The sequence below is a fragment of the Bacillus sp. JS genome (assembly GCF_000259365.1).
Classification (GTDB): domain Bacteria; phylum Bacillota; class Bacilli; order Bacillales; family Bacillaceae; genus Bacillus; species Bacillus stercoris.
Map to the genome: position 1 here is coordinate 407980 of NC_017743.1, position 230686 is coordinate 638665.

General features: G+C 42.2%; 241 protein-coding genes, 7 tRNA genes, 12 pseudogenes and 2 riboswitches (2 of these 262 running past the window's edge). Of the genes and pseudogenes, 184 read left to right on the forward strand and 76 right to left on the reverse strand.

What is annotated here, in order from left to right:
• Nucleotides 1-103, reverse strand: the 5' portion of a protein-coding gene (gene bsdA, locus MY9_RS02070; RefSeq protein WP_014662756.1) for a transcriptional regulator BsdA. 770 nt of this gene lie to the left of the window's left edge; 103 of the gene's 873 nt are visible here — the first part of the coding sequence; it begins with the start codon at nt 101-103; the stop codon falls past the left edge of the window.
• A gap of 89 nt (nt 104-192) precedes the next feature.
• Between bsdA and MY9_RS02075 the strand changes: the two genes are divergently transcribed.
• Genes MY9_RS02075 through MY9_RS02095 form a run of 5 tightly spaced genes read left to right on the forward strand, consistent with a single transcriptional unit; the run spans nt 193 to nt 3847 of the window.
• Complete coding sequence (locus tag MY9_RS02075; RefSeq protein WP_050982287.1) at nt 193-807, forward strand: non-oxidative hydroxyarylic acid decarboxylases subunit B; 615 nt, start codon at nt 193-195, stop codon at nt 805-807.
• A 2-nt stretch (nt 808-809) separates the two neighbouring features.
• Nucleotides 810-2231 carry a phenolic acid decarboxylase BsdC gene (bsdC, locus tag MY9_RS02080; protein ID WP_014662757.1) on the forward strand — a complete coding sequence of 474 codons (1422 nt, stop codon included), beginning with the start codon at nt 810-812 and terminating at the stop codon, nt 2229-2231.
• A gap of 16 nt (nt 2232-2247) precedes the next feature.
• Entirely contained in the window at nt 2248-2475 is a 228-nt protein-coding gene (gene bsdD, locus MY9_RS02085; protein ID WP_019257455.1) for a phenolic acid decarboxylase subunit BsdD, read from the forward strand.
• A complete protein-coding gene (locus MY9_RS02090) occupies nt 2472-2945 on the forward strand; it encodes a pyridoxamine 5'-phosphate oxidase family protein (protein WP_014662758.1) in 474 nt (157 codons plus the stop codon). Before bsdD ends, MY9_RS02090 begins: the two co-directional genes overlap by 4 nt.
• A gap of 56 nt (nt 2946-3001) precedes the next feature.
• Complete coding sequence (locus tag MY9_RS02095) at nt 3002-3847, forward strand: alpha/beta fold hydrolase (protein ID WP_014662759.1); 846 nt, start codon at nt 3002-3004, stop codon at nt 3845-3847.
• Nucleotides 3848-3886: 39 nt separating this feature from the next.
• On the opposite strand, the gene MY9_RS02100 is transcribed toward MY9_RS02095, so the two are convergent.
• Entirely contained in the window at nt 3887-5365 is a 1479-nt protein-coding gene (locus MY9_RS02100) for a peptide MFS transporter (protein ID WP_014662760.1), read from the reverse strand.
• A 279-nt stretch (nt 5366-5644) separates the two neighbouring features.
• Here MY9_RS02100 and MY9_RS02105 point away from each other — a divergent pair, with 279 nt between their 5' ends.
• Nucleotides 5645-7399, forward strand: coding sequence for a right-handed parallel beta-helix repeat-containing protein (locus tag MY9_RS02105; protein ID WP_014662761.1), 1755 nt, complete (start codon nt 5645-5647; stop codon nt 7397-7399).
• Nucleotides 7400-7415: 16 nt separating this feature from the next.
• On the opposite strand, the gene MY9_RS02110 is transcribed toward MY9_RS02105, so the two are convergent.
• Nucleotides 7416-7637, reverse strand: coding sequence for a hypothetical protein (locus MY9_RS02110; RefSeq protein WP_014662762.1), 222 nt, complete (start codon nt 7635-7637; stop codon nt 7416-7418).
• Between the two features lie 124 nt (nt 7638-7761).
• Here MY9_RS02110 and gerKA point away from each other — a divergent pair, with 124 nt between their 5' ends.
• Genes gerKA through gerKB form a run of 3 tightly spaced genes read left to right on the forward strand, consistent with a single transcriptional unit; the run spans nt 7762 to nt 11755 of the window.
• A complete protein-coding gene (gene gerKA, locus MY9_RS02115; protein WP_014662763.1) occupies nt 7762-9396 on the forward strand; it encodes a spore germination protein GerKA in 1635 nt (544 codons plus the stop codon).
• Nucleotides 9386-10609, forward strand: a complete 1224-nt coding sequence (gerKC, locus tag MY9_RS02120; protein ID WP_014662764.1) for a spore germination protein GerKC — start codon at nt 9386-9388, stop codon at nt 10607-10609. The genes gerKA and gerKC overlap by 11 nt, the downstream gene beginning before the upstream one ends.
• A 24-nt stretch (nt 10610-10633) precedes the next feature.
• A complete protein-coding gene (gene gerKB, locus MY9_RS02125; RefSeq protein WP_014662765.1) occupies nt 10634-11755 on the forward strand; it encodes a spore germination protein GerKB in 1122 nt (373 codons plus the stop codon).
• 104 nt (nt 11756-11859) lie between these two features.
• On the opposite strand, the gene MY9_RS02130 is transcribed toward gerKB, so the two are convergent.
• The gene (locus tag MY9_RS02130) at nt 11860-12540 is read right to left on the reverse strand and encodes an ABC transporter ATP-binding protein (protein WP_014662766.1); all 681 of its coding nucleotides are present in this window, start codon (nt 12538-12540) and stop codon (nt 11860-11862) included.
• Between the two features lie 15 nt (nt 12541-12555).
• A complete protein-coding gene (locus tag MY9_RS02135) occupies nt 12556-14031 on the reverse strand; it encodes an ABC transporter permease (protein WP_014662767.1) in 1476 nt (491 codons plus the stop codon).
• Between the two features lie 212 nt (nt 14032-14243).
• On the opposite strand from MY9_RS02135, the gene yclJ reads away from it, so the two are divergent.
• From yclJ to phrC, 4 genes are all read left to right on the forward strand, one after another.
• Nucleotides 14244-14927 (forward strand): two-component system response regulator YclJ, encoded by a 684-nt coding sequence (gene yclJ / locus MY9_RS02140; RefSeq protein WP_041521471.1) that lies wholly within the window; start codon nt 14244-14246, stop codon nt 14925-14927.
• Nucleotides 14914-16335, forward strand: coding sequence for a two-component system sensor histidine kinase YclK (gene yclK / locus MY9_RS02145; protein ID WP_081483592.1), 1422 nt, complete (start codon nt 14914-14916; stop codon nt 16333-16335). The genes yclJ and yclK overlap by 14 nt, the downstream gene beginning before the upstream one ends.
• A 162-nt stretch (nt 16336-16497) precedes the next feature.
• Nucleotides 16498-17646 (forward strand): response regulator aspartate phosphatase RapC, encoded by a 1149-nt coding sequence (rapC, locus tag MY9_RS02150; protein WP_014662770.1) that lies wholly within the window; start codon nt 16498-16500, stop codon nt 17644-17646.
• Nucleotides 17630-17752 carry a phosphatase RapC inhibitor PhrC gene (gene phrC / locus MY9_RS02155; RefSeq protein WP_014662771.1) on the forward strand — a complete coding sequence of 41 codons (123 nt, stop codon included), beginning with the start codon at nt 17630-17632 and terminating at the stop codon, nt 17750-17752. Before rapC ends, phrC begins: the two co-directional genes overlap by 17 nt.
• 97 nt (nt 17753-17849) lie before the next feature.
• On the opposite strand, the gene MY9_RS02160 is transcribed toward phrC, so the two are convergent.
• Together MY9_RS02160 and MY9_RS02165 are read right to left on the reverse strand one after the other, a co-directional pair.
• Complete coding sequence (locus tag MY9_RS02160) at nt 17850-17960, reverse strand: YjcZ family sporulation protein (RefSeq protein ID WP_040084173.1); 111 nt, start codon at nt 17958-17960, stop codon at nt 17850-17852.
• A gap of 142 nt (nt 17961-18102) precedes the next feature.
• Nucleotides 18103-19467, reverse strand: a complete 1365-nt coding sequence (locus MY9_RS02165; RefSeq protein WP_014662772.1) for an aspartate kinase — start codon at nt 19465-19467, stop codon at nt 18103-18105.
• Nucleotides 19468-19851: 384 nt separating this feature from the next.
• Between MY9_RS02165 and yclN the strand changes: the two genes are divergently transcribed.
• Genes yclN through yclQ form a run of 4 tightly spaced genes read left to right on the forward strand, consistent with a single transcriptional unit; the run spans nt 19852 to nt 23469 of the window.
• Complete coding sequence (gene yclN / locus MY9_RS02170; RefSeq protein ID WP_014662773.1) at nt 19852-20802, forward strand: petrobactin ABC transporter permease YclN; 951 nt, start codon at nt 19852-19854, stop codon at nt 20800-20802.
• Complete coding sequence (gene yclO / locus MY9_RS02175) at nt 20795-21742, forward strand: petrobactin ABC transporter permease YclO (RefSeq protein ID WP_014662774.1); 948 nt, start codon at nt 20795-20797, stop codon at nt 21740-21742. Before yclN ends, yclO begins: the two co-directional genes overlap by 8 nt.
• On the forward strand, nt 21736-22494 hold the full coding sequence (gene yclP, locus MY9_RS02180) for a petrobactin ABC transporter ATP-binding protein YclP (protein ID WP_014662775.1): 759 nt from the start codon (nt 21736-21738) through the stop codon (nt 22492-22494). Before yclO ends, yclP begins: the two co-directional genes overlap by 7 nt.
• A 21-nt stretch (nt 22495-22515) precedes the next feature.
• Nucleotides 22516-23469: a petrobactin ABC transporter substrate-binding protein YclQ gene (gene yclQ / locus MY9_RS02185; protein WP_014662776.1), complete on the forward strand. Its 954-nt coding sequence runs from the start codon at nt 22516-22518 to the stop codon at nt 23467-23469.
• 47 nt (nt 23470-23516) lie between these two features.
• Here the strand turns inward: yclQ and MY9_RS02190 are convergent, their stop codons facing one another.
• The 4 genes from MY9_RS02190 to MY9_RS02205 form a co-directional block, all read right to left on the reverse strand.
• Nucleotides 23517-24935: an MDR family MFS transporter gene (locus MY9_RS02190; RefSeq protein ID WP_014662777.1), complete on the reverse strand. Its 1419-nt coding sequence runs from the start codon at nt 24933-24935 to the stop codon at nt 23517-23519.
• A gap of 19 nt (nt 24936-24954) precedes the next feature.
• Nucleotides 24955-25833, reverse strand: a complete 879-nt coding sequence (locus MY9_RS02195) for a TetR/AcrR family transcriptional regulator (RefSeq protein ID WP_040084166.1) — start codon at nt 25831-25833, stop codon at nt 24955-24957.
• 163 nt (nt 25834-25996) lie between these two features.
• Nucleotides 25997-26746: an oxygen-insensitive NADPH nitroreductase gene (nfsA, locus tag MY9_RS02200; RefSeq protein ID WP_014662779.1), complete on the reverse strand. Its 750-nt coding sequence runs from the start codon at nt 26744-26746 to the stop codon at nt 25997-25999.
• A 16-nt stretch (nt 26747-26762) separates the two neighbouring features.
• Nucleotides 26763-27050: a putative quinol monooxygenase gene (locus tag MY9_RS02205; protein WP_014662780.1), complete on the reverse strand. Its 288-nt coding sequence runs from the start codon at nt 27048-27050 to the stop codon at nt 26763-26765.
• Nucleotides 27051-27190: 140 nt separating this feature from the next.
• Between MY9_RS02205 and MY9_RS02210 the strand changes: the two genes are divergently transcribed.
• Entirely contained in the window at nt 27191-27505 is a 315-nt protein-coding gene (locus tag MY9_RS02210; RefSeq protein WP_003234476.1) for an ArsR/SmtB family transcription factor, read from the forward strand.
• 1 nt (nt 27506) lies between these two features.
• Here MY9_RS02210 and gabR read toward each other — a convergent pair whose 3' ends face one another.
• The gene (gene gabR / locus MY9_RS02215) at nt 27507-28946 is read right to left on the reverse strand and encodes a MocR-like transcriptional regulator GabR (RefSeq protein WP_014662781.1); all 1440 of its coding nucleotides are present in this window, start codon (nt 28944-28946) and stop codon (nt 27507-27509) included.
• A 105-nt stretch (nt 28947-29051) separates the two neighbouring features.
• Between gabR and gabT the strand changes: the two genes are divergently transcribed.
• From gabT to gdh, 4 genes are all read left to right on the forward strand, one after another.
• Nucleotides 29052-30362 (forward strand): 4-aminobutyrate--2-oxoglutarate transaminase, encoded by a 1311-nt coding sequence (gabT, locus tag MY9_RS02220; RefSeq protein ID WP_014662782.1) that lies wholly within the window; start codon nt 29052-29054, stop codon nt 30360-30362.
• 68 nt (nt 30363-30430) lie between these two features.
• Nucleotides 30431-31819, forward strand: a complete 1389-nt coding sequence (gabD, locus tag MY9_RS02225) for a succinate-semialdehyde dehydrogenase (RefSeq protein WP_014662783.1) — start codon at nt 30431-30433, stop codon at nt 31817-31819.
• Nucleotides 31820-31941: 122 nt separating this feature from the next.
• The gene (gene glcU / locus MY9_RS02230; RefSeq protein WP_014662784.1) at nt 31942-32805 is read left to right on the forward strand and encodes a glucose uptake protein GlcU; all 864 of its coding nucleotides are present in this window, start codon (nt 31942-31944) and stop codon (nt 32803-32805) included.
• Between the two features lie 19 nt (nt 32806-32824).
• Nucleotides 32825-33610: a glucose 1-dehydrogenase gene (gdh, locus tag MY9_RS02235; RefSeq protein ID WP_014662785.1), complete on the forward strand. Its 786-nt coding sequence runs from the start codon at nt 32825-32827 to the stop codon at nt 33608-33610.
• A gap of 44 nt (nt 33611-33654) precedes the next feature.
• On the opposite strand, the gene MY9_RS02240 is transcribed toward gdh, so the two are convergent.
• The 3 genes from MY9_RS02240 to ycnK are packed head-to-tail and all read right to left on the reverse strand — an operon-like array spanning nt 33655 to nt 36515.
• Nucleotides 33655-34269 carry a YcnI family copper-binding membrane protein gene (locus tag MY9_RS02240; RefSeq protein ID WP_014662786.1) on the reverse strand — a complete coding sequence of 205 codons (615 nt, stop codon included), beginning with the start codon at nt 34267-34269 and terminating at the stop codon, nt 33655-33657.
• Nucleotides 34270-34282: 13 nt separating this feature from the next.
• Nucleotides 34283-35908 carry a copper transporter YcnJ gene (gene ycnJ / locus MY9_RS02245; RefSeq protein WP_014662787.1) on the reverse strand — a complete coding sequence of 542 codons (1626 nt, stop codon included), beginning with the start codon at nt 35906-35908 and terminating at the stop codon, nt 34283-34285.
• Between the two features lie 34 nt (nt 35909-35942).
• A complete protein-coding gene (ycnK, locus tag MY9_RS02250; RefSeq protein WP_014662788.1) occupies nt 35943-36515 on the reverse strand; it encodes a copper uptake transcriptional regulator YcnK in 573 nt (190 codons plus the stop codon).
• A gap of 164 nt (nt 36516-36679) precedes the next feature.
• Between ycnK and MY9_RS02255 the strand changes: the two genes are divergently transcribed.
• The 6 genes from MY9_RS02255 (at nt 36680) to sipU (ending at nt 42077) form a co-directional block, all read left to right on the forward strand.
• Nucleotides 36680-37033, forward strand: a complete 354-nt coding sequence (locus tag MY9_RS02255; protein WP_003246726.1) for a hypothetical protein — start codon at nt 36680-36682, stop codon at nt 37031-37033.
• Nucleotides 37034-37206: 173 nt separating this feature from the next.
• Nucleotides 37207-38643 carry a PTS mannitol transporter subunit IICB gene (locus tag MY9_RS02260; RefSeq protein ID WP_014662789.1) on the forward strand — a complete coding sequence of 479 codons (1437 nt, stop codon included), beginning with the start codon at nt 37207-37209 and terminating at the stop codon, nt 38641-38643.
• A gap of 24 nt (nt 38644-38667) precedes the next feature.
• Nucleotides 38668-39099: a PTS sugar transporter subunit IIA gene (locus tag MY9_RS02265; RefSeq protein WP_014662790.1), complete on the forward strand. Its 432-nt coding sequence runs from the start codon at nt 38668-38670 to the stop codon at nt 39097-39099.
• A gap of 1 nt (nt 39100) precedes the next feature.
• Nucleotides 39101-40222, forward strand: a complete 1122-nt coding sequence (locus MY9_RS02270; RefSeq protein ID WP_014662791.1) for a mannitol-1-phosphate 5-dehydrogenase — start codon at nt 39101-39103, stop codon at nt 40220-40222.
• Nucleotides 40223-40315: 93 nt separating this feature from the next.
• On the forward strand, nt 40316-41380 hold the full coding sequence (locus MY9_RS02275) for a tartrate dehydrogenase (protein WP_081483593.1): 1065 nt from the start codon (nt 40316-40318) through the stop codon (nt 41378-41380).
• A gap of 133 nt (nt 41381-41513) precedes the next feature.
• On the forward strand, nt 41514-42077 hold the full coding sequence (gene sipU, locus MY9_RS02280; protein ID WP_014662793.1) for a signal peptidase I sipU: 564 nt from the start codon (nt 41514-41516) through the stop codon (nt 42075-42077).
• 61 nt (nt 42078-42138) lie between these two features.
• On the opposite strand, the gene MY9_RS02285 is transcribed toward sipU, so the two are convergent.
• A complete protein-coding gene (locus MY9_RS02285) occupies nt 42139-42747 on the reverse strand; it encodes a dienelactone hydrolase family protein (protein ID WP_014662794.1) in 609 nt (202 codons plus the stop codon).
• 85 nt (nt 42748-42832) lie between these two features.
• Between MY9_RS02285 and MY9_RS02290 the strand changes: the two genes are divergently transcribed.
• Nucleotides 42833-43225 carry a 3-hydroxyacyl-ACP dehydratase FabZ family protein gene (locus tag MY9_RS02290; protein ID WP_014662795.1) on the forward strand — a complete coding sequence of 131 codons (393 nt, stop codon included), beginning with the start codon at nt 42833-42835 and terminating at the stop codon, nt 43223-43225.
• A 32-nt stretch (nt 43226-43257) separates the two neighbouring features.
• On the opposite strand, the gene MY9_RS02295 is transcribed toward MY9_RS02290, so the two are convergent.
• Nucleotides 43258-43422, reverse strand: a complete 165-nt coding sequence (locus tag MY9_RS02295) for a hypothetical protein (protein ID WP_014662796.1) — start codon at nt 43420-43422, stop codon at nt 43258-43260.
• A 132-nt stretch (nt 43423-43554) separates the two neighbouring features.
• On the opposite strand from MY9_RS02295, the gene MY9_RS02300 reads away from it, so the two are divergent.
• The 9 genes from MY9_RS02300 (at nt 43555) to MY9_RS02340 (ending at nt 50972) form a co-directional block, all read left to right on the forward strand.
• Entirely contained in the window at nt 43555-44304 is a 750-nt protein-coding gene (locus tag MY9_RS02300; RefSeq protein ID WP_014662797.1) for a Cof-type HAD-IIB family hydrolase, read from the forward strand.
• 200 nt (nt 44305-44504) lie between these two features.
• Complete coding sequence (gene pxpA / locus MY9_RS02305; protein WP_014662798.1) at nt 44505-45278, forward strand: 5-oxoprolinase subunit PpxA; 774 nt, start codon at nt 44505-44507, stop codon at nt 45276-45278.
• A 14-nt stretch (nt 45279-45292) separates the two neighbouring features.
• Nucleotides 45293-46507 (forward strand): NRAMP family divalent metal transporter, encoded by a 1215-nt coding sequence (locus MY9_RS02310; RefSeq protein ID WP_014662799.1) that lies wholly within the window; start codon nt 45293-45295, stop codon nt 46505-46507.
• Nucleotides 46508-46530: 23 nt separating this feature from the next.
• Nucleotides 46531-47304, forward strand: a complete 774-nt coding sequence (locus MY9_RS02315) for a putative hydro-lyase (protein ID WP_080478305.1) — start codon at nt 46531-46533, stop codon at nt 47302-47304.
• A 44-nt stretch (nt 47305-47348) separates the two neighbouring features.
• Nucleotides 47349-48071, forward strand: a complete 723-nt coding sequence (gene pxpB / locus MY9_RS02320; protein WP_014662801.1) for a 5-oxoprolinase subunit PxpB — start codon at nt 47349-47351, stop codon at nt 48069-48071.
• Between the two features lie 2 nt (nt 48072-48073).
• Complete coding sequence (gene pxpC, locus MY9_RS02325; protein WP_081483661.1) at nt 48074-49081, forward strand: 5-oxoprolinase subunit PxpC; 1008 nt, start codon at nt 48074-48076, stop codon at nt 49079-49081.
• Nucleotides 49082-49096: 15 nt separating this feature from the next.
• Nucleotides 49097-49849, forward strand: a complete 753-nt coding sequence (locus MY9_RS02330) for an IclR family transcriptional regulator (RefSeq protein ID WP_014662803.1) — start codon at nt 49097-49099, stop codon at nt 49847-49849.
• A gap of 63 nt (nt 49850-49912) precedes the next feature.
• Complete coding sequence (gene lipC / locus MY9_RS02335) at nt 49913-50554, forward strand: spore germination lipase LipC (RefSeq protein ID WP_014662804.1); 642 nt, start codon at nt 49913-49915, stop codon at nt 50552-50554.
• A gap of 172 nt (nt 50555-50726) precedes the next feature.
• A complete protein-coding gene (locus MY9_RS02340; protein WP_014662805.1) occupies nt 50727-50972 on the forward strand; it encodes a YczI family protein in 246 nt (81 codons plus the stop codon).
• Between the two features lie 5 nt (nt 50973-50977).
• On the opposite strand, the gene MY9_RS02345 is transcribed toward MY9_RS02340, so the two are convergent.
• Nucleotides 50978-51265: an antibiotic biosynthesis monooxygenase family protein gene (locus tag MY9_RS02345; protein WP_014662806.1), complete on the reverse strand. Its 288-nt coding sequence runs from the start codon at nt 51263-51265 to the stop codon at nt 50978-50980.
• A 150-nt stretch (nt 51266-51415) separates the two neighbouring features.
• Here MY9_RS02345 and pbpC point away from each other — a divergent pair, with 150 nt between their 5' ends.
• From pbpC to MY9_RS02365, 4 genes are all read left to right on the forward strand, one after another.
• Nucleotides 51416-53422, forward strand: a complete 2007-nt coding sequence (gene pbpC / locus MY9_RS02350; protein ID WP_014662807.1) for a penicillin-binding protein 3 — start codon at nt 51416-51418, stop codon at nt 53420-53422.
• Between the two features lie 100 nt (nt 53423-53522).
• Nucleotides 53523-54425 (forward strand): aldo/keto reductase, encoded by a 903-nt coding sequence (locus MY9_RS02355; protein WP_014662808.1) that lies wholly within the window; start codon nt 53523-53525, stop codon nt 54423-54425.
• Between the two features lie 186 nt (nt 54426-54611).
• A complete protein-coding gene (gene mtlR, locus MY9_RS02360) occupies nt 54612-56696 on the forward strand; it encodes a mannitol operon transcriptional activator MtlR (RefSeq protein ID WP_014662809.1) in 2085 nt (694 codons plus the stop codon).
• Between the two features lie 211 nt (nt 56697-56907).
• Entirely contained in the window at nt 56908-58419 is a 1512-nt protein-coding gene (locus tag MY9_RS02365; protein WP_014662810.1) for a class I adenylate-forming enzyme family protein, read from the forward strand.
• Between the two features lie 18 nt (nt 58420-58437).
• On the opposite strand, the gene MY9_RS02370 is transcribed toward MY9_RS02365, so the two are convergent.
• The gene (locus MY9_RS02370) at nt 58438-59034 is read right to left on the reverse strand and encodes a class I SAM-dependent methyltransferase (protein ID WP_014662811.1); all 597 of its coding nucleotides are present in this window, start codon (nt 59032-59034) and stop codon (nt 58438-58440) included.
• Nucleotides 59035-59184: 150 nt separating this feature from the next.
• Here MY9_RS02370 and MY9_RS02375 point away from each other — a divergent pair, with 150 nt between their 5' ends.
• From MY9_RS02375 to amj, 5 genes are all read left to right on the forward strand, one after another.
• Nucleotides 59185-60045 carry an SDR family oxidoreductase gene (locus tag MY9_RS02375; RefSeq protein WP_014662812.1) on the forward strand — a complete coding sequence of 287 codons (861 nt, stop codon included), beginning with the start codon at nt 59185-59187 and terminating at the stop codon, nt 60043-60045.
• 15 nt (nt 60046-60060) lie between these two features.
• Nucleotides 60061-60570 carry a D-lyxose ketol-isomerase gene (gene lyxE / locus MY9_RS02380; RefSeq protein ID WP_014662813.1) on the forward strand — a complete coding sequence of 170 codons (510 nt, stop codon included), beginning with the start codon at nt 60061-60063 and terminating at the stop codon, nt 60568-60570.
• An 81-nt stretch (nt 60571-60651) separates the two neighbouring features.
• Nucleotides 60652-61197 carry a GNAT family N-acetyltransferase gene (locus tag MY9_RS02385; protein ID WP_014662814.1) on the forward strand — a complete coding sequence of 182 codons (546 nt, stop codon included), beginning with the start codon at nt 60652-60654 and terminating at the stop codon, nt 61195-61197.
• A gap of 83 nt (nt 61198-61280) precedes the next feature.
• On the forward strand, nt 61281-61703 hold the full coding sequence (locus MY9_RS02390) for a pyridoxamine 5'-phosphate oxidase family protein (RefSeq protein WP_014662815.1): 423 nt from the start codon (nt 61281-61283) through the stop codon (nt 61701-61703).
• Between the two features lie 506 nt (nt 61704-62209).
• Nucleotides 62210-63019 (forward strand): lipid II flippase Amj, encoded by an 810-nt coding sequence (amj, locus tag MY9_RS02395; RefSeq protein WP_003234394.1) that lies wholly within the window; start codon nt 62210-62212, stop codon nt 63017-63019.
• A 44-nt stretch (nt 63020-63063) separates the two neighbouring features.
• On the opposite strand, the gene MY9_RS02400 is transcribed toward amj, so the two are convergent.
• Nucleotides 63064-63354 (reverse strand): DUF3817 domain-containing protein, encoded by a 291-nt coding sequence (locus tag MY9_RS02400; RefSeq protein ID WP_014662816.1) that lies wholly within the window; start codon nt 63352-63354, stop codon nt 63064-63066.
• 184 nt (nt 63355-63538) lie between these two features.
• Between MY9_RS02400 and lrpC the strand changes: the two genes are divergently transcribed.
• The 10 genes from lrpC (at nt 63539) to MY9_RS02450 (ending at nt 78028) form a co-directional block, all read left to right on the forward strand.
• The gene (gene lrpC, locus MY9_RS02405) at nt 63539-63973 is read left to right on the forward strand and encodes a transcriptional regulator LrpC (protein WP_003246585.1); all 435 of its coding nucleotides are present in this window, start codon (nt 63539-63541) and stop codon (nt 63971-63973) included.
• Between the two features lie 64 nt (nt 63974-64037).
• On the forward strand, nt 64038-66221 hold the full coding sequence (locus tag MY9_RS02410; protein WP_014662817.1) for a DNA topoisomerase III: 2184 nt from the start codon (nt 64038-64040) through the stop codon (nt 66219-66221).
• 201 nt (nt 66222-66422) lie between these two features.
• Complete coding sequence (locus MY9_RS02415) at nt 66423-67511, forward strand: glycosyl hydrolase family 8 (protein ID WP_014662818.1); 1089 nt, start codon at nt 66423-66425, stop codon at nt 67509-67511.
• The gene (gene epsK / locus MY9_RS02420; protein ID WP_014662819.1) at nt 67492-68343 is read left to right on the forward strand and encodes a cyclic-di-GMP receptor EpsK; all 852 of its coding nucleotides are present in this window, start codon (nt 67492-67494) and stop codon (nt 68341-68343) included. Before MY9_RS02415 ends, epsK begins: the two co-directional genes overlap by 20 nt.
• A gap of 10 nt (nt 68344-68353) precedes the next feature.
• Entirely contained in the window at nt 68354-70063 is a 1710-nt protein-coding gene (locus MY9_RS02425; protein ID WP_081483663.1) for a DUF2334 domain-containing protein, read from the forward strand.
• Nucleotides 70056-71318 (forward strand): glycosyltransferase family 2 protein, encoded by a 1263-nt coding sequence (locus MY9_RS02430; protein WP_014662821.1) that lies wholly within the window; start codon nt 70056-70058, stop codon nt 71316-71318. Before MY9_RS02425 ends, MY9_RS02430 begins: the two co-directional genes overlap by 8 nt.
• Before the next feature lie 5 nt (nt 71319-71323).
• Complete coding sequence (locus tag MY9_RS02435; RefSeq protein ID WP_014662822.1) at nt 71324-73435, forward strand: cellulose biosynthesis cyclic di-GMP-binding regulatory protein BcsB; 2112 nt, start codon at nt 71324-71326, stop codon at nt 73433-73435.
• 135 nt (nt 73436-73570) lie between these two features.
• Nucleotides 73571-73714: riboswitch (cyclic di-AMP (ydaO/yuaA leader) on the forward strand.
• A gap of 193 nt (nt 73715-73907) precedes the next feature.
• Nucleotides 73908-75731 carry a potassium transporter KimA gene (kimA, locus tag MY9_RS02440; RefSeq protein ID WP_014662824.1) on the forward strand — a complete coding sequence of 608 codons (1824 nt, stop codon included), beginning with the start codon at nt 73908-73910 and terminating at the stop codon, nt 75729-75731.
• Nucleotides 75732-75787: 56 nt separating this feature from the next.
• Nucleotides 75788-76237: an NUDIX hydrolase gene (locus MY9_RS02445; RefSeq protein WP_040084387.1), complete on the forward strand. Its 450-nt coding sequence runs from the start codon at nt 75788-75790 to the stop codon at nt 76235-76237.
• A 66-nt stretch (nt 76238-76303) separates the two neighbouring features.
• Nucleotides 76304-78028, forward strand: a complete 1725-nt coding sequence (locus tag MY9_RS02450; protein WP_014662826.1) for a pyruvate oxidase — start codon at nt 76304-76306, stop codon at nt 78026-78028.
• A 294-nt stretch (nt 78029-78322) separates the two neighbouring features.
• On the opposite strand, the gene MY9_RS02460 is transcribed toward MY9_RS02450, so the two are convergent.
• From MY9_RS02460 to MY9_RS02475, 4 genes are all read right to left on the reverse strand, one after another.
• Nucleotides 78323-78589 (reverse strand): hypothetical protein, encoded by a 267-nt coding sequence (locus tag MY9_RS02460; protein WP_041521473.1) that lies wholly within the window; start codon nt 78587-78589, stop codon nt 78323-78325.
• Nucleotides 78590-78692: 103 nt separating this feature from the next.
• Nucleotides 78693-79970 carry an Nramp family divalent metal transporter gene (locus MY9_RS02465; protein ID WP_014662829.1) on the reverse strand — a complete coding sequence of 426 codons (1278 nt, stop codon included), beginning with the start codon at nt 79968-79970 and terminating at the stop codon, nt 78693-78695.
• Between the two features lie 229 nt (nt 79971-80199).
• Nucleotides 80200-80457 carry a GlsB/YeaQ/YmgE family stress response membrane protein gene (locus tag MY9_RS02470; protein WP_003246519.1) on the reverse strand — a complete coding sequence of 86 codons (258 nt, stop codon included), beginning with the start codon at nt 80455-80457 and terminating at the stop codon, nt 80200-80202.
• Between the two features lie 77 nt (nt 80458-80534).
• Nucleotides 80535-80987, reverse strand: coding sequence for a DUF2188 domain-containing protein (locus MY9_RS02475; protein WP_014662830.1), 453 nt, complete (start codon nt 80985-80987; stop codon nt 80535-80537).
• 118 nt (nt 80988-81105) lie between these two features.
• On the opposite strand from MY9_RS02475, the gene MY9_RS02480 reads away from it, so the two are divergent.
• From MY9_RS02480 to MY9_RS02495, 4 genes are all read left to right on the forward strand, one after another.
• Nucleotides 81106-81924 (forward strand): EcsC family protein, encoded by an 819-nt coding sequence (locus MY9_RS02480; protein WP_014662831.1) that lies wholly within the window; start codon nt 81106-81108, stop codon nt 81922-81924.
• Between the two features lie 128 nt (nt 81925-82052).
• A complete protein-coding gene (gene gsiB / locus MY9_RS02485) occupies nt 82053-82424 on the forward strand; it encodes a glucose starvation-inducible protein GsiB (RefSeq protein ID WP_014662832.1) in 372 nt (123 codons plus the stop codon).
• 132 nt (nt 82425-82556) lie between these two features.
• Nucleotides 82557-82889, forward strand: coding sequence for a cupin domain-containing protein (locus MY9_RS02490; RefSeq protein WP_014662833.1), 333 nt, complete (start codon nt 82557-82559; stop codon nt 82887-82889).
• A 2-nt stretch (nt 82890-82891) separates the two neighbouring features.
• Complete coding sequence (locus tag MY9_RS02495; protein WP_014662834.1) at nt 82892-83251, forward strand: YdbC family protein; 360 nt, start codon at nt 82892-82894, stop codon at nt 83249-83251.
• Between the two features lie 36 nt (nt 83252-83287).
• On the opposite strand, the gene MY9_RS02500 is transcribed toward MY9_RS02495, so the two are convergent.
• Both MY9_RS02500 and dctB read right to left on the reverse strand, forming a co-directional pair.
• Nucleotides 83288-84109 (reverse strand): manganese catalase family protein, encoded by an 822-nt coding sequence (locus tag MY9_RS02500; protein WP_014662835.1) that lies wholly within the window; start codon nt 84107-84109, stop codon nt 83288-83290.
• A gap of 84 nt (nt 84110-84193) precedes the next feature.
• Complete coding sequence (dctB, locus tag MY9_RS02505; protein ID WP_014662836.1) at nt 84194-85246, reverse strand: C4-dicarboxylate TRAP transporter substrate-binding protein DctB; 1053 nt, start codon at nt 85244-85246, stop codon at nt 84194-84196.
• A 69-nt stretch (nt 85247-85315) separates the two neighbouring features.
• On the opposite strand from dctB, the gene dctS reads away from it, so the two are divergent.
• The 9 genes from dctS to MY9_RS02550 all read left to right on the forward strand — a co-directional run bounded on the left by dctS (nt 85316) and on the right by MY9_RS02550 (nt 95150).
• Nucleotides 85316-86923, forward strand: coding sequence for a two-component system sensor histidine kinase DctS (gene dctS / locus MY9_RS02510; RefSeq protein ID WP_014662837.1), 1608 nt, complete (start codon nt 85316-85318; stop codon nt 86921-86923).
• Nucleotides 86913-87593, forward strand: coding sequence for a two-component system response regulator DctR (gene dctR, locus MY9_RS02515; protein WP_014662838.1), 681 nt, complete (start codon nt 86913-86915; stop codon nt 87591-87593). The genes dctS and dctR overlap by 11 nt, the downstream gene beginning before the upstream one ends.
• A 119-nt stretch (nt 87594-87712) precedes the next feature.
• Nucleotides 87713-88978, forward strand: coding sequence for a C4-dicarboxylate transporter DctP (gene dctP / locus MY9_RS02520; protein WP_014475862.1), 1266 nt, complete (start codon nt 87713-87715; stop codon nt 88976-88978).
• A gap of 147 nt (nt 88979-89125) precedes the next feature.
• On the forward strand, nt 89126-90178 hold the full coding sequence (locus MY9_RS02525) for an AI-2E family transporter (protein WP_014662839.1): 1053 nt from the start codon (nt 89126-89128) through the stop codon (nt 90176-90178).
• 48 nt (nt 90179-90226) lie between these two features.
• Nucleotides 90227-90357, forward strand: a riboswitch (cyclic di-AMP (ydaO/yuaA leader).
• A 72-nt stretch (nt 90358-90429) separates the two neighbouring features.
• Nucleotides 90430-91668 carry a dicarboxylate/amino acid:cation symporter gene (locus MY9_RS02530; RefSeq protein ID WP_041521244.1) on the forward strand — a complete coding sequence of 413 codons (1239 nt, stop codon included), beginning with the start codon at nt 90430-90432 and terminating at the stop codon, nt 91666-91668.
• A 90-nt stretch (nt 91669-91758) separates the two neighbouring features.
• On the forward strand, nt 91759-92685 hold the full coding sequence (locus MY9_RS02535; RefSeq protein WP_014662841.1) for an ABC transporter ATP-binding protein: 927 nt from the start codon (nt 91759-91761) through the stop codon (nt 92683-92685).
• 19 nt (nt 92686-92704) lie between these two features.
• The gene (locus MY9_RS02540; protein WP_231560786.1) at nt 92705-93445 is read left to right on the forward strand and encodes an ABC transporter permease; all 741 of its coding nucleotides are present in this window, start codon (nt 92705-92707) and stop codon (nt 93443-93445) included.
• Nucleotides 93446-93539: 94 nt separating this feature from the next.
• Nucleotides 93540-93875 carry a hypothetical protein gene (locus tag MY9_RS02545; protein ID WP_003225151.1) on the forward strand — a complete coding sequence of 112 codons (336 nt, stop codon included), beginning with the start codon at nt 93540-93542 and terminating at the stop codon, nt 93873-93875.
• Between the two features lie 129 nt (nt 93876-94004).
• A complete protein-coding gene (locus tag MY9_RS02550) occupies nt 94005-95150 on the forward strand; it encodes an acyl-CoA dehydrogenase family protein (protein ID WP_014662843.1) in 1146 nt (381 codons plus the stop codon).
• Nucleotides 95151-95174: 24 nt separating this feature from the next.
• On the opposite strand, the gene fbpB is transcribed toward MY9_RS02550, so the two are convergent.
• Both fbpB and MY9_RS02560 read right to left on the reverse strand, forming a co-directional pair.
• Nucleotides 95175-95354: a Fur-regulated basic protein FbpB gene (gene fbpB, locus MY9_RS02555; protein WP_080478162.1), complete on the reverse strand. Its 180-nt coding sequence runs from the start codon at nt 95352-95354 to the stop codon at nt 95175-95177.
• A complete protein-coding gene (locus tag MY9_RS02560; protein ID WP_003225157.1) occupies nt 95308-95472 on the reverse strand; it encodes a Fur-regulated basic protein FbpA in 165 nt (54 codons plus the stop codon). The genes fbpB and MY9_RS02560 overlap by 47 nt, the downstream gene beginning before the upstream one ends.
• A 246-nt stretch (nt 95473-95718) precedes the next feature.
• Here MY9_RS02560 and MY9_RS02565 point away from each other — a divergent pair, with 246 nt between their 5' ends.
• A complete protein-coding gene (locus MY9_RS02565) occupies nt 95719-96591 on the forward strand; it encodes a cation diffusion facilitator family transporter (RefSeq protein WP_014662844.1) in 873 nt (290 codons plus the stop codon).
• Between the two features lie 14 nt (nt 96592-96605).
• Here MY9_RS02565 and MY9_RS02570 read toward each other — a convergent pair whose 3' ends face one another.
• Nucleotides 96606-96926 (reverse strand): thioredoxin family protein, encoded by a 321-nt coding sequence (locus tag MY9_RS02570; protein WP_003234326.1) that lies wholly within the window; start codon nt 96924-96926, stop codon nt 96606-96608.
• A gap of 153 nt (nt 96927-97079) precedes the next feature.
• Between MY9_RS02570 and MY9_RS02575 the strand changes: the two genes are divergently transcribed.
• From MY9_RS02575 to MY9_RS02595, 5 genes are all read left to right on the forward strand, one after another.
• Entirely contained in the window at nt 97080-98165 is a 1086-nt protein-coding gene (locus MY9_RS02575; RefSeq protein ID WP_014662845.1) for a D-alanine--D-alanine ligase, read from the forward strand.
• Nucleotides 98166-98236: 71 nt separating this feature from the next.
• Nucleotides 98237-99610 carry a UDP-N-acetylmuramoyl-tripeptide--D-alanyl-D-alanine ligase gene (locus tag MY9_RS02580; protein WP_041521474.1) on the forward strand — a complete coding sequence of 458 codons (1374 nt, stop codon included), beginning with the start codon at nt 98237-98239 and terminating at the stop codon, nt 99608-99610.
• A 401-nt stretch (nt 99611-100011) separates the two neighbouring features.
• Entirely contained in the window at nt 100012-101496 is a 1485-nt protein-coding gene (cshA, locus tag MY9_RS02585; RefSeq protein ID WP_040084118.1) for a degradosome RNA helicase CshA, read from the forward strand.
• A gap of 172 nt (nt 101497-101668) precedes the next feature.
• The gene (locus MY9_RS02590; protein ID WP_014662848.1) at nt 101669-102148 is read left to right on the forward strand and encodes a PH domain-containing protein; all 480 of its coding nucleotides are present in this window, start codon (nt 101669-101671) and stop codon (nt 102146-102148) included.
• Entirely contained in the window at nt 102138-103619 is a 1482-nt protein-coding gene (locus MY9_RS02595) for a PH domain-containing protein (RefSeq protein ID WP_014662849.1), read from the forward strand. Before MY9_RS02590 ends, MY9_RS02595 begins: the two co-directional genes overlap by 11 nt.
• Nucleotides 103620-103870: 251 nt before the next feature.
• Here MY9_RS02595 and MY9_RS02600 read toward each other — a convergent pair whose 3' ends face one another.
• Nucleotides 103871-104470, reverse strand: coding sequence for a rhomboid family intramembrane serine protease (locus MY9_RS02600; RefSeq protein ID WP_014662850.1), 600 nt, complete (start codon nt 104468-104470; stop codon nt 103871-103873).
• A 93-nt stretch (nt 104471-104563) separates the two neighbouring features.
• Here MY9_RS02600 and acpS point away from each other — a divergent pair, with 93 nt between their 5' ends.
• From acpS to MY9_RS02690, 17 genes and pseudogenes are all read left to right on the forward strand, one after another.
• Nucleotides 104564-104929, forward strand: a complete 366-nt coding sequence (gene acpS / locus MY9_RS02605) for a holo-ACP synthase (RefSeq protein WP_014475874.1) — start codon at nt 104564-104566, stop codon at nt 104927-104929.
• A gap of 165 nt (nt 104930-105094) precedes the next feature.
• Nucleotides 105095-106111: a LolA family protein gene (locus MY9_RS02610; protein WP_080478309.1), complete on the forward strand. Its 1017-nt coding sequence runs from the start codon at nt 105095-105097 to the stop codon at nt 106109-106111.
• A 114-nt stretch (nt 106112-106225) separates the two neighbouring features.
• The gene (gene alr / locus MY9_RS02615) at nt 106226-107395 is read left to right on the forward strand and encodes an alanine racemase (RefSeq protein ID WP_014662852.1); all 1170 of its coding nucleotides are present in this window, start codon (nt 106226-106228) and stop codon (nt 107393-107395) included.
• A gap of 115 nt (nt 107396-107510) precedes the next feature.
• A complete protein-coding gene (endB, locus tag MY9_RS02620) occupies nt 107511-107792 on the forward strand; it encodes a type II toxin-antitoxin system antitoxin EndoAI (protein ID WP_003225183.1) in 282 nt (93 codons plus the stop codon).
• A 4-nt stretch (nt 107793-107796) separates the two neighbouring features.
• The gene (gene ndoA, locus MY9_RS02625) at nt 107797-108147 is read left to right on the forward strand and encodes a type II toxin-antitoxin system endoribonuclease NdoA (protein ID WP_003156187.1); all 351 of its coding nucleotides are present in this window, start codon (nt 107797-107799) and stop codon (nt 108145-108147) included.
• A 114-nt stretch (nt 108148-108261) separates the two neighbouring features.
• Nucleotides 108262-109086 carry an RsbT co-antagonist protein RsbRA gene (gene rsbRA / locus MY9_RS02630; protein WP_014662853.1) on the forward strand — a complete coding sequence of 275 codons (825 nt, stop codon included), beginning with the start codon at nt 108262-108264 and terminating at the stop codon, nt 109084-109086.
• A 4-nt stretch (nt 109087-109090) separates the two neighbouring features.
• Complete coding sequence (rsbS, locus tag MY9_RS02635; protein ID WP_003225190.1) at nt 109091-109456, forward strand: RsbT antagonist protein RsbS; 366 nt, start codon at nt 109091-109093, stop codon at nt 109454-109456.
• Nucleotides 109457-109459: 3 nt separating this feature from the next.
• Entirely contained in the window at nt 109460-109861 is a 402-nt protein-coding gene (gene rsbT / locus MY9_RS02640; protein WP_003240352.1) for a serine/threonine-protein kinase RsbT, read from the forward strand.
• 11 nt (nt 109862-109872) lie between these two features.
• Complete coding sequence (rsbU, locus tag MY9_RS02645) at nt 109873-110880, forward strand: phosphoserine phosphatase RsbU (protein WP_014662854.1); 1008 nt, start codon at nt 109873-109875, stop codon at nt 110878-110880.
• Between the two features lie 61 nt (nt 110881-110941).
• On the forward strand, nt 110942-111271 hold the full coding sequence (gene rsbV / locus MY9_RS02650) for an anti-sigma factor antagonist RsbV (RefSeq protein ID WP_014662855.1): 330 nt from the start codon (nt 110942-110944) through the stop codon (nt 111269-111271).
• On the forward strand, nt 111268-111750 hold the full coding sequence (gene rsbW / locus MY9_RS02655) for an anti-sigma B factor RsbW (protein WP_014662856.1): 483 nt from the start codon (nt 111268-111270) through the stop codon (nt 111748-111750). The genes rsbV and rsbW overlap by 4 nt, the downstream gene beginning before the upstream one ends.
• Complete coding sequence (gene sigB / locus MY9_RS02660) at nt 111716-112504, forward strand: RNA polymerase sigma factor SigB (RefSeq protein ID WP_014662857.1); 789 nt, start codon at nt 111716-111718, stop codon at nt 112502-112504. Before rsbW ends, sigB begins: the two co-directional genes overlap by 35 nt.
• Nucleotides 112504-113103, forward strand: coding sequence for a phosphoserine phosphatase RsbX (rsbX, locus tag MY9_RS02665; protein WP_014662858.1), 600 nt, complete (start codon nt 112504-112506; stop codon nt 113101-113103). The genes sigB and rsbX overlap by 1 nt, the downstream gene beginning before the upstream one ends.
• 302 nt (nt 113104-113405) lie before the next feature.
• Nucleotides 113406-113641 (forward strand): annotated as a pseudogene (locus tag MY9_RS21825) (hypothetical protein).
• Nucleotides 113638-114078 carry an EVE domain-containing protein gene (locus MY9_RS02680; protein WP_041521478.1) on the forward strand — a complete coding sequence of 147 codons (441 nt, stop codon included), beginning with the start codon at nt 113638-113640 and terminating at the stop codon, nt 114076-114078. Before MY9_RS21825 ends, MY9_RS02680 begins: the two are co-directional and overlap by 4 nt.
• Complete coding sequence (locus MY9_RS02685; RefSeq protein WP_014662861.1) at nt 114062-114505, forward strand: MarR family winged helix-turn-helix transcriptional regulator; 444 nt, start codon at nt 114062-114064, stop codon at nt 114503-114505. Before MY9_RS02680 ends, MY9_RS02685 begins: the two co-directional genes overlap by 17 nt.
• A gap of 93 nt (nt 114506-114598) precedes the next feature.
• Nucleotides 114599-116758: a Tex family protein gene (locus MY9_RS02690; protein ID WP_014662862.1), complete on the forward strand. Its 2160-nt coding sequence runs from the start codon at nt 114599-114601 to the stop codon at nt 116756-116758.
• Between the two features lie 9 nt (nt 116759-116767).
• Here MY9_RS02690 and cmpA read toward each other — a convergent pair whose 3' ends face one another.
• Nucleotides 116768-116881 carry a cortex morphogenetic protein CmpA gene (gene cmpA, locus MY9_RS21425; RefSeq protein ID WP_003225207.1) on the reverse strand — a complete coding sequence of 38 codons (114 nt, stop codon included), beginning with the start codon at nt 116879-116881 and terminating at the stop codon, nt 116768-116770.
• Nucleotides 116882-116984: 103 nt separating this feature from the next.
• Between cmpA and MY9_RS02700 the strand changes: the two genes are divergently transcribed.
• From MY9_RS02700 to MY9_RS02735, 8 genes are all read left to right on the forward strand, one after another.
• The gene (locus tag MY9_RS02700) at nt 116985-117437 is read left to right on the forward strand and encodes a SprT family protein (RefSeq protein ID WP_014662863.1); all 453 of its coding nucleotides are present in this window, start codon (nt 116985-116987) and stop codon (nt 117435-117437) included.
• A 122-nt stretch (nt 117438-117559) separates the two neighbouring features.
• Nucleotides 117560-117634, forward strand: a tRNA-Asn gene (locus MY9_RS02705).
• 4 nt (nt 117635-117638) lie between these two features.
• A tRNA-Ser gene (locus MY9_RS02710) sits at nt 117639-117729 on the forward strand.
• A 29-nt stretch (nt 117730-117758) separates the two neighbouring features.
• Nucleotides 117759-117830 (forward strand) — tRNA-Glu (locus MY9_RS02715).
• Nucleotides 117831-117841: 11 nt separating this feature from the next.
• A tRNA-Gln gene (locus tag MY9_RS02720) sits at nt 117842-117916 on the forward strand.
• Nucleotides 117917-117943: 27 nt separating this feature from the next.
• Nucleotides 117944-118019 (forward strand) — tRNA-Lys (locus MY9_RS02725).
• Nucleotides 118020-118030: 11 nt separating this feature from the next.
• Nucleotides 118031-118112 (forward strand) — tRNA-Leu (locus MY9_RS02730).
• 79 nt (nt 118113-118191) lie between these two features.
• Nucleotides 118192-118275 (forward strand) — tRNA-Leu (locus MY9_RS02735).
• An 85-nt stretch (nt 118276-118360) separates the two neighbouring features.
• Here the strand turns inward: MY9_RS02735 and MY9_RS02740 are convergent.
• The 3 genes from MY9_RS02740 to immR are packed head-to-tail and all read right to left on the reverse strand — an operon-like array spanning nt 118361 to nt 120369.
• A complete protein-coding gene (locus tag MY9_RS02740) occupies nt 118361-119467 on the reverse strand; it encodes a tyrosine-type recombinase/integrase (RefSeq protein WP_014662864.1) in 1107 nt (368 codons plus the stop codon).
• A 12-nt stretch (nt 119468-119479) separates the two neighbouring features.
• Nucleotides 119480-119989: a metallopeptidase ImmA gene (gene immA / locus MY9_RS02745; protein ID WP_014478906.1), complete on the reverse strand. Its 510-nt coding sequence runs from the start codon at nt 119987-119989 to the stop codon at nt 119480-119482.
• The gene (immR, locus tag MY9_RS02750) at nt 119986-120369 is read right to left on the reverse strand and encodes a helix-turn-helix transcriptional regulator ImmR (RefSeq protein WP_003240393.1); all 384 of its coding nucleotides are present in this window, start codon (nt 120367-120369) and stop codon (nt 119986-119988) included. Before immR ends, immA begins: the two co-directional genes overlap by 4 nt.
• A gap of 273 nt (nt 120370-120642) precedes the next feature.
• Here immR and xis point away from each other — a divergent pair, with 273 nt between their 5' ends.
• From xis to MY9_RS02860, 23 genes are all read left to right on the forward strand, one after another.
• Nucleotides 120643-120837, forward strand: a complete 195-nt coding sequence (xis, locus tag MY9_RS02755) for an ICEBs1 excisionase (protein WP_003240395.1) — start codon at nt 120643-120645, stop codon at nt 120835-120837.
• A complete protein-coding gene (locus MY9_RS02760; protein ID WP_048356433.1) occupies nt 120834-121094 on the forward strand; it encodes a hypothetical protein in 261 nt (86 codons plus the stop codon). The genes xis and MY9_RS02760 overlap by 4 nt, the downstream gene beginning before the upstream one ends.
• A gap of 53 nt (nt 121095-121147) precedes the next feature.
• Nucleotides 121148-121408 carry a hypothetical protein gene (locus tag MY9_RS02765; protein ID WP_014662865.1) on the forward strand — a complete coding sequence of 87 codons (261 nt, stop codon included), beginning with the start codon at nt 121148-121150 and terminating at the stop codon, nt 121406-121408.
• Nucleotides 121409-121613: 205 nt separating this feature from the next.
• Nucleotides 121614-121730: a hypothetical protein gene (locus tag MY9_RS21490; RefSeq protein WP_129138121.1), complete on the forward strand. Its 117-nt coding sequence runs from the start codon at nt 121614-121616 to the stop codon at nt 121728-121730.
• 47 nt (nt 121731-121777) lie between these two features.
• Nucleotides 121778-122158, forward strand: a complete 381-nt coding sequence (locus tag MY9_RS02770; protein ID WP_014662866.1) for a YdcP family protein — start codon at nt 121778-121780, stop codon at nt 122156-122158.
• A 35-nt stretch (nt 122159-122193) separates the two neighbouring features.
• On the forward strand, nt 122194-123645 hold the full coding sequence (locus MY9_RS02775; RefSeq protein ID WP_014662867.1) for a DNA translocase FtsK: 1452 nt from the start codon (nt 122194-122196) through the stop codon (nt 123643-123645).
• Nucleotides 123638-124696 carry a DNA relaxase NicK gene (gene nicK / locus MY9_RS02780; RefSeq protein WP_014662868.1) on the forward strand — a complete coding sequence of 353 codons (1059 nt, stop codon included), beginning with the start codon at nt 123638-123640 and terminating at the stop codon, nt 124694-124696. The genes MY9_RS02775 and nicK overlap by 8 nt, the downstream gene beginning before the upstream one ends.
• Before the next feature lie 376 nt (nt 124697-125072).
• Complete coding sequence (locus MY9_RS02785; RefSeq protein WP_014662869.1) at nt 125073-125441, forward strand: hypothetical protein; 369 nt, start codon at nt 125073-125075, stop codon at nt 125439-125441.
• A 6-nt stretch (nt 125442-125447) separates the two neighbouring features.
• The gene (locus MY9_RS02790; RefSeq protein WP_014662870.1) at nt 125448-125789 is read left to right on the forward strand and encodes a hypothetical protein; all 342 of its coding nucleotides are present in this window, start codon (nt 125448-125450) and stop codon (nt 125787-125789) included.
• Between the two features lie 29 nt (nt 125790-125818).
• Nucleotides 125819-126280, forward strand: coding sequence for a hypothetical protein (locus tag MY9_RS02795; RefSeq protein ID WP_014662871.1), 462 nt, complete (start codon nt 125819-125821; stop codon nt 126278-126280).
• Nucleotides 126281-127224: 944 nt separating this feature from the next.
• Nucleotides 127225-127533, forward strand: coding sequence for an NUDIX hydrolase (locus tag MY9_RS02805; RefSeq protein ID WP_014662873.1), 309 nt, complete (start codon nt 127225-127227; stop codon nt 127531-127533).
• Between the two features lie 221 nt (nt 127534-127754).
• Nucleotides 127755-128021 carry a hypothetical protein gene (locus MY9_RS02810; protein WP_041521479.1) on the forward strand — a complete coding sequence of 89 codons (267 nt, stop codon included), beginning with the start codon at nt 127755-127757 and terminating at the stop codon, nt 128019-128021.
• A 17-nt stretch (nt 128022-128038) separates the two neighbouring features.
• Nucleotides 128039-128317: a hypothetical protein gene (locus MY9_RS02815; RefSeq protein ID WP_041521245.1), complete on the forward strand. Its 279-nt coding sequence runs from the start codon at nt 128039-128041 to the stop codon at nt 128315-128317.
• Nucleotides 128318-128334: 17 nt separating this feature from the next.
• Complete coding sequence (locus MY9_RS21760; protein ID WP_014662876.1) at nt 128335-128484, forward strand: hypothetical protein; 150 nt, start codon at nt 128335-128337, stop codon at nt 128482-128484.
• A gap of 27 nt (nt 128485-128511) precedes the next feature.
• The gene (locus MY9_RS02820; protein ID WP_014662877.1) at nt 128512-129576 is read left to right on the forward strand and encodes a conjugal transfer protein; all 1065 of its coding nucleotides are present in this window, start codon (nt 128512-128514) and stop codon (nt 129574-129576) included.
• A 12-nt stretch (nt 129577-129588) separates the two neighbouring features.
• The gene (conC, locus tag MY9_RS02825; RefSeq protein ID WP_014662878.1) at nt 129589-129837 is read left to right on the forward strand and encodes a transposon conjugation system subunit ConC; all 249 of its coding nucleotides are present in this window, start codon (nt 129589-129591) and stop codon (nt 129835-129837) included.
• A gap of 12 nt (nt 129838-129849) precedes the next feature.
• The gene (locus MY9_RS02830; protein ID WP_014662879.1) at nt 129850-130374 is read left to right on the forward strand and encodes a conjugal transfer protein; all 525 of its coding nucleotides are present in this window, start codon (nt 129850-129852) and stop codon (nt 130372-130374) included.
• Nucleotides 130262-132757 (forward strand): VirB4-like ATPase ConE, encoded by a 2496-nt coding sequence (gene conE, locus MY9_RS02835; RefSeq protein WP_148267350.1) that lies wholly within the window; start codon nt 130262-130264, stop codon nt 132755-132757. The genes MY9_RS02830 and conE overlap by 113 nt, the downstream gene beginning before the upstream one ends.
• Nucleotides 132758-132774: 17 nt before the next feature.
• Nucleotides 132775-133101 carry a YddF family protein gene (locus MY9_RS02840; protein ID WP_014662881.1) on the forward strand — a complete coding sequence of 109 codons (327 nt, stop codon included), beginning with the start codon at nt 132775-132777 and terminating at the stop codon, nt 133099-133101.
• Nucleotides 133102-133104: 3 nt separating this feature from the next.
• Nucleotides 133105-135549 carry a CD3337/EF1877 family mobilome membrane protein gene (locus tag MY9_RS02845; protein ID WP_081483594.1) on the forward strand — a complete coding sequence of 815 codons (2445 nt, stop codon included), beginning with the start codon at nt 133105-133107 and terminating at the stop codon, nt 135547-135549.
• A complete protein-coding gene (locus tag MY9_RS02850; RefSeq protein ID WP_014662883.1) occupies nt 135546-136535 on the forward strand; it encodes a bifunctional lytic transglycosylase/C40 family peptidase in 990 nt (329 codons plus the stop codon). Before MY9_RS02845 ends, MY9_RS02850 begins: the two co-directional genes overlap by 4 nt.
• Nucleotides 136536-136549: 14 nt before the next feature.
• Complete coding sequence (locus MY9_RS02855; RefSeq protein ID WP_014662884.1) at nt 136550-137056, forward strand: hypothetical protein; 507 nt, start codon at nt 136550-136552, stop codon at nt 137054-137056.
• A gap of 62 nt (nt 137057-137118) precedes the next feature.
• Nucleotides 137119-137499 carry a cystatin-like fold lipoprotein gene (locus tag MY9_RS02860; RefSeq protein WP_072183628.1) on the forward strand — a complete coding sequence of 127 codons (381 nt, stop codon included), beginning with the start codon at nt 137119-137121 and terminating at the stop codon, nt 137497-137499.
• Between the two features lie 165 nt (nt 137500-137664).
• On the opposite strand, the gene MY9_RS21765 is transcribed toward MY9_RS02860, so the two are convergent.
• Nucleotides 137665-137838, reverse strand: a complete 174-nt coding sequence (locus MY9_RS21765) for a hypothetical protein (RefSeq protein WP_187441521.1) — start codon at nt 137836-137838, stop codon at nt 137665-137667.
• Nucleotides 137839-137921: 83 nt separating this feature from the next.
• Between MY9_RS21765 and MY9_RS02865 the strand changes: the two genes are divergently transcribed.
• From MY9_RS02865 to MY9_RS02880, 5 genes and pseudogenes are all read left to right on the forward strand, one after another.
• Nucleotides 137922-138545: a hypothetical protein gene (locus tag MY9_RS02865; RefSeq protein ID WP_014662887.1), complete on the forward strand. Its 624-nt coding sequence runs from the start codon at nt 137922-137924 to the stop codon at nt 138543-138545.
• 124 nt (nt 138546-138669) lie between these two features.
• Nucleotides 138670-138885, forward strand: a pseudogene (locus MY9_RS02870) (cystatin-like fold lipoprotein); the annotation flags it as partial.
• A 214-nt stretch (nt 138886-139099) separates the two neighbouring features.
• On the forward strand, nt 139100-140275 hold the full coding sequence (rapI, locus tag MY9_RS02875) for a response regulator aspartate phosphatase RapI (protein WP_014662889.1): 1176 nt from the start codon (nt 139100-139102) through the stop codon (nt 140273-140275).
• Nucleotides 140232-140351, forward strand: a complete 120-nt coding sequence (gene phrI, locus MY9_RS21010; RefSeq protein ID WP_010886415.1) for a phosphatase RapI inhibitor PhrI — start codon at nt 140232-140234, stop codon at nt 140349-140351. Before rapI ends, phrI begins: the two co-directional genes overlap by 44 nt.
• 85 nt (nt 140352-140436) lie before the next feature.
• Nucleotides 140437-141579, forward strand: a complete 1143-nt coding sequence (locus tag MY9_RS02880) for an FRG domain-containing protein (RefSeq protein WP_014662890.1) — start codon at nt 140437-140439, stop codon at nt 141577-141579.
• Nucleotides 141580-141978: 399 nt separating this feature from the next.
• Here the strand turns inward: MY9_RS02880 and MY9_RS02885 are convergent, their stop codons facing one another.
• The 4 genes from MY9_RS02885 to MY9_RS02900 all read right to left on the reverse strand — a co-directional run bounded on the left by MY9_RS02885 (nt 141979) and on the right by MY9_RS02900 (nt 145914).
• The gene (locus tag MY9_RS02885) at nt 141979-142542 is read right to left on the reverse strand and encodes a GNAT family N-acetyltransferase (RefSeq protein WP_041521246.1); all 564 of its coding nucleotides are present in this window, start codon (nt 142540-142542) and stop codon (nt 141979-141981) included.
• Between the two features lie 197 nt (nt 142543-142739).
• Nucleotides 142740-143258: a hypothetical protein gene (locus MY9_RS02890; RefSeq protein WP_014662892.1), complete on the reverse strand. Its 519-nt coding sequence runs from the start codon at nt 143256-143258 to the stop codon at nt 142740-142742.
• A 463-nt stretch (nt 143259-143721) separates the two neighbouring features.
• Nucleotides 143722-144180: an SMI1/KNR4 family protein gene (locus tag MY9_RS02895; RefSeq protein ID WP_014662893.1), complete on the reverse strand. Its 459-nt coding sequence runs from the start codon at nt 144178-144180 to the stop codon at nt 143722-143724.
• A 12-nt stretch (nt 144181-144192) separates the two neighbouring features.
• The gene (locus MY9_RS02900; protein ID WP_014662894.1) at nt 144193-145914 is read right to left on the reverse strand and encodes a T7SS effector LXG polymorphic toxin; all 1722 of its coding nucleotides are present in this window, start codon (nt 145912-145914) and stop codon (nt 144193-144195) included.
• Nucleotides 145915-146078: 164 nt separating this feature from the next.
• Between MY9_RS02900 and MY9_RS02905 the strand changes: the two genes are divergently transcribed.
• The 19 genes and pseudogenes from MY9_RS02905 to cspC all read left to right on the forward strand — a co-directional run bounded on the left by MY9_RS02905 (nt 146079) and on the right by cspC (nt 163181).
• Nucleotides 146079-146552 (forward strand): hypothetical protein, encoded by a 474-nt coding sequence (locus MY9_RS02905; RefSeq protein ID WP_014662895.1) that lies wholly within the window; start codon nt 146079-146081, stop codon nt 146550-146552.
• Between the two features lie 559 nt (nt 146553-147111).
• Nucleotides 147112-147318, forward strand: a pseudogene (locus MY9_RS21830) (DNA-binding protein); the annotation flags it as partial.
• Nucleotides 147319-147485: 167 nt separating this feature from the next.
• Nucleotides 147486-147687 (forward strand): annotated as a pseudogene (locus tag MY9_RS21020) (hypothetical protein); the annotation flags it as partial.
• Nucleotides 147688-147900: 213 nt separating this feature from the next.
• Nucleotides 147901-148425 carry an NAD(P)H-dependent oxidoreductase gene (locus tag MY9_RS02910; RefSeq protein ID WP_014662897.1) on the forward strand — a complete coding sequence of 175 codons (525 nt, stop codon included), beginning with the start codon at nt 147901-147903 and terminating at the stop codon, nt 148423-148425.
• Nucleotides 148426-149407: 982 nt separating this feature from the next.
• Nucleotides 149408-149584, forward strand: coding sequence for a hypothetical protein (locus MY9_RS02915; RefSeq protein ID WP_009966645.1), 177 nt, complete (start codon nt 149408-149410; stop codon nt 149582-149584).
• A 24-nt stretch (nt 149585-149608) separates the two neighbouring features.
• The gene (locus tag MY9_RS02920; protein WP_014662899.1) at nt 149609-150295 is read left to right on the forward strand and encodes a hypothetical protein; all 687 of its coding nucleotides are present in this window, start codon (nt 149609-149611) and stop codon (nt 150293-150295) included.
• Between the two features lie 394 nt (nt 150296-150689).
• A complete protein-coding gene (locus MY9_RS02925; protein ID WP_041521247.1) occupies nt 150690-150875 on the forward strand; it encodes a hypothetical protein in 186 nt (61 codons plus the stop codon).
• A 98-nt stretch (nt 150876-150973) separates the two neighbouring features.
• Nucleotides 150974-151057 (forward strand): annotated as a pseudogene (locus tag MY9_RS22065) (hypothetical protein); the annotation flags it as partial.
• Between the two features lie 142 nt (nt 151058-151199).
• Nucleotides 151200-151820, forward strand: coding sequence for a type 1 glutamine amidotransferase family protein (locus MY9_RS02930; RefSeq protein ID WP_014662901.1), 621 nt, complete (start codon nt 151200-151202; stop codon nt 151818-151820).
• Nucleotides 151821-152282: 462 nt separating this feature from the next.
• A complete protein-coding gene (locus MY9_RS02935) occupies nt 152283-153080 on the forward strand; it encodes a dihydrodipicolinate synthase family protein (RefSeq protein WP_014662902.1) in 798 nt (265 codons plus the stop codon).
• Between the two features lie 125 nt (nt 153081-153205).
• Complete coding sequence (locus MY9_RS02940; protein ID WP_041521481.1) at nt 153206-154453, forward strand: CynX/NimT family MFS transporter; 1248 nt, start codon at nt 153206-153208, stop codon at nt 154451-154453.
• 47 nt (nt 154454-154500) lie between these two features.
• Complete coding sequence (locus tag MY9_RS02945) at nt 154501-155394, forward strand: LysR family transcriptional regulator (RefSeq protein ID WP_014662904.1); 894 nt, start codon at nt 154501-154503, stop codon at nt 155392-155394.
• 55 nt (nt 155395-155449) lie between these two features.
• Complete coding sequence (locus MY9_RS02950; RefSeq protein WP_014662905.1) at nt 155450-156082, forward strand: MOSC domain-containing protein; 633 nt, start codon at nt 155450-155452, stop codon at nt 156080-156082.
• Between the two features lie 211 nt (nt 156083-156293).
• Nucleotides 156294-156812, forward strand: a complete 519-nt coding sequence (locus tag MY9_RS02955; protein WP_014662906.1) for a LysE family translocator — start codon at nt 156294-156296, stop codon at nt 156810-156812.
• A 950-nt stretch (nt 156813-157762) separates the two neighbouring features.
• Nucleotides 157763-160531 (forward strand): annotated as a pseudogene (locus MY9_RS22070) (isopeptide-forming domain-containing fimbrial protein); the annotation flags it as partial.
• A 123-nt stretch (nt 160532-160654) separates the two neighbouring features.
• Nucleotides 160655-161707 (forward strand): annotated as a pseudogene (locus MY9_RS22075) (isopeptide-forming domain-containing fimbrial protein); the annotation flags it as partial.
• An 81-nt stretch (nt 161708-161788) separates the two neighbouring features.
• Nucleotides 161789-161995, forward strand: a complete 207-nt coding sequence (locus tag MY9_RS22080) for an LPXTG cell wall anchor domain-containing protein (protein ID WP_443110885.1) — start codon at nt 161789-161791, stop codon at nt 161993-161995.
• A gap of 9 nt (nt 161996-162004) precedes the next feature.
• Nucleotides 162005-162574, forward strand: coding sequence for a class D sortase (locus MY9_RS02965; protein WP_081483664.1), 570 nt, complete (start codon nt 162005-162007; stop codon nt 162572-162574).
• Between the two features lie 406 nt (nt 162575-162980).
• The gene (cspC, locus tag MY9_RS02970; protein ID WP_014662910.1) at nt 162981-163181 is read left to right on the forward strand and encodes a cold shock protein CspC; all 201 of its coding nucleotides are present in this window, start codon (nt 162981-162983) and stop codon (nt 163179-163181) included.
• A 200-nt stretch (nt 163182-163381) separates the two neighbouring features.
• Here the strand turns inward: cspC and MY9_RS02975 are convergent, their stop codons facing one another.
• Nucleotides 163382-164266: a DMT family transporter gene (locus MY9_RS02975; RefSeq protein WP_041521248.1), complete on the reverse strand. Its 885-nt coding sequence runs from the start codon at nt 164264-164266 to the stop codon at nt 163382-163384.
• Nucleotides 164267-164507: 241 nt separating this feature from the next.
• Nucleotides 164508-165389, reverse strand: a complete 882-nt coding sequence (locus MY9_RS02980; protein WP_014662913.1) for an AraC family transcriptional regulator — start codon at nt 165387-165389, stop codon at nt 164508-164510.
• 113 nt (nt 165390-165502) lie between these two features.
• Between MY9_RS02980 and MY9_RS02985 the strand changes: the two genes are divergently transcribed.
• The gene (locus tag MY9_RS02985) at nt 165503-166429 is read left to right on the forward strand and encodes a DMT family transporter (protein ID WP_014662914.1); all 927 of its coding nucleotides are present in this window, start codon (nt 165503-165505) and stop codon (nt 166427-166429) included.
• Nucleotides 166430-166601: 172 nt separating this feature from the next.
• Here MY9_RS02985 and MY9_RS02990 read toward each other — a convergent pair whose 3' ends face one another.
• Nucleotides 166602-167474 (reverse strand): AraC family transcriptional regulator, encoded by an 873-nt coding sequence (locus tag MY9_RS02990; RefSeq protein ID WP_014662915.1) that lies wholly within the window; start codon nt 167472-167474, stop codon nt 166602-166604.
• Nucleotides 167475-167699: 225 nt separating this feature from the next.
• Here MY9_RS02990 and MY9_RS02995 point away from each other — a divergent pair, with 225 nt between their 5' ends.
• The 4 genes from MY9_RS02995 to MY9_RS03010 all read left to right on the forward strand — a co-directional run bounded on the left by MY9_RS02995 (nt 167700) and on the right by MY9_RS03010 (nt 171847).
• A complete protein-coding gene (locus MY9_RS02995) occupies nt 167700-169088 on the forward strand; it encodes an aminotransferase-like domain-containing protein (RefSeq protein WP_041521249.1) in 1389 nt (462 codons plus the stop codon).
• A gap of 113 nt (nt 169089-169201) precedes the next feature.
• Nucleotides 169202-170497, forward strand: a complete 1296-nt coding sequence (locus MY9_RS03000; protein ID WP_014662917.1) for an MFS transporter — start codon at nt 169202-169204, stop codon at nt 170495-170497.
• A 212-nt stretch (nt 170498-170709) separates the two neighbouring features.
• Entirely contained in the window at nt 170710-171078 is a 369-nt protein-coding gene (locus MY9_RS03005) for a hypothetical protein (RefSeq protein WP_014662918.1), read from the forward strand.
• A gap of 175 nt (nt 171079-171253) precedes the next feature.
• Nucleotides 171254-171847, forward strand: a complete 594-nt coding sequence (locus tag MY9_RS03010) for a YdeI/OmpD-associated family protein (protein WP_014662919.1) — start codon at nt 171254-171256, stop codon at nt 171845-171847.
• Between the two features lie 154 nt (nt 171848-172001).
• On the opposite strand, the gene MY9_RS03015 is transcribed toward MY9_RS03010, so the two are convergent.
• Nucleotides 172002-172661, reverse strand: a complete 660-nt coding sequence (locus MY9_RS03015) for a hypothetical protein (protein WP_014662920.1) — start codon at nt 172659-172661, stop codon at nt 172002-172004.
• A 319-nt stretch (nt 172662-172980) separates the two neighbouring features.
• On the reverse strand, nt 172981-173844 hold the full coding sequence (locus MY9_RS03020; RefSeq protein WP_014662921.1) for a DMT family transporter: 864 nt from the start codon (nt 173842-173844) through the stop codon (nt 172981-172983).
• Nucleotides 173845-173998: 154 nt separating this feature from the next.
• On the opposite strand from MY9_RS03020, the gene pdxR reads away from it, so the two are divergent.
• The gene (gene pdxR / locus MY9_RS03025) at nt 173999-175390 is read left to right on the forward strand and encodes a MocR-like pyridoxine biosynthesis transcription factor PdxR (RefSeq protein WP_041521250.1); all 1392 of its coding nucleotides are present in this window, start codon (nt 173999-174001) and stop codon (nt 175388-175390) included.
• A gap of 176 nt (nt 175391-175566) precedes the next feature.
• Nucleotides 175567-175992, forward strand: coding sequence for a MaoC family dehydratase (locus MY9_RS03030; RefSeq protein WP_014662923.1), 426 nt, complete (start codon nt 175567-175569; stop codon nt 175990-175992).
• Between the two features lie 37 nt (nt 175993-176029).
• Here the strand turns inward: MY9_RS03030 and MY9_RS03035 are convergent, their stop codons facing one another.
• The gene (locus MY9_RS03035) at nt 176030-176602 is read right to left on the reverse strand and encodes an alpha/beta hydrolase (protein ID WP_014662924.1); all 573 of its coding nucleotides are present in this window, start codon (nt 176600-176602) and stop codon (nt 176030-176032) included.
• Nucleotides 176603-176684: 82 nt separating this feature from the next.
• Nucleotides 176685-177014 carry a winged helix-turn-helix transcriptional regulator gene (locus tag MY9_RS03040; protein ID WP_041521251.1) on the reverse strand — a complete coding sequence of 110 codons (330 nt, stop codon included), beginning with the start codon at nt 177012-177014 and terminating at the stop codon, nt 176685-176687.
• 246 nt (nt 177015-177260) lie between these two features.
• Between MY9_RS03040 and MY9_RS03045 the strand changes: the two genes are divergently transcribed.
• Nucleotides 177261-178133, forward strand: coding sequence for a YitT family protein (locus MY9_RS03045; RefSeq protein ID WP_014662926.1), 873 nt, complete (start codon nt 177261-177263; stop codon nt 178131-178133).
• Nucleotides 178134-178294: 161 nt separating this feature from the next.
• Here MY9_RS03045 and MY9_RS03050 read toward each other — a convergent pair whose 3' ends face one another.
• Nucleotides 178295-179482 carry an MFS transporter gene (locus MY9_RS03050; RefSeq protein ID WP_014662927.1) on the reverse strand — a complete coding sequence of 396 codons (1188 nt, stop codon included), beginning with the start codon at nt 179480-179482 and terminating at the stop codon, nt 178295-178297.
• Between the two features lie 202 nt (nt 179483-179684).
• Here MY9_RS03050 and MY9_RS03055 point away from each other — a divergent pair, with 202 nt between their 5' ends.
• From MY9_RS03055 to MY9_RS03075, 5 genes and pseudogenes are all read left to right on the forward strand, one after another.
• The gene (locus tag MY9_RS03055; RefSeq protein ID WP_080478165.1) at nt 179685-180263 is read left to right on the forward strand and encodes a TetR/AcrR family transcriptional regulator; all 579 of its coding nucleotides are present in this window, start codon (nt 179685-179687) and stop codon (nt 180261-180263) included.
• A 526-nt stretch (nt 180264-180789) separates the two neighbouring features.
• Nucleotides 180790-181060: pseudogene (locus MY9_RS03060) on the forward strand (ArsR family transcriptional regulator).
• A 12-nt stretch (nt 181061-181072) separates the two neighbouring features.
• The gene (locus MY9_RS03065; protein ID WP_014662932.1) at nt 181073-182380 is read left to right on the forward strand and encodes an arsenical efflux pump membrane protein ArsB; all 1308 of its coding nucleotides are present in this window, start codon (nt 181073-181075) and stop codon (nt 182378-182380) included.
• A gap of 57 nt (nt 182381-182437) precedes the next feature.
• Nucleotides 182438-182752: pseudogene (locus tag MY9_RS03070) on the forward strand (arsenate reductase/protein-tyrosine-phosphatase family protein).
• A 128-nt stretch (nt 182753-182880) separates the two neighbouring features.
• Entirely contained in the window at nt 182881-183696 is an 816-nt protein-coding gene (locus tag MY9_RS03075; protein WP_014662934.1) for a GNAT family N-acetyltransferase, read from the forward strand.
• A gap of 68 nt (nt 183697-183764) precedes the next feature.
• Here MY9_RS03075 and MY9_RS03080 read toward each other — a convergent pair whose 3' ends face one another.
• The 6 genes from MY9_RS03080 to MY9_RS03105 form a co-directional block, all read right to left on the reverse strand.
• A complete protein-coding gene (locus MY9_RS03080; protein WP_029878427.1) occupies nt 183765-184652 on the reverse strand; it encodes an LCP family glycopolymer transferase in 888 nt (295 codons plus the stop codon).
• Between the two features lie 154 nt (nt 184653-184806).
• Nucleotides 184807-185634 carry a polysaccharide deacetylase family protein gene (locus MY9_RS03085; RefSeq protein ID WP_031315635.1) on the reverse strand — a complete coding sequence of 276 codons (828 nt, stop codon included), beginning with the start codon at nt 185632-185634 and terminating at the stop codon, nt 184807-184809.
• A 246-nt stretch (nt 185635-185880) separates the two neighbouring features.
• Complete coding sequence (locus tag MY9_RS03090) at nt 185881-187020, reverse strand: hypothetical protein (protein WP_014662937.1); 1140 nt, start codon at nt 187018-187020, stop codon at nt 185881-185883.
• Nucleotides 187017-188465 (reverse strand): HAMP domain-containing sensor histidine kinase, encoded by a 1449-nt coding sequence (locus MY9_RS03095; RefSeq protein ID WP_014662938.1) that lies wholly within the window; start codon nt 188463-188465, stop codon nt 187017-187019. Before MY9_RS03095 ends, MY9_RS03090 begins: the two co-directional genes overlap by 4 nt.
• Nucleotides 188466-188477: 12 nt before the next feature.
• The gene (locus tag MY9_RS03100) at nt 188478-189170 is read right to left on the reverse strand and encodes a response regulator transcription factor (RefSeq protein ID WP_040084380.1); all 693 of its coding nucleotides are present in this window, start codon (nt 189168-189170) and stop codon (nt 188478-188480) included.
• 251 nt (nt 189171-189421) lie between these two features.
• On the reverse strand, nt 189422-190324 hold the full coding sequence (locus MY9_RS03105) for a DMT family transporter (RefSeq protein WP_014662940.1): 903 nt from the start codon (nt 190322-190324) through the stop codon (nt 189422-189424).
• A gap of 132 nt (nt 190325-190456) precedes the next feature.
• On the opposite strand from MY9_RS03105, the gene MY9_RS03110 reads away from it, so the two are divergent.
• A complete protein-coding gene (locus MY9_RS03110) occupies nt 190457-191905 on the forward strand; it encodes an aminotransferase-like domain-containing protein (protein ID WP_014662941.1) in 1449 nt (482 codons plus the stop codon).
• Between the two features lie 117 nt (nt 191906-192022).
• Here the strand turns inward: MY9_RS03110 and MY9_RS03115 are convergent, their stop codons facing one another.
• Entirely contained in the window at nt 192023-192646 is a 624-nt protein-coding gene (locus MY9_RS03115; protein ID WP_014662942.1) for a flavin reductase family protein, read from the reverse strand.
• 88 nt (nt 192647-192734) lie between these two features.
• On the opposite strand from MY9_RS03115, the gene MY9_RS03120 reads away from it, so the two are divergent.
• Nucleotides 192735-193415 carry an ArsR/SmtB family transcription factor gene (locus tag MY9_RS03120; protein ID WP_014662943.1) on the forward strand — a complete coding sequence of 227 codons (681 nt, stop codon included), beginning with the start codon at nt 192735-192737 and terminating at the stop codon, nt 193413-193415.
• Nucleotides 193416-193497: 82 nt separating this feature from the next.
• Here MY9_RS03120 and MY9_RS03125 read toward each other — a convergent pair whose 3' ends face one another.
• The 3 genes and pseudogenes from MY9_RS03125 to MY9_RS03130 all read right to left on the reverse strand — a co-directional run bounded on the left by MY9_RS03125 (nt 193498) and on the right by MY9_RS03130 (nt 194346).
• Nucleotides 193498-193941: a carboxymuconolactone decarboxylase family protein gene (locus MY9_RS03125; protein WP_014662944.1), complete on the reverse strand. Its 444-nt coding sequence runs from the start codon at nt 193939-193941 to the stop codon at nt 193498-193500.
• Between the two features lie 84 nt (nt 193942-194025).
• Nucleotides 194026-194200, reverse strand: a pseudogene (locus tag MY9_RS21025) (hypothetical protein).
• Complete coding sequence (locus MY9_RS03130; protein WP_014662946.1) at nt 194197-194346, reverse strand: hypothetical protein; 150 nt, start codon at nt 194344-194346, stop codon at nt 194197-194199. The pseudogene MY9_RS21025 and the gene MY9_RS03130 overlap by 4 nt, the downstream one beginning before the upstream one ends.
• A 189-nt stretch (nt 194347-194535) precedes the next feature.
• On the opposite strand from MY9_RS03130, the gene ydfH reads away from it, so the two are divergent.
• From ydfH to MY9_RS03145, 3 genes are all read left to right on the forward strand, one after another.
• Complete coding sequence (gene ydfH, locus MY9_RS03135) at nt 194536-195759, forward strand: two-component system sensor histidine kinase YdfH (protein WP_041521253.1); 1224 nt, start codon at nt 194536-194538, stop codon at nt 195757-195759.
• Nucleotides 195752-196393 (forward strand): two-component system response regulator YdfI, encoded by a 642-nt coding sequence (gene ydfI, locus MY9_RS03140; protein ID WP_014662949.1) that lies wholly within the window; start codon nt 195752-195754, stop codon nt 196391-196393. The genes ydfH and ydfI overlap by 8 nt, the downstream gene beginning before the upstream one ends.
• A gap of 115 nt (nt 196394-196508) precedes the next feature.
• Complete coding sequence (locus MY9_RS03145) at nt 196509-198680, forward strand: MMPL family transporter (protein WP_014662950.1); 2172 nt, start codon at nt 196509-196511, stop codon at nt 198678-198680.
• A gap of 471 nt (nt 198681-199151) precedes the next feature.
• Here MY9_RS03145 and MY9_RS03150 read toward each other — a convergent pair whose 3' ends face one another.
• From MY9_RS03150 to MY9_RS03155, 3 genes and pseudogenes are all read right to left on the reverse strand, one after another.
• Complete coding sequence (locus MY9_RS03150; protein WP_040084061.1) at nt 199152-200054, reverse strand: carboxylesterase; 903 nt, start codon at nt 200052-200054, stop codon at nt 199152-199154.
• A gap of 195 nt (nt 200055-200249) precedes the next feature.
• Nucleotides 200250-200460 (reverse strand): annotated as a pseudogene (locus MY9_RS21495) (DUF554 family protein); the annotation flags it as partial.
• A gap of 271 nt (nt 200461-200731) precedes the next feature.
• Nucleotides 200732-202120, reverse strand: a complete 1389-nt coding sequence (locus MY9_RS03155; protein ID WP_014662954.1) for an aminotransferase-like domain-containing protein — start codon at nt 202118-202120, stop codon at nt 200732-200734.
• Nucleotides 202121-202234: 114 nt separating this feature from the next.
• Between MY9_RS03155 and azlC the strand changes: the two genes are divergently transcribed.
• From azlC to MY9_RS03175, 4 genes are all read left to right on the forward strand, one after another.
• Nucleotides 202235-202996: an azaleucine resistance protein AzlC gene (gene azlC / locus MY9_RS03160; RefSeq protein WP_014662955.1), complete on the forward strand. Its 762-nt coding sequence runs from the start codon at nt 202235-202237 to the stop codon at nt 202994-202996.
• Nucleotides 202993-203325: a branched-chain amino acid transporter permease gene (locus MY9_RS03165; protein ID WP_014662956.1), complete on the forward strand. Its 333-nt coding sequence runs from the start codon at nt 202993-202995 to the stop codon at nt 203323-203325. The genes azlC and MY9_RS03165 overlap by 4 nt, the downstream gene beginning before the upstream one ends.
• 161 nt (nt 203326-203486) lie before the next feature.
• The gene (gene brnQ / locus MY9_RS03170; RefSeq protein ID WP_014662957.1) at nt 203487-204809 is read left to right on the forward strand and encodes a branched-chain amino acid transport system II carrier protein; all 1323 of its coding nucleotides are present in this window, start codon (nt 203487-203489) and stop codon (nt 204807-204809) included.
• A 147-nt stretch (nt 204810-204956) separates the two neighbouring features.
• Nucleotides 204957-205331 carry a Rok-like winged helix domain-containing protein gene (locus tag MY9_RS03175; RefSeq protein ID WP_014662958.1) on the forward strand — a complete coding sequence of 125 codons (375 nt, stop codon included), beginning with the start codon at nt 204957-204959 and terminating at the stop codon, nt 205329-205331.
• A 256-nt stretch (nt 205332-205587) separates the two neighbouring features.
• Here the strand turns inward: MY9_RS03175 and MY9_RS03180 are convergent, their stop codons facing one another.
• The 3 genes from MY9_RS03180 to mneP form a co-directional block, all read right to left on the reverse strand.
• Nucleotides 205588-206277: a DUF554 domain-containing protein gene (locus tag MY9_RS03180; RefSeq protein WP_014662960.1), complete on the reverse strand. Its 690-nt coding sequence runs from the start codon at nt 206275-206277 to the stop codon at nt 205588-205590.
• A gap of 90 nt (nt 206278-206367) precedes the next feature.
• A complete protein-coding gene (locus MY9_RS03185) occupies nt 206368-207180 on the reverse strand; it encodes a MerR family transcriptional regulator (RefSeq protein WP_014662961.1) in 813 nt (270 codons plus the stop codon).
• Between the two features lie 114 nt (nt 207181-207294).
• A complete protein-coding gene (mneP, locus tag MY9_RS03190) occupies nt 207295-208188 on the reverse strand; it encodes a manganese transporter MneP (RefSeq protein WP_014662962.1) in 894 nt (297 codons plus the stop codon).
• 454 nt (nt 208189-208642) lie between these two features.
• Between mneP and MY9_RS03195 the strand changes: the two genes are divergently transcribed.
• The 4 genes from MY9_RS03195 (at nt 208643) to MY9_RS03210 (ending at nt 211233) form a co-directional block, all read left to right on the forward strand.
• Entirely contained in the window at nt 208643-209263 is a 621-nt protein-coding gene (locus MY9_RS03195; protein ID WP_014662963.1) for a nitroreductase family protein, read from the forward strand.
• A gap of 15 nt (nt 209264-209278) precedes the next feature.
• Nucleotides 209279-210217 carry a ring-cleaving dioxygenase gene (locus tag MY9_RS03200; RefSeq protein WP_014662964.1) on the forward strand — a complete coding sequence of 313 codons (939 nt, stop codon included), beginning with the start codon at nt 209279-209281 and terminating at the stop codon, nt 210215-210217.
• Between the two features lie 106 nt (nt 210218-210323).
• Nucleotides 210324-210713, forward strand: a complete 390-nt coding sequence (locus tag MY9_RS03205) for a DoxX family protein (protein ID WP_014662965.1) — start codon at nt 210324-210326, stop codon at nt 210711-210713.
• Nucleotides 210714-210894: 181 nt separating this feature from the next.
• Nucleotides 210895-211233 (forward strand): thioredoxin family protein, encoded by a 339-nt coding sequence (locus MY9_RS03210; protein WP_014662966.1) that lies wholly within the window; start codon nt 210895-210897, stop codon nt 211231-211233.
• 171 nt (nt 211234-211404) lie between these two features.
• Here MY9_RS03210 and MY9_RS03215 read toward each other — a convergent pair whose 3' ends face one another.
• From MY9_RS03215 to MY9_RS03230, 4 genes are all read right to left on the reverse strand, one after another.
• Nucleotides 211405-211641, reverse strand: a complete 237-nt coding sequence (locus tag MY9_RS03215; RefSeq protein WP_014662967.1) for a spore germination protein — start codon at nt 211639-211641, stop codon at nt 211405-211407.
• A 231-nt stretch (nt 211642-211872) separates the two neighbouring features.
• Nucleotides 211873-212166 carry a hypothetical protein gene (locus tag MY9_RS21835; protein WP_014662968.1) on the reverse strand — a complete coding sequence of 98 codons (294 nt, stop codon included), beginning with the start codon at nt 212164-212166 and terminating at the stop codon, nt 211873-211875.
• Between the two features lie 33 nt (nt 212167-212199).
• On the reverse strand, nt 212200-212430 hold the full coding sequence (locus MY9_RS03225) for a spore germination protein (protein ID WP_014662969.1): 231 nt from the start codon (nt 212428-212430) through the stop codon (nt 212200-212202).
• Between the two features lie 123 nt (nt 212431-212553).
• Nucleotides 212554-213135: a DUF421 domain-containing protein gene (locus MY9_RS03230; RefSeq protein ID WP_014662970.1), complete on the reverse strand. Its 582-nt coding sequence runs from the start codon at nt 213133-213135 to the stop codon at nt 212554-212556.
• A gap of 209 nt (nt 213136-213344) precedes the next feature.
• On the opposite strand from MY9_RS03230, the gene MY9_RS03235 reads away from it, so the two are divergent.
• Nucleotides 213345-214052 (forward strand): DUF421 domain-containing protein, encoded by a 708-nt coding sequence (locus tag MY9_RS03235; protein WP_014662971.1) that lies wholly within the window; start codon nt 213345-213347, stop codon nt 214050-214052.
• Nucleotides 214053-214063: 11 nt separating this feature from the next.
• On the opposite strand, the gene cotP is transcribed toward MY9_RS03235, so the two are convergent.
• From cotP to MY9_RS03250, 3 genes are read right to left on the reverse strand one after another with little or no spacing between them, the layout of a single operon-like run.
• Nucleotides 214064-214495: a spore coat protein CotP gene (gene cotP / locus MY9_RS03240; protein ID WP_014662972.1), complete on the reverse strand. Its 432-nt coding sequence runs from the start codon at nt 214493-214495 to the stop codon at nt 214064-214066.
• 12 nt (nt 214496-214507) lie between these two features.
• On the reverse strand, nt 214508-214750 hold the full coding sequence (locus MY9_RS03245; protein WP_014478992.1) for a spore germination protein: 243 nt from the start codon (nt 214748-214750) through the stop codon (nt 214508-214510).
• A 13-nt stretch (nt 214751-214763) separates the two neighbouring features.
• Nucleotides 214764-215036: a spore germination protein gene (locus tag MY9_RS03250; protein ID WP_003243854.1), complete on the reverse strand. Its 273-nt coding sequence runs from the start codon at nt 215034-215036 to the stop codon at nt 214764-214766.
• 356 nt (nt 215037-215392) lie between these two features.
• Between MY9_RS03250 and MY9_RS03255 the strand changes: the two genes are divergently transcribed.
• The 3 genes from MY9_RS03255 (at nt 215393) to MY9_RS03265 (ending at nt 216939) form a co-directional block, all read left to right on the forward strand.
• Nucleotides 215393-215992, forward strand: coding sequence for a TetR/AcrR family transcriptional regulator (locus tag MY9_RS03255; RefSeq protein ID WP_014662973.1), 600 nt, complete (start codon nt 215393-215395; stop codon nt 215990-215992).
• Nucleotides 215989-216324, forward strand: a complete 336-nt coding sequence (locus MY9_RS03260; RefSeq protein WP_014662974.1) for a DoxX family protein — start codon at nt 215989-215991, stop codon at nt 216322-216324. Before MY9_RS03255 ends, MY9_RS03260 begins: the two co-directional genes overlap by 4 nt.
• Before the next feature lie 141 nt (nt 216325-216465).
• Nucleotides 216466-216939 carry a GNAT family N-acetyltransferase gene (locus tag MY9_RS03265; RefSeq protein ID WP_014662975.1) on the forward strand — a complete coding sequence of 158 codons (474 nt, stop codon included), beginning with the start codon at nt 216466-216468 and terminating at the stop codon, nt 216937-216939.
• A gap of 135 nt (nt 216940-217074) precedes the next feature.
• Here MY9_RS03265 and vmlR read toward each other — a convergent pair whose 3' ends face one another.
• The 3 genes from vmlR to dinB form a co-directional block, all read right to left on the reverse strand.
• On the reverse strand, nt 217075-218718 hold the full coding sequence (gene vmlR / locus MY9_RS03270) for an ABC-F type ribosomal protection protein VmlR (protein WP_014662976.1): 1644 nt from the start codon (nt 218716-218718) through the stop codon (nt 217075-217077).
• 321 nt (nt 218719-219039) lie between these two features.
• A complete protein-coding gene (locus MY9_RS03275; protein WP_014475969.1) occupies nt 219040-220416 on the reverse strand; it encodes an amino acid permease in 1377 nt (458 codons plus the stop codon).
• Between the two features lie 176 nt (nt 220417-220592).
• Entirely contained in the window at nt 220593-221105 is a 513-nt protein-coding gene (gene dinB / locus MY9_RS03280) for a damage-inducible protein DinB (protein WP_014662978.1), read from the reverse strand.
• 161 nt (nt 221106-221266) lie between these two features.
• Here dinB and MY9_RS03285 point away from each other — a divergent pair, with 161 nt between their 5' ends.
• A complete protein-coding gene (locus tag MY9_RS03285; RefSeq protein WP_040084379.1) occupies nt 221267-221725 on the forward strand; it encodes a MarR family transcriptional regulator in 459 nt (152 codons plus the stop codon).
• Nucleotides 221722-224379, forward strand: a complete 2658-nt coding sequence (locus tag MY9_RS03290; protein ID WP_014662980.1) for an MMPL family transporter — start codon at nt 221722-221724, stop codon at nt 224377-224379. Before MY9_RS03285 ends, MY9_RS03290 begins: the two co-directional genes overlap by 4 nt.
• Nucleotides 224380-224540: 161 nt before the next feature.
• On the opposite strand, the gene MY9_RS03295 is transcribed toward MY9_RS03290, so the two are convergent.
• Nucleotides 224541-225170 carry a nitroreductase family protein gene (locus MY9_RS03295; RefSeq protein WP_014662981.1) on the reverse strand — a complete coding sequence of 210 codons (630 nt, stop codon included), beginning with the start codon at nt 225168-225170 and terminating at the stop codon, nt 224541-224543.
• A 15-nt stretch (nt 225171-225185) separates the two neighbouring features.
• Nucleotides 225186-225679, reverse strand: a pseudogene (locus tag MY9_RS03300) (MarR family transcriptional regulator).
• 310 nt (nt 225680-225989) lie between these two features.
• Between MY9_RS03300 and MY9_RS03305 the strand changes: the two are divergent.
• The gene (locus MY9_RS03305) at nt 225990-227198 is read left to right on the forward strand and encodes an MFS transporter (RefSeq protein ID WP_014662983.1); all 1209 of its coding nucleotides are present in this window, start codon (nt 225990-225992) and stop codon (nt 227196-227198) included.
• A 35-nt stretch (nt 227199-227233) separates the two neighbouring features.
• Here the strand turns inward: MY9_RS03305 and MY9_RS03310 are convergent, their stop codons facing one another.
• The gene (locus tag MY9_RS03310; protein ID WP_014662984.1) at nt 227234-227971 is read right to left on the reverse strand and encodes a sulfite exporter TauE/SafE family protein; all 738 of its coding nucleotides are present in this window, start codon (nt 227969-227971) and stop codon (nt 227234-227236) included.
• Nucleotides 227972-228217: 246 nt separating this feature from the next.
• On the opposite strand from MY9_RS03310, the gene MY9_RS03315 reads away from it, so the two are divergent.
• The 3 genes from MY9_RS03315 to MY9_RS03325 all read left to right on the forward strand — a co-directional run.
• Nucleotides 228218-228892 (forward strand): GntR family transcriptional regulator, encoded by a 675-nt coding sequence (locus MY9_RS03315; protein WP_003234129.1) that lies wholly within the window; start codon nt 228218-228220, stop codon nt 228890-228892.
• A gap of 125 nt (nt 228893-229017) precedes the next feature.
• Nucleotides 229018-230280: a glycoside hydrolase family 18 protein gene (locus tag MY9_RS03320; protein ID WP_014662985.1), complete on the forward strand. Its 1263-nt coding sequence runs from the start codon at nt 229018-229020 to the stop codon at nt 230278-230280.
• 160 nt (nt 230281-230440) lie between these two features.
• Nucleotides 230441-230686, forward strand: partial view of a macrolide family glycosyltransferase gene (locus MY9_RS03325; protein ID WP_014662986.1) — the 5' end (the start) only. 942 nt of this gene lie beyond the right edge of the window; only the first 246 of its 1188 coding nucleotides appear in the window; it begins with the start codon at nt 230441-230443; its stop codon lies off the right edge, out of view.

Below are 230686 nucleotides of genomic sequence, written 5' to 3' on the forward strand. Positions count from 1 at the left end.
GCCTGCTTAAAGGCGGCTGCGCCATGTGAAGCTTTTTGGCTGCGGACGTGATTTTCTGTTCTTGGGCAATGGTAATGAAGTATCGAAGCTGGCGAATGTCCAAAAGAAAGCGCCTCCTTAGTATACCTTTTAGGTATTAAATATAGATTTTATAGATATTTTCCATATGGATATATCAGGAGTATGATTGAAATGAAAGCAGAATTCAAGCGTAAAGGAGGGGGCAAAGTGAAACTCGTTGTCGGAATGACAGGGGCAACAGGGGCGATTTTCGGGGTCAGGCTGCTGCAGTGGCTGAAGGCCGCCGAAGTGGAAACCCATCTCGTTGTGTCTCCTTGGGCGAACGTCACGATCAAACACGAAACAGGCTATACCTTACAAGAAGTAGAACAGCTGGCCACATACACTTACTCACATAAGGACCAGGCGGCAGCCATTTCAAGCGGGTCGTTTGATACCGATGGAATGATCGTTGCGCCGTGCAGCATGAAATCTCTCGCAAGCATTCGCACCGGAATGGCGGATAATCTGCTGACACGTGCGGCGGATGTCATGCTCAAGGAGAGAAAAAAACTCGTCCTCTTAACGAGAGAGACGCCTTTGAACCAAATTCATCTCGAAAATATGCTAGCGCTTACGAAAATGGGTACAATCATTCTTCCTCCGATGCCGGCATTTTATAATCAGCCGACCAGCTTAGAGGAAATGGTTGACCATATTGTATTTAGAACGTTGGACCAATTCGGCATTCGCCTTCCTGAAGCGAAGCGCTGGAATGGGATTGAAAAACATAAAGGAGGAGCTTGATCATGGCTTATCAAGATTTCAGAGAATTTCTCGCAGCCCTCGAAAAAGAAGGACAGCTGCTTACAGTGAATGAAGAGGTAAAGCCGGAGCCTGATTTAGGGGCCGCCGCACGCGCAGCCAGCAACCTTGGCGATAAAAGCCCCGCGCTCTTATTTGACAACATTTATGGCTATCATAACGCGCGAATTGCGATGAATGTCATCGGCTCTTGGCCGAACCATGCAATTATGCTGGGCATGCCGAAAGACACACCGGTAAAAGAACAGTTTCTTGAATTCGCAAAGCGTTATGACCAGTTTCCGATGCCGGTCAAACGTGAGGAAACAGCGCCATTTCATGAAAATGAAATCACAGAAGATATCAATTTGTTCGATATACTGCCTCTTTTCAGAATTAACCAAGGTGATGGGGGCTACTATTTAGACAAAGCATGTGTCATTTCCCGTGATCTTGAAGACCCTGACAACTTTGGCAAACAAAATGTCGGCATTTACAGAATGCAGGTCAAAGGAAAAGACCGCCTCGGCATTCAGCCTGTGCCGCAGCACGATATTGCCATCCATTTGCGCCAAGCTGAAGAACGCGGCATCAATCTTCCAGTCACGATTGCGCTTGGCTGTGAGCCGGTTATTACAACAGCGGCATCGACTCCGCTTCTTTATGATCAATCAGAATACGAAATGGCAGGCGCGATTCAAGGCGAACCATATCGCATCGTCAAATCAAAGCTGTCTGATCTTGATGTTCCGTGGGGCGCTGAAGTGGTGCTTGAAGGTGAGATTATTGCCGGAGAGCGCGAATATGAAGGGCCGTTCGGTGAATTCACAGGCCATTATTCCGGCGGACGAAGCATGCCGATCATTAAAATTAAACGCGTCTATCACAGAAACAATCCAATTTTCGAGCATTTATACTTAGGCATGCCTTGGACAGAATGCGATTACATGATCGGCATTAACACATGCGTGCCGCTTTATCAGCAGTTAAAAGAAGCGTATCCGAACGAAATTGTGGCAGTAAACGCCATGTACACACACGGTTTAATCGCGATTGTATCCACAAAAACCCGTTATGGCGGATTTGCGAAAGCGGTCGGCATGCGCGCATTGACCACACCGCACGGACTTGGCTACTGCAAAATGGTCATTGTCGTTGATGAGGATGTCGATCCATTCAACCTGCCGCAGGTCATGTGGGCGCTTTCGACGAAAATGCATCCGAAACACGATGCGGTCATCATTCCGGACTTATCTGTTCTGCCGCTTGATCCGGGATCTAATCCGTCAGGAATCACTCACAAAATGATTCTTGACGCGACTACACCGGTTGCGCCGGAAACAAGAGGCCACTATTCACAGCCGCTTGATTCTCCGCTTACAACGAAAGAATGGGAACAAAAACTAATGGACTTAATGAATAAATAAGGAAAGGGTGTTCGAAATGCATACATGTCCTCGATGCGACTCAAAAAAGGGAGAAGTCATGAGCAAATCGCCTGTAGAAGGCGCATGGGAAGTTTATCAGTGCCAAACATGCTTTTTTACATGGAGATCCTGTGAACCGGAAAGCATTACAAATCCCGCGAAATACAATCCGGCGTTTAAAATTGATCCGAAGGAAACAGAAACAGCCATTGAAGTTCCGGCGGTGCCGGAACGAAAGGCTTGATCAGCGTGAACTGTCTATCAGACCGTCTTTTTGAACTGCTTGACGGGGACCGCCTAAATGAGAAGCAGCATGAGGCCTTCGTTCTGCAAACAGTATCAGAGGATGGCTGGCCGCATGCCGCTATGATCAGTGTGGGGGAAATGATCGCGCTGAACCGAACTGATATCCGAATCGCTCTGTGGAAAAACACAATGACTTCGGCCAATATCCTTCGCACAGGAAAAGCTCAGTTCACGGCATGGTGGAAGGGAGCGGCCTATTATGTAAAGCTTGAATGCGCGCCTTTACCGCCTTTGAAAGATGCTGAATATGATAGAGACCGTTTTTCCTGCCGCATCGTTTCAGTGAAGGAGGACGTTGCGAAATACGCTGATTTGACTTCAGGTGTCCGTATACAGCTTCACAGCGCTGAAGAGGTGCTGGGCAGATGGGAAAAGACCCTGGAAGATTTAAAACGGTCATATCGATAGCCTGACGCCATGCGTCAGGCTTTTTTTATATAATGAAAACAAAGGGGGCGTGAGAAATGGAACGTGCGGGGATCTGTCACTCGGACGGCTTTGATTTAGCTTATCGAATTGAGGGCGAGGGCGCACCCATCCTTGTGATCGGGAGTGCGGTTTACTACCCGCGCCTTTTTTCCTCAGACATCAAACAGAAATATCAATGGATCTTTGTCGACCATAGGGGATTTGCTAAGCCTAAACGAGAGCTTCGTGAGGAGGATTCGAGGCTTGATGCCGTTTTGGCTGATATTGAAAGGATGAGAACATTTCTTCAGCTTGAGGATGTTATCATCCTGGGACATTCCGGGCACGCTTTTATGGCTTTAGAATATGCCAGGACATATCCTGAACATGTCCAGAAGGTGGCGCTCTTCAATACTGCGCCTGATAACAGTGAAGAAAGACAACGAAAAAGTGAATCATTTTTTATGGAAACAGCCAGTCTTGAGAGAAAGAAACGCTTTGAAAAAGATATCGCGAATTTGCCGCAGGACATTGAAAACGATCCTGAAAGACGCTTCGTACACATGTGTATTCGCGCTGAAGCGAAAAGCTTTTATCAAGAGCGGCCGCATGCAGCTGCTTTATGGGATGGCGTATTTACGAATATGCCGATCATGGATGAATTATGGGGGAATACATTTGCCCGGCTGAATCTCATTCAGCGGTTAGCTGATGTACAAGTGCCGGTGTACATCGGCTTAGGAAGATATGATTATTTGGTTGCGCCTGTTGCGCTATGGGATACTGTTGACGATTTATATCCACATGTGGAGAAGGTTATTTTTGAAAAGAGCGGCCATCAGCCGATGCTGGAAGAACCGCAAGCCTTCGAACAAAGCTTCAGGAAATGGCTTGATCAATAAAAAACAGCCCGCGGATCAACATCCGCGGGCTGTTTCTGATTATAAGACCCCTTTCATCGCGCGTTTGATCACCGGCGAGAGCAGCAGGAGAATGCCGCCAAGAACGATAGAAATCAAACCGATGGTGCCGAAGTATGTTGTTTCAGGAATTTTATCAAACAATCCGGCTACTTGGGCATTGATCGCTTGGGCTGCTGCGTTCGTCAGAAACCACATACTCATTGTTTGTGCAGAGAAGGCAGCTGGCGCCAGTTTCGTTGTCACGGATAAACCGACTGGAGACAGGCACAGCTCTCCAAGCACAACAAGCAGGAAGCTGAGAACGAGCCAAAGCGGGCTTACGAGTGCTTCTTTTCCTTGCATAGCCGGGAATACCATAATGATAAATGACAATCCGGCAAGAATAATTCCGATTGAGAATTTAACTGGCGTAGACGGCTGGCGTTTGCCGAGCTTCATCCAGAGCCATGCGAATATTGGCGCAAATATGACGACAAACAATGGATTTAATGATTGGAACCAAGATGACTGAAGTTCGAATCCGCCCAATGAAAGTCTTATACGCTCATCAGCATATACCGCAAGAATGGTCGCTCCCTGTTCCTGAATGGCCCAGAACATGACAGCACCGATAAACAAAGGAACGTAAGCGGCAAGACGGGATTTTTCTGTTTTGTCCGCTTTTTTGCTAGTAAACATGATGATGAAATAAATAACAGGAATCAAAATACCGAGAATACTTACTAGGTCGATGAAACGCTTGATCGTCAGCACGCCTGTTTGTACGGAGATAATCACTGCGATCGCCACAATGATCACACCGATTCCGGTGCCAATCGCAGATTTTTTAGACAGCGGATTCGGCACATTGGAACCTGCAAGACCGAGGTTTTTCTTTCTTGTCAAAGCAAATACGATAAGTCCGAGAAGCATTCCGACCGCGGCAGCTCCGAAGCCGAGATGATAGTTGTACTTCTGTCCGAGTGTTCCGACAATTAACGGCGCAAGCAAACCACCGAGGTTAATCCCCATGTAGAAAATACTGAAACCTGAGTCGCGGCGCGGGTCTTCTTTCGTGTAAAGATCCCCAACCACGCTTGAAACGTTTGGTTTTAATAAGCCTGTTCCGACAATGATAAGCACCATGCTGATATAGAATGCTATCGAACTGCCCGGATAGGCGAGTGCAATGTGGCCGAACATAATGAATATGCCGCCGTAAAACACGGTGTTTGCGGTACCGAATACCCGATCAGCAAGCCATCCGCCAATAATAGTGGACATGTATACGAGTGAGCCGTAAATCGACATAATAGCAACCGCAGTGCCTTTGTCAAAACCAAGCCCGCCGTTTACCGTCTCTGTATACAAATAGTAAAGTAAGATTGCTCTCATTCCATAGTAAGAGAAACGCTCCCAAAATTCGGTGAAAAATAGTGTAAATAGTCCTCGCGGGTGACCAAAGAACCCTTTTTGCGGGACGCTTTTGATGATACTTTCGTTATCAATCGAAGCCATGTCAGCCAAACCCTTTCTAAAAAAAGTGTATTATAAAAATCATATTCTTATATAATACTTGTGTCAATATAATTTATACTCATTTCAAATAGTTCCATAATGGAAAAATTATAAATGCCTAAAAATAGTGATTTTCTCCTAATTTTTATACTCTTTATCGTGAGATTTTCTTACACAACTATTCCTTTATATTTTTTTAATAAAATTTTAGAGAAATGTACAAGCAGACCGGGCCTTTGTGAGTAACATGATAGTAATCATGGAGAAGGAGGCTCGCAATTGGCTGAATTCATATTAAATGCAGCAGATTTCGGTGTTCCTGGAGATGGTCAAACGGATTCGACAGAACTGATTAATCAGTGCCTTAGTACAGCTGTTTCTCAAGGCTATCATACTGTCTGGTTTCCAAAGGGAACATATTTAATAGATGGAACGCTTGGCGGAGATTTTAATCAGAAGTTTCGAAACGCGGGAATCATTGTTCCCGGCAACCTTGAGATTATGATGGACCCGGAGTGTATCATGAAAGTAATCCCGAATCGTTCTTGGGGTTATTCCGCATTTTATGTAGGCAAGCAAGAGAATATAACCATTTCCGGGGGACAAATTATCGGCGAACGCGATGAGCATATCTACGCCTCAGCGGGGATCAGGTCAACCCATGAATGGGGCTTTGGCATATGTATTGAAGGATGCTCGAATGTTGTCATTGATCAAGTGAAAATTTCTGATTTTACCGGCGATGGGATCATTGTCAGTCCGAGGGGATTAAAGACCAATCAAGATTATCGAACGTCAAAGCAAATTATCATCCGCCGCTGTGAGGTTCGGCGGTCGAGGAGAAATAACATTTCCATTACCGGATGTGACATGGTCACAGTGGAGGAATGCGTGATTGAAGACGCCGGAACGGGGAATGGGACAGCGCCGAAATACGGAATTGACATTGAAGGGTATGGAGAAGGTGATGTTGATTATGAGGAACCGATTAATGTATCAATTCGCAATAACTACTTTATTGGAAACGTTTCAAGTTCTGTGACCAATTTTAACGGGTATGGCGTTTTAATAGAAGGAAATCTCTCAGATAATACAATCAGTTATGGATATGGGACGCAAACAGTGATCAAGGGAAATATTCTGAGAGGTTCTGGAGATGCGGCGGCTGCGACAAGAGTCGGAATAACCGGACTCGGTGTGTCACAAGGAAAAGAGACCAGTGACGCGGTGATCGCTGGCAATCTGATTACCGGATTTTCAACTGGAATTGATGTCAGGGGAAAGAGCGTTCTTGTGACCAACAACAAAATCAGCAACTTTGAAAACACAGGGATATTGGTTTATCAGTCTTCTGACGTAAAGGTAGACGGAAACCACATTCAAAACGGACTGTCTGAAACAAGGCGCAGCATCGGTCTTCGCGCAGTGCTGTCAGATGACATCGCGTTTCTGAATAACTGTCTCATTCAAGTCATTGACGGTGTGAACATCTCCGGAGGCGACGTGATCATTAAAGATAATCTCCTGAGAAAATTCAGCCGGGGCATTTGGATCGCTCAAGGGAATGCGGTGATTGAAGGCAATACACTGCATCCTGACACGTTTGAAGCGGTCCCGGAATCATATGCTGTTTCCGTCACAAATAATGCTGGCGCTATCATCAAAAACAATACATTTAAAGAGTTTAAAAATTACCCGATTTACTGCTCCACAAGTGCAAAAACCTCAATTATCGGCAACCACCTCGACAGATCTCCGCTTTTGGTCACCATTTATATCAGCACCGGTGTGCATGAGATTTTTGATAATACCATTTCAGTCAACAGAACAGCCGGGAATCCGATTGTGATTTATGTCAATGGATCAGCAGGCTCTATCATTTCTGGAAACACCATCAATAACCTCTCCGCAGGCACTGCGACAGCTATTCAAACAAACACCTCAACCAATTCCAAAATCATTGGCAACCGCATTTTTAAAGGGACTATCAACAAACACAGCAGTGATACACTAGATGGCAATATTATCGCCTGAAAAAAAGCGCCCCCCTTTAGGGGTTCTTTTTTTTCGATTTATAGATCACGTACATTTCCCTCACAAGGACTAACACAAAAAATATAAGTACAACCCATTCCGCAAACGTTGTCATCTTAAAGCTGGACATATTGTTATAAATCGCTTTTGTTAAACTGAACCCTTGAAGCATGTCCATCAATACAGAAATAGTTAATAAACAAATTAATATGACTCCTGTCACGCCCAATATCTTCATGCTTCATCATCCTCCGCTTTTAGTGTCTATCGTTGGCGGAGAAGTTATACGGCATCTAAACCTATGCATAATCTTAATTCTAATAGGAAGAATATGAGAAAACGACAAAGAAAGGTATTTGTGTATGCCTTTATTTTCTAAGCGAAAGAACAATACCGGTTCAAAAGACAAGCAGAATACAGAAGAAAAGAATCAGGAACAGCAGCAAGAAAAAGAAAGGCCGGCTCTCATTTCTCCTAGTTTGGCAAAGAACATAGCAGAAACGAAAAAGGAAGTCGGAAGCAGCTCTGACGTTATCATTCGCGAGATTAAAATCGGGGAGCAGGATCGTGTCCATCTAGCTGTTATTTATATTGCTGGGCTGGTCGATAATAACACGATCCATGAGTCGTTAATCGATCCATTGGTACAGGATGAGTCTATCCAGAATACTCATGCGATCCAGCAAATTCTTGAAAAAACGCTCCCACTGGGCGGGGTGAAAGCGGAAAAGAGCTGGGATAAGCTTTTTTCCGAGTTAATGCTCGGCAATGCGCTCGTTTTTGCCGATGGCTATGCCGAAGCGCTGATTTGCAGCACTCAAGGGGGAGAGCAGCGCTCCATCCAAGAGCCGAGCACCCAGGTGTCATTCCGCGGCCCGCGCCAAGGGTTTACAGAATCTCTGCAAACCAATATTTCCATGATCCGGCGATACATTAAAAACCCGAATTTATGGGTTGAAAAAATGAAAAAAGGTTCTGTCACAAATACGGATATCGCCCTCATGTACATTGAAGGAATATGTGATGAAAAGGTGCTGAAGGAAGTGAAGCAGCGCCTGGAAAAAATAGATATTGACAGTATTTTGGAATCTGGATATATTGAGCAGCTGATTGAAGATGAAACCTTTACGACGTTTCCGACTATGTATCATACAGAACGCCCTGATGTTGTAGCGGGAAATCTGTTAGAAGGAAGATTCGCGATTATTGTGGACGGAACACCGTTTGTGCTTATTGCTCCGGCATTATTTGTCCAATTTTTTCAGTCTGTTGAAGATTATTATTCCCGTTTTGACATTGCGACAAGCATACGGATCCTGCGGGTTTTAGTCTTTTTCATTTCGCTTGTGGCTCCGGCTGTCTATGTGGCAGCCACGACGTTTCACCAAGAAATGATACCGACTCAGCTGTTAGTGGTCATTGCGGCCCAGCGGGAAATTGTCCCGTTTCCGGCTGTTGTGGAGGCGCTAACGATGGAGGTTGCTTTTGAGATTCTGAGGGAAGCGGGGGTCAGGCTGCCCCGGGTTGTCGGCTCGGCAGTATCAATCGTAGGCGCGCTCGTAATCGGCCAGGCTGCCGTACAAGCTGGTATTGTCTCTCCGGCAATGGTGATTATCGTGGCACTCACCGCGATTGCGAGCTTCGCAACGCCGGCATTTGCAATGGCGATTTCAGCCCGGCTCATCCGGTTTATTTTTATTATTGCCTCAGCTGTTATGGGTTTTTACGGGCTGATTTTAGGGATCATTATGATGTTTGTGCACTTATGCAGTCTTCGTTCATTTGGCGTTCCATATATGTCGCCGCTTGCACCCTTTTCTTCACAAGGCGTAAAGGACGCGCTGTTCCGGGTTCCGTGGTGGGCCGATGAAAAGAGGCCGGAATCGGTCAGTAAGGAAGATAAGGTGCGGCAGGGAGAGGGTCAGCGCCCAGAGCCGGCCGCTTCACGAGGAATGGTGAACAAAGATTTGGAAGAAGGGGATCAGAATGGTACGTAAATGTCTGTTAGCCGTTCTCATGCTTTTGAGCGTCATTGTGCTGCCCGGCTGCTGGGATAAGCGGGAGCTGACGGATCTTGCGATTATCTCGGCGATTGGCATCGATCGGACAAACGACGGCAACTACGTGCTGCATCTTCAAATTATCAATCCAGGAAATGTTGCCGGCGGCCTTCAAGGAGGCGGTGCCGGAGACAGGCCGCCTGTATCTGTCTATTCGATTGAAGGTAACAATATAACGGAAGCACTCAGAAAAGCCTCCATAAAGGTGTCACGCCGGCTTTATTTTGCCCATACCAATCTGGTCGTGATCAGTGAAAAGCTGGCAAAAGAAGAAGGTTTGGATTTTGTATTAGATAATCTTGACCGGGACACAGAATTCAGGACAACGGCAACATTCGTCGTTGCTCATAAAACAAAAGCGGAAAATATTGTAAAAATCTTGACGCCAATTGATAAAATTCCATCAAATAAAGTCAATAAAACCCTGGATTTCACGGAGGCGGAATACGGACGGGTGGTTAAAACCAATATTCAGGACGTTTTAAAAACACTTGCCGCCAATACCAGGGCGCCGGTTATTCCGGGATATATGATGATTGGTGACGATAAAAAAGGAGTCAGCATGGAAAACACGCAGGCGACTGACCCGAAAGCCATTCTCCAGGCAGATGGTTTAGCGATTTTTGATAAGGCTGGGTATTTAAAGTATTGGCTTGAAGATGATGAAAGCGTGGGGGCAGTCTGGCTGATGAATAAGATCCAGCATACGTTTATTAATGCTGACTGGGACAAGACGAAGGATGCGGTCAGCTTGCAGGTTACCCATCAAGATACAAAGCTGGTACCGGAGATGCGGAACGGACGTCCATACATCCATGTGAAAGTGTCGGTTGAAGGAATTATAGATGCTGTCAAATACCCTTTCCAATTGTCTGACCCCAAGGTGCTGCCCGCTATTGAAAAAGCGCTCAACAAAGAGCTGGAAAAGGAAATCAGCCATACTGTGAAAAAGATCAAGAAGAATAAAATAGATTTTATCGGTTTTGGTGACACGATATATAGAAAGTATCCGGAGCAGTGGGAGAAAATGAAGGATACATGGGACAAAGAGTATTTGCCGGACCTGCCCATCGACGTAAAGGCCGAGACGTATATCAGAAGAACGGGATTGCGAAACAATCCGATCAAACACCAGTTTAAAGATGATTAGGTCTGAAGAAAGGGGAAGTGACAGATGGAAAAAGCCAGAATAAGCATAAGGCAGCTGTTTGTCATGATTATCATTTTTGAACTGGGCAGCTCCTTATTGATTACCCCCGGATCGATGGCGGGCAGGGATGCTTGGATAGCAGTTCTATTAGGCTGTGCGGCCGGGCTGTTTCTTTTCTATTTGTATCAGGGCATTTATCAATGCTATCCGGAATCTTCGCCGAAAGAATATATGGATGATATGCTCGGAACCAAGCTGAGCTGGCTGTTTTCATTTCTCTATATCTTGTACTTTGCCTATATTGCCGCAAGGGTGCTGCGTGACTTTGGAGAAATGCTGCTGACGTTTGCTTATCATGATACACCTATCATTATTGTAAATGCTTTATTAATGGTAGTAAGCATATATGCCGTAAGAAAAGGAATTGAAGTGCTCGCACGCGCGGCCGAACTGCTTTTCGGGGCCATGTATTTACTGGGCGCGCTCGGCCTCGTGCTGATTATTGTCTCAGGCACTATAGACCCGCACAATTTAAAGCCGGTTTTGGCAAACGGCATTTCTCCTGTCCTTCACTCTGTTTTCACACAGACCATGTACGTTCCATTTGGTGAAGTTGTTTTATTTGTGATGATTTTCCCTAACCTGAATGACAGAAAAAATGTGAAAAAAATGGGGATGATCGCCATGGCTATTAGCGGATTGGTTGTGGCGCTCACCGTGGCGATTAATATCAGCGTGCTTGATGTTGATCTTACACTCAGATCCCAGTTTCCGCTTTTAAGCACGATCCAGACAATCAAAGTCGAAGAATTTTTAGATCGGCTTGATGTCTTTTTTATGCTGGCGCTGATCATTGGCGGCTTCTTTAAGGTCAGTCTCTACTTATATGCCACTGTGGTGGGGACATCTACGCTCTTTAAGGAAAAGAATCCCTCCCAATTGGCTTATCCGATGGGATTGGGCATTTTAATCCTCTCTATTACGATTGCGACTAACTTTTCGGAGCACTTGAACGAAGGCCTGAAAGTGGTGCCGCTGTATATTCATTTGCCTTTTCAATTATTGTTTCCGCTCTTTCTGTTTATTCTGGCTGTTTGGAAAAAGAAGCGAAGAGAGAAGTCAAAAGAGGCAGGAACGAAAAAATGATAAAAAGAGCGGGGGGATGCAGCCGCCGCTCTTTTTATGTTCACTTCTATATAAAAGGGGGATATAGGTTGCGCCCCTGTCTGCACTGGCAGAGGCGCGTTTTGTTATACCACTGCGACGTTTTCCTTCACAGTAAAGCTTCCTCTTGAAAGTCTGATATTAATGTCGGATACTTTTGCAATTTGCTCATCGTGCGTCACCATGATGACGCATTTATCTTCCTTGTGCGCCAGATCTTGAAAGAGCCGTACAATTTCTTTTGATGTATCCTCATCAAGGTTTCCGGTCGGTTCATCGGCTACGATAAGATCCGTGTCACAGCAGAAAGCTCTTGTAATTGATACCCGCTGCTGCTGTCCGCCGCTCAGTGTGAGCACTTTTTGCCGGGCTTGTTTTTCGTTGATGCCGACCTTCTGCAGCATGTCAAGCGCATATGATTCTTTGTTCTTTTCTTTAGATCCTGTGATTTCCATAGCGGTTGTGACGTTCTGCAAAGCCGTCATATACGGAAGCAGGTTGTACGCCTGAAACACGATTGATACATATTGGTTTCTGAAATTGGTTAAGCCGATTTTAGAAACCGCTTTTCCGTCGTAAAGGATGTTTCCTTCTTTTGGTGCGTCAAGTCCGCCTGCCAGAGACAGGAAAGTGGTTTTCCCTGTCCCTGATGTGCCAACAATGGTGTAGAATTTTCCTTTTTGAAAGCTGATGTTAATATCCTGAAACAACGGCTGGCTCTTGTCTTTATACCAGTAGCCGACTTGTTGAAATTCTAATAAGCTCATAGGTTCCGCCTCTTTCTATTCCTGTTTTGTCAATATCGTTTTCGGATGAAGCCGCAGTACTGAAATGGACGGCAGCAATGTTGCAATGATTGCGATCAGGATGCCGATCCCGCCAAGAACAAGCATGTCGTTCATAGAAACCGCGACGTTCAGTGAATCGATAACGTCCGCGTTTGATGAACTGTGGCCGAACATTCCGCCACCCATGCCGCCACCGCCGCCAGGCATTTGTCCGTTTTGCCCGCTTGCAGTTTGCGTTGAATCGGTTGATGAACTGATCTGCTGGGATAAAAGCTGATTTCCAAGCTGATTTGCGACGAGATTTCCAGTCACCGATGCAAGGCCGATGGCGATAACGGCCACGATCAGAATCTCAGTCAAGAACTGTCCAATCAATTTCCACCGTTTTTCACCGATGGCCATTAACACACCCATTTCGTATTTGCGCTCCCTGATCGACATCATGACAATCAGGCCGAGAATGACAGCCCCTGCCACTGATACAAGATACACCACGTTTTTAGAGAAAGAAGCTACATTTTCAATCGGGCCGACCATTTGCTGGTACAACTGATCGTTTGTATTCAGTGTGTACGTATCGAAGTCAATGGATGTTTTCTTCGCTGCTTTTACGAAAGCATCCATATTTTTCGCATCGTCCATATAGTAAACGGCTGAGTCAATCGTATTTTGATAGTCGTCGCCTTTCAGCGCCGCTGTTGCTGTGTAAGGTGTATAAAGCTTGTTATAAGGATTTAAGAAAGAGAAATTTTGGGCTTGGTCATCGCCTGAAGATGTTGTTTTATAAATACCGACGATCTTCAGCTTTACTGTTGTATCCTCATCTGTTGCTGATTCAATTGTGATCGAATCGCCAACGCTTAAATCATTTTCTTCCGCTAATGTTTCGTTGATCACTGTTACTTTTTTGCCGACATCTGATTTTGTAATCGCGCGTCCGTCAGTGATTTTTGAATCCCCGTCAGAGAAATCATCAACTAATGCTGTGCTGATGACACCTTCAATCGAAAGATCGGCTTGCACCATTTGCGGTCCGCCTTGTCCGCCGCCTTGGCTGTTTTTAGCATTTGAGTTTGAACTGCTTGAGCTGGAATCGCTTGAACTGGAGCTTGAGCTCTCAATCGCATCAAAGTTCCCCGCGTTGGCTGAAGCTGATGTGATGTAATTGTAGCTCTTCACATGATCGAGTGCTGCAAGCTTATTTGCATCAGACACTTTGATCGGTGTTGATTCGAAGCTGCGTTTTTCACCGCTGTCCTGCTGTTTTTCCATTTGCTTTTGGCGGTCAACCTGTAGTGTCACGCTCCCGCCGAGCTCTTGTCTGGCCAGTTCGCTTGATTTTTGTGCTGCCGACTGGATGGTGAGGCCTGATAGAACAAAGACACATATGACTGTAAACACAAATAATTGCAATAATGTTTTTCCCTTTTTAGCCTTCATATTCCAAAAGGCCCGTTTGATAAAGTTCATTTATGTTCCTCCGTATAGGTATTGTTATTGATAAGGCCGCCTCTGGGGCGGGCTTGCTTGTTGATAAATTAATAGTAGTCCAAAGGTATGAAAAAAATATGAACAATCTATTTCTAGTTGATGAAATAAAAACTAACAATTGCGAAACGCAAAACCTTCTGTTTAAAATGGTGCTATTATATAAAAAAGCATCAAAACAACCGGAGGATATAATGAAAATATTAATGATAGAAGATAATGTTAGTGTCTGTACGATGACGGAGATGTTCTTTTTTAAGGAAGGTTTTGAAGCGGAATTCGTTCATGACGGATTAGAGGGATACCAGCGTTTTACGGAAGAAAATTGGGATCTGATCATTTTGGATATCATGCTTCCATCTATGGACGGCGTAACCATTTGCAGAAAAATAAGAGAGACAAGCACGGTGCCGATTATCATGCTTACTGCCAAAGACACTGAATCAGATCAGGTCATCGGTTTTGAGATGGGGGCGGATGATTATGTCACGAAGCCGTTCAGCCCGCTGACATTGGTTGCCCGCATCAAAGCCGTCATCAGAAGATACAAGGCGACAGGCAAAGCGGTTGTTGATGAAGATATGATCGAATCGGAATGCTTTACAATTAATAAGAAGACGAGAGAAGTCTTTTTGAACGGAGAGCCTGTAGAAAATCTCACGCCGAAGGAATTCGATCTGCTTTACTACCTTGTCCAAAATCCGCGTCAGGTGTTCTCCAGAGAACAGCTGCTTGAGCAGGTATGGGGCTATCAATTTTATGGAGATGAGCGGACGGTTGACGTTCATATCAAACGGCTGCGGAAAAAGCTTGCCAGCGAGGACAAGCCTTTCCTATATACCGTGTGGGGAGTAGGGTATAAATTTGATGAAGATTAAATATTTATACCAGCTGCTTCTGAGCCATATCAGCATTTTGATTTTAGCGTTTGTCATTATCATTTCGCTATTTTCTCACTTTGTGAAAGATTTTGCCTATCAAAATAAAGTAGAGGAACTGACGTCATATGCGGTTCAGATCGCGGATGAATTCCAAGCAGGCCAGGTTGATATGCGCAGGCTCTATCCTTATCAGGACATTTTAAGCACAAGAAAGACTCAGTTTATCATCTTCAATGAAAAGCAGCAGCCTTATTTTCTTCCTGAAGGCTTTCATCATCAGCCAAGGGAACAGCTGAAGAAATCAGAATGGAACAAGCTGAAAAAAGGGCAGACTGTCATGATCAGGGCCGATGGCCGTTTTGATGATGAAGTGTCTCTTGTGGCGCAGCCTATATTTGTTCAGAACGAGTTTAAAGGCGCCGTTCTGCTGATTTCTCCAATCAGCGGCGTTGAACAGATGGTCAATCAGGTCAACCTCTATATGTTTTACGCTGTAATCAGCACGCTCGTCATTACGATTCTTGTGAGCTGGCTCCTATCCAAATTCCATGTCAAACGGATTCAAAAGCTAAGAGAAGCGACAGATAAAGTTGCTTCCGGCGATTATGACATCCACTTGGAAAACAGCTACAGGGATGAAATCGGCGTACTGGCGTCCGACTTTAATATTATGGCGAAAAAATTAAAGCAATCGAGGGATGAAATCGATCGCCTTGAGAAGCGGAGAAGGCAGTTTATCGCTGACGTGTCACATGAATTAAAAACTCCGCTGACGACGATCAACGGTTTGGTTGAAGGGCTGAACAGCCATACGATTCCTGAGGATAAGAAGGATAAGTGCTTCTCGCTGATCAGTGAGGAAACGAAGCGCATGCTGCGGCTCGTAAAAGAAAATCTGGATTATGAAAAAATCAGGTCTCAGCAAATTACCTTGAACAAGCTGGATGTTCCGCTGATCGAGGTGTTTGAAATCGTGAAAGAGCACTTAGAGCAGCAGGCGGAAGAAAAACAAAACAGGCTGATGATTCAGGTAGAGGATCACGTGATCGTTCATGCCGATTACGACAGGCTCATTCAAATACTCGTCAACATTACGAAAAACAGCATCCAATTTACGCAAAACGGTGACATTTGGCTGCGCGGAATAGAAGGTTATAAAGAGACGATTATTGAAATTGAAGATACGGGGATCGGCATTTCAAAAGAGGATATTGAGCATATTTGGGAGCGGTTCTATAAAGCAGATATTTCAAGAACGAACACGGCATACGGTGAATATGGACTCGGTCTCTCGATCGTCAAGCAGCTCGTTGAAATGCATCGGGGCACAGTAGAGATCAAGAGTGAAGAAGGGAAAGGCACAAAATTTATCATCCGCCTTCCCTTAACGGCAAAGCAGCAATAGCATACAGGGCGGCAGCATCATCAGATGAGCCGCCTTTTTTGCACACCGCTTCGGTTTATTGCGTGCTCCCGAAAACAAAGATTGCGTGTTTTTCGGGTTAGGACAGTCTATAAACATGATAAAATATGACATAAACAGTTTTTGATGGGAGAGGGTGAAGGAATGAAGAGCGGGGTAATTCCTTCTTCAGCGGTCGGTCAAAAAATTAACGAGTGGTACAAATATATCCGGACATTCAGCGTGCCGGATGCCGAAGTGTTAAAAGCTGAAATCCAGCAGGAACTGAAACACATGCAGCATGATTCCAACTTGCTGCTTTATTATTCACTAATGGAATTCCGGCACCAGCTTATGCTGGATTATCTTGAGCCGTTAGAAAAATTAAATATCGAAGACCAGCCAAGCCTGTCTGAATTATCACGAAACATTGACAGCAATCAGGCAGATCTTAAAGGGCTGCTCGACTATTACGTGAATTTTTTCCGCGGGATGTATGAGTTTGATAAGCGGGAATTTATTTCTGCCATTACATACTATAAACAGGCGGAGAAAAAACTTTCCTTTGTCGCAGACCATATTGAACGGGCTGAATTCTACTTTAAAATCGCGGAAGCTTATTATTATATGAAGCAAACGTATTTTTCATTGATTAATATCAAAAACGCCTATGAAATTTACGTGGAGCAGGAAACCTATAATGTGAGAATCATTCAATGCCATTTCGTGTTCGGGGTTAACCTGATGGATGAAAGAAATTTCGAACAAGCCGCACGCCATTTCAAATTGGCGCTCAATATGGCCCAAGCGGAACAAAAAGCCCAGCTGGTCGGAAGAGCATACTACAATCTCGGATTATGCTATTACAATCAAGATATTCTTGACCCTGCCATTGAGTACTTTGAAAAAGCGGTCTCCACGTTTGAAAGCAGCAGGATCATCAATTCTCTGCCGCAAGCCTATTTTTTAATCACCCTGATTTATTATAAACAGGGAAAACATGATAAAGCTTCGGAATATCACAAGCGGGGCTATGAATATGCTAAAGAAACAGACGATGCAGACTATGCCGTAAAATTCGAGTTTTTGCAATCCCTATATCAGGATCAGCCCAGTGAAGAAGGAATCGAACGATGTTTTCAATACCTAAAAAATAAAAATATGTACGCTGATATAGAGGATTTAGCCCTAGAAGTAGCAAAATATTACTATGAACAGAAGTGGTTTAAACTGTCTGCTTCCTACTTTCTACAAGTTGAAGAGGCAAGAAAACAAATACAAAGGAGTGAAGGTTTGTATGAAATTGAAATCTAAGTTGTTTGTTATTTGTTTAGCCGCAGCCGCGATTTTTACAGCGGCTGGCGTTTCTGCTCATGCGGAAGCACTCGACTTTCATGTGACGGAAAGAGGAATGACGTAAGAACCAGCCCCTTCTCTTTGGTGAGAAGGGGTTTTTCTTTTCAAAAAAACACCGCAAGACATAGTCTTGCGGCGCCCCCGCAGAGACGGTCAGCAGCTTAGTAGCCGCCAACAAACGCAGTCCCTACGATAATTAAAAGAATGAACAATACAACGATTAAAGCGAAAGAACTGATGCCGTAACCGCCGCCAGTAGAGTATCCTGACATAAGGTTTCACCTCCCTATGAAGGATACTATAAGATATGCTGAGCCGATCTGTTTGGCAGGGATAATAGTGGACAAGAGAAAAAAATGAACAATTCGGCTATATGAAAAATAGCGGGCGCTGCGGCCCGCTATTTATGTACGATTAAGAGATCAGCACGCCTGCGAAAAATTCCTGGTATAACGCTTGAACGGCTTTTCTTTCTTCGGCTTCTTTTACGCCAAACATCATGCTCACTTCAGATGATCCCTGATTGATCATTTCGATATTCACCTTAGCCTCTGATAATGCTTTGGCGGCTCTTGCTGTTGTACCGACATTGTGGCGCATCGCTTCTCCTACAACCATAATCAGTGCGAGATGATGCTCGACAATGACTTCGTCGGCATGCAAATCCTTTTCGATCCGTTTGATCACGCTGCGTTCAGTGGCGGCATCCATTTGACCCTCCCGCAAGATGATGGTCATGTCATCAATTCCCGATGGAACATGCTCATACGTCAATCCGTGCTCCTCCAGGATTTGAAGGGCTTTGCGGCCAAATCCGATTTCTCTGTTCATTAAATACTTGCTGATATAAATGCTGCAAAAACCGGTATCGCTGGCAATGCCGACGACAGGCCCGTTCGTGTTATCCCGCTTGCTTACGACGCGGGTGCCTCCGGCTGAGGGGTTGTTCGTATTTTTGATCTGAACAGGAATCCCCGCTCTAAATGCCGGAATGAGCGCTTCATCATGAAACACTGAAAAACCGGCGTAAGACAGCTCCCGCATCTCTCTGTATGTCAGCTCACTGATTTCCTTTGGATTTTCAACGAAGGACGGATTGACAGAATACACAGCGTCCACGTCTGTAAAGTTTTCGTACAAATCAGCTTGAAGTCCGTTGGCAAGAATCGAGCCGGTAATATCAGAACCGCTCCGTGAGAATGTGATCACATCGCCATCCTTGCTGAATCCGAAAAAACCGGGAAAAATAATGAGTCCGTCACGTTCCCGAAGACGATAGAGGTTTTGATAGGATTCAGGAAGAACTTGCGCGTTGCCGGGTTCATTTGTCACAAAAAGGCCGGCATCCTTCGGGTTGACATATTCCGCTTTGACGCCTTTATAGCGGAAATAAGCGGCGATCAGCTTGGCGTTGTTATCCTCCCCGCTGGCCTTAACTGCGTCAAGATATTGCTCGGGATTGCTTTTGTCTCCTTCTAAAAGCGTAAACAAATCATCTCTGATTTTATCGATAATGCTTTGCCCCAGCTGAAGCTCATTGGCGATGAGAGCGTACCGTTCCACAACCGCTTCCGCCAGTTCAGGTGCGCTGCCTGATGCCAAATATTGTTCCGCACATGCGATTAAGAGATCAGTCACTTTCGTATCCTCGGCATAGCGTTTTCCCGGAGCTGAAACGACTACAGCTTTCCGTGCCGGATCTGAGGTAACGATGTGAAACACCTTGTCAAGCTGAGCGCCTGAAGCAAGTGAGCTGCCTCCGAATTTAACGACCTTCATGTTTACATCTCCTAATGTTTAAAATTTTCACACAAATTTAGTTTTTATTATCTCTCTTTCAGTCCTGTAAATCAAGGGATAATTTCTCCCCAGAAAGAACATTTGTATTTTCCACGAGGAATGATGTCAGGTTTGCTGACCGTAAACAGGCGTTCAAAAGATAAATATGGTAAACAGCCTAACGTTTTGGGATGGAAAATGGTTAGAATGATTAGTAAAATTGATAAATGACCAGGTTAATATTTTTAAAGAATATTGACTAACCATAGAAAAATGGTAATATGTAAATGATAATGATAATCAATTACTATATGGCCATATTGTTTTGAGTCCTTGCGGAGTAGGAGATACGTTCTTTTTGCTGTAAGGATGTAAGGAGGCAGCATGAAGCTACGTTATTTATTTATTCTACTTATCATATTAGCCGTCACATCTGTATTTATCGGCGTAGAAGATCTGTCGCCGCTTGATCTTTTCGATTTAAGCAAACAAGAGGCGTCAACGCTGTTTGCAAGCCGTTTGCCGCGATTAATCAGTATTGTCATCGCGGGCTTAAGCATGAGCATCTGCGGCTTGATTATGCAGCAGATCAGCAGAAACAAATTCGTGTCACCGACGACGGCGGGCACGATGGATTGGGCTCGGCTCGGCATTTTAATTTCCTTGCTGCTGTTTACATCCGCCAGTCCTTTAATCAAAATGCTGGTCGCGTTTGTCTTTGCCCTAGCAGGCAACTTCCTGTTTATGAAAATCCTTGAAAGAATCAAGTTTAACGACACCATCTTTATTCCGCTTGTCGGTTTAATGCTCGGGAATATCGTCAGTTCAATCGCGACTTTTATCGCGTATAAATATGACTTGATCCAGAACGTGTCATCATGGCTTCAGGGAGACTTCTCCTTAGTCGTGAAAGGGAGATACGAGCTTCTTTATCTGAGTATTCCGCTCGTTATCATTGCCTATGTGTATGCGGATAAATTCACATTGGCCGGTATGGGAGAAAGCTTTTCTGTCAATCTCGGCCTAAAGTACAAAAGGGTAGTGAACATCGGGCTCATTATCGTGTCCCTGATCACGTCTCTTGTCATTTTGACTGTCGGTATGCTGCCGTTTCTCGGTTTAATCATCCCGAATATTGTATCGATTTACAGAGGAGACAATCTGAAGAGCAGCCTGCCGCATACTGCGCTATTGGGAGCGGTTTTTGTGCTGTTTTGCGATATATTGGGCAGAGTCATTATCTTCCCTTATGAAATCTCGATTGGCCTGATGGTCGGAATCATCGGCAGCGGCATTTTCCTGTTTATGCTGTTAAGGAGAAAAGCGTATGCGTAACCAGATGAAAATGGCGTTGCTCGTTGGTTTAGCCATTGTATGTATTGGCTTGTTTCTGTTTTATGACTTAAGCAATTGGGATTACACTCTGCCGAGACGAATCAAAAAGGTCGCCGCCATTGTGCTGACGGGGGGAGCGATTGCGTTTTCGACGATGATCTTTCAAACGATTACGAACAACCGCATCCTGACGCCGGGCATCTTGGGCCTCGATTCTCTCTACATACTGATTCAGACCGGCATTATCTTTCTGTTCGGTTCTGCGAATATGGTCATTATGAATAAAAACATCAACTTTATCATCTCTGTTCTTCTGATGATACTGTTTTCTCTTGTTTTATATCAGATCATGTTCAAGGGTGAGGGGAGAAATATCTTTTTCCTTCTGCTTATCGGTATCGTGTTTGGCACGCTGTTCAGCAGCCTGTCTTCCTTTATGCAGATGCTGATTGATCCGAATGAGTTCCAAGTGGTGCAGGACAAGATGTTTGCCAGCTTTAACAACATCAATACAGATTTGTTATGGCTCGCGTTCATCATCTTCCTGCTGACTGGCGCGTATGTATGGCGTTTTACAAAGTTTTTCGATGTGCTGTCGCTTGGACGCGAGCACGCCGTGAATTTGGGCATTGACTACGACAAAGTGGTGAAGCAGATGCTGATCGTGGTTGCGATTTTGGTTTCTGTGTCAACAGCGCTAGTCGGGCCGATTATGTTTTTAGGCCTTCTTGTCGTCAACCTGGCGAGAGAATTCCTGAAAACCTATAAGCATTCATACTTAATCGCAGGCTCCGTTTTCATCAGCATCATTGCGCTGGTCGGAGGGCAGTTTGTGGTTGAGAAAGTGTTTACCTTCTCAACGACGCTGAGCGTCATTATTAATTTTGCCGGCGGGATTTATTTTATCTACTTGCTGTTAAAGGAGAATAAATCATGGTAGAGGTCAAAAATGTAAGCAAACAATATGGCGGGAAAGTTGTCCTTGAAGAGACGTCAGTCACGATTCAAAAGGGCAAAATCACCTCGTTTATCGGTCCTAACGGCGCCGGCAAAAGTACGCTGCTGTCTATCATGAGCCGCCTGATCAAAAAGGATTCCGGCGAGATTTACATAGACGGACAAGAGATTGGATCATGCGACAGCAAAGAGCTTGCCAAGAAAATGAGCATTTTGAAGCAGGCGAACCAAATCAATATCAGGCTCACGATCAAAGACCTCGTCAGTTTTGGCAGGTTTCCGTACTCACAGGGCCGGCTGACTGAGGAAGACTGGGTTCATATCAACCAGGCGCTCAGCTATATGAAGCTGGAAGACATTCAGGACAAATACCTCGACCAGCTAAGCGGCGGACAATGCCAAAGGGCATTTATCGCCATGGTCATTGCCCAGGACACCGATTATATCTTTCTGGATGAGCCGCTGAACAATCTGGATATGAAACATTCAGTTGAAATTATGAAACTGCTGAAACGGCTGGTAAAGGAGCTTGGAAAAACGATCGTCATCGTCATTCACGATATCAATTTTGCTTCTGTCTATTCGGACTATATCGTAGCTTTGAAAAACGGCCGCATCGTAAAAGAGGGGCCGCCTGAAGAAATAATAGAAACCTCTGTGCTTGAGGAAATTTACGATATGACCATCCCGATTCAGACGATTGATCATCAAAGAATAGGTGTCTATTTTTCTTAATATATAGAAGAGGTGAAGAGCATGAAAAAGTTCGCATTACTATTCATCGCTTTGGTGACGGCAGTTGTCATTTCTGCATGCGGAAACCAAAGCACAAGCAGCAAAGGTTCTGATTCAAAGAAAGAACAAATCACGGTGAAACACCAGCTGGACAAAAACGGCACAAAAGTACCGAAGAACCCTAAAAAAGTTGTCGTATTTGACTTTGGAAGCTTAGATACATTAGATAAACTAGGACTTGATGATAAAGTAGCGGGCCTGCCGAAACAAGCCCTTCCTAAATATCTGTCCAAGTTCAAAGATGACAAATATGCTGATGTTGGAAGCCTAAAAGAGCCAGACTTCGAGAAAGTGGCAGATTTAGACCCTGACCTGATCATTATTTCAGGAAGACAATCTGAGTCTTACAAAGAATTCTCTGAAATCGCGCCGACGATTTACCTTGGCGTAGACACAGCGAAGTATATGGAATCATTTAAATCAGACGCGGAAACAATCGGTAAGATTTTCGATAAAGAAGACGAAGTGAAAGATGAACTCGCAAAAATCGATGATTCAATCGCAGATGTAAAGAAAACGGCTGAAAAGCTTAACAAAAACGGTCTAGTGATTATGGCGAACGACGGGAAGATCAGCGCATTCGGCCCTAAATCAAGATACGGCCTGATCCATGACGTGTTCGGCGTGACACCGGCTGATAAAAACATCAAAGCGTCTACTCACGGACAAAGCGTTTCATACGAGTACATTTCAAAAACAAACCCTGATTACCTGTTTGTCATTGACCGCGGTACAGCGATCGGTGAAACATCATCTACAAAACAAGTCGTTGAAAACGATTATGTGAAAAACGTAAACGCAGTGAAAAATGATCATGTCGTCTACCTTGATTCTGCTACTTGGTACTTATCAGGAGGCGGTCTTGAGTCTATGGCGCAAATGATTAAAGAAGTGAAAGACGGTTTAGAAAAGTAAAACCAAAAAGAGCCTCCGCTAAATCAGCGGGGCTCTTTTTATGTTGATCAGCGTGCCGGCTGCTGTTCGGCAGGGCGCTGAGGTTTCTTTAGTGTGAATGAGAGAAGGAAGCCGACAAGTGCTATGACGGCAGCCACAATAAAAGCGGCGTTCATGCCGTGCAGGGCGGCGTGCTTTACATTTGTCGTGCCTGCATGTGCCGCCTGGTTGCTCATCACGGAAACCAATAGCGCGGTTCCGATCGAGCCGCCGACTTGGCGAATCGTGTTGTTCATCGCCGTTCCGTGCGGAATCAGGTGGCGCGGCAGCGCATTGATGCCGGCTGTTGTCACCGGCATCATGATCATGGCGGTGCCTAAGAGACGAACGGTGTATAAAACGACAATCCAAGCGAGTGACGTATGATCAGTCAGCTGCATAAACGGCAGTGATGTCAGGAAGATGATGCAGAAACCGGCAATCGCCAGCCCTCTTCCGCCGACACGGTCAAAAACTCTGCCGATAATCGGCGACATGAAGCCCATCACAACGGCTCCCGGCAGAAGCATAAGCCCTGTATCAAAAGCTGTGACGTCTCTGACGTTTTGTGTATAAAGCGGCAGGATGGTTTCCGTACCGATCAATAATGCAAAGACAAGGGTTCCCAGCAGTGTTGTTAAGCTGAAAACGCCAAACGTGAAGACGCGGAATTCCAGCATCGGTTTTTCAAGCTTCATTTGTCTTGTGATAAATAAGAGCAGCGCGATGACACCCACCAGCAGTGAAATCAAGACGGTTGAACTGGACCAGCCGTAAGAGCCGACGCTTGAGAAGCCGTACAGAAGGCCGCCGAACCCAAATGTTGAAAGGATGACTGATAAAATATCAATCTGTGTTTTTCTTAAAGTCGTCACGTTTTTCATCAGGATGCTGGCAAGAATCAAATCAATCACAGCAAACGGAAGAATAATATAAAACAATGATCTCCAAGAGAAAGCTTCGACAGCCCATCCGGAAAGAGTCGGTCCGATCGCAGGCGCAAATGAGATGACCAATCCAACCATACCCATAGCCTGGCCGCGCTTTTCAATCGGAAAGATTGTCAGGAATACAGTCTGCATGAGCGGCATCATAATGCCGGCTCCGGCCGCTTGAATGATACGAGCCGTCAGCAGAACCGGGAAGTTCGGCGCGAATGCTCCGACAATCGTTCCGGCGGTGAAAATGCTCATTGCTGTGATGAGCAGCGTCCGGCTTGTGAATTTCTCAATTAAAAACGCAGTGATCGGAATTAAGATCCCGTTGGTTAACATAAATGACGTGGTCAGCCACTGTGCTTGGTTGGCATCAACATTGAAATCCCTCATGATATGGGGGAGGGCGGTAATCAACAATGTCTGATTCAAAATCGCCACAAACGCTCCGGCTAGCAAAATGCCGACAATGACAGAACGGTTAAAAGGTTTCGGTTCAATACTTGTGTCCAATACATATCCCTTCTTTTCTCTAAGTGATTAACAGTGTTTTTAACATGGAAACGGGCTGTGTTAAAACACCGGTTTGTTCCAGATAGCCAATTAGTGATTTGAGTAAAAAAGCGCGGGGTTCTTCCTTCTTCGCTTCTTCTTCCAGCATGGCGGCTGCGGATGTCAGTTCATCTACGTCATAGTCCGCGGCAGGCAGGGAAGAGATGCCTTTATGTAATTCCTTCAGGCTTTCCGATAATAGGACTGACTTATCCTTTGGTTTGTAGGAGGATGCCGAATGAATATAAAGCTCGATGGCTTCGGGCGGAAGAAGAGACTGATGGGTTTCCCTGTTTTTTACAATCTGATTGAGGGTGCTGATGATAAACGCTGCGATCGGGTCAAGCTCAAGCGGTTTTTCCTCAATTTTGATCAGCATTAAAAACTCACGCATCATGCCGTGAAGAATGATGACCAAATCCCACACAAACGGGAGAATGGTTTCTCCATACGCCTGGATCAGCGAATCACGGTGCCAGCAGATAATCGTCGATCTGGTCTGATGGATATGCTGTTTGACCCGGTCATTATGCAGCTTGGGATTTCCGTAGGTCAGCATATTGAAAAACTGCTGATTCCGCCTGAAGCCCTCCAGTTCCATTTTGACCTTTTGCGTCAAACGCTCCTCCGGTGTAAGTGCGGTATTTTCCTGAAGTCTTGAGGCCGCGGCCACCATTTGCTTCTGGTTAAATGACAGTAGCTCCAAAAGCAGGTCTTCTTTAGATTGAAACAGCTTATATATCGAAGCTTTTGACATCTTACATTCTTCTGCGATCGCCTGCATGGAAACCGACGTAAAATCCTTTTCCGAAAAAAGCTTTCGCGCGGCTAACAAGATATCTGTTTTTTTATCAAGCATCTCATGGCTTCCTTCTTTCTTGAACATTAGAAAACCCATTGGTTCACAGAAAACCAATGAGTAACAATGAAAAAATTTTACCAAATAAACAAAATAGAAGTCAATGGATTTTAACCGGGTAAATGAAAGGCCTGCCGGAAAATCCGACAGGCCGGGTGAAGGCTTATTTTTCAACCTTAAATCCTTGTTTTTCAAGCATTTCACGGATATGCGGATAGTACAGGCGCTCATAGTAGGAAGCGATGCTCTGTGACCAGTTTCTTGTTTCTTTTCCGTTTGTCCGTTTATTCATGTATTCAGACATCTGTTCGTCGTATGCCTGAATGTGAGACGTCAGCTCATCCTGGTTCAAATAAGTTTCCTGATGATTGACTGCTGCCTGCGGGAGGCGCGGTTTTTTCGCGGAACGGTCAGCAGGATGCCCAATGACAAGTCCTGATAAAGGGAACACGTATTTCGGAAGCTCAAGCAGTTCGATCAGCTCTTGAGGGTTTCCGCGAACCGCGCCGATCGGAACTGTGCCAAGTCCGAGTGACTCAGCCGCTGCTGTCGCTGTGCCGAGGGCAATACCAGCGTCTACTGCGCCGACAAGAACAGATTCCAATCCATTTGTGATTTCCATTTTGAAATCATGCAGATCTTCAAGCGCGATTTTGGCCCGGTTGAAATCTGCGCAGAACAGCAGGAAAACAGGGGCTTGATCGATCCATGGCTGGCCGCCTGCCAGCTCAGAGATTTTCTTTTTGCGCTCTTTATCCTGCACTGTGATCACAGTCACTTGCTGCCCGTTGATAGAAGAAGGGGCTGCTTGCACCGCTTCAATGATTTGGTCCAATTGCTCTTGAGCTACAGGTTCATCTGTGTAGCTGCGAATCGAGCGGTGGTCTGTTAATGATTTAATCACTTCATTCATATGAGACACCCTTTCTTTACTCGCTAAGCTCTGTGCGGACAACATCAAGAGGAGCGCTCAGCAGTTCTTTTGCTTTTGCGACAAACCCTTGGAAGTGTGCAGTTTCATTGTGGGATTTCATCGCTGCTTCACCTTTCCATTGTTCAAGCATGACAAATGTATTTTCTTCGCCTACTTTTTCAAATAGGTCGTACTGCGCGTTGCCTTCCTCAGCTCTTGAATGCTGAACAAGCGATTGCGCCTCGCTCAAAAATTCCTCGCGTTTTTCTGGTTTTACTTTCATGTAAGCTTGTAATACGATCATTCTAATCTCCTCCATCGTTATGCTGAATTTATTGTTCGAATTTCATCGAACTAACTGTACCATGTATTCTACATGAGGTAAAGGAAAAACCCTTAATTAGTAAAATTGTCATTCTAATTGTTGTGTGATACATTTGTGTCATGAACATTCCAAACCATCCAGAAACAGAAACATTGCAGCTGACAAAGGTTCTTCATGCACTTAGCGATCCGCTTCGTTTAGAGCTGGTCAAGCAATTAGCTGAAGCGAAAGAAAAAACGTGCAGCACCTGTGCGGATGTGCAGGTTGCTAAATCGACTTTGTCGCATCACTTTAAAGTTTTGAGAGAATCAGGCATCGCGCAAGTTCGGATAGAAGGAAAGCGCCGGTATTACTCGCTTCGCGCTGAAGACCTTGAAAAGGCATTTCCGGGCCTGCTTGAAGCCGTGCTGAATGTAGACCAGGACCGCTGGTGAATCAATCCCCTGTAACGGGGATTTTTTTATGTCCGTAAACAGCTTTGAAAAGCCGCTGCACACCCTCCTGAATATCCTCTTCCTTCAGCCGGGCAAAGCCGATAATGAGTGCTGTCCTGCCTGTTTGCCGCTGGTTTTTCTTCAAGTTAAACCGGCTCATTCCGAATATTTCAAGCTGCAGGCCGGCGGCATGTGAGAGGATGTCTTGTTCGGTGCGGCTGGTATCAAATTCGGTAACAAAGTGCAGCCCCGCATTTGCTCCTTTAACGGTAACTGCTCCGCTGAACCCTGCTTCTAAAGCGGTGATCAGGCGTTCTCTCTTTTCTTTATAATGCTGCTTCATTTTTTTTATATGCTTCTGGTATTCACCAGACTCGATAAATTCCTGCAGGGTGAGCTGCGTCAGTGATGAGCAAGTCTGCAGATCATAGCCCCGCTGTTTGTATGTCCTCAACAGCTCAGGCGGCAACACCATATAGCTGATCCTCAAGCCGGGGAGAAGGGACTTCGAAAAGGTTCCCATATAGATGACATTTTGAAAACGATCTAAGCTTTGCAGTGCCGGTATACTGTCTACATCATATGTGAATTCACTATCATAATCGTCCTCAATGATGTATCGGCGCGGCTTCCCGGCTGCCCAGTTCAGCAGCTGAATTCTTCTGGATACAGGCATAATCGTTCCGGACGGAAACTGATGCGACGGGGTCGTCACCAGCACATCAGGCTGCTGTCTGGTGATTTCAGCAATCGACATTCCTTTTTCATCCAGCATGATCGTTTTTACTTGTTTTCCGGCATTCCTCAAAAGCTGGTACATGCGCCTGTAGCCAGGCTCCTCCATCGCATACACGGCTTCCTTGGGCAAAAGCTCAGTCAACAGCTGCATGAGCACCTGTGTGCCTGCCCCTATGATTATTTGTTCCGGCCTGCATTTTACACCCCGCGTCAGAGAAATGAGCCTGGTAATGGCCGCTCTTACTTCATATATCCCTTGCGGATGCGACATCTCGCCGAGCGTGCGGTATGAGCGGGAGGCCGCTTTTTGCTCGCAGCGAAACCAGCTTTTGATCGGAAAATGGTCTGTATCGGAGCTCATGTGTGAAAACGAAATCCAATCGCTCTGATCAATGTGAATCTCTTTCAGGTCATCGGGCAGTGCATATGGAGTAAGCTCCTCGGCGGAAAACATGTCTAGCTCCTCCACGAAGAAACCCTTTCGCTCAATGGCGTACAAATACCCCTCAGCCAGCAGCTGCTGATAGGCTGAATTCACTGAATTTACGCTGACCTTCAGATTTACAGCCAGCTCCCGCTTGGAGGGAACCTTCGAGTGTGGCAGCAAATTGTGGCTGAGGATTTCTTTTTTCAGCTTTTGATAAATTTGCTGATAGATATAATCAGCTTGTTCTGAACGATCGAGTGTAATCGTGATATCCATTTGCAGATTCTCCTTCTGATACCATCCAAAAGTTATAATTGGTACTTTTCATCATACCAAAGAGAAGTCAGAATGATAAGAAAATACCGACAGGGGGATATTCACATGAGTCAAACAACAGCAAGCATCACAACTGCACAATGGCAGCAAAAACGGGATCAATTTGTGTCAAAAGGTGTGAGCAACGGCAACCGCAGTCTGGCGGTCAAAGGAGAAGGGGCTGAGCTGTACGATCTGGACGGCCGGAGATTTATTGATTTTGCAGGCGCCATCGGAACGTTAAACGTCGGTCACTCTCATCCGAAGGTGGTTGAGGCTGTGAAGCGGCAGGCGGAGGAGCTGATTCATCCAGGCTTCAATGTCATGATGTATCCGTCTTATATCGAATTAGCCGAAAAACTGTGCGGCATTGCACCGGGCGATCACGAGAAAAAAGCGATTTTTCTTAACTCAGGAGCGGAAGCGGTCGAAAACGCTGTGAAAATCGCCAGAAAGTATACAAAACGTCAAGGGGTTGTCTCGTTTACCCGCGGGTTTCACGGGCGTACGAATATGACGATGAGCATGACAAGCAAGGTAAAACCTTATAAATTCGGTTTCGGGCCTTTTGCGTCAGAGGTTTATCAAGCGCCGTTCCCTTACTATTATCAGAAGCCGGCTGGCATGAATAATGAAAGCTATGACGATATGGTCATTCAAGCATTCAATGATTTCTTTGTTGCTTCCGTTGCGCCTGAAACGGTAGCGTGTGTCGTGATGGAGCCGGTGCAGGGAGAAGGCGGATTTATTATTCCTTCGAAAAGGTTCGTGCAGCATGTTGCTTCATTCTGCAAAGAACATGGCATTGTTTTTGTTGCTGATGAAATTCAAACCGGCTTTGCCAGAACTGGCACTTATTTTGCGATTGAGCACTTTGATGTAGTGCCTGACCTGATCACGGTGTCTAAATCGCTTGCGGCTGGTCTGCCATTAAGCGGTGTGATCGGCCGTGCGGAAATGCTAGATGCGGCAGCGCCAGGCGAGCTAGGGGGCACGTATGCCGGCAGCCCGCTCGGCTGCGCGGCGGCTTTGGCTGTCTTGGATATTATTGAAGAAGAAGGGCTGAATGAGCGATCTGAAGAAATTGGAAAAACCATTGAAGGCAAGGCGTATGAGTGGAAACAAGAATTCCCGTTCATCGGTGACATCCGCAGACTCGGGGCGATGGCGGCAATCGAAATCGTCAAGGATCCTGACACGCGTGAGCCTGATAAAGCAAAAGCAGCAGCGATTGCTGCCTATGCGAATCAAAATGGATTACTTTTGCTGACAGCGGGAATTAACGGTAATATCATCCGCTTTTTGACACCGCTTGTCATCTCAGACAGCCTTTTAAATGAAGGGCTAAGCATCCTGGAGGCGGGCCTGCGAGCTTAATCATTGGAAAGAAAACGGCCGGGTCTGCTATCATTTTAAGTAATCATGAAAAGAAAGGAATGTTCAATATGCCAGATCAATTAAAGGTCTACAACCCGGCTACGGGCGAGGAGATCAAAACGATCCCTCAGCAATCAGCCAAAGAAGTAGAAGAAGCCATTGAACGTTCACATCAAGCGTTTAAAACGTGGTCTAAAACATCAGCGAACGAAAGAGCGTCTCTTTTGAAAAAATGGTATGAGCTGATTGTTGAACATAAAGAAGAACTTGCAGATTTAATTACAAAGGAAAACGGAAAACCCTATCAGGAAGCAGTCGGAGAGGTACTATACGGCGCAGGCTATATTGAATGGTTCGCAGAGGAAGCGAAGCGTGTGTACGGAAGAACGGTCCCCGCTCCGACAACGGGTAAACGAATTGTGGTCACACGCCAGCCCGTCGGTCCCGTTGCCGCTATCACGCCTTGGAATTTTCCGAATGCGATGATTACACGCAAAGCGGCGCCTGCTCTTGCTGCGGGCTGTACATTTATCATCAAGCCGGCGCCGGACACACCGCTGTCTGCTTATGAACTGGCGCGCCTCGCATATGAAGCGGGCATTCCGAAGGATGTTCTTCAGGTTGTGATCGGCGATGGAGAAGAAATCGGAAATGTGTTCACAAGCAGTCCGAAAATCCGCAAAATCACGTTCACAGGATCAACACCAGTAGGGAAAATCCTCATGAAAAACAGCGCGGACACTGTGAAACACGTTTCAATGGAACTCGGCGGACACGCCCCGCTGATCGTAGATGAAGATGCGGACATTGACCTTGCCGTTGAACAGGCGATGGCGTCCAAATACCGGAACGCCGGGCAAACATGCGTATGTGCCAACCGCCTGATCGTTCATGAATCCATCAAAGATGAATTTGCTGCGAAACTGAGCGAGCAAGTGTCTAAGCTGAAAGTCGGAAATGGACTTGAAGAAGGCGTCAATGTCGGCCCGATCATCAACAAAAGAGGCTTTGAAAAAATCGTCAGCCAAATTGATGATGCGGTTGAAAAAGGCGCGAAAGTGATTGCTGGGGGCACATATGACCGAAACGATGACAAAGGTTGTTACTTTGTGAATCCGACAGTGCTTACCGATGTTGATACGTCCATGAATATCATGCATGAGGAAACATTCGGCCCAGTCGCCCCGATCGTCACGTTTTCTGATATTGATGAAGCGATTCAGCTTGCCAACGATACACCGTACGGCTTAGCTGCTTACTTCTTCACAGAAAACTACCGCCGCGGCATCTATATTTCCGAAAATCTAGAGTATGGCATTATCGGCTGGAATGACGGCGGACCATCAGCGGTTCAAGCGCCATTCGGCGGAATGAAAGAAAGCGGCATCGGCCGTGAAGGCGGTTCGGAAGGCATCGAGCCGTACCTTGAAACAAAATATTTGTCCATCGGTTTGTAAAAGAATGCAAGCTCCTGAGAGCTGCCGGATTTTCCGGCAGCTCTTTTTGTGTTCCGGCGAATAATCACAACAATTCCAGCCAAAATAACAGCAAATACATTTTGAAAGAAGGTTCCCCAACAATGGATTTATTATTGGCTCTTCTCCCAGCTTTGTTTTGGGGGAGCATTGTTCTCTTCAATGTGAAATTAGGCGGCGGGCCGTACAGCCAGACACTGGGAACGACGATCGGGGCGCTCATAGTTTCTATCGTTATTTACTTTTTTGTTCAGCCCGTTCTGTCACTTCGCATCTTTATTGTTGGAATCGTATCCGGCTTATTTTGGTCACTTGGACAGGCCAACCAGCTGAAAAGCATTCAATTGATGGGCGTATCTAAAACAATGCCGATTTCCACAGGAATGCAGCTCGTTTCCACCTCGCTGTTCGGTGTGATCGTGTTCCGCGAATGGTCAACACCGATTGCGATTACGCTCGGCGTTCTCGCTTTGATCTTTATCATTGTGGGAATCATTCTCACGTCCTTGGAAGATAAGAATGATAAAAAAGAAGGCGAGCCAAGCAATTTGAAAAAGGGCATTTTGATTCTCCTTGTTTCGACTCTTGGTTATTTGGTTTATGTAGTCGTGGCTAGATTGTTCAATGTGTCCGGCTGGTCCGCGCTGCTGCCGCAGGCAATTGGCATGGTGGTCGGGGGGTTAGTTTTAACCTATAGACACAAACCCTTTAACAAGTATGCAATCAGAAATATTCTCCCAGGCTTAATCTGGGCAGGCGGAAATATGTTTTTGTTTATTTCTCAGCCGCGAGTTGGCGTTGCAACGAGCTTCTCCCTTTCACAAATGGGAATTGTCATTTCTACGCTCGGGGGTATTTTCATCCTGCGTGAAAAGAAAACGAAACGTCAGCTAATAGCAATTGCAATCGGGATTATCCTGATTATTGCGGCCGCCGTCTTCTTGGGTATCGCGAAATCAAATTCATAACAAATGGAGGAAGATGTATATGTATCCGGATTTAAAAGGAAAAGTCGTTGCCATTACAGGAGCTGCATCAGGGCTTGGAAAGGCAATGGCCATCCGCTTCGGCAAGGAGCAGGCAAAAGTGGTTATCAACTATTATAGTGATAAACAGGATCCAAACGAGGTAAAAGAAGAGGTCATCAAGGCAGGCGGTGAAGCTGTTGTCGTCCAAGGAGATGTCACGAAAGAGGAAGATGTAAAAAATATCGTGCAAACGGCAATTAAAGAGTTCGGCACACTCGATATTATGATTAATAATGCCGGGCTTGAAAATCCTGTGCCGTCTCACGAAATGCCGCTTAAGGATTGGGAAAAAGTCATCGGCACGAACTTAACGGGTGCCTTTTTAGGAAGCCGTGAAGCGATTAAGTACTTCGTGGAAAACGATATCAAGGGAAATGTCATCAATATGTCCAGTGTGCATGAGATGATTCCGTGGCCGTTATTTGTCCACTATGCAGCTAGTAAAGGCGGAATTAAGCTGATGTCTGAAACGTTGGCTTTGGAATACGCGCCGAAGGGCATTCGCGTCAACAATATCGGGCCAGGTGCGATCAACACGCCAATCAATGCTGAAAAATTCGCTGACCCTAAACAGAAAGCGGATGTAGAAAGCATGATTCCGATGGGATATATCGGCGAACCGGAGGAAATCGCAGCAGTAGCGGTGTGGCTTGCTTCGAAGGAATCCAGCTACGTCACAGGCATTACGCTGTTTGCAGACGGCGGAATGACGAAATATCCTTCTTTCCAGGCAGGCCGCGGTTAAACATAAAAAGCGACCCAGACATGACATCTGGATCGCTTTTTTTATTAGGCGCGTTTTTTCTTAACAAGCGCTGCTACAGATAAAATAATGGCAGCCGCGGACAGCACAATCGCTGTAATGTCTAGAGCTGAAGAACCTGCGTTTTCAGAATCATCTTCTGTTTTCGTGGCGCCGTGCTCATCTGTCACTTGTTTTGCAGAAGTGATCTTTGTAATGGAGTGAGGTGTATCGGCATTCTCGTCACCTGTCCATTCAACAATGCTGCTGTCCTTATAATATTGATATGCGTCCCAAGCGGCTTCCTCCGCTTTGTCAGGGTTTTTTGCAACAAAGGTAAACTGCTGGAACTGTCCTTCCTGAATACCGCCGCCAGTCGCTTCCCACGTCACGGACACTGATTTGTCATCATGTTTTTGGGTGGAAACCTTCCAGCCTGGAATTGGCTCGTACTGCTGGAATTCAACATCCTTCGGCATTTTGAGGACAACCTTCGTTGTCGGTTGATTTTTCTCGGAAGGAACCTTCATTGTATACGTTTCCCAAGAGCCTGCAGCAGATTCAGCCGGTTTTACAGAAACATGCGCGCTGGCAGGAGCCGTAAAGAATAAGAGAGAGCCGACAATAGCCGGACATAGTGTCAATGCGATTTTTTTCAACAACGTAAACACTCCTTTAATTGGTCTTTGTAAACATGATATTGATTTCGTTAAAGTCACCGGTCAGTCCGTGGACTTTGATCTTCCAGTTTCCCTTCTCATTAATGGACAGGTTTTCATCCTGGAAGACGCCTTTTGTTTTCTCTTTTAATTGAAACGTGCTTTTGTTTTCGCTGCCTGACAGCCCTGTTTTATAAATGGTTAACGTGATTTGCTGGATGTTTTTCACCGGATCTCCGTTATGGTCGGTGACTCGCAGCTCAAAAACATTTTTCCCGGGCTGGTTTGGGCTGATGCTGAGTGAAACGCTTTGTCCGTTCTCAATCGCTTTGGTTTGGTAGAACGGTTCCGGCTGCGGCTCAGGCGGGCTTGGCAGGCTTGTAAACACAGCAGCTGTGATCAATACAGCAATGCCGATTGCCCACTCCGCTTTCAACGTTCGGCTGATTCCTGTGCGGCGCTGCTTTCTGGTGAGAAGAAAATGAATCGCGCCTAAAACCAGCATGAAAACAAACAGCCCGCTTTTCACTAAAAGTGCTTGGCCATACGCTGTATGGAACAGTGAATCCATTGAACGAATGATGAAAAATCCATTGAGCAAGCCTGAAAACAAAATGACGCCGACTGCAGTGAGTGCCCATGGGGAGAACCGGCTTACCGTTTCCCATGCGAGCGTTTTGTCAGGCTGCCTCCATTCTTTTGAGAGCAGCAAAACGAGTGCCGCGATTCCGCCGACCCAGATGGAAGCGGAAGATAAATGAAGGAAATCCATCAAAATGCCCACTGTTTTTTCTTCAACGACAGCCGCATGTCCTGTAAACGCCTTGGCAAGCAGGAGACCGAAAAAGAAAATGAGCGGCGCAGTCCAATAGCCAAAAGATGAAAAGCGGTTTTTCCGTATTGCAGGGATTACAGACAGTGCGAGCAGCACGAACAGTGCGGCCTGTATAATCCAAATAGAGCCGCCTGCTGTCTCAAACAGTGTTTCTCTGATGTAGCCCGGCTGGAATGCGCTGCCCCAGCCACCGCCTGCGTTCGCTTTTGTTTGAATCGGAAGCTGAAGCAAAAGCGCCAGACCCAGTGCTGCGATCGAGACGATCAGGATACGTCTCGTCCGTTTCACGAGCTGTTCTGGTTTCCCTTTATACCAGAAAAGATGGAAGAAAACCGTTCCGATAAACAGAGATAAGGCTGTATACAGAATCGCGCGATCTGCGGCTGTTCCCGGATTCAGCGCTGAAACGGATGCTTTTTGGCTGCTGAATCCGCCATCCGCTTTCCCGATACTGAACGGAATGACGCCGGAAACCGGATGCCCGTCCGCGGATACGGCATTCCATTCCGCTCTGTACACATCATGAGGCAGATTCTTTTTTAGCTTCACTGTCATGATGTGATTGTTGTCTTTTTTGATTTCCGTCTTATCCATATCCACCCGGTCGCCGTTTGAATTATAGACTTTAATGTAATGAAACCCTTCTTCAACTGGTTCATTAAATTCAATCTCCACCTGTGCAGGCGCGGTTTTTAATTCGCTGTTTTCCCCAGGTGAGGATTTGACAATATAGGCGTGAGCAAAGCTTGTTTTCGGCAGGAAAACAAGAAAAAGCAGCAGAATGATCCACCATCTGTTTCGCTTCATCACTCAGACACCACCTTCCGCTGTATGTGTTGTGTTATTTCTTGGTGCAGGTGCAGCGTTTCTTTCTGTCTTTGAGCATGTCTTCCAGCGCTTGGTCGAAAGTGCGGACGGCGCCGCCGAATCCTTTTTGAAATCGTTCGGCATGATCAAGCGTCGCAAACGGAATGGCCTGCGGCTGGCAGCAGTGCAGGTTTAATTCAGCATTTACGACGAAATAAGCCGAACCGGCACTGACGGTTGTGTGTAACAGAAAATCTCTGCAAATCAAGTGTGAAACCTCTTCCGTTTTATCGGCGTAACGCAAAAATGCACAATGTGCGCAGCATAGCTGTTCAATGTCTTGGTTTACCGTAATCAGCTGAACCGAATGAGCTTGATTGACGGGCTTCAAGCAATAGCTGCACATATGATCTGTTTGAGGTGTTCGGACGGGAAGCGTGATACCGCCGGCTGTTTTAATGACTTGATTTGACTGAACCAGCTGATTGACATCTCTATATACCGTCATTTCCGAAACGCCGAACCTTGCGCTGATGTCAGAAATTCTAAGCGAGCCTTCTTCTTTCAGCCACTTCAGTATGTGTTGCTGTCTATTAATCGGAAGCATTCATACACCCTCTTCATTAAGATCTATTTAAGCGTAGAGGATTTTAGAGACGGAGACAAGTAAGTGGATGATAAAAAATGTGAAAATGTGTTGAACAGAAACAAAACGTAACAGAAGGGACTCTGATATAATAGACAGATGGAATAGAAAGTGAGGAATACCCTATGAAAGAAACACCATGCCCGAACTGCGGCAAACCTTTGACAGGCGATATGGTCAGATCATCAAATGTGCCTTGTCAATTTCGCTGCGGCCACTGCCGGGAACGGCTTTATGAATATAAAGTTTCAGCTCCGATTATGCTGGTATCATTAGCGGCTATCGTGCTGCTTATTTATCTTTTGATGCTCCTCCGCAATGCGGCAGGCTCAGTGCTGCCAGCTGTACAGCACGTGCCGATGGCTGTATTTGCGCTTGTGTGCGCGTATCCCGTTTTTATTGTGAGTGAGCGGATGATTGCAAAGTACGTGATTCAAAACGGCAACATTATTTATAGAGGAAAGAGAAAAGGCTCCTGATATCAGGAGCCTTTTTATTTTTAAAAAAATGTCACAGTCATGTGCCAAAGTCCTCTTTACTTTCAATTGTATAGGGGCTGTAAGCGTTTTAACATAGAGTCAAAGGGAAGGCATCATTCTCTAAACATATCTTTGTATTTTATAGCGACAAACAAAACAGGGAGGGTTTATATATGCAGCAGCAAGAACAGCAGCAAGGCGGCATGAAAGTGAAAGTGCAGCGCTTTGGGAGTTATTTGAGCGGAATGATCATGCCGAACATCGGCGCGTTTATCGCGTGGGGCATCATTACCGCGTTGTTTATTCCGGCAGGATGGGTTCCAAATGAACAGCTGAATACGCTTGTCAGCCCGATGATCACGTATTTACTGCCGCTTTTGATAGCGTATACAGGCGGAAAAATGATTTACGACCATCGCGGCGGAGTCGTCGGGGCGACAGCGGCAATCGGGGTGATTGTCGGGTCAGATATTCCAATGTTTCTAGGCGCAATGATTATGGGGCCGCTTGGCGGATACCTCATTAAACAAACTGATAAATTGTTCAAGGATAAAGTCAAACAAGGCTTTGAAATGCTGATCAACAACTTTACGGCAGGGATTGTCGGCGCGGCTTTAACGATTCTCGCGTTTTACGCCATCGGCCCGGTTGTCCTGACACTAAACAAATTGCTGGCGGCTGGTGTGGAAGTCATTGTACACGCGAATTTACTGCCGGTAGCCAGTGTTTTTGTAGAACCGGCGAAAGTGTTGTTCCTCAACAACGCCATTAACCATGGAATCTTAAGCCCGATCGGAATCGAGCAAGCATCTCAGACAGGAAAGTCCATTTTGTTTTTAGTGGAAGCAAACCCTGGACCGGGGCTCGGCATTTTGCTGGCGTACATGTTCTTCGGCAAGGGATCTTCAAAATCAACGGCTCCCGGTGCGGCGATCATTCATTTCTTCGGCGGGATTCACGAGATTTATTTCCCGTACATTTTGATGAAACCGGCCCTGATTCTCGCAGCCATTGCCGGCGGAGCAAGCGGACTTTTAACGTTCACGATCTTTAATGCCGGACTTGTCGCAGCGGCGTCACCGGGAAGCATTATCGCATTGATGGCGATGACGCCAAGAGAAGGCTATTTCGGCGTATTGGCGGGTGTATTGGTCGCTGCAGCTGTATCGTTCATCGTTTCAGCAGTGATCCTGAAATCCTCAAAAGCAAGTGAAGAAGACCTGGCTGCCGCAACAGAAAAAATGCAGTCCATGAAGGGGAAGAAAAGCCAAGCAGCCGCTGCTTTAGAGGCGGAACAAACCAAAGCGGAGGAAGCGTCTGAGCTGTCTCCTGAAAGCGTAAACAAAATTATCTTTGCGTGTGATGCGGGAATGGGATCAAGTGCCATGGGGGCATCCATCTTAAGAAACAAAGTGAAAAAAGCAGAGCTTGACATCAGTGTGACCAACACGGCCATTAACAATCTGCCAAGCGATGCGGATATTGTCATCACCCACAAAGATTTAACAGACCGCGCGAAAGCAAAGCTGCCGAACGCGACACACATATCAGTGGATAACTTCTTAAACAGCCCGAAATACGATGAGCTGATTGAAAAGCTGAAAAAGTAATCTTATAGAAAGAGAGTGATACTCATGCAAGTACTCGCAAAGGAAAATATTAAACTCAATCAAACGGTATCATCAAAAGATGAGGCCATCAAATTGGCAGGCCAGACGCTGATTGACAACGGCTATGTGACAGAGGATTACATTAGCAAAATGTTTGAACGTGAAGAAACGTCTTCTACGTTTATGGGGAATTTCATTGCCATTCCACACGGCACAGAAGAAGCGAAAAGCGAGGTGCTTCACTCTGGAATCTCAATCATTCAGATTCCAGACGGCGTTGAGTACGGAGAAGGCAACACGGCAAAAGTGGTATTCGGCATTGCGGGTAAAAATAATGAGCATTTAGACATTTTGTCTAACATCGCCATTATCTGCTCAGAAGAAGAAAACATTGAACGCCTGATCTCCGCTAAAAGTGAAGAAGATTTGATCGCCATTTTCAACGAGGTGAACTGACATGATCGCCTTACATTTCGGTGCGGGGAATATCGGGAGAGGATTTATCGGCGCGCTGCTTCACCACTCTGGCTATGATGTGGTGTTTGCGGATGTAAACGACACGATGGTCAGCCTCCTCAATGAAAAAAAAGAATACACAGTCGAACTGGCAGAAGAAGGACGTTCATCAGAGGTCATTGGCCCGGTCAGCGCGATTAACAGCGGCAGCCAGCCGGAGGAGCTGTACCGGCTGATTAATGAGGCTTCGCTAATCACAACAGCTGTCGGCCCGAATGTGCTGAAGCTGATTGCTCCATCTATCGCAGAAGGTTTAAGACAGAGAAACGCTGCCAACACACTGAATATCATTGCGTGCGAAAATATGATTGGCGGAAGCAGCTTCTTAAAGAAAGAGATATACAGCCATTTAACGGAAGCAGAGCAGGAATCCGTCAGTGAAACGGTAGGTTTCCCGAATTCTGCCGTTGACCGGATCGTGCCGATTCAGCATCATGAAGACCCGCTGAAAGTATCGGTTGAACCATTTTTCGAATGGGTCATTGATGAATCAGGCTTTAAAGGGAATACACCAGTCATAAACGGCGCGCTGTTTGTTGATGATTTAACGCCGTACATCGAACGGAAGCTGTTTACGGTCAATACCGGACACGCGGTGACAGCGTATGTCGGCTATCAGCGCGGATTGAAAACAGTCAAAGAAGCAATCGATCATCCGGAAATCCGCCGTGTCGTTCATTCGGCGCTGCTTGAAACTGGTGACTATCTTGTTAAATCGTATGGCTTTAAGCAAACTGAACACGAACAATATATCAAAAAAATCATCGGGCGCTTTGAAAATCCTTTCATTTCGGACGATGTGACCCGCGTAGCGAGATCGCCTCTCAGAAAATTGGGAGAGAATGATAGACTCGTAGGCCCGGCAAAGAAAATAAAAGAGCCGAACGCACTGGCGGAAGGAATTGCCGCAGCCCTGCGCTTCGATTTCACCGGTGACCCTGAAGCGGTTGAACTGCAGGCGCTGATCGAAGAAAAAGGATACAGCGGCGTACTTCAAGAGGTGTGCGGCATTCAGTCCCATGAACCGCTGCACGCCATTGTTTTAAAGAAACTCAATCAATAACCAACCACCACCCGTGACACAATGTCACGGGCTTTTTTTACAATCTCGCTATCTAGTATAATAGAAAACGCTTACGATAACAGGGGGAGGAGAATGACGATGAAACAATTCGAGATTGCGGCAATACCGGGAGACGGAGTAGGAAAAGAGGTTGTAGCGGCTGCTGAAAAAGTGCTTCATACAGCGGCTGAGGTGCACGGGGGTTTGTCATTCTCATTCACGGCTTTTCCATGGAGCTGTGATTATTACTTGGAGCATGGCAAAATGATGCCCGAAGATGGAATACATACGCTTACTCAATTTGAAGCCGTTTTCTTGGGAGCCGTCGGAAATCCGAAGCTGGTTCCCGATCATATTTCGTTATGGGGGCTGCTATTGAAAATACGGAGGGAGCTTGAGCTTTCCATTAATATGAGACCCGCCAAACAAATGGCGGGCATTACGTCGCCGCTTTTGCATCCAAATGATTTTGACCTCGTGGTGATTCGCGAGAACAGTGAGGGTGAATACAGTGAAGTCGGCGGGCGCATTCATAAAGGCGATGATGAAATCGCCATCCAGAATGCCGTGTTTACAAAAAAAGCGACAGAACGTGTCATGCGCTTTGCCTTCGAATTGGCGAAAAAACGGCGCGGCCATGTGACAAGTGCGACAAAGTCTAACGGCATTTATCACGCGATGCCGTTTTGGGATGAAGTCTTTCAGCAGACGGCCGCTGAGTATAGCGGAATCGAAACGTCATCCCAGCATATTGATGCGCTGGCCGCTTTTTTTGTGACGCGTCCGGAAACGTTTGATGTTATTGTGGCGAGTAACTTGTTCGGTGATATTTTAACCGACATCAGCTCGAGCCTGATGGGAAGCATCGGCATTGCGCCTTCTGCGAACATCAATCCATCCGGCAAATATCCATCCATGTTTGAACCGGTTCACGGCTCGGCTCCTGACATTGCCGGACAGGGCCTTGCCAATCCAATCGGCCAGATTTGGACAGCGAAGCTGATGCTTGACCACTTCAGGGAGGAAGAACTGGGGGCGAAAATTCTGGATGTAATGGAGCAAGTAACTGCCGACGGCATCAAAACACGCGACATTGGGGGACAAAGCACAACGGCTGAGGTCACTGATGAAATCTGTGCGCGTTTAAGAAAGCTCTGATGAAACAGGCCGGGGAAGTTGGCTGCCCCGGCCTGTCCATTTCCTTACGAAAATTTCCACAAAAGTCTAACCAAGCTGATCCAAATGCTGTATAATAATTTGGAATTCTTAGGAAAGCACTGGGTGAAGGAAGTTGAATGCAAAAACAATCACGTTAAAGAAAAAAATAAAAATCAAATGGATCGTTGTACTCAGTATCGTTGTAATAGCAGCTCTCATTTTTACGATTAGATTGGTGTTTTTCAAGCCCTTTCTCGTTGAAGGCCAATCGATGGCCCCAACGATTAGAGACTCAGAAAGAATTTTGGTTGATAAAGCAGTCAAATGGACTGGCGGGTTTCATAGAGGCGACATCATAGTCATTCATGACAAAATGAGCGGCCGCTCTTTTGTCAAACGTTTAATCGGTTTGCCTGGTGACAGCATCAAAATGAAGAATGATCAGCTATACATAAATGATAAAAAGGTGGAAGAACCGTACTTAAAGGAACAGAAACAAGAGGTCGAAAAGTCGGGTGGAACCTTAACAGGCGACTTCGAAGTTGAGGTGCCATCCGGTAAATATTTTGTAATGGGAGATAACCGTCTCAATTCACTGGATAGCAGAAATGGAATGGGCATGCCTTCTGAGGAAGATATCATCGGTACTGAATCTCTCGTCTTTTATCCATTCGGTGAGATGAGACAGGCAAAATAAAACGCAATGCAAAAAGTACATGGAACGTATGACGGCACTAATAAAAAAGCGCCGTGCACGTTTAAAAAAATGATGATGAAGCAGGGCGGAGACGTTTTTCCGCCCCGTTTTTTATGATGGAAAGCGTTTTGAAGAAAAGGGCCCTCTCGAAATAAACAGAATCAGGATTGGCGAAGCCGTGAAGCGCATCAAATTGATAAATCTTCAGATGGGCATGCTGTTTCTCCCGAAGTTTTTTGATCAGAAGCGCCACGTCAAACGATGGCTCATAAGAAGGGAAAAACAATAGGATCGGGCAGGCTGGCACGTGATGAAGAGAATCACGTATCCGGGAACCATAATAACAAACAGCTCCGCTAACCTCGGGCATACTGCTGCATTTCCATGCGATGGTAGCCCCTACGCTGAATCCAATCACAAAGATGTGCCGTCCGGCGTTTTGCCTGATCACATTCTGGATGATGGTTTCTCCCGTTTTCAGCCGTTCATTTTTTGTAAATTGTTCGTATGCCGTTTTTTCCTCTAGCAGTGTGTAGACTTCTTTCGGTTCGAGGAAGTTGGGTGTCAGCACATCATATCCGGCCATGTTGATCAGCCGGGCCATCTTTTTCATATGACTGTTTACACCGTATATTTCGTGGACAAGAATGACAAGCGGTTTTGGGGACATAACGGCCTCCTTTTGTGTTTTTTCCATTATATCCTATCGTTACGCTTTAGGCTGATATATAATGGTCAAAAAAAGGAGATATACAATGAACCCTTTATCTTTGCCTCACCGCTATCCTTTTTTATTTATTGATGGCGTGACGGATAGCGAGCCCGGAAAACACGCGGCAGCTTATAAACGAATTAGTGAGAATGACTGGTTTATCACTGATGCCCAAACAGAAATGCCGTTTTCACTTGTGATTGAAGCGCTAGCGCAAACCGCTGCTTTTACAGGAATTACAGATGAGAACAGCTTGGGGTTATTGTCTTCGGTGAAGAAAGCGGAAAAGCTGGGAGCGGCTGTGCCTGGTGACCGGCTTGATCTTACGTTTGAAGTCACGCGCAATCGGCGCGGATTTGTGTTCGGACATGCCAAGGCGTCAGTAGGGGAGCAGCCTGTTGCTGAAGCTGAAATCGGCATCTATATTGAAAAATGAAAAAAACCCTTCACAACATTTTGTGAGGGGTTCTATTTTGTGTCGTAATCCCGTTCGCTTTGAGAGTCATCTCTTTGCTGGCGTTTGTGTTTTTCATCATTCATATTTTCCTTCAGCTCTTCATTAGGAATTGGATCGGTTAAGTCGTTGTGCTCGGGATTTTCATTTGGTTTGTTTTGCTGTTTTCTTTCTTTCATGTTTGATCACCTCACCGTTTGTTTTCCTCTTATCCGTTCACCTCAAACATGGGAAATCGCTTTTTTGTCCCGCTGGGTATAATGTATTAGAATAGAGAGAAGCACAACAAAAAGATAAAGAGAGGTACATATATGTCTGTTCAAAGAGAAGATGTAGATATCAAGCTGATCGCAATTGATATGGATGGAACATTGCTGAACGACGAGCAGCTGATCTCGGATGAAAACCGCAAAGCCATTCGTGAAGCGGAGGATAAAGGTGTGTATGTGGTAATCAGCACGGGCCGGACGCTGATGACGTGCCGGGAGCTGGCGGAGTCGCTGAAGCTGTCATCCTTTCTAATCACGGCAAACGGCAGCGAAATCTGGGACTCGAATTTTAATTTGGTGGAACGGAAGCTGCTCCATACAGACCATATTCAAATGATGTGGGATTTGCGGAATAAACACAACACCAATTTCTGGGCTTCTACCGTGAACAAAGTATGGAGAGGCGAGTTTCCGGAAAACATTACGGATCATGAATGGCTCAAATTCGGCTTTGACATCGAGGATGACGACATCCGAAACGAAGTGCTGGAGGAGCTAAGAAAAAACAAAGAGCTCGAAATCACAAATTCAAGTCCGACAAACATTGAAGTCAACGCGCTCGGCATCAACAAAGCGGCAGCCCTTGCCAAGGTTACGGAAAAACTCGGCTTTGCGATGGAGAATGTGATGGCGATGGGCGACAGCCTCAATGACATCGCGATGATTATAGAAGCGGGTCTGGGCGTCGCAATGGGCAATGCGCAAGACATCGTGAAAGAAACGGCTGATTGGATCACGGATACAAATATTGAGGATGGTGTCGCTAAGGCGATTCGCCATTGGGTACTATAAAAAAAAGAGTCCTAAGATGGACTCTCTTTTTGTTTGGCAGGTTTTCTTCTGGGACCATGGTAGGTTTTCTGACAAAAGTATTTCACAAACTAATATGCTTGACTTATAATGAAATAAGTTCAAAAATTCGGAATAGTCGTTCCGAATTTCGGGACAATAAATACATAAAGCATATCGTTTGCTTTGGCAGGAGGGATTCTGTGTTTCAAATTGATTTAAACTGTGATTTAGGAGAAAGCTTCGGAGCCTACAAGATAGGCCTTGACCAAGATATTTTAGAGTATGTGACATCAGCGAATATCGCATGCGGATTTCATGCTGGAGATCCTAGTGTGATGCGAAAAACCGTCACGCTTGCAGCAGAAAGAGGTGTGAAAATCGGCGCGCATCCGGGCTTGCCGGATTTACTCGGTTTTGGGCGCCGCAATATGGCGATTTCACCTGAGGAAGCGTATGATCTTGTCATTTATCAAATTGGCGCGCTCTCTGGCTTTCTAAAAGCAGAGGGACTTCACATGCAGCACGTCAAGCCGCATGGCGCTTTATACAATATGGCGGCAGTCGATCAAAAACTGTCGGATGCGATCGCGAAAGCTGTCTATAAGGTTGATCCCGGCCTGATTCTTTTCGGTCTTGCTGAGAGCGAGCTTGTAAAAGCGGGAGAACGGATCGGACTTCAGACCGCAAATGAAGTGTTCGCCGACAGAACATACCAATCGGACGGCACGCTGACACCGCGCTCCCAACCGGACGCACTCATTGAAAGTGATGATGCCGCCGTCACCCAGGTCATCAAAATGGTGAAAGAAGGGGCGGTCAAATCTCAGCAAGGACATGATGTGTCATTAAAAGCAGATACAGTCTGTATTCATGGAGATGGAGCCCATGCGCTGACATTTGCCCGAAAAATCAGAAAAGAGCTTAAGGCGGCAGGAATTGAAGTGACAGCTATTTCAGAACAGAAGTCGACATAAAGGAGGAACAATAGATGGAGCAGGAGAAAAAAACAGCAGGAAAAAAAGCGGGCAGCTGGTCATTGCTGATGGGCGCCGCCTTTTTAATGGCAACCTCAGCAATCGGACCGGGTTTCCTCACCCAAACTGCAACTTTCACAAACACACTCGCGGCAAGCTTCGGTTTTGTCATCTTAATCTCTATTATTTTAGATATTTTTGCCCAAACCAATGTGTGGCGCATCATCGCAGTTTCTGGAAAACGCGGTCAGGAAATTGCGAATATGGTGCTTCCGGGACTGGGGTATTTCATCGCCATTCTCGTCGTACTTGGCGGGCTTGCCTTTAATATTGGGAATATCGGAGGTGCCGGGCTGGGGCTTCAGGTGCTGTTCGGCATTAAACCGGAAACAGGCGCATTGATCAGCGCTGTTATCGCCATTTTGATTTTTGTCATTAAAGAAGCGGGAAAAGCGATGGACCGTTTTACGCAAATCGCGGGCTTTGCCATGATCATCCTAACGCTGTATGTCGCAATCACGTCTGCACCGCCAGTCGGACATGCTGTGGCGAACACGTTTGCCCCTGAACACATCAGTATTTTTGCTATTGTTACACTGGTGGGCGGAACTGTCGGCGGATATATCACATTTGCCGGGGGACACCGTTTGCTGGATGCAGGCATTAAAGGGAAGGAATCCATTCCCCAAGTAACAAAAAGCTCGGTTGTCGGCATTTTAATTACCTCTGTCATGCGGATCGCTCTTTTCCTTGCGGTGCTTGGCGTTGTTTCAAAAGGCCTGCATATCGATGAAAGCAACCCTGCGGCTTCAGTCTTCAAGCTTGCTGCTGGAAATGTCGGTTATAAAATTTTCGGATTGATCATGTGGTCTGCGGCCATTACATCTGTGATTGGAGCAGCCTATACATCTGTTTCGTTTTTCAAAACCTTTTCTCCAAAAATTGAAAAGAATTCACGCGGCATTATTATCGGATTTATTGTGATTTCTACGTTAGCTTTTGTCACAATCGGACAGCCTGCGAAGATCCTCGTCCTTGTCGGATCGCTGAACGGCTTGATTTTGCCGATTGCACTCGGAACACTGCTTGTTGCCGCCTACAAGAAAAACATTGTTGGTGATTATAAGCATCCGCTATGGCTGACAAGCACAGGCGCGCTTGTAGTGATTGTAATGGCAGTTATGGGAATTTACACGTTATGTACACAACTTCCTCAATTGTGGAGCTGATATAAGTGGAGCAATTAAACAAAATGGCGCCAAAAGATGTACGCGCCTTGATACGAGAGGGAAAAATAAACGGGCCGACCGCAGGCATGTCCGGCGGCTATGCCCAAGCGAATCTTGTGGTTTTGAAGAAAGATCTTGCTTTTGATTTCCTGCTGTTTTGCCAGCGAAATCAAAAGCCCTGCCCTGTGCTCGATGTGACTGAAACGGGTTCGCCTGTGCCGTCTCTGGCTGCGCCGGATGCTGATATCAGAACGGACTTTCCGAAATACCGTATTTACAGGCACGGTATCTTAACGGAAGAAGTATCTGATATTACGCCATACTGGGAGGACGATTTTGTCGGCTTTCTGATCGGATGCAGCTTCTCCTTTGAACAGGCACTAATCAACAATGGGATAGCGGTCCGGCATATTGATGAGGGGACAAATGTCCCGATGTATCAAACGAATATCGATTGTGTTCCGGCGGGGGCGTTTCACGGACGGATGGTTGTCAGCATGAGACCGGTTCCTGAACGGCTGGCTGTACGTGCCGCGCAAGTGACCTCGCGTTTTCCGGCTGTGCACGGAGGGCCGATCCATATCGGCAATCCGGGAGCAATCGGCATTCGCAATCTGGACAAACCGGATTTCGGAGATGCCGTTTCCATTCGTGAAGGCGAGGTTCCTGTTTTTTGGGCATGCGGAGTGACACCGCAAGCCGTGGCTATGAATGTAAAACCTGAAATGGTCATCACACATGCGCCGGGGCATATGCTCATCACAGATATTCGAGACGAGTCGCTTGCGGTGCTGTAACCTCTCGTCATCCTGATGAACGAGAATTAAAAGAGGTGAGAAAGATGACTGTACGATATCAAATCGAACAGCTCGGTGATTCTGCAATGATGATCCGATTCGGAGAAGAAATCAACGAACAGGTCAACGGCATTGTCCATGCCGCGGCCGCTTATATAGAAGAACAGCCATTTCCGGGATTCATTGAATGTATCCCGGCTTTTACAAGTCTAACCGTATTTTATGATATGTATGAAGTGTACAAGCATTTGCCTCGGGGTATAAGCTCACCTTTTGAGAAGGTCAAGCGCGATGTCGAAGAGCGGCTGGTAGAAATAGCTGAAGACTATGAGGTCAACCGCCGTATTGTGGAAATTCCCGTCTGCTATGGCGGTGAATTCGGGCCTGATTTAGAAGAGGTGGCGAAGATCAATCAGCTGTCACCGGAGGAAGTGATCGACATTCATACAAGCGGTGAATATGTGGTGTATATGCTCGGATTCGCGCCTGGTTTTCCTTTTCTAGGCGGGATGTCAAAACGCATTGCAGCTCCGCGAAAATCATCGCCAAGACCGTCGATTCCCGCAGGTTCGGTCGGTATTGCGGGATTGCAGACAGGTGTTTATCCGATTTCAACGCCGGGCGGCTGGCAGCTGATCGGCAAAACGCCGCTGGCGCTTTTCCGGCCGCAGGAAAATCCGCCGACATTGCTGCGGGCGGGAGATACTGTGAAATTCGTTCGCATCTCAGAAGAAGACTATCACGCCTATAAGGAGGAGTCCAATTGAGCATGAAAGTATTAAAGCCCGGACTGCTCACAACGGTTCAGGATATAGGCAGAACGGGTTACCAAAAATACGGCGTTTTGGCCAGCGGCGCCATGGACACGGTTTCGCTGCGCATTGCCAATTTGCTGATCGGAAACGGCGAAAATGAAGCAGGTCTCGAAATAACGATGATGGGGCCGGGTCCGTCGTTTCATTTTGCAAAAACGACGCTGATTGCGGTGACAGGGGCGGACTTCACGCTGCGTATTAATGACGAGGAAGCGCCTTTATGGAAGCCTGTGCTCGTCAAGGAAAACAGCACGGTCAGCTTTGGCCCCTGCAAGCTCGGCAGCCGTGCTTATGTAGCCGCAGCCGGCGGCATCAATGTGCCTGCCGTTATGGAAAGTAAAAGCACATACGTCAGAGCAGGCATCGGCGGACTTCATGGCAGAGCGCTTCAAAAAGAAGATGAACTGTCTATTGGAGAGATGTCAGCTCTTTCGCAAACCATCCTTTCCCGTTTAAGTCTGCAGCTTGAAAAACAGGGATTTGCAGCACCGAAGTGGTCGGTCAGCCGCAGCAGATTTCTGCCGCTGAAGAAGAATCCCATCATTCGGGTGCTGGAAGGAAAGCAATTCGCCTTTTTCACAGAAGAATCAAAAACGCGTTTTTATCAAGAAACATTTCGTGTCACGCCGCAATCCGACCGTATGGGCTACAGGCTCAAAGGAGAGCCGCTCGAACTGAAAGCCCCGCTTGAGATGGTGTCAGAAGCGGTTTCGTTTGGAACTGTTCAGGTCCCGCCTGACGGCAACCCGATTATCCTGCTTGCAGACCGGCAGACGACTGGCGGCTATCCGAGGATCGCGCACATCATATCCGCTGATCTTCCGATTGTTTCCCAAATCATGCCGGGCGAGCACGTCCAGTTTGAGCCTGTGTCCCTTCAGGAGGCAGAAGCGCTTGCGGTAGAACGGGAACAGCATATAAAAGAACTGAAAACGAGAATGAAGATGGAATGGCTGACATAGCAAAGGGGATGAAGGATGCAGAATAAAAATAAAACCGTAGTCAAATCTATGGCGCTGCTTAATTTGTTTTTGCATAAACCAAGCCTAACCTTAAGTGAACTGGTGGCGCTGACAGGAATGCCGAAGACCTCTGTTCACCGGATGGTCAGCTCCTTGGAGGAAATGGGGTTCCTCAGTCGGGATGCGTCCGGCGCTTATTCGCTGGGGTTGGTGTTTTTGGAATTCGGACAGCTTGTCTCTGACAGGCTGGATATCAGAAAAATAGCGAAACCCGTGATGGAAGAGCTGTGCCGGGAAGTGGACGAGGCCGTGCAGTTGATCATGAGGGACGGCAATGAAGCGATATACGTTGAGAAAATAGAAGGAACACAGACTGTACGGCTGTATACGGCAATCGGCAGGCGTTCCCCACTGTATGCGGGAGCGTGCGCCAGAAGCATTCTGTCCTTTCTTCCCCGTGAAGAAATCGAAGCATACATCAAACAAACTGAACTCATTTCAATTGGCTCCGGAACGATTACCGATCCCGAAAAGCTGCTTCAGGAGATTGATGCCTCTGTTCAAAATGGCTATACTGTCAGCTATTCAGAGCTCGAAAACTATACGGCGGCGATCGGCGCCCCGATTTTTAACCATAAGCGACAGGTGGCAGCTGGCATTAGCATCGCAGGCTTTGAAGCGAGATTTACAGAAGACAGGCTGCCCTATTTAACAGAAAAGGTGAAGGACGCCGCTTTACAGATTTCAAGAAAAATAGGATATACATAAGTAGCCAATCTTTACTCTGCTGCGTACATTAACGTATCGACGTTCAGGAGTGGAGGAAAGAACATGGTGCTTCGATATACAGCTCTGGGCGATTCCTTGACGACAGGGAGAGGCTCCGGGCTGTTTTCACCCGGCTTCGTCCAGCGATTTGGAGACATGATGTCAGCTGACTTGAAAACAAAAACGGCAATAGCCATATTTGCCAGATCAGGCCTGAATACAGAGGAGATTTTGGGGCTCCTGTCATATTCCTATGTGCAAAAATGCATACGAGATGCTGATATGATAACGATCACAGGCTGCGGAAACGATCTTATCGATTCGGTCTTAGCCTACCAAACCTCTAAGGATGAAACAATTTTCAGCCGTGTATCCGCCCATTGCCATGAGAATTTTGAAAAGATGATTGCCAAGATCGCCGAGATCAAAGGAGAAAACCCTTCCCCGTACGCCATCCGTGTGTTCAACTTATACAACCCGTTTCCCAGCATTGAAATCGCCGGCAAATGGATCACATCCTTCAATTCACATTTAGCAACACTTGCATCAGCACCCCATGTCAAAATCGCGGATGCCTACAGTATCTTCAAAGGCAAGGAGCAGGAATACCTGTCCTTTGACGGTGTCCATCCGAACAGCAAAGGCTATCAAGCGATGGCTGAAGCCGTTCACAAGTTAGGCTATAAAGAATTGTCAGTTTCATAGAAAACGCGCCTCATGACAGGCGCGTTTTTTATGTGTGATCGAAATATTAAAAGAAACTTAAAATTCCCTTTCTTCTGTTCTACATCCCCAAAAAGTGCGCTAGAATAATGGAGGGCGTAGGCAAATATAGCCATAACGTTCAATATTTCGTATATAAGGAAGGATGGTCCTTTTGTTTCGCATTGTTAAAATGTCCTTTGCGGTTATCATTATTTTATTGGCGCTTATTGCTTTTAAATATACGGAACACACCTCTGTTATCCAATCGGTTATGCTTGTTTTTCTTGGCGCAGTCATGTTTATGCAGGGGCTTGAAGAACGCAAAAAAGAAAATGACGGCTCAGGCGCTTTTAATATTTATACCGCCGTTTTTGTATGGTCTGTCTCCCTTATCGGTTTTACACTTCATATTATATAAATCTATTACACATCCTGAAAATGCTCGACCGTCGGGAACGGGGTATAGAACCGATGAAGCAAGGCTTTCCACTCTTGATACTCTGAAGAACCGCGAAAGCCTTCCGTATGGTCCTCAAGTGTTTCCCACTCCACAAGAAGCAGATATTTATGCGTTTCCTCCATGCATTTTGATAACGAGTGAGTGATATAGCCCTTCATGCCGGAAATGATCGGCGCCGCTTGCCGGAACGCCGCCTCAAACTCTTGTTCAAGCCCTTCTTTAATGTGAAGCATTGCTGCCTCTCTGACCATGCTATCCCTTCTTTCTGTCTTTTCAAATAGTCTACAGCAAACGATAGGAGATTTCTGCAAAATCGGTGAACTTTTCCTTCATTTTCAAAAAAATCTTGCACGCACCAATTCAATTAAGAGAAAATAACAAGTGGAAGGCAGGGGAAAGTCATGTTAAAAAAGTGTATTCTACTAGTATTTCTATGCGTCGGGTTGATTGGATTGATCGGATGCTCCAAAACAGATTCACCAGAGGATCGCATGGAAGCATTCGTGAAACAGTGGAACGATCAGCAATTCGATGACATGTATCAAAGCCTGACTAAAGATGTCAAAAAAGAAATCTCCAAAAAAGATTTCGTCAACAGGTATAAAGCCATCTATGAGCAGGCCGGCGTAAAAAATTTGAAAGTCACTGCGGGAGAAGTAGATAAGGACGATCAAGACAACAAGACGATGAAACATATCCCGTATAAAGTCAGCATGAACACAAATGCCGGCAAAGTCAGCTTCAAGAATACTGCTGTGCTGAAATTAGAAAAAACAGATGACGAGGAGTCATGGAATATAGATTGGGACCCATCGTTTATTTTCAAACAGCTGGCTGACGACAAAACCGTGCAAATTATGAGCATTGAACCGAAACGAGGCCAAATTTACGATAAAAATGGAAAAGGGTTAGCCGTCAATACAGATGTTCCGGAAATCGGGATTGTTCCCGGAGAGCTTGGCGATAAAAAAGAGAAAGTCATAAAAGAGCTCGCCAAAAAACTTGATTTGACTGAAGACGACATCAAGAAAAAGCTGGATCAAGGCTGGGTAAAAGACGATTCGTTTGTGCCGCTCAAAAAGGTCAAGCCTGACCAGGAGAAGTTAGTTTCTGAAGCGACGTCATTACAAGGCGTAACAAGAACGAATGTCAGCTCCCGCTACTATCCGTATGGCGAAAAGACAGCCCATTTGACAGGGTATGTCCGCGCCATTACAGCGGAAGAACTAAAGAAAAAGAAAGAAGGAACGTACAGCGATACGTCTAACATCGGCATCGCCGGACTTGAAAATGTGTATGAAGATAAGCTAAGAGGCACAACTGGCTGGAAAATTTACGTGCCGCAAACCGGGGAAGTCATCGCTGAAAAGAAAGCAAAGGACGGCGAGGATCTTCATCTTACAATTGATATTAAAACGCAAACGAAGCTGTATGATGAACTCAAGGATGACAGCGGGACGGCAGTCGCGCTGCAGCCGAAGACAGGCGAAACACTTGCACTTGTCAGCGCGCCTTCCTACGATCCGAACGGGTTTATTTTCGGCTGGAGCGATAAGGAATGGAAAAAGCTAAACAAAGATAAAAACAACCCGTTTTCAGCGAAATTCAATAAGACATATGCACCAGGTTCCACCATTAAACCGATTGCGGCTGCTATTGGAATCAAAAACGGCACCCTTAAAGCCGATGAAAAGAAAACAATCAAAGGTAAGGAGTGGCAAAAAGATTCGAGCTGGGGCGGCTATTCAGTGACACGTGTGTCTGAGAGACTTCAGCAAGTCGATTTGGAAAATGCCCTTATTACGTCAGACAATATTTATTTTGCCCAGAATGCGCTTGATATGGGAGCGGACACCTTCACAAAAGGCTTGAAGACATTCGGTTTTTCAGAGGACATTCCGTATGAATTCCCGATCCAGAAATCGTCTATTGCAAATGACAAGCTTGATTCAGACATTTTGCTTGCGGATACAGGCTACGGACAAGGGCAAATGCAAATGTCTCCGCTTCACTTGGCAGCTGCTTACACGCCATTTGTTGACAATGGAGACCTTGTCAAACCGACGCTGATCAAAAAAGACTCGCAAACAGCTGATGTTTGGCACAAGCAAGTGGTCACGAAGGAAGGAGCGGCAGACATTACAAAAGGTCTGAAGGGCGTTGTCGAGGATGAGCGCGGATCAGCCTATCAGCCTGTCGTGAAAGGAATCACAGTGGCCGGAAAAACAGGAACAGCCGAGCTGAAAACATCCAAAGATGATAAGGATGGCGCGGAAAATGGCTGGTTTGTCGGCTACGATTACAAAAACAAAGACCTGCTTGTCGCCATGATGATCCAAAATGTGCAGGACCGCGGCGGCAGCCACTACGTCGTTGAGAAAGCGAAAAAGCAATTTCAATCGAATTAAAATGTCTTTTTAAAAGGGGCGAAAGGAAAAAGGGGATCTGAGGCCGAATGAACTAGTAAGGGGCAAAACCCGGTTTATACAAGGAAAAGAGGGATTTTGCATGCAACGTATTCAATTGGCGGAGGATCTTCAATTTTCAAGAGTCATACACGGCCTTTGGCGGCTGAATGAATGGAACTATTCAGATGCTGAACTGCTGAGTCTCATTGAATGGTGTATCGATCACGGCATCACGACCTTTGATCATGCGGATATTTATGGGGGCTATACGTGCGAAAAGCTGTTTGGAAACGCCCTTGCCCTTTCGCCCGGATTAAGAGAAAACATAGAGCTGGTCACAAAATGCGGCATTGTTCTTGAATCGCCTGAACGGCCAGCTCACAGATCGCATCATTATAACACAAGCAAATCGCATATTTTGGCATCCGTTGAGCAATCACTTATGAACCTTAGGACGGATTATATCGATGTGCTGTTGATTCACAGACCGGACCCGCTCATGGATCCGGAGGGGGTAGCAGAGGCGTTTCAAGCGCTGAAATGCTCTGGCAAGGTCAGGTACTTTGGTGTTTCAAATTTTAAAGATCACCAGTATCGGATGCTGGAATCGTATTTGCCTGAGAAGCTCGTGACCAACCAGATTGAGCTTTCCGCATATGAATTAGAAAATGTGCGCGACGGCACTTTGAACCTCTGTCAGGAAAAACGGATACCACCGATGGCTTGGTCGCCTCTGGCAGGCGGCAAAGTTTTCACTGGTGACACGGAAAAAGACCGGCGTGTCCGCACGGCGCTTGAATCCGTTCAAGCAGAAATCGGCGCCGCTTCTTTGGACGAGGTCATGTACGCATGGCTGTATACGCATCCGGCAAACATCATGCCGATTGTCGGAAGCGGAAAGCGCGAGCGGGTTTCTGCCGCGATAAATGCGATGTCCTACAAGCTTGACCAAGATCAATGGTTTCGCATTTTTACAGCCGTACAGGGTTACGATATTCCATAAAAAGCATCAGCTTACCAGCTGATGCTTTTTCAATGTTGTCACACCGCTTAGTGCCAAATTACCATTTATAACTGATTGATTCTTTTGTGAAAGCGTTTTATATTAAAAGGAAACCTCTCTATATCCTCTACTGCATCTCCTTGCGACTTCATCCGCACATCAAGATTGTCTAGGAGGTCTTTTTTTATGTATATGACTGCCAGAGAACAAAAGCTGTTAAAGCACTTGTTATTACAAAATAGATATATAACCGTAACTGAGCTTGCTGAGCTGATGGAGGTCAGCACGAGAACCATTCACAGGGAGCTCAAATCAATTAAGCCGCTGATGGAAACCGTCGGGCTTACGCTTGATAAACAGCCCGGCAAAGGGTTGAAAGCAGTGGGAAGTCCCGAGGATAAACAAAAGCTGCTCACCGATTTATCATATGAACAGCATGAATACAGCGCGGACGAAAGGAAACTGCTCATTCTCTGTTCGCTATTAGAGTCTCAGGAGCCCGTCAAACTGTACACGCTTGCTCATGATCTTCAGGTGACAAATGCCACGGTCAGCTATGACTTAGACGAGCTGGAGAAATGGATTTCTCCCTTCGGATTGACTCTGATCCGCAAAAGAGGTTTTGGCATCCAGCTCATAGGGCCGGAGAATGCGAAACGGAAAATTGTCGGCAACTTGATTGTGAACCGCCTCGACATCCAAATGTTTTTGGAAGCGGTTGAATTAAACATCAAAGGAAAACCTGATTCTTCTGAGAAAATGTTCGGTGTTGTCAGCAAAGGTGAGCTGCTAAAAATGGAGCGCATCTTATTTCAGCTGAAGGAAAAAATCGCTTTTTCATTGTCCGACAGCTCCTATATAGCGCTCGTCGTCCATCTGACGTATGCGATCGAACGGATTAAGCTTGGGGAAACCATCACCATGGAGCAAAATGAGCTTGAGGAGATGAAGAATGCGAGAGAATACAGCTCGGCTCTTGAAATCGCAGGCGAGCTTGAACGAGCCTTCGGCGTGACGATACCCGAGGCAGAGGTCGGCTATATTACAATCCACCTTCGAAGCGCCAATCGAAAATACAAAACAGAATACAAAGCGCAGGAAATTGAGCTGGAAACAGCCCTGCAAACAAAGCGGCTCATTGCTTTTATTTCAGATAAAATCCGAATGGATCTCACGAAAAACTACTCTTTATATGAAGGCTTGATCGCCCATTTGGAGCCGGCCGTCAGCCGCATAAAAGAAAATATTGAGATATACAATCCGATGAAGGAACAGATCAAGCGCGATTATTTTCTGCTTTACATGGCGATCGAAGAAGGCGTCGAAAAATATTTTCCGGGCATGTCCTTTTCTGATGATGAAATTGCTTTTATCGTTCTTCATTTTGGCTCGGCTCTTGAAATCAAAAAAGAAGAAGCAAAAGTGAAAGCGCTTGTCGTCTGCTCAAGCGGGATCGGCTCTTCGAAAATGCTTGCCTCAAGGCTGAAGAAAGAGCTGCCGGAAATTGAATCGTTTGATATGTCATCCCTGATCGAGCTAAAAGGGAAGGATGTTCAAGCGTATGATATGATTGTGTCCACTGTTCCAATTCCTTATGAAAACATTGATTACATCATGGTCAGCCCGCTATTGAATGAGGAAGACGCAAACCAGGTCAAGCAGTATATCAAGCGGAAAATTCCCCTTATTCTTAACAAAAAAAGAAGCCCCAAGGAAGAAACGCAGCAAGCTGATGCACCTGATATGCTGGAAGCGGCGGAAAGCATAGGTCGGTATATGGAGGTTATTCAAGATGTTTTACGCCATTTTTCACTAACTCAACTCAAAACAAACTCGGATCATAGCATGCTGCTGTTAGAACTTTTTCAGCAGCTGAAAAAGGATGGCTTGATCCGTGATCCGAAAAAAGCCGCGGTTTGCCTGGCTGAGCGGGAGAAACAAGGGGGATTGGGCATCCCGGGAACAAACATGGCGCTTTATCATCTCAAAAATGATGAAATCGTCCTGCCTTTTTTCAAAATGTTTGATCTCAGCACCTCCTATGAAGTGGATGGCATGGACGGAAATACCCTCATCATGACACGCATCCTCGTCATGATGGCGCCTGGTTCATTATCTGCTGAAGGCTCGGAAATTTTAAGCGCGATCAGCTCGGCAATTATCGAGAGCGGAGAAAGCATGGCGGGGTTTCAGGAAGAAGGAGAACAAGAATTGTATCAGCGGTTAAACCGCATATTTTTCACTTGGATGAAAGAAAAAAACATACTGTAATCTTTCATGGCACACGTCAAAAATTTGGCGTGTGTTTTTCTGTGGATGGGGAACAAAATAAGAAAATGTGGGACTATTTTATCATTCAGTATTGGAATAATTCCAAAATGAAATAGTTTTACAAGTTATCTTTTTTGGGTTAAAATGGGTGAGGTAAGGAAGAAAATCTAACAAATTATTGAAGATTCAAGAGAATATAGGAGATGACGATATGGAAACATTACAGCATCTGATTCTGCATGACATGCCGGATAGCGAAGAAATAGAGGCTGTAAAAAGCGGAGACCATACACTGACATATAAAGGTTACCGTAAACGGATTAATCAGCTGGCGAATGCCATGCTGCAAAAAGGAATTCAAAAGGGCGATCGTGTTGCATTGCTTTGCAAAAACGGCCATCCCGCATCAACTGTTATGTTCGCCGCGCTTGAAATAGGTGCTGTTGTTGTACCTGTCAGCTGGCAGCTGAAACCATATGAAATGACAGGCATTTTAAAAGCAAGTGAACCGAAAGCGATGTTTTACGGAGCGGAGTTTAAAGAGACGCTGGATGAAATTCTTCCTGAATTGTCCTCACTGTGTTTAACAATGGAGACAGGAACAGCTTATGAAACATCTGCTGAATTTGAAGCGCTGTTTGCCGGTCCTGATCAATTGCCGGAAACGGAAATGGTTTCCCCAGATGATACAGCACTTCTCATGTTCACGTCTGGCACAACGGGAAACCCGAAAAGATGCATGATCACACATGGCGGCATATACAGATACGTCAAAAAATCCAACAGCTCAGTAACACGCATGAAGGGCCTTCGTTTTCTCGCGTGCCATCCGATTTATCATACGAGTGCGCTCATTTGCATCATGCTTGGAACGTTTGCAGGAACAACCTTTGTGTTCACAAAGGATCAAGATCCTGTTCACATGCTGAAGGTCATTGAAGAAGAGAAAATTCAGACCGTGATGGCTCTTCCTGTGTTTTACACGTATTTGCTTGAAGCGTGGGAAACGCACCAAACTGACTTATCGTCGCTTGTTATTTTAATGACAGGCGGAACAAAAGTGCCGAGCAGCCTAATCCGCCGCTATCTTGATATCGGCATTCCGCTCGCGCATGGCTATGGAAGTACTGAGGCTTGGGGAATCAGCACATGGATGCCTGATATGGGAATGGATAAAGCGGCATCTGCGGGGAAACCTGTGGAAGGCGTTAAAGTCAAAGTCGAAGATCCTCTGACGGGAGAAGAACTCCCCCAAGGAGAAATCGGCGAAATCGTTGTTCATACTCCATTCTTATTTAAAGGCTATGAAGACAACCCTGAAGCAACAGCGAAAGTGCTGCAAAACGGATGGTTCAGAACCGGAGATTCAGGCTATGTGGATGAAGATGGCTTTATTTTCATCACTGGACGCTACAAGGATGTCATTATTTACGGAGGCGATAACGTCTATCCTGATCAGGTTGAAGAAGTTATCCAGCAGATCCCGGGAATCCTTGAAACGGCGGTGGTCGGAATACCAGACCCGCTTTACGGTGAAAAACCGAAAGCTTTTATCGTGAAAAATGGCGGCCAGCGCATAACGGAAGAGGATGTCATCGCATTTTGTAAAGAGCGCCTGTCCGCTTACAAAATACCTGAAGTTGAATTCGTTAACGAACTGCCGAAAAACAACCTCGGCAAGGTGAAAAAAGACGTCCTGCGCAACCAGGCTGTACATTCATAAAAGAAGAAGCCCGCCACTTTATGTGGCGGGCTTCTTTGCAGTTGCACAAACGGCAAGCTCAGGCCTAATGTTCTTAAATTGTATATCAATGTCCTCGAAGCCGGCTGCTTTGAAGTCGGCAATCATCTGTTTTCCAAATGATTTGGTTTTCTCAGGGCTGGCATCCGCTTCCCGCGGCTGCATCGTAATGGCTGCTTTGCCGCCGGGCTTTAATGCCCGATAAATCTGTTTCATGCCTTTTGTTTGGTCATTCCAAATGGTGTAGTTGTTAACGGAAATCACTTTATCATAAAACGAGGCGGAAAGAGGAAATGTCTCGACGCTTCCTTCTATCAGGCGCACACCCTTTGATTTCACTCTGCGGGCGGCCAGCTTCAGCATGGCTTCTGATGCATCAATCCCATGAAGATGAACATCCTTTTCGCGTTTCAATATCTGCTGCATGCAATATCCCGGGCCAAACCCGACTTCTAAAATGCTGTCCCCGCGCATGATCTCAAGCTGATTGATTGTCCACTGATTCAGTGTCTGATTTTCAGCAGCCATGATGTACCCGGCAATCATGCCGATGACGCCTTTAGGTCTGCTGAATTTTTTTGAAAGCATGTTAATCATTCAGTAACCCCCTTTTCAAGTTATTTCCTCCCAGCGTTCCATGTGAAACATTTTTCTGATAAAGCAATGCGAAGGTGCCAATCCATGTTTATCCAAAGAGCGTGTGAGGTACACAACAAATAGACAAGAAACCAAAGGAGGAGAATCATCATGGCACATTATCCAAAAGAACTGCCGTCACAAACCCAAAATCGCCAGCCGGGAATTGAAAGCGAAATGAATCCAAGTCCGGTGTATGAGTACGAGAATTACAAAGGAGCGGACAAATTAAAAGGAAAAGTTGCGCTCATTACAGGCGGCGACAGCGGGATCGGACGCGCGGTTTCGGTCGCTTACGCAAAGGAAGGCGCTGATATCGCTATTGTATATAAGGATGAGCATGGAGACGCCGAAGAGACGAAGAAACGCGTTGAACAAGAAGGTGTAAAATGCCTGCTGATTGCCGGTGACGTCGGTGAAGAGGAATTCTGCAATGACGCGGTTGAAAAAACGGTCAAGGAACTAGGCGGCCTGGACATCCTTGTCAACAATGCAGGTGAACAGCATCCGAAGGAAAGCATCAAAGATATTACGAGCGAACAGCTTCACCGCACATTCAAAACAAACTTTTATTCTCAATTTTATTTGACTAAAAAAGCAATTGATTACCTGAAACCGGGCAGCGCCATCATCAATACGACATCCATCAACCCGTACGTAGGGAACCCGACACTGATTGATTATACAGCGACAAAAGGCGCGATCAATGCCTTTACAAGAACAATGGCGCAGGCGCTTGTCAAAGACGGCATCCGTGTGAATGCAGTAGCGCCGGGACCAATCTGGACGCCATTAATCCCAGCTACGTTCCCTGAAGAAACAGTCGCTCAATTTGGGCAAGATACGCCGATGGGCCGTCCTGGACAGCCTGTTGAGCACGTCGGCTGTTATGTGCTGCTGGCATCAGATGAATCATCTTACATGACAGGCCAGACACTGCATGTCAACGGCGGTAATTTTGTGACGACATAAGAGGGAGTGTGACATATGGGCATCACGAAAGAAGAAGTGAACAGCTACTATCAAAAGGCAGGCATTGTATTAACGGAGGAGGAAGTAGACCAAATCCAGCTGATGGACTACGGCTTAGGAAAAGAAAAAACAGTCGGGCTCCAGCTCTTTGTCTACGTCAATACAGACCGTTATTGTTCAAAGGAACTGGTGCTGTTTCCGGGACAGACTTGCCCGGAACACCGCCATCCGCCGGTCGACGGCCAGGAAGGCAAGCAGGAGACCTTCCGCTGCCGCTACGGAAAAGTGTATCTTTACGTAGAAGGAGAAAAAACGCAGCTGCCAAAGGTTCTCCCTCCTCAGGAAGACAGAGAACACTATACGGTCTGGCACGAAATTGAGCTAGAACCGGGCGGGCAATATACGATTCCCCCGAATACAAAGCATTGGTTTCAAGCCGGTGAAGAGGGAGCCGTCGTGACGGAAATGTCTTCGACGAGCACAGATAAGCATGATATCTTTACCGATCCAAGGATAAAAGGATGAGGCTTAGCAGCCCATCCTTTTTTGTATTGAAAAAAACGGAATCATCGCTATAATGGGTAAAAAAGGAAAGAGGGAGAGGCAATGTTCACTTGCAAGGTAAATGAGCACATCACCATCCGATTATTGGAGCCGAAGGATGCGGAGCGGCTGGCCGAACTCATTATCGAAAATCAGCAGCGGCTTGGCAAGTGGCTGTTTTGGGCGGAAAATCCAAGCAGCGCTGAAACGTACAGAGAAACGATCATTCCAAATTGGCGGTGGGAATATGCTGATCTGACCAGCATTGAGGCGGGGCTCCTTTATGACGGCAGCCTATGCGGCATGATCGGACTGCATAACCTTGATCAAGTGAATCGGAAAGCGGAAATCGGATACTGGATTGCCAAAGAATTTGAAGGGAAAGGCATTATTACCGCTGCCTGCCGAAAACTCATTACTTATGCTTTTGAAGAGCTTGAGCTGAATCGTGTGGCGATCTGTGCGGCTGTCGGAAACGAAAAAAGCAGAGCGGTTCCGGAGCGGCTCGGCTTTCTAGAGGAAGGAAGGGCACGGGACGGCTTATTCGTAAACGGCAGGCACCATGATCTTATCTATTACAGCTTGCTAAAGCATGAATGGAAAGGATGAAAATAAAGAGCACACTTTCTTGTTTAAATCTTCCCCGGATGTGGAAAAGTAACAGCGGAGACGTTAAAAAGGAGTGATTCGAGATGAATCAGAAAGACATAAAACAAAAAGTGCTTGATGTTCTAGATCACCATAAAGTAGGTTCGCTCGCAACGGTTCAAAAGGGCAAACCGCATTCCCGCTACATGACTTTTTTCCATGACGGGCTGACGATTTACACACCGACAAGCAAGGAAACTCATAAAGCGGAAGAAATTGAGAACAACCCCAATGTCCACATTTTATTAGGCTATGATTGTGAAGGCTTTGGCGACGCCTATGTCGAAGTTGCCGGAAAAGCCAAAATCAACAATTCGGCAGAACTGAAGGACAAAATATGGAGTTCTAAATTAGAGCGCTGGTTTGATGGCAAGGATGATCCGAATCTGGTGATTCTTGAAATTGAACCGGAAGATATCAGATTAATGAATGCCGGAGAGAAAACACCGGTCTCACTTGACCTGTAAAAAATAATTGTGTTTTCAGGGGCGATATGTTATTATGAATAGCTAGTAAGAAAAATAAGCAAATAAAAAAGAAAGTAAACTTCTTTTTTCTGTTTTGAGAGAGAAGCTTACCGCTTCCCAAGCAGCATAATCAGCTGCCCTTATTCTTTTCCTTCATAACAAATCGCCCCTAACGATGAGATGGAAAAAAGACTTTTTTGTTTTACAATTCACACCGGCGCGGCTTCGGAGCCGCAGTGACGATTGAGAGGTAGGGCTTTCGTTGTCTTGTGTTCAAGAAATTTCCATGGTGTTTACTTTCCAGAAAGATTCTTCGGAACAATGCTTTATGAATCTAACCCGCCCGAGCTGGCGGATGATATAATCTTTATTTGCGTATAGAAAAGAATAAGACAAACCGCTCGGCGTTCGCCGGCGGTTTTTTTATTGCAAAAAACACATCGTACTGAAACCTAATTGCCTTCTTTGCAGTCTTATCTCTAGGATGAAATTGGAGGAAGAATAACGTGCATGTCATTACAACACAAGTACTTTTTATATTTTGTTTTTTATTGCTGATTCATTCGATAGAAACCTTAGCCTATGCCACAAGGCTTTCCGGGGCCCGCGTTGGATTTATTGCGTCCGCGCTTTCCCTGTTTAATGTCATGGTCATTGTGTCCAGAATGTCGAACATGGTGCAGCAGCCCTTTACCGGGCATTTAATTGATGATGCGGGAAAAAACGCACTGGCGATTGTAGGCGAGCAGTTCCGCTTCTTGATTTTCGGATCGACAGTCGGCACCATCCTGGGCATCATCCTGCTCCCGTCTTTTGTCGCTCTTTTTTCACGGGCGATTATTCACTTGGCGGGCGGCGGCGGCTCCGTTTTTCAAGTATTCCGAAAGGGATTCTCGAAACAAGGATTCAAAAATGCCCTTTCCTATTTGCGTCTGCCGTCTATTTCATATGTAAAAGGATTTCATATGCGCTTGATTCCGAAGCGTTTGTTTGTCATCAACATGCTGATCACATCGATTTATACGATTGGCGTGCTTTCGGCTTTGTACGCAGGCCTGCTGGCGCCGGAGCGCAGCACGACAGCCGTCATGGCATCGGGTTTGATCAATGGAATTGCGACGATGCTGCTGGCCATTTTTGTTGATCCTAAGGTATCCGTTCTTGCCGATGATGTGGCAAAAGGAAAACGAAGCTATATCTATTTAAAATGGACCTCTGTCACAATGGTTACATCAAGGGTGGCGGGCACACTCCTCGCCCAGCTCATGTTTATTCCGGGGGCCTACTATATCGCCTGGCTCACAAAGTGGTTTTAATAAGAAAGGCTGGATCAAAAAGATCCAGCCTTTTTTGCGTTTCCTTATTTAAAATTCCTCAATCCGCGATCGTACAAAAAGTTTCCGAATGGGACGAAAGCGACGATGAAGCCGGCGGCTGACCATTTCAACGGCCATTTGACAGAGAAGGTTGCATAAGCCAAGACAAGCAAATACAAAATGAACAACCCTCCGTGAACCGAACCGACAATTGTCACTGCAAGCGGAAGGCCTGCCCAATATTTAAGCGGCATAGCGATGAACAGCAGGATTAAGAGTGACATTCCTTCAATAAAACCCATCGTGCGAAGTCTTCCGATCGGCGTGTGCAGCATAAATCGCCCTCCTTGTGGACACGTTTTCATTTTATACTATAAACAATCCGGAGGGGCATATGACAGCTTTCGAAAAATGTTCGGAAAACATTCATTTTTACATGCCTTTTTCAGGGAACTGTACTTGTCATTTACAAAAATACCCGAGATAATGTGTACAAAATCATAAAAGAAGGATGTTGAAATGAAACTTGACCAGATTGATCTGAATATCATTGAGGAGCTGAAGAAGGACAGCCGGTTGTCGATGAGGGAATTAGGCAGAAAAATTAAGCTGTCACCTCCATCTGTGACAGAACGGGTAAGGCAGCTTGAATCGTTTGGCATCATCAAGCAATACACGCTGGAGGTCGACCAGAAAAAACTGGGCCTTCCCGTTTCTTGCATTGTGGAAGCAACAGTCAAAAATGCGGATTACGAGCGGTTCAAAAGCTATATTCAAACATTGCCGAATATTGAATTTTGCTACCGGATTGCGGGTGCAGCCTGCTATATGCTGAAAATCAATGCCGAAAGCCTCGAAGCGGTAGAAGATTTCATTAACAAAACATCGCCCTACGCGCAAACCGTCACTCACGTCATTTTCTCAGAAATTGACACGAAAAACGGGCGCGGTTAGAGAGTGCCGCGCGAAGTCTGTTATAATAACAGGATGAGTGTGAAAGAAAGAGAAGTGATCAAGCATGTCAAAAACAGTTGTATTAGCTGAAAAACCTTCAGTCGGCCGGGATTTAGCCCGGGTGCTGAAGTGCCATAAAAAAGGAAACGGTTATCTCGAAGGTGATCAATATATTGTGACCTGGGCTTTAGGCCATTTGGTGACACTTGCCGATCCGGAAGGCTACGGAAAAGAATTTCAATCATGGCGTCTGGAGGATCTGCCAATTATCCCAGAACCATTAAAGCTTGTGGTGATTAAAAAAACAGGAAAACAGTTCAATGCGGTCAAATCGCAGCTTACCCGTAAAGACGTCAATCAGATTGTCATCGCGACTGACGCAGGCCGGGAAGGAGAGCTTGTTGCGCGCTGGATCATTGAGAAAGCGAATGTCCGCAAGCCAATCAAGCGGCTGTGGATTTCTTCTGTAACGGATAAAGCGATCAAGGAAGGATTTCAAAAGCTTCGCAGCGGCAAAGAATACGAAAATCTGTACCATTCTGCTGTCGCCAGAGCGGAAGCGGATTGGATTGTGGGGATTAATGCGACCCGTGCGCTGACAACCAAATTTAATGCCCAGCTCTCATGCGGGCGTGTGCAGACCCCGACGCTTGCCATGATTGCAAAGCGCGAGGCAGACATTCAAGCGTTTACGCCAGTCCCATATTACGGCATACGTGCAGCAGTCGACGGCATGATGCTGACGTGGCAGGATAAGAAATCAAAGCAGACGAGAACGTTCAATCAAGACGTAACAAGCCGTTTGCTAAAAGACCTCGAAGGAAAGCAAGCGGTCATAGCTGAGCTGAAAAAAACAGCGAAAAAAAGCTTTGCGCCTGCGCTTTATGATTTAACGGAGCTGCAGCGTGACGCCCACAAGCGCTTCGGTTTTTCTGCTAAAGAAACGCTTTCTGTGCTGCAGAAGCTGTATGAGCAGCATAAGCTCGTCACATATCCGCGGACGGACTCTAGATTTTTATCCAGTGACATCGTCCCGACGTTAAAAGACCGCCTGGAAGGCATGGAAGTAAAACCGTACGCCCAATATGTCAGCCAAATTAAAAAACGCGGCATCAAATCCCATAAGGGCTACGTCAATGACGCGAAGGTGTCAGACCACCACGCGATTATCCCGACCGAAGAGCCGCTCATTCTCAGCAGTCTGAGTGATAAGGAACGAAAGCTGTATGACCTGATTGCGAAACGTTTCCTTGCAGTATTAATGCCTGCATTCGAATATGAGGAAACAAAGGTCATCGCAGAAATCGGCGGAGAAACCTTTACGGCAAAAGGCAAAACCGTACAGTCGCAAGGATGGAAAGCTGTTTATGATATGGCGGATGACGATGATGAGCAGGACGATGACAGAGATCAGACACTTCCTGCGCTTCAAAAAGGCGACACACTTGCCGTCCGCACGTTAACGGAAACAAGCGGCCAAACGAAGCCGCCCGCCCGCTTTAACGAAGGGACCCTGCTGTCAGCGATGGAAAACCCAAGCGCGTTTATGCAGGGAGAAGAAAAAGGTCTCGTCAAAACGCTTGGAGAAACAGGCGGCCTCGGCACGGTGGCAACGCGTGCCGACATCATTGAAAAACTGTTCAACAGCTTTTTAATTGAGAAAAAAGGCCAGGATATCTTTATCACGTCTAAAGGGAAACAGCTCCTGCAGCTTGTTCCGGAGGATCTGAAATCACCGGCCTTAACGGCAGAATGGGAGCAAAAGCTGTCTGCGATCGCTGCCGGCAAATTGAAATCGGCTGTCTTTATTAAAGACATGAAGGCTTACGCTCACCAAACGGTAAAAGACATCAAAAACAGCAGCCAAACCTTCCGACACGACAACATCACGGGAACGGCATGTCCGGAATGCGGCAAAATGATGCTGAAAGTAAACGGCAAACGCGGGACGATGCTCGTGTGCCAAGACCGTGAATGCGGGAGCAGAAAAACGATTGCCCGAAAAACAAACGCGCGCTGCCCGAACTGCCATAAAAGAATGGAGCTTCGCGGCCAAGGTGAGGGCCAGACCTTTGCGTGTGTGTGCGGTCACCGTGAGAAGCTCTCTGTATTTGAAAAACGAAAAAACAAAGACAAAGCGCGTGCTTCCAAACGGGACGTGTCCTCGTATTTGAAAAAACAAAATAAAGATGAGCCGATTAACAACGCGCTGGCAGAACAGCTGAAAAAACTCGGTTTGGATAAATAATAAAAAACCTGTGCCTATCGCACAGGTTTTTCTATTGGACTTAGGTCCCGTTTTTTTAATGTTCAAAAAGGGAAAAAAAAGCTAGCAATCTGCATTTTTTTCTTTTATAGTAAATGTACTTTGTAACATGGCAGTCATATTTTCTTCTATAACTATTTGTGAGCGTCTGATTCGCTTCAGGCGACAAAGGGGGATTTGCCTGTGAGGCATGCACTAATTGCTGTCATCTTATTCTTCTTATCTATCGGACTTTCCGCAGGGTGTGCTGAAGCTGGAAATAAGGCCCAAAATCAGTCGGCGGCAGAAGTGAACACCAGCCCGCTGCAGCCAGCGGAATATTTCATCTATCATAATCTAATGAATGATCAAGGGCTGATCAAAACCGATTTTTCAGACCAGCCTTCGTATTTATCGGAATCTCTCGGCCTGTGGATGGAGTTTCTGCTCAGCAAAAATGACGCACCGCATTTCCAAGACCAATATCAGCATCTGACTGATTCATTTCTGATGAGCAATCACTTGGTGACGTGGAAGATTCAAAATGGCCAAGCGAGCGGGACGAATGCGCTGATAGATGATATGAGAATTATGCTGTCTCTTGACCAAGCCGCCGCAAAATGGGGCCGCAGCGACTACGCGCAAACGGCTAAGGATATCGGCACGGCTTTGAAGACATACAATATGAACAACGGTTTATTCACAGACTTTTACGACTCACAGGCCGCTTCAAAGGATGTGACGCTTTCATACGTCATGCCTGATGCCTTAGCTATTTTAAAGAAGAATGGAATCATAGACGAAGAAACAGAACAGCGGAATGCCAATGTTCTCTATTCAGCTCCTTTAAAAAATGGCTTTTTGCCGAAGACATACAGCTCGGTGACGAAGGAATACACATATGACAGTGAAATCAACCTGATTGATCAGCTTTACACTGCTTGGCATTTGCCGGAAGGGGATGAAAAAGCATCTGTTTTAGCGGACTGGATCAAGCGGGAATTTCAGACAAACGGAAAGCTGTACGGGCGATATTCGGCAGATACGAAGGAGCCTGCCGTCCAATATGAATCGCCATCCGTATATGCATTAGCCGTATTGTTTTTGACAAAACAGCATGAAAACAGCTCTGTCATCAAAGCCATATATGACAGAATGAATGACTTTGAAATTCATGATCCGGTGAAATCGTATTATGGAGGCTATATGAGCGGCACTCAGACGCATTCATTTGACAATCTGCTGCCGCTGTTAGCCGAAAGGAAGCTTTTTAATGAAAATATCATTCAATGAATCACAAAAATTATTTGCTTATTTTTCAGGGCTCATCGCGGCCCTGTCTCTGTTTATTTATTATGTGTCAGCCCAGCAATCGGAAGGCGCCCTGATCCTTTGCATCACGTTTGTCGTCATCGCCGCAGGCATCTGGTTCGGCCCAATTTACGCGCTGGCGGTGACCTTAATCGTACTTTTTGTTCTCGGCACCTTAATGATGTTTTTCCAGACTGGACAGGCATCGCTCTTTCCAGCTGAGGAAGGGCTGCGAATGCTTGTCGTGTGGGGAATCGCGCTTTTGCTGTTTTCTTTTATTTCCGGAAGAATCCACGATATCACAGCAGAGCTTCGGCGCTCAATCACACGGCTTCAATCCGAAATCAAAAGTTTTGTTGCTGTTGACAGAGTGACCGGGTTTGATAACAAGCAAAGGATGCAGCTGGAACTTTCAGAAGAAATGAAGCGGGCTGAGCGCTACGGCAATTCTTTTGTGTTTTTGCTGCTCCATATGCATTATTTCAAAGAGTTTAAATCCTTGTACGGTGAAAAAGAAACGGATCGCCTCTTCCAATATGTCGGTCAGCAAATCAGGACGAGTGTTCGGGAAACGGATAAGAAATTCCGCCCCTCTGACGAGCGTATCGGGATCGTGCTGACGCACACGCCTGCTGAACATATGCCAGCCGTTCTGACCAAGCTGAAGAAACAATTGGATACATATCAGCTGGAAAATGGAAAGTACGTCTCGCTTACATTCCACGTTTGCTATTTGCCCTACCGGAAAGATATTAAAACAGCTGATCAATTTTTAGAAGAACTGGAAAACGAGATGATGATGAATGAACTATAAAGGAATCACACTGCTCTGCATCATGCTGCTTCTGTTTTCAGCGCTTGCGTCTTTTCCCGTTTCAGCGCAAGCGAAGGAGCGGGACGCCGGCATTCTCATCATCTATTCAACCTTGGACGGCAAAGAGTCGTCTCAAGTCAAAATGCTCGATTTGCTTGCGGGACACTTTACATCCCATGTAACAGTCAAAAGAGATTCAGATGTTGAAGCGTCGGATTTCAAAGGAAAAGATCATGTGATGTATTACGGGCAAACGAAAAGAAAGCTCAGCAAAAAATTGCTGTCTCTTATCAGCGGCGTAAAAAAACCGGTTGTCGCCATTGGCTATAACGCAGGACAAATCAGCCAATTTTCCGGGCTTTCATTAGCCCGCAAAGAAAATGTGTTTCAGGTTCACAGCAGGCCGGAAAAGGCCGATGTGTCTCTGGAAAGTGGGCTTAATGTGCTGAGCGTATCAGGCCTGAAAGGAACGGCGCTTTACACCTTCAAAGCCGATGACGGCAAAACGCATTCTTTTATATGGAAAACAAAAAAAGGGAATGTGTACATTGGATTAACGAATTTGTTAAATGACAATTTGATCGTGGCGAAACAGCTCAGAGAAGCCTTCGGAGAGAAGGCGGGGACGACGTTATTGTATTTGCGGCTCGAGGATATCAGCCCGATGTCTGATGAAAAATTGCTGCTACAAGCCGGTACATATCTGCATAAGCGGCATATTCCTTTTATCCTGGCGGTCATTCCGGTTTACTTGAATCCGGAAACAGGCGACAAAGTGTATTTGTCTGATCAACCGAAGATGGTCAAGGTGCTGAAAAAGCTGCAAAGCATGGGTGGCAGTATCATTGTTCACGGCTATACTCACGCTTATCGCTACAGTGAAACAGGAGAGGGCTTTGAATTTTGGGATGCAAAGGCGGATCAGCCGATTACATCCGGAAATGCCGAAGACCCCCCGTCCATTTTGGAGAAGGCACAGGACTTCCCGAACGAACAAGCCTACCGCAGCTATCTCGAACCATTTCGGGAAAAGGAAGAAACGTATACAAAGCAAAAACTGACGCGGGCCATTGAGGATTTGACATCATCGGGTCTTTACCCGCTGGCGTTTGAAGCGCCGCATTACACGATGTCCGAATACGGCTATCAAATCGCTTCACAGTATTTTTCAAGCATTTTTGGCCAGATTCAGCTCAGCGACACAACGTGGAAAACCTCCGGTGCACCTCCGTTCGTGACCGCTCCCTCGATGCTGCATGGAATGACGCTTTATCCGGAGACGATCGGTTTTGTTGATACATCAAAGCAAAACCCGCTCGGCGATATGGAGGAGCACATCTCCCAGATGATTGATTTTGAAGGCGGAGTAGCCGGTGGATTTTATCACCCGTACCTTGGGATGAAATATCTGCCGGAGCTGGTTGATCAGATGGAACGCATTCCAGACAGTGAATGGCTCGATTTAAAGAAAACGCAACAAACCGTCAAAACAGACAAAGTGGAAATTCATACAAGCGGTGATGGAACGATTCAGGTGAAAAACGGCGTAAGCGCCATAGACGAGTTTTTCGATCATCATCGGCAAACCCCTCTGGAAAAGGCATTATGGATTCTCTCCGCTGTCGTGCTCTTATTTGTCATCATGTTTGTCAGTTATACGTTTTACTTGAGAGCCACATTGAAAAAACGAATTTTTAAGGAGAGAAGAAGCCTTGGGTAATACGCTGTTCTTTATCTCGCTAAGTTTAATATGGGTGATGCTTCTCTACCACATGTTCCTCATGCAGGGCGGGTTCCGCCACTATATGACCTTCGAACGGAATATCCCGAAGTGGAGAGAAAACATGAAGGAGCTGCCAAAGGTCAGCGTCCTCATCCCGGCGCATAACGAAGAGGTTGTGATTCGGCAGACGCTGAAGGCGATGGTTAACCTTTATTATCCGAAGGACCGTCTGGAGATTATCGTCGTGAATGACAATTCGTCAGACCGGACGGGTGATATCGTCAATGAATTTTCCGAGAAATACGATTTCATCAAAATGGTGATTACGAAGCCGCCGAACGCAGGTAAAGGAAAATCCTCTGCACTTAACTCGGGTTTTGCCGAATCGAATGGCGATGTGATCTGTGTATATGACGCCGACAATACGCCTGAGAAAATGGCCGTGTATTATCTCGTGCTCGGCCTGATGAATGACGAAAAGGCAGGCGCCGTGGTAGGGAAATTCCGCGTCATCAATGCGGCAAAGACGCTGCTGACGAGGTTTATCAATATCGAAACGATCTGTTTTCAGTGGATGGCCCAGGGAGGCAGATGGAAGTGGTTCAAAATCGCCACGATCCCAGGCACCAACTTCGCGATCCGTAGAAGCATTATCGAAAAGCTCGGAGGCTGGGATGACAAAGCGCTCGCTGAGGATACTGAGCTGACCATCCGGGTATATAATCTCGGCTATCACATCCGCTTTTTCCCTGCCGCCATCACGTGGGAGCAGGAGCCGGAAACATGGAAGGTATGGTGGCGCCAGCGCACCCGATGGGCGCGCGGCAATCAATATGTCGTGCTCAAATTTTTGGCGCAGTTTTTTAAGCTGAAACGAAAACGGATTATCTTTGATTTGTTTTATTTTTTCTTTACGTACTTCCTGTTTTTCTTTGGCGTGATCATGTCAAATGCGATTTTTGTAGTGAATTTGTTTTATGATTTGCATTTGTCTGTTGGATTTTTGGCAATGATTCTCTGGATTTTGGCGTTTTTCTTATTTATGACAGAGGTCATGATTACGTTGAGCATTGAAAAAACAGAAATGAACAGGCAAAACTTTTTTATCGTATTTCTCATGTACTTCACATACTCGCAGGCATGGATTGTGCTTGTGATCTACTCTTTATTCATAGAAATCAAGCACCGTTTATTCAAGCAGGAGGTCAAATGGTACAAGACAGAACGATACAATCAACATAAAAGCGGGTGACCTTTTTGAAACAAATAATGATTTTTCTCACAAGCTTCATGCTGCTGGCGATGGCTGGACAACCGGCTCTTGCCAAGGATGTACAGGTCAGCGGTTCGCTTCTTGGGAAAAGCAGCCAAGAACAAGCCAAACAGCAGGTGCTGACAAGCGAGCTGATTACACTGTATGGATCAAAAGACAGCGCGGAGCTGACGTATCAGATCCCGGCAGGCGCTTCTTCAGGCAATCAGCAATTGGTCATTGAATACGAAGCATCAAATCTTTTAATCTCTCCTTCATCGTTAACGGCTGTCATTGATGATGAACCAGTCAAAACGTTAAAGCTTGATGGTGATTCCAAGCGGAAAACAGTAAAGCTGAATCTGAATAAAAACCAGTCAGCGCAAGGTTATCACAACGTATCGCTGAAATTTTACGGCGTAATGAAAGAGGGCGTGTGTGTCAGACAGGATACGTCTGGCAACTGGATCAAAATTTATCCGGACAGCCGGCTGACACTTGCTGACAGCGGTGAAGCGAAAGGAACGTCGCTGGACCATTATCCGTACCCATTCGCCCAATCTGGAAACACAACCGAAGAAACCGCCATCGTCATTCCGGATGACCCAAGTTCGGCGGAAATTGAAGCTGCGGTTAAAACAGAAGGCTATTTGAAAACGGTGGACAGCAGTGTCAGGATTGCGTATGTCACAGAATCTGAGCTGAAAAAAATCGATAAGCCGACGATTGTTATCGGAGTGGACAAGCATTGGAACGGCAAAGTGAAAAAACTGATGAAACAAGCCGGCTTACAGGCAAAAGGAGAAGAACTTCTGCTTGCTGAGCGGGTGCTGAAAGCAGAGGGCAAGCAGCAGCCGGTTCTGTTTGCGCAAGCGGCATCCGAGGACGTACTCGCTAAAAAAATCAGCGTGATGACAGATCAGACATACACAGGCCAGCTCAGCGGCGATACACTTTCAATCAGCAAGCTTAAGCAGACAGAAAAAAAAGAAAGCGATAAGCTGACCCTCGAGAATTTTGGAGCGGGCGATATCACAATTGGAGCCGACAAAACATCTTCAGCACATTATTTTTATCCGGCTTCGGCGGTTTTAGATGAAAACCAATCAGCGAAGCTGTCGCTTAAACTGAAAAAGTCTGAAACGATTCAAGCCTCAACGGACGAAAATGAATCGGCTTCTCAGGCTTCAGAGCTGAAAGTGATGATCAACGGCCAGCCGCACTCGGTCCGGCTTGATGACTTAGGAAAAGAAGATAAAAACGGATTCTATCATGTTACGGTAAAAGTGGACCCTAAGCTGCTGCAAAAAAACCGCTACATTGATATTCAGTTCGTCACAACCGGGTTAAAGGAAAACAACCCTTGCAACACGACTGATGAAGAAAAGTGGGTCTTTATTGATAAAAGCAGTACATTATCATACGCCAGCAAAGGGATGTCCCCGTCAGCAGATTTTCAAGAGTGGCCGCTTCCTTACGCCGGAAATCAGGATCAAACAACGGTAATCGTGCTGCCTGACACCGTAAGCCAATCGAAGCTTGAGGAGCTTGCTCTCGTAACGGAATCCTTTGGCAGCGAAGCACAGCATTCATATACGGTAAAGAAATCATCTGACGTTACAGCAAACGATGCGAAAGGTCGAAACCTCATTTTTATAGGGGGGATCAATCAATTTTCTCTTCTGAAGGAGAAATCATCAGACCTGCTTGTGCCGCAGGCAAAAAACGGCTCGTTTGATGTATCTGGTTTCGAGATGCTGAATGAGACGACAAAACAAGTGGTGTTTACCCAAGCATCGCCTTGGGATTCACACTACACAATGGCTGTTTTTGCACCGGCAAAAGGAGAAGGCACGGCTGTCACGAAAGAGATCATCAATTATCTGAACAGTAACGATGATTCGGCAACCGTCCTTAATGAAACAAATAGCCAGCAGGTGTTTACAAACCACCAGCAGCTCAAATCGGAGACAATCAGCTCCGGCGCAGAACAACCAACACAGGATCATAGCCAGAAATGGATGTATATTGGTGTGCTGGCACTTATTATGGTGATTGCGGCAGTGTTCATTTGGGTTGCCGTAAGACGAAGAAAAAGAAAGACAGATACAGAATAAAAACAGAGGCAATCTAGCCTCTGTTTTTTTATTTTTGGTATGTAAATTCCATTTGTGGAACCTATCATTTTATTTTTTCCGCCCGGCCAATAAGCCTCTTTACAACGTGTGGGAACGGGAGTATGATCTCTTTTAGAAAACAAATCGCTTAATCTGAAATCAGAGCGGGGGACCCATTAGAATGGCTTTTTGCCGTTGGGGTGAATCCTTTTTAGGTAGGGCTAACTCTCATATGCCCGAATCCGTCAGCTAACCTCGTAAGCGTTCGTGAGAGGAGATGAATGAAACCTGTGTTCGATGTTATGGCACAGGGGCATCCGTTTGCCTCTGTGTTTTTTGCCGTTCATTTTTAGGAATGTAAATCGCATACAGAGACATCATAGCAGAAAGGACTATTGCAAAATGTGAGAGCAAGACACTGATGTTTTATTGTTTTAATTGAAAAATGAGAAATTAAAAGGGGAAGACATCGATGTATCATTCAATCAAACGTTTTTTGATTGGGAAACCACTAAAATCTCAAGCAGCTGGAGAGCAAAAACTGACGAAATTAAAAGCCTTGGCTATGCTTTCCTCAGATGCGCTGTCATCTGTCGCATATGGGACAGAGCAAATTTTAATCATTTTAGCAACAATCAGTGCTGCCGCATTTTGGTACTCCATTCCGATTGCGGTCGGCGTTCTCATATTACTGCTCGCACTGATTCTTTCATACAGGCAAATTATTTACGCTTATCCGCAGGGCGGCGGGGCTTATGTTGTTTCGAAAGAAAACCTCGGCGAAAAGCCGGGGTTGATCGCGGGCGGTTCATTACTTGTCGATTATATTTTAACGGTAGCGGTAAGTATTTCCGCAGGAACGGACGCCATCACGTCGGCCTTTCCTGCATTGCATGATTATCATGTGCCGATCGCTATTTTTCTCGTGTTAGTGATTATGATTTTGAACCTGCGCGGGCTTTCGGAATCGGCATCCATTCTTGCTTACCCGGTTTATCTGTTTGTGGTGGCGCTATTGGTTCTCATTGCCGTCGGGTTGTTCAAGCTCATGACAGGACAAATAGACCAGCCGGTTCATCATACACCGCTTGGCACACCTGTAGCCGGCATTACGCTGTTTTTGCTGCTTAAGGCTTTTTCCTCCGGATGCTCAGCGTTGACCGGAGTTGAGGCCATTTCTAACGCCATTCCCGCTTTCAAAAACCCGCCTGCACGAAACGCGGCAAGAACGCTTGCGATGATGGGGATTTTGCTGGCGATTCTGTTTTCCGGCATCACGGTGCTCGCATACGGATATGGAACGGCGCCGAAGCCCGATGAAACAGTGGTTTCACAAATTGCGTCCGAAACCTTCGGGCGGAATGTGTTCTACTATGTCATCCAAGGTGTCACATCGCTTATTTTGGTCCTTGCGGCAAATACGGGATTTTCAGCCTTCCCGCAGCTTGCCTTCAACCTGGCGAGAGACCAGTATATGCCGCGAATGTTTACAGTTCGGGGTGACCGCTTAGGCTTCTCAAATGGGATTATCTTTTTAGGCTTTGCCTCCATTATTCTCATTATCTTATTCGGAGGACAGACGGAGCACTTAATCCCGTTATATGCTGTGGGCGTATTTATTCCATTTACGCTTTCACAAACCGGCATGTGCATAAAATGGATCAAGCAAAAACCAAAAGGCTGGATCGGAAAAATGCTGATCAACTCCTGCGGCGCTCTGATTTCGTTTATGGTTCTATCTATCCTTTTTGTGACAAAGTTTAATGTCGTATGGCCTGTGTTAATCTTTATGCCTATCGTCGTTTTGCTGTTTTTTGCGATTAAAAATCACTACACAGCGGTTGGTGAACAGCTTCGCATCGTAGACAAAGAGCCGGAAGAAATCAAAGGCACCGTTGTGATTGTGCCTGTAGCAGGTGTTACCACCGTCGTGCAAAAATCGATTCACTATGCGAAATCACTGTCCGATCAGGTGATCGCCGTTCACGTGTCATTTGACAGAGAACAGGAAAAGAAAGTCGAAAAACGCTGGGAAGAGCTCAATAATGGAGTGCGTCTCGTTACCCTTCACTCCTCGTACAGAAGCCTTGTTCATCCGTTTGATAAATTTTTAGAAACAGTTGAGGCAAAAGCGAAGAAGGAGCAGTTTTCTGTCATGGTGCTATTTCCGCAATTTATAACGAAAAAACGCTGGCACACCATCCTTCACAATCAATCGGCCTTCCTCCTCAGAGTTCGGCTGTTTTGGAAAAAGGACATAATGGTTGCCACACTGCCGTATCATTTTAAAAAGTAAAGTCTAGGACCAAGGGAATCACCTTGGTCTTTTTTGCGGGAAAGAGAGGAATGGCGGTGTATACACAAGGTGCTTTTGTAATCGTACTGAACGAAAATCAGCAGATTCTATTGGTCAAACGAAAAGATGTTCCTTTATGGGATCTGCCGGGCGGCAGGATTGATTCCGGGGAATCGGCTGAGGCAGCGGCGGTACGTGAGGTATTGGAAGAGACGGGATACAATACAGCGCTTTCCGCGAAAATAGGTGTCTATCAAAGGCCAAAGTTTCTAGATGAACAGCATGTGTTTTTCGGAAGCATAACAGGCGGACAAGCAATAGCGGACGGCACAGAGACAGCACGATTAAAGTGGTTTTCTCCGCGGCGTTTGCCGCTTTTTATGGTGCCGAACCGAAAACGGCAAATCAAAGATTACGTGAATGGCGCCTTAGATGCAACCATCACCCTCAAGGACGTCGGCATGCTTGCGGCGATCGATCTGTTGAAAAGAAGACTTGGCAAGTGATTCAGGTCTCCGGGTTTTAAAGCCTTTCTCCTGTGGTATTGAAAAAAGGAAAAAGGAGGATACGTTATGGCACACAAAACTGCAGGACAAGCAATGACAGAGCTGCTTGAACAATGGGGAGTTGATCATGTTTACGGCATCCCCGGGGATAGTATAAATGAGTTTATTGAGGAATTAAGACACGAAAGAAATCAACTGAAGTTCGTTCAAACCCGCCATGAAGAGGTGGCGGCACTGGCAGCCGCGGCTGAAGCAAAACTCACCGGCAAGATCGGAGTCTGTCTGTCGATCGCAGGGCCGGGAGCAGTGCACTTATTAAATGGTTTATATGATGCAAAAGCGGACGGCGCCCCTGTGCTGGCCATTGCAGGACAGGTTTCATCAGGTGAAGTCGGACGGGATTATTTCCAGGAGATCAAGCTGGAGCAAATGTTTGAGGACGTGGCTGTGTTCAACAGAGAGGTACATAGCGCGGAAACACTGCCGGATCTCTTGAATCAGGCGATCCGCACCGCCTACAGCAAAAAAGGCGTTGCGGTATTGAGCGTGTCAGATGATCTGTTTGCGGAAAAAATCAAACGCGAGCCCGTGTATACTTCACCAGTGTATATTGAAGGGAACCTTGAACCGAAAAAGGAACAGCTCGTCACCTGCGCGCAATATATTAATAATGCTAAGAAGCCGATTATCTTGGCGGGGCAGGGAATGAAAAAGGCGAAACGGGAGCTCTTAGAATTTGCGGACAAAGCCGCCGCTCCGATCGTAGTCACACTACCGGCAAAAGGCGTCGTTCCCGATAAGCACCCGCATTTTCTCGGCAACCTCGGACAAATTGGCACAAAGCCGGCTTACGAGGCAATGGAGGAATGTGATTTATTAATCATGCTCGGAACGTCATTCCCGTACCGCGATTATTTGCCAGATGATACACCGGCCATCCAGCTCGATTCAGACCCGGCGAAAATCGGAAAACGCTATCCGGTGACAGCGGGCCTTGTCTGCGATTCGGCTCTCGGCCTGCGCGAATTGACAGAGTATATTGAACGTAAGGAAGACAGAAGATTCCTGAATGCCTGCACAGAACATATGCAGCATTGGTGGAACGAAATTGAAAAAGATGAGACAGAGGCAACAACACCGCTTAAACCCCAGCAGGTCGTGGCACGTCTTCAGGAAGCGGCTGCTGATGATGCGGTGCTCTCTGTAGATGTCGGCACTGTGACAGTTTGGATGGCGCGTCATTTCAAAATGAACGCGAACCAGGATTTCATCGTTTCCAGCTGGCTTGCGACAATGGGCTGCGGCCTGCCGGGAGCGATCGCGTCAAGCTTGGCCGAACCGGAGCGCCAGGCGATCGCTGTTTGCGGTGACGGGGGATTTTCCATGGTCATGCAGGATCTTCCGACAGCCGTCAAATATAAGCTCCCGATCACTGTCGTCATTTTAAACAACGAAAATCTCGGCATGATCGAGTATGAGCAGCAGGTTAAAGGCAATATCGATTATGTCACACAGCTTCAAAATGTCGACTATGCCGCATTTGCAGAAAGCTGCGGAGCAAAAGGCATCAAAGTGACCAAAGCGGAAGAGCTTGCGCCGGCTTTCCATGAGGCGCTGCACTCTGACCAACCGGTCGTTGTGGATGTCATGATTGGGAACGAACCGCCGCTGCCTGGCAAAATCACCTACGGGCAGGCAAAAGGCTTCAGCAAGTACATGCTGAAAAACTTCTTCGAAAACCAAAAAATCGAAATGCCGTCACTGAAGAAAAGTTTGAAACGGTTATTCTAAAAAAGAGGCCCTTTTAGAGGCCTCTTTTTTTGTGTTGGAAACAAATGTATTTCAGGTTATCCTTGTATTATATTGGTATGAGGAGGATTACATGTTTGAGTTCATAAAATTATTGTTGTATGTATTAGGATCTGCAGGAATGATCTATGCGTCATATCACGATTTTCGCCATGCTCAAAACGGGCAAAAGGACAAATGCACCTTCTTTCAAAGCAAAAAGACCAGCGCATTTGTCCTTGTATGTTTCATTTGTTTATTCTTATCAAATCTTACAGAGCTCTTCTCAGTATAGGGTTATTTCTCTTTTTTCTTCAGCCCGAAAAAGAAAGGAAAAGCAGAACCGACCAAGAAGGTGCCGAATAAAAACATGCCGCCGATAAACACGTGAAAATTCGTGTGTCCGGCCGTAAACGCGGTGATCAAGGAAATGATACTGAGCACGATCATGGCAATGCCGGGCGCGATTCTCATTTTCCCTTTGGATTTATAGGCAGCGACAGAACATATAATGCCGATGACAATAGGAACAATCCACAAATAAAACAAAATAAATACTGACATCATCAAAACTCCGATTTTTTCTTCTATCATAACAAATCTCTGTCAAAAAGGGTATCAATGAGCTTTTGCCAAAAATAAAAAACCGGCTTTGCAGCCGGTTTTTTTATCGAAACGTATCTACAATTAAAAACACATTCAAAGCGACGATCAATACTGCAATCAGCCAAGACACCACTGTGACCCATTTGGCGTTGATCAGAGATCCCATGATCCGTTTATTGCTTGTAAACAGAATCAGCGGAATGAGGGCAAAGGCGATCCCGAAAGACAGCACGACCTGGCTCAAGACGAGAGCGGTCGTCGGATTTACGCCAGACGCGATGATCAAGATCGGCGGAATGATCGTGATAAACCGCCGTACATACAGCGGGATGCGGTAGTTGATAAATCCTTGCATAATCACGTCGCCTGAAAGTGTGCCGACAGACGAACTGGATAGCCCGGCAACGAGCAGCCCAATTCCGAATAAAGCCGCAGACATAGGGCTGACAAGATGTCCGAATTGCTGAAACGCGACATCAAGGTCCTCAACAAACAGGCCGTTTTTGAAAAATAATGCGGCAGCCACAATCAGCATACTTGCATTAATAGCCCCTGCAATCAGCATCGCTATTAAAATATCAATAAATTCAAATCTAAAGATTTTTTTCCGTTCTGCATCCGTTTTGCCAACCACCCGCCGCTGTGTAAGGGCAGAGTGCAAATAAATGGCGTGCGGCATAACAGTTGCGCCGAGAATACCCGCTGCAAGGAGCACACTGTCAGTGCCATGAAACGCTGGGACAAAGAGGCCCTTCATCACTGACACGGCATCAGGCTTTGCGAAAAATGTCTGCAGTGCAAAGGCGATCACGACCACAAACAGCATACCGGCGATGCCGGCTTCAAGTGAGCGATAACCGCGGCGCTGAAGCTCCAAGATCGCGAAAGAACCGATCGCCGCTATAATAGACGCTTCAAGCATCGGAATGCCGAACAGCAAATACAGTCCTAGAGCCGCTCCGATAAATTCCGCCAAATCAGTTGCGATAATGACAAGCTCGCCCTGAATCCATAATCCAATCGAGACAGGCTTCGGGAATTCTTCACGGGCAACCTCAGGCAGATTTTTGCCTGTCGCAATCCCAAGTTTGGCGGATAGGGATTGAATTAAAAGCGCCATGATATTGGAAAATAATATTACCCATAAGAGCATATATCCGTATTTAGAACCCGCCGAAATATTCGTTGCGAAGTTGCCGGGATCAATATAGGCGATGGCTGCTATAAATGCAGGGCCAAGAAAAGGGAGCAGCCCTCTGAATCCTCTGATTTTCCCGTCAAGCGCATCTTGGACGGCTTTGGAACGGGGAGATTGTGCTGTGATGTCCTTGTTCATCATGTCTCACCTGAATTCTGATTGTTTTTGCCGTACAACAAAGAGTTTCCTTAAGGCAAATTATTTTATCTACATCATATGACCATCCCGGTTTCTTGTCAACCGAAAATGTTCAAAATACATTCCTGAATTTTTCCCTGTTATGTAACATGATATGTAGGGATTCGGGATAAGGTCCCATATAAAAAGACATCGTTTCAGTTCGAAACGATGCCTCCTGTATCTAATGAGTCTAGGCTTCCTTCCGCAGCCCGCGGAATATCAGGCCCAGCAAGAACACGAAGATGGCTGCCCCGATGATGGCCGGGAAAATAGCAAAGCCGGCGAGGCTTGGTCCCCAAGTGCCAAGAAGTCCGTGTCCGATCCAAGCGCCGATCAGCCCGGCAATCATAGAGCCGAAAATTCCTCCCGGCAGCCGGTTTCCTACAATGGCGCTTCCAATTAATCCGATAACGATAGCAACAACTAATGAAACCAAAAAGCTAAGCATCATGATCACCTCTCATAAATGATTTACCAATCAATAACCGCTCCTGATTATTTCGAAACACCTAAAAGCACATCGCTTTATGATCCCGTTTTGATCGTTCTCTGCACACTGCCGTCAGCCAAATGGACAACGACCTCAGTGCCTTTATGCGCAGCGATTTCCTTTGCCCGTTCAATCGCTTCTCTCTTTGTATCCTTGATGTCAGACGCACGTTTGGCTCCCTCGGCTTTGACTGCCCAGCCGTTTTTATGCTTGATGACATGCTCTGCTTTATGCATGAGTTCTGGGTCTCCGCCGCTGTTGGAACCATCATCGCGTTCTGTCTCGTCATCATGTTTAAGAAAATCATCAATTTCATCTGTAGATGCGTTTTCCGCCCATTCCTTCGCTTTGCTTGTCGCGATCGGGATCGCACGTCCGTCCTCATAGCCCTCATCAATCATCGCATTCGCAATATCAATTGCTTTTTTCTTGACCGGCTTCTCAAGGTTTTTTAATGAAGCGGGATAATCCTTCATTGACCATGGCATGTCCCATCACTCCTTTTTCTTTTATAAAAATGGTACCCGCAGGTGAAAAATAAAAACGCATCTGAACAAATGAAGGTATACTATATAGTAGAAAAAACGGAAGGGAAGTGCGGGTTGAGTGACAACAGAACGAAAAGAAGACTTACACCAGCAATTAAAAGAGATAGAAAAATGGGAAAAAGCTCAGCAAAAAGTCTGGTTTTGGGAAAAGCTCGGCCGTCTCCCGTTTCAGCTGCTGGACAAGCTGACACCTGAATTCATTCAGAAAAAGATCGGCAAGCTCTTGGATGAGATCGGCAGCTTTGTTCAAACAGGAGGACAGTACCTGACATCTGAAAAACAGATTATCAGGATGTTTCAAAAGAAACTGCCGGAGGAGATCTTTGAATCGCTGGAGGACGTCCGGAAAGCGCCTCTTCCTGTCATGGATGAAATTGCGGAAGGAATGGGCAAAAACAGAATCAACGCAGCAACCGTTCAAGGCGCGACAACCGGTGTGGGCGGCGTGTTTACACTGGCGGCAGACATTCCGGCAGTGCTTGGCTTATCACTAAAAACATTACAGGATATCGCAGTTGCATACGGCTATGACCCAAAGGAGAAAAAAGAACGCGTCTTCATTGTGAAATGTTTGCAGCTGACGTCGGCTGATGTTGTCGGCAAAAGATCGATTTTGCAAGAATTAAAACACTACGATCAAGACCGTACATATAAGAATGTCGCATCTCAAATCCAAGGCTGGCGAGAAGTCGTTTTAGGCTATCGGGACACGTTTGGCTGGAAAAAGCTATTCCAGCTGGTGCCGGTCGCCGGAATGGTTTTTGGCGCCGCTGCCAATCGCTCAACATTAAACGACATTACCGAGACAGGCATGATGCTGTACAAAAAGAGGCGCATTCTTGAACGGCTGAAAGAAACAGAACGAGAGATGGAATAGCAGAAAGCAGACGGACACCGCGATCCGCCTGCTTTTTTTATTGAAAACACACCCAATGTGTTTTGTTTGTTTAAAAGAATTGATAGCGGGAATACAACAACCAACACCAATTAAAGGAGGAATTCAAAATGGCAGACAATAACAAAATGAGCAGAGAAGAAGCAGGTAGAAAAGGCGGAGAAACAACAAGCAAGAACCATGACAAAGAATTCTATCAAGAGATTGGGAAAAAAGGCGGAGAAGCCACTAGCAATAACCATGACAAAGAATTCTATCAAGAAATCGGTGAAAAAGGCGGAGAAGCCACTAGCGAAAATCATGACAAAGAGTTCTATCAAGAAATCGGTGAAAAAGGCGGAGAAGCCACTAGCGAAAATCATGATAAAGAATTCTATCAAGAAATCGGCCGTAAAGGCGGAGAGGCTACAAGCAAAAATCATGATAAAGAATTCTACCAAGAAATCGGCTCAAAAGGCGGAAACGCCCGCAACAACGACTAATCAAAAGCATAAAGGCAGACAACCTGTAAATAAAAATCGATCCGGCACATCAGCTGGATCGATTTTTATTTCGGGAATTTTCTCAATTTATGCGACAATGCGATACAATAAGTGAAAAAGGGGTTTTCGCTAATGTCCGAAATGCAAAACTTGCTCGCTATTGCAAACGAAGTCAAAGAAAAACACGCCAATTTTTCAATTTCAGAGGTCAACGACCACTGCGTGCGCCTTGCGGTGTTTACAGGAGAATATGACTGGCACCATCACCCTGACTCAGACGAATTGTTTATTGTTCTTGAAGGTGAGCTGCTGATCGACTTTAAGGACAAAGAAACCGCGGTGCTCAAAGCAAATGACAGCCTGCTCATCCCGAAAGGCACGGTTCACCGCACACGCTCTTACGTCAGAACGGTGAATCTCTGTGTCGAGCATAAACAAGCCGAAACCGTCATCATAGAGGAGTAGCCATGCTGATCAAAAGGATTGTATGTGAAGTAGACACTGCAAATGCTGAAGCATTTGCAAAAGCGCAGTCAGAGTGGGAAGCACTATCACATGTAAATGGCTTCATCAAACAGGCCGGCGGCTGGCGAAAAACGATAGACGGGCCGCTCACCGCAGAAATCATCAGCGTATGGGAAAACAGAGAAGCCTATGATCATTTTATGGAGAACGAACATGACAGCATTTACGATGATAACGAACAGAAGGCTGTGATTCTTTCGCTAGAGGTGACACTGTACGAAGAGGATAAATCGTTCGTTCACGATCTGTTACATAACCCAGACATTCAATACGAACCAGACTGGACGGTTCTGAAGGCATAATCAAAGCCCAAAACATGATGTTTTGGGCTTGTGTCTTTACTCGCGTCCCGGAAGTGTATTATGAACAAAAGGCGGTGCTGGTTTTAACTCCGGTTTTTCTCCAAACGTTTTTGCTTCTTTCACATATTCAAAGGCTTCTCCGTCCGGCGCTTTTTCATTCAGCCAGTTTTGCTTGGCGCTTTCTTCGCCTTCAGAGAAATTGATAAGCTGATGTGAGAACTCTTGTTTTTCGAGTGCTTTCGGGAATGTGCCCGGCACAACCGGACCTTCCTGTGCTTCTAATTCTTTAATGGCGGCGAGCCATTGATTTTGGTGCATCGTGTCACGCGCCAGCAGGAAGCTGAGCATATCTTTGACGCCTTTGTCATCCGTCATTTCAAACAGGCGTGCGACCTGCAGACGTCCCTGTGATTCCGCATTCAGGTTGGCGCGGAAGTCTGCCAGCAGGTTTCCGCTTGCTACGATATAACCGCCGCTCCAAGGTACGCCTGTACTGCTTTCCGGCATGGCGCCAAGTCCTGATACAATTGCATGGTGAGGGTTCATGCCGCCCAGGATGGAGCCGATGACCGGATCTTCAGCGGCTTTTTCCTGCTGATCAAGAGGGGCGTCCTCTAGAAGTCTGGCGATCATCGTTGCGATCATTTCAACATGCCCGAGCTCCTCGGTTGCCGTATCCATCAGCAAGTCCTTGTATTTTTCATTTCCTCTTGTGTTCCAGCCTTGAAATAAGTACTGCATGGCAACTGAAATTTCTCCGAATTGCCCGCCTAAAATTTCTTGCAATTTTTTAGCGAATAATGGATCTGGACGATCTGGTTTAGCAGGATGCTGCAGCATTTTTGTATGCTTAAACATGTACCCATCTCCTTTTTCGATTATCTCTTTTTATATTTCCGATCAATAGAAAGATAAACGAAAACCAGCGTATCGAGATGGGAACTATGAATCTTTTCGGAGCTCCAATAGTTCCTTGATCAGCTTCCGGCCAAAGATTGGCTCGTACTGCCGGTAAACAGGATCAAGACGCTTCATCCATTCTTTTTTCTCTTTATCTGACAGCTCATAAATATGTATAGCAGAATTCTTTTTGATTTCCTCCAGCTGCTCCTTGTTCATTTGTTCGGCATACGTTTCATTCCACTCCGTTGTCTCCTTCATCGCTTCAGTCAAAATGCGCCTTGTTTCTGGGGTTTGCGCCTTCCAGAAATGCTCATCAGTCATGACAGCGTAGCCGAGGTAACCATGGCTGCTTATTGTCAAATAGTCCTGAACATTATAAAATTTTTTAGAATAGATGTTTGAGATTGTATTTTCTTCACCATCAACTACATTGTTTTCTAGCAGCTGAAAGGTAGAATTGAAGGATTCCTGATGGGGTATTGCGCCAAGCAGCTTGAACTGATCCTCAATCACATCGCTTTGCATAATCCGGAGATCCTGCCCTTTTAAATCATCCGGGGTTCTGACCGGCCCTTGATTTGTCGTGATTTGTTTAAAGCCGTTTGTCCAATAGGCCAGTCCTTTTAATTGGTTTTTCTTTAGAGAATCAAACAGCTGTGTGCCGATGCTTCCGTTCAGCCCTTTTTTGGCGGCATTGTAATCTGTAAAAGCATACGGTAGATCCAGCACTCCCCATTCAGGCGAGAGCATGCCGAGCTTCGATGTGGAGGGGGCAATAAATTGAACATCGCCGTTTTGCAATGCTTCGATTTCTTCAATGTCCGAGTACAGGCTTCCATTCGGAAATACTTCAATTTTTATTTTCCCGCCTGATTTTTCGTTCACCAAATCAGCGAATTTATTGGCGGCCAGCCCTTTTGGCGTATTTTCAGCAACCACGTGGCTGAATTTAAAGACGATTTGATCCTGCAAGCCTTCCTGGTCGTCATCATAAACAATCTCTTTATTGCCGGTATGATCATGGAATCCGATAAATAAAGCGGTTGCAATTCCAGCGATCATCAGCGCGAGACATGCAAGCAAACTCTTCATGAAAAGCCCTCCCCTATGTTAAGGATAATGGGGGCAATGACATTCGTAAAGACCTGAAAGGAGAAGCTGATGAACAAAAAGAAGCTCTCAATCCGTTGGAAAATCACGATCTTATCCTATATCCTCGTCATTTTCTCCTTTTTGATCGGCGGCATTGTGCTCATCGGCAACATTCAGCATACAGAGGAGCGGGAGCTGAAAAAGCGGCTGATGAATACGGCCCGGACGGTGTCAGAGATGACAGAAGTGAAAGAAGCTTTGACGCAAAAAAAACGAACAGAAGCGGTTCGCCATGCGGTTGAAGAAATCAGGATGATTAATGAAGCAGACTATATTGTCGTCATGGATATGAATCACATTCGATATACGCATCCTGTCAGCACTAGCATTGGCAAGAAATCAGAGGGAGCAGACGAGGAGGCGGCGTTTGCGGAGCACATTTATTTCTCTGAAGCAAAGGGCGAGATCGGCACGGCGGTTCGCGCTTTTTATCCGGTTAAGGATCACGACCTCAACCAAATTGGCGTGGTGCTTGTCGGAAAAACACTGCCGGGGATTGCTGACATCCTGCTTCATTTAAAGCGTGATATCGCATTCATCGTTGTGCTGACACTCGGCTTCGGACTTGCGGGTTCCTTTTTGCTTGCCCGTCATATCAAAAAACAAATGTTTCAGCTTGAGCCACATGAGATTGTCCGAATGTATGAAGAGCGGACGGCGACGTTTCACTCGATGAATGAAGGGGTGATCGCCATTGACAACCGTCTCATCATTACGATTTTCAATGAAAAAGCGAAACAGATCTTTGAAGTGCAGGGGGATCTGATCGGCAAGGTGATCTGGGAGGTTCTCAAGGATTCGCGCCTGCCCGAAATCGTGGAGCGAAACAAAGCGGTTTATAATGAAGAAATTCGTGTCAGCGGTAAGGTCATCATGAGCAGCAGAATTCCGATCGTCATGAAGAAAAAAGTGATCGGCGCCGTCGCGATTTTTCAGGACAGAACGGAAGCAGCCAAGATGGCAGAGGAATTGACTGGTGTCAGAAACTTTGTGGAGGCGCTCCGTGTCCAAAATCATGAGCATATGAATAAGCTGCACACGATCGCCGGTCTCATCCAGCTGGGGAAATCTGAAAAAGCCTTGCAGCTTGCATTCCAGGCATCAACTGAGCAGGAAAATGTGACTGAATTTTTGCACCGCTCGATTCAAAATGACGCTGCGGCCGGCCTTCTATTAAGTAAAATCAGAAGGGGAAGGGAGCTCGGCATTGCTGTTCATATAGATGAAAACAGCAGTCTTCAGCAATTTCCCGAGCATGTTGATCAGCATGATATCGTCGTGCTTTTGGGGAATCTGATTGAAAATGCCTTCGGTTCTTTTGAAACCGTTCAATCTGATGACAAACGAATTGACATTAGTATCGAACAAACGGATGATATCCTTGCTATTTTAATAGAAGATAACGGCTGCGGGATTGAACAGGCACATATGCCGCACCTTTATGACAAAGGTTTTACGGTCAATAAAACAGGCGGCACAGGCTATGGCCTGTATTTAGTGAAACAAATCATAGACAAAGGATCGGGTACGATAGAAGTTGATTCACATGCGGGGCAGGGGACATCTTTTTCTATCGTTTTTCCAATGAAGGGGGAGGAAGCACAGCATGGCTCGTAAAGAATGGAAGGTTCTGCTCATTGAAGACGATCCGATGGTTCAAGAGGTCAATAAGGATTTTATTACAACTGTTAAAGGCTTTACTGTCTGTGCAACAGCAGGAAACGGAGAGGAAGGCATTAAGCTGATTAAAGAAGAACAGCCTGATCTCGTCATTCTCGATGTGTACATGCCGAAAAAAGACGGCATCAAGACTTTGCAGGAGATCAGAAAGCAAAAGCTTGAAGTGGATGTCATTGTCGTCTCCGCTGCAAAAGACAAGGAAACGATCTCACTTATGCTGCAAAACGGGGCGGCTGACTATATCTTAAAGCCGTTTAAGCTTGAGCGAATGAGACAGGCGCTCGAAAAGTACAAGCAATATAAACAAAAAATCGAAGCGAATGATACGCTGTCCCAGGAACAGCTCGATGCGATCCTGAATATTCCGCAGCAGGCCGTACAGGATCTGCCGAAAGGGTTGAATCACTTCACGATGAATGAAGTCACTGCATTTTTGAAACAGCAAACCGCATCCCTTTCTGCGGAAGAGGTCGCCAAGGCGCTCGGCATCGCCAGAGTGACAGCCAGACGATATCTTGATTACTTAGAAAAAAACGGGATCATCAAATTGGACGTTCAATATGGCGGAGTCGGCCGGCCGGTCAACCGCTACGTGTTAAAAGGATAAACCTGAGACCAAAAAGACCAAAATGTCCGTTATGATCATAAACTTCCCCAGACCATATGAAAACGCTATCATTCTAGTAAGAAAGACACAAAGGCGAATAGGACAGGGGGATGAAGGATATGAAACTGTTTAAAAATTTAACAGTTCAGGTCATAACCGCGGTCATCATCGGGGTCATTGTCGGGCTGGTCTGGCCGGATGTCGGCAAAGAAATGAAACCGCTTGGCGATACATTTATCAACGCTGTTAAAATGGTGATCGCACCAATCATTTTCTTCACAATCGTTCTCGGGATTGCAAAAATGGGCGATATGAAGAAGGTTGGAAAAGTAGGGGGAAAAGCGTTTATCTATTTCGAGGTTGTCACCACCCTCGCACTCATTATCGGTTTATTTGTCGTCAACATCATGAAGCCGGGTGCGGGTCTTGATTACAGCAAGCTTGAAAAGGGAGATGTATCACAATACACGCAAAATGGCGGTCAGGGAATCGACTGGATTGAATTTGTGACACACATTGTTCCGTCCAACATGGTTGATGCCTTCGCAAAAGGGGACATTTTGCAGGTCTTATTCTTTTCTATTCTTTTCGGAGTCGGTCTTGCGGCATTAGGTGAAAAAGGGAAAAGCGTCATTGATTTCTTCGACAAGGTTTCTCACGTCTTTTTCAAAATCATCGGCTACATTATGCGAGCCGCGCCAATCGGGGCATTCGGGGCGATGGCGTATACGATCGGGCACTTCGGGCTCGATTCCATCAAACCGCTGGCAAGCTTAATGATGTCTGTTTATATTACGATGTTCCTGTTCGTATTTGTTGCTTTAAATATCATCTGCAAGCTTTACGGATTCAGCCTGTGGAATTACCTGCGCTTCATTAAAGATGAGCTTCTGATCGTGCTTGGCACAAGCTCTTCCGAATCGGTGCTTCCGCGTATGATGGATAAAATGGAGCGCTACGGCTGTTCCAAATCCGTTGTCGGGCTTGTGATTCCGACGGGCTATTCGTTTAACCTCGACGGCACATCCATTTATTTATCTATGGCGACGGTCTTTTTGGCACAGGTGTTTGGAGTAGACCTCAGCATCGGCCAGCAAATTACGATTATCCTCGTTCTGATGCTGACATCGAAGGGAGCGGCAGGTGTGACGGGGAGTGGATTTATCGTCCTTGCCTCAACGCTGTCAGCGCTTCAGGTCATTCCGCTGGAGGGGCTTGCACTCCTGCTTGGTGTCGACCGTTTCATGAGTGAAGGAAGAGCCATTGTGAACCTGATCGGAAACGGAATCGCCACGATCATTGTTGCAAAAAGCGAAAATGAATTTGATGAAGCAAAAAGCGTAGAGGCTGTTGAAGGCATGAAAAAAATGAAAACAGCAGTTTGAAAAAAGAACGGCCCATTCATGGGCCGTTTTTTTAATTGTTTAAGAATTATTAAGGTAAGGACAGAGACCTCAGCATTTTTTTGTTATATAATTTACAAATGGATACTATATTGAATGAAGGACGTTTGTCCTAACAGGAGTGTATAAATGGCCGCTTTAGTTAAATTTTTTCAGCACCCGGGAGTAAGACGTTTCTCCATCTTTGTCGTGTTAACTGGTGTGTTATATCTATTTAAGAGCATGATCAACTTAATATTGCTTACCTTCATTTTCACGTTTTTAATGGATCGTTTGGAGCTTGTCGTGCGGCAGTTTGTAAGCCAGTTCTTCCGCGTGAGCCAGCGGGTTGTCATTACGTTTCTTTACATGCTGCTTGCTGTGCTGCTAACAGTCGGAGGTTTTGTATTTTATCCGGTCGTCGCGGCGCAGATCCAGCAGCTGGTTAAGCAGATTAAACATATTGCGTATCACCCTGACAGCATCCCTTTCTTTGATGAGATCACCAGTGTTTTCGGAGATATCAACATCAGTTCATATGTCAAAGAGGGCTTCAATGTAGTGTATACGTATCTGGCCGATATCAGCACATTCGGTTTGCAGGTCGTGATGGCGCTTATCCTCAGCATGTTTTTCTTATTTGAGAAAAAACGCCTTTCTGAATTCATGGCGAAATTTAAAACGAGCAAACTGAGGGTCTTTTATGAGGAAATTGCTTTTTTCGGAAGCAAATTTGCCAGAACGTTCGGCAAGGTGCTTGAGGCACAATTTATCATTGCGCTCGTCAATTGTATTCTGACGTTTATCGCGCTTTGGATTATGCACTTCCCGCAGCTGTTTGGGCTGTCTATTATGGTGTTCTTCCTTGGATTGATCCCTGTGGCAGGCGTCGTCATTTCCCTGATTCCGCTCAGCATTATCGCCTACAGCACTGGCGGCGGAATGTATGTGCTTTACATTGTGCTTGTCATATTCGCCATTCATGCGATCGAAACCTATTTCTTAAATCCAAAGCTGATGTCTGCGAAAACAGAGCTGCCAATCTTTTTCACCTTCACAGTACTCATTTTCTCTGAACATTTTTTCGGCATTTGGGGCTTAATTATCGGGATTCCGATCTTTGTATTTCTCCTTGATATTCTTGATGTCACCAACAAGGAGGATCGACCTAAAAGATCCAGAGAAAAAAGTAACAAAAAATAGTTTACAAAATTGGATCTTTTCTGTATAAATAAAATAGATCATATAATAGTAAGCCACACGCTTAATCCTATAACAAGGAGTGGGGGACCCGATCTTTTGGGGTTAATTTTTCATCTGAAAAACGGACATCTCTTCGTCCGAACCCGTCAGCTAACCTCATCAGCGTGAAGAGAGAGTCCTGTGGTTTGATTGTATAGCCAAAGCCCGCGGGAGTCTCTCGCGGGCTTTTTTCAAAAGAGGGAGGAATGCGGATGAAGCTGGCTACAAAGATTATCATTGCATTGGTGCTGGGTGCTGTGACGGGGATTATTCTTAACGTAACATCACCTGAATTATTTGAAAATTTAAATAAGTTTGTATTTGGTCCTCTAGGCACCATCTTTTTAAACCTCATTAAAATGCTTGTCGTTCCGATTGTCTTTTTCTCACTGACGCTGGGAGTAGCCGGGTTGGGCGATCCTAAGAAGCTTGGCAGAATCGGTGTGAAAGCCATTTCTTATTTTCTCATCACGACTGCAGTCGCTATTACGATTGCCATTATTTTAGCTCTTGTCATCAAACCGGGAGAGTTCGGAACGTATGATACTTCATCTGCCGAATTTACTGCTGAAAAAGCCCCAAGCATTGCAGACACTCTGTTAAACATTATTCCGACCAACCCTGTTCAAGCGATGACGGAAGGAAATATGCTGCAAATTATTGCTTTTGCCATTTTTGTCGGACTAGGGATTACAATGCTCGGAAAAAAAGCGGATATGCTTCTCAAAGTCGTTGAACAAGGAAATGAATTGATGATGTACTTGGTGAATCTTGTCATGAAGTTCGCTCCGTATGGTACATTCGGTCTGATTGCGACAGCTATCGGAAGCCAAGGATTCAGTGCAATGAAAGCGATGGGATTGTACATGGTTGTGGTAACCGTTGCATTGCTGATACATGCAGTCGTTACCTACGGATCTACAGTAGCGCTTTTAGCCAGAAGAAATCCGATCACGTTCTTTAAAGATTTCTCAGAGGTTATGGTTGTGGCGTTCAGTACCTCCAGCAGCAATGCGACACTCCCGGTATCTATGGATGTGGCTCAGAAAAAATTAAAAGTGCCTGAGCCAATCAGCAGCTTCGTCCAGCCGCTCGGTGCGACAATTAATATGGACGGAACAGCCATCATGCAAGGGGTAGCCACCGTTTTCATCGCGCAGGTGTTCGGGCATGATCTGACATTCACGCAGCTGCTGATGGTAATCCTGACAGCTGTGCTGGCAAGTGTCGGAACCGCTGGTGTTCCGGGAGTCGGTTTGATTATGCTAGCCATGGTGCTTCAATCTGTCGGCCTGCCTGTCGAGGGAATCGGATTGATTCTTGGAATTGACCGCTTGCTTGATATGCTCCGTACAGTGGTGAACACAACAGGTGACGCGGCCTGCGCTGTCATCATTACAGAAACCGAAAAGAATAAGCAGACTGAGCAAGCGCCGACTCTATCGGTTTAACCAAACATTTGGAAGCAACAAATGCTATAATACAAACAGTGCCTAATTTTGGGCACTGTTTATTTTTGGTTGAAAAAGGAGGAAGGCTTTATGGCTGAGCCGATTTTACATATTGAAGGCCTCGATAAAAAGATTGGGTCTAAAGCGATTTTAAAACAGATCAGCATGGACGTCATGGAGGGTGAAATCATCGGTCTGCTCGGTCCGAATGGTTCCGGAAAAACAACACTTATCCGTATCATCGTCGGGCTGCTGAAACAAAACAGCGGAAGCGTGACAATCAGCGGATTCCAGCATGATACAGAGTTTGAAAAAGCGATGGAAGCGGTTGGAGCGATCGTCGAGAACCCTGAGTTCTATCCGTACCTGACAGGCTGGGAAAACCTCAAGCACTTTGCGAATATGCACAGGAAAATAACGGATGAACGGCTTGATGAAGTGGTGGAACGTGTCGGGCTGACGTCAGCCATTCATGATAAAGTGAAAACCTATTCTCTTGGAATGCGGCAGCGTCTGGGAATAGCTCAGGCAATTCTTCACCGGCCGAAGCTTCTCATTCTAGATGAACCGACAAACGGCCTCGATCCTGCGGGGATGAAGGATTTTCGCGATCATATTAAGGAGCTCGCAGAAGTGGAAGGAACAGCAGTCCTGTTCGCCACTCATTTATTGCGCGAGGTTGAAGATCTGTGCGACCGTGTCATCATCATTCAAAAGGGTGAGATCAAAGCGGAAGTCAGCTTACAAGGAACTGATCAAACCACAGAAAAAGCGATTATAGAAGTGCAGCCGCAAGAAAAAGCGCTCAATTGGCTGACAGGTAATCAATATCAAGCTGAGCGCCAAGCTGGGACGATTGTAGTTGAGGTAGCAAAAGAAAACATTCCGGAGCTGAACCGATCACTTGTTGGACAAGGTCTGAATGTATTCTCCATTACGCCTTACACGCAATCACTGGAAGACGAATTTATAAAAGCGACGACTGCTCATCAAGAGGAGGGAGAAGAGCTTGTCTAAATTAATTTGGAATGAACATATGAAACTTTTTAATCGGAAGGTCACTTTGGTTTCTCTGATCCTGATGGCTGTCTTTCAATTTTTTATGGCATTGATCATTAAACGGATTGTCGTCAGTGCCGGGACAGATGAAAACTTCATCGGTTATTTATCGTATACACCGAGCCTGAACATTTTGCTGCAGGCCTTAACGATCGTGATTGCTGCGACAATTATTTCGATGGAATTTGATAAAAAGACGATCAAATTTCTGCTCATTCGGCCGGTTAAACGCCAAAAGGTTTTTTGGTCAAAATTAATCACAGTCGTAATGGTCAGCTTTTATTTGTATGTGGCATACTACATTTTGGCTTTATTATTCGGTCTCGTGTTTTTTGGCACATCCGTGACCTCTGAATCACAGACATTGCTGATCAACACCTTGGCGCTGATCGGATCAAACTGGCTTGAAGCCGTGATGATGGGATTATTCGGCCTGCTTTGTTCTTCGCTGTTCCGAAATAGCGCGGTAGCAGTTGTTGTTTCCTTTGTCGTTTTATACGGAGCGAGTACACTTGTTCAGCTCATGAAGTTGTTTGAAAACAAGTGGGGAAGCTTTTTGCTTTTTGCGAACACTGACTTTACACAATACAGAAGCGGAGAGACAGCGTTGTTTTCAGGCATGACGCCATTGTTTTCAATTGGGATTCTCATCATACACGCGATATTCTTCATCGTCGTTGGCTGGTGGTGCTTCTGTAAACGGGATGTTCGGGTCTAAAGGCAAGGAATGACATTTTTGTGAAAAAGCTCACGTAAATCAATATCATTTGATATTTTGGTTTATACTAAAGGTACTGACGGAGGTGTCTCGATTGAGGAACTTTATTACCGCTTTACCGATCGTATTGCTGCTTGGATTCTCATTTGTGTCATTCATGTTTCAGTTTGAACATCTTGTTTATTTCAGGCTCGCGCTAGGGTTGTTTTCTCTCGTGGGGCTGTACATGATATATAAAATGAAGACGGGCATTCGCTATTTTATCATCTATCTGTATGCCAGCTGGATTGTGTTGGCTGCAGTGACCGCTTTTGAAGAGCCGATTTTCTCAAGCTTTTTCTTTGGCGGCCTGGTGATGACAATGGGTTACCTGACATATATGCTGATTTATCTCGGCATGAAACAAGACCGGGATGCAAATCCTGTGTAATCGCGCTGTTCCCTAGGGGAACGGCGTGTTTTTCTATACTGGACAAAAAGATTAACAGTTGCGGAAAAATGGCAGGAAATCTATAATACATATTAAATTTATCGGAATTAAAACTTGGGGGGCTGCCGGATGTCATTATTTATACAAAACGATCAACAGCGGCAATGGATGGAGAAAATCGGACGGATTGCGGATGAATTTCAGCAAACTGCTGCTGAAGATGACGAACAGGGACGTTTTCCTGTGGAGAAAATACAAAAACTGCGTGATGCTGGCTATACGGCATTAACATTGCCAGCTTCTCATGGCGGAGGGGGCATTTCTGTTTACGAAATGCTCTTGTTTCAAGAACGGCTTGCACGGGGAGATGCTCCTGCGGCTCTTAGCATCGGCTGGCATTTGAGCGTAATCGGGGAGCTTGGAGAAGGAAACAGCTGGGATGAAGACGTATTTGCATTTGTTGCCAAGGAAGTCCAAAACGGAGCCGTCATTAACAGGGCGGCGACTGAAGCGAAAACCGGAAGCCCGACGAGAGGAGGGCGTCCGGGTACAAACGCCGTCAAAAAGGATGGCAAATGGGCAGTGAATGGAAGAAAAACCTTTACGACGATGTCACAAGCACTGGATTATTTTTTAGTAACCGCATGGATTGAAGACAAACAAACAACAGGCGTGTTTCTCATTCATAAAGATGATCCCGGTTTGTCGATTGAAGAAACGTGGGATATGCTGGCGATGCGGGCGACAGGGAGCCATGATCTTGTACTGAACGAAGTCATGCTTGAAGAGAATAAGCTGGTTGAATTGCTTCAAGGGCCTCGTGGAGCTAAGCCGAATGGCTGGCTGCTTCACATTCCGGCGATTTATCTTGGTGTGGCACAAGCTGCGCGTGACTATGCAGTGCAATTTGCCTCTGAGTATTCTCCAAACAGTTTGAAGGGACCGATCAAGAATGTCCCGGCCGTACAGCAAAGGACAGGTGAAATGGAGCTTGAACTGCTTAATGCCAGACACTTTCTTTTCCATATCGCTCAATTATATGACGATCCGGAACGGCGTCCACACTTGACAAGCGAGCTCGGTGCAGCGAAACATATCGTCACAAACGCTGCGCTGTCTGTTGTTGATAAAGCGATGAGAATTGTCGGAGCCAAAAGCCTTGAACGAACCAACCCGCTTCAGCGCTATTACCGTGATGTGCGTGCCGGTCTCCATAACCCGCCGATGGATGACGCCGTGATACACACCCTGGCAGCAGAAGCGTTTGAGTCATAAAAAAAAGAGCCTTTTCGGCTCTTTTTATGTATTGTTTTGCTCTTGCAGATTTTTTTGATGCTTGCGGTCGATCCTGTCATAAATAACATTCATCAGCTTTGGATTGCCCATAATCGCCTCTTTGTTTTCCTGGATCAGCTGTTGGTAAGTTTTTATTTTACGCTTCGGCATGCTCCGGCGCCCTCCTGACATGTTTGTATTCACTTTCTAACTCCGTCAGCGACAATTCATACAGATGACGCTTTGACTTTTTGTATATACCATTCTGTATTAACAGATGAATGAGCTGTTTTTTTCTGATTTCTGCAGACTGAGGTGTCATTGTGTCACCAACCTCCAATCAAACGATATTGATAATCATTATCAATTAACTTCAGTATACAATGCCCGCAATAGCCTGTAAAGGTGAAAACAGTCCTATTCTTTGCCAATTTACAAACATTCAACAAATCGACAAAAAGTTTCCCGGGCAATATTTGCTGTCGAAATGTCCCGCTTCATTGAACGCAGTTCTGCTATTTTTCATGTTTTGAACCATACTATGTAATAGAATGGAGGCTGGTATACAATGGAGCGGACAGAAAATCTGAAAAAGGGAGAAAAAGGGGCGCTCCTCAATATTTTTGCATATGTCATCCTTGCTGTTGTGAAGCTAGTCATTGGGATTCTATATCATTCTGAAGCGCTGAGAGCAGACGGGTTAAATAATGGAACAGATATTGTTGCGTCCTTAGCGGTGTTCATAGGATTGCGGATTTCCCAAAGGCCAGCTGACAGCGATCATCCGTACGGCCATTATCGGGCTGAAACAATTTCGTCTCTTATTGCGTCTTTTATTATGATGGCAGTCGGCATTGAAGTGTTAATCGGCGGAGGAAAAGCGATTGCGGGAGGCACAACGGAAACGCCCAATCTTATCGCGGCATGGACGGCGTTAGGCAGTGCTGTGTTTATGTATGGCATCTATGTATATAACAAAAGGCTGGCAGCGTCCATTAAAAGCTCTGCCCTGATGGCAGCGGCAAAGGACAGCAGGTCAGACGCTTTTGTAAGTGCCGGCGCGTTTATCGGTGTTTTTTCGTCCCAGCTGCAGCTGCCGTGGATTGATCCGGTAACGGCTTTTATCATCGGCATCATCATTTGCAAAACGGCGTGGGATATCTTTAAAGACGCTTCACATTCTTTAACAGACGGCTTCCATTTAAAAGATCTTGAGCCTTACAGACAGACCGTCGCGAGGATCGGAAATGTGCATCGCTTAAAGGATGTGAAAGCGAGGTATTTAGGCAGCACAGTTCATATCGAAATGGTCATTACGGTTGATCCGAAGCTTACAGTAGAAGAAGGTCATGGAGTGGCTGATGAAGTAGAAGACAAAATAAAACATGAACACGATGTCACTCATGTTCATGTTCATGTAGAGCCCGACGACATAAAATAAGGCTGTTTAACGAATTAGCTTATATGTTCAGATAAAAATTCAGTCACTTCTTCAGGCGTTTTGGCATTGGCGCTGTGAAGGTGAGCTGTTTTTTCACCGTTTTTGAAGATAAGCAGGCTGGGAATGCCCATCACTTGGTATTTTTCAGCCAAGTCAGGAAGCTCGTCCTTATTCAGCTCATACCAGTCGTTTTGATTATATTCTTCCAAAATATCGCCGATGAACATATTCATGCGTGTGCAGTCTGGGCACCAATCAGCATAAAACTTTACAATGATTTCTTTATCAGATTGAATCAGTTCATTAAATTGTTCGTTCGTTGTGATTTTTTTCATATGTCACATCTCCTTTTCAATGCCATTTTAATATAAAATAAAAAGGAATTACATACAAATGCATTCAACATCAGCATGCCCAAAAATAATTAGATCATTTTCTTGTGAAAGTGATAAGATAGTAAAGATGAATTGTAGTGGGGGGAGTATCCATTGAAAACAAGTCTAGGATTAGTGTACGGAGGAAAGTCGGCAGAACATAATGTTTCCCTGCAGACAGCTCTGGCTGTAATCAAAGCGCTAAATACTGAGAAGTTTGATATACATCCGATTTATATAACAGAAAAAGGCGAATGGGTAAGAGGTGCCCGTTTAACTGAGCCTGTTTCAAACGTGAAAATGCTTCAATTTGAGCAAGGTGGCAGTGCTTTTTCTCCAGCTGCCCTGAACCAGGAGATGTTTCCGCAGGAAGCGTCACAGCAAAATGAAGCAATCGACGTCGTATTCCCGCTCCTCCACGGACCGAACGGAGAAGACGGTACGATCCAAGGGATGCTAGAGCTCTTGAACATTCCTTATGTCGGAAACGGAGTGCTTGCTTCCTCAGCAGGCATGGACAAAGTCGTCATGAAACATTTATTCGCGCAGGCCGGCCTTGCTCAAGCTAAATACGCAGCTTTCCTTAAGAAGGATTGGACTCGTTCTCCGAAAGAATGCTGTGAGCAGGTTGAACAGGAACTAGGCTACCCTTGCTTCGTAAAACCGGCAAACCTTGGTTCAAGTGTCGGAATCAGCAAATGCCGAAACCGTGAAGAACTGCAAAAAGCGTTTGAGCTTGCTTTCCAATATGACCGCAAAGTCGTCGTCGAAGAAGGCATCAACGGCCGCGAGATCGAAATCGGCGTTCTTGGAAATGACGATCCTAAATGCTCTGTTGTGGGAGAAATCGCACCGAAGACGGATTTCTACGATTACAAAGCGAAATATGAGGATGGAGATACTGATCTGATGATTCCGGCGATTGTCACCGAAGAGGAATACGCAACAATCAGTGATATGGCGATCAAAGCGTTTAAAGCGATCGATGGTTCAGGACTCGTCAGAGCGGACTTTTTCCTGACAGCTGACGGCGAAGTTCTGATCAATGAAGTCAACACAATGCCTGGCTTTACACCTTTCAGCATGTTCCCGCTGCTCTGGAAAGAAGCCGGAGTGGAGTACGCTGACCTGATTGAACAGCTTGTGGAGCTTGCAAAAGAACGCCACGCTGAAAAACAATTGATCAAGCATACATTCTAATGAAGAAGGACACTGCCGGTAAAAGGGCAGTGTTTTTTCCCGTATATACAAAAGAAAGAGAGGGACCTCACTTGATTAAGAGAACAGTAAAAAACATTGCTGAAATGGTCAATGGCACATTGACAAATCCGAAATATGAACAAACAGTCATTCATGGAGTGGCAACCGATACAAGAAAACTGGAACAACATCAGCTTTTCATTCCGCTGAAAGGGGAACGTTTTGACGGCCACACTTTTGTGGAGCAGGCTTTTGAAGCCGGTGTAGCGGCCGTTCTTTGGGATCGGTCAGAGCCAAATCCGCCTGAGAATCACGCCGTCATTTTAGTGGATGATACCCTTACCGCACTTCAGCAGCTTGCAAAAGCCTATTTGCAGGAGCTTGGCACGCGTGTCATCGGAGTAACCGGAAGCAACGGCAAAACGACAACGAAAGATATGATTCACGCCGTCCTGGGAACCCGGTACCGTGTCCACAAAACAGGAGGAAACTTCAATAATCACATCGGTATGCCGCTGACGGTTTTAGCGATGCCTGAAAATACGGAGATCGCCGTATTGGAGATGGGAATGAGCGCCAAAGGAGAAATTGACCTCTTGAGCCGGCTGGCAAACCCGGATGCGGCAGTGATTACGAATATCGGCGAATCGCATATGCAAGACCTTGGCTCTAGAGAGGGTATCGCGGAGGCGAAGCTTGAAATCATTAACGGGCTTAAAGAAGATGGAGTGCTGATTTATATCGGGGACGAACCGCTCCTTCAAAATGCATACAGCTGCCGGACGAAAACGTACGGGATGGGAGCGCATAATGATTATCAGCTTCAGGATGTCAGCCAGAGTGAGGAAGGCACCCATTTTACAATCAAAGGGATGGAAACATCGTTTTTTATTCCGATACTCGGCAAGCACAATGTGATGAACGCCATGGCTGCAATTGCTGCTGGGGCTTATTTTGGCATCACGCCTGAGGATGCGGCGACGGGACTGAGCGGCCTAAAGGTAACCGGTATGAGACTTGAACTCATCAAAACAGACAGCGGCCTCTCGATAATCAATGACGCTTATAATGCGAGTCCGACCTCCATGAAAGCTGCGATTCAATTGACAGAAAGTCTTGAAGGCTATGGCAAAAAAATGCTCGTGCTCGGCGATATGCTTGAACTCGGCGATCTGGAAGAAACGTTCCATCAAGAGTGCGGCGCTGTGATCAGCCCTGAGAAAATTGACCGCGTTTTTACGTACGGAAAACTGGGAGCTTTTATCGCGGAAGGCGCACTGAAACACTTTGAGAAAGACCGTGTCAGCCACTACACTGAGAAAAAAGATCTCCTCCAAGCTGTGAAGGAAAACGCATCAAAAGGCGATTTGATTTTATTCAAAGCGTCCAGAGGTATGAAGCTTGAAGAAATCGTTAAAGATTTAATAGAGAGCCCGCTTTCATAAGAAAATAATTTACGAAAAAAATCATATTACATCATAAAATCATTCGATGTGCAAACACTAATGTATGCCGGCCGGAAATTATGTATATCTGGCCGGCTGCGGCTATGATACAATATATATAGGTTATTTCGCGATACGAACATATTCGTCCGGCCTTTTCATCCGCTGACCCGAAGTTCTCCGCCGGACAAATGGGAGCGGATGGAGCAACAGCCGGCATATTCGAGAAGCCGATCTGCTTCTCATCTTATTGAAAAACAAATAGTGTAATGGTAAGATAAAACTTAAAGTAATTCGGGCTTTGTATACGGATGGATCCTGTCCTTTTTGTCTAAAGGGCAGTTTTATAAGTGGTAAATCACGACATTACTGAAACAGCAATTAGAAGGAGTTTGAATAATTTGACTATAACGTTTCAAGATTTTAATTTAAGTTCTGATCTCATGAAAGCAATTAATCGTATGGGATTTGAAGAAGCAACACCGATTCAGGCACAAACAATACCGCTCGGACTTTCAAATAAAGACGTCATTGGACAAGCGCAAACAGGTACAGGTAAAACAGCTGCGTTTGGTATACCCCTTGTTGAAAAAATTAACCCCGAGTCTCCTAATATTCAAGCAATCGTAATCGCGCCAACCCGTGAATTAGCCATTCAAGTATCTGAAGAATTATATAAAATCGGACAAGATAAACGTGCGAAGGTTCTTCCTATTTACGGCGGACAGGATATTGGACGACAAATCCGGGCGTTAAAGAAGAATCCGAATATTATTGTCGGAACACCTGGACGTCTTCTTGACCACATCAACCGCCGCACAATTCGTTTAAACAATGTAAATACTGTTGTAATGGATGAAGCGGATGAAATGCTGAACATGGGATTCATTGACGACATTGAATCTATCCTTTCAAACGTGCCGAGCGAGCATCAGACACTTCTGTTCTCTGCTACAATGCCTGCACCGATCAAACGCATTGCAGAGCGCTTTATGACTGAGCCGGAACACGTAAAAGTGAAAGCGAAAGAAATGACGGTTTCTAACATTCAGCAGTTCTATTTGGAAGTGCAAGAACGCAAAAAATTCGATACACTGACTCGCCTTCTTGACATTCAGTCTCCTGAGCTTGCGATCGTATTCGGACGTACAAAACGCCGTGTCGATGAGCTGGCTGAAGCCCTGAACCTTCGCGGATATGCAGCTGAAGGAATTCACGGTGACTTAACGCAGGCGAAACGTATGGTTGCGCTTCGTAAATTCAAAGAAGGCGCAATCGAAGTTCTTGTCGCAACTGATGTTGCCGCTCGCGGACTTGATATTTCAGGCGTAACACATGTGTACAACTTTGACGTGCCTCAAGATCCTGAAAGCTACGTTCACCGTATCGGAAGAACGGGCCGCGCAGGAAAAACAGGTATGGCAATGACGTTTATTACACCGCGTGAGAAAAGCATGCTTCGCGCAATTGAACAAACAACAAAACGCAAAATGGACCGCATGAAAGAGCCTACACTTGATGAAGCGTTAGAAGGCCAGCAGCAGGTTACGGTTGAACGTCTTCGTACGGCAATCAGCGAAAACAACCTGAACTTCTACATGACAGCGGCAGCTGAATTGCTTGAAGATCATGATGCAGTGACTGTGGTTGCAGCGGCTATCAAAATGTCTACAAAAGAGCCGGACAATACACCGGTTCGCTTAACAGACGAAGCGCCGATGGTCAGCAAACGCTACAAAAACCAGCGCTCTTCTAAACGCAGAGACGGCCAAGGCGGCGGCTACCGCGGCGGAAAAGGGAAAAGCAACAACCGTTCTTCCTACGACAAAAAGCGTTCAAACGATCGCCGTTCGTCAGGTGACAGACGCCAGAAAAAATCATACTAATTTGATCGAATTAGAGCCCAAAACATCATGTTTTGGGCTTTTTTATATTCACGATTTGTGATTCAGCAAACTTTCAGCTGACGGAAGCTATTTTTCTATGTATGCTTAAGAATGAAACCTTTCCGTACAAGAGACGTATAAGTAACGACGAAAAAAAGGGAGGTAGGTAAATTTGAGAGAGCAGCCAAAAAACCAAATCAGTCCAGATGGATTAAAGGTTTGGCGACTTCAAGAGATCATCATATCCGCTGTTTGCTTGCTTATCGTCATAGCAGTTGCAGTGTTAAGCTATTATTTTCATTGGCCGTACTGGATCAGCGGCGTGCTCGGCGCAGTTTGGCTGCTGGGATCGATTGTGACGGTCTTTCTCATTCCGAAGGTCCGTCATAAGGTGTGGCGATATGAAGTCCATGAACATGAAATAGATATTCAGTCAGGTATTTTTGTGGTGACACGTGTGATTGTCCCGATGGTCAGGGTTCAGCACGTTGATACGTCGCAAGGGCCATTATTGAAAAAATACAATCTGGCAACAGTGAAAATTTCCACGGCTGCGACCGTTCATTCGATCCCCGCTTTAGAGATGGAGGAAGCGGACCGGCTGAGAGATTCCATTTCCCGTCTGGCAAGGGTGACTGACGATGATGTCTGAACCGAAACGCCTGCACCCGGCAGCAGTCATTTTGAATTTATGCCATACCATTATTCAAACAATAAAAAATATCATTCTGCCATTCTTTTTTGTGTATATCGTCAATTCAAACCATACTGTCCGTTTTTACGGAGCCATTGCGCTCGGTGTGCTGTTCATCTGGCTAGTAGCGGCAAGCATCATCAAATGGAGAAGGTTTACCTATCGAATTGAAGATGATGAATTTAGAATCGAAGAAGGCTTATTTGTTACGAAAAAGCGATACATATCGATTGATCGGATTCAAACGATGAATACGAGCGCGGGCCTTGTCCAGCAAATCTTTAAGCTTGTGAGGCTGCAAATTGAAACAGCGGGCGGAGGCAAGGAGGCAGAAGCCGTTCTTTCTGCTATTTCTGTGGAAGAGGCTGAACGCATCAAAGAAGCTGTCTTTAAGAAAAAAGCGCAAAGACGAGAAAATGAACTTGGTGATGAACAGCTTGAAGCTGAGGAGGAGTTAGATCCTGCCGTTGAGGTGCAAGAGCACTATCGCATGAACGCGAAAGAATTGCTCATGGCCGCTTCTACCTCTGGCGGAATCGGAGTCATTATCTCGGCTGTATTTGCGCTTATTTCCCAGCTCGATGAAGTATTGCCGATGGATTGGTTATTCGATAAATTTTCCTTTCTTCAGCACGCCAGCATCGGTATTTACGCGGTACTCATTTTTATCGGTTTATTTATCGCCTGGATTTTCAGCATTGCGGGCATGATGTTTAGATACGCGAACTTTCAAATCATAAAAAAAGAGCAGGAACTGGTGATTTCAAGAGGAATTATTGAAAAACATCAAGTCACGATTCCGTTGCGAAAAATACAAGCCATTAAAATAAAAGAAAACATCATTCGGCAGCTTTTCGGCTTTGTAACGGTGTCCATCGTCAGTGCGGGCGGCGGCGACCGGGAAAAAGAAGAAGGTGCGTTGACCATTCTCTTTCCAATGATTCATAAAAAAAAGCTTCCGCACATGCTTCGAACATTTACGCCGGAATACACGCTGGAAGAAAACTCCCGCCGCCTGCCGCGGCGCGCGTTGAAACGCTATTTGTTCCGTTCTGTCATTTTTTCGCTCTTTTTGATCATTCCGTTATGTATTTTCTTTCAGCCCTGGGGCTACCTGTCGGTCATCCTGCTTCCGATTGAATTGTTTTTCGGCTATCTCGCGTATAAAGACGCTGCGTGGACAATCAACGGGAACCGTCTGCAGCTGACGTCTAGATTTATAGGCAGAACAACCGCCATTGTACTCAAAAAACGAATGCAGGTTTGCAAGTTCAGCCAATCCTATTTCCAAAAGAAAGGCCGCCTGTATACCATTTCTACTTCAGTGAAATCATCGAGCCACATGGAAGAATTAACGGTGAGGGATGTAGGTGAAGAGGATGCAGCCTTCATTTTAAACTGGTACTCATATGAAAAAGCGGACGGTTAATACCGCCGCTCCAGCGTGTCGGCAAACCCTCGCATTCGTTGTCAGGACTGCGCTTCGGTGCTCAATGCGAAGTGGATCAACGGCTAAATTCTCAGGCGTCCTGCCTAAACGCCGTCGTCATCACATCCTGTGAATGTCCGCTCCTATGCTCGTCCTTCCTAGACTTCAAGGGTTTTCAATCACGCTGAAAAGATGACAAAATACTAAAATGAAAACCATTTTAGGATTTTGTCAACAATCTGAAGCGACGGTTAATACCGCCGCTCTTTTTTTTGCACACACAAAAACGAAAGAAGAAACCCGCCGCAAAGTCCAAACAGATGAGCCATCATGTTAATATTGGAGTTGATAAACGACATGAGAACGGCAAATGCGAGCAGGATGAGGATCATTTTGGAATGCTCCTGCCCAATTAGCTCATTGCGAAAAAGAACCATAAACAGGTACACGCCGAATAGCCCAAAAATGGCGCCTGAAGCCCCGACATGCACGTAATCAAGCGGCTCTGTAACATACGTGCCGATATTGCCGATGATGCCGGAGCCGGCGTACACAAGAAGGAAACGCGCTTTTCCCAGCATGCGTTCCAAAGCGGGGGCAAATAAAAAGATGGACATGGAATTAAACAGCAGATGTGTGAAACCGGCGTGCAGTAAAATCGGTGTAATCAGCCGCCACCATTCACCGTTAGCGACACCTAGATTATAGCCTGCGACAGTATCCCTCCATAAAACGACTGAATGGACAGGAAGTGAAAAAAACAGCCAGAGAACAGCTTGCAAAGCCAATATAAAGGTGACAACGGGATAAAGCCTGATAAACGTTTGAAAATTTTCAGTCCGTATAAACATTCCGAGCCCCTTTTCTTCATTTTGGTATATCTATAGTAACACGTTTATGAGACAAACCATTTAAATAGTACGTACGCAAAGGAGGTATCATACATGATTTACGGCATTGGACTGGATATTACCGAGCTTAAACGGATCGCCTCTATGGCTGGACGCCAGAAAAGGTTTGCCGAGCGGATTTTGACGCGAAGCGAGCTTGACCAATACCATGAGCTTTCAGAGAAAAGAAAAATCGAATTTCTCGCAGGCAGATTTGCGGCAAAAGAAGCGTTCTCAAAAGCATTTGGCACCGGTATAGGGAGGCAGCTCAGTTTTCAGGACATTGAAATTAGGAAAGACCAAAATGGCAAGCCCTACATCATTTGTACCAAACTGAGCCAGGCCGCCGTTCACGTATCAATCACTCACACAAAAGAATACGCTGCCGCGCAGGTTGTGATTGAAAGGTTGTCAAGCTAGTCTGCATATTAGGGAAACCCCACTCATATATTTGATAGTGCATTAAGGGAGACAAGTTGTTTGAGGCTTTTATGGTACGCATCTGTTCTGCCTAAACGTGTACCGAGCGTACCGTTAAAGTCAAACAAGCGATTTCTTCCTTTTACATCAATTGAGAAAAAGGGGTTGAAAAAGGTGAGAAAAAGCTTTGTTTTGCTTTTAACGGGACTGCTTGCTGTTCTTATTCTTTCTGCCTGCGGGCAAAAAACACAGCAAGATATTGTGGCCGGGTTAGATGAAAAGGCGAAAGAATACACCTCGTACAAAGCAAAAGCGAAAATGACCATCGAGACAGGGAGTGAGCCTCAAGTATACAATGTGGAAATCTGGCACAAAAAGCCGTCTCTGTACAGGGTTTATTTAGAAAATCCGAAAAAGGACCAAAACCAAGTCATTTTACGAAATGAAAACGGAGTATTCGTTCTCACGCCGTCTTTAAATAAGAGCTTCAGATTTCAAAGCGACTGGCCGAACAACAGCAGTCAGGTCTATCTGTTTGAATCGCTCGTAAAGGATGTTCAAAACGATTCGGATGCAGTTTTCACAGCGAAAGAAAAGAAATACGTATTCGAAACAAAAACAAACTATCAGCATAACAAAATGCTGCCGACGCAAGAAATCACTTTTAACAAAAAAGATATGAGCCCGTCATCTGTCAAAGTGATGGATACTGACCGGAAAGTGATGGTCAAAGTAGAATTCAGCAACTTTGAATTTAATAAACAATTTGATAAAGAATCATTTGACGAAAAGAAAAATATGACCCTTTCTCAAATGGATGTTGCCACAAGCGCGAAGCCTTCCGATACATTCGCGGTCAAAACGCCGCTGGAACTGCCGCTTGGCGTAAAGCTGCTTGAAGAAAAAGATATCTCTACTGAAGACGGGAAGCGCATTATCATGACGTACGGAGGAGAAAAATCATTTACGTTAATTCAGGAAAAAGCCCAGATTGCCAAGGCCTCCTCCTCCGTTACGCTGAACGGCGAACCGGTAAATCTCGGCTACACCATCGGCGCTTTGTCGGATGCATCATTATCATGGACATATGACGGCGTTGATTACCTTCTCTCTTCTAAAGATCTTTCTAAAGAGGAAATGGTGACAGTAGCGAAAAGCATGCAGGGACAATCATCGAAATAACCGCCAAAGGCCAAACATGATTTGGCCTTTTTTTCGTTAGACATCGTTTCCCTTTGGCCTTTAATTTTAGTATGATATGTAAATGATATTGAATAAAAGCTAGGAAGTGTCGTAATGAGCACAAAACCTTTTTACAGGGATACGTGGGCGGAAATTGACTTGTCCGCGATAAAGGAAAATGTCAGCAATATGAAAGAACATATCGGTGAACATGTCCAGCTAATGGCAGTTGTAAAAGCAAACGCCTACGGGCATGGTGATGCAGAAACAGCAAAGGCTGCTCTTGACGCAGGTGCTTCATGCTTGGCCGTAGCCATTTTGGATGAAGCGATTTCACTGCGTAAAAAGGGCTTGAAGGCGCCTATATTGGTGCTCGGCGCGGTTCCCCCGGAGTATGTGGCAATCGCTGCGGAGTATGACGTGACCTTAACGGGTTATTCCGTTGAATGGCTTCAGGAGGCAGCCCGCCACACGAAAAAAGGTTCTCTTCATTTTCATCTGAAGGTCGATACGGGGATGAACAGGCTTGGTGTCAAAACAGAGGAAGAAGTTCAGAATGTGATGGCCATTCTTGACCGCAACCCCCGTTTAAAGTGCAAAGGGGTATTTACCCATTTTGCGACAGCAGATGAAAAAGAAAGAGGCTATTTCTTAAAGCAGTTTGAGCGTTTTAAAGAGCTGATTGCTCCGCTGCCGTTAAAGAATTTGATGGTCCACTGCGCAAACAGCGCCGCCGGACTTCGGCTGAAAAAAGGCTTTTTTAATGCAGTCAGATTCGGCATCGGCATGTATGGCCTTCGCCCGTCTGCTGACATTTCGGACGAGATACCGTTTCAGCTGCGTCCGGCATTCACCCTGCATTCGACGCTGTCGCATGTCAAACTGATCAGAAAAGGCGAGAGCGTCAGCTACGGAGCCGAGTACACAGCAGAAAAAGACACATGGATCGGGACGGTGCCTGTAGGCTATGCGGACGGCTGGCTCCGAAAATTGAAGGGGACCGACATCCTTGTGAAGGGAAAACGCCTAAAAATTGCCGGTCGAATTTGCATGGACCAATTTATGGTGGAGCTGGATCAGGAATATCCGCCGGGCACAAAAGTCACATTAATAGGTCGGCAGGGAGATGAATATATTTCCATGGATGAGATTGCAGGAAGGCTCGAAACCATTAACTATGAAGTGGCCTGTACAATAAGTTCCCGCGTTCCCCGTATGTTTTTGGAAAATGGGAGTATAATGGAAGTAAGAAATCCTTTGTTGCAGGTCAATACAAGCAATTAGCTTACTTATATGGCGAATTTATAAAACAGCTTTGCTTGAAGAGTGAATAATGGTATCATTATCACTGGATGGATAAAAGAGTCGTATCCGTAAGTTTGGTGGAGGTGTATGTTTTTTGTCTGAATCCAGCGCAAGAACCGAAATGAAAATCAGCTTGCCCGAAAACCTAGTAGCTGAATTGGATGGTGTAGCGATGCGGGAGAAACGAAGCAGAAACGAACTGATATCACAAGCAGTGAGAGCGTATGTCAGCGAACGAACAACTCGTCACAACCGTGATTTGATGAGACGCGGCTATATGGAAATGGCGAAAATCAACCTGAATATTTCTTCTGAGGCTCACTTTGCGGAGTGCGAGGCTGAAACGACAGTTGAGCGCTTAGTCAGCGGAGGATAATCATTTGATTGTGAAACGCGGCGATGTTTATTTTGCTGATTTATCTCCTGTTGTTGGCTCAGAGCAAGGCGGGGTGCGCCCGGTTTTAGTGATCCAAAATGACATCGGAAATCGCTTCAGCCCAACTGCTATTGTTGCAGCCATAACAGCACAAATACAGAAAGCGAAATTACCAACCCACGTCGAAATCGATGCAAAACGCTACGGTTTTGAAAGAGATTCCGTTATTTTGCTGGAGCAAATTCGGACGATTGACAAGCAAAGATTAACGGATAAGATTACTCATCTGGATGATGAAATGATGGATAAGGTTGATGAAGCCTTGCAAATCAGTTTGGCACTCATTGATTTTTAGACATATTTGCAGGTTGCTCACAAAGAGCAACTTTTTTTGTTTTCAAAAAACATAAACGATATAATAATGAAATAACGAAAAAATATGTTGTTTTTTATTGGGAGGTAAGCGAATTTGATGTCGAACCAGACTGTATACCAGTTCATTGCCGAAAATCAAAATGAACTGCTCCAACTGTGGACTGACACACTAAAAGAATTAAGCGATCAAGAATCCTATCAGCTGACTGACCAAGTGTATGAAAATATATCTAAAGAGTATATCGACATTCTGCTGCTGTCTGTTAAGGACGAAAACGCTGCTGAAAGCCAAATCAGTGAACTGGCGCTTCGAGCGGTCCAAATCGGAATTTCTTTGAAGTTTTTGGCTACTGCGCTTGCTGAATTCTGGAAACGTCTCTACACGAAAATGAATGATAAGAGATTGCCAGATCAAGAGAGCACGGAGTTAATCTGGCAGATTGACCGATTTTTCAGCCCGATTAACACAGAAATTTTTAATCAATACTCAATCTCATGGGAAAAAACAGTATCCCTGCAAAAGATCGCGCTGCAGGAGCTGTCTGCGCCGCTTATTCCGGTGTTTGAAAATATCACCGTGATGCCGCTAGTTGGAACAATTGATACAGAACGCGCGAAACGAATTATGGAAAACCTTCTTAATGGCGTTGTCAAACACCGTTCCCAAGTCGTGCTAATTGACATTACGGGTGTCCCTGTCGTCGATACGATGGTTGCCCATCATATTATTCAGGCATCAGAAGCGGTAAGGCTTGTCGGAGCAAAATGCCTGCTGGCCGGAATCCGCCCGGAAATTGCTCAAACCATCGTTAACCTGGGGATTGATTTATCCCAAGTTATAACTAAGAATACCCTGCAAAAAGGAATTCAAACAGCGTTGGAAATGACGGATCGAAAAATCGTTTCATTGGGGGAATAACATTGTGAGACATCCAAAAATCCCGATCTTGAAACTGTATAATTGCTTATTAGTGTCCATTCAATGGGAACTTGATGACCAAACTGCATTAACCTTTCAAGAAGACTTATTAAATAAAATATATGAAACAGGTGCTAACGGCGTTGTCATTGACCTGACATCTGTGGATATGATTGATTCATTTATCGCAAAAGTGCTGGGCGACGTCATAACAATGTCCAAGTTAATGGGGGCAAAAGTTGTCTTGACCGGCATTCAGCCCGCTGTGGCAGTGACGCTGATCGAACTTGGAATCGCGCTTGAGGAAATCGAAACAGCGCTCGACTTAGAGCAAGGGCTTGAGACATTGAAGCGGGAATTGGGGGAATAGCGAATGAACGACCAATCCTGTGTAAAAATCATGACAGAATGGGATATTGTAGCCGCCAGACAGCTGGGACGAAACGTTGCGAAAGAACTGGGTTTCGGCACTGTAGACCAGGCTAGAATTACAACGGCTATTTCAGAATTAGCCAGGAATATTTATTTATATGCCGGCAAAGGGCAGATTGGAATTGAACAGGTCGCAGACAGAGGAAAAAAGGGCCTGAAAATCATAGCGGAAGACCAAGGGCCGGGAATTCCTGATATCCGAAAAGTCATGGAAGACGGATTTTCAACGTCTGGAGGACTTGGTGCGGGACTTCCCGGGGTCAAAAGGCTGATGGATGAATTCAGCTTAAATTCCGTATCGGGGGAAGGAACAGAGATACAAGCCATCAAATGGCTTCGGTAGGAGGTAAGAACGTGGATTTTAGGGAGGTTATTGAGCAGCGGTATCATCAGCTGCTTAGCCGATATATAGCCGAATTAACAGAAACATCTTTATATCAAGCCCAAAAATTCAGCCGAAAAACAATCGAGCACCAAATTCCTCCGGAAGAAATCATCAGTATTCATAGAAAAGTGCTGAAGGAGCTGTATCCAAGTCTCCCGGAAGATGTGTTTCATTCGCTGGATTTTTTAATAGAAGTCATGATTGGTTATGGAATGGCTTATCAGGAGCATCAAACCCTTAGAGGGATACAGCAGGAAATCAAATCAGAAATTGAAATCGCAGCTAATGTCCAGCAGACGCTGCTCGGAACAAAAATTCCGCAGGAGGACGCGCTGGATATCGGCGCCATCAGTGTGCCTGCCAAACAGATGAGCGGTGACTACTACCACTTCGTCAAAGACAAGGAATCCATTAATATTGCAATCGCGGACGTGATCGGGAAAGGCATTCCAGCAGCTCTTTGTATGTCCATGATTAAATACGCAATGGACTCTTTGCCGGAAACGGGCATACACCCTTCCCAGGTGCTGAAAAATTTAAATCGTGTTGTTGAACAAAACGTTGACGCTAGTATGTTTATTACGATGTTTTATGCCAATTACAATATGGACAAGCATCGATTTACATATGCTTCGGCGGGACATGAACCGGGATTCTATTATTCTCAAAAAGACAACGCGTTTTATGATTTAGAGGCTAAAGGACTCGTTCTCGGCATCTCGCAGGATTATGACTACAGACAATTCGATCAGCATCTGGAAAAGGGTGATATGATCGTTTTATTTTCTGACGGCGTCACAGAATGCAGAACAGAAAACGGTTTCTTGGAGCGTCCTGATTTGCAGAAGCTCATTGAGGAACATATGTGTTCCTCCGCGCAGGAAATGGTCAAAAACATTTATGACAGCCTCCTCAAATTACAGGACTTTCAGCTTCACGATGATTTTACGTTAATTGTTTTGCGGAGAAAGGTTTAACGTCTGCCAGACGAGGGTATAAAGCAACTAGTGACTTGAAGGAAAATTTGAGGTGATACGGATGAATATAAATGTTGATGTGAAGCAAAACGAGAATGATATACAAGTAAACATTGCAGGAGAAATTGATGTATACTCAGCGCCGGTGCTCAGAGAGAAGCTTGTGCCTCTGGCAGAACAAGGTGCGGACTTAAGAATTTGCCTGAAAGATGTCAGCTACATGGACAGTACCGGATTGGGCGTTTTTGTAGGGATCTTTAAAACAGTAAAAAAACAAGGCGGTTCGTTAAAACTTGAAAATCTTTCTGACCGCCTGATCCGCCTGTTTGACATTACAGGCCTGAAGGACATCATTGATATTTCTGCAAAGTCAGAAGGTGGAGTGCAATGAAGAATAAAGCTGATTACATCGAAATGAAAGTGCCGGCCCAACCTGAGTATGTGGGAATTATAAGACTGACGCTGTCAGGCGTCGCAAGCAGAATGGGCTATACGTATGATGAAATTGAAGATTTGAAAATCGCAGTCAGTGAAGCGTGCACAAATGCGGTTCAGCATGCTTACAAAGAAGATAAAAATGGGGAAGTGTCAATACGATTCGGTGTGTTTGAAGACCGTTTAGAGGTTATTGTGGCGGATGAAGGAGACAGCTTTGACTTTGATCAAAAGCAGCAGGATCTAGGGCCGTACACACCTTCGCACACAGTTGATCAATTATCAGAAGGAGGGCTCGGTCTATATTTAATGGAAACGCTCATGGATGAAGTTAGAGTGCAAAATCACTCCGGCGTCACTGTAGCGATGACAAAGTATTTAAATGGGGAGCGAGTTGATCATGACACAACCATCAAAAACTACGAAACTAACTAAAGATGAAGTCGATCGGCTCATAAGCGATTACCAAACAAAGCAAGATGAACAGGCGCAGGAAACGCTTGTGCGGGTGTATACAAATCTGGTTGACATGCTTGCGAAAAAATATTCAAAAGGCAAAAGCTTCCACGAGGATCTCCGCCAGGTCGGCATGATCGGGCTGCTCGGCGCGATTAAGCGATACGATCCTGTTGTCGGGAAATCGTTTGAAGCTTTTGCAATTCCGACAATCATCGGTGAAATTAAACGTTTCCTCAGAGATAAAACATGGAGCGTTCACGTGCCGAGACGAATTAAAGAACTGGGGCCAAGAATCAAAATGGCAGTTGATCAGCTGACGACTGAAACACAAAGATCGCCGAAAGTTGAAGAGATTGCCGAATTCCTCGATGTTTCTGAAGAAGAGGTTCTTGAAACGATGGAAATGGGCAAAAGCTATCAAGCCTTATCCGTTGACCACAGCATTGAAGCGGATTCGGACGGAAGCACCGTCACGATCCTTGATATCGTCGGATCACAGGAGGATGGATATGAGCGAGTCAACCAGCAAATGATGCTGCAAAGCGTGCTTCATGTCCTTTCAGACCGTGAAAAACAAATCATAGACCTTACGTATATTCAAAACAAAAGCCAAAAAGAAACTGGGGACATTCTCGGTATATCTCAAATGCACGTCTCGCGTCTGCAGCGCAAAGCTGTGAAGAAGCTCAGAGAGGCCTTGATTGAAGATCCCTCGATGGAGTTAATGTAATGATCCAGGTTGAAGAAAACGAGCATATTCAAACTCTAGTATATCAACTGAATAAAGAAGGAAAATCGATTTGCGGAGACAGCTTTTTTATGAAAGCTGATGACAAGGAATTAATTTGCGCGGTTGCTGACGGACTTGGAAGCGGATCGCTTGCAAACGAATCCTCTGCAGCCATCAAAGACTTAGTGGAAAACTATGCGAATGAAGACGTACAAAGCATTATCGAACGCTGTAATCAGGCGATGAAAAACAAAAGAGGCGCCACAGCATCTATCCTGAAAATCAATTTTGAACAAAGGCAGTTTACGTACTGCGCTGTCGGCAATGTACGGTTTATTCTGCATTCCCCGTCTGGTGAAAGCTTTTATCCTCTGCCGATTTCGGGCTACTTATCAGGCAAGCCGCAAAAATACAAAACGCACACCGCTACTTATGAGAAGGGTTCAAAGTTCATTATACATACAGATGGACTCAACGTACCCGATATCCGCTCCCATTTGAAAAAGGGCCAATCGGTAGAAGACATATCGAATTCGCTGAAAATGTATACGACATCGAGAAAAGATGATCTGACCTATATTCTTGGACATCTGTCCTAGGAAACCAGAAAAAAGAAGCTGGACATCCGGCTTCTTTTTTTTTGCGGTTGACTATTAGTAAGGGCGCTTATTATAATTAATAAGTGAACTTATCAATTTGGGGGCTTATGGGATGTGGAATGATGAATACAATGCGATAGCTGATGCGAATATAGACAAAATCTGGAGCCGTTATCAGGAAACAGAAACATGGGATCAATGGGATGCGGGTCTTGCATCAGCTTCTTTGAAGGGACCATTTCAAAAGGGAACGGAAGGAACATTGCATCTGCAAGGAAAAACAGTTTCTTTTTGGCTTGAGCATGTGGAGAAACATCGGTCATTTTCTGTCATGGCCAACATGCCGCATAACAATGTAAAAATGGAATTTTTTCACGTGCTTCAAAAGCAAAAAGAAGGTTTGCGTATCACACATGGAATTGTATTAGATGGTGCTGAAGCAAAAAAATGTGGAGAAATCATTGGTACTGAACTGTCTAAAGACATCCCGGCGGCTGTCAGCAGGCTTGTTCACCTATGCGGAGGAGTGATAAAATAAACACAAATTATTGGATCGGCGTTGTGTCAGAGCAGCATGTATTAAAAGGTGCTGCCGGTGGTTTTGCACAGCTGTGCCATGGAAAAAAAGCCCCGCTCGCCAAAATGAAAGAGGGAGATTGGCTGATTTATTATTCTCCGAGAGACGCATATCCAGACGGCAAACTGCTGCGAAGCTTTACCGCGATTGGCAAAGTGAAAAGCGGAAACATCTACCCGTATCAAATGGCGCCGAATTTTATCCCATACCGATTAGATATAGACTATTATCCATGCCATAAAATCGGTTTTTACGACATTAAACCAAAGCTTGAATTTGTTCAGGAAACCAAGCATCTTGGCTTTTTATTTCGCAGAGGACACTTTGAAATCAGCAAAAATGATTTTTTGACAATAGCACAAGCGATGGGAGTTAACATAAGTGGAATGGCACTCTAAATTTAGCGGTCCGAACACAAGCCCGGGCTTTTTATTATGGCAGGCCACGCAAAGCTGGCAGCGGAAAGTGGGAAAAGCGTTGGCTGAGTTTGACCTGACCCACGTTCAATTTGTTCTGCTGACCTCGTGCAAGTATATGATTGCTCACGGAGAAACTGTCACGCAAAAAAAACTTGCAAGCTTCAGCCAGACCAATATTATGATGGTTTCGGAGGTTGTGCGGACGCTTGAGAAAAAAGGATTTATCCAAAGAAGCAAAAATCCCCAGGATAAAAGAGAGGTTCTTTTGTCGATTACAGAAACAGGCGAAGAAAAAGTAACAGCGGCTCTGCCGATCGTTGAGGAGATTGATCAAGTTTTCTTTTCAGCTGCGATGAAAGAAGAGAATTTTCTAAACGGCCTGCGGGAGCTTTTAAAAAATGAATAAAGATATGGGCAGCGCCAGCTGTCTTTTTTTATGTGTTTTTTTCGGTTTTTGATACACTAGAGAAAGAACGACAAAATTGGAGGCTTTGGTTACATGGAAACGTCAGCCCTTTTAAAACAGCAAATTGCGAAAGAAATAGGTTTATCACAAAAACATGTTGAAAGTGTTATCCGTCTGCTTGAGGACGGCAACACAGTCCCGTTTATTGCCCGGTATCGAAAAGAGCAGACGGGTTCAATGGATGAGGTTCAGATTCAAACGATTTCTGAACGCTGGCAATACATACAAAACCTGAATCAGCGAAAAGAAGAAGTCATCAGGCTGATTGCAGAGCAGGATAAACTGACAGATGATCTAAAACGTAAAATCGAGCAATCGGTGAAGCTTCAGGAAGTAGAAGACCTTTACCGCCCTTATAAACAAAAACGCAAAACAAAGGCGACAGTCGCTAAAAGCAAAGGCCTGGAGCCGCTTGCCGACTATATCCTGACACTCCCCCAAGATGATCGTCTGGCAAAAACAGCAGAACAGTACATCAGCGAAGAAAAAGAAGTGTTCACACGAGAAGAAGCGATTGAGGGCGCCAAGCACATTATTGCGGAACAAATCTCAGACGAGCCGTCTTTCAGAAAGTGGATTCGCCAGGAAACCTTCAAAAAAGGAACCATTAAGTCTGTTGCCGGAAAGTCGGCAGACACGGACGAAAAAAATGTGTATGAAATGTATTATGAATATGAAGAGCCAATCGCAAAGGTCGTTCCGCACAGGGTGCTGGCAATGAACCGCGGCGAAAAAGAAGACATTTTAAAGGTATCGATCGAACCGCCTGCGGATCACATTAAAGCGTATTTAGAAAAACAAATCATCAAAAACCGCTCAACATCCGTAAAAGAGATTTTACAGGAGACGATTGAGGACAGCTATAAAAGACTGATCCAGCCGGCAATCGAGCGCGAAATCAGGAAAGAGCTCTCAGAAAAAGCCGATGAACAGGCGATTCATATTTTCTCAGAAAACTTGAGAAAGCTTCTGCTTCAGCCGCCAATGAAAGGCAAAACCGTTCTCGGTGTTGACCCAGCCTTTCGAACCGGCTGTAAGCTCGCTGTGTCAGATGAGACCGGAAAAGTCTTGAAAATTGATGTAATCTATCCGCATGCGCCAGTCAACAAAACAAAAGAAGCCCATGAAAAAGTGAAAAAGATTCTTGAGCAATATCAAGTCGAGATGGTGGCGATCGGAAACGGCACAGCATCCAGAGAAACAGAACAATTCATTGTCAATGTACTAAAGGATATGCCGCGCAAAATTTATTATGTAATTGTCAATGAAGCTGGAGCAAGTGTCTATTCGGCTTCTGAGCTTGCCCGAGAAGAATTCCCTGACCTTAAGGTTGAAGAGCGCAGTGCTGTATCTATTGCGCGAAGACTTCAAGACCCGCTCGCGGAGCTCGTTAAGATCGATCCGAAGTCTGTGGGTGTCGGACAGTATCAGCATGACGTCAGCCAAAAGCGCTTAAATGAATCTCTGCGGTTTGTCGTCGAAACGGTCGTAAACCAGGTTGGAGTAAACGTCAACACAGCATCTGCCGCGCTGCTTCAGTATGTAGCGGGATTATCGAAGTCTGTCGCAGGCAACGTTGTCAAAAAACGTGAGGAAATCGGAAAGTTTTCAAATCGAAAAGAACTGAAGGACATCCCAAGGCTCGGTGCGAAAACTTACGAGCAATGTATCGGTTTCTTAAGAGTGCAGGAAGGAACAGAGCCTTTGGATAGAACAGGCATCCACCCGGAAAGCTATAAAGAAACAAAAGAGCTATTGAAAAAACTCGGGCTTTCAACAGAACATATCGGCACGGCGGAATTGAAGGACAAAATCAATCAGCTGGCGCTTTCTGAAACGGCAAAAGAGCTGGGAATCGGCGAAATCACTCTGAAAGACATTCGTGAACAGCTGACAAGGCCGGAACGCGATCCGCGCGACGAGGTGCCAAAGCCTTTGCTGAAAACAGACGTCCTTCAGCTGGAAGATTTGAAAGAGGGAATGGAACTGCAGGGCACCGTGCGCAATGTAGTGGACTTTGGAGCGTTTGTTGATATCGGCGTCAAACAAGACGGGCTTGTGCATATCTCAAAACTCAGCAATCAATTCGTCAAGCATCCTCTTGATGTTGTCTCTGTCGGCGATATCGTGACAGTTTGGGTTGACGGCGTAGATGTACAAAAAGGCAGAGTATCGCTGTCTATGGTAAAATAAAAGCACTGCTTACGAGCAGTGTTTTTTCCTATAGAAATACCAGCATTGATTCAGCAGTTTAATTTGGTAATTATCTTTTTCAAGGAACGCTTTTTGCATCTGCTTTTTAAGCCAATTTGGCATAGGCTCATTCCTCCTCAGCTTTTATCATAAGAGGGACAGTGATTACCATATTGTATGCGAACGGTGAATTGTCCCGTTCAATGTTTTTTAAGTGAGGTGCACTATGGATAATGTAGAGCTTCAAAAGCTGACAGAGGATATTTCTGAAACGTATTTTAAAAAGCCGTTCCGCCATCAGGCGCTTTTTAATGACAGGCTTAAAACCACTGGCGGCAGGTACCTGTTAACCTCCCATAACATTGAATTGAACAGAAAATATTTGATTGAACACGGCAGGGAGGAGCTGATCGGCATCATCAAGCATGAGCTCTGCCATTATCATCTTCACCTTGAAGGAAAAGGGTACAAGCACAGAGACAGAGATTTTAGAATGCTTTTGCAGCAAGTCAACGCGCCGAGGTTCTGTACACCCCTTAAGAAAAAAGCGGAAAACAAAAAAACTTATATGTATATCTGTACGGCCTGCGGCCAACAGTATATAAAGAAGCGGGCTATGAACCCTGACAGATACAGATGCGGAAAATGCCGCGGGAAAATAAAAAGAATTTTTTCGTGAAAAAGGTTGACGAATATGGCAAGCCTATGTTACATTATAAAAGTCGTTACGAGAGATATATAAAAACATTTACCTCTTGACACTGAAAATCAAGGCTGATATAATAAGTCTTGTCTCATTATTCCACAGTAGCTCAGTGGTAGAGCTATCGGCTGTTAACCGATCGGTCGCAGGTTCGAATCCTGCCTGTGGAGCCATATTGGAGAAGTACTCAAGTGGCTGAAGAGGCGCCCCTGCTAAGGGTGTAGGTCGCGTAAGCGGCGCGAGGGTTCAAATCCCTCCTTCTCCGCCATAAGATTTCGATATAAGTTCTCAACCATCGGCCCGTTGGTCAAGCGGTTAAGACACCGCCCTTTCACGGCGGTAACACGGGTTCGAATCCCGTACGGGTCATTCCATTTCGTTGGGCTATAGCCAAGCGGTAAGGCAACGGACTTTGACTCCGTCATGCGTTGGTTCGAATCCAGCTAGCCCAGCCATTTTTATTTTTTGAAATCGAATAGTAAGAGCCATTAGCTCAGTTGGTAGAGCATCTGACTTTTAATCAGAGGGTCGAAGGTTCGAGTCCTTCATGGCTCACCACTTATCTTTTTGCGGGTGTGGCGGAATTGGCAGACGCGCTAGACTTAGGATCTAGTGTCTTACGACGTGGGGGTTCGAGTCCCTTCACCCGCACTTTATTTACAAAGTGCACGCAAATGGGTTTTACTAGGTTAAGAGCCTACTAAACCAGCACAAACAATTTAATGATCACGCGGTCGTGGCGGAATGGCAGACGCGCTAGGTTGAGGGCCTAGTGGGTGAATAACCCGTGGAGGTTCAAGTCCTCTCGGCCGCATCAATGATACCAAGGGTTTTGACGCCCTTGGTATTTTTTTGTGTTTATTTTCAAATGATTTACTGCCCACAAACTGCCCACTTACCTAAAGTAAGTCATCTAATTTATCAGCCATTTCCTTTTGCTTGTTTGGATATAGGTGTCCATAAATATCAATTGTTGTTTTTACAGAACCATGTCCTAAACGCTCTTTAATTGTTATGTAATCTTCTCCTTGGTGTATTAATAGTGCAACGTGTGAATGTCTAAAATCATGTAAACGTATAGGAGTAAGATCGCTATCCTTGCAAAAGTATTTAATCTTCCGACTGAAAATATCTTTTCTTGAAGGTGTATCTTTATATTGAAAGATATAGGTATCATGTGAATGTCTAATACCTAATTCATTAAACAACTCTTCTTGTGCTTCTTTCCAACGTTCTAGTAGCTTAAGCAATTTTTTATTGATGCTAACTCGCCGAATCGAATTTTTGGTTTTTGGAGTAGTAACAACAAATTGACCATCAAGCCAGGTGCACGATTTATGCACATCTATTTCTAATAAGATTTTGTCAATATCTTTCCATTGCAGGGCGAGCATTTCACCACATCTTAGTCCAGTTAGAAAAGCAACAGTATAAAAGGTTTTAAACAATATTTGATCTTGAGGAATTAAACTAATAAATTTTTTGAATTCTTCTGGTCTCCAAAACTTCATTTTCTTTCTTGTTAAAGGTAATCGTTTAACGTTGTCACACGGATTTCTTTTTAAGATTTCTTCATGTACAGCTGTATCAAAAATTTTGCTTAGACTAGTCATTATATTATTAACCGATTTATTGCTTAGACCTGTTTCCATTAAATGTTTTCTGAAATCAGTTATTTCTCTATGTGTGATTTTTTGTATATCAGATTTCAAAAAGTAATCAGATATATGTTTGTTTATAATGTATTTCTGATTCTGATAATAGTTTGGTTTACTATCTACTTCACAACTTGCTAAATAAATTGAAATTAGAGTCGGAAAGCTTACTGATCTGGACTTTCTTGCTCTTTCTTCTTGAAATTCTCTTCTTAATTTTGCTTCTAATTCTAAAGCCTCTTTTCTGGTTGATGCTACTGGTCTCGTCCTAATTCTTTCTCCAGTAATCGGGTCAAATCCAAAGCTAACGTCAACTTGATATTGACCATTTTCAAGTTTTTTTACAGACATTTTATTTCTCCTTTAACCAAAAGCGCTTATTTCGTGTGAATAGATTCTGTTACTAAATGAGCCAATTTGAGAAAGTTTATAATCAGTAACAAATGATGGTACGTTGAAGTATGCTGCTATTTGTTCTTTGCTAAAACCCTGTATATATGGAAGAGCTTCATTAAGCATTTTATCTGTCAGTATTAATTCTGATGCAAATAGGCTTGCTTGATGCTCAAGTTTCTCTTTTAGAACTTTAGAGCAATTCACAACTTTAAAAGTGTTCAATCTTTTATGGAGAAAGTAATGCCCTAATTCATGGGCGATTACAAATTGTTGATGTTGGAGGTTCTCGTTGATATGAATTAAATATTGATCTGTGGCTTTGTCATGTTGTAGTAAACCGTTTGCTTGTCCAAGATCATTTTTGAGTATATAAATTTTTTGGATGTCACAAATTTCATAGACATTATTTGTACCATGTGTCTTGATTACTGATTGGACTTTATGTTTAATTCCTTTGCTTGTATAAATTGTTATCACTCTTTCTTCTTTAATTCGTCAATGAATTTAATTCCGTTTTTTAATGCTTTTTTAACAAGGCGTGCAGTTTCCTCATCAAATTCACCATCATTCATAAAAAGGAGTGTATCTTCATCCTTTAATTCCTGTATGGCTTCATTAATTGTTTTATTGAGTAAATCAGTTTCGTTTTTCTTGCTTACTTCATCCTTTCCTAATAAATAGTCTGTAGATACGTTATATAAGTTGCTCAATTTTAAGAGTGTGTCTGTATCAGGATCTCTGTAATCTCTTTCGTAATTAGATAAGTTATTGTTACCGATATTAAGTTTCTCTGCGGCTTCTTTCTGAGTGTATCCAGCTTTTTGTCGAGCTTCTTTTAATCGTTTGCCTAGGCTCATTTTTATCATCCATTTCACAAAGAGTTGATTTTTATAAAAATAATAACAACATTTTTTGGAGAATTCATTAATTTCACCTATAAGTTAAATAAATGATTCAAAATTCTCCTTTTAGGAGTATTTATTTCTTCTTTATGGAGAGTTTAATTATCAGTATTTCCATATATGTTCAAAAAAATACACTTTAAGGTGAATTTTTTGTTGACTTACACGAAAAGGAGTTTTATAATAAAGTTAATTCACAAAGAGTTGAGTTAACGAGGAGGTGATATTTTGAAAGGAGAGTTTTTAACTGCGAGAGATATTCAAAAAATTCTTGGAGTTAAACAGGCTAAATCTTATGACATCATTAGAACTTTGAATGCTCAAATGAAAGAAGAAGGATATATGGTCATTCAAGGTAAGGTGAGTAGAGCTAAGTTTGAAGAGTGTTATTGTTACAAAGGTCCAAAATCTCAAACGGGGTGATTTTTATAAACATTGATATAACAAACTCGTTTATGAAAGAAGCTGTTCCTTTAGCCAGACAAATGGAAGGTGATTGGATAGCACGAATGAAAATTGCTCTGAATTCAGTCATCATAAATCATTATTTAAACCTTCCATTAACAATTGAAAATGTTAATGAATTACTGCGAAAAGGCGTTTCATATCGCAGGATATGTAAGCATTACGGCATTGGAAGAAAAGACATTGAAAAGCTTCGGCAATCATCCATAGTGTGACGTTATATACCACTATAGGGAGCCGTTAAGAATCCTTTGAAAGGGGGGATGCGATGAAAATAAGAGTGAATGCAACAATCATTACTGATGTTGAAGCTTTAAAGGCTGATAAGGATTTAAATCATTTTAAAGAGTATGCCACTTGTGAAACATTCGTTGTTGAAGCTGATAATTATTTGAAGGCTAATAAAGAAATATCTGAGCTGTTAAAAGGCTGGGATTGGTGGTGTATCTGGTCTACTCGACCAATGAGTAGGAAGGAAAATCAGGTGTTTACTTTATATAACGATGATCTGTATAACTTATGTCGCTAGGAGTGTTTGTTCTTTGAAAACTATATATAAACAAAAAAAGCGCCTTGACGAATAATCATCAAGAACGCCGGAAAATAAAAACTAGACACTTTTATTATACGGTATTCTTGTTGAAATGTCATGCGTGAGTATTTGAGTGATGAACAGCAATCACTTTAAATGCTGTAGCAGGCTAGAATAAGCGTGCGGAATAGCTGTAGTCAGCTTGATGGCTATAATTAGCCTACTAGGTTGCCATGAGGGCGTAAAGCCGTTAGCAACTGATAAGCGCCAAGATGGATACAGAACCGGAGCGAATCCAAAATATAAAATCGAAATTTAATGGTCTCTTGAAAATAAATAATAAAAAATGAAATGGGGATATGAAAAATGAACTTAAACTTTATTGTACCGGATATCAATATGACTTTTGGAGAAATGAAATTCATGGGACTTAATAAAGAAAGATATGTTTATGATCGTGAAAACAATAAGCGTACTGACGTACTGGAATCTAGGGTTTATAACATTGCTAGTGCTGTTCAAGGTGGTCAAATTGAGGTAACAATTCCTGAGTATGCTGGAGCAAAAGAAATCCCTGCATTTGCTGACATTGAGTTAAAAAACCCAAAAATTAGCGCTATAGCAACTAGTCAAAGGGATTCAACCTTTGCCAATGTGATGTGGAAACTTGAAGCTGATGATATTGTTGTAAAAGGCGGTTCTTCTGTGAAACCTGCGGCGGCCACTAGTGGTAATGATAAAAAGTAAAATGCTCTCTTTAAGCCATATGTCGGGTGATGTGTATGAATGATTTCTTACAGAAAAGGATCTGGAAGTATAGAGGAAAACGAATTCGTCCATATATGAGGAATAACTTGATTTTAGCAGGCGCAATGATATTTGTGCCTGTTTTTTTGTTATCAATGTTTATCTTTTGGAGAGATCACCTTCTTCACTTTGATGTATTTCAATTGATTCATCACTTTAAATGGAATGTTTCTTTGATCGTTAAAAGCTTGATTTGTTCGTTGTCTATTGGTATTGGAAGTGTTTATGTTGCCTATTTAACTTTTAATGGACTATTTAAAAGGTTAAAGCACAGGCAAATGCTTGCAAGAATGATTTTCTCTAACAAGTTTTATGAAAAAGATAATGTGAAGGTTAAAAAGCTATTCTCAAATGATACAGGGACAAAGGAAAAAATCACGTATTTTCCTAGGATGTATTATCAAGTTAAAAACAATCACATTTATATCCGTATTGCTATGGACATGAGCCGTTTTCAGAATCGCTTCCTAGAGTTAGGAAAGGATTTGGAAAACGGTTTATTTTGTGACATGGTTGATAAAGAAATGGAAGAAGGTTTTATCTGCTTCAAGCTTCTTTACGATGTCAAAAAGAACCGTATTTCAATTGATGAAGCTGTTGCAAAAGATGGTGTTATGCAATTAATGAAGCATGTTTCATGGCAATTTGATAAGTTGCCGCACATGCTTATAGCTGGTGGTACTAGTGGCGGTAAAACCTACTATATGTTAACCGTTATTAAAGCATGTGCTGGGTATGGTGCAGATGTGAAGATATTAGACCCCAAACATGCTGATTTAGCAGATTTAGAAGAAGTGTTCCCGGGTAACGTATATTCAAAGAAAAATGGAATCCTTATGTGTTTAAGAAAATCAGTTGATGGCATGATGAAGCGAATGGATGAAATGAAACAAATGCCTAACTACAAGACAGGAGAAAACTATGCTTATTACGGGTTAAAGCCTGTTTTTATTTTCTTTGATGAATATGTAGCGTTTATGGATTTACTGGACATGAAAGAAAGGAATGAAGCGCTATCCTATATGAAACAGTTGGTCATGCTTGGAAGGCAAGCTGGCTATTTTCTTGTTATGGCGGCACAACGTCCAGATGCAAAATATTTGGTTGATGGTATTCGTGATCAGTTCAATTTTCGTGTTACTGTAGGCAGAATGTCCGAGACAGGTTACGGAATGATGTTTGGGGACAGTGATAAAGCCTTTGGTAATAAAAAGGTGACTGGCCGAGGATATGCAGACATGGGAACGGGTACTGTATTTGAATTTTACAGTCCTCTTGTGCCACGTGGGTATGACTTTTTAGAAGAAATACGAAGGGCGAAGGAGGAAGCGCAGGGAGCGCAGGCGACGGCAGTCGCCTGCGGCAGCGTAAGCGAGCAAGCGACCGAACTGACGCCCGAGGAAGGAATGAGCGTAGCGAATGACTGAACTAAACCAACCCCCCCACGCTAACAGGGGGGTAGTAATCGTAAAAGAAAAAAATGAAACCGTTGAAAGTCCATTGGTATCAATGGTTGACTATATTCGAGTCTCTTTTAAAACTCATGATGTTGATCGAATTATTGAAGAGGTTCTTCACCTTAGCAAAGACTTTATGACTGAGAAACAATCTGGTTTCTATGGCTACGTTGGCACGTACGAACTGGACTATATCAAAGTCTTTTATTCTGCGCCGGATGATAACAGAGGTGTTTTGATAGAAATGTCCGGTCAAGGTTGCCGTCAATTTGAATCCTTCTTGGAATGCCGAAAGAAAACATGGTATGACTTCTTTCAAGATTGCATGGCACAAGGCGGTTCATTTACTCGCTTTGATTTGGCAATTGATGATAAAAAGACGTACTTTTCTATACCGGAATTGTTAAAGAAAGCCCAAAAGGGCGAATGTATTTCACGCTTTAGAAAATCCGATTTTAATGGCACCTTTGATCTATCTGATGGCATTATAGGCGGAACGACAATATATTTCGGTTCTAAAAAGTCAGAAGCGTACCTTTGCTTTTATGAGAAAAACTATGAACAAGCAGAAAAGTATAACATTCCGTTAGAAGAACTAGGTGATTGGAATCGTTATGAATTGCGGCTTAAAAATGAACGTGCACAAGTGGCTATAGATGCTTTATTGAAAACAAAGGATTTAACCTTAATCGCTATGCAGATCATTAATAACTATGTAAGGTTCGTTGATGCTGATGAAAACATCACTAGAGAGCATTGGAAAACGAGCCTTTTTTGGTCTGATTTTATAGGTGATGTTGGGAGACTTCCTTTGTACGTCAAACCACAAAAAGACTTCTATCAGAAATCAAGAAACTGGCTTCGTAACTCTTGTGCTCCCACTATGAAAATGGTGCTTGAAGCTGATGAACATTTAGGGAAAACCGATCTGTCAGATATGATTGCAGAAGCTGAACTGGCAGACAAACATAAAAAAATGTTAGATGTGTATATGGCTGATGTTGCTGACATGGTCGTTTAAAAACAAGCTGCTAAACCTTTATAAACACAGGTGATGCGATTAAACGTATGTGTCAACGGTACCGGAACGAAGTGAGGATAAGGAGTTGACATATTCAGCGCTATCCAAACCCTCTTGGCATTGAACAAACAACCGTTTGTTCCTGCCTACCGGCGAGGGAGCCCCCAGGGGGGATGGGGGGAGAATCCATATAGTGCAACAGAAAAAATTTCCTTTCCTGTAAAAGAACATTGTAATATAATTTATAATAAACAGAAACAACCTCAATTAAGAAACATTTACAATATTAAGAAAAAATATAGGTGAATAAAATCAGTCTAAATTATAAACATTTAATATAAGGTCCTAGAGTTTATTTTAAGCGTGGTGAAATTTGTTGGGATTTGAAAATTTTTCGGAGGGAAAGATAATTGAAGAGTTTTTAATACGTAGAGAAAGGATAGAAGAGTATAACCAGGAACAATTTGAAATCAAGAAAAAGATAATTGATGAAGAAGTGAGTTTGAAAGAAATCATATTGACTTACTTAGAACCAGAAGAAAGAAGGCAAGAAATTATAGAAAACTGTCCTAGTCAGAAACTAAGGGATGATTTAGAAGATATACACAAAAATTGGAATTCTGATCTTGATATCGAAAGATTGAAAAAATTCATGGATGCAGCTCATCATCAAATAAATGAAGTGAAAGAAAAATACGAATCTAGTGGTGTAAAAAGAATATATAAGAAGTTATTTGGAGGATGAAATTAAATGAATTATTCATTTACTTTGATCTTAGACTCAAATTTTAAATTTAAAAATTTGATAAAAAAATGTGAAGAATATTTGGATATAGATTTAAGAAAAATAGGTAACAAAAATGTTACTGGGATTCAAGAAGATTTAGGGTTGTTTTTGTATGTAAGTCCACGACAAATGGAATTTCGACTTACTGAAAATTTAAAAACAGAAACCCTTGATAAGCTAGTAATGTTAACAAAAAGAATGTTATATTCGATCTTTAATAGTAAGACTCTGGGAGTGATATATCACAATAAAAAAGTGGACAATTTATTTGGAGAGCCCTTTGGAGTAAATATTATTAACTTATAGCTTATAGTGAAGAATTAGGAGTGTTATTTATGGTTAATAAATTAAATGAACGTAGTAATTTAACAAAAATAATAGATACAAGCTTGCAGGAACTGAACTTAAAGCATTATAGGTATCTAGATGATTTAGAGGGATTCATTTTTAAATTAGAAATGCCAAATAATAAAATGTTAGACGTAATTATTATTGGGGAAGAAAAACTGGGTTCAGTGAGAATAGTTGTTCCGGAAGTATGGGTTATTAAAAGTAAAATGAGAGAAATTAAAAAGTATGTATATAATTTTAATAATATGAAAATATTATACGGTACACTTAGTATATATAATTCAAAGAAAAAGAGATTAGTATCATATTCTACAGCAATACCTATGACAAAGAGTAAAACAAAAAAAATTCTTAAAGAAGAATTACGCGAATTGTTGAATTATGTTGGTTATATTAATCATGTTTTAAGTAAAGATTTGAAGGAAATAGAAGAAAATGAAGGCTAAAGATCTATATAACCTTATACAATTCCTATTATTTATTATCTTTTTAATATTAGGCATTGGAAGACTATTTTATAATAATCCTTCTGTTGTTTATTATGTGAGTATATTTTCGTTTACACTCTCTATTATTATGGTATTATTAGCTGCATCAAATGAAATAAGTTCTTGTAGAGATATATATAGTAAGAGAAGAGAAAACATCTCAAGTGTTATAAATTTAATCATATGTATAATAAGCGTAATATTAACGTTATTTATTGTATTAAGTTTAATTTTAAATCTAACTCTTACTAAAGTTGGTGATTGTTTATCTATTGTTGGTTTTGGAATCTCAATTTCCTCAAATTATTTAGCATCTAGGATATGCGTATTCATCCAAAGTATGAAGAATATTACTGTGGTAGAAAGTGGTGAAAAAGTAAATTAGCATTTAATACCCTTACCTTATAGGAGATAGAGTAGGGTTTTTAGATTGTAAAAAGAATATTGTACAAAAAGGATATTACACCGTGTAGTATCCTTTTTATTATTTTTCTAGAAAAAATAAAAGAAGGAGAGTGAAAAAGTTGTTAATATAGAAGAAATGCTTGTGATAAGAAAAGAGTCTTTTTTTCGGCAAGTCTATCGAAAACTACAATGAATTGAAAGATCGGAAAAAGACAAACAAAATTCTTCGTCACAATTGAAGCTGATCGCAAAGGTGAGCCTTTTTCAATTCAAGGTCGAATAAATCCTCTTGGCATGAACAAATAACCAATAACCGTTTGTTCATGCCTCCGGCGAGGGACTCCCCGGGGAATAGGGGGGATTTTAACAATGAGTTTTTGTTTGAGGAAATTTAAGTTTGATGATAAAGAAATAGCTGTTAGATAGCCTTATATCCTTTATAGTAAATATATAGAAGTTCAGTAAGCGATTATAATTTATTTATTAAGGAGATTATCATGGAAGAAGTGAAAGTTGTATATTCATTGATTAAAAATAAGCTCAATCAGATATTAATGGTAGATAATCATGAGGGGCATTGGTCACTTTCAGGTGGAAGAGTTGAACTTGATGAAAATCTAACAGAAGCTGCTATACGTGAAGTATATGAAGAAACAGGGCTAATAGTTGAGATAGGGAATATACTAGCTATTAATGAAGCGAAATTTATAAAGAGAAATCATCAAGCTATATTTTTTACTTTTGAAGCAAACGTTATAGGAGGAACAGAAAAATGCTCAAGAAATATTGAAAATAGAATGGGTTGATATAGAACAAGCAAGTCAACATATGCCTTATTACACCGAAGGGATTAATGATCTTATGAAAGGAAATGCGCTGTATAATAATCAAGGAACAATATAAAATAAAGATTGTAAAGTTATTATCTATGAAAAAAATCAATAGCTAATCACTTAAAATTAGGTATTTTGATTTATCTAAATCAAAGTACTTTTTTATTGCTTAAAAATCAAAGGAGGTTGGATTGCTGATATACGTTAACCTTCTCAATCGAGCGCGATTGGAATGTGACCTAGAGTCTCTTGGCTGTTTGGATATTGCTGAGGAACTTATTGAAAAAATGATGGAAGACGTTTTTTATAGTGATGTAGCTCAAAGAGTCATGGTTCAAACTCTTGCGGTTATAGATAACGTTAATGCTAAACTTCAAGCCACATTCAACATACTAGAGGATGAAGATATGGAGACAGACGAAAGGAGCGTGGAATTTGAAGGAATTAGCTACTACCAATAAGGGGGTGAAAATGTGCGGTGTCTGCTGTAGATAAACGATTCAGAAGCTTGGGTTTTAATGTGGGTATCCCATCTTTAGTTTTTGTGAGAAGTTTAAGCAGAGATTGCATGTTAGTTGTCGAAGGTGAACGAAAAAAAGGGTTTGCTGAGTATCGTTACACATTCTATAAGACGAGATATTTGCCGGACGGTCGAATGACTAGCTTAAAAGTTTATATGGAGAATCAAAGCATAAAAAGGGTGTTACATCGTGTAGCATCCTTTTTATTATTCCTTGAAAAAACAAAACAGGTTTGAAGAAAGCGAGGTCTTTCATGAAACAGAGTGTTGAGGTCGTTGAGATTAAAGGTAAGCCAGTGGAAGTCATCGTGACGGAGTTAAACGAACCGAACTATGAAAAAGTGGCGAGAGCCATTTTGAAAATGACAAGAAACATGAAAGTTAACCAGGAGGAAAGTGCTTAGAAATCTATGAAAGGAGAGTGAATCGAATTGCTCCAAAAAGAAATTGACTTGGATAAAAAAGAAGAGTCATTTTTTCGGTCTGCCTTTCAAAAATTGAAACGAATTGAAAGACCGGAAAAAGACAAACAGAAAGTCCCTCGTGACAGGTCGAAGCTGATCGCAGTTACATTGTGGTCTTGTGTTGGGGGTTTGCTGTTTATCTGCTTGCTGGCTGTGCTTCTATCAATTAACACAAGATCCCAACTTAATGACATGAAAGAAGAAGCCAATAAGCCAACAAATGACGATAAACAAAAAATTTCGGTGACTGCTGCTGAAAACTTTCTGTCAGGGTTCATCAATGAATATGTGAATGTGAAAAACGATCAAGAATCTATTGAAAAACGCATGCAGAGCCTTGAAAGCTACATGGTGAAACAGGAGGATAACCATTTTGAAGATGAAGAACGCTTCAATGTGGATGGCTTAAAAGGTGATCGAGAGTTAAAAGAATACAGCTTATATAACGTGAAAGAAGGTGCTAAAAACAGCCTTTTTCAATATAAGGTCACATATGAAAATCTATATTCTGTAGAAAAGGAAGTTGAAAAAGAAGTTAAAGATGGAAAGAAGAAAAAGAAGATGAAAGAAAAGGTTAAAACAAACGAAAAATCTGAGAAACAAATGTTGCTGAATATTCCAGTCACAAATAAAGATGATTCCTTTGCGGTGTCTGCTGTCCCTTACTTTACACAGATTTATGATCTGAAAGGCGATATTGCTTTTAAGGGCAAAGAAGAGACTAGAGACGAATATGCAGGCGAGAAAAAAGAATCTATCGAATCATTTCTTCAAAATTTCTTTGAGAAATACGCTTCTGAAAAGAAAGAAGAAATGGTTTATATGATGAAAAAGCCGGAAGCATTGGAAGGGAACTTGTTATTTGGAGAAGTGCAGTCAATGAAAATCTTCGAGACGAAAAAAGGTTTCGAGGTTTTTTGTGCTGTTCGATTTAAGGAAAAAGAAAATGATATTCCGGTAAATGAAAAATTTAGTTTAGAGATTACGGAAAACAGCGGTCAGTTTTATGTAAATAAACTCAAACATCAATAGGAGGTTTAAAATATGGACTTCATGAATTTCTTTATTCTTGGCGCAGACCTTCCAACACTTGGAGGGGTAAAAGGTTGGGCATCAGATGTTGTTATCCAATTTATTACGATTGTGGTCATGTTCATAGCCGCAAAGAATCTTATGAAATTAAAAATGGGCGGCATTATCTTTGCTTGCTGTATTGGTAGTGCGGTGACGTGGGTTATTAAACACTGGTCAGAATTCTCCGGCTGGATCAATGCGCTAATGGAAAAATTGTAAGGGGGCATATGAATGGGGCGTCTGGTGTTCAACTACCGGAAGGCAATGAGAGAGCCGAAAAAAATTCAGCAATTAACCGAAAATTATTCGTTACCCTTTGCAGTTGAGTTAATACCGGCTATTAACTATTTTATTTTTGTTGGCCTATGCTTTGGATTCTGGTACGGCGTGAGGATGATTTTTCCTCACGCTTTTGATAACAGTTACGTCATCGTGATTTTTGGAATACCATTTTTTTTAACAATGCTTGTGACGAAAATAAAGCCGGAAGGTAAAAACATCTATTTATATTTCTATGATTTCGCAAAATATTACTTCTTCATCAAGCTTCCACAAAAGAAGTATTGCAATGACCGAAAGGTTGATTTGAGTAACGAAAAACATATTGAGTTTCGAAAACTTGTGAAGGTGGTGGATTATTCAAATGAGACTAAAAACGCCTATGAAGGCAATACACAAGAATATACTGTTAACAAGAACGGGCGACGTGTGGGCGTACTACAGAATAAAGAGCAATTCGATTCCTATGCAAAATAGAGAAAAAGTTGAATCGTATAAAAAGAAGTGGCAGCATCTTTTCGAAGAAATTACATCCTATGAGGATTTTCACTTGATGATGTATCCAAGTGAGTATGAATTGGAAAAACGATTTAAGGATTTAGAAACAGATATTGCGGCAGATGCAATGGATGTGGCCCGTTACTACAATGAAGAAACGGTAAGACTGTTAGAACAGCGATTAGGAAGGCTGACAAAGTATGATTTCATTTTAGGTGTAAAACTGAAAAGCAGTCTTGTAAATATTAGTGTCGAACTTAAAGATAATATTTTATCTCTATTCAATACAGCGACTGATACTGTTGTAAAGATGCTCGGGTGGGAACAAAATGTTTCCACCTCTTTTTTTGAAAAATATGAGGAAGTTGAAGAAACACTAGCCAATATCATGGCTTCTGTTCGCGGAGAACGGCTTTCAGAAACAGAAATGACATACATTAACCGTTATCACTTTGTACGTGGGTTAAAGCACCACACGAATGAAGAAAGTGAGGTAAAGGATGTTCGCTCTATTACCAACACGATCATAGACCCCACCGATCCATCAGTTTTACATCTGCATAGCGACCAGGATGAAGGCTATTCAGCTTTTGTCGTGATTGACGAATTCCTTCACAATATGTCGGAAAGTGATTTGTTTTATGAAGCGCAGTCTCTTCCCTTCCCAGTTGAAGTACAGATGAAAATTCAAACGGAATCAAAATCTATTACTAAGCCCGCCCTTAACATCAAAAGACAGCAATTGAAAGAAGAACAAAAAGAAAAACAAAGCACAGGTGATCGAAGTGATGTCTCCACTGTTACAAGTGCAACGATGGTTAGACATTTACAAGATGAGATTAAGAAAGAAGAAGTGTATTTAATGAACTGGCTGTCTGTGATTGTCGTTCACGGAAAAACAAAAAAAGAATGTGTTGGCAAAGCAACAATTGTCAAAAGGCACTTAAAAGGTGCTGGCATTACATGTCGCCTTCCGGTAGCTGATCAATTGAACCTTTTTTATAAAATGCTTCCCGGTGAAAAGTTAGATATAACCGATAAGAACTGGATTCAAAAAACGACACAAGATGGAGTTGCAGAAAGTCTATTTGCTGTTAACTCTGATATTGGTTCGAAAATCGGGTTCTTCCTTGGTTGGGTTGATCGTTTTCAAGAGCATACCGATTTAGAAAGCGCCATTATGTCCAGCCGTGATTTTGTCTTATTCCACCCTTTCTTAGCGAATCAGCAGTTAAAGGGTTCAAAGACACGTTCTCCCCACTGTTTGATCACAGGAGATACAGGAAACGGCAAGTCGTATTTGGCGAAATTGATCTTTAACTATATCAGCATGTTAAACATCAAATCTCTGTATATAGACCCTAAAAAGGAAATGAGAAAGTGGATTCAAAGAGTCTTGAATGATGAGTACATTCGAGAGAATTTCCCTTTATATATTGCACATTTGGAGAAATACAACTATATCACGCTAGATCATGAAAATACGCACAACTGGGGAGCGCTTGATCCTATCTCCTTCCTCCCTCCTATGAAAGCAAAAGAGCTAGTTCAAGTCATTTTTGAACAAGTATATGATTTTAAAGGGAAAGACGATGTGAACACAGCTTTCCTTCGTGCTACGTCAGAAGTAATTGAGTTGAAACAAAAAGGTGAACAGGTTGGATCACTTGATATTATTCGGAGGATGCAGAACCATCCGGAAGAAGCTGTACAAAAAGCTGGCGACTATTTAAATGAGGTTGTGTCAGATTCCATTTTGAAACTTTGTATTCATGATGGTTCAAACCCTGCATTGTCACTTGAAAAACGAATCACCATTTTAGAAGTTGAAAATATGGATTTGCCGGATCATGCTGAGCGACTTGAAAACTACACCATATCACAATTAAAGTCTAGTGCTGTCATGTTTGCACTCGGTAAGTTTTGCGAACTATTCGGCATGAATCCAGACGAACAGACAGTTGAATTTATAGACGAAGCGTGGATATTTACCACGTCACAACAAGGAAAGAAAGTAGAAAGACAAATGCGCCGGATTGGTCGCTCATACAACAATGCGGAGTACTTCATTTCCCAATCTACAAAAGACGCATTAAAAGAAGAGGATTCTGGAAACTTTGGTGTTGCTTTTGCTTTTGATGAACCGAATGAGCGAGAAGAAGTGTTGAAGTGGATGAACATGGAGGTCACAAAAGAAAATAAAAAAATGATGGAATCCATGTTCCAAGGTCAATGCTTATTTAAAGATTACTATGGCCGTACCTCCAAAATCTCAATAGAATGCCTATTCGAAGAATGGCAAGGTGCTCTGAAAACAGTTGAGAAAAAAGCTGTCGCATATGCGGAAGAAAAATATTTGTAAAAGGGGTTAAGACGCACATGGAAATTGCTTTATTAAATTCTCTTGTCGTAACAGTTCCAGGATTTTATAAAGCTGAGAAAATTACATTAGAAGATGCACAGCAGTGGCTTAAGTATTATGAAGGACGATACAAAAGCTTTATAGGTCATAAATCAACGGCACAATTTCTTCAAGAATTATTAGGCATTAAAGTTGAACAGAATCGAAAGATTTTTAGACATATGAAGTATCAGAAGGCAATCTGTTTTTCTCTGAATGAACGTTATCCTGAAAATGTTGTGCTATCGAAAAAAGACCTAGAGAAAGCTAGATACCAATTTTATTTATTAACTCGATTAGATTAGGAGGTGGCTGTGATGAAGAAAAAAAGGGTTCTGATTGTATCGGCTATCGTGTTGATCTTTTTAACTATCGCTTCAGCTGTAACGGTATTTTCGGCTGACGGAGATACGACCACGCAGCCAAAAGTCGAAAAAGCCGGCGGTGTGGAATTGAAGGTGAAGAGATTTCCTATCTCACGTTATCAAGCGAATAATGAAGCATCTGACGATTTAATTAAGGGGGCGTTTGTTGGACTGACAAACGTCACTTTTTCTTTTGCGGGAAACATTGTCCGTGTGGTTGATGCGGGGATGGATATTTTGTATAACTTGCAACCGATTGACGAGTTCGCAAACTCCATTACAAACGTCTCTAAAACAGTTTATAAAACACTGAAAAAGAATTTCGGTGAAGCTTTATTTATTTTTACGTGTGCCTATGTTGTCTACTTGTTCTGTGTGAGGGGTAGCGTAAAAGAAGCCATGCGGCGGAGTATTCTATTTATTTGTGTCATGGTGATCGGCGGGCTTTGGATGTCAAACGCTGGTTATTACATGAAAGCGTTGAATGCCTTGTCTGTAGAAGCGCAAGGAAAGCTTTTAACTGCGGGAAATGGATTGGTTGGCATTGTTCAAGATGAAGGAAATTTTGCGGACAGTTCTGCGATTGAAAAAGGAAAGGAAATGGAAGGCACAGTTGCGGTTATGCGTAATCTTTACTTTGACATTGCTTTGATGAAGCCATTTCTAATCGTGAATTTTGGAGAAACAAGTGAAGCAAAAATTAATGAAAAAGGTGATTCGAAAGAGAATTTATCAAGGGTCGATAAATTGCTTTCATACAAGCTGTCAAAAGACGGAGAAAAAGAAAAACAGAAGCATATAAAGGATACTGAAATTGAAGAATATGAAAATGAGTCTATGACCTCTGGGAATGTTTTTAATCAACTTGGAGAATCTTTTATTGCTGTGGTCGCTTCTATTGTCATTGGGATACCATTTTTAGCATTAGCGTTCTTTAACTTCTTGCTCCAAATAATCGCTCTAGTGATTGTATTCTTTGTACCATTCGCTTTCATCTTAGCGTATGTTCCCCAATTAGCTTACTCGGGATTTGTCACCCTTGGACGCTTGGGGAGTGTTTACCTACTGAAAGCAATGTTAGGGGTTATCGTTCTGTTTGTGTACGTGACTTGTTTTATCGTTGACAAGTTAATACCGCCAAATGGTTTTGGAATGTATCTTTTAAATGTTGCTGTCCTTGCCTCAATCTTGTGGATTGGTTTTCACAAGAGGGATGCTATTATCAAGTTTGTGACTGCTGGAAAAGTTGTTTCAGTTGATAATAATATGATGGAAAATATGAGACAAAACATTGTTCAGCCTGCTTGGGAACAAGCAAAAAAAATTGGTGGAACATTGGGTAACGGTGGGGGCGTATTTACTGACTTTGCAAAGAATTTTAAGGGGAGAAAAGATGGTTCGAATGCTGATGGCGTAAATGGTGCTCCAAGTGGAAGTGGTGGTAATTCACCGAGTGGTGCTGCTATAGGGTATGATAATACTCATGCTATTTCAAGAACCCCGCAAAAAGAGACTGCTAACGGAATATCTAATCATAATAGCCGAAACTTAAAACGAAATTCTCAAACTCTGTCGAAAGAACAAGAGAAACAAAAAGAAGCATTTGCGAACGCAAAAGAAAATAAACAGCAATCCCATTTAGACAGATTGAGAAAAGACGGAATAAACTCTCCTATGCTGAAGGACGTTTTGCAAGAAGGTAATGAAGAAATATCCAAAAGAGCGCCTATATTACAGGATAAAAAGGATGAATCAGTTAGAACAGATCAAAAAGAATATGTTGAACAGCTTCTTAAACAGCCCGATAACCAGCAACAAACTGATGATGCATCATTACAACATGAAGAAGAAACTGCTTCTGATCGAGCACCAGTCTTACAAGAGAGTGATAAAGACACAGAACGTACTGATCAAAAAGCGTATGTTTATGAAGAACAAAACCAGAATCCTGAAACAGATATGCAAAAAGATTTTGAAGTCCAGAAAGATGATTCTGTTTCAAAAAGTGAACCTGTAGCACAAGAGAGATTAGCAGACATCAAACGTTCAGACCAAAAAGTCATAACGAGTCAATCTGAACCACAGAATGGCTTTGAAAGCTCTCAACCTACAAAAGTAGAGAATCAACCTGTTGTCAATAATGAACGAAAAACCAGACCATCTGAACCCGCAAAAGTTCATTCAGATGGTATTCGTGCTGAGAAAAAACAGACGGATGCACCTGCTGAAAGTAAGACTGTTTTAAGAGAAAATCAGCCTTCATCACAAACGATTAAGCGAACTGAACAAAACGTAAATACATTTGAACAAGTTTCTTTAAATGATATTGGAAGGCGCACCTCGTCAAAAGTTGAAGATCGACTGAGAAGGGATGAAAGAACAAGATGATAAGTAAAAAGGTAGTTCTTCCTTTGGTGTTCTTGGCTCCTTTTATCTTCTTTTTTGTTTTATGTATCGTAGTGGTTATGACGATTTCAAGGGAAAATCAAGTTGGAGACGATTTTATAGGCGGCGGGGATGGCGAATATGAAACGGTCGGGATTGCACCGGAAGTCGAACGATTTAGGGCTGTATTTGAGAAGTACGCACGTCAGGAAGGTGTTTTTGATCAAGTGAATATTATTATGGCGCTCACCATGCAAGAAAGTGGTGGGCGTTCTTTAGATATAATGCAAAGTTCCGAAAGTATCGGCTTACCTCCCAACTCCATAACTGACCCAGAACGTTCGATTGAAGTCGGCATTAAACATTTTAAGAAGGTTTTTAAACAGGCTGGCGGTGATGTTCGTTTAACCTTACAGGCATACAACTTTGGTTCTGGCTTTATAGACTATGTCAAAAAGAATGGCGGGAAATACACAAAGAAATTGGCACTTGATTTCAGCCGATTGCAAGCTTTTAAAATGGGCTGGAAAAGCTATGGTGATCCAAGTTACGTTGACCATGTCATGAGGTATGTGAAAGGCTCTGATAAAAATGTGAAGCCTGTGAATGGTTCTATGGATTTCTATGAAACAGTCATGAAAGAAGCTTTGAAATATGAAGGGCAATCGTATGCCTGGGGAGGTTCAAACCCGAAAACTGGATTTGATTGTTCGGGCCTTGTTCAGTGGTCTTTTGCGAAAGCTGGAATCACTCTTCCTAGAACAGCACAAGAACAACATGGGGCAACAAAGAAAATAAGTGAAAAAGAAGTGACTGCGGGTGACTTAGTGTTCTTTGGCGGCACATATGAAGGAAAAGCCATTACTCACGTCGGCATCTATGTAGGCAATGGCAGAATGTTTAATTCAAATGACAGTGGGATTGAATATTCTGATCTGAAATCTGGTTATTGGAGAGATCACCTTGTATCCTTTGGACGTATTAAATAACTAGGAGTGAAAATATGAAAACACATATTGCATGGGCTTCAGCTTGTTTATTATTGATATTGCTGACTGGATTTTTTACGAATGGACAGCAAACGTATAAGATTGAAAAGTTAAAGGATAAAAATGAAGTTTTAACAGAAAAAATTAAGGAATTGAACCATATAGAATCAACAAGCAGCGCTTCAGAAAACCAGGCATTTCTTGAAGTGTTTTTTAATTACTCGGATATAGATAAGCGATATGAGACAGTTAAGAAGCACACAACTGGAAAAGGGTTTGACTATGCATTCCCTTCTCGTTCTGATCAAAAGCACACAGTCAGTGTGCAAAGTGAGTTACTTTCACTAGAGAGTTATTCAAAGCCGTTAGATGAATCTCATGAATTGTTTTTAAACATTGTCGAAATTGCCACAACCGCAAATTCTGTTACTACGAATCAAGTGTTGATTGTTCAAACGACTATGAAAAAAGAGAAAGATGGTTGGTTAGTTGATAATGTGCAGGTCAAGGGAAATGGATAAAAGGTGGAAAAGATCGAATTGTTTGTTTATACTAAATATTGAAAAAGGAGGTAATGTTTATTTTGAAAAACCTTTTTATTTTCCTTAGTTTGATGATGATGTTCGTTTTAACTGCGTGCGGCGGCAATAAATATAATGATGCGATTGATGATGTAATCAATCAATATAAAGAATATAAAGGTGATGATACTAGAATAAATGTTTCGAGGGCTAATTCTATAGTTCGGGTTTACGATGGAGGAAAATATATTCAGTTCGCATTTTATATGCCTGATGATTCTTCTCGTGAATTAACTACTTTTAAATACTATGAAAAACTTGGAGACGAGTATAAAGAAATGAGCGACATGCCTGGAAATGGTGAAAATGATCGTCTTGGCTTATCAAAGAAAACACCTGACTATGAAGAAGCCAAAGGTAAAGAAACAAAGTTAGAGGAGTAAACCCTGTGTTTACTCCTCTTTTTTCTGTTTATAAAAGAATTGCCGTGATGTTGGCGTCAAGTCACAAAGTATTGATATAACAACTACTGAGTGAATACAATGCATTTTTTTGTAATTCATCTTTGTAAAATTGAGGATGCTTTTTTCTTTTGATCTTAAAAAGAATTATTTTTCAGAAGAGTTACCAAAAGTAATTCTTAAAACAATACCCATAATAATAATTGCAATTAGTCCAATAATATTAACTATTGTTGAAATAGATTCATTATCTACAAAAATATTAACAATAAATGAGCCTGCAACGATCAATAGTATCAAAAAATATAAACTTTTTTTCATAAACACACTCCTATTTTTTAAAAAATATGTTATTATTTTCATTGCAAAATAATTCTATAATAATATTGTAAAGGAGTTTTATCGTGAAGAAAAGCATTAAACAATTGGTCATTGTAATCTGTTTCTCTCTAATTTTTACCACTATAACAATACCAATAGCTAACGCAAAAGAAAGTTCTAATGATGTTTCTTCTGAGCAAGTTAATGTAGAGGCTCAAAACATGAAAAGAACTCTCGAACCTCTATTAGAATTAATTGATCAAATGCCAGAGGATGTTGCTGAACAAGGAATAAACTCCGGTGTTGAATGGTTAAACGTACATAAAGGGAATGAATTTGAAGGTTATGAATTTGTTGCTGATGGAGAAAACCTGACTGCTGTTAAAACCGTCCAAGAAAGTATAGGACCATTTATAGTATTGAGTACATGGAGTTGCATTTCTAGTGCTGCTAAAGCTATAGCAGTAAATGCTATCCCATGGGCAAAGATCTTAAAAGTTAAAAAAGCAGCAAAATTAATGGGCGGACTAAATTCAATGACAAAAACAATTATCACAGCTTATAAACATCAAAGAAACCTAGGACTTTCTAGAACAAATGCTATAAAAAAAGCCGTAAAAGTATCTACTAAGGCACTACCAGGTGAAACTCAAAAAGCCGTACTAGAATTCTTTAGTTTAGGTGACGTTGTTGATAATTGTTTCTAATTGTTTCTAATTGTTTTAAAAACGGGATGCAAACAGGTTTAAATTATCAAGACCTAAATTATAAAAACCCTTAAAATAAAGGAGAAAGCATATTAGACATATATGTTTTCTCCTCTTTTTTTGTGTATATAATATAGGAAAATATATTCAGCTTGCGTTTTATATGCCGGATAACTCTTCTCGTGAATTAACTACTTTTAAATACTATGAAAAACTTGGAGACGAGTATAAAGAAATGAGCGACATGCCTGGAAATGGTGAAAATGATCGTCTTGGCTTATCAAAGAAAACACCTGACTATGAAGAAACCAAAGGTAAAGAAACAAAGTTAGAGGAGTAAACCCTGTGTTTACTTCTCTTTTTTTGTGTCTATTAAAGGGTCGTCATAAAATTGGCGTCAAGTCGCCAAAGTATTGGTGTAACCGCAAAAAAACCGCAAAGGAGTAGATATAATGTACCTTTTTACAATTCATCTTTGTAAAATAAAGGGTGTTTTGACATAATACAATTAATGTAAATATTCGAACAATTAATGTAAGGATGGGGGAATTTTCTTGCGGGGTGTTTTCTTAGATAAAGATAAAATTCCGTACGACATAGTCACAAAAAAGTTAAATGATTGGTATACATTAATAAAAGATGATCAAGTTGAGCATGCAGAGATTATAAAAATAGAAGTAGAGAAAGAACTGCTAAACATGGAAGAAAACCAAGATGCCTTGTTATATTATCAGTTATTAGATTTTAGGCACGAGATAATGCTGAGTTATATGAAATCTAAGGAAATAGAAGATCTCAATAATGCTTATGAGACTATAAAAGAAATTGAGAAACAAGGGCAATTAACTGGTATGTTGGAATATTATTTTTACTTTTTTAAGGGTATGTATGAGTTTAGGCGAAAAGAATTAACTTCAGCCATAAGCGCCTATCGGATAGCAGAATCAAAGTTGTCGGAAGTTGAGGACGAAATAGAAAAAGCAGAGTTTTTTTTCAAAGTGTCTTATGTGTATTATTATATGAAACAAACGTACTTCTCCATGAATTATGCAAATCGCGCACTAAAAATATTTAGAGAGTATGAAGAGTACGCTGTCCAAACTGTACGCTGTCAATTTATTGTAGCAGGAAACCTGATCGATTCTTTAGAGTATGAAAGAGCCTTGGAACAATTTTTGAACTCTTTAGAAATTGCCAAGGAAAGTAACATAGATCATTTAATTGCAATGTCACACATGAATATTGGAATTTGTTATGATGAATTGAAAGAATATAAAAAGGCTTCACAACATTTAATCTTGGCGTTAGAAATTTTTGAAAAATCAAAACATAGTTTCCTAACAAAGACTTTATTCACTCTAGCCTATGTTGAAGCAAAACAACAAAATTATGATGTTGCTTTGATATACTTTAGGAAAGGGCGATTTATTGCCGATAAAAGTGATGATAAGGAATACTCAGCGAAATTCAAAATATTAGAGGGATTATTTTTTTCTGATGGTGAGACTCAATTAATAAAGAATGCATTTTCATATCTGGCTTCGAGAAAAATGTTTGCCGATGTTGAAAATTTTTCGATTGAAGTCGCTGATTATTTTCATGAACAAGGAAATTTAATGCTCTCTAATGAATATTATCGTATGAGTATTGAAGCAAGACGAAAAATTAAAAAAGGGGAGATTATTAATGAAAATCAGCCGGATTCTATTGGCAGCAGTGATTTTAAGTAGTGTATTTTCAATAACTTATCTGCAAAGTGATCATAATACTGAGATCAAAGTTGCTGCAGATAGGGTAGGGGCATAGGGTACTGAAAAGGCTTAATCTTTATTAAAAGGTTAAGCTTTTTTGGGCTATAAATGTAATCAACCAAAGGAGTCAATCAATAGACATGGAACAGGTTAATAATTTGTCTCAATTTAAAGAGATGGTACAAAAACATTCAACTGGAGAAACATATTATAGAGGTCAACTATCTCATTATACTGATATCAATTCAAGTATTTCGAGAGATAAGGGATATGTATTAAATGAAGATAAAATTTTCACCGAGTCAGTTTTGATAATGCCAAACGAATTCGAGCACATTCATGAACCTATTGATTATTTGGCTAAAATGCAACATTATAATATTCCAACTCGTTTAATTGATATGACTGTAAACCCACTTATAGCTTTATTCTTTGCAGTAGAGAATGTTGATGATGAAAATGATGGTATCGTTTATATTTTTAATAAAAATGGTGAAATGAAAGATTGTAAACATGTACGTCTACTTTCATTGTTAGCTAAAATTGATGATTATACCTTCTCTGTTATACAGAAAAAATATGAAGAACATTATGGAGAAATCATTACCATTCCTGAAATAACTCAATATTCAACAAAACCAGCGTTTATAAAATATAGTCAAAATGAAGATAAAACAAATATTCGAATCACAAATCAAAAAGGTACATTCGCTATTTGTTGTAACGAAATGTCTCCTAATGGTACGCTAGGACAAAATATTATGCCTTTAGTAAGTGACATTAAAGTCAAAATCCGAATCCCATATGAATATAAAAAAGTAGTTAAACAAGAGTTAGATAATGAAGGGATAAATAAAGCTTTTATATACCCTGAATTACCGTCAGTAGGGGATTATGTAAGAGAAAAATACAAATACAGAAACTATGCTAAGGAAAACATTTTTACAATTGTTAATACTATGGATGTATCCACGGGTGCTGCAAAACGGCTTTCACTGATGGTAGTGTTGGAAAAGCCTCAGGACATAGAGCAAATTAAAGTTATTTGTAAAACTATAATAGATGGTTATCAAAAGTCACAAGACGTTGTTTGGTTATACATAGCGAAAAATGGTGAGGATTACAAAAATGCAAATTGGATAATGAGAGCTCAGTGGATTAGACCTACATTAAGTGAGTTTTTTAAACCTCATCCGATTGGTAATTCAAAAGATGGGGAATACTACTGGGATTATTCAGAGGATTATTCTGTTATATCAAATTTTTACAAAACATTCTCGTAAGTCATCGTTGAATTTTGGTGCCCAATTGGTGCCCAGAATTCATGAAAAATGATGAAAATAGGTGTAAATAAAATAAACAGATGCTTTGGTTAAAAGCTTTTGTAACCCATGATACGTTTTTACTAGGTTGAGGGCCTAGTGGGTGAATAACCCGTGGAGGTTCAAGTCCTCTCGGCCGCATCAATGATACCAAGGGTTTAGAGTACCTTGGTATTTTTTGTGTCTTTTGAACAGAACGTATTTTGTGACTAAAACTGACCACTTACTTTAAGTAGGTGGTCTGATTTGTCCGCAAAAGTATATAGTTAAATAAGATAAAAAGGCATAGTATATTAGCATACAAAATATGTTATGTCCTTTTTGTTTTAATAACGCATCCGTTATTTTAAGCGTACGATTTTACTTTATTATGGAATAAAAACAAGTGTCGGTCAGCTTGCTTCCATCTGCGGATAAATCATCATTTCTTAAAGTGCCTTCGAATACAAACCCAAGTTTTTCTGTAATAGCACGACTTTTGAGGTTTGTTGATTCACATCTTATTTCAATTCTTCTAAATTTAATATTATGTAACCCAAAGGTAGCTAATTTTTTTACTGCTTCTGTCATATATCCATTCCCGCCAAATTTAGTATTTACCCAGTACCCAATTTCACATTTAGGAATGGTCCAGTCAATCCTCTGAAGGCTAGTTATTCCTATAAAGTTATTGCTAGCTTTATCAAAAATAAGAAAACGAAAACTTTCCCTCTTTAAAAAATTTATATGAGCATTTCTTAAATTTATCTCTGTTTCTTCAACAGTAGGAAGTTCTTGAGCAAATGGCAACCACGCTTTTAATTCATTAAAGGAATCCCTAATTGCTTGGTTTACAATTTTTCCGTCTCCTGTTTGGTGTGGTGCTCGAAGGATTAGTCTTTCTGTTTCCAATTGTAAAGGCACATCTAACAATAAAGGATTCATTTGATTTCTCCTCTCGGAAGTTCAATGTTAAAAATTGAAAATAAGTAATGAAAACTCTTATCTCTAAGAAATAATTTTTGAGGACGAGTTACAACTTCTTGGTACCTATTTGTTTATCTATGACACCTCCAGTAAGAATTGAATATTTTTTATTCTCATCAAAGAATTTTTTCACCTAGAGTAATTCACATTTAACCTCACATACATTTGATTTTGGTTTGCAATTCATCGATCTTATTAAGTTCATACTCATAATCACAGTTTTCTTCTAAAACAAAATTCATAGTTTCAAAGAAACTTCTCGCATTCTTTAAGAGTGATTCAAAAAAATCAAGTTTCGGTAGCAACACTTTTTGTTGTTGGCCAATCTGAAATAACAACATATCATTCGATATTGATTTCATTTTCAATAGAAGGGGTTGATCTGGAAAATAAGTTTCGCTTTCTCCTGTTTCATTAGCTTCTTCAATTAGATTTAAAAAATAAGCCCACAATTGGTCAACCAAGTCCCACATAGTGACATCAAGCAAAACTTTTTCACCATATTTTAAAATAATCGCCCCTGATAAATAGTAAGAGTCTAACTGTGGTTTTATGTTCTTTAGTCCCTCTATATTGCTAAGTGGAACAAAGTAATCGTCAATATTATTTTTTAAGATTGAAAGATCGTTTATCTTCTTATTTGGCCTAAGAATTAATGATTGAATATAAAACATTTTACCTCTCCTATTTTTCAGGATAGAATTGTTCTACTCTCCCTACCTCATACGATCTTTATATCTTTTGCTCCGTTTCAGCTTCAGATAACAAGGACTTGGCTTCAAAACTGTCAATGTAGAGAATTCATAACTAAATATTACCATAGATGTGAAAGAATCAAAGGAGGTACTGAATCTTAGATCCTTTAAACATAATGGGACTTACAAAGTTGAGGGATTTTATTTAGAGGAAGATACCAAAAATACTAGTATCTTTATTATTTTTGGTTTAGAGGTATAAGTCTTTATAGAACATATTCAAATTAATCATCATCTAAAACTCATAACAAACGTAGGTGATGGGAATGAAAAAGGAATTGCAATAAATATAGATTTCAAAAGGTGAGAGTCTATCTTAGAAAACCATACCAAAGCATCTTGGTATGGTTTTCTAACACCTTTATTTTGAGAATTGTAAAGATTAATCTTCCCAATCCTCATCTTCATCTAAGTCCTCTTTACCTTTTTCAAGTCGCTGAAGAAAAAATTCAAGAAAATTACATGCAGCAGTATAACCATATCCTTCACTGTTATCCCAAAGAATAACTGGACACTCTCCATCCACCATTCTGTTTGTATCAAGACAATAAGAGAATTCATCTATATACTCAATAACAACAAGACCTGGTATAAGACCGTAAAATGTTCTGTATTCTTTTGTTTGCTCTACAACTTCAGCACCTTCAGAGTCATAACCAAGGATCATTGTTCCGTATGCACCACCAGAACCATACTCTTTTAAAAACCATTTATAACTTTCGGGGAGAGAAACTTCAAGTTCTTCTTCTATCTCGTGAATCTCTTTTTCGCTGACTCCTCCAGTGATAATAGAGAATTCTTTGTTTTCTTCTAAAAACTTTTGTATTGTTGAGTAATCCATAAAATTCACCTCTTACTGTTGTTTTTCAAATTGTTGTGCTCTCCACTTCCAATATCTCTTTCTAAAACTGTCGTATTGAGCAGAAAGTTCGGGATTGTTTCTAAAACTTTGCCCGTTTTCCTTTAAACCATGGAGAATATTGTGATATTTTTTGTGCAGGCTTTCAGGAACTTCAACCATTGTACCAGGTTCTTCTTGGATTAAATGATGTAGGTTTATTTGTGTTCCGTCCTTTGCAAAAGGTGCATTGCCAAGTTTCATTAATTGAAGATTTGTTTGGCCTTTACGATTTTTTTGATTTAGGTCTATATCTTTTAACATATACACTTTTCGGCTTACGTCTTTTATATTTCCTTTAGCTTTCACTTTTCCTTCTATTTCAGCAGCAGTATATTTTTCTTTATTTAACCAAGGAACATCAATGTATTTCCCCGTAAAAGGTTTTCGAGTTACATCAGCTACCTTCTTGGAAAACTGATGAAATGATTTTTTATAACTCTCCCCATCTATTGTGTTGAATGGAAAAGTCCCTGAACCACCAGCCATTGCATACTGTTGTTCAAAAACATTTGGTATTTTAACATGTTCAATACCTTTTTTTATTCCTGTTTTTGAAACTTCAAGTGTCTTAAGTGCAGCAACTTTTGAACCGGCTTTTGCAACTTTGGATACTTTATCAATACCCTTCGGACCAACTATTGCAAGAACAACAGTACTCCCTACATAGGAAACCCATTTTGCTCTGCTGTAGCTATCTCCATTAATCATATCACGTTGAAAAGTGTCTTCTATGTCTTTTGCTATGATCTTATAAGTATCGATTGGATGTAAGGCTGCGTTCACAGTTCCAGAAAGCGATTCAATCGGGTGTCTTGCAAGTTGATAGAGACCCATCACTGTATCTTTACCTGCTTCATACATTCCCACTGCAATACCTTTTCCAATTTCAGCTTTTTGTTGGAGTTCTTCGAGTTGGCGGAAATAAACTTGCTGGTCAGGTTCCAAATTCTCGTATCCTATTTTTTTAGCTTCTTCTTTTTTGATCTTCAAATAAGCTTCAGATTGCTTCTCGATATCGCTTTTTTTCTTATGTATATCGCTCTCACGATATGCCTTGGCATTATAGTGAAGGGGTGTAGCATTCTTGCCCTTACCTGTTGATTCCTGTAACTTTTGAAAGTCTGCTTTAATGAATTGTTCGTTAGGTTCAGTTATTGCATATTCAGTTTTTAAGTTTTCGTCCACATCGCCTATTTTATCAACAGTTTTTTTCCGTTTGTTTTCGGCAGAAGAGAGCTCATCCTTAAAAGTCTCAGTTGAAAATAAATCAAGTGGAAGAATGTCATCGATGTCATTCAGAATATCTTTCATTGCTTTTTTCTGCTCAGACATAATTGATTTTGATTTTTTATATGCGTTTGCTAATTCATGTTCTAAGAAGGATTCCTCGATATATGCATCAGATAAGCTGGCATCTTCTAAAACACCGGAGATACTAGTAAGGAAAGCGATTTTCATATCAATTAAATCAATCCATTGATCAGTGACACCGACATGATCGTTATAAAATGCTTTAATATTGTTTGCTCCCTTGCCAGAGAACTCACTGTCATCCAGATCAGCAACAGCCTTAAATGCTTTTCTTAGCTTAATCATTTGATTTTTCAATTCTTTATAATTTTTTGCTCGATTTTCAGCTTTAGATAACAAAGACTTAGCTTCAAATACCTTCATTGTCCAATCCTTTCAGTGATTTTATATCTAAATATCACCATGGATAAGGTTATGAAGTTCGAAAAAATTATTTAAGGATAGGTAATGAATTGAACGAAATGAGAATTCATTGGTGTAAAATAAGCTTACATCCCATTTATTACATATAGAGATTGGAGTTAACAATGAAAAAAAGTAAGTTTATTTTAGCGAGTATTGTTTCTGTTGGGCTGCTAGTTTTTTTAGGATGGTTTATTTATGCTGGCACCCACCAACCTCCTATTTTGAAGGGTAATTCAAAAGATGGAAAATGGAGTGTTATCTATTCTCCTGAAAAAGACATAGATCTTGCAAGGCAAGACTTATGGGCGGTTCATATTACATGGAAAAGGGATTCTGAGTTTTCAATAAAAGAGGTTGTGTTTAAAGAAAATGGTGTTGTTGAGGCATCAGGTGACGCAACAGATGAACCTAAGAATGCTAAAAAAATAGCAGTAGCGATAATGGGAGATCCACCAAATATGAATAATGATTATACAGTAGAAGTTACTTGGGAAGAGAATGGGAAAACACAAAAAGACATTATTCAGGTAAATAAAGAAACCAAACGTTCATTTGTTATTCCTAATGTAATAAAAAGAATTTTAAGTTTAGGATAAAGCTAAAACACTCTAATAGGAATATTTTTAAAAAAAAGCAGGTGAACGCGCCTGCTTTTTTTATGTTTATCTTAATTTTCACCTTAACCGATTACTTCGAGCAGGGCGGTTACTAAGTAAACATCATTAATAAGGTAATTTTTTTAAAAAAGACCGCTACTCCATTTTTACTCCTCAATATGAATAAATCATTATAAAACCTTATAATCAAAATAAATAAACACTGATATAAAAAGGTTTTGTAACAGAAAACACAGATTCACTTTATTGAGGGCCTAGTGGGTGAATAACCCGTGGAGGTTCAAGTCCTCTCGGCCGCATCTCAATGATACCAAGGGTTTTGACGACCTTGGTATTTTTTTGTGTTTATTTTTAAATAATCTACTGCCCACAAACTGCCCACTTACCTAAAGTAAGCCATCTAAAAAAATGTTAGATGTGTTTATGGCTGATGTTGCTGACCTGATTGTACAAAAAAGCTAATTCATAATGAAGTGAATTAGCTTTTTTTCATACGGAGAATTCAAGAGTGTTTCTTAATAAAGTGCAGTAAAGTTTGTTTCTTCTTGAAAGAAAACATATAGCCTCAGGTTTAATTGCCTACTATCCAGTTTGTGTAGTTTTGATAGCTGTAGGTGTCTATATCTTGATTCGTACCTTGCCAATCATAGAGGCATATCAAATAATGGTGAAAAACGAAGAGTATATAAATAGATTCGGCTTTAAGCTTAGTAAAAAAGTGAGAAAAAGAATGGATAATATCTAATAAAAGAGCCTAAAAAGGTTCTTTTTTTCATTATGAAAAAAGATTAAGCTCTCAGTTAATCTTAATTTGAAATAGGTTCATTATATTTTTAAATAAATTCATGTACTAGGAGTGAAAATATGAAAACACATATTACATGGGCTTCAGCTTGTTTATTATTGATCTAGCTGACCGGATTTTCAAAGGATAAAAATTATATTTCTGACAGAAAAAATCAAAAAATTAAACCATATAGAATCAACAACAAGCGCTTCGGAAAATAAAGCATTTTTTAATTACTCTGACATAGATAAGCGATATGAAACAGTTAAGAAGCATACAATCGAAAAAGGGTTTTATTATGGATTCCCTTCTCGTTCAGATCAAAAGCCAAAAAGATGGGGAATATACTGGGATTATTCTGTTATATCGGATTTCTACAAAACAATGTCTTTAAGTCATCATTGATTTTGGTGCCCAATTAGTTGCCCTGAATTCATAAAAAGGGATAAAATAGCTGTAAATAAAGTTGCTATTTTAAAATGTGAATCAATTCATTGCCGACAATAATAACTAATCGGCGAAGAAAGGATAATCAGTCAAATGAAAACATTAGTTATCGTTGTACACCCTAATTTGGAAACGTCTGTTGTCAACAAAACCTGGATGAATCGTTTAAAGCAAGAGAATGACATTACGGTTCATGACCTGTACGGTGAATACCCTAATTTTATCATTGATGTAGAAAAAGAGCAGCAACTCCTGGTAGATCATGAGCGTATCGTTTTCCAGTTCCCAATGTATTGGTACAGCAGTCCCGCGTTACTCAAACAATGGGAAGATGATGTGTTAACACATGGCTGGGCTTATGGAACTGGGGGAACTAAATTGCATGGAAAAGAACTACTCTTAGCTATCTCCTTAGGCGCACAGGAATCTGATTATCAAGCAGGCGGGGAATATAATATCACGATCAGCGAGCTTATCATACCGTTTCAAGTCACTGCTAACTATATAGGAATGCGTTTTCTCCCTGCGTTTACACAATATGGGACACTTTACCTTTCGGAAGCAGATGTTAAGAACAGTGCGGAGAAATTGGTTGACTATCTTAAAGCTGAGCATTGATCCGGTATTCGCGAGGGAAGCTGAAACAAATGATGTGGTGTGAAAATAAGGGTTTGTGATAGATTTTAATAAGCTTAATTTCAAAGTTACATCGAATATTGATGCAGGGGAGCATAGAGCGAGGACTTAAAATTAATTAAAGCAGGGCAATCTACATATTTCTTGATGAAATGTAGAGCTCCTTGGTCTCTATGTGGCCAGAATTCATGAAAATGATGAAGATAAGTATAAATAAAATAAACAGATGCTTTGAATAAAAGCTTTTGCAACTTGATATATTTTTACTATGTTGAGGGCCCAGTGGGGTGAATAACCCCTAAAGGTTCAAGTTCTCTCGGCCACACCCCTATAATACCAAGGGTTTAACCATCTTTGGTGTTATTTTTTTATGCAGAAAAACGACTATGGAAGATCGCATGCAAACCAATACTCACCAGTTATTTAAAACCACTTATTATATTTGATACTCCCCTGTATCCCCAAACCAAATAATTCAAAAAACAATATCCTACATAGAACAGGTTTAGAGAGCATGTAATTGAACGGAAGATATAAATTTATCACTTTTATTATTGAAAGGTGTTCCTTTGGCATTAAGTTCAGTTAATTTTGGTCTAACTGTTTTCTTTTTGAACATTTTCATTACCTCTTTATATTATTAATAAATTCGAAAAGGATTTTAATGGAAATTGAATGATTGGCGTATGTATCTCTAATTCTCAAAATGAATGAATAGTCCTTTTTAAGATTTACACACAGTCATTCTCCAAGGAAAAATGACTCAATTTTTCGATTTTTTATGTAAATCAAAAAAGAATCATGTTAGAGTAGGTGTGCTGAAAATAATTTAAAAAATTATTTTGCGATATGATTAAAGTAATATTGCCAGAGAGTTCGGATTGGACAAAATTGTAAGTATTTAATACACTGGTGCTGCAATCAAATATGCATCTGGAATCAATTGCTAAACGGGGGAGTTTAAATGAACAACAAGAAAAATATATTTGATATTGTAATGTACATTATTTTCGGTGTGTTAAGTCTTTTTCTAGTTGCAAAAACTGATTATGGCACTGGAGTTTTAGTGTTTGTTGCAATTTTATACCTCGCTGTAATTGCTTATAAAATTAAGCAAGTATTTAGTAATTCAGATTCTTAAGGTGTAACACAAGGAGGATTTTAATTGAGAAAGAAAAGAGTTATTACTTGTGTTATGGCTGCATCATTGACTTTAGGCTCACTTTTACCTGCAGGTTACGCTTCTGCTAAGGAGGACTCTAAGACAACCCCTTCTTACAAAGAACTAGCACAACATTACAAAATGAAAAGTGAAAAGATTTCATCGAAGGGGAAATTAGTTGAAATTGAGTATGTGAGTGGAAATGAATCTCACAAAGTTCAGATGAACGGAAATGATCACACTGTAAAAGTCGATGGCATAGAACAAAAAGGCTTAAACTTTGAGTATGATGAAAATGTTGCTAACAGAACAAATTATGAAAACAATAATTTCAAATCTAATGAATTCACAACACAGGCTGCAAAACCTAAAAAGGGATACCATTATGTGGGGACTTTATCTGGGCATACAAAAGCAGCTAAAAATGCGTTATCAGTTACAATGTCATTAGTCGGTATTGTCCCTGGCTTAGGGTGGGGAAGTAAGGCTGCCACAATTTTATTCTCTTATTGGGCTAAGGAACAAATCCCTGATGCGTATTATAAATATGATTTATATGAAAAAGGGGCAATGACTGATAGCTGGTATCAGTATGCTACAGTTCAATTTTTTGAAGATAAAGCTCATAAAAAGAAAATGGGCAAACCTTGGACTAGTACTCCTGCAAAAGTAGATTTACCTAATAGTTAATTTTAAAATCACTTTGTCTTTATAAAGGACAAAGTGATTTTTTATTATACAGAAGTAAAATCCCTGGTCTGAGGAATCTTGGATATAACATGTTTTTTCTTGCTAATTTAGTTTTTCTATGTATCGCTGCACATTCTAAAAAACAAGATATTAGCCGGGCGGTTGAATGTCAAGCTCAAAAGTTTATATGGAAGTCAAAGCATAAAAAGGGTGTTACAACGTGTAGTCTTCTTTTTATTTTGCCAACGAAACAAGTGTGAAAGTTGTAGAATGAGTTAAGAAAGATTTAAGATTAGATATTGGAAAATTTTATATATTCTCAATAAAATACTGGTACTATTATAAATGTAGATAGATTGTATGGAGATGTAATTATTAAAAAGGAGTTTTTTAATTGCGTTGGAGTAAATGGTTCAATATTTTTTGCATAGTTGCATTAGGATCAATATATTGTTATAAATTATTAACTAACCAAGAAGTCAGTACCACTCGTTTAATAATAGCTTCTGCAATTGTCTTGTGGAACATTGTTGGGCTTTTTAGCAAAGATCCAGTAAAACAAACACAGCAAGCAAATTAAAAGTCATAAAGTTGGGAAAGAAGGGTGTTACATTATGTAGTATCCTTCTTTATTATTCCTTGAAAAACGAAACAAATTGGAGATTACAGATTATATAATCAATTGAAGTCGCTGATTATTTTCATGAACAAGGAGATTTAATGCTTTCTGATGAATATTATCGTATGAGTATTGAAGTAAGATGAAACGTTACGTAAAGATTAAAGGGATGTGATAAACACTCCTCTTTATCGCACTCGCCCGTCTCAAATTGTGGGAGACTGGAAGTACGGAAATCGAAAAGATTGGATCATAAAAACTTATAATCTAAGGCGGTACATAGTTATGAAAAAGGCGTTATTTCTTATATTAGACAAGTATGCAGATTGGGAAGGTGCTTACTTAGCATCAGCATTAAATCAAAGAGAAGATTGGTCGGTTCATACTGTTTCTTTAGACCCTATTGTCAGTTCTATAGGTGGTTTTAAAACATCTGTCGATTACATAATTGGGTTAGAACCTGCGAATTTTCATTTACTAGTTATGATTGGCGGAGATTCTTGGAGTAATGATAATAAAAAACTTTTACATTTCGTAAAAACTGCATTTCAAAAAGACATTCCAATAGCAGCGATATGCGGTGCAGTGGATTTTTTGGCGAAGAATGGTTTGCTGAATAATCATAGCCATACAGGTAATTTAGTTTTCTTATGGAAGGATTATGAACAATATAAACCGATTAGCAGTTTTGTAGAGAAACAAGCAGTAAGAGATAAAAATTTGGTTACCGCAAATGGAACCGCCCCTATTGAATTTACTAGTTTGATTTTAGAGATGATTGATTTTGATACTCCTGAGAACATAGAGAAAATGATGTATATGAATCGTTATGGTTTTTATAATTTTTGTGATAAATATGGAAATCCATTTGTTGATTCATCTGCGGGAAATGATTTTCCTGAATAGGGGCTTTAATATAATAAGGGAGCTCCTAGACAATAGGGGTTTCCATTTTATTTATAAATGATTATTAAAAGGACGGCATGTGTTGTTGGAAATCATGTTAATTGGTCTTACACCGGTGTCTTTTGCAGTTTTTGAATGGGATCGTCTTAGCTTATGAAAGAAAACACCATAAGAAGAAGCCAAATGTAATGAGAGGAGTAAACCATGTGTTTGCTCCTCTTTTTTTCTGTCTATAAAATGATGTCCTGTGAATTCAATGCGGTTTTTAACAATTTAGTCGGTTTAACTTTATTTTTTTGATTATAAACGATAGGCCGTACCTATCATTTCTATATAAATAATTGAATTGTATTATAAGTTAGGCTGACCTATACTTTTATTGAAAATTGACTTTGTGAGAAAGCATCAAGGTATAAGACAATTGTTAAATGCTAATTCCGAATAAAACCACGGAGGTATTGTATGAAAAATTTTAATGTTGCTATTCCAACTCCATTTCATAATGACGAGAGTTTATTTGTAGAAGGTTTTAATGACATTCTGGACTATTTAAAAGAAAATGGGATTGATTCTGTTCTTGTATCTGCTACTACTGGTGAACAAAATTCAATGAGCATTGAAGAGCGAATCCAGATTATTCATTATTTTAATCAAAAACAATTCAAAAATGTTGAGCTTATGTTTGGTGTATCAGCAACAAGAACCAAAGATGCAATAACACTCATTAAGGAGCTTGAAGACTCTGTCTTTGACGCCATTTTGATTCAGTTCCCACCTTATATTCAACCAACTCAAAAACAGGCTATTAGCTATATGAATGAGTTGCTGCAACACACAACTAAACATGTAGTGCTTTACAATAATCCTTTTAGAACAGGATTTGAGCTAAGTGCTGAATCATTTGAAACGCTTATCAATCAAAAACATTCAAATCTTGTAGGACTTAAAGAAGAGAGCGATGCCAAACGTCATTCAAGTACAAAACTACCGGATGACTTTGTGATGTTTGCTGGTGGTGATGTCAATCTTCCGGAAAAAATATTTAATGGCTGTAATGGGCTGTCCAGTATGGTTGGGAATGTATATCCAAAGGAGATTAAACAACTATTTCATCAATTAATGTTGAATCAACCAGTTGATCTTAGGAAATTAAACGATATCATTATTGAAGTTACAAGCGGTCAAGCAATAATGAATATAAAGAACCACTATAACTCGTTGGGAATAAAAGTAGGGCCATGTCGTTCTCCGATCAATTAATTGTAAGAATCAAACCAGTGACGATTTCACTGCCGTAATTACAGATAAACACAAATGCTGTTGAAACAGTAAACATTCTGAAACTTAATGGTGTCATTGCGTGATACGGAGGGGCAATATTGATCATGGGTAATTCACAATTAACAAATTACGGAGGACAATCGCGATTGGATTTAAAGCCTAGAATAGGATGGCTTATCATAGGTATCATCCTAATTGGCGCAAATCTCAGAGCCTCACTAACATCGGTTGGTCCGCTAATAGCTGCAATTCGTGATGACTTGGGGATTTCTAATGCACTGGCAGGAGTCATAACCACAATACCTTTACTTGCTTTTGCATTTTTATCCCCTTTTGCTTCTCATTTAGCTCGGCGTTTTGGTATGGAGTTAACCCTATTGATGTCCTTAGTGATATTAACAATTGGGATTGGAATACGTTCGTTTGTTGGAAAAGAAACATTATTTATAGGAACGATTTTAATCGGATCATCAATTGCCATTGGCAATGTTTTATTACCCAGTCTTATCAAATATCATTTTATGAAACAAATAGGTATGATGACAGGACTTTATGCAGTATCTATGAATTTATTTGGAGCTGTTGGCTCCGGTATAAGTATTCCGATTTCGTCATCTTTAGGTTTGGGATGGTCAGGGGCCCTTGGATGTTGGGGACTTTTATCTCTGCTCGCTATTTTTATTTGGCTGCCACAACTGCAATATCAACAAAAGTCTGTTCAGGTTGAAAATACTGGAGAGGAAGTGAAATCCATCAGCTTATGGCGTTCTAGGCTAGCGTGGAATGTGACGTTATTTATGGGTTTTCAATCTTTCATTTTCTACACAGTGATTACATGGATACCTGAAATTCTTGAAGAAAAAGGGGTAAACACTCATGAAGCTGGCTGGACGTTGTCTTTAATGCAACTTGCTATGCTTCCTGTAACATTTCTCGTTTCTATTTTAGCTGGACGTTTAAAAAGCCAGCGGTTATTAGTAGCTGCAGCTGCTTCTCTGTTAATTTTTGGGTTTGTTGCTATCATGTATGGGGATACACTTCTTATGCCTTTATGGATGATCATAATTGGAATCGGAATTGGATGTGCATTTAGTTTAGCTATGATGTTCTTTAGCCTGCGTACTCAAAATGCGAACGAGGCAGCTGAACTTTCAGGTATGGCTCAATCTTTAGGTTATCTTCTGTCTGCTATAGGGCCTGTTTTATTTGGTTGGTTACATGACGTTACACATAGTTGGACGGCTCCTTTATATATGTTAGTTTTTACTTCAGTAATTGTTTTGATCTCGGGAATAAGGGCAGCGAAAAACGAATATGTGCCAATCAAGGGCTCGAGTTTAAAGTCAATCTAATAGAGACAGACTATAAAGTACTATTCATTTCCTAAAGGAGGCGCGAGATGGAATTAAAACAACTTGAATATTTCTATGCAGTATGCCAAGAACTTCATTTTACAAGAGCAGCTGAAAAAGTAGGAATTTCTCAGCCTTCTTTAAGTCAACAAATTAAGCTATTAGAACATGAAATTGGCACTCCTTTATTTGATCGTATTGGTAAAAAAACAGCACTTACTGAATCAGGAAAGCTTCTCTTACAGTATACTCGCAAAATTTTTTATGAGGTAGAACAGGCTAAGACCTCAATAGATGAATTAAATGGACTTCAAAGAGGGACAATTTTGGTTGGCACTTTGCTGACAGTCGAGGATTACCTGATCACGCCTACTTTACTGAGTTTTCATCAAAAATACCCTGGTGTGAAGGTATCCGTTTTTGGGCTGCGAACTGGGGACATTCACAAACAACTCATAGAAAATAAGTTGGATTTGGGAATTGTATTCTTGCCCATGAAAGGCGATGAATTAGAATCAATTTCTTTATCCACAGAAGAAATGGCTTTTGCAGTGCCTGAAGGTCACCCGTTAGAGAATCAGGATATGTTAGATGTAGAGGTGTTAAAGACAACACCCTCAATTTTACTCCCTCAACAGTATTTTATTAGGAATCTTATAGATGAAGCTTGTAAAGACTTAGGATTCCTTCCGAAGCCGATTTTTGAAATTACAACCATGCAGTCTTTAATCAATATGGTTTTGAAAGGGGTAGGAGTAACAATCCTTCCTAAACCTTATTTAGAGTACCTTAATCACCCTCATACAAGAATCATTCCAATTTTAAAACCTAATCTTTCTCGTGAAATTGGAGTTGTTTATAGAAAAGATAAATATTTGAGTGCTGCAACCCATGCTTTTATTAGTGCCCTTAAAGAGACTGTATGTAAGTCAAATAATTAGTGGAAACCTTGATTGAATACTGGACAAACTAACTCATGGCGATTGAAGGGGTATCATGAATAGACAAATCATTCATTTAGCTGTTGGAAAACCTAAGGAATATGATTGGAATCATCGAAAAGAAATGTCCGCGATAGGTAAGTCGACTGTATCATCTATTGAGCTGAAAAAAGCCGGCATTGTTGGTGATGATGTTGCAAACCACAAATTTCACGGCGGCGCTGATCGAGCAGTATGTTTATATCCATTTGAGCATTATGTGTATTGGGAACGAATGTTTAACAAAAAAATGACTCCGCCTATTTTTGGAGAAAACATTACTGCAACAGGCATGTTGGAAGAACAGGTTTGTATAGGTGATGTGTATAGAATAGGTGGTACCATCATTCAAGTAACACAAGGAAGAGTGCCATGTGCAACTATATCGAAATACAATGAAGAGAGAGATTTTCTGAAGAAAGTGGTTGAAACATGTTTAACCGGCTATTTTTTTCGGGTGCTCCAAGAAGGAACGATTGAGTCTCATTCAGACATAGAGCTTGTTGAAAAGGACCCATGTGACATATCTGTACTTTCTGCCACGCAAGTTCTGTTTCATCAAAAAGAGGATAAAAAATCAATTGAACAAATATTGGAAATCGATGCTCTCGCAGAGGATTGGCGGAAAAGATTTTTAAAACTGTTGTGAGTTTTTAGCATGGAGTTGTGCAAAAAAGTTGGTTCATTGACATTTAGTTATTGAAATTTGACTAGATGAAATGTGGAATTTTAGGAGTTGAAATTTATGTTTGGAATTCATGATCTTTTTTTGTTTGTATTGTCATCATTTGTTTTTATAGCTGCTCCAGGCATAGACGCTGTGTTTGTATTAAGCAGAAGCATCTCGAACGGCAGAGCTAGTGGTTTTGCTGCATCTGCTGGAATTGCTACCGGCGCTTTTGTTCACACTACTTGCTACTGTCGGATTATCCATTATCTTAGCGAAGTCGGTTGTTCTGTTTACTGCTATAAAAATAGTAGGTGGGCTATATTTGATCTACATTGGAATGAAAGCACTTCTTAAGAAAAGTGACGGAATAACTTTAAAGGATACAGCTAATGAGACGCTTAAAAAACATTATATCCAGGGGGTTATTACAAATATCGCTAACCTCGCTAACCCTAAAAACATTCTGTTCTATTTATCGTTTTTGCCTCAGTTTGCATCAACATCAGGGTCGACTGTGTCATTGTCATTTCTTATTTTAGGAAGCATCTTCGCTGTTATAGCCTTATTGTGGTACATCTTAGTAACGTATTTTTCAACGATGGCTACAAAAACACTTAAAGACAACAAAAAATTCAATCATATTCTCAATAAAGTATCTGGAACAGTATTTATTGCTCTTGGCTGTAAGTTGATGGTTAGTCATAAATGATTTTCTGGAAAAGGTATGATTCTTTTACAATATTGAGGGACTTGAACTACTAAAAAAGATACCAAACTATATGGTATCTTTTTTTGGTTTTTGCATCAGAGTAATCAAATCTCTCTATATTGATGATGTTGAAGCAATGGCATGTTCTTCTTCTTACCCCCTGCTTTTAACAAGCACGATTTGGCACATATGAGAGTTATATGCACAAAACGCTCATAACTAGGAATTCAAGAAAATTCAAACAAAAAAGTACTAAATACCCTTTACAAATTACGACAAATACTTGATGTTTTTTGTAATGTAACCTTATTTTGTGTCAAATATATGAATATTTTGTCACCTTGTAAAAGGTGTATTTGTTATATATATTTAATTCGAGAGGAGGTCATATAAAGAACGAATATTCCGATTAATGCAAATTTATCGGGAGGTAGTTTCATAAAAAAATTAAATATTGGGAGTGAGAGTTTATGAGAAAGGGCTTTGTGCCTAAATCTTACATACTGAATCTTAGGAAAACCCTAATGATTTTTGCAATCTTGTTATTGGTTGCTGGCAATGTGTTGACTGTTTTGCCGAATCATATTCATGCTGAAGATAATACAGAGGTAACTCAAAGTGCAGATACTACTTGCCCAGCTCCTGTTGCGTTGATTAACGGAAGCTTTGAACAAGGTGCTGCAAGAGGATCTGCATATGATGGTTCGGGTCTTTATTACTATGAGTCTGAAGTTCCTGGTTGGAAAACTACTGATAAGGCAATTGAAATATGGAACTATGCACAGAATATTCCGGCTGTTGTGAAAAATTGGCCAGCACCTCCGGATGGCAATCGCTGGGCTGAATTAAACGCTTTTGAAAATGGCATGTTGTATCAAGACGTGAAAACAACGCCTGGACAAACGATTTATTGGCGTTTATCCCATATGGGACGACAAGGTGTTGACACCATGCAGGTTCGTATTGGGGCAGCTACTAGCAATCCATACAGTACGGTGGTTCAAAAACAATTTTCTGATGGAAGAACTGCATGGGGAACTCATACAGGTTCTTATACTGTCCCAGCAGGCCAAACGACAACACGATTCGGTTTTGAAGCTGTAAGTACAGCGTCTGGAAATATAGGAGCCGGCAACTTTTTGGATGATATTTTCCTTGGAACAGAACCATGTGTGACTGCAAATAAGACAGTTTCACCACAGGGAGAGGTACAACCCGGGGATGAGCTTACATACGCGGTTCAAATCAAAAACGAAGGCGGAGACGTTGCTGCTGATGCAAGCTTTTCCGATGCAATTCCAGAGGGAACTGAATATGTTCCTGGATCATTAAAATTAATTAACGGTTCGACAACAAAGAATTTAACTGATGCATCCGATGGTGATGGAGGCAATTTCGATGGCAATAAAGTAAATATTACATTAGGAGATTTACCTAACACGAACAACTTGCCTAATGGGATGACTGTACAGTTTAAAGTGAAAGCCAAGACAGGTTATGTCGGTAAGGAAATTTCTAACAAAGCGCAAATAAACTATGACAGTTTATTAACGAATACAAGCAAAAAAACCGAATCAAACGAAGTAACAACTCCGGTTGTTTTTAAAGATCCTGTACTTGAATCAAAGAAAACCTCTGCTATTAAGGCAAAAGCGGAAGGAAACCAAGATGCAGATCACCCAGAAGTGGGAGATACCCTTCTTTACACGATTCAAACCCGAAATACTGTTGAAGACAGTCAAGTGAAAAACCTTGCCATTTCGGATACGGTGCCGGAAGGCTTAGACTATGTTCCGGGCTCACTAAAAGTAGACGGTGCCTCTGTCAGTGATGATCAGGATAACGACAAAGGACAATATACTGATGGCAAAGTGTCAGGACAGATTGGTAATGTAACCGATACTGAGTGGCACAATGTGACCTTTGAAGTGAAAGTGAAGCCTGGTCAGGCAGGAAAGGATATTATCAATACGGCAAGCATTTCAGGAGATAATATCCAAACACCGGATAAGCCAAATAATGAAGTTAAAGTTTATCCTAGGAACCCTGCTTTAGAATCAAAGAAAACAGCAGCAATTAAGGAAAAAGTGGAAGGAAACAAATATCCTGATCACCCAGAAGTAGGAGACACGCTTCTTTACACAATACAAACACGAAATACAGAAGAAGACAGTGAGGTAAAAGCTCTTACAATCTCAGATGCGATACCAGATGGATTGGAATATGTTCCAGGCACTCTGAAAGTAGACGGTACAGCAGTCAGCGATGACCAAGACGATGACAAAGGTGACGTAACAGATGGCAAAGTGTCAGGCCAAATTGGCGATGTGACTGATACAGAATGGCATAACGTTACCTTTGAGGTGAAAGTAAAAGCTGGTCAAGCTGGTGAAACGATTAAGAACACGGCTACCGTTTCTGGCAGTAACATCGAGACACCAGATAAGCCAAGCAATGATACTGAGATTTATCCAAGAAAGCCGGATGTAGAATCGAAGAAAACCGCAAGTCTTCAGGAAAAAGCAGAGGGCAATAAAGATGAGAAACATCCAGAAGTAGGAGATACCCTTCTTTATACAATCGAAACGAGAAACACAATCGAGGACAGTCTGCTGAAAGATCTCGTCATTTCAGATAAACTTCCGGATGGATTAGAATACGTTTCGGGTTCTTTAAAAGTAGACGGCACAGCAGTCAGCGACGCCCAAGATGATGATAAAGGCGATATGACAGACGGCAAAGTGTCAGGTCAAATTGGTGATGTGACTGATACAGAATGGCATACAGTTACATTTGAAGCGAAAGTGAAAGCTGGCCAAGCTGGCGAAACAATTCAAAATACGGCTAGTGTTACCGGCAGTAATCTCGAGACTCCGGATAAGCCGAATCATGAAGTCGCAATTTACCCTAGGAACCCTGACTTAGAGTCAAAGAAAACATCGAGTATTCAAGCAAAAGCAGAGGGCAATAAAGAAGAGAATCAGATACAAGTGGGAGATACCCTTCTTTATACAATCCAGACAAGAAACATAGTTGAGGATAGTCTGGTGAAAAACCTTGTCATCTCAGATGAACTTCCAGAGGGACTAGAATATGTTTCTGGAACTCTAAAAGTAGACAATAAAGCCGTCAGCGACGCCCAAGATGATGATAAAGGTAATATGACAGACGGCAAAGTGTCGGGTCAAATTGGTGATGTGACTGATACAGAATGGCATACTGTTACCTTTGAAGTGAAAGTGAAAGCTGGGCAAACTGATCAGAAAATTGTGAATACTGCCAGCGTCACAGGTGACAATGTTGATAAACCAGACAAACCAAGCCATGAAGTTAAAGTTTCTCCAAGAAATCCAGTGTTAGAGTCAGAAAAGACAGCAAAGAATCTGGATTCCGATAAAGAGAAGTATGAAGTAGGAGATACGGTTGTTTACACGATCAAAACAAGAAATACAGTTAAGGACAGTAAAGTAACTGATCTTGTCATCACAGATAAACTGCCGGCAGGCTTAGAATATGTTCCTGGCACACTAAAAGTAGATAATAAAGAAGTCAGTGATGCCCGTGATGATGATAAAGGTGACGTGACAGACGGCAAAGTATCAAGCCAGTTTGGCGATGTGACTGATACGGAATGGCATACTGTTACCTTTGAAGCGAAAGTAAAATCAGGTCAAGCAGACAAAAATATTGTCAATACGGCTAGCATTAGCGGTGACAATACTGATAAACCGGATACACCAAGCCAAGAGGTCAAGGTTTCTCCGAAAGATCCAGTTTTGAAATCAGAAAAGTCAGTAAAAAATCTCGATTCAGATAAAGGTAAATATGAAGCGGGAGATACGGTTGTTTACACGATCAAAACAAGAAATACAGTAGCAGACAGTAAAGTAACTGATCTTGTTATCTCAGATAAACTTCCAGCCGGATTGAAGTATGTCGAAGGCAGCTTGAAAGCGAGTAACGGTGGAGAAGCAACCATCAAGGACGGCAAAATCACAGCTAACTTTGGTGACGTGACTGATACTGAGTGGCGTACTGTGACATTCCAAGCGAAAATTGAGTCCGGATATGCGGAAAAAACGATTAAAAACGTGGCAACCGTTGACGGCGGCAACATCGACACACCAGATAAACCAGGAACAGACATCAAAGTTGACCCGAAAGATCCTAAGCTGGAATCAAAGAAAACAGCCTCCATTAAGGAAATAGCTGATGGAAATAAAGATGAGGACCATCCGGAATCTGGCGACACGCTTCTTTACACAATTCAAACCCGGAACACGGTTGATGACAGCCTTGTCAAAAATCTTGTCATCTCGGATTCTCTTCCGGAAGGATTAGAATATGTTGCAGGGACATTGAAAGTGGATGGTACAGCAGTAAGTGATGATCAAGACGATGATCATGGATATTATGCCGACGGTAAGACGTCAGGAGAGTTTGGCAATGTGACCGATACGAAATGGCACTCTGTAACATTTGAAGCAAAAGTGAAGTCTGGTCAAGCAGGTAAAGATATCGTTAACACTGCAAACATCAGCAGTGACAATATCAAGACCCCTGACAAACCGAGCCATGAAGTGAAGGTATATCCGCGAAATCCTGTTTTAGAATCTGAAAAAACAGTGAAGAACTTGGATGCAGATAAGGAAAAGTATGAAGCAGGGGATACGGTAGTCTACACCATTAAAACCCGAAATACAGTATCCGACGGTAAAGTAGAAAATCTGGTGATTTCAGATGATCTTCCAGCAGGATTGAAGTATGTCGAGGGCAGCTTGAAAGCGAGCAACGGCGGAGAAGCAACGTTCAAGGATGGCAAGGTTACTGCTAACTTTGGCGATGTCACTGACACTGAGTGGCGGACTGTAACATTCCAAGCAAAAATCGAGTCGGGATTTGCAGGCAAAACGATTACAAACGTGGCAACTGTAAATGGCAGCGGTATTGATAATCCTGATAAGCCAAAAGCAGAAATGAATGTTGTATCGAAAGGCTCTGAGAAACCAAATGAACCTGCTAAGCCAAGCAAACCAACGCCAGAAAAAACAGGTGAAAAGACCAATGCCGGAAAAGAGCTTCCAGATACGGCGACAAATCATTATAATATTCTTCTTTTTGGTTTTGGATTATTGTTAATTGGATCTGCCCTCTGGTATTTTAGAAGGAAAAGAAATGCCTAAATGCAAATCATAAAAAAAGCGTTTCCTTTGTTCATCATAGCTGCCGGACTCATTTTCATAGGGTATGGGGGCTGGAAAGTGGTGGATACCAATCAAAAGACAGCTGAAGCTTTAGAAGAAGCCAAGCTGGAAGCAGGGCATCCTGAAACCAAAAAAAGCAAGGAGAAGGACACTTTTAAACCCAAGGTCGGGGAAGCTGTCGGTGTTCTTGAGATTCCTAAAATAAACGCAGAACTTCCGATTGTAGAGGGTACAGACGCAGATGATTTGGAAAAGGGCGTCGGGCACTACAAGGAAAGTTATTATCCAAATGAAAACGGACAAATTGTGTTATCGGGACATCGGGATACCGTCTTTCGCCGGACAGGGGAACTAAAAAAAGGTGATCAATTAAAGATTCTGCTGCCATATGGAAGTTTTCAGTATAAGATTGAGAATATGAAAATTGTCGATAAAAATGATACTTCCATTATTACGCTGCAGCATAACAAAGAGGAGCTCATTCTAACTACGTGTTATCCATTTTCGTATATCGGCAATGCACCGAAACGATATATTATTTATGGAAAACGGATTTGAGAAAATCTGGAATATCAAAGATTAGGCTGACGAAAATTGTTCGTCAGCCTTTTTATCATTAGGCAGTGTATAGCAAAAGTCTCTCCGATAAATGAAGACAAAAGCCTGTCGCAACGAGCTAATGTAACATATGGAATGATTTTTGAGTGTCAAAAATAAAGAGGGCTAGAACACCATATTGCGATTGGGGTGAATGTCCTCATAAAGCCAAGAAAGATGATTTGAGTCAAGTTTAACAAATAATGCTGTCAATATTAATTTGCAGTTATTTCCGACTCTTGATATAATAAAGAAGAATTATTTTTGTTCGGTGTAAAGGATAGTATGAAGATTGACTTTTCGTCTTGATGTTACTTGGGCAAGGATAGTAACACAATGTGTGGTTACACACTAGGAGGCAACAAAAATGGAACAAGGTACAGTTAAATGGTTTAATGCAGAAAAAGGTTTTGGCTTTATCGAACGCGATAATGGAGACGACGTATTCGTACACTTTTCTGCAATCCAAAGTGACGGATTCAAATCTTTAGACGAAGGTCAAAAAGTAACTTTTGACGTTGAGCAAGGTGCTCGTGGAGCTCAAGCTGCTAACGTTCAAAAAGCTTAATCTTCAATCGTTTATACAAACAGGCTCTTTATAGAGGGCCTGTTTTTTTTATGTTCTCTGTAAAATAATCAATAAAAAACCTGCTCAACGTTCGAGTAGGAGATGGTACAAGGTAATAGAAGAGGTAAAACTTCAAAGTTGAAGAAATAGGGGGAAAGAAACCAAAAGCAAACTATATAAAATAGTTTGCTTTTTTGGGGTTATGAATTCACTTGTTTTTCTTTCTCTTTAATCACTAATAAAACACCGCTAAGAATTAAAAACGAACCTATCCAAAATGTCCCGCCTATTTGTTCTCCCAGCAGAAGCCACCCAAGTAATGTTCCAACCAGAGGCTGAAAAAAGAAAAAGAGGCCTCCACTTGAAGCGTTTAATAATTGTAACCCGCGATTCCACAATAAAAAGGCACAAGCTGTTGAAACAATTCCCAAATACAGAAGACCACCTAGAATTTTAGGGTCAAGCAGCTGGGATGTGAAAATCGTGCTAGGTTTTACAAAAGGAGTTAGCGCCACAATGGCAACAAAAGTTGAATACGTTGTAACAAGTATAGGTGAATAACTGCTTGGAACGCGTTTGATCAGCACTGACATAAGTGCCCATGTAAGTGCTGCAACAAGCAGAGAAATACCGCCAAGCTGATGAGATGTATCAATATGTCCGTTTCCCACAATACATAATACACCTATGGTCGCTAAAATAATTGAGATTCCTTTTTTGATAGTCAATGGTTCCTTGAGTAATAGACGAGCGAATATAACCATAAACGCTGGTGTTGAAGACGTAATAATTGCTCCCATTTGTGCTGAAGACAACATCGTTCCATATTCTTGTGTAACAATTGAAATCGTGTTGCCAACAATTCCAATGGCAATTATTAATAAAAGGTCGCGTTTATGAATTTTCCAAGATTGTCTCTTTATGAAACCAATGATAAGAAGTGCAAGGATGGCGATGACGTACCTCATCCAAACCAATTCAAAAGGCGGAATCACTGCGACAACAACCTTAACCACAACATACATGCCACCCCAGATACTAGCGGCTAAAGCTAAATATATAGAACCTAACAAGGTATTTTTCATTTTTTTGTTCCCTCCGTATTTAAAATTAGGTCATTACATGCCCTAACGGAGAGAAGTAGTCACTTTACTCCATTAAGGGCGGAGAAGTGCTACTGGAACATCATTTTCAAATAGTGGAGCTAAAAACATGTTGATATCACCTCGATTTTTAAGTTGTTTCTCATTATACAATGCCGTTTTTAAAACCGTAAACACTTTAAAGGGTACCATTAACAGGAACCCCATTTCTAAACTTTATAAATTAATGCTTCGTATGAATTTTTTTGTATGTTAATGGTGTCATTTTCATCGCTTGTTGAAATTTACTTATGAAATAACTGGTACTGTTAAATCCAACTTGATAAGACACTTCTGTCACATTGGAGTCAGGGTGCTGGAGTAATAATAAGCTTTTTTGAATTCGATAATCCATTACATAACGTAATGGCGTTTGATTCAGCATTCGTTTAAAATAACGGCAGCATTCAGAACGGCTCAGTTGGCCAGCTTTTGCGATATCCTCTAATGTAATTTTTTCAGCATAATGGAGATGGATCCAATTTAACATTTGTTTCATTCGATGGCTTTTTATCATTTCAGATTGATCGTACTCCAATTGAAAGCCATTAATGACCAGGTTTTTCCACATTAACGTTAATTGCATGGTAATGTCAATCTCATAAAGTGATGTCTTTTGTTGAATCAATTGATTTATTTTTTTTACAGCTTCAAGAATGTTTTTTGCCCAATGTTGATTTCCGTCCAAATATAAATAGGATAAATTGGTTGAAAACATATAGGGCTGAACATAGCTTGAATAAAGTTCTTGAGATAAAACGAAATGGGGTGACACATTTAAGCAAATATACGTACAATCCGAGCCATCCTTTTCTTCTGCCATGTGCAGGCAGCCACTATTGATAAATAATCCATCCCCTTCTTTAACCACTATTTTTTCTTCATTTATTTGAAAGACAGCTATCCCTTTTAGTACCAAAACAAATTGAATTTCATCATGCCAATGAAGCGGAATATAGCCATTTATATTTTGATTGATCCTTGTCTCGTAACAGGCAACCGGTAATTCTACCGTCCGGTGCTCTGTTAATTCTTTTAAATTTTGATCGATCACAAAATTCTTCATTTGGACATCCCCACCTCAATATATTTATATTTTTTTATTATATTTGAGTATTTTTTATAAAGGTATGCATTTATCATAACACTATTATTATATTTATTAGTGAGGAGTCATGTATGAATACTTCCAAAAGAGGAATGGGATTGTTCTATGTTATAACAGGGGCTACATGTTGGGGAATTGGAGGCACGGTAGCTAAAAAACTTTTTCAAGACTATCAAATTGATGTCAATTGGCTTGTAACGACACGTTTGCTTACGGCTGGAATGCTACTTTTAATGCTTCAATTGTTCAGAAAGGACCGGTCTCAGGTTATTGGGGTTTGGAAAAACAAAGCGTCAGCTGGTCAGCTTCTTATTTTCGGCTTATTGGGAATGCTTGCTGTGCAGTACACATATATGGCATCCATTCAACACGGGAATGCTGCCGTTGCTACATTATTGCAATATTTATCCCCAGTAATCGTTATTATCTACTCGCTTGTGCGAAAACAAACTGTTCTTACTAAACAAGATAGCATTACTGTTGTACTTGCTTTAGCGGGTTGCTTCTTTTTGTTAACAAATGGGTCAACGTCTCAACTTTCAGTGCCGGCAGCTGCAGTAGTATGGGGAGTTTTATCAGGGTTCGCGGCAGCTTTTTATACTTTATATGCCGTTGGTTTATTACATAAATTTGATTCTCTTGTTGTAGTGGGGTGGGCAATGATGATCGGCGGTGTTGCATTGAGCTTTATCCACCCGCCATGGCAGCTGGATTTTCAGCGTTTACCCGTTGAAGCGTATGCATATATCTTATTCGTGATATTATTTGGAACAATGATTGCGTTTTGGTTCTTCATAAAAAGCTTGGAAAGCCTTTCTCCCAAAGAAACAAGCCTGCTTGGCAGTCTAGAGCCTCTATCAGCAGTTGTAACAACTGTCGTTTGGTTAAAAGCGCCATTTGGTTTTTTTCAATGGGTCGGTGCTTTCTGTATTATTGGGATAACTTTAATATTGGCTTTAAATAAAGAGACTTCTATGCAGAGTAAAAAGTCGATATGAAAGATTAGGAATCATGCAAATCGGGATATATAAGGGCTTGAACGGTCCAGCAATGAAAAACACTGGTGGAGTTTGAGCCCTCTCGGCTGCATCAGGGATACCAAGGGGATTGCCGCCCTTGGTATGATTTCTTCAAGAACCTTCAATGCCTCTTCCCTGATCGAAAACCGTATTATTTTTTTGCAATTGGTATCCAAATTTCACTTTTAAATGATGGTGATGTTACATCCTTATGCTCATTCCACAGTATTTCCGGGCCTTCTATTTGTTCGTAATTTGACGATGGAAACCATTCGGAATAAATGCGTCCCCACACTTCTTGCAGTGTATCCGGAAATGATCCGATGGCTTCGAATACCGCCCATGTTGAGGCAGGAACTTCTAGCTGTGAAAGGTGATTTGGACACTGCTTTGTTGTAGCTGCACCAATATAATGATCAAGTTCTCCTTTTTCCTCCGCCCGACCTTCAGAAAAATTTGTGGATGCGCTAATGAGCCCTAATGGTGCTACATTAGAAATCGCTTTTAGTTCACTTATTGCTTCTTCATCTAATCTTTCCCACATAGCTGCAATTTCCGGGTGAATTCCTTTGAAAATAATAGGAACTCTTTTTGTAATCCCAACAATGCGAAATGCCTCTTTTTCTTCAATGCGATAGTTCATTTCACTTCCTCCTTTGATTGATAATTGGAAGGTCATTTTTGGATAAGCTTTAAGCGAATGGCCATTAAGCCTGGCTTTTGATGGGTTTACGCCATGTAAGTTTTGGAATGCCCGTGTAAAAGAATCTGGTGAGTTATAACCGTACTTGATTGCGATATCAATCACTTTTGCATGGCTGTCTTTCAGTTCAAAAGCTGCAAGAGTAAGTCGTCTGCGACGAATATATTCCGATAATGAAATACCTGCAAGGAAGGAAAACATCCTTTTAAAATGATATTCAGAGCAGAAAGCAAGCTTTGCTGCTTCTTTAAAATCAATATCATGAGTGAGGTTTTCTTCAATATACTGTAATGCCCTGTTCATACTTTTAAGCAAATCCATTTATTTGGCCTCCTTTAACCAAAGAATAACAGGAGTGAAATGTATCTATCCGACATTCTATGCACAGTTTTGCAGGATGACTTATATGAAATAAAGTAAGTGATTCACTTGTATTTGTACAGGTTTTATTGAAGCATGCTGTTCACAAAAGGCATCAATAAAAGAAAGTTATAATTGTCTTATAAGCAGCACATTCCTATAATTGAGGGAAAAAGGATGCGAATCATGCCTATCAATTCTTTTGAAAACTATCCGATGAGCTGGAAGCCATCGATTGATAAAGCTGAAAAGCCTATTTATAAAGCAATTGCAGGGCAATTGGAACAGGATATTATAAACGGAGTATTATTACCTGGAACAAAACTTCCTCCGCAGCGAGAATTGGCCGATTATTTAGATTTAAATGTGAGTACGATTTCCAAAGCGTTTAAAGTGTGTGAGTTAAAGGGGCTGCTGAGTGCGACTGTAGGGAGCGGCACATTTGTATCGTATGATGCGTTATCGAATGCGTATTTACTTGAGGATACAAAGCCGACACATTTAATTGAAATGGGAGCAATACTTCCAGATCACGCTTCATATGAGCCCTTGTTACACCAGCTGAAAAACATGGTTCAGGAGGAGGATTATGAAAAATGGTTTAGCTACGGCCGGGCAGGTGAAAGCCTTTGGCAAAAAGATGCAGCTGTAAAGCTCATCCAAAGAGGCGGATTTGAAACATCCGTTGATCACATTTTATTTGCAAATGGAGGGCAAAATGCGATTGCTGCAACATTGGCGAGTCTTTGTAAGCCTGGAGACCGCATCGGTGTTGACCATCATACGTACCCTGGCTTAAAAACTGTTGCATCATTGCTTAGTGTGCAAATTGTACCGATAAAATCAGAAAACGATGAAATGAGTCCGGAGTCACTTGAATATGCGTGTAAAAACGAAAATATTAAAGGTTTGTATTTAATCCCGGATTATCATAATCCGACGACTTCCTTTATGTCTGTTGAGAATCGAAGAATGGTTGCAGATATTGCAAAGAAATATAATCTGTTTGTTATTGAAGATGCATCGTACCATCTTCTTAACAAACATCCGCTTCCGGCACTCGCTTCATTCGCACCGCAACAGGTTATTCATATTGCAAGTTTATCAAAATCGTTAGCGCCAGGCCTGCGTTTGGCTTATGTAGCAGTGCCGAGACAATATAAGGAGCCAATATCAAAGGCGCTTTATAATTTTAATATAACCGTTTCCCCGCTATTAGCTGAACTTACTGCTCGCACGATTGTATCAAATCAATTTGAAGTCTTAATTGAGCGTCATCGTGAACAAACCATTCGCAGAAATCAACTCGTAAACCGATATGTTGCGGGATATACATGTTTAGGCATTGAAACAGGCATTTTTCGTTGGTTGTTGTTACCGGGTAAAATGACTGGTGCCGAATTTGAAGAGTTGGCTGCGCGACATGGCGTGCAAGTGTATGCGGCTGAACGCTTTGTAGTGGGAAATAGTTGTCCTGAAAGAGCTGTAAGGATTTCTGTCTGTGCACCGAAAACACTTGAAGAGCTTGAGCAAGGATTAATGATCTTAAAACGTTTGCTAGACGGTCTTACCTAATATTGTTTGCCATACAATTATGACATTGTATGGCTTTTTTGTGCATGTTATGATGATCCACATCTAGAGGAAGGTTTATATAAATTTAGGCTTTTAGAAAGGAAGGTCAGAATATGGCAGACAAGGACAGCGTAAAAGCAATAGACGTCCATACAGCTTCGTTACAAAGCTACATCAATTCCCCAGAAAAACAAAAATCGTTATACAAGCGTACATTATTCGTTGTGAGTATCTCACAAATTTTTGGCGGTGCGGGGCTGGCGGCAGGGGTGACTGTCGGTGCGCTTATTGCACAGCAAATGCTAGGCACCGATGCGTTTGCGGGTCTGCCTTCTGCTTTATTTACTTTAGGGTCAGCAGGATCCGCATTCATTGTTGGCAGGCTTTCTCAACGTTACGGCCGTCGCACAGGTCTTTCAGCTGGCTTTATGATTGGCGGACTTGGAGCAATAGGAGTGTTGATGGCAGCAATTTTAAATAGTATTTTCTTGTTATTTGCTTCATTGCTTATTTATGGTGCAGGAACAGCCACAAATTTACAAGCCCGTTATGCAGGCACAGACTTAGCAAATCATAAGCAGCGAGCGACAGCTGTTAGTATGACAATGGTTTTTACTACATTTGGTGCAGTGGCGGGTCCAAGTTTAGTGAATGTGATGGGTGATTTTGCTCTTTCTATTGGTGTTCCTTCACTTGCTGGTCCGTTCATTTTAGCCGCAGCAGCATATATGTTAGCAGGTGCAGTCCTTTTCATCATGCTTCGTCCAGATCCTTTAGTTATAGCAAGAACAATAGAAGCGGCAAATGTAGAGCCTGGTAATAAAGGACATGTGGCGGCTGCTGAGCATACAGAAAACAAAAAAGGCATCATCGTTGGGGCAACCGTTATGATTCTTACTCAAATTGTAATGGTGGCTATTATGACAATGACACCGGTTCATATGAGTCATCATGGGCATAGTTTGGGTGCTGTCGGTCTTGTTATTGGTTTTCATATAGGTGCTATGTATCTCCCTTCACTGGTTACAGGTGCCCTTGTTGATAAGCTGGGACGTACTGCGATGGCGATTGCTTCTGGAACGACGCTTCTTCTGTCAGGTGTAATAGCAGCATTTGCTCCAGGTGATTCTATGGTTTTTCTCGTCATTGCTCTTTCTTTACTTGGATTAGGGTGGAATTTTGGTTTGATAAGCGGGACTGCCCTTATTGTAGATTCAACTGATACTGCCACACGAGCTAAAACACAGGGGACAGTGGATGTTCTGATTGCCTTGTCAGGAGCTGCTGGCGGAGCATTATCTGGAATGATTGTGGCAGGTTCAAGTTTCCTCGCATTATCACTTACTGGAGGGATTTTGTCCTTATTACTCATTCCGGTGGTGGTATGGTCTAGGGCTGCTAAGGTGTAGGATTGTTTAAATTCCATTAATTTGTTATATTGTTAGATAAAGGTTTGTGAGTCGTTTAATATTCTAACCAAATATGAGTTAAATAAGCCATTTTGCTAAATATGACTTATCGCTGTGACATATGAATGCATACCTTTCATTAGGTAACATAAAATGGTAATCAGCGTTAAAAAAAGGCCGGAATACTCGCTTTAGGTGAAGGAGTCATAACGTTGTTAAAAAGAATTTCTCTTGTTTTTGTTACATTAATGATGTCCATCGTTGCGGTTTTAGTGGCTGCCAAAGATTCCCCTGGAGATCACGTCGTTTCATTTGAGCAGCCTATTATCTTATTGATCTCAATTGGGATCGTTGTATTTTTATTTATCCCGCCATTAGCCATGTCTTTTTTCGATAACGGGGTTGTAAGAATCATATCAGGGGTATACCAATGTTTTATCGTTTTCACTTTTCTGGGGCTCATTCCAATTGGATTTCTTATTCCCAATGGTTTTTGGACAATTATGGTTTCTATTGCAGGCACTTTAGTCAGTATAGCTAGTGTTGCAGTGACTTTATGTATTGGGAACAAAACAAGGTGAGAAGGCTATATGGGCCTTCTCTTTTTATGTTGTTGCATCATCTCCACTTTCAGCTTAATCTATTACATAATAAGAGCAGGAACATATAGAAGAATAAAATAAACACCGAGATGTCAAAAACACGAGGGACCAATTAGCCTTAACTAAAAATGCCTGGAAAGAGGGGAATTCCTTCATGACAAATAGCAGAACGAATCCGAAGGTTGATGATTTTTTAGATAAAGCGAAAAAGTGGAAGGAAGAATTTGAGAAGTTGAGAACCATCATTCTTGACTGTGAGCTGACTGAAGATTTTAAGTGGATGCATCCTTGTTACACATACAATAATAAAAATGTCGTTTTAATACACGGGTTTAAAGAATATTGTGCGCTTCTGTTTCACAAAGGTGCCTTATTACAGGATGCCCACGGAATTCTCATTCGACAAACGGAGAATGTACAGGCGGCGCGCCAGATTCGGTTTACCAATGTTCAGGAAATAAATGAGATGGAAACCATTTTGAAAGCCTATATTCAAGAAGCCATTGAAGTTGAAAAAGTGGGTTTGAAGGTGGAAGTTAACAACAATATTGAATTGAACATTCCTGAAGAACTTCAAAATAAATTCGATGAAATCCCTGAATTGAAAACTGCTTTTGAAGCATTGACCCCGGGACGGCAAAGAGCATACACTCTTTATTTTTCTCAAGCTAAACAATCCAAAACCCGAGAATCAAGAGTTGAAAAATATGTGCAAAAAATTCTCGATGGAAAGGGATTAAAGGATTAGGAATGATCTATTCGAACGACGATAAACAGTGACTATATAGGCAAACGCAGCTTAATAGGATAGTTTCTATAGAAGAAAAACAAGCATAGTAAGATGCTTGTTTTTTCTTATCTGCCCATTATGAATTAGTCAGGTGCAGGCAAACGTAAACTGTTTAATGAATCATCATGATAGTAATGAGCCGCTTGATTTTTTCATCATCGCCTGTATCAACGTACACTTTTTTTGTGTTTTTTATGATACTCTCAGTCACTTCCCGCATGACGCCTTTTTCGAGATTATCAGCGGAATCCCAGCGTAAAGGCACATTGTATACATGAATCGTGCCATCCCCATTACCATGATAAGTGACTGATCCATCCACTAAACGAGAACCTGCTAACTGGGTCACATCTTCTGGATAGCTAGCACTTGTATAATCATTAGGGTTAATTGGCTCACCAGCTGAAATATGCCGAACATGTAATTCATCTATCTCTTGATTGGGTCCAAGTTGAAGCCAAACTCTGGCATATTCGATTTTCTCAGAAGAGTATGCTGCCAATACATTGTCTTCTTTGCTTTTCTCTTCTTCTGAAGTGGTCTCATTTGAAGCTTTTGTTGCGGGTTCTTCTGATCCTGTTGTTGGCTCTGCTTCATCCTTGCGTATTTTGGTGCTGTCTTCAGTCTCAGTGTGTTTTTCGTCAGATTGTACAGCAGAAGCTTGATTTGAAGGTTGTTGTGCTTCTTCATCCTTACTGCCCGTACATCCAGCAAGTAAAATCATGAGCAGCAGGGCAGTATTGCAATAACAAATCTTTCTGTGTTTCTTCATTCTTTCATTCCTCTCCATTAACTCAGGCCAGCTTCCTATATAAATTGATGTATCTAAATATTACCATGGAATAGATAGGATGTTATTGAAAACGGTTTAAGAAGAGGAAACAATCTTAAATAGCATCGCCAAAACTTAAGAATTCTTAAGAAGTTTTGCCCCTTTTTCTTCAGGTTTTGAATGTAGAGTGGGATATAAATGCAAAACAAATACGATATGCCTTATCCGCCTCGACCGCATACAAAATACCAAGGGTTGCTGGCCCTTGGTATTTTTATGCCTTCATGCATTTTTGAAGTTTATGCTTAAAGGTCTGCCTTTACTTTGCAAATCGCCGAGCAGCAGCAACGCACATGATAACGGCGATATTTACTGCTACGAGTGTCCAGCCCACTTTCTCGTGCAGAATCACTGAGGCAAGCAGCAATCCAAAAAAAGGCTGGAGAAGCTGGAGCTGCCCAACCGCCGCAATCCCCCCTTGGGCAAGACCTCGATACCAGAACACGAAGCCGATCAGCATGCTGAATAAGGATACATATGCAAGACTGAGCAGCGCGGGAACGCCGATGCCCGACCAGGAATCCGGTGTAAAAAAGAACGACAATGGCAGCATAAGAGGAAGCGACAGGACGAGTGCCCATGAGATCACCTGCCAATTCCCAAGACGCCGTGAAAGCTTGGCCCCTTCTGCATAACCAAGACCGCATACAACGATGGAAGCCAGCATGTACACATCGCCAAGCGGAGATGAACCTCCCCCTTGAATCAGGGCGAAACCTGCTACCAGCAAGCTGCCGGCAGCTGAGAAAATCCAGAAGACGGGCCGAGGGCGTTCACCCCCGCGCAGTACGCCGAAAACCGCCGTTGCGAGTGGAAGGAGTCCAATGAAGACAATGGCGTGTGCGGATGTGACATGCTGAAGCGCTAAAGCTGTCAGCAACGGGAAACCAATCACTACGCCGAACGCGACCACTAACAATGAAATGAGGTCTCTTTTGGCAGGATGCTGCTGCCGGAAGATGAGAAGGAGACCTCCCGCCAGTACACCAGCTATCGCAGCACGGCAAACGGTGAGAAATAACGGATCGAAGTCTAACACAGCCATACGGGTCGCAGGCAGCGAGCCGCTGAAAATGAGTACGCCTATAAAACCATTTATCCAGCCATTTGTTGTTTTGTTCATTATAATCACTCCACATATGTTTCTTGTTCATTGTCTGTATTTTCTTAACAAAGCCGGTAGCTAAGGATTACAATGACTATAAACTGGAATTGGCCTTTTTTAAACGGCCAGTTTTCATAAAAAAATGCATACCAGTTAGGAGAACAACGTGCAAATGGATATCACGCCTTTTTTGAATAGAAATCTGGATAGTCCGCTTTATCAACAGCTTTATCGGTATTTTAAAGAAAATATGCATCAGGGCCGTATTCAAAAAGGAATGAAGCTTCCTTCAAAAAGGCTCCTGGCGAATCAGCTTTCCATCAGTCAAACGACTGTAGAACGTGCCTATGAACAGCTTGCTGCTGAGGGTTATATAGTGAGCAAGCCAAGAAGCGGGTGGTTTGCTGATTATCATAATTCTGATTTTGCCTATGGCAGAATGCCAAGCGCAGCACCCATTCAACAAGAAACAGAAGAAAGCAAACAATGGATTGATTTTCACTATGGAAATGTAGATTCTTCTTACTTCCCTTTTTCCGCATGGAGAAAAAGCATGGTCAATAGTTTGGACCGATATGGACACGAGCTTTATCGGCCTGGACATGTGTTAGGAGAGTTTGAGCTGAGAACACTCATTGCAGAGTACCTGTATCAATCTCGGGGAGTTCATTGTGCCCCTGAACAAGTGATTATAGGTGCCGGGAACCCTATTCTTCTGCAAATCTTGTGCCAAGTTTTTGAGCCGAATATTTCTATAGGATATGAGGACCCTGGTTATCCAAGAGCACGCAAGATTTTTGAAGCCAATCGCATGAAGATTGTTCCAATACCAGTCGATGATGAAGGAATCTGTATAAAGAAGATCAAAGAACAGCAGCCAAATCTTGTATATGTCACACCTTCCCATCAATTTACGCTGGGAACAATCATGACGATCAATAGAAGAATTCAGCTCCTCAAATGGGCGGCTGAAAATCAATCCTTTATCATAGAGGATGACTATGACGGGGAATTTAGGTACACAGGACAGCCGGTTCCTTCTCTGCAGGGGCTTGATCAGCATAACCGCGTCATTTATATGGGCACTTTTTCTAAGTCTCTTTTACCCTCGCTGCGTATCAGTTATATGATTCTTCCTTCGCCTCTTTTAAAAAAGGGCCATGAAATCACGTCCTTATATAAGCAAACGGTGTCCTGCCACAGTCAGCTAACGCTAGCTGAATTTATAAAAAATGGAGAGTGGCAAAAACACATCAACAGAATGAGAAAACTTTACCGTAAAAAAAGAGCCATTGTATTAGAGGCAGTGCAAAGGGAGTTAGGAGAGCATGTCAGGATTCGCGGAGAAAACTCTGGACTTCGTATCTTACTTGACGTTTATTTGCCATTTGGTGAAAAAGAGTTAATTGAGAAGGCGAAAAAACATGGCGTAAAAGTTTATCCTGTTTCTCCTTCTTATCAACATCATCCTCCTGTAAAAAGGATCTCACTTGGATTTGCAGGGGTGTCTGAATCAGACATAAGAGAAGGCATAAAAAAACTCAAACTCGCTTGGGAGATATGAGGGAGCTTTCAGTTTTGCGAAAAACCCAAGTGACGATTAAGTGTTGAGAGCTGTTCAGTTTCCAGTCTATGATAAGCCTTGCGTCATTCCATTCTCTTAAACGAAAACCAGAGTTTTTGATTTGCTCATCACAGTGCTAAACTAAACATAGATAATGAAAAAATAGAGGTGTAAGAATGAAGTTAGATGAGTTTACAATTGGCCAGATTTTCAAAACGAAATCATTAAAAGTAACAAAAGATGATATTATGCGGTTTGCGGGTGAATTTGACCCTCAGTATATGCATGTAGATGAAGAAAAAGCGAATAAAGGCAGATTTAATGGAATTATCGCTTCGGGCATACAAACACTGGCCATATCTTTTAAACTTTGGATTGAAGAAGGCTTCTATGGAGACGATATTATAGCCGGAACAGAGATGAATCATATGACATTCATAAAACCCGTATATCCGGATGATGAATTGTTTACAATTGTTGAGGTTATTGATAAGCAGCCAAAGAGAAATGAATTGGGAATTCTTACTGTATTATTATCTACTTATAATCAAAAAGAAGAAAAAGTATTTGAAGGTGAATTATCCGTATTGATAAAACGATAACTCAGAAAGCCCGCTTTCCTAAAGCAGGCGAAAGATTTTAGCAAGTTTCTTTTGAAAAATAAGAGGTTAAAACATCATAAACAATAGGCAAAGAAGTAAATCCCTCATCTTCTAGAAAATGACCTCCGTGCTGAACTTCATATAACGCAGCGTCAATTTGTTGTACCAGATCCTTGCTGAATGAAAAAGGCACAATTTGGTCGTCCTTAGAAGCAATGACAGCACGGTGCTTCGCGGACTCGATGATTTTTTGATGATCAAACGATCCCTGTGTAAATTCATCTAGCATCTGTAAAGTGGGCAACGATTTGGCAAAGCCGGAAACAAGGATGATTCCGCCAAGCTGTTTTCGTAATTGAATATGTTCTAAAAATCTCAAAATGGCGGGGCACCCTAAGCTGTGCGCAACCAAATACGTATTTTCGTGTAAAGTGTGCTGATATAAAGAGAGTGTATCCAGCCAATCCTCAAGTTTTGGCTGGAGCGGATTAGGCATGTTTAAAATGTCTGCTTGGACCCCATCCGCGAGCAGACGTTTTTTCAGCCAAGGGAACCAATGATTTGTTGAGGAGGCTCTGTAGCCATGAATGATATAGACTTGTTTTGTCATTTTTTCCTCCTAAGAAATATTTTCATTCAGTATAAAATTCCTCTCATTGGGAAACAAGTACGCACTTTTTTGTAAGTAGCTTTTACGTATGAGGCATTCCTTGTGCCATTCCCCACTTACACATTTCATCTATAAGGGGATACAAAGACAGCCCTCTGTCAGATAACGAATACTCTACCTTCAGAGGTGTTTGAGAAACCTCAGACCGATGAATAAGGCTGTCAGTTTGCAGCTCTTTAAGCTGTGCGCTTAACATTTTATGGGTAATGGAGGGCATAGCCCTTTTCAGCTCGCCGTATCTCATCGTTTTTTCACACCCTAACTCATAGAGAATTCTCATTTTCCATTTTCCCCCTATAAGAGATAAGGTGTATTCAAACGGGGCTTGTTTACTGCGGCAAAGATTATTCATTGTCATTAACCCTCCTTTTTTAAGTATCATATCAGAATAAACCAGGATTTTCGGTGTTGAGGTTTGAAGGGCCTGGCGGGTAAATCTGAGGGGGCAAGTTCTCTCGGCCGCGTACATGAATGTTCTCATTCAAAGAGGGTTACCTTACTGTTAATTACTTTATTTTAAAAAACGCATGTTTTTAGCTGAAAATAACTATTATGGTATATTTAAATATAACGAAATATAAGAGAAATGAGGAATGGTATGAATACACCCAAAAAACATAAGAAATTTAAAGCGAAAATGATTTTCCAAATCATCATGGTTATCATTGGAGGAATCATAGCGGCATATGGACTAGAAACAGTACTCATTCCAAACAGTGTATCCGATGGAGGGGTGACGGGTCTTAGCATCGTTGGTTCACAGCTCTTCAACTTGCCGCTGGGGATTTTGATTGCGGTTATCAATATTCCATTTGTCTGGTTAGGATATAAGCAAATTGGGAAAAGCTTTGCATTATTATCAATTATCGGAATCATATCGCTTGCCGCGGGGACAAGCTTTTTCCACCACACACCCGCTATCATAGAAGGAGATACCTTGTTAATTACCGTTGTCGGCGGGATTATCCTTGGATTCGGAATGGGGCTGGCGCTGCGTAATGGCGGCGCATTAGATGGCATTGACATGCTTGCTGTGCTGCTATCCCGAAAACTGCCGTTTGGAACGAGCGATCTCATCCTATTCTTAAACCTTTTTGTGTTTATTTTTGTTTCCACAGTATTTGGCTTACAAGGGGCATTGCTTTCAGTCATTGCTTACTACATTGCATCCAAAGTGATTCATGTTGTTGAGGAAGGTTTAAGCGGGTCCAAAACCTTCCAAATCATTACAACAGAACCCGCATTAATGGTAGAGACAATACGTGAACAATTAGGCCGAAGCGCCACATATAAAGAAGCTTACGGGGGTTTTTCCCACGAGAAATTTAAAGAAATCACATGTGTCATCAACCGCTTAGAAGAGACCAAACTAAAGGAAATTATTAATGATATTGATAAAACTGCCTTTGTTACCGTGTATGATGTAGCTGAAGTGAAGGGCAGCAATTTTAGAAATCTCAATCATCATTAGAAAAAAGAATGACTTTAACTGACATGCCGCCGATAAATATAATCAAAAACACTTTTTGAGGGCTTGAGGGTGTAACCGTAAAGGTCTGAATTATAGAAATACCAAGGGTGTCAAAACCCTTGGTATTTTTTCTGCCAAAAATAAGCCATTTTGGTGAAAGATTATTTCTCTGTGGCGAAATAAAGCGAAGCGATGACCGGAAAAGCGATACCAATCCATAATGCTGTACTCCACCCGCCTGTGGCATATGCCCATCCTCCAATAGATGACCCTATAGCACCGCCTAGAAAGAAGATTGCCATGAATAATCCGTTTAATCGACTGCGAATTTCAGGCGCCAACGAAAAAATGGCACGTTGACTGAGCACAAGGTTTGCAGATACGCCCATATCTAACAGAATAGCGGCAGCCACTAGAACTGTTATGCCGAAGGGGGAGCTGCTCTGAATCATGAGCGGCAGTAATAAAGAGACAATGACAATACCGAGAGCGATTCCAGTGGCAATCCGGGTCAAGCCGCGATCAGCCAGACGGCCGCCTATTGGTGCAGCGACTGCACCCGCAATGCCTACCAATGCGTAGAGTGCTATTGCCTTCTGAGAAAAATGAAAAGCAGGACCGGACAATAATAAAGGAACAGTCGTCCAAAACAAGCTGAAAGCTCCAAATACAAATCCATGATAGATGGCACGGCGGCGTAAGACTGGAGTCGTGCGCAGCAGCTTCCACATTGAACCGAGTAATGCCGTATAGTTTGTTTTGGCTGTTGGTTTTCTGGCAGGAAGCACTTTTGATAATAAGATGGCCAGGGCAACACTTACCACGGCAGACAAAGCAAATATTGCATTCCACCCCCAAATATCAGCGACTAGACTGGATATCGGCCGAGAAAGCATAATACCGAGTAATAAGCCACTCATGACATTGCCAACAACCCGGCCTCGTGCAGCGTCTGATGCAAGGTATGATGCAAATGGAACAAGCACCTGGGCTGCGATTGACCCCAATCCGATGAAAAATGAAGCTGCTAAAAACAGTGCTCCATGCTTCACAAATGCTGTTAGTGTCAAAGCCGCTGCGCTTAGCAGGAGCGATGCAACGACAAGTTTTTTGTTTTCGATAATATCTCCTAAAGGGACAAGAAATAGTAAGCCGGCAACGTATCCGATTTGGGTTAGTGTGACAATCAATCCAGCACTGCTTGGAGAAAGTCCAATTGCCTTACTAATTAATCCGACCAAGGGTTGTGCATAGTAAAGATTAGCAACAATGATACCGCATGCCGTTGCGAGAAGAAGGGTTAAACTGGGCGAGATCTTCTGACCTGCTTGTTTGTTTCCATTAGCCATAAGAATGAACTCCTTTTTAAGTGGTTTTTGAGTGTAATCATGACTTCTCTCATGTTATTTTCTAAACTGAACGTTCAGTTTTGTTGATTAAGAAAAATAATATACTAAACGTTCAGTTTTGTAAATAGGCTTCTGTTTTCTTTTTTTATAAAGGTTAAGTATACTGAACGTATCGTTTATATTTTGGGAAGGAATGATTCATGTGCAGAGTAAACGAGGGCGGCCGCGTGATGAAGGAACGCATAAGGCGATTCTCTCTGCAGCCTATGACCTATTGCTGGAAAAAGGCTTCGATGCGGTGACAGTCGATAAAATTGCCGAGCGTGCGAAAGTGAGTAAAGCAACGATTTATAAATGGTGGTCTAACAAGGCTGCCGTTATCATGGACAGCTTTCTTTCGACCGCGACGGACAGGCTGCCTGTGCCTGATACAGGGTCGTCAGTACACGATATAGTAACCCACGCCACGAATTTAGCAAGGTTTTTGACAAGCAGGGAAGGAACCGTTATTAAGGAATTAATAGGTGCAGGGCAGTTGGATGAAAAATTGGCAGAAGAATATCGCACACGATTTTTCCAGCCTCGCCGCCTCCAAGCGAAAGGCCTTCTAGAAAAGGGAATTCAGAAAGGTGAATTGAGAGAGAATCTTGATATTGAAGTAAGTATAGATCTCATATACGGACCGATTTTCTATCGTCTGCTTATAACAGGGGACGAGGTGAATGACTCCTATGTGCATGATTTGGTGATGAATGCGTTTGAAGGAGTTCAAGCTACGTGAAAGATTTGGTACAGAAAGCCTTCAAAGAACAGGGAGAAATTAACGGCCATTTCGTAGATGTCATGGCAATGGAGAAAATACTTGCAGTATAAAACAGGCCTCTAAAGAGGCCTGTTTTTTTTATGACCGGATGCTCCGTCTATATTCAGCATTGGCTGAATGACCACTCCCTGCAACTTGAAATCGTCTCATTTTTATCATGATCTGGATCATGATTGAAAACAGCCGGTCCCATACAAATAAAATGGCATTCTTCAATGTCAAAATAATCAAATCTAATGTGTAATGAAGCAATGCAAAGGGTTTTCAGAAGGAGGTTGGTGTTAAGGAATCAAAAAGCCTTGATGTTCCAAATATAAGGGATTGTTTATATAAATAATAGTTTATATAATGGCGGAGGCGCTAAAAAAACGCGGGGAGAGACTCATGCTTTCGTTTAGACAAACAGAGCGCTGTATAAAGAAACGTAAAGGGGAATGTATAGACATTTGTTGCTTATATAACGAGTTGTGAAGGACGAGTGCATATGACTTTTGATGTTGCGGCGATGACTCGCTGTTTAAAAACACTTAGTGATCAAACAAATGATGAAATGATTTCTTGAACAAGAATATTGTGTCTGTCAATTGGTTGATATGTTCGAAATAAGCCAGCATTTGCGAAAATTAAAAAACGCAGGGTTTGTGAATGAGGACAGAAGAGGCCAAACATTGCAATTGATCTTACATCAAATCGATCAGGAGGATGAATTGTTAAACCACATCAAACAAAAGGAAACTCAAGCGTGTTGCCAGTAAGGAGGCATTAGATTGACATCAATGATTTTGGCCGTATTCATCTTTTTATTAACTCTAGTATTGGTCATATGGCAGCCGAAAAATTTATCAATAGGATGGTCAGCCTGTGGAGGCGCAGTTTTAGCTCTAGTAGCAGGTGTTGTCAATTTTCATGATGTGTTAACTGTGACAGGGATTGTTTGGAATGCGACATTGGCTTTTGTGGCTATCATACTGATATCGTTAATTCTTGATAATATCGGTTTCTTTGAATGGGCAGCGCTTCATATGGCTAAGGCTGCAAAAGGAAACGGTGTGCGGATGTTCGTTTATGTATCTATATTAGGAGCTATCGTCGCTGCGTTATTTGCAAATGACGGTGCCGCTCTTATATTGACACCAATTGTATTAGCGATGGTCAGAGCATTACATTTCAATGAAAAATTAGTTTTTCCTTTTATCATTGCCAGCGGATTTATTGCAGATACGACCTCGCTTCCATTAGTAGTGAGCAATTTGGTCAACATCGTTTCAGCGGATTATTTTCATATTACATTTATTGAATATGCATCCAGAATGATTGTCCCGAACTTGTTTTCACTGCTGGCGAGCATCATTGTGCTTTACCTTTTCTTTAGAAAAAGCATACCAAAACGTTATGATCTGTCTGAGGTGAAGAAACCTATTGAAGCGATTAAAGATCAAAACATGTTCAGACTATCGTGGTATATCTTGGGGCTCCTGGTGGTTGGATATTTTGTAAGTGAATTTTTATCTATCCCTGTATCAGTGGTAGCTGGCAGTATTGCAATCATTTTTTTAATCGCTGCGAAAAAGAGTCCGGCCGTCCATACAAAGAAAGTGGTGAAAGAAGCGCCATGGGCTATCGTATTCTTTTCAATTGGCATGTATGTTGTTGTATATGGTGTCCGAAATGCCGGATTAACTGATGTCCTTTCAGATGTCATTCAAGCCGCAGCTGATCACGGGATGTTTGCCGGGACAATTGGAATGGGCTTTATTGCGGCCATTCTTTCTTCCATTATGAATAACTTGCCGACTGTTATGATTGACGCATTGGCTATTGCCGGTACAGATACACATGGGATGATGAGAGAAGCGCTTATTTATGCAAATGTGATCGGTTCAGATTTAGGGCCTAAAATAACGCCGATTGGTTCCTTGGCGACATTGTTATGGCTTCATGTCCTTTCACAAAAAGGTATGAAGATTTCCTGGGGCACGTATTTTAAAACAGGAATTATCCTCACGATACCCACTTTATTGATCACACTTGTCGGCCTGTATATTTGGCTGCTGATCATCCATTCTTGTTTCTAAAAGGACAAGTCAATATATCAAGGAAAACATTGCACAGGTAACTCTTGCCGCAGCCAAATGGCTGAAGGGTGGGGGGGAAATACTTGGAGACAAGTGGAATGTGTACAGCGCAGGAATCGAAGCTCATAGATGACATCCGAATGCTGTCAAAGCCATGAAAGAAGCAGGGATTGATATTTCAAATCAAGCATCGGATATCTGATCCGAATATTATAAACAATGCTGATTTCGTTGTTACACTCTGCGGGGTGCAGCAGATAAATTGGGGATTTGATGATCCGGCAAAAGCACACGGAACAGAAGACGTTTTTCCAAAGAGTCCGTGCGGATATTGGTGACCGTTTAAAACCGTTTGCTGAAACTGGGGAATAAATGTGCTGTTCAACAGGTGTCTGCGAGCTGAGTGCAGAGACCTGTTTTTTGTTTTCATTTGTCTGAGATCCGTAACAGAGAAGTTATTTAGCTTGTGACGGAGGAAAATTGATTTTGTTAACAGAATCATGAAGGAGAAGAGTTGTAAAGGGGTTGTTTGTTTGAAGGAATTAACGAAAGAAAAATATAGCAGCTTAAAAACAACGTTTGCTGACAAATATTGTCCCACATTTGTCTATTCAATATTAGACCAAGCTATTCCGGGAGTTGTTTATGTAGATGACCAAACTTGCCCTAAATCGTTTTTTATAGGAACGAAATCAGGCATTTATTTTATTGCGGGAGACCCGGAGAATCAAGTTTTTAATGATTTCATTGCTGAATATTATGAAAAACAAGCGAAATCAACAAAACGATTTACCCTGTTTTCTTCCAGTGATAGATGGGATAGCGTACTGAAAACCATATTGAAAGATGACATGAACCAAATGAGGAGAATGGCATTTTCTTTTCGGCAAAAAACCTCTAAACCGCCTTTTGAACTTCCAAAGGGGCTTGTATTGAAAAGAATAGATGAAGATATCATGACAAACAGCACAGCTTTTAACAGAGCTTATTATGAGGAGTATTGGGATTCTGTCTCACAGTTTTCTTCAAAAGGTTTTGGATTTGCCGTATTACATGGCAATCATGTAGTAAGTGAGTGTACTTCTATATTTGTAGGGCATGGATTAGCGGAAATGGATATCTATACACTTGAAGAATACAGAGGACTGGGCTTAGCTTATTGCGTAGCAAATAGGTTTATAGCGTTTTGTATGGAAAATGGGATTGTTCCTGGGTGGGATTGTGATGTTTGCAACAAATCGTCCATTGCATTAGCAGCTAAACTAGGATTTAAGAAAATAATCGAATACTCTCTTTTTTATTCCGGGAAATCATAAAAAAGAGAAGAGGCAAGAACTCTTCTCTTTACATGAGTAAGCGGTTGGTGAATAAGGGTTTTATTTTATTAAGAATCTAGATTTAATTGCTGGCGAAGTTTCTTCGATAAGTCCTTTCTCGTTTCATCAGTTACAACGTGATACCATAAGTGATCTATCTTTTTATCCTCACCTTTTATTTCGATCTGTTTGACATGTTGAACGGCTTCTTTATAAGAGCGTTGAATATCAATCATTTTATCAAGTGTTAAGTTTGTTTGTATATTTTTTTCTAAGGCAGCCAAAATTCCTTGATAGTTTTTTAATGATTTTAATTGTGCTCCTTCGTGAATAATTTGGTTAATGATTTCTCGCTGCCGCTGCTGCCGCCCAAAATCACCGCGAGGATCTTCTTTTCTCATCCGTGCGTATTTAAGGGCAACCTTTCCATCCAGGTGCTGTTCCCCTTTTGGTATATGCACCCCTTCAAGGGTAAAAGGGAAATCATTATTCACTGTGATTCCGCCAATCTCATCTACAATATCTTTAAACCCTTCCATATTGACTTTGATATAATAATTGATTGGAATGTTTAAAAATTGTTCAACGGTTTGAACGGCACCTTCAATACCCTCGTAAGTATATGCTGCGTTCATTTTAATGTTGGTATTCTTTGATCGCATAAATACTCTGGTATCACGCGGTATACTTACCATCGTCGATGTTTTCGTCTCTGGATTTAAAGTCAGTACGATCATCGAATCAGGTCGTCCTTTATCACCGGGGCGCTCATCTACTCCCAGCAAAAGAATCGATATAGGATCATGTCCAAGACTAGCATCTTGTTGCTTAGAATCTCTTTGCAGAGGTTCATACATATGGTTGACCGATTTTGCTACGTTTCGGTAAATGCTATAGCAGGTCAGGCCTCCAATGGTTAACAAGAGGGCTAGAACAAACAATAAAATACTCTGCATTTTCAGTTTCCTTCTCCCGATTTTCACTATCAAATTCCTTCCTGATCAAGTTGAATATTTATATATTGTACTGGTTCTTAACGATTCTCTAATAAATAATTCTTTTATCTCCGTGATATTTTGTAGTTCATATAAGATACTTTAAATTTATACTTCAATTGAATCTGAATTGTACCGGTTTGATTGAATCATGAATTGCTTTCATTTCGTATCCACTTTCCCGGAAATATTTTAATAATTGTTCCAAATACGCCGCGGTAGTCGGCTTTTCATGCATTAATACAATAAGCGGCTCTTTTCCTTCAAGGGTTTTGACTTGCTGAATGACACTCTTAACAAACTCTCCATGAGTGTACTTCCAGTCCTCTGAGTCAACCGTCCAATCCCACAGGTTAAAATGATCACGCTCCACAACATCTCTAAAAGGGCCAGTAATGTAAGGCTTTGACCCGTAAGGTGCTCTTATTAAATGCGTGTTGACTTTGGTTGTTTCTTTAATGTAGTCCAATGTATCGTTCATTTCTGCAGCAAAGCTTTCAGGGGATTTATAGATCTCGGAAACCTGGTGCGTCACGCCGTGAGACCCAACAGAATGACCGTTTTCCGCCATTTTTCTCACAATATTAGGATTTCGCTCGATATTTGGTTTTAACATAAAAAACGTTCCCTTTGCATTGTATTTATGAAGCAAATCCATAATTTTCTCTGAAGCAGCAGGGTTTGGTCCGTCATCAAATGTTAAATAAACGACCTTCCCGATTTCAGCAGGTTTTTTTTGTTCTTTTTTCTGTGCTGAATTTTTGTGTGTTTCTATATGCGCCTGCTCAGAAGCGTTTGTACTTTCTTTTATTGGTTCCTGCTTTGGGCCGGCAAGTGCCTTCCAGGAAATGCATAGTAACGTTACACCTAGAATAATCAATATCCCAAAACCTATTTTTCCTATTTGATTCAACTTACGATCCCTTCTTGGTGAATTTGACACTTTTTCCAACTCCTCAATTGTAGATATCAAAACTAGTTTTCTCGCGAACGAGTCACATAAATTAGAAGGCCAATGAAACTTTGGAGACAAAGCCCGGTAAAAATGATGCTCTTTTAATATAGATGGGGGTTATCGCAGAAGTTTGATCAACTTGTAAACAAAATGTCAACAAATGAAGGAATCATTGTTATGTAATATCTTGCAGGTATAAGAAAAAACCTTATTTCTATTCAATAGAAATAAGGTTTACTTGAAGGATATGATATAAGAGCGATCGTCAAAAAATCGGGCTGATGAGTTTTCCATAGAAGTATACTGGTTTTGTTCATAAACAAGCAGGTTGCTGCCATCTGGACTCCAATATATTTCTGATGGGTTGGCGCCGTGGTATATAGGTTCTGCGTAGAGGACATTTTTCCCTTGCAGCTTTCCTGCATAAGTATTGTCCTTGTCATATAAAGAGTAAGCGATCTTCTTTCGATCATTAGATATGGTAAAAACAGCTACATTTTCGAGCAGAACAGAGAGCTCACTGTTTCTGAGGTCGTATTCGTATAAGGTTTCTCCGATACCTAAAAATACAAATTGGTCATTGTTTAACCAAACAGGTTTACCATAGGGGCTAATCTGCCGCTTATTTTGAATAGTGATGCTGTCACCGCTGATGGTCCCCGTCATAATGCGGTATTGTTGCCCTTGTAACATGGTAAGCAGCAAACTACGTCCATCATCTGAAATGGAAACTGCCGTAAGCGAATCCTTTTCATCAACATTCTTCAATGGATACGTTTTGAGGGTTCCGGAATCTATGTTGAATACATTGACCGCAGTCTGGTCATTTTTTGTCGTGTCAATGACAAGATAACAAATGTATTTGCTATTATTTGACCATGAAATATCCTGTACAAAGGCATCCTTGCTAGAAGAAAAGCTGGCTATTTCCTTTTTGTTTCTGTTCGTCAGTGATATTAGATTTAGTGTTATCTTATTTGATGACATCGTTAATCCGGCGATACTTTTCCCGTCGGGAGACAACTTAAGGTTGGAAGTATTGCGGTCAATGCTCTGCAGAGTTTCAGGTTTTTCAAAAGGATAGGAGACATTCTGAAGATGCTGCGCTTTACCTTCCGTTGTGTCATTTCCTTTGAAAAAACCAACTACAGCGTTTGATGAAGACCAGCCAAGCAACTGGTCAGCTTGAGGGAGGCGATATATCTTCTTCACCTGAAAGGAGCCCGACTTCTGATCGTCATCAATCTGGCTCTCTTCCTTGTTTGGAATGATGATGGTTTCAGATCGCTTGCCCATATTATAGCTGGATACAAAAATCAAGGAAATCAATAATATCCCTGACAATATAATAAACCGTTTGTTCTTCATGATCATTTCTCAACCTTCATGTAAGCTAGTTCAATAGTGATGATTGTATGTTTTTCTTCGTAGAACATCTTGATTGTTCCTCCATGTTTTTCGACAATTGTTTTAACTATGCTTAACCCCAACCCTAAACTTCCTTCTTCCGTCACCTTTTGGTTTATTGAATAAAAAGGCTGAAACACTTTTGTGTATTGGTTGTCGTCATATGGATCACTTGGATTTTTGAACATAAAAAGAACCTGATCTCCCGCAACTTTAGCCTGAATCATGATTTCTGAATGAGATAAACTGTATTTGATCGCATTGTCCAAAAGATTAATAAAGAGTTGGCGCACTCTATTCTTTTGACCATACACATAGAGACTGTCTTCTATCTCATAGGTGATCTTCTTTTTATATCGTTCTGCACGAAATTTCATAGATTCGCATACATCTTTCAAAATCGTTCCTGCATCAATCCTATCGAATTGTTCTTTAGAGGTTTCTCTAGATACCTCAAGAAGTTTTATAACCAAATTGTGCAGACGCCGGCTTTCTTCAACAATATGATTCATTCCTTTATCAAAAAACGCCTGATCTGATTCCCCTTTTTGTTTTATGATTTCAGCATAGCCTTGAATAGAAGTCAGAGGTGTTTTCAGTTCATGGGTCATATTGTCAAAAAAACGTTTTTCCTGTTCATTAAGTTCCTTTAACCTATCCCGATCTTTTTCGATAGTTGAAATTTGATCCCTAATTCTGGTGATCATATCATTGAAATTAACCGTAAGCTGGCCAATTTCATCTTTTCTAGAAAAATGGATATCCACATCCAGCTTTCCCTTTTTGACTTCTGAGGTGGCCTCTGTCAGCTTGACGATTGGAATCGTGATGTGTCTGGAGAGTATATAAGAGAAAAGAAACGCCGCCACAAATATCGCAAGAGCGATATAAAAAATAATATTTAAAATCTCTCCGCTTTGTTTGTAAAGCAAATTAAAATCTTTAGAAAAACGCAATATGCCAACTTTTGCACCATCAATGACAACTGGATAAGAAAAAAACACCTGTGCTTGATTTCGATCATAGGTGATATGATAAGCATTTTTTCCGTTAATTGCTTTTGTTAGGTCCTCGTCAATACCTTGCGAAAACACTGTTTTATTAGAAGAAGACAACAAAGTGCCATCTACGGTATAAACGCCTACATTGCTTCCTGTTGAATGAGTTAAACTATCCACTATTTCATCGGCCATATCGCCGAAGTATAGTTCATTGTTTTTATAATGATTGATTAAAAATGCTTGATTGATATACATGATGCTGTTTTTTTTTAAGTCTATTAAATCTGAGGTCACAATTTTTTCATTGCTTGACCAAATGACGCTTTTGACCGTTTGATTAAGCACTAGGAAAGAGAGAGAAAAAATCAGAAAAAAACCAATAATAAATTTACCCTTGATCGTCCGTAACACTCTCTACTCCTCCTACTTCTCGAATTTATATCCAATGCCAAACACTGTTTTAATGAGGTCGCTTGCATCCAGTTTTTTACGGAGTCTTTGGATATGAGTATCTACCGTACGTGTATCCCCGGCAAAATCGTAGCCCCAAACAAATTCCAACAGCTCTGAACGTGTAAAGATTTTTCCACGATGGTCAATCAATGTCTTAAGCAGATCAAATTCTTTAGGAGTCAAATCAACAATGATCCCATCTTTTTTTACTATTCTTTCGTCTGGGATCATCACAATATTTTTTAGTTGAATGTGATCCTCATTAGACGATCCTCGATCATTCACGTGGTTAGCTTGTTCAAGACGCCTGAGTATTGTACGAATTCTGGCGATAACTTCACGCAAGTCAAATGGCTTTGTAATATAATCGTCAGCCCCAAATTCCAACCCAAGGACTTTATCAGTGATATCTGACTTTGCGGTGATCATAAGTATAGGGATATTATAGCGTTGGGTCACTTTTTTACAGATATCCAATCCGCTGCAATCTGGCAGCATCCAATCAAGCAGCAGAAGATCGGGTTTGAATTGGTCTAACTGTTTCATCCCTAAAGCTCCGTTAGATTCAGTACACGTTTGAAAACCTTCCTGCGTAAGCCCGTATGAAAGCAGATCTGCTATTGCTTCATCATCTTCAATAATAAGTATTTTCATTTTATCCATTATTTCATTCATTCCCTGTTTCATGATTAAATTGAATATATCTATCTTAGAGTCTGCAATATCACTCATTATAGCATTCTTTTTAATAGCGATTATTCAGAACTTCAGATCAAACTATAATTGGATATATTTTCACCATCGTCAACAAAATCGGGGGAATTGAGCTATCGTTTGATTAGAGGACTATGGTAAACAATTTTAATTGATAAATGAGCTTATTAAAAAGAAACCAAATGATGCGGGTATCTTCTTTATTTATGTATAAGAGCGTTTCCATATCGTTTGATTTTATTGGGTGTTAAATAGGTAAAACATACCCCGCCAACTGTAACCACTCCGCCTAGCAGAGAGATCAGTGTGGGTATTTCGCCGATCCAGATCCAAGATATGATCAAGGCTAAAGCCGGTGTAACATAAAGTGAAAGGGTTGCTTCTGAAGCACCGACGAGTGAAGTAACATATGCAAGGGCAAAGTATGGCACAACTGTTGGCAATAAACCTAAATAAACAATCGACAATGTAGCGTTCAAAGGTGCGTCTATCACCTCCGAGCCTAAGCCAGGCAAAAAAATAAGCATAGGTATTGTTCCGCCCCAAATGGTAAATGTAACAAATGGAATAAAACCATATTTTTTTATATAGCTAGGTTGAAAAACGAAGTAAATACTTTCAGAAAAAGCTGCCAGCAGGATAACCAAGATACCGCTCATTGAATATGTAAAGTCTCCCGCCCCAAATGCAATCAATAATACACCCAATAAACTGATCATAGAGCCAATCCATTTCGCAAATCCAAAATGCTCTCTAAAAAACAGGCGGGATAGCATGGCTGAGAAGATCGGTGCTGTAGTAACGAGTAAGCTTGCAACTCCGGCACTAACTGTTTTTTCACCAATGTTCAGCAAAATGTGATAGAGTGCAAAACCTAAAAACCCTAAAAGAAAAATGGCAGGAATGTCTTTCAAGTCGGGTAGGCGCATCCGAGTCAAAACAGCAAAAAGCAATAATGCCATAGAGCCGATTAACAAGCGAAATAAAGCAAGGTGTTCTGGTGTGTACCCCTCTAGTCCTGCGCGAATTCCCGGAAAAGCAGATGCCCATAAACAGATCATCAGACTGTTTGAGGTGATCAATTGAACTGTTTTCTTTTGCATATTTCCCTCTCCTCTTTACAAAAACCAACCAGTTATTTAATGTGTTTTTATATTAATAAAGATTTGGTGATATGGCTTCAACCAGTTAAACGGATTTTGACCCAACCAATTTAGTTTAAGGAGACCGATTTTATGAGCTTTCCAGAAGAAAAAAAGATGAAAAAGCTCCCTAAGTACAGACAAATCGTTCATTTTATTAAAGAGAAAATAGGAAATGGTGAGTGGCCGATTGGAAGCAAGATTCCAAGCCAGCGCACGCTTGCAAAAGATTTTCAGGTGAATCGGAGCACAGTGATTACAGCCTTAGAGGAATTGATGGCTGATGGGTTAATAGAAGGCACAATGGGGAAAGGCACAGTTGTTATGAACAACACATGGACACTGATGGCTAAGAATTCTGCTCCCGATTGGGATCGATATGTCACCTCTGGCATTCAGATGCCAAGCCGAAAAATCGTTCAAGAGATCAATCAATCAGAATCAAATACAGACCTTATACAGCTCAGTAAAGGTGAACTTTCAGCTGAGATTTTTCCTTTGGCTGTTATGAAAGAGATGATGGGGAAGGTATCTCAACACATGGAGGCATTCGGATATGAAGAACCAAAAGGTTACTTACCTTTGAGGGAGGCATTGAGCAACTATTTAAAAACCATTGGAATCAACGTCTCATCTTCTTCCATTCTGATTGTCTCAGGAGCGCTGCAAGCCTTGCAGCTAATATCAATGGGGCTGTTACAAAGAGGATCAACCGTATATCTTGATCAGCCCTCCTACCTTTATTCATTACACGTATTTCAATCAGCTGGTATGAAGCTGACTGGACTTCCTATGGATAATGAAGGACTTTTGCCTGAAAATGTTCATTTAACAAGAGGAGAGCGTGGAAGGGCTATCTTATATACAAATCCATGTTTTCACAATCCGACTGGTATTCTTATGTCTAAAAAGCGGCGGGAAGAAATCCTAGCAGTAAGTGAGAATACACAGCTTCCTATTATTGAAGATGACATTTATCGTGAGTTATGGATCGATGAAATCCCGCCATATCCTATTAAAACAATTGATAAAAATGGACATGTACTGTATATAGGAAGTTTATCGAAAACTTTAAGCCCAGGTTTGAGGATTGGATGGATCGTCGGACCGGAACCGGTGATTGAACGTTTATCTGACATTAAAATGCAAACAGATTACGGATCCAGTTCGCTATCCCAAAGAGTAGCGGCGGAGTGGTTTACTTCCGGCCAATACCAGCAGCATGTAGAAAAGGTTAGGCAGCATTTAAAGGTGAGAAGAGAATTGGCCTTGAGTGCTTTAGAAACTCATTTGAAAGATGTGGCGACATGGAATATCCCAAAAGGAGGGTTTTTTGTCTGGATAAAAATATTGCCTTCCATATCAATGAAATTACTTTATACTAAAGCCTTATCAAAAGGGATTCTGCTCAATCTGGGTAGTATCTATGCTCAGGAAAAAGGGAATTATATTCGCTTATCATATGCTTATGCATCTCTTAAAGACCTTCAAAAGGGGATTTATGAGTTGGGTTTGATGATAAAAGAATTGGCAAGTAAGTAACTTTTATATCCTTAAATGGATGTTTCACTAAAAAAGAGATCAAGCCTAATGATCGCTTGATCTGATAATAACAAGGGTTACTAGAATAGACCAAATCATGGTTCGGTCTTAAAATAATCATGTCTCTGAACGAAAGGTCTTTCCGACTTCTCTTCCTAAACCAAAGTAATGTCTGAAATTATAGATAAGCGGGCTCCATTTGGAGGGGTTAATATGGCTTTCGTCCAGTATAATACTTTCATCGGCATGAAAGTGCAGTGCCTGCGTCTCTACAATGGCAAATGACTGATCATATTCTGGAATCCGAATATGTTTCACTTCGGCTTCGATTTGGATAGGACATTCTTTAATTCGTGTTGGTGATACTGTTTTTGATTGTAAAGGCGTTAACCCTGCTGCCTCGTATTTTTCTTTTTTATATGTAAATCCGAGCTGTTTCTTTAAAGGCGGTATACTTTTTTTTCCGCTATAAGATGAAATTCTTTCAACGTTTTCCCATAAATCCGGGCCAGGCAAGTTTATGACACACTCTTTGTGTCTTTCCAAATTGTCGATGGCTTTTCCGCCCAGTCCTACTCCAAGGATTATATAATGTCCAAGAGCCCAAGAAGAAGACATAGGACTGATATTGGTGGTTCCATCCTCATTCAACGTGGTTAGAAGAAATGTCGAGGTTCCATAATACATGATCTTTGGCTTGATTTCTTTAAAACGAAGATTGTCTCGCTTTTTAATGTCCAACGCTATTCCTCCTTGTCATGCTTACATTTATATTGTAAAGGATTAACATTTCAACTATCATCGAAATATGAATGTAAGGAGGAAAATCATGAATCCTAATATTGCAAAAATCTCTTCGTTGCTATCAGATCCCTCGCGTTCTTCCATACTTTTGAGCCTAATGGATGGAAGGATACACCCTGCGGGAGAGCTTGCATATCTCGCTAACATTAAACCTCAAACCGCAAGTTTTCACCTGAATAAATTGCTTGACGCGAAGCTGATTAGCGTAGAAAAGCATGGAAGACATCGGTATTACAGATTGTCTAACTCAGATGCTGCCAACATGATTGAACAATTGCTTCATATTGCGCCTGAAGGTAAAGTCAAATCTTTAAAAGAGTCAAAAGAGAAAAAGGACTTGCATTTCGCCCGTACCTGTTATGATCATTTGGCAGGTTATGTGGGCGTGCAAATGGCACATTCACTAGTTAAGCAAGGGATGTTAAAAAAAGTTGATTTAAACTTTGAGGTGACTTCAGAGGGTGCTTTGTTCTTTTCGAAGTTAGGCATCAATGAAGAGCAACAACGGAATAAGAGGAGAGCCTTTGCCCGCTGCTGTTTGGATTGGAGTGAACGGCAGCATCATATTGCAGGAGCATTAGGAAACGCCCTATTGATGCGCATGTTAGAAGAAGAATGGATCGTTCGTATGCCTAAAACGAGAGCGATCAGGATTACACCAAGCGGGAAAATCGCGTTTGAAAAGCACCTAAACGTGAAGCTTTAGGATTTTGAAACGGAAACACATGATGATGCGGCACGATATCCAGGAGAAGGAGTAAGATTCGTTCTAATCTTACTCCTTCTTCTTATTTTGAAACAGCTCGATTCCCCATTGCAATAGAGATGCGGTTCCAGCTGTTTATTTGATTAATGATGAGAACAAGGTCAACATATTGTTTTTCATCATAATGTTCCCGCACCCGATGATATAGCTCATCAGGAACCCTTTTAGATGGAATGAGCGTGATGTGTTCAGACAGTTCGAGAGCAACTTTCTCTTCAGGGGAGTAAAAATCACATTCATTCCAAGCATGTAAACAGTAAATTCGCTGTTCAGTTTCTCCCATTTTACGGGCATCGGAAGTATGCATATCTATGCAGAAGGCACAGCCGTTTAGTTGAGAAACTCTGATTTTGATTAGTTCTCTCGTAGTTCGGTTAATTGAGGATTGTTTCGTGTATTTCTCCATATCCATCATGATTTTCATACCTTCAGGTGCAATCTCATAGTAGGACACTCTTTGACTCATCAGGCAAAACTCCTTTCCGTCGTATATCTAAATTGTATCTCGATATTGATATCTTTACCAATGTGCGAATTGTATGGCGTTATTTCACTGTTTTTTGGCAAAAAGCTGCTTAGAATAAAAATAAGGGTAACCCAAAATGATGAGCTGCTAAGGCAAGCAGGGTCCACGAGCCTGAGTGGCTGTCTCTAATGACTCCAATGAATACACAAGTACCGATGAGAAAATATAATAAAGCACCTAAAAACCAATACATGTTCATTCCTCTTTTTCCTTGCATCTGATTTTTGGCTGCGTATTTTTATCTGTCATATGGCTTAATCGATCAGGATATTGATTTTTTAATACCTTCTCAGTCCGGATTCCTTTTCTTTTTAATGATAAAATTGTAAGATCAATTGATTTCAATGATGATCATTCCTTCAATGAATAGTATGTTCCTTTTGATTTTAAAGATAAATTTGAAAAGATAAAACGTACATAAAGGCAGAACGTTCATGTACGTTTGGGCAATGATCACTTGTTGGAACCTCTAATGTTGGGTTCGATTCTCATGAATTTTGATGTGGTGAAACAGGTAAAGGAAGTGGATAAGGTTTGCTGATAAGGAATCCTTTCAAAGATAAATATTACTCACATGATAGGCGTGCATTAAATATGCTTGCGCTTAGAGTGCCTGGCCTGGCTTTTATTCTTATGATCTATATAGCCTCTATCGTGCTGCAATTTGTTTCTGGGAGCTGGTCCATTTTATTGTTTTATGTGTTTACCATATTAATCGCCATTTTTGCTTTGCTTCATTGGCACTCATATCGCTGGGTTAAGAAAAGAGTGATTCTGTATTTCGTGGTACAAGGTTTGATCACCTTTGCACTTGCTAATCTCATGACTGGCTTCTTTATACTTGTCATTATCGGCCTTTATGCATTTTTAATTGGGCAAATCATAGGAATGGCAGACAGAAGAAGGACTTTTCCCATTCTTTATCTATTGCTGCTGCTGGGCATAAATTCGGCGTATCACCTTAATAAAGGTGAAGTGTTGCATTTTATTGTTATTGCTGCGCCGATCATGATTGTCATCATCACTTATGCCGCAACATTTTTTGCCCAAGTTGATGAAAAAATAAAAGCTCAATTGACTCTTGAAAGGCTGGAGCTGGCTCATCAGCAGGTCGAACAGCTGACGCTGCAGAACGAAAGGCAGCGGATGGCCCGAGACTTACACGATACGCTTGCTCAAGGGCTGGTCAGTTTAAATATGCAGCTGGACGCGATTCATGTACATCTCTCCAAAGGCAACACAGAGAGAGCGAAGGAAATCATACAACAATCGATGAAAAGAGTGAAAAGCACATTAGCTGATGCACGTTCAGCAATTGATGATCTCCGCAGCAAATCAGAAGAAATCGGTGTTTTAAAAGAAAGAATTACCTCACTAATGGATCATTTTATAGAGTCGACAGGCATGGCTTGTTTATTAGATTACAGATTGCATCAGGTGCTGGATGTGCGTACAGCTGAAAACTGTTATTACATCATTGGAGAATGCATGACGAATGCGGCAAAGCATGCTGAAGCAAAAACAATCTGGATTTCCATTTGGGATGATGAGAAGGGGAGGCTCCATTTAACAGTTAAGGATAACGGCAAAGGATTTGATGTTGAAAAAGGAAAGAAAAAGAGAGGGCATTATGGGCTTCTTGGCATACAAGAACGTGTCAGATCCATGAATGGCCAATTCAATATAAAGAGTACAAAATTGAAAGGGACACAAATTGAGATTACTGTACCAATTCAGGGAGAGATGCAAGATGAATAAGGTTTTAATCGTTGATGACCATCTTGTCGTGAGGGAAGGTCTGAAGCTTTTAATTGAAACGAACGATCAATACACCATTATAGGAGAGGCGGAAAATGGCAGAGCAGCAGTCCGTCTAGCAGATGAATTGCAACCGGATATCATTCTTATGGATTTGTATATGCCGCAGATGAGCGGATTAGAGACCATTAAACAAATAAAAGAAAAACACGATATCCCCATCATTATTTTGACAACATATAATGAAGATCACCTAATGATTGAAGGGATTGAATTAGGAGCGAAAGGATATCTGTTAAAGGATACGAGTTCAGAAACCCTTTTTCATACAATGGATGCAGCGATAAGAGGAAATGTGCTATTGCAGCCTGATATCCTTAAACGCTTGCAGGAAATCCAATTTGAGCGGATGAAGAAGCAGAGCAGTGAGACGCAGCTGACAGAAAAGGAAGTCATTGTTTTAAAAGCAATTGCTAAAGGGCTTAAAAGCAAAGCGATTGCCTTTGATTTGGGCGTCTCTGAGCGAACAGTAAAGGCCAGATTAACGTCCATTTACAATAAATTAGGCGCGAATTCAAGAACTGAAGCAGTAACGATTGCCATGCAAAAAGGTATTCTGACATTAGACAAATAAACTGCATATTTGAAAATTGCCCAAACGTACATGCCCGAATGTACGTTTTTTTTATTTCGTGGTCAACTACAATGAGAAAGAATGTGATTAAGCAATGTGTTGAAAGGAGATTATCATGTCAAAAATGTTATATACATTAGGAGGATGGGTTGCTCGGCATCGCGTAAAAGTAATATGTGCATGGGTCGTTGTGTTAGTTGCTTCGATTGGCCTTGCAATCACCTTAAAGCCAAGTTTTTCTGAGGATATGTCCATACCTGACACACCTTCGGAAAAAGCGATGGATGTGATTGAAAAAGAATTTCCTCACGGTCCTGATAAAGGGAGCATACGGGTGATTTTCGGTGCTGATGATGGGGAGAAACTGACTTCAAAGCCAGCGAAAAAAGCTATAGAAAAAACGTTCAAGGAAATCAGTAAAGATGATTCTGTTGACTCGATTGCAAGTCCTTTTGTGACAGGAACAATCGCGAAAGATGGCACAGTTGCCTATGCTGATATTAAGTATAAATCATCAGCAGATGATATAAAGGATTACTCTATCAAACACTTAAAAGACAGTTTGAAAATGGCTGATGATGAGGGGTTGCAAACGGAGCTAAACGGAGATGTACCGGGAGCCGAGATGGAGATAGGCGGTGTCTCTGAAATTGTCGGCATTATCTTGGCCTTTGTCGTTTTAGCTATTACATTCGGTTCTTTATTAATAGCAGGATTGCCGATTTTAACTGCGCTGCTTGGTTTAGGGGTAAGCATTGGACTGGTTTTGATTGGGACACAAGTATTCGATATTGCTTCCGTCAGTCTTTCATTAGCCGGAATGATTGGTCTTGCTGTTGGGATTGATTATGCTTTATTTATTTTTACGAAACACCGCCAGTTTTTAGGTGAAGGCATACAAAAGAATGACTCGATTGCAAGAGCCACCGGAACAGCTGGGAGTGCAGTCGTTTTTGCCGGACTTACTGTGATCGTCGCACTTTGCGGATTGACGGTTGTTAACATTCCTTTTATGTCTGCAATGGGGCTGACAGCAGGGCTTAGTGTACTGATGGCTGTTCTTGCCTCCATCACGCTGGTGCCTGCCGTCTTATCAATAGCAGGGAAACGGATGATTCCGAAAGCAAACAAGAAAAAAGGAAAACAAAGCTCTGCCACAAATGCATGGGGGCGTTTTGTCACAAAACATCCTATTCTGCTAAGTGTTTGCAGCATTCTCATTTTGATCGTCATTAGTATTCCATCTATGCAATTGGAACTGGGCTTGCCTGATGCGGGGATGAAAGCGAAGGATAATCCGGATCGACGGGCATATGACTTGCTTGCCGATGGGTTTGGAGAAGGATTCAATGGCCAATTAACCATAGTAGCGGATGCCGCAAGTGTCAAAGGAAATAAAGCGGAGGCTTTCGCAGATGCAGTGAAAGAAATAAAGGGCTTAGACCATGTAGCAAGTGTCACCCCTGCAATGCCTAATAAAGAAGGGAACTTTGCCATCATTACGGTCGTTCCGGAAACAGGTCCAAATGATGTGGCAACGAAAGATTTGGTACACGATGTACGCAGTTTGCCAGATAAAAACGGAGTAGATTTGCTTGTTACTGGATCGACTGCAGTGAATATTGACATTTCAGATCGGCTGAATGATGCGATACCGGTGTTTGCTGTACTCATTGTCGGCTTTGCATTTGTATTGCTGACCATTGTTTTCCGTTCGCTGCTTGTGCCGCTTGTTGCTGTTGCAGGTTTCATTTTAACGATGACAGCCACTCTTGGGATCTGTGTATTTATCTTACAAGACGGCAATCTCATCGACTTTTTCAAAATACCTGAAAAAGGGCCGATACTCGCCTTCCTGCCGATTTTATCGATTGGGATTCTGTTCGGTTTAGCTATGGATTATCAAGTATTTCTTGTCAGCAGAATGCGTGAAGAATATGTAAAAACAAAGAATCCAGTACAAGCCATTCAGGCTGGATTAAAACACAGCGGTCCTGTTGTCACCGCGGCTGGTTTAATCATGATTTTCGTTTTCGCAGGATTTATCTTTGCCGGAGAAGCTACTGTGAAAGCCAACGGATTGGCCCTTTCCTTTGGTGTGCTCTTTGACGCATTTATTGTGCGAATGACACTGATTCCAAGTGTGATGAAACTGATGGGGAATGCAGCCTGGTATTTGCCGAAATGGCTGGACAAGATCATCCCGAATGTGGACATAGAAGGGCATCAGCTCACAAAGGAAATACAGCCAGAAATAGCTCATGAACAAAAGAAACAAATCATGTAATAGAAAAAGCAGATCTTTTATGATCTGCTTTTTTGCTTACTATTCCCGATCAAGCTGTAAACGATTTTATAGCCGAACATTGTGGTGGTATTTGGAAAGTGAAGGAGACACTTATGGCGCCATCACTCATTTTCGATATGTGGCAGAAGCTGCGTCATACTAGCAGGCATCCTAGGAAAAGTGATAAAGCACATCAAATGATTTTTTTGACTTTGCATTCACTCCTTGATGCCAAGGATCTTGAGAATCCTTTTTAAAAATTAAGGAATTTAAAACTGATCTGTAAAAAATGCAAATGAAACAAGCACACAAAACCAGTTCTGGGTCTTGTCCAATCGATCATGATATAAATGCAAAAACAAAATGATGTGTAAAAAATAGAGTCCATGAGAGAGACTCTATTTTTTGAAATGGCTGGCTAGAAGCATATTGCAGTTCTTTATGAATGCGAATCACTATCTTAATAAGCACTTATTGTGAAATGTCTTTTTCTGCATTAAAAAAACGCATTACACGTTCATTTACGTATGCGGGTTGCTCCATCGATAAAACATGTCCGGCATTTTTAATGACTTCCGCCTCAATATCAGGAACGAATGAAGAGGCTCGGTGCAGGGCTGAGTGGGGATCATAGATGACTTCATGTTCACCGAGTAATAATAGAATAGGGACTCTTGCTGATTGTAATTCCTCATCGGTAAATACATACGGAAATCCGTCGGCTTTAGGATTTGGATTTCTTGATCCATCCTGCCACATTACCCCTGCCTGAAACTGCTTCACAAAAATCGGGTGCAGCACACTGTGATCATTCATCATCCAATGTAAGAATGTTTCAACTCCATTTGGAGCTGTAAGGCCAAGAGCATATTTGTAGAAATCGTGATGAAATGGCAAAAATGTTTCTGCCGGACTCAGTATAGCTGCGCTTTTTACTCTCTCAGGCATACGTAAAAGGAAATTCATCGTATGGAGACCGCCAAGCGAAAGTCCGATCATGTGGGACTTTTCGATCCCCAGATTGTCAAACACATCAAGAAGCCAATTGGCGTAATCCGTTCTCGTACCGCTTAGATTCTCAGGAATACTCTTGTTTTTATCACCTATGATATCAACTGCATAAGTTCTGTATTTGCTGCTCCAATCGGCGATGTTGGGATACCACATCGTGGAACTGAATAATGCTCCGTGGAGTAATACAAGCGGCGGGGCATCCTCTGGCCCGCTAGCAATCACATGTGTTTGACCAAAACGAGTAGATATGTAGAATGATTTGCAGCGGACCGGCCAAAGACTAAGGCTTTCATTATAAGTTTGATAATAGCGGATACCGCTGTCACTTAATTCGGGAATACTAGATGAATGGTTTGACATACAAGTGCCCCTCTCAATTTTGTTTAAATGAATGTGCCGTTTCGTGATGGGGAGTCTGATTTTGATATAACAGAATTTATTTACAATATAATACAGAGGTTATTCGGCGTCAAATCCAAGATAAAAAGGAAATAAAATGATTGGGACAGATTATTGAAAATCAATATAACAGAATATTAACCTCCTTTTTGGGAGCGCTATAGCAATTCCAAAACCAAAAGTTGAAGCGAGCACAATGGAGGTGATCCCATCTAATATTCCGTTAGTCAGGAGGTATGATAATCTCCATGCAAAGCGGCTTCAACAGGACTTAAAATTGACAGCGAACCGATACAGAATCATAGGATCGCAGTTGATAAACTCTCCGCTAAATTGCTTTGTTCACCAGCTTGTTGAATCGTAATTCCTTCATTCTAACAACTTTTCTGTTCATATGATTTATACATTTACATTAAATAGTACAGTGAGTTCCAAAGGTAAAGTTTGCGGCATAATGAAAAAGCCCCTTTTAAAAAGCAGATCTTTTATGATCTGCTTTTTTGCTTCACGTTTATTGCCTGATCATGTTGTAGGCGATTCTATGGCTACTCTATGTGGAAGTATTTAGAAGGTGAAGCCGCCATTTTGTTTTTACGCAGGTAGAGGACATTAAGCGGTATAGGGTGTGTTTGATCAAGTTAGCCGAGATAATGTTTCAATCTCTCTAATCCTATTCTCAACTCGTCTAATGATTCTGTTGAAGAAAGCGCAACACGCAAATGCTTATGAGGAGTGGCAGACCCGCTCAGGAAGCGATCAGAATGAAATGCGCGGATTCCATGTTTCTTCAAATCCGTTTCCAGCTGTAACGCATCGGTATCATCATTGATTGAAAGCCATCGATAAAAGCTGAGAGGATGTCCATTCACCTCTGTTTCAGGAAAAAACTCTGCAAACATATCATTAGCCGACTGGGCAAGCTGTTTTTTTTGAGAAACAATATCGTGCGCTTTTCCTGATAAGATCAGTTCTGTTATGACCTCTGCATCAAAAGAAGACGTTTTTACATTAATGTTGAACATCGCCTGATGGATTTTCTCGCCCAAGGCATCTCCATAGACCATATAGGCCACTCTTAATCCTGAACAGATTGACTTAGAGGTGCTGCAAATATATACGCTTTGTTCTGGGAGCAAGTTGAACATGGGCTCCTGATAATCAGAAATCAAGCCTGCGGTCATAAACGCATGAATATCGTCTTCGATCAATAATAAACGATGTTTTCGGATCACTGCCGCGATTTCTTTCTTTCTGGCACTCGACATCATAACAGTAGTTGGGTTACAGCAAGAAGGCATCAAAAAAATGCCATGAATGTTGAGTTGAGTACATTGCTTTTCTAGTTCGTCCGGCAGCATTCCATACTCATCTCCGGGAATCGGCACTAGCTGAATGTGGTGCATTTTTGCAAGTTCAATAAAGTTTGAGTACGTGTATAAGTCAGTGGCAATTCGATTCCCTGGCTCAAACAGCGCGGCCAATGAAATGGCCAGCGCATTTTGGGCACCGGAAACAATTGAGATATGGTCTTGGTCAGTTTGAATGCCAAACGATTTCATCCAGTTTAGCCCTGCTGTTTTTTGATGCGGAATGCCTGTTGGATCATTGTAATTGAGTAACTGTTTTACGTAATGTTTACTCGCAACCTGTTGAATCACTTCCGTTACAATTTGATTGGTTTCTTCAAAAGAGGCGATTAAACCAAGATCGATACAGTTGGTGATTTTATCTTTAGAAATCGTAATTGAACGGGCGGCGCTAGGAGAAACAAAGGTTCCCTTTCCGGTGACCGCATAGATCAGTCCCTTTACCTCACACACTTTATAGGCTCGGGTAATTGTAGTGAAGTTTAAGTCAAGAAAGTCAGCTAATTCTCGCTGGGGCGGGAGCTTTGTACCCGGTGCCAAAAAACCATTTTTGATATCGTGTTCAAGCAGTGCAGCGATTGATTCATAGAAAGGCCGCTTTAACGCCTCTCTTTCTGGCTTCCAAGACATTGGGTAATTGTCGAATGAATTGACCGGCATAATCCACCTCTATTGTTTCGTTTTCCATGAATGGTTTTTAAAAGGAGTGCAGCAAGTTTTCTCTATTATGATACAAAGGATAATTGTAATCCATACAATTATCTTGTTTGTTGTATGGATTTAATATGGTACTTTAAAATAAAAATGTTGCAAGGTGTGAATCTTATGACAAAAAGAAATCAAATAGGGGCTGCATTTCGTTCGGCCTTCCCGTATACGATTCCGATTTTTGCCGGATTTTTATTTTTGGGAATTGCTTATGGAATCTTTATGCATTCTATAGGGTTTAGTGCAATTTATCCGATCATCATGAGTTTTATTATATTTGCAGGATCAATGGAGTTTGTTGCCGCCCATTTCTTGCTGGGCGCGTTCAATCCGTTGAATGCCCTTTTTTTGACGTTGATGATCAATGCCCGGCATTTGTTTTATGGAATTTCCATGTTGGATAAGTACAGGGGGACTGGAAAGAAAAAGCTTTATTTGATCTTCGGGATGTGCGATGAATCATTTTCTATCAATTATACCGCTAATGTTCCGGCGAATGTTGACAAGGGCTGGTTTATGTTTTTTGTGACATTGCTTAATCATTTATATTGGGTCGCGGGAGCAGCGATAGGCGGTATTTTTGGATCGTATGTGAAATTTAATACCGAAGGGCTTGAATTTGTGATGACCGCCCTCTTTATTGTGATCTTCATTGAACAGTGGATGAAAGAGCAAAAACATCACAGTGCTCTCGCAGGACTTGGGCTTTCAGCTGCCAGCCTTATCATTTTTGGCGGAAACCATTTCATTATTCCTGCTATGCTCGCCATTTTAGGGATACTCACTGTTCTGAGAAAACCATTAGAGAAAGCTGAGGTTTCTGTATGACGATGAGTATAACGCAGCAAATCATTACCGTTGCTATGGTCGTGCTTGGCACAATGCTGACACGGTTCCTTCCATTCATGATTTTCCCGTCTGGGAAACCGACGCCGAAATACATACAATTTTTGGGCAGGGTGCTGCCATCAGCGGTAATCGGGCTTCTGGTTATTTATTGTTTTAAAGACGTGAGTCTACTTTCTGGGAGTCACGGTATTCCTGAATTGATTGGAGCAGCTGCAGTTGCACTGCTTCACTTTTGGAAAAAAAATATGCTACTTTCTATAGCGGGGGGAACCGTTGTTTATATGGCTATGGTACAATTGTTTTTTTAACCGTATGGGGAACGATCAATGATCAAACTTTTATTGAACTTTTTAAAAATTAATGAAATTGACACAATCTTATTTTGGACTCAGCACCGTGCCAATGTATATAGCATCTGTAGTGTTTCCTTGCCATTCAAGAGGTGTCTACTTTATTCGGAGGATTTATCATGTCAAAAAAAGTGTCTGCTTCCTATATCATCATTATAGGACTAATGCTATTTGCATTGTTTTTTGGGGCGGGAAATCTCATTTTCCCGCCTATGCTTGGGCAAATGGCTGGAAAAAATGTATGGATTGCCAATGCGGGTTTCTTGGTGACAGGAGTTGGCTTGCCGCTGCTGGCAATGACTGCATTTGTTTTTTCAGGTAAAGATAATTTACAATCGTTAGCCAGCCGTGTGCATCCGGTGTTTGGCATTGTGTTTACAACGATTCTCTATCTGGCCATCGGGCCTTTTTTCGCTATCCCAAGATCGGGGAACGTATCGTTTGAAATTGGAGTGAAACCTTTTTTATCAGATGATGCAGGCCCTGTTTCATTGATCATATTTACAATATTGTTTTTTACAGTTGCATGTCTGTTATCACTTAATCCCACAAAAATAGTGGATGTGGTCGGAAAAGTTTTAACACCAATTAAATTGACATTTATCGGTTTGCTTGTAGTGGTAGCTCTTGTTCATCCAATTGGAACCATTCAAGCGCCATCAAAAGGGTATACATCGCATGTGTTTTTTAAAGGCTTTCAGGAGGGATACCTTACACTGGATGCCCTTGTAGCATTCGTTTTTGGAATCATTGTGGTGAATGCAATGAAAGAACAAGGGGCAGCCACCAAAAAACAGCTGATCATCATTTGTGCGAAAGCCACTGCGATTGCTGCGACACTTTTAGCCCTTATCTATACTTCCCTTTCATATATGGGGGCCTCCAGCGTTGAAAAGCTGGGGTTTTTAGAAAATGGGGCCGAGGTTTTGGCTAAGGTTTCATCCTATTATTTTGGATCCTACGGTTCTATCTTATTGGGTTTAATGATTACGGTAGCATGTTTGACGACAAGTGTCGGACTCATCACAGCGTGTTCTTCGTTTTTTCATGAATTATTTCCGAGCATTTCTTATAAAAAAATAGCTGTGATGTTAGCGGTGTTTAGCACACTTGTTGCAAATATAGGATTAACAGAGCTCATTAAGGTGTCCAAGCCTGTCTTAATGACGATGTATCCAATCGCGATTTCCTTAATATTTTTAACGTTTTTGCACTCTGTATTTAAAGGGAAGGCTGAAGTGTATCAGGGGAGCTTACTGTTCACGCTTATCATCAGCCTATTTGACGGTTTGAATGCAGCTGGGATAAAAATTGAAGTCGTGAATCGCGTTTTCACTCAGGTTCTTCCTATGTACAGCATAGGGCTTGGGTGGCTTATTCCAGCCATTGCAGGGGGGATAGGCGGCTATATACTGAGTATGTACCGAGCAAAAAAATCATGATTTAGCGCTGTAGGGCCGATAGAACCACTCACCTTCATAGATGGTGATTTCCCTGATCCGTGTTCTAAAGAGTTGAACAATGATTCAGATCTGCAGGTGGAATAAAGCTCTTTTCCGCCTGCTGAATTGGGGGGAGAAGCTTTGTGTATGAGATTAGCACACATAGATAAACATGAAAGATCGATCCTTCGTGAGTTTCAGCTACAACGGTCAAAGACGAGCCCATCTCAAGTTGCGTTCATGGCACAAGCTGCAAATGATGTAAAGACATATCGCGTAACATCAAAACCTATCCAAAAGAAAAAAAGAAGGCAGGGCAGAGCTGAATCAAAAGCCTCCCGTGAAGCAGCATTAAACATATTAAAGCAGCAGAATAAGCCAATGAGCAGTATCGATTTGAAAAGAAGGATTGAAAAGGAAACCGGCGTACACATTTCGAATATGACATCATTTATGAATACTTTGATGAAAACACACCCCGAGGTGAGAAAGCCTTATAGAGGGCAGTACATTGTGATTTGAATGCATGGTATCAAAGACTCAGCATTACAAATGTAGATCAGAGACAGAAACACAGCGCATGTTCAGCATGATACCAAGGATCTTGACGACCTTGGTATTTTTGTTGTGAACTGCCGGCCATCAGGATCGGTTTATGTACAAAGACGATCGCAAAGATTGTGATGAATGAATTGACGCCCATATGACCATTCTCCGTCTGTTCAAGTAATAAAACATGGCCGGCATTCATGATTTTCGCTTAATTGATGCCGATTTGTTAAAAATGCAATCCAAATGATTGAATCACAAAAATCACAACAGGAGGGATCAACAGGGAAGGCAGCAGATTCAGTGTTTTGAACTTCTTGATTCCAAGAATGCTTAGACCTGAACTGAGGATGAGTATGCCTCCCACAATAGTAATTTCGTTAATAAGGTCTGTATTGATTGCGCTCTCCATTACTTTAGCAAATAAATAGATGGAGCCCTGCCAAGCAAACAATACAATGGCAGCTGCCGCTATTCCAAAACCAAAAGTCGAGGCGAGCACAATGGAGGTGATCCCATCTAACATACCGTTTGTCAGAAGGTACGTATAATCTCCATGCAAAGCCGCTTCAACAGGACCCAATATTGACAGCGAGCCTATACAAAATAATAAGACCGCAGTTGATAACCCCTCCGCTAAATTGCTTTTAGAAAATTTGTTCACCAGCTTGTTGAATCGTAATTCCAGATTGATGATCTGGCCAAGCAAACCTCCAATGGCTAAACTCACGATGAAAAGAATGGGGTATTTACTATCAGGCAAATGCTGTGTAACGGCGTTGATTCCCAGCGCGACTGCAGCGAATCCCATTGCCTGCATCAAAATATCCTGGTATTCATCTTTAATGCCTTTTTTGAATATCCCCCCGATTATGCTTCCCGCAATGATCATCACTGTGTTAAAAATTGTTCCAAACATAAGCTTTCTCCTCCAATAATGATTCCTGCATAAAAAATAAACCCTCTAGTTAGTAGAGAGTCAAGGGAGATCAAAAACATATTCATGAGATTATTTGATGGGCAAGAGGATTTCAGTCACATAATTGTCTAGGTTATTCGTAATGCCATAATCAATGAGTGTGATTTCGATAGAATCTCCTGCTATTTCATAATGATGCTCTTCCATATACGCCAGTAATGTTTTGTAGTATGGTTCGGCTTCTGGGTGTGACCCTCTGAACCTAATTTGCAGATATTCTCTTGAAGGGAAAATGATTTCTGATGAAGTTTTTTCATTTTCATCTTCAAGAATCATAAATATACTGGAATATTTGTCAAACTGTTTTGCCTTCACATTTGCTGCTGAAATGGATAAACCGATTTTGCCTATAAATATATCTTCGTTCACATTCAGGTGGGTTCTCAATTCCGCTAACGAATGTTCGATATCATGGCCGAGAACATATTCATGCTGTAAATAAGCCACTCGAATTGCGGGAAGTTTGATTTTTGAAATGTGATGTAACGGCATGTTAACGGCATCTTCTATATGTGTGATGCGGCGGGAGATCTTTCGTTCAATGCGTTCTAATTCTTTCTTCTTGCGGTCAATTTCAGCTTGCTGGCTTTTTAGTAGATGAAGAAGGGTATTTGTATTTTGAGAGTTATAAAAATCAAGCAGCTTATGGATTGGCAGACCTAAGGCCCTCAAATACTTGATGGTATCCAGCCGCTCAAACTGTTGGGTGGAATAATATCGATAGTTCGTTTTCTCGTCTTTATATTCCGGCTTCAAAAGACCGATTTCATCATAATACCTAAGAGCAGAGATTTTCACATTGAATAACTTTGACACTTCTCCAATCGAAAAAAATTCCTTCATTCTAACAACCTTTCTGTCCCTATGATTGATATACATCCATATTATATAGTACAGCGAGTTCTAAAGGGAAAGTTTAACAGCATAAAGCAAAAGCTCCTTTTAAAAAGGAGCTTTTCATTCTTCGAAATAAGGATTCACATGGATGAGCACTTCTTCAACATCGGAAAACTGTCTTTTGATTTCATTTCGAATTTCGCGGGCAATGTCATGTCCCTGCTTAATTGTCAAATCATGATCCAAAGATAGACGGACATCAAGCAATTTATAGTGGCCGTGTTCTCTCGCGCGGATTCTATCGATTCGTTTTACCTGATCACATTGAAAAATAACAGCTTTATATTCCTCGATCAGCTTGGGGTCAACGCTCTTTTCCATGAGCACATCAACAGACGGCCTGATTAATTCCATAGAAATCTTAAAAATGAGGTAAGCAACGATTGCACTGGCAATTGCATCGGCGTACAACAGATAGGACCAGCCGCGGGTGTTTCCGATGATAGCCAATAGGACGCCGATAAAAGCGGCAAGGGAGGCAACGATATCGCCTTTATGATCGTATGCAATCGCTATAATCGCTTTGCTGTTCCATTTTTCCCCTTGCTTGATAGAATAACGATATAAGATTTCCTTAGCCACGTACGAAATAAGAGCCGCAAATAATGCGCTGTATTGGGGAACGCTTGGCCCTTTAACAAAGGACAGAATCGCTTCAATGAGGATATAAACGGATACGATCACTAAGATTATTCCTACAATCGCCTCACTAATGACTTCTGCTTTTCCGTGTCCAAAAGGATGGTCCTGATCGGGCGGTTTATTGGAAATGCCGATCACTGCCAAGACCGCAATCGAAGCAACGACATCTGCCGCGGAATGGATTCCGTCTGCAAAAACGGCTTCACTATCGCCTATCAGTCCAAAAAAGACCTTTCCTGCCATTAGGATCAGATTGGCGATCAATGCAATCAAAGCAACTTTTCTGCTGATTTGTTCTCTTTCACTTGCCATTTTTTCCTCCTATAAAACTGCACAAAAAAAATAGGAGTGCTCTTTAGACGCTCTCCGTATCCTTTTCTGTGTAATCACTTTGCTTATCATACCAATTCAATTTCGAGTGGGTCTATAGCAACGTTGTTTCCTGGTTACTAATAAATAAGGTAACAGAAAAAAAGTTGGAGCTGTGCTAAAAGCTCACACTGCAAACAAATGAGTTCTCATGTAACAAGGAGTGGCAATAATAATGCTGCCTTCAGCGGAAAAATTCCATCTGTTATAAAAAAACTATTGACATTAGATGATCTGTATTTTACTATTATCTCATATTCAAGATATTTTAATTCGAGATATTAAGTTAATAAGATCAACGCTCAAGGTCCAATCGCAGTCAGTTCTTTTTTAAAAATTCAATGAGATTTTTTATAGAATAATATCTCGAATTCGAGATAAGAAGGAGTGTATCGTAATGGCTGAATTTACACAGTTAGTTAATGAAAGAAGATCTGCAAGCAATTTTCTTTCAGGTCATCCAATCACAAAAGAAGACCTCAATGAGATGTTTGAATTGGTTGCATTGGCACCATCGGCTTTTAATTTGCAGCATACAAAATATGTGACGGTTCTAGACCCGGATGTAAAAGAAAAGCTGAAACTGGCCGCAAACGGACAATATAAAGTGTTTAGCTCATCTGCGGTTCTTTTGGTATTAGGGGATAAACAGGCATATCAGCAAGCGGCTGACATCTATGAAGGATTAAAGGTGTTAGGGGTATTAAATAAGCAAGAGTATGACCATATGGTTCAAGACACCGTTTCGTTTTATGAAAACAGGGGAGAACAATTTAAGAGAGATGAGGCGATAAGGAACGCTTCACTTTCTGCGATGATGTTTATGCTGAGTGCTAAAGAAAAAGGCTGGGACACTTGCCCGATGATCGGCTTTGATGCGGAAGCCGTAAAACAGATTTTGAACATAGATGACCAGTTTGAGGTTGTCATGATGATTACAATTGGGAAAGAAAAAACAGAGAGCAGAAGGCCGCGCGGCTACCGTAAGCCTGTGAATGAGTTTGTTGAGTATATGTAAAAGGAGCAGATAAAAATGGCTAAAAAAACAATGGGAATTCATCATATTACAGCGATTGTCGGCCATCCTCAAGAGAACACAGATTTCTATGCAGGAGTGCTTGGGCTTCGTTTGGTCAAGCAAACTGTCAATTTTGATGATCCGGGTACGTATCATCTTTATTTTGGAAATGAGGGCGGGGAGCCGGGAACAATCATCACTTTCTTTCCGTGGGCTGGAGCCCGCCAAGGTGTCATTGGAGACGGCCAAGTTGGCGTGACTTCATATGTCGTGCCGAAGGGGGCTATGGCATTTTGGGAAAAGAGACTAGAAAAGTTCAACATTCCATACACCAAAATCGAGCGCTTTGGAGAACAATATATTGAGTTTGATGATCCTCATGGCCTGCACTTAGAAATCGTGGAAAGAGAAGAAGGAGCGGCTAACACGTGGACCTTCGGAGATGTAACGCCTGATGTTGCCATTAAAGGTTTTGGGGGCGCAACTTTATTATCAGCGCAGCCTGACAAAACCGCGGAGCTATTGGAAAACATCATGGGGCTGGAACGAGTCGGCAGGGAAGGAGACTTTATTCGTTATCGTTCTGCCGGTGATATCGGAAATGTGATTGACCTTAAGTTAACGCCTATTGGCCGCGGTCAAATGGGAGCCGGCACGGTGCACCACATTGCTTGGCGGGCTAGTGATGACCAAGATCAATTAGATTGGCAAAGACATATTGCTTCTCACGGATACGGTGTAACTCCTGTTCGGGATAGAAATTATTTTAATGCCATTTACTTCAGGGAACATGGGGAAATCCTGTTTGAAATCGCAACTGATCCACCGGGCTTTGCCCATGATGAATCACACGAAACAATGGGCGGAAAATTGATGCTGCCTGTGCAATATGAACCGCATCGGGCACAAATTGAACAAGGGCTGCTGCCGTTTGAAGTAAGAGAATTAGATTGATTTGACACATAAAAAAATAAAGAAACATATATTCAATTGATGATTGCTGGATGGATGGTACCGTCAGCAAAGAATCAGATGAAATCAAAGATGAGGAGAGATAAAAATGGAAGATGCAGGACTGTTGCTTATTCGGATTATGATTGGTGTGGTGTTTCTGTTTTATGGCACACAAAAATTATTCGGCTGGTTTGGGGGATACGGAATTAAAGGGACCGGACAATGGTTCGAATCAATTGGGGTAAAACCAGGTAACGCTGCGGCCGCTCTGTCAGGCCTTGGGGAGTTAGTAAGCGGAATTCTATTTATTTTAGGTGTGTTCCTCCCGCTTGGAGCTGCTATCATCACAATCATTATGTTAGGTGCGATCGTAAAAGTTCATGGAGCGAAAGGCTTTGCGAATGGCGCCGGCGGTTTTGAATATAACGTGGTGCTCATTGCCGTCTCCATAGGGGTTGCACTCATCGGTTCAGGAGCTTACGCTTTGCATTTTTAATACGAAAGTAAAACAGAACAGTTACTGTCATGCAGTAACTGTTCTTTTGTATTTATATTTTCGGCAAGTTTGCAGGTAATCTGAAAAGCAAAAAAGCGGAAATACTAAATATAAATCTGTATAGTGAATGGTATATATTAGCTTGGTCATGAAAGGCAGACCTATTTGAAGGAGTAAATGGATGAAAGAAATGACAGCATTACATTCATTAGATTCTATAGATCATTTTATCAAACAGCACCAATTCAGTTTTATCTATATATCAAGAACTGGCTGTACAGTATGTCACGCAGTTCTGCCGCAGCTTAGAATAGTATTGGATCAGTTTCCAAACATCAAATTGGGGCATGTCAATGCTGACGATGTAGCAGAGGTTGCCGGCAAATTTTCAGTCTTTACTGTTCCCGTGCTTCTTTTGTTCATTGATGGGACTGAGTATTTGAGAGAAGCCCGCTTTGTTCATTTTGAACAGCTTGAACAAAAGCTGGATAGGGTTTATCGATTATATGAAGGCGAATAAAGGGTTTATACATTTATATTGGTCATCATGAATCCATCAGCATATTAGTAGTCCTCACTTTATCATATCCTCAGCACTCACACCATTGGGCTTTTCAGAAAAGAAGTATCATATCAAACGAGACAAACGATTAAAAAAGAACTCATATGAGTTCTTTTTTTGTGCATCATGTTATTCTTCACTAGGTGAAGAAGGGTTATCATTCTGCCCTTGATCACTTGTATCATTATCACAACTTGCTGAAATAATAATTGAATTAGAAGGAGAGTAATCTCCTAATGTGAAATTGACACCGTAGTTTTTGCTGTTTGCAGTATGGCTGTTTTGCAAGTTTTGTCCGATATCTGTATTGGCGTTTTGTGTCATCCCATTTATCGTGAGATTTGAGATGTTGATTTGAGATCGCATGCTTCAAAAGCTCCTTTCATTCAGAAGTAGATGTCATAGAGGACGCTGGCAGTCTATTTACTTCTATGATATTTCGTTTTTATTTCATTGCATCAACATAATGGTAAAAATAATAGTGCCTCTTTAAGCGAGTGAATGAGGAGCTCTTTTGAAGATGATCGTACCAGCATTCAAATCTTTCAGCAGATTTAAAGCCGCCTGATCAAGAGGCGGCAGATCGTTATATGTCATCTATGAATTTGATGTATCGTTTTTCGTTTGCCTGAAGGATAAGATGGTCGTTTTTAATGATGAGTAGGAGCCTATAGCGGCGTAGCCATAAAACCAGCCCATAAACACGCCGGAAAAGAGGCTGTGTCGATGGCTTATGAAAACAGAAATGACAAGACCTATTATTAAAGCAACCGATGGCACAAAAGTTTTGGGGATTTTCAATAATATTTTGAGGATTTGGGTTATCACTATGATGATTGGAATGGCTATCACAGCATCCCAAAAGTTTGTATGAATAATTGGAAAAGCCATATGGCACCTCATGAAGTGTTTATTTCTTAATTTTTACGCTAAAAGCTTGGAAAGCAGCTCTTGGATCGCATATGTTACATTTTGGGCTTGATTGGCGGAGCTTGTTTGGCTTAAAGTATTGGATTCAAAAACCAAACCTGTATTACTCCCACCGGAACCCTCTGTTGTTTTAGACACAGAGAACGGGCTGATGGAAACTGCAAATCCGTTATTAAAAACGCTGTTCCCGGATATCGAATGAATATAAACTGGGCATTTCATCATTCATCTCTCCTCTCCGTTATGACTGTTTATACAATATGGTGTGTGAGCAGCAGTTGCTTAAACAAAACGGCAAAAACTTTCAGTAAGAGACAAAAACCTGCAAAATGCCACAAGCGCCTTTTGTTAATGCAGCTTTTTAGGGACGTTTTTTTTATTTTTTTTACCAACTTCATCAAAAATATTCTGATTGCCAGACTGGGCTTGTCCATCCTTATTTATGAAATCGGGGTGAATGAGTTTTTTCAAATCCCTGACTGTTAAAGGCTTGGCGTCATCAGTTAATTCAATTCCTAATTGCCCGTTGGCCTCTAATGTCGCTATCTTAACATCTTGTATAGCCGTAACGCCGTGAAGCCTTAGCTGCATTTCAAGCTGGTCAGCTGTAAGTCTCATCTTCTTTAAGTTTTCGATATGAAGCTGTCCGTTTTCAATGACGATTTTTGCTTTTCCGGTTAACATCTTTTCAATGATGTTCGATTTCATTTGGATCCATTCCATAACGATGAGTGTGCTTGTGAAAATTGCCGCTGCAATTAATGTTTTGAAGAGGCTGTACTCGATGATTGGCTGAACGATAATCGTTCCGATCGAAATCATGACAACCGTTTGAGTTGACGTCATTTGTGCGATTGATTTCCTTCCTGAAATTCTCAGCAAAATGACCCCGGCTACAATGAGAACAAGAGATTCCCAAGTGAACTTCATGCTACCACCTGACCAATGAGGAATTAGATTTGTCCTGGGATTGGCTTTCCTTCTGGCCAATCGCAATTTAATATATCCGAAAGGCAGCCGGTTCATTCTGCTCTAAACCGAACAATATTTTTGGGGTAGATGGGATATATTAAGCCCAACAATGATATCGGCAGGAGTTTTTTGGCCAACACAATCTGGGAAGCGGGGAGCGCCATAACATGATTGAACTAGAAGTTGTCATTAGAACGATTGCCAGCTTTGGATTGCTGTTAATCGCAGAACGGATTTTAGGCAAACAGACAATTTCTCAAATGACGATTTTTGATTTTATTGCGGCGATCACATTAGGGGCGATTGCTGCCGGATTAGCTTACAATACTTCAATAAAACCGCACAATATGGCCATTTCGTTTAGTATTTTTGTGCTAACCATTTTTCTGATTTCGTTCCTGTCGATAAAGAACAGGAAGCTGAGAAAATTTTTTGCCGGAGATCCTACAGTGCTGATTCAAAACGGGAAGATACTTGAATCGAATATGAGGAAAATGCGTTACACACTTGATTATTTAAATCAGCAATTACGTGAAAAAGAAATATTTAATATCGAAGAAGTACTTTTTGCAATCCTTGAAACGAATGGTCAGCTGACTGTGTTAAGAAAACCGCAATTCCGGCATGTAACCAAACAGGATTTAATGATTGCGGTAAACCAAGAACACAGGCTTCCGATAGAGCTTATTATGGACGGAGAAATCATTCAGAATAATTTACAGCAGAATCGATTGACAGAATCCTGGCTTTTGGAAGAATTGCGAAAAAGAGACATAAAGGTGAAAGAGACCGTATACGCAGTGCTGCTTGGTAATGGGGATATTTATGTGGATCAATATAAAGACCATATATCAGCCCCTGTGGATAAGGAATGAAAGGAACCATCTTAAAGCCCTTTTTGCAACGGGATGGTTTCGACTTGTCTTGGGTACGAAATGTGGAGAAGCCCGTTTAACAGCTGAATTTGTAATAAATGAGATTCGGTGGCTTCAGGAAGCTGAATGGTTCGCTCAATTTCTCCGTAATACCGTTCACGCAGCACCACCATTTCGTCTGGAAAAACAGGCGTGAGCGTTCCTTTGATCAACAGCTGGGTTTTAGATAATAAGCGGATTGTTAATTCTTCCTCATACACACCGGGCATTTCCACAATGATAAAATTATATTCTTCATCTTGATAAAAGTCGTAAACAAACGTAGAAGCTTCGGAATCAAAAAAATGTTCCGGGGCTTTATACTTGAGCACATTTGTCCAAAAGTCACTTTGTTTATATTCATTCGTAATCTCAAGCCACTTTCGAATTTTTTCGAAATCCATATGAGATTCTCCTTAAATTTGATTTGCAATCGGCGCAGAAGGGTTTCCGATTTGGTCTTGGTCACTAACGTCTGAATCAATATTTCCAGTGTTCAAAAGTGAAGACGTAGGCGAAAGATCCCCTAAGGAAAAGTTTGCTCCAAAATATTTGCTGTTCGCAGTATGGCTGTTGTGCACAGTCGGACCGACATCTATATTTCCGTTTTGCGTGACGCCGTTGATCTTAATATTTGCGATGTTAATTTGATATGGCATAGACGAAACCCCTTTAATCTAAAATTGGCGGTGGTGCAATCGGAGGAGCATTAACATTGGATGTATCAGAGTTGCCGATAGATGTCTGGTCATTTACATCAGGATCGTTTAAGAAGTTTTCCATAACCGATTCTGTAGGTGAGGTATCACCGAAAGAAGAATTGGTCCCTTGAGATTTTTGATTGTTGGTAGGGCTGTTATAAGCAGCTTCGCCTATTGTAATTGAACCATTGCCCGAAATACTGTTGATCTTCAAATAATATAGGTTGATTACTGTAGACGGCATCCCATCACACCCTTCCATCTTTCTGTACAGTACATTATGCGCCGCTGCACCCAATTGTTCCTTGCATTTGCTGGCAAAACTCTATCTGGCCCCGGAGTGATGCTCGTTAGAAAAAAAGAATAAAGTTTGTCACAGCCTGAATGTCAATCTATTCAGTAAATACTTATCAGTGAATGAAAAGCCATTGATATAGGAATCAATGAATTGATTGAGTTATTCGAAATACATGAGACTCTTTAATAAAGGAAGCTGGCAAACAAGATCAGTTTGAAATCATTGACAAGGAAGCTAATGCCATGAAATAATACTCGCGAATAACATTACTCGTGAGTATTATTTTTTGGGGGTGGTCCTCGTTGGAAAGTAAAAAAGGACGTAAAGGAGAAGAAAGCCGAAAACGATTACTCAAAGCTGCCGCTAATGAATTTTCGATTCGGGGATTCCATGACACGAAGATAAGTGAGATTGTAAAAAAAGCTGGGTTCACACAGCCTTCATTTTATCTGTACTTTCAAAGCAAAGAAGCCATCTTTGAGGAGTTAATCACTGATTTTCACTCCCGAGTAAGAAAGCTGACAGAGTCACTTCTTCTGGAAAACGGATTACACACGGAGGATGTGTCAAAACGGGTGCTGTCTGCTGTGGAAACTGTTTTTCAATGTCTGGCTGAGGACAAGGATGTAACCAAGATCGGCTTTTTTCTCAACCCGGAAGCGAAACAAATGAAAAAAGACCTGGCGATGGTTTTGAAAGAAAACCTAGAAGCAGAACAGCGTCTTGGCTATTTTCACTCCGAGCTGGACATGGAAACGGTCGCTGAATGTTTGATCGGCATGATTGAACATTTAACCGCTTCATTTTTGTTAACCGGAATCAAAGATCCGGCAAGCCTCGCAGCAGAGGTTGTGAATCTTTTAATATACGGGATGCTTCCAAAAGGGAGTGACGTAAGATGATATCTATTATTTTGAAAGTCAGTTTGGCAGTTTTTATGCTTGTGGGAGGCATCATCAAGGTAAGCCGCGTTCCCTTTCAAGTTGAGCATTGGCGGCATTATCAATATCCATTATGGTTTCTGACTGTTACTGGCATTCTTGAAATAGCCGGGGCACTTGCTATGACAGCGGGAATTTGGAATCGGTATGCAGCGTTAGGAGCAGGTGTGCTGTTTGTCGTTCTCATGGCGGGAGCAATTCATGCGCATATTTTTCGAGCGCGGCAATCGGTCCTTATGACGATACCTGCGATGATCTGTTTGATTGTGTCTATCATGATAATCATGGTGTAACAAACCTATATGCAGGAGATCTCCTCCTCTTATTGAATAATAGAAAGTCCCAGGTATTAACCGGGTAATTGAAATAGAGCTCCATTTCTGCGTTATTCGTCCGGCATCAGCTGGGCTTTTTTTATAAAGGAGGAGTACAGAATGACATTAACTTTAGAAGCCATGACTTTGAAAGAATTCGAAGCCTTTCGCGGGATGTCCGTGCAAAATTATGCGAAACAAAACATAACGTCGGGAACTTGGACGGAAAAAGAGGCGCTTGAGAAATCGGAGCAGGCATATGAGAACATGATTCCGAACGGGCTCGACAGCAGCAATCATTATTTTTGGAACATCACAAATGACCAAGGGGAAAGAAGGGGCTGGCTCTGGCTGTATGCTGATCCGTTTCACCCGCAAAAGGAAGCGTTTATCTATTCCTTTGGATTGTATGAAGCCTTTCGCGGAAAAGGGCTGGCTCAATTGGCGCTTCAAACGCTTGATGAAAGAGCAAGAGAGCTTGGTGCGGAAAGGCTGGCCCTTCATGTGTTTGCGCACAACGAGACAGCCGTCTATCTTTATCAGAAGATGGGCTATGCCATGACCAATATACGTATGCGGAAACAGCTAAGCTGAAAAGCCGCTACGTTACCCAAACACAGCATGCCTATCTGGAAGCGGTGATAGGGGTACTATAAGTCATCTTTTTGAAAATATAAAGAAAAAGGACAACAGTTGTTGTCCTTTTCAATGCCGCTTGAACTTTCCCCATCAGTCTTTTTTGTCTTGATCATCCAGCTCTTTTATCCGTTTCGTAAGCTCGTTGAAAGCTTGATCAAGCTCCTTATACCCTTTATCATTTGGCGTCATAAAACTGAGCTTTCCCAGCACTTCTTGTCTTTCTGTCTCAAGCTTTAACCGAAGCTCCTCCCGCTCATTTCTTTCTGAAGGAGTGTCGTTTAACTGCTTTTCGATGCCGTTGTTTGAAATGACGAGTTTACTGTTTGTTGTTTTTTCGAGAAAGTAGCGGTCATGTGAAACCGCCAGCAATGTGCCGCTGTATTGTGACAGTGTTTCTTCCAGCTGTTCGCGTGACGGCAGGTCGAGGTGGTTTGTCGGCTCATCTAAAATCAGCACATCTTTTTCCTCCAAAATATATGCCATCAGCTTGACCTTTACACGCTCCCCCATACTCATATGCTTGATCGGTTCAGTCCATTGGGCGGCTGTAAAGCCTAAGTGCCTCATCAGATTTTGAACGTGCCCCCTTGCTTTGAATGTTTCATTCTCAAATAACTCTTCCGGTGTTTGTTCTAAAGGCAAATCAAACACCTCCTGCGTTAAATAGCCGATGTTCGCGGACGGCGACACCCATACACTTCCTTCTGCTGTTTCCTGTCCCAGAATGATGTTTAGTAATGTCGTTTTTCCGCTGCCGTTGGGGCCTAAGATGGCAACCTTTTCGCCGTGCTGAATTGTAAAGTTTGCGTTTTTAAAGAGAGTCCTTTCTCCAAAAGCCTTCGTTACATTCTGAACTTCCAAAAAACGTTTTCCTGTTTTGTGGGTTGTATCGATTGAAAAGCTGACTTTATATTCTGGGGTAACGGGTTCCGCCTTTGCTTTTTCCAGCTCTTTTTCAAGCCGCTTCCGCTTGGATTTTATTTGGGCATCCGTACGCTTCGCTTTTACCCGGTGATATTCTTTAAACCCCTCCTTTTTCGTCGATTGGGCGTGGGCTTTTTCCGACCAAGAAGCGAGCTCATTCATTTGTCCTTCAATTCGTTCAACCATTTTTTGCTGCTTTTCATATTCGCGCTGCTGGGTGAGTCTTCTCTTCTCCCGGAACTTCATATACCCGGAGTAATTCCCTTTGAATTCAACCAGCGTCTGATCCTCGAGGGACCATATTTTTGTAGCGGCTTCGTCTAAAAAATATCGATCGTGAGAAACGAGAATCACAGTGCCGTTATAATGTTTCAGCTGTTGGATGAGAAATTGCAAGCTTTTTTCATCAAGGTGGTTTGTCGGTTCATCTAACAGCAGCAGATCTGCATCCTCTGAGAGTCCTTTTGCCAGCCGCGCTTTCAGTTTTTCACCGCCGCTTAACTGATGAAATTCACGAAGGGGCACATGCCATTTCTCCAGTAACTTCTTTTCGGCAGGTGTCTGATTGGCAAAGGAATACGCCGCGGTTTCCTGTTCGACCAAAGCCATTTTTATATCCGCCCGAAGGATTTGTCCTTGTGCAGGGGCCAAGTCGTTGTGAATAAGGTGCAGCAGCGTAGATTTCCCAGCGCCGTTTTTGCCGATAATCCCAATGATATCTCCTTGCTGAACACTGGCATTTACGTTTTTAAAAACAGATAGATCCTTCACTTCGTAGTTTACGTTTGTTAATGTTAAAATCTCTTTCATCCATATCCCTCGCTTTAAAGGGAGAATAAAAAAATCCTCCCAAATGTGTTGGAAGGATTAGCCGTGCCTGTGCATGATCAAATAAGCTATTCTTTATAAATAGCGGTGTCGTATATATAGAAAATGGGCAGACTAATCCTATTTTTTCTGATTTGAAATATTGATTTCAAACGGTAAAAATAAGATTAGTTAATCATTGTCCACCCATCATCCCTTCTTGTTTTGATTACAAACACTATAGCATACCTTCAAATTCAAAAGCAAAGGTCATTTTCATCAAAAAAACTCCTGCTCTCATTTTTGAGGCAGGAGTTTCGAGTCTTATTGATGCTTCGCTTTTCTCACTTTATAAATCACAATCAGCAAAATAAACCAAACCGGTGTGACAAATAAGGAAACACGAGTATCCTGTGCCAGTGCCAGCACAACCAGAACAAACGCCAGGAACGCAAGAATCAGGTAATTTGTAAACGGATAAAGCGGAAGCTTGAACTTGTTTGTTTTCGCTAATTCAGGTCTTGTTTTACGGTATTTCATATGGCAGATGACCGTAATTCCCCAAATATAGATAAAGCATACGGTTGAAATACTTGTGATCAGGGTGAATACGCCTTCTGGCATGATGTAGTTTAACGTAACACCGATTAAAATCACGATAGCTGAAAAGAATAAAGCATTTCTAGGCACTTTACGCTGAGTCAGTTTCGCCATTGACTCCGGCGCATTGTGATCTTTCGCCAGGGAATAAACCATACGGCTTGTACTGAATACAGCGCTGTTGCATGCTGAAGCAGCGGATGTCAACACAACAAAGTTGATAATACTTGCAGCCCCCACGATGCCAACCGCAACAAATACTTGTACGAATGGGCTTTCGCTAGGGTTGATGACATCCCAAGGATAGATGCTCATAATCACGAGAAGAGCACCAATATAAAAAAGCAGTACACGGACAGGGATATTGTTAATCGCCTTAGGGATTACTTTTTCAGGGTTTTCTGTTTCACCGGCCGTAAGCCCGACAAGCTCAATGCCGACAAAAGCAAATACAACCATCTGGAACGAGAGGATAAACCCGTGCATGCCATTTGGGAACAGGCCTCCATGGCTCCAGAGGTTTGTGAAGCTGGACACTCCTGAGCTTGTGGAAAAGCCTTTGAAAATCATCACAAGGCCAATGACGATCAGGGCCAAGATGGCAATGACTTTAATCAAAGCAAACCAAAATTCTAATTCTCCAAAAAGCTTGACTGTCGCCAGGTTCATAATCAGTAAAATAATAAGAGCGATTAAGCCGGGCACCCATTGCGGCACACCAGGGAGCCAATATTGAGTGTAAAGCCCGACGGCTGTCAGATCAGCCATCGCAATGGAAATCCAGCAGAACCAATATGTCCAGCCGGTGATAAAGGCTGCCATATCGCCTAGATAGTCTTGTACAAAATCCACAAAAGAGTGGTAGTTCAAATTTGATAACAGCAGTTCACCCAGCGATCTCATAATTAAAAAGCAAATGATTCCTGTGATCATATAAGCAAATAAAATCGACGGTCCGGCAAAATGAATCGATTTGCCTGAGCCGAGAAATAAGCCTGTCCCAATAGCCCCGCCGATGGCGATAAGCTGGATATGCCTGTTTTTCAAGCCTCTCTGCAATGTTTGCTGATTTATATTGTCTTTCGTCATGTCGTCTGTCACTTTATGTGTTCCTCCATTAAAAATTGATTATTGAGTCAGCAATCTATTTTTAATGATTATTATAACACTAAAATTTCTATCTTTTTTACTATAAAGGGTATATGAAAGGAAATTTTAATGTGATTTGGACTATTAGCAAAAGAAAGCAGCTCCATGTAGGAGCCGCTTTCCTATGCCTATTCAGTTTTTTGCATGTACAGATAGAGCCCATAATCTGTCGGTGCGGATGCGTATCCTGCCTGCCGCAGCATTGCCGTGATATTGCCGCGGTGATATGTTCCGTGATTGACAACGTGGGGAATCAGTTCGGAAACAGTTGTTTTCATGATTCCGCCTGAGGGATTTTGAATCTGGAGGGGCTGATTGAGCTGTTCTTTTTGCTGTAAAAGTAGTGTATAACGCTCGGATAACTTCAGAAACAGGTCTTCCATTTCCTCCATTTCTTTTGCCTCTGTCTGTTCTTTTAGTTTTTCAGCTAACGCCAAAGCATCGCTCATCGTTTTGCCGGAAAATACTTCAATCCAGCCGAGATCAGAAAGGTAAACATGAGACAATACATGGGATATCGACGGAAACACACTTTGAATGTCTTGATGGTATACCTCTTTTGGAAGCTCTTTTAATCGGTTGAAGATTTGCTGATTGGCCCAGATGTTATATTGATACAATTTCAGTGCAAAATCTGACATGTCAATTTTCCCCTTTCACGGTTATAACTCCTATTATACACGAACGAGTGTTCCAGATGTTCATAAATAAAATATGTTGACAGATATAGTTTAGAGGAATAAACTAATTAACATTAATCATAAAGTTTAGCAGGGTAAACTACAATGAGGAGGGGAAGATGTTGAATGAACAAAAGCTATGTCAGGCGATAAACCTGTTTGTGGAAGTCCTGCTTGAAGGGACAGAGTTTGTGCATCGTGAAATCAATCAGGATGTCTTCAAGCATATCTCCAGAGAACAGGCAGACCTGTTAAAAATTTTAAAGGTCAAGGGCCCAACCTCTCCCGGCAGTCTGGCCATGTATCAAAATGTACATAAGAGCGCGATCTCTAACAGGCTGAAAAAGCTGCTCGATAAAGGATGGGTTGAATGGGATGACTGTCCGGCAAAAAGTGATAAGCGCTCTAAGCTTATTAACATCACAACCAGCGGTGAAAAAATTCTCGAAGAATTAGATTCCGCCATCTTTAACGCGCTCAAAGAGCTGATCGATGATATAGATGAGGAACACGTAAATTCCATCATAGAGATATTCACCATTTTAAAAAGCAAATTTAAAGGAGGAGATTCTGCCGAATGAGAGCCATCATCAAATTCAAGTGGGCAATTGCAGCCATTATATTAGCGCTTACCGTCGTATTGAGTTTATTTTCTCCGAACTTAACGGAGCTGGCCAATCAAAAGGGGCAGGCCCAGCTTCCCGCTGATGCTGTTTCAGAAAGGGCAAACGCCATTTTAAAACAAGCGGGAGAAGACAATAATTCGATCAGTGTTGTCTTTACATTAGACCACGCTTTAAAGAAAGAAACAGAGAATCAGCTCCGGACAATGATCGATAAAATCAAAAAGATCGACGGTGTAGAAGAGGTAACATCTCCTCTGTCAGCGGAAAAAGAAGTCAAAGACCAGTTGATGTCGAAAGACAAGAAAACCGTTCTCATTCCTGTCACGATTACAGGTTCTGATAAAAAGGCGGAAAAAATCGCGGACGAGATTTATCAAATCGTTCCCGATGATTTGACGGCATATATTACGGGAGCTTCCCTTATTAATCAGGATTTCGCTCACAGCTCAGAGGAAGGGCTTAAGAAAACGGAAGTGATCACAGTCTGCCTGATCATCGGTTTACTGCTGATCGTGTTCCGATCTGTTGTGACGCCTTTTATACCGATTGTAGCAGTGGGTTTTTCTTATCTGATCAGTCAATCCATACTTGGCATCCTTGTATACTATGTTGATTTTCCTATCTCGACGTTTACGCAAACCTTCTTAGTCGCGATTCTGTTCGGCATTGGAACAGATTACTGTATTCTGCTGCTTACACGATTCCGTGAAGAATTGGCAAACGGGCATGACAAAAAAGAAGCGGCGCTTATCGCTTACCGCACAGGGGGAAAAACCTTATTCATCAGCGGATTCGCGGTATTAATCGGATTTTCCGCGTTAGGATTTGCGAAGTTTGCGATTTTCCAATCCGCCGTAGGAGTAGCGGTCGGTGTGGGAATCTTAATGATCATTCTCTATACACTGCTGCCATTATTTATGGTGACACTGGGTGAAAAATTATTCTGGCCATCAAAGAAAGTGCTGTCGCACAGTGACAACAAATTATGGGCGTTTCTCGGCAGACACTCCGTTGCGCGTCCGTTTCTGTTCATTGCCATCACGGTGGTGATTACGCTTCCGTTCATCTTGACCTATGATGACCAGATATCATTCGATTCAACTGCGGAAATCAGCAGTGATTATCAATCAATCAAAGCTCTCGAGGCCATCAAGGACGGATTCGGGGAAGGAAAAGCGTTCCCGATCAACGTTGTCGTAAAAGGAGACAAAGATCTCACAACAGCTGATACAATCCCTTATCTCGGAAATATCAGCAAAGCGATCGAGAAAGTCGATCATGTTGACTCTGTCATGACCATCACTCAGCCGACTGGTAAAAAAATCAAAGATTTATATATTGATAACCAGCTAGGATCGGTTTCAGACGGGCTGGATAAAACGGTAAAAGGGATTGCCGATGTCCAAAATGGATTAACAGATATAGAAAACGGCCTGAATCAAATGGCAGGGCAAACCGGCTCGGCCTCAAATAGCGGCTCTGGCGGTTCACTGGGTGATGCCGCAGATGGTTTGGGCAAAATCAATCAGCAGCTGCAGCTCGTGAGCAAACAGATTTCCCAAACTGGAAATACCGCACAGACCGTGCAGCAGCTTACAGCAATCAGCGGACAGCTTGGCCAGATTCAAACCGGCCTTGAACAAGCAAACCAGCAGCTCTCAGGCCAGCAGGCACAAGCCGGAACATTGACAGAAAGCCTGAAGAAGCTGTCAGAAGGCGTGAAGAGCGCAAATGAAGGCCTGACGAAAGTCTCTGACGGCATTACAGCTTCCAGTGATATGTTAGAGGACATGAGCAAAAGTCCAACTGTAAGAGATACAGGCATATTCATTCCTGGTCAAGTAATGAAGGACAAAGACTTTAAGAAGTCAATTGACCAATATTCCTTTGCAGACGGAAAAGGTGTTCAATTAAGCGTCGTTCTGGATTCAAATCCGTACTCAGAACAAGCTATTACGACAATCAACCAAATCAAAAAAGCTGTCGCAAACGAAGTTGATGGCACTCCTCTGGAGGATGCCCAGATCGTGTACGGCGGAGTCACGAGTATGAATGCGGACTTAAAAGAGCTGTCCACAACGGACTTCTCCAGAACGATGGTGATCATGATTATAGGCCTGTTTGTCGTGTTAACCATTTTGTTCCGCTCCATGATCATGCCGATTTATATGATCGCGTCACTGCTGCTGACGTACTATACGTCCATATCTATCACAGAATTGATTTTTGTAAACGGCTTAGGAAACGCCGGCGTCAGCTGGGCAGTACCATTCTTTAGCTTTGTCATCCTGATCGCATTAGGGGTAGATTATTCGATCTTCTTGCTGGATCGATTTAAGGAAGAGGTGCACCTTGGCATTCAGCAAGGTGTTGTCAGGTCAATGAGCAAAATGGGATCTGTCATTATTACAGCTGCCATTATACTGGCCGGTACGTTCGCGGCGATGATGCCTTCAGGCGTCAATACGCTAATGCAGGTGGCAAGTGTTATCATTATCGGGCTCTTGCTATATGGCCTTGTCATTCTTCCGCTCTTTATTCCGGCAATCATTGCGACCTTCGGAGAAGGAAACTGGTGGCCGTTCGGCAGGAAGAAAATAAAAGAATAATAGAAAGAAGAGTGATGAGTGGTCATCACTCTTTTTTCATGACTAAACGACAAAATCAAATCAAGGGTTAACTTCAGACATGTTAACCAAAAGGTCAGACGATCGAACGGCGGCTATACTTAAAATTAAAGAGCCCGGAAAACATTCCTGGGCTCTTTGTTTTATTTCCATTCTGCAATTGTATCAATCGGCAGGCGGTAGGAAGCATAGCCTTCGTCTGCTGCTTTTCCGATAGAAAGCAGCATGACCGGTACATAACGTTCTTTATCCAATCCGAAGGTTTCCGCGATGTTTTCTTTATCGTATCCGCCGATCGGGTTTGTATCGTAGCCGTGCGCGCGTGCAGTCAGCATCAGCTGCATGGAAACCAGACCTCCGTCAATCAGGATTGTTTCGCGGTTCACCTGTGCCGGAAGCTTTTCAAAATGAGCGGTCAGCGCGGCGATTTGTCTGTCTTTGACCTCCTGCGGCATATAACCGAGTTCAACGGCTTTAGAATAGATTTCTTCTAAGTAGTCATCATTGTTCATGTCTGCAAATACAGCGATGACAGCAGATGATGTTGTGACTTGTGTTTGGTTAAAGCTTGCGAGCGGTGCGAGCTTTTCTTTTCCTTCCGGGCTGTCAATGACAAGAAAACGCCATGGCTGCGCGTTAACAGAAGATGGCGCAGTTGTTGCTTCCTCTAAGATTTCTGTCATCTCTTCTTTGCTGATTTTCACTGTCGGATCATAGTTGCGAATCGAACGGCGGCCTTTCATAATTTCCATAAAATCGTTTGTTTTGATCATGTTGATACACTCCTCTTATGCTTCAATATTGTTTATGTTGTTCCGCATGCGCCCCAGCACATCAATGAGCAGGCGGCGCTCTTCTGCGCTTACATTTGCGAGCATTTCCTTCATGAAACGCTCCTTTTCTTTCTTAGAAGACTCGATTCGCTCTCTTCCCTGATCTGTAAGCCGAACAAGGGTGATGCGATTGTCCTCAGGCTTGCGCCGTCTTGACACCATGCCTTTGGCTTCCAGCTGTTTCAGATGTCTGGTAACGGCTGCGCTATCGATATTTACTTTCTTTTGAAGGTCGCTTTGACTGATCTCATCTGCATGATAAAGCAATGTCAGCAATTCCAAACGAGATTGGCTGATGCCCGTGCATGCCTCGAACTTCACACCAATCACCTTGTTCACGCCTTGCAGCTGATATAAAATCTCGGCTTCCTCTGAACAAAATGACGCCAAAACCCATCCCTTCTTTCTGTCAAAATTATTAATTGATGTATCAATGATTGACTCGTCAATTAATATACAACGATTGATTCCATCTTGCAAGTCATATGCGTTTTTTTAAAAATTTCCAGTATATAAAACTCGCTAGGCTAGAGCTTAGCAAAAAAAGCTGGCCGTTTCTTCAGATGGCGCTGATCACGATGATTCCCCGGCCCATTCCCTTTTGAGGTGTTTGGAATATCGCTTTGCCGAGCCAGTACTCAAGCGGCTTTCATAGGTTGAAAGTTATGATACAATATACAAATGTTTCACAGCTTCAATCCATTATTGGAGCTGACATCCATTATATAAGGGATTAGGTTGAAGGGAAGGTTTGATAACATGCAGCACAATCCAACTGGAAAAGAACGCTTGGCACTGGCGTTTCTGCTCGGCATGCTTGCTATATTGGGCCCGCTTAATATAGATATGTATTTGCCAAGTTTTCCTGAAATCGCGGAAGATTTATCAGCGAGTGCTTCACTTGTTCAGTTAAGTTTAACAGCCTGTCTGGTCGGACTTACGATCGGCCAGCTGATTGTCGGGCCGGTCAGTGATGCGCAGGGAAGACGAAAACCGCTATTAATCTGTATTTTTTTATTTGCGTTATCCGCTCTGTTTTGTGCACTATCGCCCAATATTACAACTTTAGTGGCAGCGCGTTTTTTACAGGGATTCACTGCTTCCGCAGGGCTTGTCCTGTCTCGCGCAATCGTCCGTGATGTGTTTACCGGAAGAGAGCTTTCTAAATTTTTCTCGCTGCTCATGGTGATTACCGCCGTGGCGCCGATGGTTGCGCCTATGACAGGCGGTGCCATTTTGCTTTTGCCGTTCGCAACGTGGCATACAATTTTTCATGTCCTAATGATCATTGGATTTTTGCTGGTTCTTCTGATTGCATTGAGGTTAAAAGAAACGCTTCCGCCGGAAAAACGGATTCCAAGCTCAATCGGAACATCCGTCAAAACGATGGGCAGCCTGCTGAAGGATCGGTCCTTTATGGGGTACGCGTTAACTGTCGGGTTTATTCACGGAGGAAGCTTTGCATATGTGTCCGGTACGCCTTTTGTATACCAGGATATCTACGGGGTGTCTCCGCAGGTATTTAGTATCCTTTTCGGCATTAACGGCCTGGCCATTATATCAGGCAGCTTTATCATCGGGCGCTTCGGCGGAATCATTCACGAAAAAAGCCTGCTTCGCATGGCGGTCATTACGGCTATGATTGCGACGGCTGTGCTATTAACCATGACCATCATTCACGGTCCTCTTGCCACATTAGTCATATCCATTTTCATTTACATGATTACGATCGGCATGGTTCTGACCAGCACGTTCACGCTGGCCATGGAAAAGCAGGGGCACCGCGCCGGAAGTGCAAGTGCACTGCTTGGAATGCTTCCGCTGCTCCTCGGTTCGATTGTGTCACCGCTTGTTGGCATTAATGAGACAACAGCCGTTCCGATGGGAGCGATTATGTTTGTGACAGCTGTCATCGGCTCACTGGCGTTTTTTGGATTGACGAAAGAACGAGTAGGGCAGAATTCATAAAAAAACCTGACATGACGTCAGGTTTTTTGTTTTATTTAGAATAACAAGAGCAGACCCGCAATCGCCGGAGTCAAAAAGATGGCTGATTTCAAAACCACCTTTGGCATGAGGTTGGTGAATTTGGCGCCTACATAGGCACCGCACATTGTTCCGACCAGAACTTTAATCAGCAATACATAATCGACGAAACCTTCGGTGATATATCCGATGCCTCCACCAACAGCCAGAGGGATGATCACAAGCATCGTCGTTCCGACAGAATGGCGGATGGACAGATTCAGCATAATCATTAACCCGATTTGAATAAAAGGTGCCGACCCAATGCCGAATGTTCCGGAAAGTACACCTGCTGCAATTCCTAAGATAACCGCTCTCGTATACGTTGAAAGAGTGCTTTGATTCATTTGAGCCTTCTCTTTTAAAATAAATAATCTGATTAAAATAAGAATCGCTGATAAAAATAACATTCCAGCCGTCAAATAATGAAGCAAATCAGCCGGAATAAAAGATGTCAGCTTGGCGCCGAAAAATGAGCCAACCGCAGCAAAGCTTCCGACTATTAAGCCGATTTTCATTTGGATGTTGCCTTCACGATAGTGGCTGTATGCCCCTGATAAGCTGGTGAAAGCCATGCCGGCGAGAGAAGTGCCTAAAGCCGTATGGATCGGGATATGAAAAAGCAGTGTTAAAAGAGCAATGACAAAGCCCGCTCCACCGGCGCCAATAAAGCCTAAAATAATTCCGAGAAGAAACATAACAAGAATAATGAGCATATTTTTTCCTCCATTGAAAAGATGTAAAAATGTAATCGTGCGCTATTCTGGCGGAGGTATCGTGTCCTATTGACGAAAAAACACGCCGGTTTTCTAGTTGTCAGTAGTCCGTCGACCGTCGTTCAGCAAACATATCGTACCTCAAATTCTGGGATCTGACAAGGCAGTTTGTTGCTTCCCATTACCATCTGTTATATGATTTTGATGAAGAAAAGCCCTTGAATATATTCAGAAGAGGTATTATATATGGACGATTTTAAATTAGATAAGCCGACTCCCTACTACCTGCAATTTTATAATCAGCTGAAAAAAATGATCTTTAACGGGACTTTTAAGCCTGGGGAACGGATAAACGAAACACAGCTGGCCAAAAGCTTTGGCGTCAGCCGCTCTCCGATAAGGGAAGCCATGCGATTGCTTGAGAAAGATGGTTTGTTAAAAGCGGATGACCGAAATGGCTTTTCGATCACGTCATTAACGGCAAAAGATGTAGATGAGATTTATAAAATCAGAATTCCGCTGGAGCAGCTGGCAGTTGAATTGGTCATAGACGAAGCGGATGAAGAAGAGCTGACCATACTTGAAAAGCAGCTTGAAGAAACAGAGAAAGCGATTCACAACGGCACGGAAGATACGGAAATCATTCGTTTAAACCAAAAATTTCATGAGCTGCTTGTTGATTTCAGCCATAACCGGCATTTGAAAAATTTGCTTGAGCATGTAAATGATCTGATTCACTTTTGCAGAATCCTTAATTATACCGGCGACCATCGTGCAGAAACGATACTACGTGAGCACCGCAGGATATTTGAAGAAGTGAAAAAGAAAAACAAAGAAGCAGCCAAACAGCATGTGCTGGCTCATTTCAATCATGACTGTGAGCATTTGAAGCATGTGCTTGAAGAAGGAAAAGAGAATTGATTGTATGATCCGGTACCAAGGGGAAGCAGAACCCTTGGTATTTTTTTATGCATTCACCACATATCTAAGCGGCCCCGTTAATAAGATTTTATGATGGTTTGACTAACGAATAATGGGGGTTAAACATGTTTATCCATATCGTCGGGCCTGGTGATTCTTTGTTTTCGATAGGCAGAAGATACGGTGCTTCTGTTGATCAAATAAGTGGTGTGAATGGTTTAGATGAAACGAATATCGTGCCGGGGCAGGCTCTGCTTATCCCTCTTTATGTATATACAGTCCAGCCGGGAGACACGCTTACAACCATTGCGGCAAAAGCGCTTGTTCCATTAGAGCGCCTGCGGGCAGCCAATCCGGGCATCAGCCCAAATGCTTTACAAGCGGGATCAAAAATAACGATTCCTTCGATCTCAAATTACATTGCGGGAACATTAAGTTTTTACGTGCTCCGAAATCCTGACCTTGATCGGGAGCTAATCAATGATTATGCGCCATACTCGTCTTCAATTTCGATTTTTGAATATCGTATTGCACCTAACGGCGATATTGCAAACCAATTAAATGATGCGGCTGCTATCGAGACAACTTGGCAAAGGCGAGTCACGCCGCTGGCAACAATAACGAACCTTACATCAGGAGGCTTCAGTACGGAAATTGTTCACCAAGTGCTGAACAATCCGACAGCGAGAACCAATCTGGTCAACAACATTTATAACTTAGTTTCTACAAGGGGATATGGGGGTGTCACAATCGATTTTGAACAGGTGAGCGCCGCGGACCGCGATCTTTTCACTGGCTTTTTGCGCCAGCTGAGAGATCGCCTTCAGGCGGGAGGGTATGTGCTGACGATAGCTGTTCCGGCAAAAACAAGCGATAATATTCCATGGCTGAGAGGCTACGATTACGGGGGGATAGGATCGGTTGTCAATTATATGTTTATCATGGCTTATGATTGGCATCATGCGGGAAGTGAGCCGGGCCCTGTAGCGCCGATTACTGAAATAAGGAGAACCATTGAGTTTACGATTGCACAGGTGCCGAGCAGAAAAATCATTATCGGAGTCCCGCTCTACGGGTACGACTGGATCATCCCGTACCAGCCGGGTACAGTTGCTTCAGCGATTTCAAATCAAAATGCAATCGAAAGAGCGATGAGGTACCAAGCCCCGATACAATATTCTACCGAATATCAATCACCATTTTTCCGGTACAGTGATCAGCAGGGGCGCACGCATGAGGTATGGTTTGAGGATGTCAGAAGCATGAGCAGGAAGATGCAGATCGTCCGCGAATACAGACTGCAGGCTATTGGCGCTTGGCAGTTAACGCTGGGCTTTACACCGGGCCCATGGCTTCTGCGGAAATTTTTTACGATCAGAAAAGTGTAAAAAAAGACACCGCAGCTGGGGTGTCTTTTTTTGATTACGTCCAGAGCAGCAGAATAGTTCATTCATTTGTCCCTTGCATGGGGGTGCGTTCCCATCTTACGATTAGTAGTAGTCTGATCAAACAAAGATTCAGAATACGATTTGAGAGGGAGTTGTCTACATGAAGACAGTATTGATTTTGAATTTTCCTGCGGAAGGCCATGTGAATCCTACCTTAGGCATTACAAAAGCGTTTTCCGATAAGGGATATGATGTCCATTATATCTCCACTGAAAAATATAAAAAACGTTTAGAAGCAGCGGGAGCAACTGTCCATCTTCACAGGGATCTGCTGAGAACAACACCTATTCATGTCGGTTCGCCCAATGGCATTCTTGAATTCGTCAAAATCCATATCAAAACGTCA

Excerpts from the sequence above, each read along its gene's own strand:
- MY9_RS02075 (WP_050982287.1), top strand. The coding sequence starts at position 193 with ATGAAAGCAGAATTCAAGCGTAAAGGAGGGGGCAAAGTGAAACTCGTT.
- bsdC (WP_014662757.1), top strand. The coding sequence starts at position 810 with ATGGCTTATCAAGATTTCAGAGAATTTCTCGCAGCCCTCGAAAAAGAA.
- bsdD (WP_019257455.1), top strand. The coding sequence starts at position 2,248 with ATGCATACATGTCCTCGATGCGACTCAAAAAAGGGAGAAGTCATGAGC.
- MY9_RS02095 (WP_014662759.1), top strand. The coding sequence starts at position 3,002 with ATGGAACGTGCGGGGATCTGTCACTCGGACGGCTTTGATTTAGCTTAT.
- MY9_RS02100 (WP_014662760.1), bottom strand. The coding sequence starts at position 5,365 with ATGGCTTCGATTGATAACGAAAGTATCATCAAAAGCGTCCCGCAAAAA.
- MY9_RS02110 (WP_014662762.1), bottom strand. The coding sequence starts at position 7,637 with ATGAAGATATTGGGCGTGACAGGAGTCATATTAATTTGTTTATTAACT.
- gerKA (WP_014662763.1), top strand. The coding sequence starts at position 7,762 with ATGCCTTTATTTTCTAAGCGAAAGAACAATACCGGTTCAAAAGACAAG.
- gerKC (WP_014662764.1), top strand. The coding sequence starts at position 9,386 with ATGGTACGTAAATGTCTGTTAGCCGTTCTCATGCTTTTGAGCGTCATT.
- gerKB (WP_014662765.1), top strand. The coding sequence starts at position 10,634 with ATGGAAAAAGCCAGAATAAGCATAAGGCAGCTGTTTGTCATGATTATC.
- MY9_RS02130 (WP_014662766.1), bottom strand. The coding sequence starts at position 12,540 with ATGAGCTTATTAGAATTTCAACAAGTCGGCTACTGGTATAAAGACAAG.
- MY9_RS02135 (WP_014662767.1), bottom strand. The coding sequence starts at position 14,031 with ATGAACTTTATCAAACGGGCCTTTTGGAATATGAAGGCTAAAAAGGGA.
- yclJ (WP_041521471.1), top strand. The coding sequence starts at position 14,244 with ATGAAAATATTAATGATAGAAGATAATGTTAGTGTCTGTACGATGACG.
- rapC (WP_014662770.1), top strand. The coding sequence starts at position 16,498 with ATGAAGAGCGGGGTAATTCCTTCTTCAGCGGTCGGTCAAAAAATTAAC.
- phrC (WP_014662771.1), top strand. The coding sequence starts at position 17,630 with ATGAAATTGAAATCTAAGTTGTTTGTTATTTGTTTAGCCGCAGCCGCG.
- MY9_RS02160 (WP_040084173.1), bottom strand. The coding sequence starts at position 17,960 with ATGTCAGGATACTCTACTGGCGGCGGTTACGGCATCAGTTCTTTCGCT.
- MY9_RS02165 (WP_014662772.1), bottom strand. The coding sequence starts at position 19,467 with ATGAAGGTCGTTAAATTCGGAGGCAGCTCACTTGCTTCAGGCGCTCAG.
- yclN (WP_014662773.1), top strand. The coding sequence starts at position 19,852 with ATGAAGCTACGTTATTTATTTATTCTACTTATCATATTAGCCGTCACA.
- yclO (WP_014662774.1), top strand. The coding sequence starts at position 20,795 with ATGCGTAACCAGATGAAAATGGCGTTGCTCGTTGGTTTAGCCATTGTA.
- yclP (WP_014662775.1), top strand. The coding sequence starts at position 21,736 with ATGGTAGAGGTCAAAAATGTAAGCAAACAATATGGCGGGAAAGTTGTC.
- yclQ (WP_014662776.1), top strand. The coding sequence starts at position 22,516 with ATGAAAAAGTTCGCATTACTATTCATCGCTTTGGTGACGGCAGTTGTC.
- MY9_RS02195 (WP_040084166.1), bottom strand. The coding sequence starts at position 25,833 with ATGCTTGATAAAAAAACAGATATCTTGTTAGCCGCGCGAAAGCTTTTT.
- nfsA (WP_014662779.1), bottom strand. The coding sequence starts at position 26,746 with ATGAATGAAGTGATTAAATCATTAACAGACCACCGCTCGATTCGCAGC.
- MY9_RS02205 (WP_014662780.1), bottom strand. The coding sequence starts at position 27,050 with ATGATCGTATTACAAGCTTACATGAAAGTAAAACCAGAAAAACGCGAG.
- MY9_RS02210 (WP_003234476.1), top strand. The coding sequence starts at position 27,191 with ATGAACATTCCAAACCATCCAGAAACAGAAACATTGCAGCTGACAAAG.
- gabR (WP_014662781.1), bottom strand. The coding sequence starts at position 28,946 with ATGGATATCACGATTACACTCGATCGTTCAGAACAAGCTGATTATATC.
- gabT (WP_014662782.1), top strand. The coding sequence starts at position 29,052 with ATGAGTCAAACAACAGCAAGCATCACAACTGCACAATGGCAGCAAAAA.
- gabD (WP_014662783.1), top strand. The coding sequence starts at position 30,431 with ATGCCAGATCAATTAAAGGTCTACAACCCGGCTACGGGCGAGGAGATC.
- glcU (WP_014662784.1), top strand. The coding sequence starts at position 31,942 with ATGGATTTATTATTGGCTCTTCTCCCAGCTTTGTTTTGGGGGAGCATT.
- gdh (WP_014662785.1), top strand. The coding sequence starts at position 32,825 with ATGTATCCGGATTTAAAAGGAAAAGTCGTTGCCATTACAGGAGCTGCA.
- ycnJ (WP_014662787.1), bottom strand. The coding sequence starts at position 35,908 with ATGAAGCGAAACAGATGGTGGATCATTCTGCTGCTTTTTCTTGTTTTC.
- ycnK (WP_014662788.1), bottom strand. The coding sequence starts at position 36,515 with ATGCTTCCGATTAATAGACAGCAACACATACTGAAGTGGCTGAAAGAA.
- MY9_RS02255 (WP_003246726.1), top strand. The coding sequence starts at position 36,680 with ATGAAAGAAACACCATGCCCGAACTGCGGCAAACCTTTGACAGGCGAT.
- MY9_RS02260 (WP_014662789.1), top strand. The coding sequence starts at position 37,207 with ATGCAGCAGCAAGAACAGCAGCAAGGCGGCATGAAAGTGAAAGTGCAG.
- MY9_RS02265 (WP_014662790.1), top strand. The coding sequence starts at position 38,668 with ATGCAAGTACTCGCAAAGGAAAATATTAAACTCAATCAAACGGTATCA.
- MY9_RS02270 (WP_014662791.1), top strand. The coding sequence starts at position 39,101 with ATGATCGCCTTACATTTCGGTGCGGGGAATATCGGGAGAGGATTTATC.
- MY9_RS02275 (WP_081483593.1), top strand. The coding sequence starts at position 40,316 with ATGACGATGAAACAATTCGAGATTGCGGCAATACCGGGAGACGGAGTA.
- MY9_RS02285 (WP_014662794.1), bottom strand. The coding sequence starts at position 42,747 with ATGTCCCCAAAACCGCTTGTCATTCTTGTCCACGAAATATACGGTGTA.
- MY9_RS02290 (WP_014662795.1), top strand. The coding sequence starts at position 42,833 with ATGAACCCTTTATCTTTGCCTCACCGCTATCCTTTTTTATTTATTGAT.
- MY9_RS02295 (WP_014662796.1), bottom strand. The coding sequence starts at position 43,422 with ATGAAAGAAAGAAAACAGCAAAACAAACCAAATGAAAATCCCGAGCAC.
- MY9_RS02300 (WP_014662797.1), top strand. The coding sequence starts at position 43,555 with ATGTCTGTTCAAAGAGAAGATGTAGATATCAAGCTGATCGCAATTGAT.
- MY9_RS02310 (WP_014662799.1), top strand. The coding sequence starts at position 45,293 with ATGGAGCAGGAGAAAAAAACAGCAGGAAAAAAAGCGGGCAGCTGGTCA.
- MY9_RS02315 (WP_080478305.1), top strand. The coding sequence starts at position 46,531 with ATGGCGCCAAAAGATGTACGCGCCTTGATACGAGAGGGAAAAATAAAC.
- pxpB (WP_014662801.1), top strand. The coding sequence starts at position 47,349 with ATGACTGTACGATATCAAATCGAACAGCTCGGTGATTCTGCAATGATG.
- pxpC (WP_081483661.1), top strand. The coding sequence starts at position 48,074 with ATGAAAGTATTAAAGCCCGGACTGCTCACAACGGTTCAGGATATAGGC.
- MY9_RS02330 (WP_014662803.1), top strand. The coding sequence starts at position 49,097 with ATGCAGAATAAAAATAAAACCGTAGTCAAATCTATGGCGCTGCTTAAT.
- lipC (WP_014662804.1), top strand. The coding sequence starts at position 49,913 with ATGGTGCTTCGATATACAGCTCTGGGCGATTCCTTGACGACAGGGAGA.
- MY9_RS02345 (WP_014662806.1), bottom strand. The coding sequence starts at position 51,265 with ATGGTCAGAGAGGCAGCAATGCTTCACATTAAAGAAGGGCTTGAACAA.
- pbpC (WP_014662807.1), top strand. The coding sequence starts at position 51,416 with ATGTTAAAAAAGTGTATTCTACTAGTATTTCTATGCGTCGGGTTGATT.
- MY9_RS02355 (WP_014662808.1), top strand. The coding sequence starts at position 53,523 with ATGCAACGTATTCAATTGGCGGAGGATCTTCAATTTTCAAGAGTCATA.
- mtlR (WP_014662809.1), top strand. The coding sequence starts at position 54,612 with ATGTATATGACTGCCAGAGAACAAAAGCTGTTAAAGCACTTGTTATTA.
- MY9_RS02365 (WP_014662810.1), top strand. The coding sequence starts at position 56,908 with ATGGAAACATTACAGCATCTGATTCTGCATGACATGCCGGATAGCGAA.
- MY9_RS02370 (WP_014662811.1), bottom strand. The coding sequence starts at position 59,034 with ATGATTAACATGCTTTCAAAAAAATTCAGCAGACCTAAAGGCGTCATC.
- MY9_RS02375 (WP_014662812.1), top strand. The coding sequence starts at position 59,185 with ATGGCACATTATCCAAAAGAACTGCCGTCACAAACCCAAAATCGCCAG.
- lyxE (WP_014662813.1), top strand. The coding sequence starts at position 60,061 with ATGGGCATCACGAAAGAAGAAGTGAACAGCTACTATCAAAAGGCAGGC.
- MY9_RS02385 (WP_014662814.1), top strand. The coding sequence starts at position 60,652 with ATGTTCACTTGCAAGGTAAATGAGCACATCACCATCCGATTATTGGAG.
- MY9_RS02390 (WP_014662815.1), top strand. The coding sequence starts at position 61,281 with ATGAATCAGAAAGACATAAAACAAAAAGTGCTTGATGTTCTAGATCAC.
- MY9_RS02400 (WP_014662816.1), bottom strand. The coding sequence starts at position 63,354 with ATGCTGCACACGCCGATCGGAAGACTTCGCACGATGGGTTTTATTGAA.
- lrpC (WP_003246585.1), top strand. The coding sequence starts at position 63,539 with ATGAAACTTGACCAGATTGATCTGAATATCATTGAGGAGCTGAAGAAG.
- MY9_RS02410 (WP_014662817.1), top strand. The coding sequence starts at position 64,038 with ATGTCAAAAACAGTTGTATTAGCTGAAAAACCTTCAGTCGGCCGGGAT.
- epsK (WP_014662819.1), top strand. The coding sequence starts at position 67,492 with ATGAAAATATCATTCAATGAATCACAAAAATTATTTGCTTATTTTTCA.
- kimA (WP_014662824.1), top strand. The coding sequence starts at position 73,908 with ATGTATCATTCAATCAAACGTTTTTTGATTGGGAAACCACTAAAATCT.
- MY9_RS02450 (WP_014662826.1), top strand. The coding sequence starts at position 76,304 with ATGGCACACAAAACTGCAGGACAAGCAATGACAGAGCTGCTTGAACAA.
- MY9_RS02460 (WP_041521473.1), bottom strand. The coding sequence starts at position 78,589 with ATGTCAGTATTTATTTTGTTTTATTTGTGGATTGTTCCTATTGTCATC.
- MY9_RS02465 (WP_014662829.1), bottom strand. The coding sequence starts at position 79,970 with ATGATGAACAAGGACATCACAGCACAATCTCCCCGTTCCAAAGCCGTC.
- MY9_RS02470 (WP_003246519.1), bottom strand. The coding sequence starts at position 80,457 with ATGCTTAGCTTTTTGGTTTCATTAGTTGTTGCTATCGTTATCGGATTA.
- MY9_RS02475 (WP_014662830.1), bottom strand. The coding sequence starts at position 80,987 with ATGCCATGGTCAATGAAGGATTATCCCGCTTCATTAAAAAACCTTGAG.
- gsiB (WP_014662832.1), top strand. The coding sequence starts at position 82,053 with ATGGCAGACAATAACAAAATGAGCAGAGAAGAAGCAGGTAGAAAAGGC.
- MY9_RS02490 (WP_014662833.1), top strand. The coding sequence starts at position 82,557 with ATGTCCGAAATGCAAAACTTGCTCGCTATTGCAAACGAAGTCAAAGAA.
- MY9_RS02495 (WP_014662834.1), top strand. The coding sequence starts at position 82,892 with ATGCTGATCAAAAGGATTGTATGTGAAGTAGACACTGCAAATGCTGAA.
- MY9_RS02500 (WP_014662835.1), bottom strand. The coding sequence starts at position 84,109 with ATGTTTAAGCATACAAAAATGCTGCAGCATCCTGCTAAACCAGATCGT.
- dctB (WP_014662836.1), bottom strand. The coding sequence starts at position 85,246 with ATGAAGAGTTTGCTTGCATGTCTCGCGCTGATGATCGCTGGAATTGCA.
- dctS (WP_014662837.1), top strand. The coding sequence starts at position 85,316 with ATGAACAAAAAGAAGCTCTCAATCCGTTGGAAAATCACGATCTTATCC.
- dctR (WP_014662838.1), top strand. The coding sequence starts at position 86,913 with ATGGCTCGTAAAGAATGGAAGGTTCTGCTCATTGAAGACGATCCGATG.
- dctP (WP_014475862.1), top strand. The coding sequence starts at position 87,713 with ATGAAACTGTTTAAAAATTTAACAGTTCAGGTCATAACCGCGGTCATC.
- MY9_RS02525 (WP_014662839.1), top strand. The coding sequence starts at position 89,126 with ATGGCCGCTTTAGTTAAATTTTTTCAGCACCCGGGAGTAAGACGTTTC.
- MY9_RS02530 (WP_041521244.1), top strand. The coding sequence starts at position 90,430 with ATGAAGCTGGCTACAAAGATTATCATTGCATTGGTGCTGGGTGCTGTG.
- MY9_RS02535 (WP_014662841.1), top strand. The coding sequence starts at position 91,759 with ATGGCTGAGCCGATTTTACATATTGAAGGCCTCGATAAAAAGATTGGG.
- MY9_RS02540 (WP_231560786.1), top strand. The coding sequence starts at position 92,705 with ATGAAACTTTTTAATCGGAAGGTCACTTTGGTTTCTCTGATCCTGATG.
- MY9_RS02550 (WP_014662843.1), top strand. The coding sequence starts at position 94,005 with ATGTCATTATTTATACAAAACGATCAACAGCGGCAATGGATGGAGAAA.
- MY9_RS02560 (WP_003225157.1), bottom strand. The coding sequence starts at position 95,472 with ATGACACCTCAGTCTGCAGAAATCAGAAAAAAACAGCTCATTCATCTG.
- MY9_RS02565 (WP_014662844.1), top strand. The coding sequence starts at position 95,719 with ATGGAGCGGACAGAAAATCTGAAAAAGGGAGAAAAAGGGGCGCTCCTC.
- MY9_RS02570 (WP_003234326.1), bottom strand. The coding sequence starts at position 96,926 with ATGAAAAAAATCACAACGAACGAACAATTTAATGAACTGATTCAATCT.
- MY9_RS02595 (WP_014662849.1), top strand. The coding sequence starts at position 102,138 with ATGATGTCTGAACCGAAACGCCTGCACCCGGCAGCAGTCATTTTGAAT.
- MY9_RS02600 (WP_014662850.1), bottom strand. The coding sequence starts at position 104,470 with ATGTTTATACGGACTGAAAATTTTCAAACGTTTATCAGGCTTTATCCC.
- acpS (WP_014475874.1), top strand. The coding sequence starts at position 104,564 with ATGATTTACGGCATTGGACTGGATATTACCGAGCTTAAACGGATCGCC.
- alr (WP_014662852.1), top strand. The coding sequence starts at position 106,226 with ATGAGCACAAAACCTTTTTACAGGGATACGTGGGCGGAAATTGACTTG.
- rsbT (WP_003240352.1), top strand. The coding sequence starts at position 109,460 with ATGAACGACCAATCCTGTGTAAAAATCATGACAGAATGGGATATTGTA.
- rsbV (WP_014662855.1), top strand. The coding sequence starts at position 110,942 with ATGAATATAAATGTTGATGTGAAGCAAAACGAGAATGATATACAAGTA.
- rsbW (WP_014662856.1), top strand. The coding sequence starts at position 111,268 with ATGAAGAATAAAGCTGATTACATCGAAATGAAAGTGCCGGCCCAACCT.
- sigB (WP_014662857.1), top strand. The coding sequence starts at position 111,716 with ATGACACAACCATCAAAAACTACGAAACTAACTAAAGATGAAGTCGAT.
- rsbX (WP_014662858.1), top strand. The coding sequence starts at position 112,504 with ATGATCCAGGTTGAAGAAAACGAGCATATTCAAACTCTAGTATATCAA.
- MY9_RS02690 (WP_014662862.1), top strand. The coding sequence starts at position 114,599 with ATGGAAACGTCAGCCCTTTTAAAACAGCAAATTGCGAAAGAAATAGGT.
- cmpA (WP_003225207.1), bottom strand. The coding sequence starts at position 116,881 with ATGCCAAATTGGCTTAAAAAGCAGATGCAAAAAGCGTTCCTTGAAAAA.
- MY9_RS02700 (WP_014662863.1), top strand. The coding sequence starts at position 116,985 with ATGGATAATGTAGAGCTTCAAAAGCTGACAGAGGATATTTCTGAAACG.
- MY9_RS02740 (WP_014662864.1), bottom strand. The coding sequence starts at position 119,467 with ATGTCTGTAAAAAAACTTGAAAATGGTCAATATCAAGTTGACGTTAGC.
- immR (WP_003240393.1), bottom strand. The coding sequence starts at position 120,369 with ATGAGCCTAGGCAAACGATTAAAAGAAGCTCGACAAAAAGCTGGATAC.
- MY9_RS02765 (WP_014662865.1), top strand. The coding sequence starts at position 121,148 with ATGAAAATAAGAGTGAATGCAACAATCATTACTGATGTTGAAGCTTTA.
- MY9_RS02770 (WP_014662866.1), top strand. The coding sequence starts at position 121,778 with ATGAACTTAAACTTTATTGTACCGGATATCAATATGACTTTTGGAGAA.
- MY9_RS02775 (WP_014662867.1), top strand. The coding sequence starts at position 122,194 with ATGAATGATTTCTTACAGAAAAGGATCTGGAAGTATAGAGGAAAACGA.
- nicK (WP_014662868.1), top strand. The coding sequence starts at position 123,638 with ATGACTGAACTAAACCAACCCCCCCACGCTAACAGGGGGGTAGTAATC.
- MY9_RS02790 (WP_014662870.1), top strand. The coding sequence starts at position 125,448 with ATGAATTATTCATTTACTTTGATCTTAGACTCAAATTTTAAATTTAAA.
- MY9_RS02795 (WP_014662871.1), top strand. The coding sequence starts at position 125,819 with ATGGTTAATAAATTAAATGAACGTAGTAATTTAACAAAAATAATAGAT.
- MY9_RS02805 (WP_014662873.1), top strand. The coding sequence starts at position 127,225 with ATGGAAGAAGTGAAAGTTGTATATTCATTGATTAAAAATAAGCTCAAT.
- MY9_RS21760 (WP_014662876.1), top strand. The coding sequence starts at position 128,335 with ATGAAACAGAGTGTTGAGGTCGTTGAGATTAAAGGTAAGCCAGTGGAA.
- conC (WP_014662878.1), top strand. The coding sequence starts at position 129,589 with ATGGACTTCATGAATTTCTTTATTCTTGGCGCAGACCTTCCAACACTT.
- MY9_RS02830 (WP_014662879.1), top strand. The coding sequence starts at position 129,850 with ATGGGGCGTCTGGTGTTCAACTACCGGAAGGCAATGAGAGAGCCGAAA.
- conE (WP_148267350.1), top strand. The coding sequence starts at position 130,262 with ATGAGACTAAAAACGCCTATGAAGGCAATACACAAGAATATACTGTTA.
- MY9_RS02840 (WP_014662881.1), top strand. The coding sequence starts at position 132,775 with ATGGAAATTGCTTTATTAAATTCTCTTGTCGTAACAGTTCCAGGATTT.
- MY9_RS02850 (WP_014662883.1), top strand. The coding sequence starts at position 135,546 with ATGATAAGTAAAAAGGTAGTTCTTCCTTTGGTGTTCTTGGCTCCTTTT.
- MY9_RS02855 (WP_014662884.1), top strand. The coding sequence starts at position 136,550 with ATGAAAACACATATTGCATGGGCTTCAGCTTGTTTATTATTGATATTG.
- MY9_RS21765 (WP_187441521.1), bottom strand. The coding sequence starts at position 137,838 with ATGAAAAAAAGTTTATATTTTTTGATACTATTGATCGTTGCAGGCTCA.
- phrI (WP_010886415.1), top strand. The coding sequence starts at position 140,232 with ATGAAAATCAGCCGGATTCTATTGGCAGCAGTGATTTTAAGTAGTGTA.
- MY9_RS02880 (WP_014662890.1), top strand. The coding sequence starts at position 140,437 with ATGGAACAGGTTAATAATTTGTCTCAATTTAAAGAGATGGTACAAAAA.
- MY9_RS02885 (WP_041521246.1), bottom strand. The coding sequence starts at position 142,542 with ATGAATCCTTTATTGTTAGATGTGCCTTTACAATTGGAAACAGAAAGA.
- MY9_RS02890 (WP_014662892.1), bottom strand. The coding sequence starts at position 143,258 with ATGTTTTATATTCAATCATTAATTCTTAGGCCAAATAAGAAGATAAAC.
- MY9_RS02895 (WP_014662893.1), bottom strand. The coding sequence starts at position 144,180 with ATGGATTACTCAACAATACAAAAGTTTTTAGAAGAAAACAAAGAATTC.
- MY9_RS02900 (WP_014662894.1), bottom strand. The coding sequence starts at position 145,914 with ATGAAGGTATTTGAAGCTAAGTCTTTGTTATCTAAAGCTGAAAATCGA.
- MY9_RS02905 (WP_014662895.1), top strand. The coding sequence starts at position 146,079 with ATGAAAAAAAGTAAGTTTATTTTAGCGAGTATTGTTTCTGTTGGGCTG.
- MY9_RS02910 (WP_014662897.1), top strand. The coding sequence starts at position 147,901 with ATGAAAACATTAGTTATCGTTGTACACCCTAATTTGGAAACGTCTGTT.
- MY9_RS02915 (WP_009966645.1), top strand. The coding sequence starts at position 149,408 with ATGAACAACAAGAAAAATATATTTGATATTGTAATGTACATTATTTTC.
- MY9_RS02930 (WP_014662901.1), top strand. The coding sequence starts at position 151,200 with ATGAAAAAGGCGTTATTTCTTATATTAGACAAGTATGCAGATTGGGAA.
- MY9_RS02935 (WP_014662902.1), top strand. The coding sequence starts at position 152,283 with ATGAAAAATTTTAATGTTGCTATTCCAACTCCATTTCATAATGACGAG.
- MY9_RS02940 (WP_041521481.1), top strand. The coding sequence starts at position 153,206 with ATGGGTAATTCACAATTAACAAATTACGGAGGACAATCGCGATTGGAT.
- MY9_RS02945 (WP_014662904.1), top strand. The coding sequence starts at position 154,501 with ATGGAATTAAAACAACTTGAATATTTCTATGCAGTATGCCAAGAACTT.
- MY9_RS02950 (WP_014662905.1), top strand. The coding sequence starts at position 155,450 with ATGAATAGACAAATCATTCATTTAGCTGTTGGAAAACCTAAGGAATAT.
- MY9_RS22080 (WP_443110885.1), top strand. The coding sequence starts at position 161,789 with ATGAATGTTGTATCGAAAGGCTCTGAGAAACCAAATGAACCTGCTAAG.
- cspC (WP_014662910.1), top strand. The coding sequence starts at position 162,981 with ATGGAACAAGGTACAGTTAAATGGTTTAATGCAGAAAAAGGTTTTGGC.
- MY9_RS02975 (WP_041521248.1), bottom strand. The coding sequence starts at position 164,266 with ATGAAAAATACCTTGTTAGGTTCTATATATTTAGCTTTAGCCGCTAGT.
- MY9_RS02980 (WP_014662913.1), bottom strand. The coding sequence starts at position 165,389 with ATGAAGAATTTTGTGATCGATCAAAATTTAAAAGAATTAACAGAGCAC.
- MY9_RS02985 (WP_014662914.1), top strand. The coding sequence starts at position 165,503 with ATGAATACTTCCAAAAGAGGAATGGGATTGTTCTATGTTATAACAGGG.
- MY9_RS02990 (WP_014662915.1), bottom strand. The coding sequence starts at position 167,474 with ATGGATTTGCTTAAAAGTATGAACAGGGCATTACAGTATATTGAAGAA.
- MY9_RS02995 (WP_041521249.1), top strand. The coding sequence starts at position 167,700 with ATGCCTATCAATTCTTTTGAAAACTATCCGATGAGCTGGAAGCCATCG.
- MY9_RS03000 (WP_014662917.1), top strand. The coding sequence starts at position 169,202 with ATGGCAGACAAGGACAGCGTAAAAGCAATAGACGTCCATACAGCTTCG.
- MY9_RS03010 (WP_014662919.1), top strand. The coding sequence starts at position 171,254 with ATGACAAATAGCAGAACGAATCCGAAGGTTGATGATTTTTTAGATAAA.
- MY9_RS03015 (WP_014662920.1), bottom strand. The coding sequence starts at position 172,661 with ATGAAGAAACACAGAAAGATTTGTTATTGCAATACTGCCCTGCTGCTC.
- MY9_RS03020 (WP_014662921.1), bottom strand. The coding sequence starts at position 173,844 with ATGAACAAAACAACAAATGGCTGGATAAATGGTTTTATAGGCGTACTC.
- pdxR (WP_041521250.1), top strand. The coding sequence starts at position 173,999 with ATGGATATCACGCCTTTTTTGAATAGAAATCTGGATAGTCCGCTTTAT.
- MY9_RS03030 (WP_014662923.1), top strand. The coding sequence starts at position 175,567 with ATGAAGTTAGATGAGTTTACAATTGGCCAGATTTTCAAAACGAAATCA.
- MY9_RS03035 (WP_014662924.1), bottom strand. The coding sequence starts at position 176,602 with ATGACAAAACAAGTCTATATCATTCATGGCTACAGAGCCTCCTCAACA.
- MY9_RS03040 (WP_041521251.1), bottom strand. The coding sequence starts at position 177,014 with ATGAATAATCTTTGCCGCAGTAAACAAGCCCCGTTTGAATACACCTTA.
- MY9_RS03045 (WP_014662926.1), top strand. The coding sequence starts at position 177,261 with ATGAATACACCCAAAAAACATAAGAAATTTAAAGCGAAAATGATTTTC.
- MY9_RS03050 (WP_014662927.1), bottom strand. The coding sequence starts at position 179,482 with ATGGCTAATGGAAACAAACAAGCAGGTCAGAAGATCTCGCCCAGTTTA.
- MY9_RS03075 (WP_014662934.1), top strand. The coding sequence starts at position 182,881 with ATGAAGGAGAAGAGTTGTAAAGGGGTTGTTTGTTTGAAGGAATTAACG.
- MY9_RS03080 (WP_029878427.1), bottom strand. The coding sequence starts at position 184,652 with ATGCAGAGTATTTTATTGTTTGTTCTAGCCCTCTTGTTAACCATTGGA.
- MY9_RS03090 (WP_014662937.1), bottom strand. The coding sequence starts at position 187,020 with ATGATCATGAAGAACAAACGGTTTATTATATTGTCAGGGATATTATTG.
- MY9_RS03100 (WP_040084380.1), bottom strand. The coding sequence starts at position 189,170 with ATGGATAAAATGAAAATACTTATTATTGAAGATGATGAAGCAATAGCA.
- MY9_RS03105 (WP_014662940.1), bottom strand. The coding sequence starts at position 190,324 with ATGCAAAAGAAAACAGTTCAATTGATCACCTCAAACAGTCTGATGATC.
- MY9_RS03110 (WP_014662941.1), top strand. The coding sequence starts at position 190,457 with ATGAGCTTTCCAGAAGAAAAAAAGATGAAAAAGCTCCCTAAGTACAGA.
- MY9_RS03120 (WP_014662943.1), top strand. The coding sequence starts at position 192,735 with ATGAATCCTAATATTGCAAAAATCTCTTCGTTGCTATCAGATCCCTCG.
- MY9_RS03125 (WP_014662944.1), bottom strand. The coding sequence starts at position 193,941 with ATGAGTCAAAGAGTGTCCTACTATGAGATTGCACCTGAAGGTATGAAA.
- ydfI (WP_014662949.1), top strand. The coding sequence starts at position 195,752 with ATGAATAAGGTTTTAATCGTTGATGACCATCTTGTCGTGAGGGAAGGT.
- MY9_RS03145 (WP_014662950.1), top strand. The coding sequence starts at position 196,509 with ATGTCAAAAATGTTATATACATTAGGAGGATGGGTTGCTCGGCATCGC.
- MY9_RS03150 (WP_040084061.1), bottom strand. The coding sequence starts at position 200,054 with ATGTCAAACCATTCATCTAGTATTCCCGAATTAAGTGACAGCGGTATC.
- MY9_RS03155 (WP_014662954.1), bottom strand. The coding sequence starts at position 202,120 with ATGCCGGTCAATTCATTCGACAATTACCCAATGTCTTGGAAGCCAGAA.
- azlC (WP_014662955.1), top strand. The coding sequence starts at position 202,235 with ATGGATTTAATATGGTACTTTAAAATAAAAATGTTGCAAGGTGTGAAT.
- MY9_RS03165 (WP_014662956.1), top strand. The coding sequence starts at position 202,993 with ATGACGATGAGTATAACGCAGCAAATCATTACCGTTGCTATGGTCGTG.
- brnQ (WP_014662957.1), top strand. The coding sequence starts at position 203,487 with ATGTCAAAAAAAGTGTCTGCTTCCTATATCATCATTATAGGACTAATG.
- MY9_RS03175 (WP_014662958.1), top strand. The coding sequence starts at position 204,957 with ATGAGATTAGCACACATAGATAAACATGAAAGATCGATCCTTCGTGAG.
- MY9_RS03180 (WP_014662960.1), bottom strand. The coding sequence starts at position 206,277 with ATGTTTGGAACAATTTTTAACACAGTGATGATCATTGCGGGAAGCATA.
- MY9_RS03185 (WP_014662961.1), bottom strand. The coding sequence starts at position 207,180 with ATGAAGGAATTTTTTTCGATTGGAGAAGTGTCAAAGTTATTCAATGTG.
- mneP (WP_014662962.1), bottom strand. The coding sequence starts at position 208,188 with ATGGCAAGTGAAAGAGAACAAATCAGCAGAAAAGTTGCTTTGATTGCA.
- MY9_RS03195 (WP_014662963.1), top strand. The coding sequence starts at position 208,643 with ATGGCTGAATTTACACAGTTAGTTAATGAAAGAAGATCTGCAAGCAAT.
- MY9_RS03200 (WP_014662964.1), top strand. The coding sequence starts at position 209,279 with ATGGCTAAAAAAACAATGGGAATTCATCATATTACAGCGATTGTCGGC.
- MY9_RS03205 (WP_014662965.1), top strand. The coding sequence starts at position 210,324 with ATGGAAGATGCAGGACTGTTGCTTATTCGGATTATGATTGGTGTGGTG.
- MY9_RS03210 (WP_014662966.1), top strand. The coding sequence starts at position 210,895 with ATGAAAGAAATGACAGCATTACATTCATTAGATTCTATAGATCATTTT.
- MY9_RS03215 (WP_014662967.1), bottom strand. The coding sequence starts at position 211,641 with ATGCGATCTCAAATCAACATCTCAAATCTCACGATAAATGGGATGACA.
- MY9_RS21835 (WP_014662968.1), bottom strand. The coding sequence starts at position 212,166 with ATGGCTTTTCCAATTATTCATACAAACTTTTGGGATGCTGTGATAGCC.
- MY9_RS03225 (WP_014662969.1), bottom strand. The coding sequence starts at position 212,430 with ATGATGAAATGCCCAGTTTATATTCATTCGATATCCGGGAACAGCGTT.
- MY9_RS03230 (WP_014662970.1), bottom strand. The coding sequence starts at position 213,135 with ATGAAGTTCACTTGGGAATCTCTTGTTCTCATTGTAGCCGGGGTCATT.
- MY9_RS03235 (WP_014662971.1), top strand. The coding sequence starts at position 213,345 with ATGATTGAACTAGAAGTTGTCATTAGAACGATTGCCAGCTTTGGATTG.
- cotP (WP_014662972.1), bottom strand. The coding sequence starts at position 214,495 with ATGGATTTCGAAAAAATTCGAAAGTGGCTTGAGATTACGAATGAATAT.
- MY9_RS03245 (WP_014478992.1), bottom strand. The coding sequence starts at position 214,750 with ATGCCATATCAAATTAACATCGCAAATATTAAGATCAACGGCGTCACG.
- MY9_RS03250 (WP_003243854.1), bottom strand. The coding sequence starts at position 215,036 with ATGCCGTCTACAGTAATCAACCTATATTATTTGAAGATCAACAGTATT.
- MY9_RS03260 (WP_014662974.1), top strand. The coding sequence starts at position 215,989 with ATGATATCTATTATTTTGAAAGTCAGTTTGGCAGTTTTTATGCTTGTG.
- MY9_RS03265 (WP_014662975.1), top strand. The coding sequence starts at position 216,466 with ATGACATTAACTTTAGAAGCCATGACTTTGAAAGAATTCGAAGCCTTT.
- vmlR (WP_014662976.1), bottom strand. The coding sequence starts at position 218,718 with ATGAAAGAGATTTTAACATTAACAAACGTAAACTACGAAGTGAAGGAT.
- dinB (WP_014662978.1), bottom strand. The coding sequence starts at position 221,105 with ATGTCAGATTTTGCACTGAAATTGTATCAATATAACATCTGGGCCAAT.
- MY9_RS03290 (WP_014662980.1), top strand. The coding sequence starts at position 221,722 with ATGAGAGCCATCATCAAATTCAAGTGGGCAATTGCAGCCATTATATTA.
- MY9_RS03295 (WP_014662981.1), bottom strand. The coding sequence starts at position 225,170 with ATGATCAAAACAAACGATTTTATGGAAATTATGAAAGGCCGCCGTTCG.
- MY9_RS03305 (WP_014662983.1), top strand. The coding sequence starts at position 225,990 with ATGCAGCACAATCCAACTGGAAAAGAACGCTTGGCACTGGCGTTTCTG.
- MY9_RS03310 (WP_014662984.1), bottom strand. The coding sequence starts at position 227,971 with ATGCTCATTATTCTTGTTATGTTTCTTCTCGGAATTATTTTAGGCTTT.
- MY9_RS03315 (WP_003234129.1), top strand. The coding sequence starts at position 228,218 with ATGGACGATTTTAAATTAGATAAGCCGACTCCCTACTACCTGCAATTT.
- MY9_RS03320 (WP_014662985.1), top strand. The coding sequence starts at position 229,018 with ATGTTTATCCATATCGTCGGGCCTGGTGATTCTTTGTTTTCGATAGGC.